We start from the raw sequence: 230,686 nt of genomic DNA, 5'->3' as shown, positions 1-230,686 counted from the left end.
AGTGCGTCCTGCGTCGCGTCCTGGGTGCTTTCCTCAGTCATGTAAGGGTCAACGCTTCGGATCCGGCGCGTCATTCCGCGCCGACGGCCTCTTCGGTCCGTCTCTGACCCTTTTCCGGCCCGACTCTGCCTCCCTCCGGACCATCTCCGGCCCTTCTCCGAGCCCTTCCTTGACCTCATCGACCACTCGGCACGCCAGTAGACGGTGTCTACTCCCTACTGGTAGACAGTGTCTATGAGCGAGCAGGGGATGAGTGAGCGGGAGAGCACCGGGCTGAGGGCGCGCCTGATCGACGTCGGCGTCGATCTCGTGACGAGAGAGGGCGCGCAGGCGCTGACACTTCGGGAGATCGCCCGCCGGGCGGGGGTCTCGCACGGCGCCCCGCGCCGCTACTTCCCGACCCATCTGGAACTGCTGTCCGCCATCGCGCGCCGCGGCTTCACCGACCTCCAGGCCCGGGCGGCGGGGGCCGCCGGTGACAGCGAAGCCGATCCCCGTGCCCGGCTCACCGCCCTGGCGGAGGTCTACCTGGACTTCGCGCTGTCGCAGCGCGGCATGTATGAGCTGATGTTCCGTCACGATCTGCTGGAGAGCAATCGGTTGGGGCTCCGCGAGACCAGTCTGCCGATGTTCGGGGCGCTGGTGGACCTCGTCGGCCGGGTGCGCCCGGACGCCGACGCCCGGATCGTCGCGGGTGCCCTGTGGGCGAACCTGCACGGCATCGCCCAACTGTGGGGCTGGGGCAGCCTGAAGCTCACCACGGGCGCCGGCGACTTCCTGCCGCTGCTGCACGCCGCGCTCGACGCGCACCTCGGACCGGAGGAACGGTGAGCATGCCCGACGCGCTTGTCGCCGCCCGCCGTTCCGCCTCTGCGGCCGCGCACCGCCGGGTCACCCTCGCGAGCAGTGTCGTCGGTGCCGTGATCGTCGCCCTCGACGGCACGGTCCTCACCATCGCCCAGCCCACACTGCAACGCGACCTGGACGCCTCGTTCACGCTGGTCCAGTGGACCAGCACCGGGTATCTCATCGCGGTGGCGGGCCTTTTGGTGTTCGCGGGACGCCTCGGGGACCGCTACGGCCATCAACGGGTCTTCGCCCTCGGCATCCTGGGCTTCGGGGCGGCATCGGCGGGGATCGGCCTCGCGCCCGGGATCGGCTGGGTGATCGCGCTGCGGATCGCGCAAGGCGTCTTCGGCGCGCTGCTGCAGCCGGCCACGCTCGGGATGCTGCGCGCCGAGTACCCCCCGGACCGGCTCGGGATGCCCATCGCGCTGCGGACGAGCGCCATCGGCCTCGCCGCGGCCGCCGGTCCGCTGCTCGGCGGGGCACTGGTCAGCCACTTCGGATGGCGGGCCGTCTTCTTCCTGAACGTGCTGCCCGCGCTGGTGATGGGCGCGCTGGCGCTCACCGTCCGGGCGCCGGCCGACGCGGAGAGGGGGACCGTCCGCCCGGCCGCGGCGGCCGGCCTCGATGTGCCGGGCGCCTGTCTGCTCACGGTGGCGCTGGTCGCCCTGGTGCACACGCTGGTCGCCCTGCCCGACGCCGGCTGGACGGCGGCCACCGTGGCCGGAGCCGCCGTGGTGGCCGCCGCGGGCGCCGCGTTCGTACGCCGAGAGCGCCGCACGGCCTGCCCCCTGGTGCCGTCCGACGTCCTCGGCTCGGCGACGATCGGCGCGGCGCTCGGGATTCTGGTGGCCGCCTCCGCCGCCATGCTCGGAACCCTGTTCGTCGCCGCCTACTTCCTCCAGGGGGCCCTGGGGCTGGACCCGCTGCAGACCAGCCTGCGGGCCCTGCCGGGCGGCGTGACGATGGTGGTCGGCGCCCCCGTCGCCGCCGTCCTCCTGCGCCGGCTCGGCCCGCGGCGGACCACCCTGGCCGGAACGCTCGTCCTCACGCTCGGTGTCCTGCTGCTGGCCCGGCTCGACGAGGCGTCGACGGCCGTACCCATCGGACTGGGGTTCCTGCTGCTGGGCGCCGGATTCTCCACCGTGATGGTGACCGCGACGGCGGTCGTCGTGCGGCACGCTTCCGCGGAGTCGGCCGGCGTGGCGGGCGGACTGCAGCAGACCGCGATGAACATCGGGCCCACCCTGGGGATCGCGGTGGCGGCCACGCTGATGACGGTGACGCCCGGCGCCGCCATCGGTCCCCCGCTGATCACGCTCGCGGCGTTCTCCGCGGCCGGGATACCGCTCGCCCTGCGGCTTCCTGGGCACAAGAACACCGTGAGCGCCGATCCGGGGAGCCCGGACGACGTGTCACCAGCGCGTACGGGACGATGAAGAACACGAGCCGCAGCCCGGAGGAGAGCCATGGGACATCTGCGACAGCAAGTCGAGCCGGGATCGGTCGGCCTCGACGCCAAGGCGCTTGACCGGCTCGACCGGCACTTCGCCCATCTGGTCGACGACGGCCGGCTGCCCGGATACCTGGTCGCCGTCTCCCGGCACGGCCGGGTCGCCCATCTCACCACGTACGGCAGACGCGACCGTGAGGCCGGGCTCCCGGTGGAGAGCGACACGCTGTGGCGGATCTACTCGATGACCAAGCCGGTCACCTCGGTCGCCGCGCTGATGCTCCTCGAAGAGGGCCGCCTCGGGCTCGACGACCACGTGGCCGACTTCCTTCCGGCTTTCGCCGAGCCGCGCGTCCACGTCGGCGGGAAGGGGCCCGACACGACGACACGTCCGGCCGAACAGCCCATCCTGATCCGCCACTTGCTGACCCACACCGCGGGCCTGACCTTCGGCTTCTACCACGCACACCCCGTCGACGAGCTCTACCGGGAGGCCGGTCTGGAGTCGTCGGTGGCGCCGGGCGCGGACCTGGCGGAGACCTGCGAGGTGTACGCCCGGCTGCCGCTCCAGTTCGAGCCCGGCACCCGGTGGAACTACTCGGTCGCCACCAACGTCCTCGGCCGGGTCATCGAGGTGGTGTCCGGCCAGGATCTCGACGTCTTCCTCCACGAGCGGATCTTCCGCCCGCTCGGGATGGCGGACGCCGGCTTCCACGTCACGGACGAACAGGCGGGCAGACTGGCCGAGTTGTACGGTGACGACGGCGAGGGAGGGATCACCCCGATCGCCGGGCTCCCGCTGCGCGGCAGGCCCCGGTTCCTGTCCGGCAGCGGCGGGATGGTCGCCACCGCCCACGACTACCACCGCTTCACGGAAATGCTCCGGCGCCGCGGCGAACTCGACGGAGCCCGTCTGCTCCGCCCCGGGACCGTCGACATGATGGCGGCCAACCAGCTGCCCGGCAACGCGGACCGCCGCTCCTTCGGCAGCCCCGTCCACCAGGAACCCGGCAACGCGGGCCTCGGTTTCGGCCTCGGCGTCTCCGTCGTGGTGGACCCGGCGCTCACCCTGGCCCCGTCGAGCGAGGGCGCGTTCGGCTGGAGCGGGGTGGCCACCACGACGTTCTGGGTCGACCCCCGGCGCGACCTGACCGTGCAGTTCTTCAGCCAGCTCCGCCCGACGGCTTCCCACTCGGTCTTCCCCGAGCTCAAGCGGTTGGTGCACGAGGCGGTGCTGACCTGATCCCGACCCCGTTCAACCGGACTTCCGGGACGTCCGGTTGATCCGGTGGACGTCCCGTACGCACAGGTTGAGCAGGGTGGCGGCGACGATCACGCCGGCGCACACCAGGAGCACCTCGCGGTCGGACCAGGCGCCTGCAGCGAACGCGGCGAGCAGGTAACCGAGCGGAATCGCGAGGCGCTCCACGACACTGTTGAAGGAGCCGGCGCGCCCCAACTCGGTGTCGGGTATGTGCATTTGGAATGCGGTCGTCCACGCGACGATCGCGACGTCCAGACCGACTCCCGCGAGCAGGGCGGCGAACAGGACTGCGGGCAGGGGCAGTCCGAGCCCCATCGCCGTCAGCGGAAGGAACAGCAGGGAGGCGGTGCTCACGGCGACGGCGAGCAGCCGGTACGGCTTCCACCACAGGCATACCAGCGCGCCCGCCAGCAGGCCGAGCGCGAACGCCCCCTGCACCAGGCCCCAGGAGCTCGCGCCGGAGTACAGCTCCGCGGCGAGGACCGGTCCCAGCATCTGGAATCCGGCCAGCCAGGCGGCGACCACGACCATCCCGGCCACCGTGTACGTCCACAGCCAGGTGCGGGAGCGGAATCCATCCCATCCCGTCCGCAGATCGCTCAGGGCGCTGTGCGCGGTGACGGGGGCGTCCAGTCGCAGCCCGTGCAGCAGCATCGCCGCGATCAGGAAGGTGAGGGCGTCCCAGGACAGCGCCCACCCCGGTCCGCAGAGCGCGACGACGAGCCCGCCCACCACGGGCCCGAGCACCCGTACGGCGTTGCTCGGCAGCCTGACCAGCGCGTTGGCCCGCTGCAGGTGCTCCGCCGCCACCAGCTGGTTCACGACGCCCTGACCGGCGGGCACGGTGAACGCCACGGCGACTCCCGAGAGGAAGCCGCATGCGGCGATGGAGACGGTCGAGGCCGCGCCGCTCAGCACGACGACGGCGAGCGCCCCTTGTGCCCCCGCCGCGACCAGGTTGCCCACCAGCAGGATCCGGCTGCGCGACATCCGGTCCGCGAGCACCCCGCCCACCAGCAGAAAGGCCACCGTGGGAACGGTGTTCACCGTCAGCACCAGGCCGAGCGATCCGGCTCCACCGCCCTCACCGATCACCGCGTAGGCGAGGGCGAGCGGCGCCATCGCCGATCCGGTCGCCGAGATCAGATTGGCCAGCACGAACCGCCGGAAGGCGGCGCTGCGCCATGGTGCCGTCCGGGTCCCCGGCACGGGCGCGGCCGTCTTCATGGTCCTCCCCACCACCTGGAGGCGGACCTGTCAGGCCCCCTCGGACGACTCCAAGTGCCCGGCGATCGTACGAGGTTGACTCCGGAGCGCGGTGAAGGCCACGCGCTGCGAGGCGATCGCCCCGTCGGTGTCCAGCAGCCGTGTCACCTGCTCGCGGCGAGAGGAACAGCGGGCCGGGGTCGTCCTGGTTCATTCCTCAGTGACAACCGTCTTCGCCGATCCGGCAAAGATCGCCTTCGCCCATTCGTCGCCGTCCAGGTGGGGCAGGTAGTGGTCGAGGCGCTCCCGCTTGGTCAGCAGGTAGCTGAGGTTGTCCTCGCACGGCGGTATCAGCAGCGGCACCTGCTCGGCGACCTTGATGCCGTGGCGCAGCAGCGACTCACGCTTGCGCGGGTTGTTCGACAGCAGCCGTACGGACCGTACGCCGAGGTCGTGCAGCATCTCCGCCGCCACCCGGTAGTCGCGGGCGTCCACCGGCAGCCCGAGGGCGAGGTTCGCCTCGACGGTGTCGAGACCCTCCGCCTGGAGCTTCATCGCCTTCAGCTTGGCGAGCAGGCCGATGCCCCGGCCCTCGTGGCCCCGGAGGTAGACGAGGATGCCGCGGCCCTCTGCCACGATGGCGCGCAGCGAGGCGGTGAGCTGGGGGCCGCACTCGCAGTGCTGCGATCCGAAGGCGTCGCCGGTGAGGCATTCGGAATGCAGCCGGGTGAGCACGTCCCCTTCCCGAAGGGTGTCCAAGTCGCCGTAGACGAGGACGACTTGTTCCTCACCGCGGTCGTGGTCGAAGTACCCGACGGCATGGAAATCGCCGTACTCGGTGGGCAGTGGGGCAATCACGACTCGTTCGACACCTGTGAGGTGGGCATTCCCGCCGAGTACGCCAAAGTTATCTGTCATGATCTGGTTCCTAAGCAGAGTCGAAAGGGCCGTGAAAAACATGAGTGGTTCGGGAACGCGGGCGACGGTGTCCGGTGTGCTGCCGCTGGACACCACGGAGGACGTCCGCGAGAGGGGGGCCGGTGTCGCCCGTCAGGTCGCCGTCCTTCCCGTCGGCAGTCTCGAACAGCACGGCGCCCACCTGCCCTTGACGACCGACACACTCGTGGCGTGCGCCATCGCGCGGGAGATCGCGGCCGCCTATCCGGTGCATCTGCTTCCTCCGGTGACGATCTCCTGCTCGCACGAGCACGCCGGCTGGCCGGGTACCGTCAGCATCTCCTCCGTCACCCTGTACGCGGTCGTCCGGGACATCGCCGCCTCGTTGCGCCGCTCCGGCGTCGACACCCTGGTGGTGGTCAACGGGCACGGCGGGAATTACGTGTTGGGCAATGTGGTCCAGGAATCCGCGGGCACCGGTACTCGTATGGCGCTTTTCCCGGCCATGGAGGACTGGGAAGGCGCGTGTGAACGAGCCGGTGTGCAGACGTCGTTGCTCACTGATATGCACGCGGGAGAAATCGAGACGTCCATTCTCCTGCATGCCCATCCGGAATGCGTCAAAGACGGTTATGAGGCCTCCGATTTCGTCGCCGACGACCGTCGGCATCTGCTCACCCTCGGCATGTCGGCCTATACCGAGTCCGGGGTCATCGGCCGTCCCTCGATGGCCCGCGCCGAGAAGGGGAAGGAGCTCCTCGCCGGGCTGGCCGAGGCCTTCGGAGCGTACTTCTCGCTGGTGACGTCCGAGACGCTGCACTGATCAGGCCCTCCCGCGCTCTCCTCGCGGGGGCGCCGGAGCGCGGCACCCCAGCGGACGACCAGGACCACGGCGCCGGGCAGGCTCGCCGCGAAGCTGAGCACTCCGTAGATCACCGCGACGGTGAGGCCCATGCCGGCGCCGAGCCCGGCGGCGCCGAACGCCCAGGCGGTGACGCCCTCGCGGGGCCCCCAGCCGCCGATGTTCAGCGGCAGCCCCATGGCGAGCAGGCCGAGCAGCGCGAGCGGCATCAACTGGGCTACGGACGCGGTGGATCCGGCGACCCGGGCGGCGAGCACGAACATCGTCAGATGACCGGCGAGCACGAGCACCGACGAGAGCGTCACGCCGGGCCAGCTGCCGCGGGCCAGCAGGGCGCTCCGTGCCTCGGCGAGCGCGCCGCGGACGGCGCCGTACCGGGCGGCGCCCACGGGGGCCCGGCCCTTGCGCACGGCGCCCACGGTCACCACTCCGCACACCGAGACGATCGCGAGGATCAGCGCGGCCTCGCGGGACTCGGCGAGCACCGGTGACGGCTGGGTGAGCAGAACGACCGCGCCGACGGCCACCAGCACGGCTTGTCCCGCGGTGCGTTCGAGCACCACCGCGCGGACCCCCCGGCCGATGTCACCGGCGCTCTGCCCGTGCCGGACGGCCCGGTGCACATCGCCGAGCACTCCGCCGGGCAGCGCGGCGTTCAGGAACAGTGCGCGGTAGTAGTCCGCGACCGCCGCGCCCAGCGGGAGCCGGATGCGCAGCTCGCGCGCGACCAGGCACCAACGCCAGGCGCTGAACACCGTGGTGAGCAGTCCGATCCCGATCGCCGCCCACAGCGTCGTGCCGTCGATCCGCCGCAGGCCGTCCAGGAACACCCCCGTGCCCAGCCGCCAGAGCAGCACGCCGAGGATGAGGACGCCGGCGACGGTGCCGAGGTGCGTACGGACGCGACGGTCACCGAGCCGGGCCCGCAGGCCCCGCGCCGTTCCGCCCGCCGCGGGGGTCTCCGCGTCCCCGGCCGGGCCGGTCTGCGGCCGGGCGCCCCCGGCGGCGGCCGTGTGCGAGGCATCCGCATCGCGCTCGGCGAGAGCCTGGGCCGAGCCCGCGGTCGCATCCGGCGCCGCGGGAACGCGAGGCCGGCTCGTGTTCAGGGGCGGGCCGTCGAGGTCCGGGGTCGTGGCCGCCGGGGCAGTGGCCACGCCCACCGTCTCCAGGCCCGCGTTCACACCGCACCCCCGGTCGGGTGCGGCAGGGCCAGCACATCGCTGTGGTGGACGACGACGCGCAACTCGCCCGCGGCGCACGCCGCCAGGCGGGAGTTCAGATAGGTCTCCGCCCGTGCCGCCAGGTCGGGGCGCTGTTCCACCGCCGCGCCGACCCAGCCGCGCAGCCACTCCGCGGTGAGGGCGGCCTCGTCGGGGCCGAGCCGCCAGGGGCTCGGATGCACCCGTACCGTCGCGCCGTGGCGGCCGAACGCGTCGCAGGCGGCCGTGATGGCCTCCGGGCCGAGCAGTTCACCGCGCCGCTGGTGGGCGTCGAACGCTTCGGCGATCTCGGCGTCCAGCGGGTCGGCCGGGGTGAGTTCGACGCGTCCGACGACGGACAGCGTGAGAAGGGCCGGCACACCGGCGCCCGCACAGGCCGCCGCGAGCCGGTCGATCTCCTCGCCGGTGAGCACGTCGAGCAGTGCCGACGCGGTCACCAAGGAGGCACCGGCCAGGGCGTCCGCGGTCAGCCTGCCGATGTCACCGCGCTGGGTGGTGACGCTGACATGGCTGCCGTCGGCGGCCGCCTTGGGTGCCCCGACGGTGGCGAAGTGCAGCAGGTACGGGTCCCGGTCGTGCAGGATCCAGTGCTGGGCGCCGTCGAGCCGGGGCGCCAGCCAGCGCCCCATGGAGCCGGTGCCGCATCCCAGGTCGTGGATGACCAGGTCGCCGCCGCGCACCGGCCGGTTGGCCAGCCGGATGCGCAGCGGGTCGAGCAGATCGGCCGCGCGCGCGGCGGCGTCGGCGGGTTCGCGCAGCTGGAGCCACTGCGGCGCGTAGCGCGGCACCTCGTCGGTGTCCGCATCCCCGACTCGCTGACCGGGCACGCCCGTCCTCACCTTCTCCTCGGGGATGCCGGAGTCCGGCCCGCTCGCGGGAGTCGTCGCGGTACTCACGCCGCCCTCCGGGGTTCGTGGGGCAGCCGGCCGAGCACACCGGCCAGGCTGCGCGCGGTGGTCGCCCAGCCGTCGAGCGCGGCGCGCCGTCCGCGGGCGGCGGCCTTCAGCCGTCGGCGTACGTCGGCCTCGCCGAACCAGCCGCGCAGTTCGGCGGCGAGCGCCGCCGGGTCCTCCGGCGGTACGAGAATGCCGGGCACTCCGCCGTCGGGGGCGCGTCCGACCGCCTCGGGCAGCCCGCCGACGTCCGTGGCGAGCACCGGGATGCCGCGTGCCAGGGCCTCGGTGACGGCCATGCCGTAGGTCTCCGCGTACGAGGTGAGGACCATGAGGTCGGCGGCCGCGTAGCTGGCGTCGAGTTCGGCGCCGGCCTGCGGTCCGGCGAGGTGCAGCCGGTCACCGAGGCCGTACTTCGCGATCAGGGCGCGCAGTTGGGCGACGTAGGCCGGGTCCTGGCCGAGTCCGCCGACGCAGACGCAGCTCCAGGGCAGGTCGGTGACGGACGCGAGAGCCTCGATGAGCCGGTGCTGCCCCTTGCGCGGGGTCACGGCGGCGACGCACAGCAGCCGCGAGACACCGTCGGTGCCGGAGGCGAGCGGTGCGATGTCGGCACCGGGCGCGGCGACGTGGACCCGGTCGGGGGCGAGGCCGTGGTGGGCGACGAGCCGGCGGACGGCCCAGTCGCTGGTGGCCACGACGGCCGACACGGCCCGCAGTGTCGTCCGTTCCCGGGCGTCCAGGTCGGCGGCGACGGCGGGCTGGAGCCCGGTCTCGTCGCCGAGCGGCAGGTGCACGAGCACGACGAGACGCAGTCGGTCGGCCTCGGGGACGACGACCTCGGGGACTCCGCAGGCGACGATCCCGTCGAGGAGGACGACCGTGCCGTCGGGCAGGTCGGCCAGTGTCCTGGCGAGTTCCGTACGGGCGGAGACTCCGGGGCGGGGCCACTCGCCGGGGACGGCGTGCCGGTGGACCTGCCAGCCGAAGCCGGGCAGGTCCAGGCAGAGCCGGCGGTCGTAGGCGTTGCCGCCGCTCGGGGCGGTCGCGTCGTCGACGCCGCCCGGCATCACGAAGTGCACGGAGCGCAGGGACATGGGGATGATCTCGGCGTTCTTGAGAGCCGTGTGCTGCACGGGCACGTAGTTCAGGGCGCCCGGGCCGACGGTCGCGGAGGTCTGGCCGGACCGTGCGGGCGCCTGGTCGAGGCTCACGTCGGTCACAGGGCACGCTCGTAACTCGCCCAGGCGATGTGCGATTCGTGCAGGGTGACGGTGATGCCGGTGAGTCCGTGGGCACCTTCGCCGAGGGCTCCGGCGTGCACGCGGTCGGCGAGCCGGTCGGCGACGACCTTCGCCAGGAACTCGGTCGAGGTGTTGGTGTCCTTGAAGTCCGGCTCGCTGTCGAGATTGCGGTAGTTCAACTCGCTGACGACGGCGCCGAGCTCCTGCGTGGCCAGTCCGATGTCGACGACGATGTTGTCGTCGTCCAGCTCGGTGCGGCGGAAGGTGGCGTCCACCAGGAACGTCGCCCCGTGCAGGCGCTGCGCGGGTCCGAAGACCTCGCCACGGAAGCTGTGGGCGATCATCAGGTGATCGCGGACGGTGATGCTGAACAACGGACGACCCTCCAGGTGCGGTGCGTCTGATCCTCTGCCGGGATCACGTCGTGTAGTACGGCTGTCCGGTTCACCTTGTTCAGCCGCTTGTCGCCCTTTCTTCGGAGTCCCCTGAGGTCAGGCCGGTTCTCGTCGGCTCAAACCTCTTCGTAGGCCACGCGGTGGCACAGGGCGGGTATCGATCCGGAGGCGAGTTTCCCCATCACGTCGGGGAGTTCCCCGAAGGAGCACTCCCCGGTGATCAGGGCGTCGAAGGCCGGTTCGGCGAGGAGTTCCAGGGCGAGCGCGAGCCGGTCGGCGTAGGTCCTTCCGGCCCGTCCGGAGGGGGAAACGGAACCCACCTGGCTGCTGCGCAGGGTCAGGCGGCGGGAGTGGAAGGCCTCGCCGAGCGGCAGGCCGACCCGGCGGTCGCCGTACCAGCTCAGCTCGATGACGGTCCCCTCCGGGGCGAGCAGGTCGAGGGAACGGGTGAGTCCGGCCTCGGTGGCGCTGGCGTGCACGACGAGGTCGAGTTCACCGGCGGCGTCATCGGGGAGCGCGAAGTCGATGCCGAGCGCCCGGGCGACGGCACCGCGGGCCGGGTCGGCGTCGACGAGCTGGACCCGTACTCCCGGGAAGCGGGCGAGCAGCGCGGCGACCGAGCAGCCGACCATGCCGCCGCCGACCACGGCGATCCGGTCGCCGATCAGCGGGGCGGCGTCCCACAGGGCGTTGACCGCGGTCTCGACGGTGCCGGCGAGGATGGCGCGGGAGGCGGGCACGGACTCGGGTACCACCGTCACGGCGCTCGCCGGGACGACGTACCGCGTCTGGTGCGGGTAGAGGCAGAAGACCGTGCGCCCGAGCAGGTGCCCGGGACCTTCCTCCACCTGGCCGACGCTCAGATAGCCGTACTTCACGGGCGCGGGGAAATCCCCGTCCTGGAACGGTGCGCGCATCGCGGCGTGCTGGTTCTCCGGGACTCCCCCGCGAAAGACGAGGGTCTCGGTGCCCCTGCTCACTCCTGAGTAGAGCGTGCGTACGAGCACCTCCCCCTCCGCGGGCGCGGACAGGGCGACATCCCTGATCTCACCGCGGCCCGGCGATGCGAGCCAGAAGGCGCGAGCTGTGGGTTCCATGAGCGTCCCCCTGAACGATTCAGCAGATCTTCACGTACGGAGCAGTGACAAGCCGCGCACACGGTACGCGGCGTTGATCGAATCTGTCATACGGCCGGAGGATGTGCGGTGGCCCTGAACAACATGTACGGCGCGAGGCTCCCCCAGCAGGAGACCATGGTCGGAGCCGGTGCGCAGCTCCTGCTGCTGGCCCTGCTGGGCACGGCGATCGGGATGGGGCCCGCGGGCTGGCTGACCGGCCTGGCGTTCGGGATCGCCACCTGGGCGGTGCTCACCCGTGCCCTGCGGCGCACACAGCCCCGCTCCTTCGGACCCGCCAACCGTGTCACCCTCGGCCGCGCGATCCTGGTGGGCGGCGTCACCGCCCTGGTCGCGGACTCCTTCCAGAGCTCGCCGCCGGTGAGTCTGCTGGTCGGCCTGACGGCGGTGGCCCTGATCCTCGACGGCGTCGACGGCAAGGTCGCCCGCCGGACCAATACGTCCTCCGCCCTGGGCGCGCGCTTCGACATGGAGGTGGACGCGTTCCTGATCCTCGTGCTGAGCGTGTACGTCGGGATGTCGCTGGGTCCGTGGGTGCTGCTGATCGGCACGATGCGGTACGCGTTCGTCGCGGCGGCCCGGGTGATGCCGTGGCTGAACGCCGAGCTGCCGCCGAGCATGGCGCGCAAGACGGTGGCGGCCATGCAGGGCGTCATCCTGCTGGTCGCGGGCGCCGGGGTCCTGCCGTACGCGGTGACGCTGGGGGCCGTCCTGCTGGCCCTCGGGCTGCTCGTGTGGTCCTTCGGCCGCGACATCGGGTGGTTGTCGCGGCAGAGCCGCCGTGGGCCCGTCGAGCGGGTCCGGGAGGACGAGGCCGAGGACGAGCGGCCGCGGGAACTGGTCGGCGCGGCTTCGGCCCCGGCGCGTTCCGAGGGCTGATCACCTGCCCGTCGCAGACGGCAGGTAGCAGGTAGCAGGTCATGGCTCCACGGGGATGTCAGCAAGTGATCTTCGCGCCGTGAACCGTGTGGTTGTCCCTAGCGCCACCGGTGGCACCGGCGAATCCGACCAGGACGTTCGGCGGCAGGGGTGACGGCCGTGGGAATACTTGACGGAATCTGTCATGTATTGCCTCCACAGTGGTGCGCACGGACGCGGCCGACGTGTCCCGAGCGGGAGGTTGGACATGGCGCGGCACATGGTCACGTTCGAGGTGGCGGGTCCCTGGTCCCTGGAGAACAGCAGGGAGTTCTGGGAGGAGATGGCACCCGTGCCGCCGGCCGGGGCGGCGGGTACGGGAGCGGCGCTGCGCACGGTGTTCCACGCCGACGCCGACTGGCGTCGCGCCGCCGCCGAGGTGACACAGAGCGGGTCCACCGCCCGGGTCCTGGTCACGGGAGACGGCGATCTGGATTCCGCCGCGGAGCAGGTGCGCCGCTTCCTCTCCCTCGACGTCGACGCCCGCGGCTGGCCGGCGGTGGGCGACCGCGACCCCGTGATCGGCCGGATCCAGGCGCGCCGGCCGGGACTTCGCCCGTGCGGCTTCCACTCTCCGTACGAGGCCGCCGGCTGGGCGGTGCTGACCCAGCGCACCGGGATGACGGCTGCCCGGGGCATGCGCGACGACCTCGTCGGCCGTTACGGCACCGGCGGCGCGTTCCCGGCACCCGAGGCCCTGCTCCGGCTGGACCTCGAACTGCCCTGGCGCAAGACCGAATACCTGCACGCCGTCGCCCGGGCTGCCCTCGACGGACTCCTGGACGGCGCCCGACTGCGCCGCCTGGAACCGGAGGACGCGATGCGGCAGGTCCAACAGGTCAAGGGGCTGGGCGCGTTCGCCGCCGAACTGGTCGTCGTCCGCGGCGCGGGCCATCCCGACGTCCTGCCGGCCCAGGAACACAGACTCGCCGCCGAGATCGCCGAACAGTACGGACCGGATCACGATCTGACCGAGATCTCCGGGAACTGGCGGCCGTACCGCACCTGGGCCGCACTCCATCTGCGGGTCCTGCGCGGCGAACGTATGGGCGCCGAGAGGACCCGCGGGACGCGGACACCCACGCGATAAAGCACGCCCGCCCATCCGGAGCGCCCGGTGAAATCGGACGTCCGCGCGACAGTCACGACCTGTCGTGACCGAGAACGAACATCAACTGGCTAGACTACGCACCCTCGTGCACGCGATCGCGCCACGCGCGAGCAAAGCCGTTCCGAAGGGTTTCGACGCTTGATAGCCATCGAAGATGTCAGCAAGCGATACGCCGACGGCACGGTGGCCGTCGATCGCCTGTCTCTGCAGATACCGAACCACTCCATCACCGTTCTCGTCGGACCTTCGGGCTGCGGCAAGACCACCACGCTCCGCATGATCAACCGCATGGTCGAGCCGAGCAGCGGCACGATCCGGGTCGACGGCGAGGACATCCGGAGCCGGCCGGTCAACGCCCTGCGCCGCTCCATGGGTTACGTCATCCAGAACGCCGGTCTCTTCCAGCACCGGACGATCATCGACAACATCGCCACGGTGCCCCGGCTGCTCGGCTGGTCCAAGCAGCGAGCCCGGGACCGCGCGGCGGAACTGATGGAACGGGTCGGCCTCGACCCGGCCATGGCCCGCCGCTACCCCTACCAGCTCTCCGGCGGCCAGCAGCAACGCGTGGGTGTGGCCCGCGCGTTGGCCTCGGACCCGCCCATTCTTCTCATGGACGAGCCGTTCTCCGCGGTCGACCCGGTCGTTCGCCGGGGCCTGCAGGAGGAGTTGCTGCGCATCCAGGGCGAACTGGGCAAGGCCATCGTCTTCGTCACCCACGACATGGACGAGGCGATCACCATCGGCGACCGCATCGCCGTCCTGCGCACCGGCGGCAAGCTCGCCCAGTTCGCCGCGCCCGACGAGATCCTGTCCTCGCCGGCCGACGCGTTCGTGGAGCAGTTCCTCGGCGCCGACCGGGGCATCCGCGGTCTGTCGTTCCTGTCCACCCGCGATCTCGAACTCGACCGCTCCCGGGTCTTCCCCGTCGGCTCCGACTGGCGGGAGATCGCCGGACGCGAGACGGGAGGGGCGCCGGTGCTGGTGACCGACGCCGGCGGCAAGCCGCTCGGCTGGGCCGATCCCGGCGCCTGGAGCGGTGACGTGGAGACACTCGAACCGTACGGGCAGAGCTTCGAGGTGGGCCGGGACTCGCTGCGGGTCGCCCTGGACCGGGCCGTGCTGTCGCCGACCGGGCACGCGGTCGCCGTCGACGGCGGTGGGCAGGTGCTCGGGGTCGCCGGGCAGGAGACGGTCGCCGCGGCGATCCGGCTGGCCCGGCAGCGAAGGGCGGCGGACGCCCCGCAGGACACGTCGTCGGTGAAGGCGCTGCGATGAACGGGTTCTTCGACATACCGAGCGACCTCCAGCACAGCTATGGCGGCCTGATCGCCATCCATATGCAGGAGGCGCTGGTCCCGGTGCTGGTCGGTCTGCTGCTGGCGCTGCCGGTCGGCCTGCTGTGCGTCCACTACGACTGGCTCTACCCGCCGGTGCTGTGGACCTCCACGGTGTTCTACGCCATCCCGTCGATCGCCTTCTTCGTGGTGCTCATCGACTACACCGGGCTGAGCCAGCTGACCGTGATGATCCCGCTGTGCCTGTACAGCCTGGTCGTGCTCGTACCGGCGGTCGTCGACGGCATCCGCTCGGTTCCCGAGGAAACGAACGCCGCGGCCTCGGCCATGGGCATCGGCCTCGCACGCCGCTACTTCCAGGTCCAACTGCCCATCGCCGTACCGGCGATCATGGCCGGACTGCGGGTGGCCGTCGCCTCCAGCATCAGTCTGGTGAGCATCGGCGCGCTGATCGGCAACCAAGGAGGGCTCGGCAATCTGCTGACCACCGCGCAGTTGTACGGCCGCCCCCGCCTCGCCGTGACGTCGGTGGTCACCACCGCCGCCCTCGCGATCGTGATCGACGCCCTGCTGGTCCTGCTGCGGCGGGTCCTGACCCCCTGGGAACCGCCGTCCGCCCGTGCGGCACGGCGCTCCGGGGCCACGACCGCGGGCGCCGCCGCCCGCACCCCGGAGGGCGTGAAGTGAACGTACTCGACTTCATGCGGTCCTTCTTCAGCGACGGCACCCACTGGCACGGCTACGACGGCATCCCGCAACGCGTGTGGGAACACCTCCAGTACACCGCCGGAGCCCTGGCGATCGCCGCGGCCATCGGTCTGCCGGTCGGCCTGATCACCGGACACACCGGGCGCGGCGGCAACGCGCTGGCCTTCCTGTCCGCGGGCGCCCGCGCGCTGCCGACCTTCGGACTCCTGGTCCTGATGTTCGTCTGGCTCGGTCTCGGCATCGTGCCCGTGATGATCCCGCTCGTGGTGCTGGCGATCCCCCCGATCCTCATCACCACCTACGAGGCCATCCGCACCGTGGACCCCTCCCCCGTCGATGCCGCCCGGGGCATGGGCATGCCGGAGACACAGATCCTGTTCCAGGTGGAGGTCCCGGCGGCGCTGCCGCTGATCCTCAGCGGACTGCGCTCGGCGACGGTCCAGATCGTCTCGACGGCGACGATCGCGGCCTATGTGGCCCTCGGCGGGGTCGGCCGGTACATCCTGGACGGTCTGTACCAGCACAACTACGAGAAGGTGGCCGGCGGGGCGGCCCTCACGGCCGTCCTCGCGCTGTTCGTCCTCGTGCTGTTCTGGGCCGTGGGCCGGGTGGCGGTCTCTCCCGGTGTGCGCAGGCGCCGGGCCGCGTAGGAGCGGTACCACCACGGCGGGGACGGCCTTCGGGCCGTCCCCGTCTCAGCGTTCGGCCGTGGCGAGGGCGTGTTCGAGGACGACGAGCAACGCGTCCCGCACGGACCCCCGGTCGCGTGCGTCGAACACGGTCAGCGGCACATGGTCGCCGACGTCGAGCGCCCACCGTACGTCGTCCAGATCGTGTTCGATCCTGCCGTCGAAGGCGTTGACGGCCACCGCGAACGGGATCTGGCGGTGCTCGAAGTAGTCAACGGCCGCGTAGCAGTCGTCGAGCCGCCGGGTGTCGACGATGACGAGCCCGCCGAGCGCTCCCTCGACGAGGTCGTCCCACATGAACCCGAACCGCTCCTGGCCGGGGGTGCCGAACAGGTAGAGCTTCAGGGTCGGGTCGAGCGTCACGCAGCCGAAGTCCATGGCGACGGTCGTCGTCACCTTCTCCGGAGTGTGGCTGAGGTCGTCGACTCCGGCGGCGACCGAGGTGATGGACGCCTCGGTGGTCAGCGGCTCGATCTCCGAAATGGCGCCCACCGTGGTGGTCTTGCCCACGCCGAAGCCGCCCGCGATCACCATCTTCACGGGCAGTGGTGGCCGGGGCGTCTCGTCGTCAGCCCTCACGGACCGCGCCCCGGGAGTCGGGGATAGATCGAAGACCATCGATAACCCTTCGCAGAACAGTGACATCGCGGTTGGAGTGGGCCTGCGGGGCGTACAGGGCCAGTTGACCGTCGGCGCGCAGATCGTCGGCGAGCACCCGGATCACGTTCAAGTGCATCCGGAGTTTCGCCGCGATCTCCGCGAGCGACTGCGGTTCACGGCAGACCGTGAGGATGTCGCGGTGCTGGTCGAAGACGAACGCGTCCAGCGCCGCGAGCCCCACCCGGGTGGCCACCACCTGCGTCTCGATCGGGATCGGCGGTACGAGGCTGTCGCCACCGGCGATCCGCCCCGCGGTCAGCAGGAACGGCCGGACGACCGAGGCGGGGCGCTCCACTCCCCACTCGGCGTCGTCGCCGGCCAATGGCTCGCCGGACGTCATCACGTCCTCCCCCTTCACCTCGCGGGGCGTCACTGGTCATGTGACACCCCGACGGACGTCAACCTGTCGGTGCGATGCCCACGGTGTTCTTCAGCTCCATGACCAGCTGCGGGCTCAGCACCGCACCGGCCCGGTTGGCGAACAGGGTCATCTCGTACGCGATGTTGCCGAGCTTCGCCTCCTTCGAGGCCACCACTCCGAGCACCGCTCCCGCGCCGAGGGCGGACACCAGCACGTGCCCTTCCTCCAGGTCGATGATCACCTTGTTGAGGCTGCCGAGCCCGTAGTTGCCGGAGGCGCCCATGGCGAGGCTGGTGATACCGGAGACGATCGCCGCGAGCCGTTCGGAGTCGGCCTGACCGCGCAGTTGGGAGACCGCGATCAGCAGCCCGTCGGAGGAGACACCGATCACGTCGACGACCCCGGCTGTCTCGGTGGCGAATCGATTGAGCAGCCAGTTGAAGTCGGCAGCGGCGGTCTTCACGTCCGTCGCGGGTTCCGCGGCTCGGGACTCCGGCTCGCCTGTCCACATGGTCACGTGCTCATGCCTTCCGGGGAAGAGGGTCTTCTGTTCTGGATGTCGTGTTCGGCCGGGCCACCGGGCCTGCCGCCCGGCCGGATCGCCCCGGTCGGGGCGTCCGCGGCCGCGCTCTCTCGCTCGGCCCGCAGGACGGCGGCCTCGAACTCGTCGAGCTCGTCACGCGCCGCCTCGGCGTCGGTGGGCGCCCAGGAAGGCGGCCGACGGTGGGTGATGGGTTCCTTGGGCCGGGGCAACCGGCTCGACGCCGTGCCGGCCGACAGCGTCGCCCCGCGCACCCTGCGGCGCAGCGGACCGGCATCGCCGGGCCGCACCGGGGCGGTGGGGCTCTGACCCGGGTCGATTCCGGTGCCGGGCCGGGCCCCGCCGTGTGTCATGGCGCGCTCGGCGCCGACATCCGTCATGGGTTCCGAGCGGCGGGCGTGGCCTGGGGACTCGGCGCCCTGGGAGCGGGCGGGCACCCTGCGGGGCAGGCCCGCGGGTCCGGGCGGCGGCTCGACCTGTGCCGGGCGCGGCTCGCTCGAGCCGGAGCGGCGCGCGAGCGGCTGGATGTGCGGGGCCCGTGTCGGGGCGCGGCCGGGGTCGGCGAGCACGAGGTGGGAGGTGGGCACCGCCACGGTGGCGGTGACACCGCCGCCCGGGGTGCGCGACAGGACGACCTCGATGCCCCAGCGCCGCGACAGACCGCCGACCACGAACAGACCGAGGACCTCCGTCGGCGCCAGGTCCAGGCGCTCGCGCCGGATGAGCCGGGCGTTCTCCTGCGCCAGCCGATCGGGGCTCATGCCGAGCCCGTGGTCGATGATCTCGACGAGCGCTCCGCCCCCTTGGTGCCGGGGCCGCAGGACCACTTCGACGCCGCTGGTCGCCGGGGAGAACATCACGGCGTTCTCCAGCAGTTCGGCCAGCATCAGCGTGAGGTCGCCGACGATGTCGGGGACGACGGTGACGTCGCCCTCGGCGTGCGGGGTGACACGCTGGTAGCCCTCGATCTGACCGAGCGAGGCGCGGACGATATTGCTGAGCCGCATCGGTTCGGTGTTGAGGCCGGTCTCGCTGATCCCGGCGAGCAGCATGAGGCTGTCCGCGTTGCGCTGGAGACGGACGGCGATGTGGTCGATGCGGTAGAGCCGGTCCAGCACCTCGGGGTCGGTCTCACCGCGCTCGACGGAGTCGATCAGGGCGAGTTGACGGGCCGTCAGGTTACTGACGCGGCGTCCGACGTTGCCGAACATCTCGGCGATGTTGCGCCGGCTGACGACCTGGCGTTCCAGCAGCGCGCTCGCGGTGACCTGAACCTGGTTGAAGGCTTCCGCCAGTTCACCGATCTCGTCGCGCACGGGCACGGGCACGGCTTCCAGCCGCGGCGGGCTCGCGTCGTCGGCGTCGTCGTCGGCGACGCGGGCGAGCTCGGTCTGGGCGGCGCCGGCCACATGCTGGGCCGCCGCCGTCAGGGTGCGTACGGTCCGCACCACCGAACGGCGGGTCAGCACGGAGAACAGCAGCCAGGCGGCGAACGCGAGCAGGTTGCCGACGACCAGCCACGCCACCCGCCACCAGGCGCCGTTCGACGCGGACTGGGCATGCGCGGCGATCTCGCCGATCAGTGACTGGACGATCTTCAGACGGTTCTCCGCCTGCCGCTCATACGTGGGGTCGGCGCGCAGCGCGTCGTCGAGCGCGGCACGCAGCTGCGTCGCGTTCTCGGCGACCAGACCGCCCGGGTCGACCTGGAGCGCGGCCCAGTGTTGGGCGATGACGCTCTGGTACGGGCTGTGCTCGATCTCGGCGAGATCGGTGCCCTGCTCCTGGCTGGCGAACCGGGTGAACCGCTCGGCCTGGTAGGTGTACTGGTTGTAGTCGCCGACCGCGCCGGTGAACTCGATGAGCGCGTTGGAATCGCGGGTGCGGGACGCGAAGACGCTGGTCTCGAAGGAGGCGTGGGCGGCGTCGGCGCGCAGCAGCGCGTCGAGCAGATTGCCCGCGGACGAGGAGGACTCGCTGCCCGACCGGCCGAGACCGAGGCCGTTGATGAGGCCTTCGATCACCGCTCCGTACGCCGGGTCGATGTTGTCGGCGGGGATGGGCCCCTGCTCGATGGTCTTGCGGAGGCTGTCCAGGCCCTCGAGTTCCTTCAGCGCCTGGGCCTCGCCGTCGGGCAGCCGGTCGCTGTAGGCGGCCCGGACGGCTTCGATGCGGGTGTTGACCTGCTCCTGCGCGTCCAGGTAGCCGGCGGTGTCGGGCGACTTCTCCCCCGGGCGGGCCGCCTCGTAGCGCAGGGAGACCAGGAGCGCCTGCCGGTGCTCGGTCTGCACGGCGTCGATGAGCTTGGTCACCTGTGCGCTGTCCCGCACGAGTTGGGCGGTGTCGGCGGCGGACCGGGCCCGGTCGATCTCTCCGTAGACGACATACGAGAGCATCACGGATATGACCGCGAGCGGCACGATCACCAGAACATTGAGTTTCCGGCGGAAAGGCCAACGGTCCAACAGGGATGGTGTCCGGCCGGTCCGAAGAGCCGTGGACGGCTGCCCCGAGGCGGCTTTTCTGTGCGCGGGCACCCAACCTCCTTGACTTCATTCCCCGTTGGAAACCCATAGGCAGGGCTGTATGGATCAATGGTCACGAACGGCGCGATCGGGCCGACAAGTGGAAGGGGGCCCTCGACGCGGCCAACACTAGCGGCTGCCGCAAGAGTACGGCCATGATCAACCGAAAAGTGGCACGCGGAGACGCCTGGTTCGCTCGCATTTTGGTCACGTTGCGCCTACGGGCTGAAGCTGTACGGTCCCCATCAGTGATCTATTCGTGTCTTGACGGTAGTTGAGGCGGCTCGATTGGATCGTCAGGACCGTCACCACCCGCGCCCACCGGCCACCACCGCCCCACCCATTGCCAAGTCTGGATGACCAACGTGACCATCGCCAGAAGCACTCGAACCTCCGCCACCTACGCTGTTTCCCTGCTGGTTGTGGCCGCGGCCGCACTGACGGGCTGTGGTTCCTCCGACGACTCCGGCAAGGACGACCCGCTGAAGGGGGACGCCGCCAAGGGCGGTACGGTCGTTGTCGGTTCCAACAACTTCCCCGAGAGCATCCTGCTCGCCGACATCTATGGCGAGGCCCTCAAGTCCAAGGGCGTCAAGGTCAGTTACAAACTGAACATCGGCAGTCGCGAAACCACGTACGGCCTGATCAAGAACGGCACGATCACGGTCCTTCCGGAGTACAACGGCGCTCTGCTCGCCTACCTGGACGCCAAGGCCACCCCGACCACCGTCGAGGAGACCAGCAAGGCGATAACGGCCAAACTCGACGCCAAGCTCTCCCTGTTGACTCCGTCCGAGGCCCAGGACAAGGACGCGATCGCCCTGAACCAGGCCACGGCCAAGAAGTACAACCTCACGGACAAGTCGACCATCGCCGACCTCGCCGATGTGGCGAAGGACCTGGTCATCGGCGGCTCCCCCGAGTTCCAGACGCGGCAGCAGGGCCTGAAGGGCCTGAAGTCCGTATACGGTCTCGAATTCAAGAACTTCAAGGCGCTGGACGCGGGCGGCCCGCTCACCGTGACGGCCCTCAAGGGCAACAACATCCAGGCCGCGGATATTTTCACGACCGACCCCGGAATCAGCAAGAACAAGTTCGTCGTGCTCCAGGACCCGAAGAATCTTTTCGGATTCGAGAATGTAACTCCGCTGACATACAAGAGCGATCTGTCGGCGGCCGGAGTTTCCGTCCTCAACGACGTCTCGGCGAAGCTCGACACCGAAACCCTCGTCAAGCTCAACAGCGAGGTGCAGGACGGCAACAAGGACCCGCTGGACGTGGCGAAGACGTGGCTGTCCTCGGCGGGACTCAGCTGACGTCGGCAGCGGCAGCCGGCTGACCGGTGCCCGCGGGCCGGGGAGTCGTCCTCCCCGGCCCGCCGTTCTGTCTTCTGACTTCTGTCTTCTGTCTTCTGTCGGCGTCCGGCTGAGGAGTGAACGCCCGTCATGCTCAAGCGCACGGCCGACACGGCCACCGGCGGCACGGCGGGCGACACCGCACCGCCCGGTGCCGCCCTCCACGGCCAGGGCCTCGACGCCGCCTCGGTGGCCCGGATCGCCGACGGTGCGACACCTCCTCCCCCGCATCCGGCGGCACTCGAGTCGATGGAACGCACCCGGCGTGCCGCGCGCCGGCTGGCGGCGGAGGGCGCCCGGGTCTACGGGCGCAGTACCGGTGTGGGCGCGCACCGGGGCCTGGCCGTCGAGGAACACGACGGCGCGGGCCACGATCTGCGGCTGCTGCTCAGTCACGCGGGCGGCGTGGGCGAGCCCCTGCCCGCACGCCAGGTCCGCGCGATGATGGTGGTGCGCGCCAATCAACTCCTCGCCGGTGGATCGGGGTTGGGTCCGGAGATCGCGGTGGCCGTCACAGAGGCACTCCGCGCGGGTGTGCATCCCCGGATCCCCGAGTACGGGTCCGTGGGGACCGGTGATCTGACGGCGCTGGCCCAGCTGGGTCTTGCCCTCTTCGGCCACGGCACCTGGCTGCGGGGCAGTGCGGGCCCCGAGAGCCGTCCTTCCGAGCGACCCATCTCCGGGTTCGCGTTCCCGCAGAGCCCGCTTCCAGAGAGCCCGTTCCCCGAGAGCCCGCTCCCGGAGAGTCTGTCCATTCAGCGAGGCGACGCACTGGCCCTGTTGAGCAGCAACGCCCTCACTCTCGGCCAGTCCGCGCTGGCCTGGCACGATCTCGGCATTCCGCTCCGCGCCGCACACCTGGTCGCCGCGCTCTCGCTGCACGCGGTGGGAGGCTCGCTCGAGCCGTACGCGCCCGAGGTCCACCGGGCCCATCCGCACCCGGCGATCGGGCGGGCGGCGGACCGGGTCAGGACACTGCTCGGTGGGGCGGCCGGGAACGGAACGGTCGTACCGCAGCCGTCGAGCGGAGTGGCGGCACGGGTGCAGGACCCCTTCGGCTTCCGCTGTTTCCCGCAGGCCCACGGGCCCGCGACGGAGGCGTGGTCGGGCCTGGAGCGGGTGCTGTCGATCGATCTCAACTCGGCCGCCGAGAACCCCCTCATCGGCTGGGACGAGACCACGGGCGCGCCCGTCGCACTTCATCACGGCGGCTTCTTCACGGCGCCGCTCACCCTCGCGCTCGACCAGCTGGGCCTCGCCGTGCTCGGTACGGCCCGGCTCTCGGCGGCCCGGCTGGCCGCTCTGGGCCGACCCGAACTGACAGGGCTGCGCTCCTACTTGGCCGACACGTCCTCGGCCGGGTCGGGAATGATGATCCTGGAGTACAGCGCCGCGTCCGCCCTCGCCGAGATACAGGCGTGCGCCGCCCCGGCCGCGCTCGGGCACGTGGTGCTGTCCCAGGGCATGGAGGAGGCGGCGACCTTCGCGACCCAGGCGGCCCGCAAGTCGCTGCGGCTCGCACAGGCGTACCGGCTGGTCCTGGCCTGCGAACTCGTCGCCGCCGTAAGGGCGCTGCGGCTGCGCGGCACCCCGCCCGCTCCGGACACCCCGGCGGGGCGTGCCTACGTCCGTGCGGCGGCGGCTCTGGACCCGGACATGCGGGACCGCCCTCTCACGGACGATGTGACCGACGCGTCGGCGCTGCTCGAGGAGTTCGGGGACCTCAGCGACATCTGCTGAGCGGCCCCGGCGGGCGAGGCCACCCCCGAGGCAGCGCCGGGCCCGTGGCTCCGGAGCAGGGCCGGTGCCAGGGCCGGAACCGGAACGGAGACGGCACTGGCGCCGGCCCTGGCCCTGGCACCGGCACCGCGATCCCGGCGCTCACGCCGGCCCCCGCGCGGCACCGGTCCCGTACCGTCAGCTCCGCGCACCCGGTGCGACAGCCCCGGCTTCGGTCGTCGCACCGGCACCGGCACCGGCATCGACACCAGGGGCACTGCTCACGGTCTGCCCCGAAGCCCGGGGTGCGCCGGAGAGACGCACCGCGCGCCGGACGGGGACGAGGAGCGCGGCCAGTGCGGCGGCCAGGCAGAGCAGGGCGAGCAGGGTGAACCCGTGGGTGTACCCGGACTCGTACGGCAGGCCCGAGGACTGGAGGTGGCCGGTCACCAGCACGCTGGTCACCGCGGCGCCGATGGATCCGCCGATGGTGCGGATGTTGGCGTTCATCCCGGTGGCCGCGCCGGTCTGTTCGACCGGGACGCTGCCGACGATGAGGTTGGCCATCGCGGCGAAGGCGAGGCCGATGCCGAGGCCGAAGACACCCGCCGCGAACGCGACCTGCCACGGCCGGTCGTGCCAGAGGGCGAGGAATCCGCAGGCGACCGCGCCGAGAGCCGCACCGGCGACCAGCAGTTTCTTGGCGCCGAGGACGGGCTCCAGGCGGCCGCTCAGCACGCCCGAGCAGAACATCGCGATCAGCATCGGCAGCATGAGCAGCCCGGCCGTGGTCACACTCGCGCCGAAGCCGTAGCCGGCCGAGCTCGGGGTCTGGACGAACCCGGGGAGGAAGGACCAGATCGCGTACATGCCCGCGCCGAACAGCAGCGCGGCGGTGTTGGTGGTCCACACGGCGGGCAGCCGCATGATGCGCAGGTCGATGAGCGGGCTGCGGGAGCGGGCCTCGGAGCCCAGCCAGAGCGCGAAGAGCAGCACGGCCGCGACGAACAGACCGATCACCTCGGCCGATCCCCAGCCCCAGTGGCTCGCCTGGCTGAGCGGCAGCAGCAGCGCCACGAGCCAGCCCGAGAGCAGCACGGCGCCCAGCCAATTGACGCGCCCCTGGGCCCGGTTGGGCGACTCGGGGACGTAGCGCAGGGCGATCAGCGTGGTGACCGCGACGACGGCGACGGGGATCCAGAACAGCCAGCGGTAGTCGAGCGCGGTCACGATCGGACCGGCCGCCACCATGCCGACTCCCCCGCCGGCGGCGATCACGGCGGACAGGTTGCTGATGCTCCCGCTCACCTCGGACGCGGCGAACTCGTCCCGGATGATGCCGAAGGACAGCGGGAACAGGGCTCCGCCGATGCCCTGCACGACCCGGGCGGCGATCAGTACGCCGATGGTGGGCGCGAGCGCGGCGAGCAGACAGCCGGCCAGGACGGCCAGGAGAACGGCGACGAGGGTGCGTTTCTTGCCGATCAGGTCGCCGACCCGGCCGAGGATGGGCGTGAAGATCGATGCGGACAGCAGGTACGCGGTCATCACCCAGGTCGCGGTGGACTGCGAGGTGTGCATCGCGTGCTGGACGGTCGGCAGGGCCGGTGCGATCAGCGATTGGAGCATGGCGAACACGCCGGCACCGGTCGCGAGGACCGCGAAGGTGAGGCGGGTGGACGTGCGGGGCATGAAGAGCCTCTCCGGACAGGATGCGGCCGAGGTCGTCGGGCCACGGTCGTACGGGACGGGCAGGTTTCGGAGCAGCGTCGGGCACACCGACGATCGCGACGGCGGTCGCGGAACGGACGTTTCGGGGGGCGGGGCCGTGCGGTGCGGTCACCGCACGCTCCGCCGGGGATCAAGGACGGGGGCACGAACGCGTCGGCTGCGCGAGCGGCCGCACGCGTCCACGCCGAACGCACCCCGACTGGTAAAGTGGAGGTACCCCTCCACTGTAGCGGAGGCACCCCTCCGCTTCAACCTCGATCCAGCCGGGAGGCAGCAGTGACGGCACAGCCGTTCCCCGTCAGCGAGATCGTCGCGTCCCGGCGGCCGCACCGGAAGGACGCGGCCCGCAACTACGACGCGCTGCTGGCGGCCGCCCGCGAGGCGTTCGCGGAGAGTGGCGCGGAGGCCTCCCTGGAGGACGTGGCCCGGCGCGCGGGTGTCGGCATCGGAACGCTGTACCGGAACTTCCCGACCCGCCGCCACCTCTTCGAGAGCGTCTACGCGGGCGAGGTCGACGACCTGTGCCGGGTCGCCGAGGAGGTCGCCGGGCTGGAACCGTGGGTGGCACTGACGTCATGGCTGCGCCGCTTCGTGGACTACACGGTGACCAAGCGGGCCATCCGCGAAGCCCTCAACGACGAGTCGGAGATCTTCCTGGCCTGCCGGGAGTCGATGTACGCGGCCGGCGGCCCCCTCTTCGAGCGCGCGCAGAAGGCTGGCGAGGCCCGGGCCGACATGACCTTCGACGACCTGCTGCGCATGGTCGCCGGCATCACGGCGACGAACTTCCTGGACGACGCCCAGCGCGACCGCGTCCTGTCGGTGGCGCTGGACGGGGTCCACGCACCCCGCTGACCAGGGGTCCGGCAGAGGGCGGCGGAGGAGGCTGCCGCCTCCTCCGCTTCTCCCCGGCGACCGCGCGACCGACGGGCCCCGCCGGCTCGCACGACTGGGCTAGAGTCGGCGCGGTCCCCGGTCTGACGTTCTGCCGTGGGGGGTTGCGCGCTGGGGGATGACGGCACCATGCGGTACGAACACATGGAACTTTCCGGATACGAGATCCAGGAGGTCCTGGGCCGAGGCGGCTTCGCCACGGTCTACCGGGCACGCCAATTGGCGGTGGGCCGGGAAGTGGCACTGAAGGTTGACAGCAGGGCGCTGGCCTCGGACCGTGACCGGCAGCGCTTCCTGCGTGAGGTCACGGCGGCGGGCCAGTTGTCCGGGCATCCGCACGTGGTCCCGGTCTACGACGCGGGCGTCCTCGGTGACGACCGCCCGTACATGGTCATGGAGTTGTGTCCCGGTGGCTCGCTCGGCGATCGCCTGCACCACCACGGACCCCTCGCCGCCAAGGAGGCCCGCGACATAGGGCTGGGCATCGCCGACGCGCTGGCCGCGGCGCATGCCGCCGGGGTGCTGCACCGCGACATCAAGCCGGGCAACATCATGGTCAACCGGTACGGCGCCGCCGCCCTCACCGACTTCGGTCTGGCGGCGATGCCCAGGCCCGGCCGGGAACTGTCGGTGACACGCGAGGCGCTGACTCCGGCGTACGCGCCGCCCGAGGCCTTCCAACTGGCCGAACCCACGACGACCGGCGATGTGTACTCACTCGCCGCGACGCTCTACGCCCTCCTGCGGGGGCGTCCGCCGCACCACCCCGAGGACGGCACCCAGCTCAGTCTCGCGGAACTCATCGTCCGGCACACCTGGCCCTACTCCGATCTGCCAGGAGTGCCGCACGCCTTCAACGAGGTGCTGAGACACGCCCTGGCGACGGATCCGGCGTCCCGGATGCCGGACGCGGGGACGCTGCGGGACGCCCTGGCCGCCGTCGACGTCGACGGCGCCGATCGAGGCGGGTTCGGGCCGGCGCCGCGCACGGCCACCACCGTGCCCGCGTACCGGGCCGCGCCGCACACGCCGCCCGGCACCGTTCCCCCGCCGCCCTCGGGTCCGGTCACTGCGGACGGCCGCCCCGGTCGCCCGGGCGGGAGCGGCGGGCCGGACACGGAGGGCGGCCGGACGGCCGGCGAGCGCGGCGGGTCCGCCCCCGGCGGGGCGAGCACGGTCGCGGAGCCCCTGGACCGCAGGTCCTCGCGGTGGCGGCCCGGACTGATCGGCGTGCTGGCGGCCGTGGTCACGGTGAGCGTGTCCGTCACCCTGGTGATCCATCAGTACGGGTCTCCGGGCAGCCCCGGCTCCTCGTCCGCCGGGTCCCCGACCCCGAGCGTCACGGACAAGGGCTCGCCGGGCGGCGACGCGGCCTTCGGCGGCGTGCGGACCACCCGTCGCGGCTGCGCCGCCGCGGACGTCGAGGGGGTGGGCGGTCGCTGTGTCACGACCCCGGAGTGCTGGAGCGGCATCACCGACATCTCGGGGACCGTCACCGTCAGCCGCGCCGACTGTCACATCGAGCACGTGTGGGAGACCTTCGCGATCGCCCCGCTGCCCAAGGACGGGATGACGTACAACGCGAGGGATCTCGCCAAGCACCCCGTCGTACGAAGTCTGTGTTCGCAGCAGGTCACGCGGAACTCCCTGACGTCCACCGGCCGCGCGGACGGCGTCCGCTGGGACGTGGACGTCCTGCCGCCGACCGCCGCGCAATGGGCCGAGGGGCTACGGGTGTTCCGCTGCGTCGCCGCGGCGCTCACGGACGACGGGCAGACCACGAACAGCCACTTCGGAGCGGACGGCTGACGGGACATCACGCCGGAGTTCCTCTCCGGCGAAACCGGTCCGCCGGGCCACCGCCACGTACGCGTCACCCCTGAGGCCCCCGCCCGGAGGGGCCGGAACCGGCCGGAGCCTTCAGGCGATCGACCGGACGGACCCGGTGCGGCACAGCCACCGCCAACGTCGCCGCTCCGTGACGCACGTGGCGGCGGCCAGCAGGGTGACCGGACCCGCCACCCAGCCGGGCCAGGCCAACCACGCGAACACCACCGCCGCGACGAGCTGCAGCAGAACCAGCAGCACGGTCGCCCAACCCGGCACCGGAACAAGGACGTTGCTCTTGTCCCCCGGTGTGGCGAACACGGTCGGCAGACCGATCAGCACCACGACCGAGAGCACGGCGAGCGGCCACGAGTAGCCGGACAGGGCCCAGGGCGCGGCCACCCAGGCCACGAGTTCCGTCGCGAAGCGCAGAACGGACGCCGTGCGGTCGTCGGGTCGCCCCGACGCGGTATCTCCAACAGCGGTATCGGTCACCGCGAGACGATCCCACGCACGGCGCCCGACCACCAGAGGTCCGTGGCCCCACCTCACATCGCCGACCGCCTCCGCACGCACGGGATCTCCAGGAACTGGATTCTGTATACTGTCGCCACCAACGGCCCCGGCTCGGAGGCGACATGGACAAGCTCGATCCCGAAGTGATCCTGGGCATGGCCGCCCAGGCACCCGACGGAATAGTGATCGTCGACAGTGCCAACCTGATCCGCTACTGGAACCGCGGCGCCGAGCGCATCTTCGGGTTCACCGCGGCCGAGGCGGACGGCCGCAGCCTGGACCTCATCATCCCGGAGAAGCACCGTCAGCGGCACTGGGACGGCTTCCGCGCCGCCATGGAGAAGGGCGCCACCAGGTACGGCGAGGCGGACCTCCTGACGGTTCCCGCGCTGGCGGCGGACGGCAGGACCCTGTCCATCGAGTTCAGCGTGGTGCTGCTGGCCGGGAGCGACGGCGCCCCGTACGTCGGGGCCGTCATCCGGGACGTCACCGCTCGGCGCGTCCGCGAACGGGAGATGACGCGGCGGCGGTCCGAGACCGGCGCCGACCGCGCGATTGTGTGAACCGGGTGCTGTGCCGGCGTCCGAAGGCGCAGCCGCCCTGCCTCGCGAACAGGGCCATCTCGCCCTGCCGCGCGAACAGGGCCATCTCGTGAAGCGAGGCAGCACCGGTCGCCCCCTCGCCCGCGCGTGCCCTCCGGGAACCTGAGTGCCCCGCGAACGGCATCCGTTCGCGGGGCACTCAGGTGTGGAGACACTCGGGCGTACGGGGTCAGGCGACGACCTTCCCCTCGTGCAGCTCGCGGATGGCGTCGGCGTCGTAGCCGAGGTCCGCGAGCACCTCGTCGGTGTGCTCGCCGAGCAGCGGCGCGCCGGTTATCTCGGGCTTGAATCCGGAGAACTTGATCGGGCTGCCCACCGTCAGATAGGTGCCGCGCTCCTTCTGCTCGACCTCGACGATCGTGCCGCTCTTGCGCATGTCGGGGTCCTCGGCGAGCTCCTTCATGCTGAGCACCGGCGCGCACGGCACCTCGAAGGTGCGCAGGATGTCGACCGCCTCGTACTTGGTCTTGTCCGCGAGCCACTTCTCGATCTCGCCGAAGATGTCCATGATGTGCGGCTGGCGGGCGAGGGCCGTGTCGTACTCCGGGTCCTCGGCCCACTCCGGCCGGCCGATGGCCTCGCAGGTGCGGACCCAGTTCTGCTCCTGGACCGTGAAGTAGATGTAGGCGTTGGGGTCGGTCTCCCAGCCCTTGCACTTCAGGATCCAGCCGGGCTGCCCGCCGCCGCCGGCGTTGCCCCCGCGCGGCACCGCGTCGCCGAACTCGCCGTTCGGGTACTGCGGGTACTCCTCCAGGTAGCCGACCCGCTCCAGGCGCTGCTGGTCGCGCAGCTTGACCCGGGTCAGGTTGAGCACGGCGTCCTGCATGGACACCGAGACCTTCTGGCCGAGACCGGTGGCGTTGCGCTGGATGATCGCCGTCAGCAGGCCGATCATCAGGTGCATGCCGCTGTTGCTGTCGCCGAGCGCGGAGCCGCTGATGGTCGGCGGTCCGTCCCAGAACCCGGTGGTGGACGCGGCACCGCCGGCGGCCTGGGCGACGTTCTCGTAGACCTTGAGGTCGTTCCACGGGGAGTCGTCGTTGAAGCCCTTGACGGAGCCGAAGATCAGTCGTGGGTTGAGGGCGTGGATGTGGTCCCAGCCGAGGCCCATGCGGTCCATGGCGCCCGGCGCGAAGTTCTCCACCAGGAGGTCGGCCTCGCGGATCAGCTTCTCCATGACCTCCTTGCCCTCGGGGGACTTGGTGTTGATGGCCAGGGAGCGCTTGTTGCTGTTCAGCATGGTGAAGTAGAGGGCGTCCAGGTCGGGTATGTCGCGGAGTTGGCGGCGCGTCACATCGCCTCCGCCGACGCGCTCGACCTTGATGACGTCGGCGCCGAACCAGGCGAGCAGCTGCGTGCACGCGGGACCGGCCTGGACGCCGGTGAAGTCGATCACCTTGATTCCGGCGAGCGGCTTTTCACTCATGGTGGATTCCTTCTCGTGAATGATCTCGGTGCGGAAGTCGGCCGTACGGGAGGGGAGTTCGGAGTTCACTTCCGGGCCGGCGTGATGTTGCCGCCGGTGATGCCCTTCGGGTTCAGGTGCGCGATGTGGCCGCTCTCGGTCCCCGCGGAGGGGTCGATCACGCAGTCGATGAGCGCGGGGCCGCCGGAGGCCAGCGCCTCGGTGAGGGCGGCGGTGACCTCGGCGGGCGTGGTCGCGCGGTAGCCCTTGCCGCCGAACGCCTCGATCATCCGGTCGTGGCGGGCCGCGAGCATCAGGGTGGTCGGCGAGGGGGCGTCGCCGAGGGGATTGACGTCGTCGCCGCGGTAGACGCCGCCGTTGTTCATGATGACCGTGACCACGGGCAGGGCGTAGCGGCAGATCGTCTCCAGCTCCATGCCGCTGAACCCGAACGCGCTGTCGCCCTCGACGGCCACGACGGGGGCGCCGCTCTCGACGGCGGCGGCGATCGCGTAGCCCATGCCGATGCCCATGACGCCCCAGGTGCCGCTGTCAAGGCGGTGCCGCGGCACCCGCATGTCGATCACGTTCCGCGCGATGTCCAGCGCGTTCGCGCCCTCGTTGACGATGTAGGTCTCCGGGCGCTCGTGCACGACGTCACGTACGGCCTTCAGAGCGCCCATGAACTGCATGGGGTGCGGATCGGCCTTGAGCCGCTCCGCCATCTTCGCGACGTTCTGCGCCGAACGCGCGGCCAGTTCCTCGCGCCAGGCGGCGGGCGCCGCGATCCGGCCGGGCTTGGCCCGCTCGGCGATCGCGTCGAGCACCGACTCGATGTCTCCGACGAGCGGGGCCGCGATGGGCTGGTTGCTGTCGATCTCCCTGGCCTCGATGTCCACCTGGATGAACCGGGCGTCGGGGTTCCACTGCGGTGCCTCGCCGTGGTTCAGCAGCCAGTTGAGGCGGGCGCCGACGAGCATCACGACGTCGGCCTTCTTCAGGGCCAGCGAACGGGCGGTGGCCGCCGACTGCGGGTGGTCGTCGGGCAGCAGGCCCTTGGCCATCGACATCGGTATGTAAGGGATGCCGGTGGACTCGACGAACTCGCGGACGCGGTCGTCGGCCTGCGCGTAGGCCGCGCCCTTGCCGAGTACCACCAACGGCCTTTCGGCGCCCGCGAGAAGCTCGATGGCACGGTCCACCGCCTCGGGCCCCGGCAGCTGGCGCGGCGCGGGGTCGACGAGGCGGCTCAGCGTCTTCGCGCCCGCCTCCGCGCCCATGATGGAGCCGAGCACCGCGGCGGGGATGTCGAGATACACACCACCGGGGCGCCCGGAGACCGCGGTGCGCAGCGCGCGGGCGATGCCCCTGCCGATGTCCTCCACGCGGCTCACGCGGTAGGCGGCCTTGCAGAACGGCTGCGCGGCGGCGAGCTGGTCCATCTCCTCGTAGTCGCCCTGCTTGAGGTCGACCAGGTGCCGTTCGCTGGAGCCGGAGATCTGGACCATGGGGAAGCAGTTGGTGGTGGCGTTCGCCAGCGCGACCAGACCGTTCAGGAAGCCCGGCGCGGACACGGTCAGGCAGATGCCGGGCTTCTTCGTGAGGTAGCCGGCCGCCGCCGCCGCGTGTCCCGCGTTGCTCTCGTGCCGGAAGCCGACATAGCGGATGCCCCGCGCCTGCGCGAGGCGGGCCAGGTCGGTGATCGGAATGCCGACGACCCCGTAGATGGTGTCGACGTCGTTCATCCTCAGCGCGTCGACGACCAGGTGGTACCCGTCGGTGAGCTCGGTCGCGTCGGCGTTCGCCGCGGTCTCCAGTGTCGAGGGGGCGGTCATGGTCCGAGGTCCTCCTTGGGCAGATCCTGCCGGTGCGGCTGCTTCTCCCACCATCCAGAGCCCGCTCGTCCGCGTCCAAGACCCATCGGCGACCAGCCGATAAACAGCGTCTATCGATGGCAGGTCCAGGCCTCGCAACTCCCTTGATAGACAGCTGCTATCGGCCGTTCGCCAGTACGTATTGGACGTGCACCGGGCGCCCGCCGCAGGCTCGCAGGGGACCGCTTCGAAGCGGCCGACGGCCGTCCCGGGCGGCCGGCGCTTCATCGGACCTGGCGTGAGGAGGTGCGGTCATGGCCGTTCCGGCAGCGGAATCGGTGCGCGACACCGACGGGTACCGGCCCCCGGAGGTCACGGGACTCGCCGACCTCCTGGACCGGCAGGTGCGTGAACGTCCTTATGCCCGGGCCCTGATCGTCACCGCCGACCGGGTGCATCTCTCGTACCGGGCCCTCGCCACTCTGGCCGACGACGTCGCCGCGCGGCTCGGTGCCACCGGACTGCGCCGGGGTGACGCGATCGGGCTGATCGCTGCCAACACCGCCGAATTCGTCGTCGCGTTGCTCGGGGCGGCGCGGGCCGGGCTGGTGGTCGCGCCGCTGGACCCCGCGCTGCCGGGACCGGAACTGTCCGCCCGGCTCGACGCACTCGGCGCACCGGCGGTGCTGGTCGGTCCCCCCGCGACCGACACACCGCCTGTCGTCCGCCTGGGGGTTCCCGCCTGGCCCCTGCGCGTGGACGCCTCCCGGGCCGGGACCGCGACGGTCGCCCTCGACAGCTGTCCGCCGGTGCGTCAAGCAAGCGGCGCACAGGAGTTGACGCCGGGCGACGCCCTGGTCCTTTACACCGCCGGGACCACGGCCCGCGCCAGGATGGTCCCGCTGACACACGCGAACGTCGCGGCCTCCGTACGGGGCATCTGCGCCGGCTACGCGCTGGGGCCCGGCGACGCGACGGTGGCGGTGATGCCGTTCTTCCACGGCCACGGGCTGTTCGCGGCGCTGCTGGCGTCCCTGGCGGGCGGGGGATGCGTCCTGCTGCCCGCGGGCGGCCGGTTCTCCGCGCGGACGTTCCGGGACGACATGCGGGCCGCGGGCGCCACCTGGTTCACCGCGGTCCCGACCGTTCACGAGATCCTGCTGGACCGGGCGGAGTCCGAGCATCCGGTCCCGCACGGGCCGCCCCTGCGATTCGTGCGCAGCAGCAGCGCCCCGCTGAACCCGGCCACGCAGCGGGCCCTGGAGCGCGCGTTCGGCGCGCCGCTGCTGTCGGCCTACGGCATGACCGAGTCCGCGCACCAGGCGACCAGTGAGCCGCTGCCCCAGCGCGGCGTCCTCAAGCACGGGTCGGTCGGCCTGCCGACCGGGGTGGACGTGCGGGTGGCCGACCGGAACGGGCGACCGTGCCCGGCCGGCGTCCAGGGCGAGGTGTGGCTGCGCGGGCCCACGGTCGCCCGCGGCTATCTCGCCGAACCGGAGCGGACGGCGCGCGGTTTCGCGGGCGGCTGGCTGCGCACCGGCGACCTGGGGTCCCTGGACGCGGACGGCTATCTCTCCCTCGCGGGACGGAGCGACAACCTCATCAACCGGGGCGGCGAGAAGGTCTCCCCCGAGCGGGTCGAGGACATCCTCGCCGGATGCCCCGGGGTCGCCGAGGCGGCCGTGTTCGCCGTACCCGATCCGGTGTACGGGCAGCGCGTCGGCGCCGCCGTGGCCGTCCGCGCGGGCGAGACCGTCGCACCGGCGGAGATCCTGCGGTACTGCCGGGACCGGCTCGCGGCCTACGAGGTGCCCGACCGGCTGGAGCTCGTCGCCGCCCTGCCGCACACCGCGAAAGGCGGTCTCGACCGGCTCGCGGTCGAGGCCCGGTACGTTCCCTGACGGCGGCGTCCCACGTCGTGCGCCGGCTCAGCGCACACGGTGCTCGCTCGGCAGCGGCTGTCCGAAGAAGTCGTCCAGCGCCAGGCCCGTGGCCGCGTTGACGAAGGCCCGGGCGGCGACGGAGCCGGGAGTGGCCGCGTGGATCGCCACCGAGACCTGGGCGCCCGCCTCCGGGTCGACCAGCGGCAGCGCGCGCGTCCGGCCGACCACCGGCATCGCGCGCAGCCAGGTGTGCGGAACGATGCTCGCCCAGTCGCCGCCGCCGACATGCGCGTACAGAGCGGCGATGGAGTCCGTCTCCACCTGCGGCGTCACCACGAAGCCCTTGTCCGCGAAGACGCCGTCGATGATCTGACGGATCCGCATGTCCGGGGTGAGCAGCGCGAGCGGCAACTGCGCCGCGTCCGCCCACGTCATGGTGGAGGTCTGCGACATCAGCTGGTCGTCGGAGACCAGCAGCATGTACCGCTCCTGGTACAGGGGGACCACCTGAAGGCCCTCCTGGTCGCCCGGATCGAAGTGGGCGATCGCCACATCCAACTCGAAGTCGCGCAGCTGGCGGTGGAGTTCCTTCGTCGACAGGCGGGAGCGGACCTGCACCTTGGCCAGCGGGTGCGCCGCGCAGAACGCGGCCACGGGCATCGCCAGCGTCGTCGAGGCCGTCGGGTCCGTCCCGAGCCGGAGCGTCCCCGTGATGCCCGACTGCACGGCGGCCACCTCTGCCTTGAACGCGTCCTGCTCGGCGAGGATCCGCTTGGCCCACACGACGAGCCGTTCGCCTTCGGGCGTGAGGCCCTGGTAGTTGTGCCCGCGGTTGATGAGGGTGACGTTCAACTCCCGCTCCAGCTTGGCGATCGCCGCCGAGAGCGCGGGCTGCGAGACGTAGCAGGATTCCGCGGCCCGCGCGAAGTGCCGCTCCCTGGCCACCGCCACGAAGTACTCGAGCTGCCGGAACAGCATGAACGGCTCCTCTCTCGCTCGCGCCGCCCACCGGCACCGACGACGGACCGGCCGGCTGCCCCGTGATCATCCAGAGCCTACCGAGCCGGCCGTGTCCCGCCTCCCTCCGTGCACGGCCTCGCTCAGCGCAGGAGCCGTACGGCCGCGATCACCAGCGGGTGCAACCCTTCGGCTCCGGCGTCGACGTGCGCGAGGAGCCGGGAGCGCATCCGTGGGTCCCAGAACCGGCCGATGTGACCCGCGATCGCCTCTGCGGCCGACTCCCCCGGCAGATGCCCGAGGTTCACGGCGATGTCGTTCGCCATCCGGCGTTCCGGCGGCACGCTCGCCGTCATCTCAGTCCACCGCCGTGAGTACGTCGTCCCCGGCCCGCTCCGGCTCTTCGTCCCCGGCCCGCTCCGGCTCCTCGTCGCCGCGTCCGAGCGGATGGACGAGACCGACCTGTACGGCGGTCACCTTGTACTCGGGGCAGTTGGTGGCCCAGTCCGAGTTCTCGGTGGTGACCACGTTGGCGCCGGTCACGGGGTGGTGGAACGTGGTGTAGACGACGCCGGCCGGCATCCGGTCGGAGATCTCCGCCCGCAGCGTCGTCCGCCCGACCCGGCTGGCCAGCGTCACCAGCGCGCCGTCGGTGATGCCGCGTACCTCGGCGTCGTGCGGATGCAGCTCCAGGATGTCCTCGGGATGCCAGGCGACGTTGCCGGTACGCCGGGTCTGCGCGCCGACGTTGTACTGGCTGAGGATGCGCCCGGTGGTGAGCACCAACGGGAAGCGCCGGGTGCTGCGCTCGTTGGTCGGCACGTACGCGGTGACGACGAACCTGCCCTTGCCGCGCACGAATTCGTCCACGTGCATCACCGGTGTCCCCTCGGGGGCCGAGGCATTGCACGGCCACTGCACGCTGCCCAGTTTGTCGAGCACGTCGAAGGAGACTCCGGTGAACGTCGGGGTGACCGAGGCGATCTCATCCATGATCCGGCTCGGACGGTCGTACGCCATCGGGTAGCCCATGGCGGTGGCGATCTCGCACACGATCTGCCACTCGTGCTTGCCCGTCTTCGGCTTCATCACCGCACGCACCCGGTTGATCCGGCGCTCGGCGTTGGTGAACGTGCCGTCCTTCTCCAGGAAGGAGGCGCCGGGCAGGAAGACGTGCGCGAACTTGGCCGTCTCGTTGAGGAACAGGTCCTGCACGACGACGAGTTCCATCGCCTCGAGCGCCGCTGTGACGTGCTGGAGGTTGGGGTCGGACTGCGCGATGTCCTCGCCGTGCACGAACAGACCGCGGAAGGTGCCGTCGATCGCGGCGTCGAACATGTTGGGGATACGCAGACCCGGCTCGGCGAGGAGTGTGCCGCCCCACAGGTTCTCGAACACCTCGCGCACGGCGTCGTCGGACACGTGCCGGTATCCGGGCAGTTCGTGCGGGAAGGAGCCCATGTCGCAGGAGCCCTGCACGTTGTTCTGCCCGCGCAGCGGATTGACCCCGACGCCGTCGCGGCCGATGTTGCCGCACGCCATGGCGAGGTTGGCCATTCCCATGACCATGGTCGAGCCCTGGCTGTGCTCGGTGACGCCGAGGCCGTAGTAGATGGCCCCGTTCGGCGCCCTCGCGAACAGCCGTGCCGCGGACCGCAGTTGTTCCGCGGGGACACCGCTGATCTCCTCGGTGGCCTCCGGACTGTTCTCGGGGAGGGCCACGAACCGGGCCCACTCGTCGAACCCTTCGCACCTGCGGTCCACGAAGGAACGGTCGACCAGGCCCTCGGTGACGACCACATGTGCCATGGCGTTGACGACGGCGACGTTGGTGCTGGGCCTGAGCTGGAGGTGGTGCGCGGCCTCGATGTGCGGCGAGCGCACCAGGTCGATGCGACGCGGGTCGACGACGATCAGCTCCGCTCCCTCGCGCAGGCGTCGCTTCATCCGCGAGGCGAACACGGGGTGCCCGTCGGTGGGGTTGGCCCCGATCACCATGATGACGTCGGCCTCCGCCACGGAACGGAAGTCCTGGGTGCCGGCCGACTCACCGAAGGTCTGCTTGAGGCCGTATCCCGTCGGGGAGTGGCAGACGCGGGCGCAGGTGTCCACGTTGTTGTTGCCGAAGGCGGCCCGCACCATCTTCTGGACGACGTAGACCTCTTCGTTGGTGCACCGCGACGAGGAGATCGCGCCGATCGAACTCGGCCCGTACCGCCGCTGGATGTCCCGCATCCGCCGGGCGACCGTGCCGATCGCCTCGTCCCACTCGACCTCGCGCCAGGGATCGGTGATCCTGTCGCGGACCATGGGCCTGAGCACCCGGTCGGGGTGGGTGCCGTAGCCGAAGGCGAAGCGGCCCTTCACACAGGAGTGGCCCTCGTTCGCGCCACCGTCCTTGTACGGCACCATCCGCACGAGTTCGTCGCCGCGCAGCTCGGCCTTGAAGGAGCAGCCGACTCCGCAGTAGGCGCAGGTGGTGACGACCGAGCGGGTCGGCATGCCGAGTTCGACCACCGACTTCTCCTGGAGCGTGGAGGTCGGGCAGGCCTGGACGCAGGCCCCGCAGGAGACGCACTCGGAGTCCATGAACGTCTCTGCGGCGCCGGGCGAGACCTTGGAGTCGAAGCCGCGCCCCTCGATGGTCAGCGCGAACGTGCCCTGCACCTCGCCGCAGGCGCGCACGCAGCGGGAGCAGGCGATGCACTTGGAGGGGTCGAAGTCGAAGTAGGGGTTGGACGTGTCCTTCTCGGCGTCGAGGTGGTTCTCGCCCTCGTAGCCGTACCGCACCTGCCGCAGGCCCACCACGCCCGCCATGTCCTGCAGTTCGCAGTCGCCGTTGGCCGGGCAGGTCAGACAGTCGAGCGGGTGGTCGGAGATGTACAGCTCCATGACGCCCTGGCGGAGCTTCTCCACCTTCGGCGTCTGGGTGCTCACCCTCATCCCTTCCGTCACCGGAGTGGTGCAGGAGGCCGGGGTGCCCCGCCTGCCGTCGATCTCCACGACGCACAGCCGGCAGGAACCGAACGGCTCCAGGCTGTCGGTGGCGCACAGTTTGGGTATCTCGACGCCGGCGAGCGCGGCGGCTCGCATCACGGACGTGCCCTCGGGGACGGTCACCGGCAGCCCGTCGACCTCCACCGACACCGTGGCCTCGCCGGGCCGTTCCGGGGTTCCGAAGTCGGGTTCCTTGAGCAGTGTCATACCGTGCCCTCCGTCCTCGCGCCGATGGTCTGCCCGGGCCGGGCCCCCTGGTCCGGTCCCCGGGCGAGGAAGTCGTCGGGGAAGTGCGTGAGGGCGCTCCGTACGGGCATCGGCGTCAGCCCGCCCATCGCGCACAGCGAGCCGTCGGTCATCAGGTCGCACAGATCTTCCAGCAGCGCCAGGTTCTCGTCCCGGTGCCGACCGGCCACGATCTTGTCGATCACCTCGACGCCGCGTACCGAACCGACCCGGCACGGCGTGCACTTGCCGCAGGACTCCTCGGCGCAGAACTCCATCGCGAAGCGGGCCTGGGCGGCCATGTCGACGGTGTCGTCGAAGACGACGACGCCGCCGTGGCCGACCATCGCGCCCGCCGCCGCGAAGGCCTCGTAGTCCATCGGCAGATCGAACATCGACGTCGGGAGGTAGGCGCCGAGCGGCCCGCCGACCTGCACCGTGCGCACCGGGCGCCCGGAGAAGGTGCCGCCTCCGTATTCCTCGACCAGTTCGCGCAGCGTGACGCCGAACGCGGTCTCGACGATGCCGCCGTGCGCGATGTTGCCGCCGAGCTGGAAGACCTGGGTACCGCGTGAGCGGTCGACGCCGAGTTCCTGGTAGGCCTGCGCACCGGACGCCATCACCACGGGGACCGTGGCGAGGGTGAGGACGTTGTTCACCACGGTCGGTCTGCCGAACAGGCCCTCGATCGCGGGGATCGGCGGCTTGGCGCGTACCGTGCCGCGCTTGCCCTCCAGGCTCTCCAGCATGGAGGTCTCCTCGCCGCAGATGTACGCGCCGGCGCCGACGCGGACGTGCAGGTCGAAGTCGAGCGCGGAGCCGAGGATGCCCTTGCCGAGCCAGCCGTGTTCGCGGGCGATGCCGATCGCGGCGCGCAGGGTGGCCACCGCGTCCGGATACTCCGAGCGGATGTAGAGGTAGCCCTCGCTCGCGCCGACGGCGTGCGCGGCGATCGTCATGCCCTCGATGAGCATGAACGGGTCGCCCTCCATGACCATCCGGTCCGCGAAGGTGCCGCTGTCGCCCTCGTCGGCGTTGCAGCAGACGAACTTCAGCTCGTCCGCGCAGTCGAGCACCGTCTTCCATTTGATGCCGGCGGGGAATCCCGCGCCGCCCCGGCCGCGCAGTCCGGACGCGGTGACCTCGGCGACCACGTCGGCGGGCGGGCGTTCCAGTGCGGCGCGCAGCCCCGCGATGCCGCCGTGCGCCAGGTAGTCGTCCGTGGAGAGGGGGTCGGTGACCCCGACCCGGGCGAAGGTGACCCGGTTCTGGCGGGCCAGCCAGGGCAGTTCGTCCACGACGCCGAGCCGCAGTGGATGGTCGGCGCCGTCGAGCATGCCCGCGGCGAGGAGGTCGTCGACGTCGGACGGGGTCACGGGCCCGTATCCGACGCGGCCGTGCGGGGTCACCACCTCGACGAGGGGTTCCAGCCAGAGCATGCCGCGCGAACCGTTGCGTACGACGTCGAGGGCGAAGTCCCCACGACGCGCGACTTGTTGCAGGGCGCCGGCGACCTCGTCCGCGCCGACGGACCGGGCCGCCGAGTCGCGGGGGACGTAGACCGTCGCCACGGGGTGCGCTGTGTCGTTCACGATGAGACCGTCCCCTCGAGGATCGAGCCCAGCCGGGCCGGGCCGACACGTCCGTACAGCCGGCCGTTCACCTCGACCGACGGCCCGAGGGCGCAGTTGCCGAGGCAGAAGACCTGCTCGACGGTCACGGCACCGTCCGCGGTCGTCTCCCCCAGTGTCAGACCGGCCTCGCGGGCGTAGGCCACCAGGCCGTCGGCGCCCAGTGCCTGGCAGGCCTCGGCCCGGCAGACGCGCACGGTGGTGCGTCCGGCGGGTGCGCGGCGGAAGTCGTGGTAGAAGGTCACCACTCCGTGGACGTCCGCCCGGGAGAGGTTGAACTCGTCGGCGAGCACCGGAATCGCCTCCTGCGGCACATGGCCCAACTCGGCCTGCACGGCGTGCAGTACGGGCAGCAGCGCACCGCGCTGATCCCGATGACGGGCCGCCACTCTCCGGACCACGCTCTCGACCGTCACGTCACTCGCGCTGGTCGTCATGATCGCTCCGCCTTCCGTCACACGGGTCCCCGGCGATGCTTGCGGGAGACTGGGACACTACCCCATACAGGCTTCTGTATACAGAACTCAATCGGGCTCAACCACCCTTGCGGAAGCGGGAGTCCACGGCACGTGAGGCCAGAGAAGCGAGTGCCCGTACGGCTCCTCGAGCGCGAACAGACCCCGTTCCACGGACGCCACCAGCCGCCGCGCACGTCTGCCACCTGCTCGAAGACGGGCGGAGGGTGGCTCGGGCGGCACCCCCGCACGACCTGGATCACTCCCGCAACGGCCGCCATCCTGCATACCAAAACCTGTATGCTGACGCAGCCGTCGGCGACCTTCTCGGCGGCCACCACTTGGCAGAGCCGTCGGCCCCGCGGGCCCGGTGGCAGAACGGGGCTCCCATGCGTGAGGCACTCACGGCCGCCGCGTCCCGACGCGTCACCCGCCCGGCACCACTGCGGCAGGCCGTGTACGACGCGCTGACCGAGCTGATCGTCAGCGGCTCCCTCAAGCCCGGACAGCATCTCGTCGAGGCGGAGCTCGCCGAGCACCTCGGAGTCAGCCGCCAGCCCGTACGCGAGGCCCTGCAACGACTCCAGACCGACGGCTGGGTCGACCTGCGCCCCGCCCAGGGTGCCTTCGTCCACTCCCCCACCGAGCAGGAGGCCGCCCAACTCCTCGGTGTCCGCGCCGTCCTCGAGACCTACTCGGCGCAACTCGCCGCCCAGCAGGCCGAGCCCGAGGACGTCGAACGGCTCTGGGAGTTGCACCAGGAGGGCGTCGACGCCCTCGCCGCGAGCGATGTCGACCGACTGGTAGCGGCCAACACCGCCCTGCACTCCTTCATCACCTCCGTGGCCGACAACGCCGTACTGGCCGAACTGATCGCGGGCGTCAGCCAGAAGGTCCGCTGGTACTACACGCCGATCGCCCGGCCCCGCGGCAAGGAGGCCTGGAACGAACACGCCCAGCTGATCAGGGCCATCGCCAAGGGTGACGCGGACCGCGCCGGTGAGGTCATGCGCAAGCACACCGAGCGCACCACCGGCTTCTACGGCAAGCAGCTCGCCGCCGGAGCGAACCAGGGCTGACCGGGAAGGCACTCGCACGGGACTCATCACGCCGCCCACCGGGTCACGCCGTCCGCCGGGCCGGGCTCACGTCGACGCGAGGGAGTCAGCGGGGCGGCGGTCGACGCCGAGGGCGAGTGCCTTGTCACCGGGCTCCTTGTCATCGGGCTCCTTGTCGCCGGGCTCTTTCGCACCGGACCTCTTCGCACCGGACCCCTGTTCCTCACTGGGCCCCCTCCCGCCGGAGCCCTCGAAGCCGAGGCCGAAGCCGTCGGCGCCGATGACGGCCCGCAGTTCCAGAAGCCACGGCCGCACGGTCCGCAGCAGGATGTCGAGCCCCTCGCCGTCCCCTCCGAGCATCGCGGCGGCGGGAAGCAGCACCGGATCGGCGCACACCGTGGAGGTCGCGCTGCCGTGGGGGCCTCCCCCGCCGACCCTTGCCGGGACGAACAGATCCGGCGCATGCGCCGGAACCACCCACAGCGTCAGACCGTCCGGCCCGGCGAGCGACCGCGAGGACCAGAGGTAGCTGTCGGCCTCACCCGCCGCGACGACCTGCCGCTTACGGCCCCGCAGGGCGACCACGTCACCGGAGCGGGCGGCGACCGAGCGCGACGTCCCGACCGAGCGCGGCATCCCGTACGGGACCTCCGCCTCCCACCCTCCGGGCCCCTCTTCGACCAGGGCGAGGCTGCCGAGGTGCCGTCCGGCGGCGACTTCACCACGCACCCAGGAACCACCGCAGGACTCGACGGCGGCGACCGCGGCGAAGTGGGACGCGAGCACGGCGGCGGTCGCCGGGCAGACGCGCGCGGTCCGCCCCACCACGTCGGCCGCCTCCGCCGGCCCGAGGCCGCCACCGCCGAACTCCGGGGAGACGGTGAGGCCGAGCAGCCCGGCACGGCCGAACGCCGTCACGGCGGCCCGGGGGAACCTGCCTTCCCGCACGGTCACTTCGGCTGCGGGCGCGACGACTTCGGCCAGGACTGCGGAGAGAGAACTGCGGTACGACACGGGGCGACCCCCTCCTCGGGAACGACCTCCCACGGGAATTGCATACAGTATGTTGTCTCCTCTCAAGATGCACCAGAGGGCCGCCGGTGCGAATTCCGAGAGGCGGCGCAAGGAGGGAGCGGGGGACGGTTCGTTGCGGAGCGGGGCGGGGCGGGGCGGTTCGGGGCAGGCGGATCCAGGGACTTCACCACTCGGGACACGCGAACGCTCGGGGTTATTGCATACTGAAGTCCGTATTCCGAGGCCCTTCGCCGGGGCGTCGGCAGTCCGACGACGGGGAGGGTTCCATGCCCGACACGCCCACGGTGGCAGCCCACGGTCCGATCACCAGGCCCGCCCCACTGCGCCAAGCCGTCTACGACGCCCTGACCGAGCTGATCATCAACGGCTCTCTCACGCCCGGACAGCACCTCGTCGAGGCGGACCTCGCCGTACGGCTCGGTGTCAGCCGCCAGCCCATCCGGGAAGCGCTTCAGCGGCTCCACACCACCGGCTGGGTGGACCTGCGGCCGTCCCAGGGCGCCTTCGTCCACTCCCCCACACCGGAGGAGTGCGCCCAACTCCTCAGCGTGCGTGCGGCCCTGGAGACCCACTCCGCCCACGGCGCCGCCCTGCACGCCACCGCACATGATGTCGCCCTCCTGTGGGAGTTGCAGGAGACGGGTCTCACGGCCCTCGCGGCCGGCGACGCCCGGGCCATCGTCGAGGCCAACGCCGCGCTCCACGGGCACATCACCCAGCTGTCCCGGAACACCGTCCTCGCCGAGCTCATCCCCCAGGTCGACCGACGGGTGCGGTGGTACTACATGCCCATCGCCAAACCCCGCGGCACGGACGCGTGGAGCGAGCACGCGCGGATCATCGAGGCCATCGCCGACCGCGACGCGGAGCGCGCCGAGGAGCTCATGCGGCGGCACACCAGCAACACAACCGACTTCTACTGCGAGCAGATCGCCGCGATGACCACCCGACAGCGCTGACCCGCGGGAGAGATGAGGCCCTCTCGCGAGACGGGGTCCCTCGCGAGGTGGAGGTCCCTCACGAGACGGAGCCCTCTCGTCGCGGACGCCCGACGACGACAAGAGGGCGTGGCGTCTCAGGCTCGCGGGTCGATCTCCCGGAGCAGACCCGTGGTGACGTCGAAGACGAAGCCGCGGACGTCGTCGGTGTGCGGCAGGAACGGTGAGGTGCGCACCCGCTGCATGGACTGCCGTACGTCCTGGTCGACGTCGCGGAAGGCCTCCACCGCCCAGGCCGGCCGCTGCCCGACCTCCATCTCCAGCTCGTGCCGGAACTCCTCGGTCAGACTCTGCAGACCGCAGCCCGTGTGGTGGATGAGTATGACGCTGCGGGTGCCGAGGGCGCGTTGGCTGATCGTCAGGGAGCGGATCGTGTCGTCGGTGACGACACCTCCCGCGTTGCGGACGGTATGACAGTCACCCAACTGGAGACCGAGCGCGGCATGAAGGTCGATACGGGCGTCCATGCAGGCCACGACAGCGACGCGCTGGACCGGGCGCGCGCCCATGCCCGGGTCCACGAACCCGGCGGCATACGCGCGGTTGGCCGCCACGAGCCGATCGGTGACCGTCTCGCCGCCCGGAAGGGGGTCGGCGGTCGGGGCGAGACGGGGAGCTGGAGTCGACATGCTGGGCTACCTCACTCCGGTCGAAATCGAAAAGACCACTCATCACGTCGCGAACACGGGCTCGCGAACACAGGCTCACTGACACACGGTCGCGGCCGATCGATCGCGGCCGAAGGAGCCACCCCGGGGACACGACCGCACCGGTGAACATCCCCACGCGACGACACCCCAGGCGCGCATCGCGGAGCGGAGCACCCGGGGGCCGTGAGCCGGGAGTCCGGGAGTCCGGGAGAACCTCACGGACGAGGTCGTACCCGTGATGTGTATGTGATATGCAATCTCAGGCGAGCCAGTGTCGAGTACCGCCTGCTCCTCCCCGGTCGCGTCAGGGGGCAGAACGACGGGCACGCCGCCCGGTCCGGGACCGATCCCGGATCCGGCGCTCCACCTGATTCGGGACCGGCACCGGATCCGACGGCGCCCCTGATCGCGGTCGACGCCGTCCCCGAAAGGCTCGCGCGCAAGGTGCCGGCGGCGGCCTCGTTCCGGAGCGCCGAGGAGCCGCGTCCCGTGGGCGGCCCGCTCCTGACCTCTTCCGGCAGCCGCCCGGCTGATCACGCCGGGGTGCGGCAGGGCCGGGACACGGCGCGGCCGGGAAATGGCTCGCGCTTCCGGCCGGCCACTGCGACAGCGCCGGAAGACGGGCGACCCGACCCTCGTCCCGGCGTCCTCGCACGTGGCTCCGGCGGTCGTATGGTTCGGGGTGATTTATGGTGACTCAAGGAGCATGCCCCTACCGGAGGTGCAATGATGCGCACCGCGGCAGCGATCGTCACTCTGGCCGTCAGCGGGGCGCTCATCTTCGCGACACCGGCTTGCGACCAGGGCGGGTCGGAGTCGTCGAAGGCCCGCTACGGCGACTGTCAGGTCTCGGGAGATTACGGGGAGTTTCACCTGTCACCCGAGACGGCGGGCGCACTCACGGTCAAAACGACCCTGCCCGCGCCCGGCTGGTGGAACGGCGACACGCCGGACTCGGTCAAGAGCGGCTACGAGTACTGCATGGCGGCCAACATCGCCTACCGGTCCGGACTCGACCGGGTGAAGGTGGAGAACGCACCCTTCCCTCAGGTCGTGTCCGGCCGGACCAAGGACTTCGACCTGGCCCTGGCGCAGATCACGATCACCCCGGAACGGAGCAAGGTCGCCGAGTTCTCCCCGCCCTACCTCTCCTCGACCCTGGGAGTGCTGATCAGGGACGGCGAGAAGATCAACCAGGACAACATCCGTGACGTCCGCATCGGAGTGGCCGAGGGCACCACGGGCCAGGAGTTCGTCAAGAACCGCCTCAAGCCGACCAAGCCCGTCACCGCCTTCGCCAACGACCCGGAGATGGTCACGGCGCTGGAGAAGGGACGGATCGACGCGGTCGTCCACGACACGACGATTCTGCTCGCGTATCCCCAGGAGCGGGAAAGCAGGGTGCGCATCGTGGGCCAGTACAGGACCGACCAGGGTTACGGCGCCCTGTACCCGAAGGGGTCACCCGACAAGGACGAACTGGACCGGATCATCAGGCAACTGATCGATGACGGGACGCTCGCCAAACTGTCGGCTGTCTATCTCGGGGCCGCCTTCGGCCAGGACCCGGCCAAGATCCCGTACTTCATGATCGCCGACAGCTCCTGAACGCTCCGGGCGTGCGCACGCCCCGGGGTGTGCGGCGGTCCGGGGTGTGCGGCGGTCCGGGGTGTGCGGCGGTCCGGGGTGTGCGGCGGTCCGGTCTCCGTCCCGCTTCACAGGTCCGCCATCAGGAGACCGCTCAGGTCCCCGGCAGCGCTGGCAGCGAGCGCCTGCTCAGCCCAGATGATCTTGCCTCGGTCGGTATACCGGGTCCCCCAGCGGCGGGACAGCTGCGCGACGAGAAACAGACCACGGCCCCCCTCGTCGGTGACGGTTGCTCGGCGCAGGTGCGGAGAGGTGCTGGTGCCGTCGCCGACCTCGCAGATCAGGCTGTCGCGGTCGCGCAGCAGCCGCAGACTGATGGGGCTCCCTCCGTACCGGATGGCGTTCGTCACCAGTTCGCTGAGGATCAGCTCGGTCGTGAAGGCGGACTCGCCGAGCCCCCAGGCTTCCAGCCTGCGGGTGGCCTCGGCGCGGATCCCGGCGACGGCTGCGGGGTCGTCGGGCACCTCCCACTCCATGACCTGGTCCGGGTCGAGCAGCCGGGTGCGCGCGACGAGCAGGGCGACATCGTCACTCGACCCGGTGCGCAGCATCGCGTCGAGCACCGCCTGGCAGGTGTCGTCCGGGGTGGCGCCGTCCGCATGGATGATCGCCTCCCTCAGCATGGCGAGACCGATGTCGATGTCACGGCCGCGGGCCTCGACGAGGCCGTCGGTGTAGAGGACCAGCCGGCTGTCGGCGGCCAGCCGGAGTTCGGCCGTCTCGACCGGCAGACCTCCTCCCACGCCGAGTGGCGGGGCGACGGGGATGTCGGGGAAGGTCACGGAGCCGTCGGGCGAGACCAGCGCCGGACCGGGATGACCGGCCCGGGCGAGAACACACCGCCCGGAGACCGGATCGTAGACCGCATACAGGCAGGTGGCGCCGGTGACGGCCTCGGCCTCGGTGTTGCCCTCGGCTGCCGCGTCCTGGTCGATCCGGGTGACCAGGTCGTCCAGGTGCGCGAGAAGCTCGTCCGGAGGCAGGTCCAGGGCGGCGAAGTTGTGCACCGCGGTCCGCAGGCGCCCCATCGTCGCGGCGGCGTGCAGACCGTGTCCGACGACATCGCCGACCACCAGGGCCACCCTGGCACCCGGCAGCGGGATGACGTCGTACCAGTCGCCGCCCACCCCCGCCTGGGCGGGCAGGTACCGGTGCCCGACCTCCAGGGCGGACAGCTCGGGGAGCACGCCGGGCAGCAGGCTGCGCTGGAGGGTGACGGCCGTGATGTGCTCGCGGGTGTAGCGGCGTGCGTTGTCGATGCACACGGCCGCCCGGGCGGCGAGTTCCTCGGCGGGGGACAGGTCGTCCGACTCGAAGGGGTCCTGCTCCGAGCGCCAGAAGTCCACGACCCCCAGCAATTGGCCTCGAGCCCGGAGCGGCACCGAGATCATCGAGTGGATGCCGTATTCGATGACCTGCTGGGCCCGATCCGGGTCCTGGGCCCGCCATCCGTCGGCCATGGCGAGGTGTGTCGCCAGGACCGGTCGGCCGCTGGTCATACCGATGGCCAGGGGGTTGCCGGGCACGTAGGGAATACGCGTCCCGACGGGGTAGAGGGGCGCGTCGTCCCGGATGCCCTCGGCCGCGATGCGGTGCATTTCCATACTCGCCCCCGTCGGTTCACCACCGCGCAGTACCGGCTCCCCGAGCTCGATGGTGGCGAAGTCGGCGAAGCGCGGGACCGCCACCTCGGCCAGCTCCTCGGCGGTGCGCTGCACGTCGAGGGTGGTACCGATCCGCGTGCTGGCCTCGTAGAGCAGTCGCAGGCGCCCGCCCGCCACATCCGCCCGGCCCGCGAGGGCGCGCAGCTCCGTGGTGTCCCGCAGGGTGGCCACGCTGCCTCCCTTTGGGCCCACCGGCCGCACGTTGACCGCGAGCAGGATGTCCCCGGCCAGGAAGACCTTGTCCGTGGCCGCCCGGCCCGATCCCAGCAGTGCGGCCAGGTCCGGGCTCAGCCCGAGTCCGGTGACCGGCCTGCCCTCGGCCTCCGGCGGCAGTGCGAGCAGCCGCCGCGCCTCGTCGTTGACCAGCAGCAGCCGTCCGTCACCGTCCAGAATGATCACGCCTTCACGAACCGCGTGCAGCACCGCGTCGTGGTGCTCGTACATGCGGGTCATCTCCACCGGTCCCAGGCCCGCGGTCTGGCGCCGCAAACGCCCGCTGACCAGTGCCGACCCGCCCGCGGCCAGCAGCAGCGCGACACCGCCGGCGGCGAAGATCACCGGCAGTTGGTTCTGCACCACACCGGTCACCTTGTCCACCGTGACCCCCACGGTGATGAGCCCGACGGCGGTCCCCTTCTCGTCGAAGACGGCCACCGTCGAGTCGACCGCCTTCCCCAGACTGCTGTCGAACGTGGTCTGGTGGGGCTCACCTCCGAGCGCCTCGCCGTAGGAGGTGGAGACGTGCTTCCCGATCTGCTCCGGGTCCGGGTGGGTCCACCGGAAGCCGTAGGGGCTCAGCGCCACGACGTAGTCGACGCCGGTCTTCTTGCGCACCACCTCGGCATGTGGCTGGAGTGCCGCCGTCGGGTCCTTGCTCTTCATCGCCTCCGCGGTGCCCGGGGCGTTCGCGAACGACTCGGCCGCCACCAGTGACCGGTCGGCGGCCTCCTGGATCGCGCGGTTGCGGTCCTGGATCACGAGAACCACCACGGCCGTGGCGATGAGCAGCAGGACGACCACCAGTTGCAGCAGGAAGACCTGACCGGCGACGCTGCGCGGCTTCAGGAACGACGACCCGCGTCGGCCGGCCGCATGGTGACGGGCCTCCAGGCCGACTTCCGACGGCCCGGCCGTCGGCGGCACGCGGTTGCCCCGTCGGCTCGCCGGGCCGTATCGCCCAAGTTTGCCCATTTTCTCAGTATCAGTGACCGGCCCGTCGGGCGCGGCTCAGGACGGGCCGGGCTGGTCCGGTCGGGCCGGTGCCGCAGCGAGCGGGGAGCCGTCCGCACGCGAAGTTGGCGCCCTCTCACCGAGCCGATCACACGACCCGAAGGCCCCCGGAACGACAAAAACCGGCGAGTCATACGACTCAACCGGTTATTCGCATCGGGGACGATCTCATGAACGTCCCTGTGTGGTGTCCGAGGGGGGACTTGAACCCCCACGCCCGATAAAGGGCACTAGCACCTCAAGCTAGCGCGTCTGCCATTCCGCCACCCGGACCAGGTGTCTGCCGCCTGACCGAGAGTGTTCCCCGCGGCGACATGGACAACAATACCAAGGTTTCGGAGTGCCCTTCACCTGCATATCCGGGCCCCGGAGCGGGTCCGCGGGACAAGCTGAGGGTGCACCTACAGTCTCACCATGAGTGACTGGATGGATACCGGGGGTTTGCGGGAAGGGCGGCGGCCGAGGGCGCTGTCGCCGTTGCGGGAGCATCTGCGGGACACGTTCTGGTTCGCGCCCACCGCGGCCATGGTGCTGGTCTTCGTGGTGTGGGCGGTGGCCAACGCGCTCGACACCGCGATCGTCGAGGCACTGCAGAAGGCGCACGACTACGACACCCTCGACGATCTGCTGCGCCTGGCCGACGACGCGAAGACCGTGGTGACCACGGTCAGCTCGGCCATGATGACCTTCATCGGTGTGGTGTTCAGCATCTCGCTGGTCGCCGTGCAGATGGCGAGCGGGCAGTTCAGTCCGCGGGTGGTGCGGATCTTCGTGCGCAGCCGGATCACCAAGGCCACCTTCGCCGTCTTCCTCGCGACGTTCGTGCTGTCGCTGCTCGTCCTGACCTCGTACGAGGGGCAGGCCGAAGCGCGGCTGGTGACCTCGGTCCCCCTGGTGCAGTCGGTTCTGACGCTCCTGCTGCTGGGGCTGAGCCTCGTGCTCTTCGTGATGTACGTGAACCAGACACTGCGGCTCATGCGCATCAGCCATGTCATCGACCGCATCACCCGGGAGGCGTTCAAGGTCGTCGCGCAGATGCCCGTGGCCCGTTCGTCCGGCAAGGAGGAAGCGCTTGGGCCCGAGACCGCGCGGGTCGCCCACCACGGGCGGGCCGGCGTGCTGCGGGACGTGGACATCGCCCGGCTGGTGAAGGCGGCCCGGCAGCAGGGTGTCGTCCTGCGGCTGATCCCGCGGATCGGGGACTTCGTCGTGCCGGGCACGCCCCTGCTCGCCGTGCACGGAGGTCCCGCCCCCTCGGGGCGCTCCCTGAGCTACACCGTTAACGTCGGTGTCGAGCGCACCTTCCACCAGGACTTCGGGTTCGGGCTGCGCCAGCTGTCCGACATCGGGCTCCGGGCCCTGTCCGCCGCCATCAACGACCCGACCACGGCCGTGCAGGCCATCGACCGCATCGTGCAGTTCCTGTCCGCCATCGCCCGCCGGCCCCTCGACGCGGCGCTCCATCGCGACCGGCGCGGAAACGTGCGGCTGGTGCAGCCCGTGCCCGGGTGGACGGAGCTGGTCGATCTCGGGTTCGCCGAGATCCGGGGGTGCGCGGTGGGCAGTCCGCAGGTCACCCGGCGCATCCTCGCCGGGCTCGACGATCTGGCCATGATCGCTCCCGCGGACCGCCGTGAGCCGCTGCTCCGGCACCGCGCCCTGCTCGTCGAGGCCGTGGAGCTCAATGTGCCGGCGGCGTCGGACCGCGCCTTCGCCCTGCGCCCGGACCGGCAGGGCATCGGGTAGCCGACTCGGCCCGCCTGACCGCCCCACCGGCGGGGCGCGGCACATCGGACCACCCCGTGCAGGGCGGGGCCCGTCACAGACCCCGGTGAGGCGGCGCCTTGTCACGGACCCGGTCGGGCGGCGCCCTCCTCCGGACGCCGCCCGCGCTCACCTCACGAAACTCGCAGCGCCAAGGGTGCCCACGGCACTCACGGCGCTCACGGCGCTCACGGCGCTCACGGCATCAAGTGATACTCCGGGAAATTGCCCGGCAACCGCTCCCCCGCCGGTCCCCGGGTCACCGCGCGCACCAGGAGTTCCCCGCCCACGAAGGCGCCGCGCCACGACGCGCCGAAGCCGCCGAAGAGTTCGTCGCGGTCGCCCCGGGAGCGGGGCTTTCCATGGCCGACCTTGAACGCGCGGATCTGCGGGGCGAGTCGGCTGTACGTCGCCTCGTCGTCCGTGGACAGCGTGGCGACCAGCGCGCCGTTCGACGCGTTCATCGCGGCGAGCAGTTCGGCCTCGGTGTCGACCAGGACGATGGTGTCGACCGGGCCGAAGGGTTCCGCGTGGTGCAGCGGTGAGGAGGGGGGCGGGTTGAGGAGCGTGACGGGCTGGACGTACGCCGCCGTGTCCTGGCCGGGCAGGAAGCGGGTGTCGGACAGCCTGCCGCGGTGCAGCGGGACGGCGCCCCGGTCGATGGCCTCGGCGACCTGGTCGTGGAGTTCCTTGGCCTTGGCCGCGTTGATGACCGGACCGAAGTCGAGGGACGGATACGGGTCGTCCGGGTGCTCGACGGCGAGGGGGTGGCCGGTCCGCAGGGTGCGGACGGCGGGGAGGTACGCGGTGAGGAACTCGTCGAACAAGGCCCGCTGGACGACGAAGCGCGGGTAGGCCGTGCAGCGCTGCTTGCCGTAGTCGAAGAGCTTGGGGACGACGGCCGTCAGCGCGTCCCAGTCGGTGTAGTTCCAGATGCCCCAGGTGTTGAGCCCCTCTTGTTCGAGGACATGCCGCTTGCCGAGGTCGGCGACGGCGGTGGCCACCGCGGCGCCGGTGTCCCGGCCGCCGACGAAGGAGACGCAGCCGATCTCGGGCGCGCGCACGAGCGCCTCCGACAGCTCGCCCCCGCTGCCGCTGACGAGGGTGACGGGGATGCCTTCACGTACGGCGAGCGCGCAGGCCAGGGTGAGGCAGGCGACGCCGCCGTCGGTCGGGGTCTTCGCGATGACCGCGTTGCCCGCCAGTGCCTGCACCAGCATCGCGTGGACGAGCACGCTCATCGGGTAGTTCCAGCTGGCGATGTTGGAGACGGGTCCCTCGAGCGGGGTCCGGCCTTCCACCATGGGCTCGATGCCGTCGACGTACCAACGCACGCCGTCGATCGCGCGGTCCACGTCGGCCTGGGCGAGCCGCCAGGGCTTTCCGATCTCCCAGACGAGCAGGAGGGCGAGCAGCTCGCGGTGTTCGGTGAGCGCGTCGAGGGTCGCCGCCACGCGGGCCCGGCGTTCCGCGAGGGGCACATGGCGCCAGGCCCGGTGCTGGTCGAGCGAGGCGCGGACGGCCTGCCGGGCGGTGGCGCCGTCGAGCCGTGGCGGTCCCGCGATGGGGCTCCCGTCGACGGGGCTGGTGGCGGGCAGTGCGCGGCCGTCCGCCTGCCAGCCGGCGTTCCAGAGATTGAGGACCCGGTCGTCGCGGAACGCCTCGGGGGCGACGGCGAGGCAGCGCCGCCAGGCGTCGGTCCAGGACGTGCCCGACTTGAGGACAAGAGGGGTGGGACGGTGAAAGGTGGTGGCCGGCGGGTTGGCGTCGAGGGTCGTCATGGGTGTCTCCGCTCTCGGTGCACAGTCGGGGGCGGGGGGCCCGGCTTCTGCCGAACGGCAGGTCGTACGGGCCCGCGCGAACAGTCGTCGCGTACGTAAGGGGAAGGTAGTGAGGTCGTACGGCTTCCGACAGTCACCTCACGTCAACTATGAGTGACATCACGCCGGGTCTCCAGCTGGGCCAGCCGGTCCAGTACCAGCCGGGCGGTCTCGGTCGGGGTGCCGCCCACGCTCACGCCGGCCGCCTCCAGGGCCGCCTTCTTGGCCCGGGCGGTGCCCGAGGAGCCGGAGACGATGGCGCCGGCGTGGCCCATGGTCCGGCCCTCGGGGGCGGTGAAACCGGCGATGTAGCCGACGACGGGCTTGGTGATGTGGTCGCGGACGTACGCGGCCGCCCGCTCCTCGGCGTCGCCGCCGATCTCCCCGATGAGAACGATCAGCTCGGTGTCGGGGTCGTCCTGGAAGGCCGCCAGGCAGTCGATGTGGGTGGTGCCGACGACGGGGTCTCCGCCGATGCCCACGCAGGTCGAGAAGCCGATGTCCCGCAGCTCGTGCATCAGTTGATAGGTGAGGGTGCCGGACTTGGAGACCAGGCCGATGCGTCCCTGCCGGGTGATGTCGGCGGGAATGATGCCGGCGTTGGACTGTCCGGGGGAGATGAGGCCGGGACAGTTGGGGCCGATGACGCGGGTGCCCCTGGCCGCGGCATGGGCGCGGAAGGCGACGGAGTCGTGGACGGGGATGCCCTCGGTGATGACGACGGCGAGACCGATCCCGGCGTCGGCGGCCTCCACCACGGCCGCCCGGGCGAAGGCGGGCGGGACGAAGACGACACTCACGTCCGCGCCGGTCGCCTCGATCCCCTCGCGCACCGACCCGAAGACGGGGACGGACCTGGGGGCGCCTCCCGGGCCCCCGGGGCTCCGGGGGACGTCGAAGTCGACGGTCCGGCCGGCCTTGCGCGGGTTGACGCCGCCGACGACGTTCGTGCCGGCCGCGAGCATGCGCCGGGTGTGCCTCATGCCCTCGCCGCCGGTCATGCCCTGGACGAGGACCTTGGACTCCTTGGTGAGAAAGACGGCCATGTCGCGCTCCTTCAGCTGGTGCCGGCCAGTCGGGCGGCGAGGCGGGCGGCGAGGCGGGCGGCGGCGTCCATGGTGGTGGCCTGCCGCACCAGGGGGTGCGCGCGGTCGCCGAGGATGGCGCGGCCCCGAACGGCGTTGTTGCCGTCGAGCCGGACCACCAGCGGCTTGGTCGGCCGTACGGCGTCCAGGGCCCGCACGATGCCGTCGGCGACCGCGTCGCAGGCGGTGATGCCGCCGAAGACATTGACCAGGACGGACTTGACGTCCGGGTCGGAGAGGACGACGGACAGGCCGTCGGACATGATCCGCGCGGAGGCTCCGCCGCCGATGTCGAGGAAGTTGGCGGGGCGGGCGCCGCAGCCGGCGACCACGTCGAGGGTCGACATGACGAGACCCGCGCCGTTGCCGATGACGCCGACCTCGCCGTCCAGCTTCACGTAGTTGAGGCCCTTGGCCGCGGCCGCCGCCTCCAGCGGGTCGTCGTGCCATTCGTCCTGCTCGCCCCAACGCGTCTGCCGGAAACGGGCGTTGTCGTCGAGCGTCACCTTGCCGTCGAGGGCAAGAAGCTGTCCCTGGGCGGTTCGGACGAGCGGGTTCACCTCGACGAGGAGGGCGTCCTCGCGCGTGAGTACCTGCCAGAGCCGCATCAGGATGTCGGCGGTCCGCGGCGGCAGCCCGGCGGCCCGTACGATCTCGTTCGCCTTCGCCGAGGTGACGCCCTCCGCCGGGTCCACGGGGATGCATGCCACCGACTCCGGCCTGGTCGCGGCCACTTCCTCGATCTCCGTGCCGCCCTCGGCCGAGGCGATCGCGAGGAAGCGTCCGGCGGCGCGGTCGAGGACGTACGAGACGTAGAACTCGCTCTCTATGTCGACGGGTTGGGCCAGCATCACCGTCCGGACCGGGTGGCCCTTGATGTCCATGCCGAGGATCTGACGTGCCGTCCGTTCGGCGGCGGCGGGGTCCTCGGCGAGCCTGACGCCGCCCGCCTTGCCGCGTCCGCCGGTCCTGACCTGCGCCTTGACGACGACGCGACCGCCGAGCCTGCGGGCGATCCCGCGTGCCTCGCGGGGCGAGTCCGTGACCTCGGCGCGCGGGACCGGGATGCCGTGCTCCGCGAAGAGTTGCCGCGCCTGATGCTCGTACAGGTCCATGATTCGGCTCCTGTCCTGAAAGTGGTGCACGACCCCTGGACATCACCCATCGGATGCGGGATAACAATCTTCATACAGTATTCGTCGACTGTATGCAATGTACGAACCTGGCTCACCGCCGGCGGCATCGGGGCGGCTCAAGGCAACGGACAAGTGAGGTGACCTGTGACGACCAAGGCTCTCGAAGGCATCCGCGTCCTGGACATGACGCACGTTCAGTCCGGGCCCTCGGCGACGCAGTTGATGGCATGGCTCGGCGCCGACGTGGTCAAACTCGAGGCGCCGTCCGGGGACATCACCCGCGCCCAGCTGCGGGACATCCCGGACGCCGACTCCCTCTACTTCACCATGCTCAACAGCAACAAGCGCAGCATCACCCTCAACACCAAGACGGAGCGCGGCAAGCAGCTCCTGACCGAGCTGATCCGCCGTTCGGACGTCATGGTGGAGAACTTCGGCCCCGGCGCGATCGACCGCATGGGTTTCACCTGGGACCGCATCCGCGAGATCAACCCGCGGATCGTCTATGCCTCCATCAAGGGCTTCGGGGAGGGTCCGTACACCAACTTCAAGGCGTACGAGGTGGTCGCGCAGGCCATGGGCGGTTCCATGGCCACCACCGGTTTCGAGGACGGGCCGCCGATGGCCACCGGCGCGCAGATCGGCGACTCCGGCACCGGCGTCCACGCCGTCGCCGCCATCCTCGCCGCGCTCCTCCAGCGCACCCGCACCGGGCGCGGACAACGTGTCAACGTCGCCATGCAGCACGCCGTCCTCAACCTCTGCCGGGTCAAGCTGCGCGACCAGCAGCGCCTCGCGCACGGACCGCTCGCCGAATACCCCAACGAGGACTTCGGCGACGAGGTGCCCCGCTCCGGCAACGCCTCCGGCGGCGGCCAGCCCGGCTGGGCCGTCAGGTGCGCGCCCGGCGGCCCCAACGACTACGTCTACGTCATCGTCCAGCCCACCGGCTGGAAACCGCTCACCCGGCTGATCGCCCGCCCCGAACTCGCCGACGACCCCGAGTGGGACACCCCGCAGGCCCGGCTGCCCAAGCTCGCCAAGATGTTCCAGCTCATCGAGGAGTGGACCAGCACCTTGCCCAAATGGCAGGTGCTGGAGAAACTCAACGCCGAGAACATCCCGTGCGGACCGATCCTGTCCACCAAGGAGATCATCGAGGACGCGTCGCTCGCCGCCGACGACATGGTCGTCGAGGTCGAGCACCCCGAACGCGGCTCCTATGTGACCGTCGGCAGTCCGCTCAAACTCTCCGACTCCCCCGTCGACATCACCGCCTCTCCCCTGCTGGGTGAGCACAACGAGGAGATCTACATCGGCGAACTCGGCCTCGGCGACGAGGAACTGCGGCTGCTCAGGTCGGGCGGGGTGATCTGAGGTGACGGACCAGGACCGGGTGGCGAGGGTGCGGGCGCTCCTCGACGGCGTACGGGGCGAGGGACGGACCGCGCTTACGGCGCCCGAGGGCAAGCTTCTCGCCGACGCCTACGGAATCGCCGTGCCCGGCGAGGAGACCGCCCGCGACCAGGACGAGGCGGTGGCCCACGCGGAGCGCTTCGGCGGCCCGGTGGTGATGAAGATCGTCTCCCCCGACATCCCGCACAAGACCGACGCCGGCGGTGTACTGGTCGGTGTCGAGGGCGCGGCGGACGTACGGGCCGCCTTCCGCTCGATCGTCGAGAACGCGCGGGCGTACGACATCCGCGCCCGGATCGACGGTGTGCAGGTCCAGGAACTGCTCCCGCCGGGGCAGGAGGTCATCGTCGGCGCGGTGACCGACCCGACGTTCGGCAAGGTCGTCGCCTTCGGACTGGGCGGTGTGCTCGTCGAGGTCCTCAAGGACGTCACCTTCCGGCTCGCGCCGGTGAACGCCGGCGAGGCACTGTCGATGCTGGACTCGATCCGCGCGGCGGAGATCCTGCGCGGGGTGCGCGGCGCGCCGCCGGTGGACCGGCCGGCGATCGCCGAGCAGATCCGGCGGGTCTCCGAACTCGTCACGGACTTCCCCGAGATCGCCGAGGTGGACCTCAACCCGGTGATCGCCACCCCGGAGGGCGCGGTCGCGGCCGACATCCGCGTGATCCTCGGCCCGAGCGCCCCGGCCGAGCGGCGCCGGTACTCCCGGGCGGAGATCCTGACCTCCATGGACCGGCTGATGCGGCCCTCCTCGATCGCCGTGATCGGCGCCTCCGACGTTCCGGGCAAGATCGGCCACGCGGTGCTGCGCAACCTCATCGACGGGGGCTTCGCGGGCGAGATCCATCCGGTGAACCCCCGGGCCGACGACATCCAGGGCCGCAAGGCCTACGCGAGCGTCGCGGACATACCCGGCGAGGTGGACGTCGCGGTCTTCGCGGTCCCCGCCCCCGCGGTGGCCCGGGTCCTGGAGGAGGTCGGGCGCAAGAACATCCCCAACGCGGTCCTGATCCCCTCCGGGTTCGCGGAGACCGGCGAACACGGGCTCCAGGACGAGATCGTGGCCATCGGCGAGCGGTACGGCGTCAGGCTGCTGGGCCCGAACATCTACGGCTACTACTCGACGTGGCAGGACGTGTGCGCCACCTTCTGCACGCCCTACGACGTGAAGGGCGGTGTCGCGCTCACCTCGCAGTCCGGTGGCATCGGCATGGCCGTCCTGGGGTTCGCGCGCACCACGAAGACGGGTGTCTCGGCGATCGTGGGGCTCGGCAACAAGGCGGACCTGGACGAGGACGACCTGCTCACCTGGTTCGGCGAGGACCCGCACACGAAGTGCATCGCGATGCACCTGGAGGACCTCAAGGACGGCCGCGCCTTCGTGGAGGCGGCCCGCGCCACGGTCCCGAGGAAGCCGGTCGTCGTCCTGAAGGCCGGCCGTACGGCCGCCGGCGCGCGGGCCGCCGGTTCGCACACCGGCGCTCTGGCGGGCGACGACGCCGTGTACGACGACATCCTGCGGCAGGCCGGTGTCATCAGGGCTCCCGGGCTGAACGACATGCTGGAGTACGCGCGCGCGTTGCCGGTGCTCCCGGCTCCGCGGGGCGACAACGTCGTGATCATCACGGGCGCGGGCGGCAGCGGCGTGCTGCTGTCCGACGCGGTGACCGACAACGGGCTGTCCCTGATGGAGATCCCGCCGGACCTCGACGCGTCCTTCAGGAAGTTCATCCCGCCCTTCGGTGCCGCGGGCAACCCGGTGGACATCACGGGTGGTGAGCCGCCGTCGACGTACGAGGCGACGATCCGGCTCGGTCTGGAGGACCCGCGCGTCCACGCGCTCGTCCTCGGCTACTGGCACACCGTCGTGACCCCTCCCATGGTCTTCGCCGAGCTCGCCGCGCGCGTGGTGGCCGAATTCCGCGAACGCGGCATCGAGAAGCCCGTGGTGGCGTCACTCGCGGGCGACGTCGAGGTCGAGGAGGCCTGCCAGTACCTGTACGAGCGGGGGGTCGTGGCCTACCCGTACACGACCGAGAAGCCGGTGGCCGTGCTCGGCGCGAAGTACCGCTGGGCGCGGGCGGCAGGGATGTTGGGGGGCCGTTCATGACATGAGTGTGCGCGGGGGCGGCCGACGGTGCGCGTCGGCCGCCCCCGGGACCCGCGGGCGCACGAAAGGCATTTGGCAGGGGGCGCTGACCAGATCTTTCGACGCAAGGGGTGCTAGAGCGACATGACAACCACCGACTACTCGACTCCCGTCCCCTATCAAGAGGTGACGGACCACAACGGCCGCGTGTATCGCATCGGTGAGTCCGATGTCGACATCATGGGGCGCAAACGCGCGTGGATGGTCTTCCTGCCCTGGGCGGGCATGATGGGCATCAGTTCCGCCGAGTACGCGTTCACGTCGGCGGAGGACACGCTCCACGAGGCTCACCTGTGGAGCAGCGGACACATCTTCTGGCTGATGGGCGTCTGGGTGTTCTTCCAGGCGGCCGTGGCCTTCCCGGCCGGGCAACTGCGCGAGAGCGGCAGGCTCCCGGCCCGTACGGCGATGCTGCTGGGCGCGCTGGGCACCCTGCTCGGCTATGTGTCCCTGGCGTTCGCGCCGAATGTGGCGGTCGCCTATCTCGGCTTCGGCATGTGCAGCGGTATCGGCGCGGGTCTCGTCTACGCGACCAGCGTGAACATGGTCGGCAAGTGGTATCCGGAGCGCAAGGGAGGCAAGACGGGCTTCGTCAACGGCGGTTTCGCCTACGGGTCCGTGCCCTTCGTCTTCCTGTTCACCTCGTACATGGATCTGAGCAACTACCGGGGCGTCCTGGTGAGTGTCGGTCTGCTCTGCTGTGCGGTGGTCGCGGTGGCCGGCTGGTTCTTCAAGGACCCGCCGAAGGGCTGGTGGCCGGCGAACGTGGATCCGCTGAAGGTGTCGGACGACCCGAAGGTCCGGCGGGCTTTGGAGAAGAACCCGCCGGCGGTGAAGCAGTACACCCCCAAGGAGGCCTCGCGTACCCCTGTTCTCTGGATGATGTGGTTCTGTCTGCTGTGCACGGCCGGGATCAACATCTTCGGCATCGCCTTCCAGGTCCCGTTCGGCAAGGACATGGGCTTCGCGGGCGGGATCGTGGCCACGGCGATGTCCCTGAAGGCCATCGTCAACGGCACCGGGCGCGGTGTCATCGGCTGGATATCCGACCGGTTCGGACGGCGCCACACCCTGATCATCGTGTGTCTGGTGCTGGGCACGGCGCAGTTCGGCGTCCTGGTATCCGGCCAGATGGGCAGCATGCCGTTCTTCCTGTTCTGCTCCATGGTCTCGGGCTTCGGCGGCGGCGCGATCTTCCCGCTGTTCGCGGCCATGACGGCCGACTACTTCGGTGAGAACAACAACGCCTCCAACTACGGGATGGTCTACAGCTCGAAGCTGATCTCGGGCCTCCTCGGCTCCGGCATGGGCGCGGTCGTCGTCGGCGCATGGGACTACCAGGGCGCGTTCGTGCTCGCCGGGTCCATCGGTCTGGCGTCCGCCGTGCTGGCCCTGTTCCTCAAGGCACCGGGCCGGCCGCAGGCCCGGACCATCGTTCCCAATCCGCATCCGCTCGGCGAGGAGATGGCTTGATGACGGCGGAACCCGTCGCGGCGAAGGACGACCCCGGCGGCATCTCCATGGTGGCGGCCGTGATCGCCCCGCAGCTGCGGCAGCCGGGACGCACCACGGCCCGGACCTCGACGCCGCGGCCGCAACCGGTCGGCTGAGCGCCCACGGGCCACCCCGCACGAGGGTGGCCCGTGGCCGGCCGCACAAGGGTGTCGCCGGACGGCACACATGAGGGTGGCCCTCCCCGCCGACTCGCGGGGGAGGGCCACCCTCATGTGTGCCGTGGAGCGGGCGGGACCTTGCGGGGCACTACACCTAGGGCCGGTCGTTGCCGCCGAATGCCGCGTCGAACGATGCCGACGGGGGCTCGAAGTCGTACGCCTTGAGGCGGGTCAGGGCCTCGGGTGCGCCCTGGAGCCGGTCCATACCGGCGTCCTCCCATTCGACCGAGACGGGCCCCGCGTAGTCGATGGAACGCAGCATGCGGAACACGTCCTCCCAGGGGACATCGCCGTGGCCCGCGGAGACGAAGTCCCAGCCCCGGCGCGGGTCGCCCCAGGGCAGGTGGGAACCGAGCCGGCCGTTGCGTCCGTCGAGACGCTTGCGGGCCTCCTTGCAGTCGACGTGGTAGATCCGGTCGCGGAAGTCGTAGAGGAAGCCGACCGGGTCGAGGTCCTGCCAGACGAAGTGCGACGGATCGAAGTTGAGGCCGAAGGCCGGACGGTGGCCGACCGCCTCCAGGGCCTTGTGTGTTGTCCAGTAGTCGTAGGCGATCTCGCTCGGGTGGACCTCGTGCGCGAACCGGACCCCCTCGGCGTCGAATACGTCCAGGATCGGGTTCCAGCGGTTGGCGAAGTCCTCGTAGCCCCGCTCGATCATCGATTCGGGGGCGGGCGGGAACATCGCGACGAGGTGCCAGATCGCCGAGCCGGTGAATCCGATGACGGTGTCGACGCCGAAGGCCGCCGCCGCGCGCGCGGTGTCGGCGATCTCGGCGGCGGCCCGCTTGCGCACGCCCTCGGCCTCGCCGTGGCCCCAGATGCGGGCGGGCAGGATGGCCCGGTGGCGTTCGTCGATGATGGCGTCGCAGACGGCCTGGCCGACCAGATGGTTGGAGATGGCCCAGCACTTGAGGCCGTACTTGTCGAGAAGCGCGCGTCGCGAATCGACGTACGACGGGTCGTCGAGCGCCTTGTCGACCTCGAAGTGGTCGCCCCAGCAGGCGAGTTCGAGTCCGTCGTAGCCGAAGTCACGGGCCAGACGGCAGACCTCTTCGAGGGGCAGATCGGCCCACTGGCCGGTGAAGAGAGTGAAGTTGCGCGGCATTCCGGCCTCCTCAGACCGCTACGGGTGTGTACAGGGAGTTCTTCTCGGCGCTCTCCTCGACCGCCGCGAGGACGCGCTGCACCTGCAGGCCGTCGGCGAAGGACGGCGTGGGCGGGCGGCCGGCCGCGATGGCCTGGACGAGGTCGCGGGCCTGGTGCACGAAGGTGTGCTCGTAGCCGAGGCCGTGTCCCGGCGGCCACCAGGCGTCGAGGTAGGGGTGGTCGGGCTCGGTGACGAGGATGCGGCGGAAGCCCGCGTGGGTGGCGGGCTCGGTGTGGTCGTGGTACTCGAGTTCGTTGAGGCGCTCCAGGTCGAAGGCCAACGAGCCGCGTTCGCCGTTGAGTTCGATGCGCAGGGAGTTCTTGCGTCCGGTGGCGAAGCGGGATGCCTCGAAGGAGGCGAGGGCTCCGGAGGCGAAGCGGGCGGTGAACAGGGCCGCGTCGTCGACGGTGACGGCGCCCGAACGGGAGCCCGGAACGGCGTCGGAACCCGATCCGGAACCCGATCCCGATCCCGATCCGGAGGACGGAACGGAACCCGTGCCGGCCGCCGGTGCGCCCGTCTGCGGTACGGCCGACAGCCCACTGGACGCCCGCAGGGGCAGGGGCCGTCGGCGTACGAAGGTCTCGGTGAGGGCTGAGACCCCGCCGAGCGGCTCCCCCGCCAGATGCTGCGCGAGGTCGACGATGTGGGCCCCGAGGTCGCCGAGGGCGCCGGAACCGGCCGTCTCCTTGCGGAGCCTCCAGGTGAGCGGGAACTCCGGGTCCACCAGCCAGTCCTGAAGGTACGTCACCCGCACGTGCCGCAGGGCTCCCAGGCGGCCCTCGGCGACCATGGAGCGGGCGAGGGCCGTGGCGGGGAGCCGGCGGTAGTTGAAGCCCACCATGGACATCTGGCCGCGTCCGATGGCGGCGGCGGCCGCCGCCGCCATCACCTCGGCCTCGTCGACGGTGTTCGCCAGGGGCTTCTCGCACAGCACGTGCTTGCCCGCGGCCAGCGCGGCGACGGCGATCTCGGCGTGGCTGTCCCCGGGCGTGCAGATGTCGACGACGTCGACGTCGTCCCGGGCGATCAGCGCACGCCAGTCGGTCTCGGCAGCTCCCCAGCCCTGCCGGTCCGCCATCGCCCGCACGGCCTGTCCGTCCCGGCCGCAGACGGCGGCGAGGACCGGGCGGCGCGGCAGGTCGAAGACGCGGCCAACGGTGCGCCAGCCCTGTGAGTGGGCGGCGCCCATGAACGCGTAGCCGACCATGCCCACGCCCAATGGCGGCTTGGCGGCCTCGTCGCCCTGGTGCGGCTGTCCCATGCGGATGTCCTCCTCGTCGTCGTGGCGCGGTGGGGGCGGGGCCCCGGTCCCCCGGACGGGGCCCCCGTGGCGGCAGGGCGCATCACTTGAAGCCGGTGGCCATGTACTGCTCGACGTTGTCCTTGTCGACGACGGCCGAGAAGAGCGTGAGCGAAGCGGGGATCTCGAACTCGGCGAGACCGCCGATGCCCTTGCCCTGCCCGAGGGTGCGGGCGAGGTCGATGGCGGACGCGGCCATGGTCGGCGGGTAGAGGACGGTGGCCTTCAGGACGCTGTCGTCGGCGTCGATGGCCTGGAAGGCGGAGAGCGCTCCGGCCCCGCCGACCATCAGGAAGTCGTCACGCCCGGCCTGCTCGATGGCCCGCAGCGCTCCCACACCCTGGTCGTCGTCGTGATTCCACAGCGCGTCGAACTTCGGCTGCGCCTGGAGGAGTTGGGACATCTTGGCCTGGCCGGACTCGACGGTGAACTCGGCCGCCTGGCGGGCGACCTTCTTGATGTTCGGGTAGTTCTTCAGGGCCGCGTCGAAGCCCTGGGTGCGCTGCTTGGTGAGTTCCAGGTTGTCGAGCCCGGCGAGCTCGATGACCCGGGCGCCCGCCTTGCCCTTGAGCTTCTCGCCGATGTAGTGACCGGCGCTGAGACCCATGCCGTAGTTGTCGCCGCCGATCCAGCAGCGGTACGCCTGGGGCGAGTTGAAGATCCGGTCGAGGTTGATGACGGGGATGCCCGCGCGCATGGCCTTGAGACCGACCTGGGTGAGGGCCTTGCCGTCGGCCGGCAGCACGACCAGGACGTCGACCTTCTTGTTGATCAGTGTTTCGATCTGGCCGATCTGCGCGGCGGTGTCGTTGGAGCCCTCGGTGATCTCCAGGCTGACGTCCGAGTACTTCTTCGCGCGGTTCTTGGCGTTGTCGTTGATGGCGTTGAGCCAGCCGTGGTCGGCCTGCGGTCCGGCGAAGCCGATGGTGACGTGCTTGCCGGGCTTGTCGTCGGCGGCCGGCTGGTCGTTCGCGGCCGGCTTGTCGTCCTTGGTGTCGTTGCTGGTACATCCGACGAGGAGAGCGCCGGCCGAGACGGCGGCGGTCCCGAAGAGCAGTCCTCTGCGACTGGTCAGGCTCATGGGTTCTGGCATGGCGGTGGACCCTTCCCGTGTCAGGTCGTGCTTGCTGTGCGCCGCTGGACCAGGACCGCGGCGACGATGATCGCGCCCTTGGCGATCTGCTGGACGTCGCTCTGGAGGTTGTTCAGCGCGAAGATGTCGGTGATCGTCGTGAAGATCAGGACGCCGAGCACCGAGCCGGTGATGGTGCCGCGGCCCCCGCTGAGCAGGGTGCCGCCGATGATCGCCGCCGCGATGGCGTCGAGTTCGTAGAGGTTTCCGTTGGTGTTCTGGCCGGAGCCGGACAGGATGATCAGCAGGAAGGCGGCGATGCCGCAGCACAGTCCGGAGAGCAGATAGAGATACAGCCGCTGACGTCGTACGTCGATGCCGGCGAGCCGTGCCGCCTCCGCGTTGCCGCCCACGGCGACCGTGCGCCGGCCGAAAGTGGTGCGGTTGAGCACCAGCCAGCCGATGACGGTGACCACGGCGAAGACCAGGACCAGCGGTGGGACGCCGAGGACGTAGGAGTCACGCTCGCCGAGCGCGAGGATGCCGTCGACCGAGACGATCTGCGTCCTGCCGTCGGTGATCTGGAGGGCGAGGCCGCGCGCCGAGGCGAGCATGGCGAGCGTCGCGATGAAGGGGACCATCCCGCCGTACGCGATGAGCAGCCCGTTGACCAGGCCGCAGGCCAGCCCGACGAGCACCGCGGTGAAGAGGATGCCCGCGAAGCCGTACTCCTGGGTGGCGACCGTGGTGGCCCAGACCGAGGAGAGCGCGACGATCGCGCCGACCGACAGGTCGATGCCGCCCGAGGTGATGACGAAGGTCATGCCGACGGTCACGACGCCGATCACCGACGCCTGGGTGAGGACGAGTTGGAGGTTGCGGGTGTCGAGGAACTCGTCGGGCCTGGTGACACCGCCGATGACGATCAGGGCGGCGAGGACGCCGAGGAGCGAGAGGGTGCGGACGTCGGCACGGGCCACGACGGTGCGCCACGCGGGGAGTTCACCCGTCGAAGGCACCTTGTCGGTGCCGTCCCGGGGCGGGGACACATGCTGCGTCATGACGCCGGGCTCCCTTCACTGGCCACGGGGCTTCCTTCCATCACGAGGTCGAGTACGCGGTGTTCGTCGAGCTCCCGGGCGGGTGCCGTGTGCACGACGCGCCCCTCGCGAAGCACCAGGACACGGTCGGCGAGCCCGAGCACCTCGGGCACTTCGCTGGAGACCAGCAGCACGGCGAGCCCCTCGTCGGCGAGCCGGCGGATCACCGCGTACAGCTCGGCGCGGGCTCCGACGTCGACGCCGCGGGTGGGCTCGTCGAGGAGCAGGACGCGGCAGCCGCGCAGCAGCCAGCGGGCCAGCACGGCCTTCTGCTGGTTCCCGCCGGACAGGGTCCTGACCGGCACCGCGGGGTTGTCGGGGCGCAGGGAGAGCTCACGGGTGGCCGCCCGTGCCGCGCCGCGTTCGGCCCGCCGGTCGATCCAGCCCCCGTGCGCGTAGCGGGACATGGAGGACACGGAGACATTGCGGGTGACCGACTCCAGCATCAGCAGGGCCTGCGCCTTGCGCTCCTCGGGAGCCAGTCCGAGTCCGGCGCGCACGGCGGCACGCACGCTGCCCGTGCGCAACGGCTTCCCGTTCACGCTGACCCGGCCGGTGGTCGGTCTGCGCGCCCCGTAGATCGTCTCCAGGATCTCGGAGCGGCCGGAGCCGACGAGTCCGGCCAGACCGACTATCTCACCCGGGCGCAGTTCCAGGTCGAGCGGAGCGAACTCCCCTTGCCGGGAGAGGCCTTGGACGGTGAGGACGGGGTCACCCGGTGGCCGCGCGCTGGGCCGGTCGGGGAAGACGTACTCGACGTTGCGCCCCGTCATCAGTGCCACGACCTCGCGGGTCGGTGTCGACCTGGCGGGCAGTCCGCCGGCCACCGCACGCCCGTCCTTGAGCACGGTGACACGGTCACCGATGCGGCGGATCTCCTCCAGGCGGTGCGAGATGTAGACGACCGCGACACCGTCCGCGGTCAGGTCGCCGACGATGCGGAAGAGGTTGTCGACCTCGTCGGGGTCGAGGGCGGCCGACGGTTCGTCCATGACGATGAGCCGTACGTCGTGGGAGAGCGCCCGTGCCATGGAGACGATCTGCTGCTGGGCGGCCGACAGCTCTCCGACGAGCCGCGCCGGATCGATCTCGGGATGTCCGAGCCGCTTGAGCAGCAGGGCGGTCGCCGCCCTGGCGGCCTTGCCCCGTACGACGAATCCGGCGGCGGTGGGTTCATGTCCGAGGTGGACGTTCTCGGCGACCGACAGCCCTTCCACCAGGTCGAGTTCCTGGTAGATGGTGGCGATGCCGAGGCGCATGGCGGCGATCGGGGACTTGAGGGTGACGGGCTCGCCGCGCCAGTCGATGGTTCCGTCGTCGGGCTGGTGGGCGCCGGCCAGGACTTTGATGAGGGTGGACTTCCCGGCGCCGTTCTGGCCCAGCAGGCAGTGCACTTCGCCGGCCTGGACGTCGAGGTCGACGCCGTCGAGGGCCCGGACTCCGGGGAACGACTTGGTGATGCCGGACATGGTGAGCAGCGGTGGTTCTGGTGCCATGACGGTTCCCTCTGGCAGGCGTGCGGGCCGGTTGCCGGGCGGTGCGCGTGCGGAGCGGGCGGTTTCGGGCACGGCGGAGCGGGACGCGGCGCCGGTGGTCCGATTCCTGGAGGTGGCTTACGCGGGCGAGAACAGGTGGTCGCTGATCAGCCGGGCCCCGCCGATGACTCCGGCGGTCGGGCCCAACTCCCCGAGGACGATGGGCAGATTGCCGGTCGCGAGCGGAAGCGACTGGCGGTAGACCTGGGTGCGGATCGCGGCGAGCAGGGTGTGGCCGAGACCCGTCACCCCACCGCCGATCACCACCAGGCCGGGATTGAAGAAGCTGACGAGTGCGGCGATGACCTGGCCGGTGCGGTTGCCGCCCTCCCGGATCAGATCGAGCGCGGTGGCGTCGCCCGCCGCGGCGGCCGCGGCGACGTCGACGGCGCTCAGCCCGCCGTTCGTCTCCAGCCGCGAGGCGAGTTCGGCCGACAGTCCCTGCCGGGCGGCCTCCACGGCGTCACGCGCGAGCGCGGCGCCGCTGAAGTGGGCCTCCAGGCAACCCCGGTTGCCGCAGGCGCACGGCCGCCCGTCGGGCACCGCCTGGATGTGCCCGATGTCGCCGGCGCTGCCCGTCGCACCGCGATGGACCTCACCGCCGACGACGATGCCGCAGCCGATGCCGGTGCCGATCTTGACGCAGAGGAAGTCGCCCACGGAGCGGGCGACGCCCGCGTGCTGCTCCCCCATCGCCATCAGGTTCACATCGTTGTCGACCATGACCGGACAGCCGAGTTCCTGGCTGAGCGCCTCGCGGACCGGGAAGCCGTCCCAGCCGGGCATGATCGGCGGGGCGACCGGGACACCCTCGGGGAAGCGGACGGGACCCGGAACGCCGATGCCGGCGCCGTCGAACCCCTCCGCGAACCCCGATGCTTTCAACTTCGCCGCCATGGCCAGCACTTGCTCGGACACCGCGACCGGGCCCTCGCGTACGTCCATGGGCTGGTTGATGTGCCCGAGGATCTCCAGCTCCGCGTTGGTCACGGCCACGTCGATCGAGGTCGCGCCGATGTCGACGCCGAGGAAGCGCAGCGCCGGTGCCAGCCGGACGTTGTGCGAGCGGCGTCCGCCCCGCGAGGCGGCGAGTCCGTCGGCCACCACGAGCCCTGTCTCCAGCAGCCGGTCCACCTCGACGGCCAGTTTCGACCGCGAGAGGTCGATCTGATCACCGAGCTGGGCACGGGAGTTGGGGCCACCGTCACGCAACAGCCGCAGCAGTCTGGCCTGATGAGCGTTCGCGGGTCGTGCCGTCATTCGTCTCACGAGCCCCTCCCGCCTCGACCGGCCGGCGTCCGTCAGGTTCCGGCCAACCTCACCGGCCCTGCATTCGAGGGGAACGTAGCAGTGGCTGCCGGGAGTTGGAAGAAGTCATGCAGAAATTCCCACCGACTTTTCCCACTCTCAGGACAAAGGGAGATGGGCGCTGCTGATCTTCGTGGTGCTGTTCTGGATGTACGGCGCGTACGCGTACCTCACCTCCCGCGCGGTCGCGGTAGCCGTCGCGGCGGCCACCGGCTGCGCGGCGTGCGTCAGTCGGCGGTCGCCGAACTTCTCGCACTGGTCGCGGTGCTGGGGTGCTCGGCGCGGAGGCCCGCTGGTCACCGTGCCGCCCGGCCACGCGACCGGGCCCGGACCCGGTTTCCGTCGGCTGACTACTTCTCGCGCTCGTGGTACATCTTCCGCGTGTGCTCCGTGTGGGCCCGCATGACCGCGGTGGCGCGCTGTTCGTCGCGATCCGCTATCGCGGCGATCAGTTCGCGGTGTTCGATCCAGGACTGCCGCCCGCGCTGCCTGGCCACCGGCGTGTAGTACCAGCGGACCCGGCGGTCGACCTGTGCGGCGAGCTCGGCGAGGACCTTGTTGCCGGCGAGGTCCATCACCTTGGCGTGCAGCCGCGCGTTCATCGCGACCGCGCCGTCCACGTCGTCGGCGGCGACGGCCCGCTCGCCCTCCGCGCACAGGTCCTCGAGCGCGGTGATGGCGGCGGTGCCCGCGTTGGCGGCGGCGAGCCGGGCGGCCTCGGCCTCCAGGAGCGTACGGACCGTGAGGAGCTGGTCGGCCTCCTCCTCGGTCGGCTCGTGCACGAACGCGCCCTGGGCGGGCCGCAGATCGACCCAGCCCTCGGTGCTCAGCCGCTGGAGGGCCTCACGCACGGGCTGCCTGGACACCCCGAGGTGACCGGCGAGTTCGCTCTCGACGAGATGCTGGCCCGGCTGGAGGGCGCGGGTGGTGATGAGTTCCAGCAGCGCCTCGTAGACGCGGTCGCGCAGCGGACCGGGCCGCTCGAGCTTGGGTACCGCTCCCTGAGGCAAGCCTGTCGACAACATCACGGTCCCTCCTGGGCAGCGCCGTCGCCGCGATAGGAAAGTCGATTATCAATTGTCTTTCGCCTACAGTCTACGGCGCACAAACGCCGACAGGCACGGGAGTTGGGCTTGTCACACCCAGGTGCGCAAGGGCCGGACGAGCAGCTCAGGCCGCCTCACGGACAGCGGACGACCTGCCCCGCGTAGGACAGGTTGCCGCCGAAGCCGAACAGCAGGACGGGATCGCCGGTGGAGATCTCGCCACGCTCGACGAGCTTGGAGAAGGCCAGCGGGATGCTCGCGGCGGAGGTGTTCCCGGACTCGACGACATCCCGCGCGACGACGGCGTTGACCGCGCCGATCTTCAGGGCGAGGGGCTCGATGATGCGCAGGTTGGCCTGGTGCAGGACGACTCCGGCGAGGTCCTCGGGCGCGAGGCCGGCCCGCTCGCAGGCCTTCCGGGCGATCGGCGGGAGCTGTGTGGTGGCCCACCGGTAGACGCTCTGCCCCTCCTGCGCGAACCGCGAGGGAGTGCCCTCGATGCGGACGGCGTGCCCCATCTCGGGCACCGAGCCCCACAGCACCGGCCCGATGCCGGGCTCCTCGCCCTCGGGACAGGCCTCGACGACGGCGGCCCCCGCGCCGTCCCCGACGAGGACGCAGGTCGTGCGGTCGGTCCAGTCCGTCACGTCGGTCATCTTGTCGGCGCCGATGACCAGCACCCGGGTCGCGGCACCGGCGCGCACGGCGTGGTCGGCGGTGGCGAGGGCGTGGGTGAAGCCGGCGCAGACGACGTTGACGTCCATGGCGGCCGGCGAGGGGATGCCGAGACGGGCGGAGACCCGGGCGGCCATGTTCGGGGAGCGGTCGACGGCCGTGGAGGTGGCGACGAGCACCAGGTCGATGTCGCCCGGAGCCAGGCCGGCCGCGGCGAGCGCCTTGGCGGCGGCGTGCGCGGCGAGCTCGTCGACGGGTTCGTCGGGCCCGGCGATGTGGCGCGTCCGGATACCCACCCGGCTCGTGATCCACTCGTCACTGGTGTCGACCAGGCCCGCCAGATCCTCGTTGGTGAGTACCTTGGCGGGCTGGTAATGGCCGACGGCGGCGATCCGTGAGCCGTTCATGAGTGGTCCCCCTCGTGCTTGGTAGCGGGATCCACCAGTCTGATCAATGACTCACCGGTACGACGGCAGGTGATGCCACAGGATTGCGACGCCAGGCTTGTCGGCTTCTGTCAGACTCTCGGACGCCCGAACACCTACCCCGAGAACAGTTGTGTCGCCTTCTGGACGAGCTCGTAGAGGCCGTAGCACAGGGGTGCGCCCACCCACAGCCAGGCGAAGGCGATCAGCGGTCGCCTGTCAGGCGGACTCGGGCTGCTGTCGTGCGACATCGGCGGCCTCCCTCGGTGCGGGGATGTGGTGGCGGGTGTGGACGGGCCGTACGAACTCGTTCGCGACGAAGCCGACGGCGAGCAGCCCGATCATGATCAGGAACGACAGTCCGTACAGGGAGGAACCGTGTTTGCCGGCCGCCTCCTGGTGGTCCGCGATCCAGTTGACGATCAGCGGGCCGAGGACGCCGGCGGTGGACCAGGCGGTGAGCAGCCGGCCGTGGATGGCGCCCACCTGGTAGGTGCCGAACAGGTCCTTCAGATACGCCGGGATCGTGGCGAAGCCTCCGCCGTAGAAGGAGAGGATCACCAGTGCGGCGAGGATGAACAGCGGCTTGGAGGAGTCCCCGAACCATGCGATGACCGCGTACATCAGCGCGCCGGCCCCGAGGTAGACGCGGTAGATGTTCTTGCGTCCGATCAGGTCGGAGGTCGAGGACCAGCCGATCCGGCCCGCCATGTTGGCCGCGGAGAGCAGGGCGACGAACCCGGCGGCGGCGGAGACGGAGACCGGTGTGGAGGAGTCCGCGAAGAAGTCCGTGATCATCGGGGCGGCCTTCTCCAGAATGCCGATGCCCGCGGTCACGTTCATGCAGAGCACGATCCACAGACACCAGAACTGCGGAGTGCGTACGGCGCTCCGCGCGGAGACCTGCACCCCGTCGAGCGCGCTCGGCCCGGACATGGACGGCTTCTCACCGCGGGGCACGCGCACCAGCAGCACACCGAGCGTCATGAACACGGCATACGTCAGCCCGTGCACGAGGAAGGCGAGCGCGATCCCGGAGGAGTCGGAACCGAACGACTTCAGCATCTGGGCGGACCAGGGCGAGGCGATCAGCGCGCCGCCGCCGAAACCCATGATCGCGATGCCGGTGGCCATGCCGGGCCTGTCCGGGAACCACTTGATCAGGGTGGAGACGGGTGAGATGTAGCCGATGCCGAGGCCGGTCCCGCCGACGAAGCCGTAGCCGAACACGATCAGCCAGTACTGCTCGGTGGCGGCGCCCAGCGCGGCGATGAGGAAGCCGGAGGAGAAGCAGACGAGGGCGACGGTCATCGCCCAGCGCGGGCCGTTGCGCTCGACGAGCGTGCCGCCGAACGCGGCCGAAAGACCGAGCATCACGATGCCGAGCTGGAAGGGCAGCGCGCTCTGGGTTCCGCTGAGACCGAGCGCGGATTCGAGCGGCGGCTTGAAGACGCTCCAGGCGTAGGCCTGGCCGATGGAGAGATGGACCGACAGGGCGGCCGGCGGGACGAGCCAGCGGCTCCAACCGGGCGGTGCGACGGGAGGGCTCATGATCCGGAACGATAGGAAGCGGTTGCTCGACTGTGAACCCACGCGACGCGAACTGGTCGGCCGTATGCGACGAGCGGTCCCCCTGACGCGACGAACGGTCACCGGAGCCGACCCTGCGACGATCTCGGAGCCGACCCGACGGCCCGGCCCCTCGGGCGCCGTACGAAGCGCCGGGCCGCCTCGCCCGCGCGCACGTCAGACCTGCGCCCGAAGCCCCGGCACCGTCTCCGGCGCGCCTTTCGAAATGGCGTCCGCGAGCCGGAGGGCGGCCCCGGACAGCCCCGGACGGCCCCGGACGGCCCCGGACGGCCAACGAGTGCTCCACGAAACCCCGTCGGGCCGCTGTCCCGGCCCTTGCCCCCGCCCCATTCCATCCTGTAGACAATATTTCGTCGACAGAGTTCGGAAGTTCCTCGGTACCCTCGACCGAACGGAGCGCCACACAGTGAGAGTCGCAGTTCTCGGCGCCGGTGCGATCGGCGCCTACGTCGGCGCCGCGCTGCACCGCGCCGGCGCCGACGTGCATCTCGTGGCCCGTGGACCGCATCTCGCGGCCATGAGGCAGCACGGCGTCCAAGTCCTCAGCCCGCGCGGGGACTTCACCGCGCGGGCCCACGCCACCGACGACCCGGCCGACATCGGTCCGGTCGACTACGTCTTCCTGGGCCTGAAAGCCAACTCGTACGCGGCGTGCGGGCCGCTGATCGAGCCACTGCTGCACGACGGCACGGCGGTGATCGCCGCCCAGAACGGCATCCCCTGGTGGTACTTCCACCGGCACGGCGGCCCCTACGACGGCCACCGGGTGGAGAGCGTGGACCCGGGTGGCGCGGTCAGCGCGGTGCTGGCGCCGGAGCGGGCCATCGGGTGCGTCGTGTACGCCGCCACCGAGCTGGAGGGGCCGGGGGTCGTACGCCACCTCGAAGGCACCCGGTTCTCCATCGGCGAGCCCGACCGGTCCGTTTCGGCGCGCTGCCGGGCGTTCGGCGACGCCATGCGGGAGGGCGGGCTGAAGTGCCCGGTCGAGCCGGACCTGCGCAACGACATCTGGCTCAAACTGCTCGGCAACATCTCCTTCAACCCGATCAGCGCACTGGCCCGGGCCACGATGCGGCAGATGTGCCTGCACGGAGGAACGCGCAAGGTCATCGAGATCATGATGACCGAGACGCTGAGCGTCGCCGAGGCCCTCGGCTGCGAGGTGGGCGTGTCCATCGAGCGGCGTCTCGCGGGTGCCGAGCGTGTCGGCGACCACCGCACCTCCACGCTCCAGGACCTGGAGCGCGGCAAGCCGCTGGAACTCGACGTGCTGCTCGCGGCCGTCGTGGAGCTTGCGGAGATCACCGGAGTGCCTGTGCCGACGCTGCGGACCGTGCACGCCATCTCGGACCTGCTCGCGCTGCGGACGGCGGCATGAGCGCGGAGCGGGCCACCGGCCGAGGCGGCATGCGGCCCGCTCCGCACGTGCAGGACAATGAGAAACGTGAAGGTCACCTCCCCGCACGACGCCGCGGTGACCCGCACGGCAATCGCCGCATGAAGGGCCGCTCCGGCCAGCCGCACGTACAGAACCGGGACTGATCACGACATGGGACGAGTCACGGAACGACGCAAGGTGATCCGCATCCGGGACGGGGCCGTGAGCACCCGTCCGGACACGCTCGTCGCCGAGGAACCGCTGGAGATCCGCCTCAACGGCAAACCACTGGCGATCACCATGCGCACCCCGGGCGACGACTTCGCGCTGGCCGCGGGCTTCCTGGTGAGCGAGGGGGTGCTGGGCCGGGCCGACGAGCTGCAGAACATCGTGTACTGCGCCGGGGCCACGGTGGACGGCTCCAATTCCTACAACGTCGTCGACGTGCGGACGGCGGCCGGCGTCGTCATCCCCGACATCACGCTCGAACGCAATGTGTACACGACGTCCTCGTGCGGGCTGTGCGGCAAGGCGAGCCTCGACGCGGTCCGTACGACGGCCCGCTGGCCCGTCGACGACACGGCGGGCGACACCACTCCCCCGGTGCGGCTGGAGCCCGAACTGCTCTCGAGCCTCCCCGACCGGCTGCGCGCGGCCCAGCGGGTCTTCGACCGGACCGGGGGCCTGCACGGGGCGGCGCTGTTCACCGAGGAGGGCGAGCTGGTCGACGTGCGCGAGGACGTGGGCCGGCACAACGCTGTCGACAAACTGGTCGGCCGCGCCCTGCAGAACGGCACGCTCCCGCTCACCCGGACGGTCCTGCTGGTCTCCGGCCGGGCCTCCTTCGAGCTGGCACAGAAGGCGGTGATGGCGGGCATCCCGGTGCTCGCGGCGGTCTCCGCCCCGTCGTCCCTGGCCGTCGACCTGGCCGTGGAGACCGGCCTGACCCTGGTCGGCTTCCTGCGCGGCGCCAACATGAACGTGTACGCGGGCGAGCACCGCGTCGCCCTGCGGGCCGCGGCCGCCCAGGGCTGACACCGGTTCCCCGCGACACGGCGGTGGGGCCCCGAACGGCGGGGAGCGCCCCCTGCGCCGGAGGGGCCCCGCCTCAGCCCGGACCCCTGCCACCTCGGCGTACGCGGGCGTCTCGGCCTACGCGGGCACCTCACCGGCGCTCACGGCTCAACCCGTCTCGAAGCGCACCTCTCGGGCCGTCACGACCGTGCCGAGGCGCGGGAAGTCCAGGCGGACGGAGGCCTCGTGCTCGGGCGCGGTGAACGCGGCCATCGTGTCCTCCACGAAGACGAGGTCGTAGCCGAGGTCACCGGCGGCACGCGCGGTCGACTCGACCCCCAGATTGGTGGCGATTCCGCCGAACACCAGAGTGGAGACGCCGTGTTCGCGCAGCCGTTCGTCGAGACCGGTGCCCTGGAACCCGCCGATGGTCCGCTTCACGATCTCCACATCACCCTCCGCGACGAGCCCGGCGACGAGCTCGCTGCCGGACGGCTGCTCCGGGACTCCGGGCCGCTCGACCCGGATGAGCACCACGAGAGCGCCCACCTTCCGGAATGAGGCCGCCAACTCTTCGGCGTTGGCGAGGACTTCGGTCCCCTTTCGGGGTGCCAGGGGCAGCGCCACGATGCGCTCCATCAGATCGACGAGCACCAGGGCGGTGCGCGCCGGATCGAGGGCGAGGCGGGGTTCGGCTTCGGGTGCGGTCATGACGGAACGTTAGCCCGCATCAGCCGTCCGTACTGGAAATCCGGATCAACAAGCCCGTGAACTCCCCTGTCCGAGGGCATGACCCCCGCCGATCCGCCGCTTGTACGGATCGATCCATCCGGGTGAACGACCGCCGCCGGGCCGTGCCGGGTCCGCGGCCCTCCGCGGGTTCGGTCTGCCGCGCAGGCTCCCCCGGCGGGACACCAGGGCACGGAATTCTGGCGTGAACACGACCGGTACACGCTTCTTGTGGGGTGCCTGAGGGCCCAAGTAGCGTCTGCGGCGCGAACGTTGGACGTGGGATGTCCAGAGAATCCGGAATGCCCAACCGTACGAAGGGCAGGTCGCACCATGCCGTCACGCCTCCGCACCCGTCCGAGATCCGCCTTGGCCACCCGTTCGAGATCCGCCTTCGCCGCCCGGCCGGGAAGCGGCTTCCGCGCCCGGCTCGCAGCCGCCCTGACCGCCGCTCTCAGCACCGCCGCGCTGCTCGCGCTCCCCGGCACGGCTCGAGCCGAACCGCCGGCCACCACCGGCGAGTTCGAGCAGCAGGTCCTGTTCAAGGCCTCTCAGGATCCGGGCTATGCCTGCTTCCGCATCCCGTCCGTCGTACGGACGACCGGGGGAACGCTGCTGGCGTTCGCCGAGGGGCGCGTCCTCAATTGCGGCGACGCGGCCGACATCGACATCGTGGTGAAGCGCTCCGCCGACGGCGGGCACACCTGGAGCCCACTCCAGGTCGTCAACGAGGGCGGCGGGGACACCCACGGCAATCCCACGCCGATCGTGGACCGTGAGACCGGCCGGATCGTGCTGGCGGAGACGTACAACACGGGCCGTACGGACAGCGCGGGTTGCCCGGTCCCCTGCGACCGCACCCCGCATCTCCAGTACAGCGACGACGACGGTCTCACCTGGTCGCGGCCGCGCGACCTGAGCGCCGAGATCCTCCCCGCGAACTGGAACTCCTGGTACGCCACCGGCCCGGTGCACGGCATCCAGCTCACCCGCGGCCGGCACCCGGGACGACTTGTCTTCGCCGTCAACACCGAGACCTGGAACGGCAGTCGGGTCACCGCCAACAACGCAGCACTCATCACCAGCGACGACGGCGGAGACCACTGGGACATCGGTGCGACCGACTCCTGGCCGATCGCGGACGACGGCACCTTCCGGCAGAAGCCGTCCGAGATGACACTCACCGAGCGCACCGACGGATCGGTCCTGGTCAGCGGTCGCGAGCAGGACGGCACCGACCTCGGGCACCGCACCCAGGCGGTCAGCCGGGACGGCGGCGACAGCTTCGTCTCCTCCTTCCGTGACGTGCCGGACCTCTACGCACCCCAGGTGCAGGGCTCCACCCTGCGCGTCGGCGACCGGATCCTGCTGTCCTGCCCGGGCGACCCGGACCGCCGCAGGACCATGACGATCCGCTCCTCCTACGACGGCGGACGCACGTGGGACAGCGTGGACCGCGGCACGGTCGTCACCACCGACTGGTCCGGCTACTCCGATCTGGTGCGGATCGACGGCGACACCGTGGGCCTGATGTACGAGGGCGGCGCGGTCGACGCGCGCGACGAGATCCGCTTCGCCCGCTTCACCGAGGACTGGCTCCGGCCGCGCCGGGGTCCGGACCCGACGACGGCCGACCTCGCTCCGCTCACCCGGCGGGCGGCGGTCCTCGGCGGCCCGTCGCGCACGGCGGGGGTCCTCCGGGGCGCGCTGGAGTTCGACGGCGCCGACGACGCCGTACGACTGCCGTATCAGGACCGGCTTCCGCTGGGGACGAAGGACTTCACGGCGTCCCTGTGGTTCCGCTACACGGCCGTCGGCGGTGAGCAGCCGCTGCTGTGGATGGGTGGGATCGGTACGACACAGCCGCAGGTGTGGCTGCGCGGGGAGCCCGCGTCCAACCGGATCACCGGTCTCATCACCACCAGGAACGGGGCCGCGGCCCCGACCACCGCGTCCGTGCGCACCACGGGCGCCTACAACGACGGCCAGTGGCACCATCTGGCGCTGCGCCGTGGCGGGGGACGGCTCACGCTGTTCGTCGACGGGACGACCGTCGGTGCGGCGGACGTGCCCGGATCGGTGAGCCGGAACTCACCGTTCGGGGTGCACATCGGCCAACGGATGGACAGCCGGGCGTTCTTCACCGGCGCGATCGACGATGTTCGGGTCTACGACCGGGCGTTGAGCGATGACGAGCTGTCGGCGCCGCCCTCGGAGCAGGTGACCCGGGACACCGTCCTGTGGCTCCCCATGGACCATGTGAGCGGGGACCACTAACGTCCCGTCCGTGCCTGACGACGCACGAGCGCGACGGCGGGACGGGACCGGACTCGGCGTTCTGCTGGCCCTGGTCTCGGCGGCCGTGCTGCTCACCGCCCTTCCGGACCGTGAACGGGAGGGCGGCGGCGCGTGCTCCGCCCGCACCCTCACGTCCTGGGGCGCGGAGGCGGATCTCACGCGCGAGTTCGCCCGGTACGGCGACGACGCCACCCGCGCCGACGACTGGACCGGCGGCGACGGAACCCATTCGCTGCGGCTCCCTGACGGCCGGGTGCTGTGGCTGTTCTCGGACACCTATCTCGGCCAGGTGCACGGACCGCCCAACCCGGTGGGCGAGTCGTACGCCTGGCGCGACGCGAACGCGCCGCTGGTGCGCAACTCGGCGATCGTGATGTCCCGCGACGGCCGGCTGCGGACCACGCTGCCCGCGCCCGTCTTCCCCGATCCGGCACCGCAGCAGTGGCGCTGGCCGGTCGCGGCCCGCGTCGAACCCCGCTCCCCCGGCTCGGACCGTCGGGTCGTCCGGGTTCTGCTGTGGACCCGGACGGCGGGCCAGGCTCCGTGGATCTACGGCGTGCCCGCCGCCACCGAGGTCGCCACGCTCTCGCTGCCGGGACTGCGCCTCGAAGGCATCACCACGGTCCTGGACCAGCGTTCGGTGGCGGACGCCTCCCGGCGCGTGCTGTTCGGTACCGCGGCCGTCGACGCCGGCGCCTGGACGTATGTCTTCGGGGGCGACGACGGGCGGGCCGCCGCGCGCCCCGCAGGGCAGGCGTACGTGGCGCGGGTGCCGCGCGGCGCGCTCGGCGAGCCGGGGGCCTGGGAGTACTGGGACGGTTCGGCGTGGACGGTGCGCGGGCGCCCTGCGCCGGTGCTGGGGGACGGCCGGCGCACGGGCGTGGGCAGCGCGTTCACGGTGGTGCGGGACGGCGGCACCTACGTCCTGTTCACGATGGCGGCCGGCGCCGCGGGCCTGACCACGATCACCTCGTACTGGGCGTGCGCGCCGGCCGGGCCCTGGCACGGGCCCACCCGGAGCTTCAGCCCGTCGCTGCCCGACGGCGACGTGGCCGCGTACAACCCGCAGGCGCACCCCGAGCTGAGCGACGGCGACCGGATCGTCCTCAGCTACGACGTCAACTGGCTGGACGCCACGGGCACGGCGGCGCAGGCAAACCTCAGCCGGAACGTGTCCCTGTACCGACCGCGATTCGTGACGTTGCGACTGGGGAGACCCGGCTCCTAGCGGACCCGGCGGTCCCGCCCGCTCCGGCCGGACCGCCTGTACCGGAGCTGCCGCTGGTGCCCGCCGCCCCTCCTGTCCCGGACGGCTGGTCCGGGCCGGCCGGGCCGGTGGCCTCGGGGTCGCGGGCGCGGCGTTTGGCGATCACCGCGCACACCATGAGCTGCATCTGGTGGAAGAGCATCAGCGGAAGCACGGCGAGAGAGGCGTGCGCGCCGAACAGGACGCCGGCCATGGGGAGTCCGGAGGCGAGCGACTTCTTGGACCCGGCGAACTGGATGGCGATCCGGTCCTCGCGGCCGAAGCGCAGGGCCTTCGCGCCGTACCAGGTCAGGAGGAGCATCACACCGAGCAGCAGCGCCTCGACGACGAGGAGTCCGGCCAGCCGGGCGGCGCTGACCTGGTGCCAGATGCCCTGCACCATGCCCTCGCTGAACGCGGCGTACACGACGAGCAGGATCGAGCCGCGGTCGACGTAGCCGAGGACCTTCTTGTGGCGTGTGATGAAGTCGCCGATCCAGGGACGCAGCAGTTGCCCGGCCACGAACGGCACCAGCAGTTGCAGCACGATCCTGACCAGCGAGTCGGCGGAGAACCCGCCGCCGCTGTTGCCGAGGAGGGCCGCCGCGAGCAGCGGGGTGATGACGATGCCCGCCAGCGAGGAGAAGGAGCCCGCGCAGATCGCGGCGGGCACGTTGCCCCGGGCGATCGAGGTGAAGGCGATCGACGACTGGATGGTGGACGGGACGAGCGTGAGGAAGAGGAGGCCGGTGTAGAGGTCGTGCGTCAGCAGGACCGGCTCCAGGCCGCGGGCGGCGAGACCGAGGAGCGGGAACACCACGAAGGTGCACACCAGCACCGTGCCGTGCAGCCGCCAGTGTTTGAAGCCCTGCACCGCTTCACGGGTGGAAAGGCGCGCGCCGTACAGGAAGAAGAGGAACGCGATCGCGGCCGTGGAGGCGCCGGAGGCGACGTCCGCTCCCGTACCGCTCGCCGGGAACAGGGCGGCGAGGCCCACGGTCCCGAGCAACAGCAGGATGTACGGGTCGATCGGCATCCAACTCGGCCACTGCAGGCGTTTCACGGTGCTCCACTGCTCGGTTCGGTGCGTCTGTTCGTCCTGGGCGGGTCGTGCCCTCTCCATCGTCCTCTCCCGGGTCTCGATCGGGAATCCTTCATACCGCTCTGACTGTCATCACGTTTCGCGATAGCGTGCTGCCATGTACGACCCTTCCCAGCTGCGTACGTTCCTGGCGGTGGCCCAGACGCTGAGCTTCACTCAGGCGGCCCGGCGGCTGGGGGTGCGCCAGTCCACCGTCAGCCAGCATGTGCGGCGGCTGGAGGACGCGGCCGGGCGGCAGTTGTTCTCGCGCGACACGCACTCCGTCGAGCTCACCGAGGACGGTGAGGCGATGCTCGGGTTCGCGCGGCGGATCCTGGCGGTGCAGGAGCAGGCGGCGGCGTTCTTCACCGGGACACGGCTGCGCGGGCGGCTGCGCTTCGGAGCGTCCGAGGACTTCGTGCTGACCCGGCTGCCGGAGATTCTGGAGGGCTTCCGCTCCGACCATCCCGAGGTGGACCTGGAGCTGACGGTCGAACTGTCCGGCACCCTCCACGAGCAGCTCGCCGCGGGGCATCTCGATCTGGTGCTGGCGAAGCGCCGGCCCGAGGACCCGCGCGGCGAACTCGTCTGGCACGACCGCCTGGTGTGGATCGGCGCACAGCGGCTGCGGCTGGACCCGGACCGTCCGGTCCCGCTGATCGTCTACCCTCCCCCGGGCATCACGCGGGCGCTCGCCCTCGAAGCCCTGGAGCGCCAGGGCCGGCCGTGGCGCATCGCCTGCACCAGCGGCAGCCTCAACGGCCTGCTCGCGGCGGCCCGCGCCGGTCTCGGGGTGATGGCCCACTCACGGGGACTCGTGCCGCCCGGTCTGGTCCGGGTACCGGAGCGGGCGGGGCTCCCGGAGCTCGGCGAGGTCGACTTCGTGCTGGTGCACGGCCGTCGGCGGCCGTCCGCGCAGGGAGCCGCGGACGCGCTCGCGGCGGCGATCCTCGCGGGCGGTGACCGGCTGCACCGGGGGCAGCGGAACTAGCGTCCGCCGGGGCCGGCGTGCCCCCGGTCCTCCTTCGCGGCGCCGGCGCTCGTCGCGTTCGCGCTCGTCGAGCGATGGGTGGCGCATCCGCTCCAGGACCTGGCGCTGCTTCGCAAGCCCGCCTTCGTGGGCGTGATGCTGGGCGCGCTCGCCTTCAACGGAGCGGCGTTCGGTGTCATCCCGCATCTCTCGATCCGGATGCAGACGCTGCTGGACATGAGTCCCGTGCGTGGCGGGCTCACGCTGCTGCCGATGACGGGCGCCTCGGTGGTGGTCGCGATCCTCGCCGGGAAGCCGCTGCACGGGGTTCCGGCGCGGCTGACGATCGGCGGCGGGCTCCTGCTGATCGGCTCGGGGGGCTTCTGTCAGGCCGTCCTCGACGCGGGCACGCACTGGACGGTGCTGGTGCCGGGTCTGGTGCTCGTCGGGATCGGTGTCGGGCTGGTCTCCCCGGCGCTCGCGGGCGCCGCGCTCGCCGCCGTACCGCCGGAGCGTGCGGGCATGGCGGGCGGCGCGGTCAACACGGTCCGGCAGCTCGGGTACGCGCTCGGGGTCGCCGTGTTCGGCACGGTCCTGACCTCGCGCACGCAGGACACGGTGTCGCACGACGCGGCCCACACGCCGGCGAGCGGGGGCGCCGGGGCACTGCGGGCCGCGGTCTCCGAGCACACCGCCTGCGGGCTCGACACGGCGTCGGTGGCGGCCGGCGTGACGGGGATGATCGGGGGCGCACTCGTCCTGGCGCTCGTCCGGACACCGCGCGCCGCGGCGACCGCGGCCGGGACTCCGGCCGACACGGTGACGGCGCCTCGCGCCTGACGGCGACGGCAGCCGGTCCCGGAACCACGGGGACCGGCTGCCCGGCCGCCTCGACGACACCGCGGCCGGGAGCTCGGACAGCAGCGATCGGACGAGGCTCGACCGGCCGCGGAATCAGAGACTCCGAATCCGCCTCCGCGCGGCGCCGGGTGCCGACGCCGGGTCGTACAGATTCCGTGGAGATTACGGACCCGAACCCTACGGAACCTACGGAACCGTAAGGAATTCTGTCCGACCCTTCCCCTTGTGCGGGCATTTCCCCTGCTGACCAGTGGGGACACCGCACCGCTCGACGGCTCGAACCCCCTCCCGCCCGGCCGAACGGTGGGGTAGCTTTCACGGCGCTGTGCGGAGCGCCACGAGGAGCGGTATTGCGCGAGTTCACCAACCCCCCGTTGGCGTCGGCACCGCCGGTGGGCGGCCTGGCCGACGTCGTGTTCGAGCATGCCCAGGAAGACCCGCTCCACATCGCGCTCGGCCGCAAGGACGAGCAGGGACAGTGGCGCGACGTCACCTCGGCCGAGTTCCGGGACGAGGTCCTGGCGCTCGCGAAGGGCCTGCTCTCGCAGGGCATCCGCTTCGGCGACCGGGTCGCCATCATGTGCCCCACCCGCTACGAGTGGACCCTCTTCGACTTCGCCCTGTGGACGATCGGCGCCCAGGTCGTGCCCATCTACCCCACCTCCTCCGCCGAGCAGGTCTTCTGGATGCTGCACGACGCTCAGGTGTCGGCGGTCATGGTGGAGCACGAGGACCACGCGATGACCGTCGCCACCGTCGTCGACCGGCTCCCCCAGCTGCACAAGCTGTGGCAGCTCGACGTGGGCGCGGTGCACGAGCTGTACGAGGCGGGCGCGCACCTCGACGACGAGGTGGTCCACCGGCACCGCCGCGCGGTCACCCCCGAATCGACGGCGACGATCATCTACACCTCGGGCACCACCGGGCGCCCCAAGGGCTGCGTCATCTCGCACGCGAACTTCATGTTCGAGGCGGACACCGTCATCGAGCGCTGGGAACCCGTCTTCCACTCCAAGCGCGGCGACGAGGCGGCCACCCTGCTGTTCCTGCCGCTGGCCCATGTCTTCGGGCGGATGGTGCAGGTCGCCGCGTTCCGCGGGAAGGTCAAGTTCGGGCACCAGCCGCAGCTGAACGCGGCCGCGCTGCTGCCGGACCTGGCCGCCTTCCGGCCCACCTTCTTCCTGGCCGTGCCGTACATCTTCGAGAAGGTCTTCAACGCCGCCCGCCGCAAGGCCGAGAAGGAGGGCAGATCCGGCCCCTTCGAGAAGGCGGTCGACGTGGCTGTCCGCTACGCGGACGCGATCGAGGCCAAGGCCTGGGGCATCGGCCCCGGCCCCTCGGCGGGCCTGCGCATGCAGCACCAGGTCTTCGACAAGCTCGTCTACTCCAAGGTGCGGGCCGCGATGGGCGGCCGGGTCAGGCACGCGATGTCGGGCGGTTCGGCGATGGACCGGCAGCTCGGGCTGTTCTTCGCGGGCGCGGGCGTCACCATCTACGAGGGGTACGGGCTCACCGAGTCGACCGCCGCCGCGACCGCCAACCCACCCGAACTCACCCGGTTCGGCACCGTCGGGCAGGCGATCCCGGGCACCACGGTGTACATCGCGGACGACGGCGAGATCTGGCTGCACGGCGGCAACGTGTTCCAGGGCTACCTCAACAACGACAAGGCCACCGACGCGACCCTGCACGACGGCTGGCTCGCCACCGGCGACCTCGGGTCCCTGGACGAGGACGGCTACCTCACGATCACCGGGCGCAAGAAGGAGATCCTGGTGACCTCCGGCGGCAAGAGCGTCTCGCCGGGCGTGCTGGAGGAGCGGGTGCGCGACCATCCGCTGGTCGCGCAGTGCATCGTGGTCGGCAACGACCGGCCGTACATCGCCGCGCTCGTCACCCTCGACTCCGAGGCCGTCGAGCACTGGCTCCAGATGCGCGGCAAGCCACAGCTGGCCGCCGGCGATCTGGTGCGCGATCCCGATCTGGAGACCGAGGTGCGGCGCGCCGTGGTCGCCGCGAACACCCTGGTGTCGCAGGCCGAGTCGATCCGTACCTTCCGGATACTGGCCAACCAGTTCACCGAGGAGCACGGGCTGCTGACCCCGTCGCTGAAGCTGAAGCGCAAGGCGATCGAGAAGGCGTACTCGGCGGAGGTCGAGGCGCTCTACCAGGCGTAGTACCGGGCGGGGGGTCCCCTCAGCCCCCCGCCCCCTTTGCCTCGATCCCTCCGATGTTTCCCGAATCGCCGGTTCCGGGCCGGTCGCGGGTAGAGGGTCGCGCGTCGGCCGGATCAGGGAGCGGTCAACCCTCCGGCCGCGATTGATCGGACCCATTTCGGCCAATCTGCGATTCCTCGGACCGGAAGCCCGGTCAGGAATGCATCACGGCCCGTGATCGTTGACGACATGAGAACCACCCGACGACTGAAGGATCGAGAGCTCGTGAGCAAGGTCCCCCCGACCATCCTGAACAACGGCGTCGAGATGCCGCAGCTGGGCTTCGGCGTCTGGCAGGTGCCGGACGACGAGGCGGAGCGAGCGGTCGCCACGGCGTTGGAGTCCGGGTACCGCAGCATCGACACCGCGGCGATCTACGGCAACGAAGAGGGCACCGGCAAGGCCATCAACGCCTCCGGGATCGCCCGCGAGGAGCTCTTCGTCACCACCAAGCTCTGGAACAGCGACCAGGGGTACGACGCCACACTGCGCGCCTTCGACACCTCGCTGGAGAAACTCGGCCTGGACCATGTCGACCTGTATCTGATCCACTGGCCCACGCCGTCCCGGGGCACGTACGTCGACACGTACAAGGCCTTCGAGAAGATCTACGCGGACGGCCGCGCCAAGGCCATCGGCACCTCCAACTTCCTCCCGGAGCACCTGGCGCAGCTGATCGACGCGACGTCCGTCATCCCGGCCGTCAACCAGATCGAGCTGCACCCGCACCTCCAGCAGCACGCGACCCGTGAGTACCACGCCGAGCAGGGCATCGCGACCGAGGCCTGGTCGCCGCTCGGCCAGGGCAAGGGCCTCCTGGAGGTCCCGGCGATCGTCGCCATCGCCCAGAAGCACGGCCGCACCCCGGCCCAGATCGTCCTGCGCTGGCACCTCCAGCTGGGCAACGTCGTGATCCCGAAGTCCGTGACCCCGTCCCGGATCAAGGAGAACATCGACGTCTTCGACTTCTCCCTGGACACCGAGGACATCGCGGCGATCTCGGCCCTGAACGAGGACCGCCGGATCGGCCCGGACCCCGCCACGTTCGACATCGGCTGACCGACACCCGCCCGCACCACCCGCCGGCCCGGATGCGCTGACCGCATCCGGGCCGGCGGCCTTTTCGCATCCCTGGACCGGACCAACTCCGCGGAAAGTCTTGACGCGGTCATGCAAGCAGGGCCACCTTGTACGGCAGCCCGGTAAGGAAAGTTTCCTAACAGAAGGGTTCCCCCACAGTGCGCACTCGAACACTGACCCTGTCCGCGGCCGCCTGCGCGGCTCTGCTCGCCACCGCCACGCTCCCGGCCCACGCCTTCGGCACCGCCGCCCCCCGCTCGGCACAGGAGGGGTCGGTCAGCGCGGCCGCCCTCCTCGCCAAGGTGACGTCCTGTTCGCAGATATCGAGCGGCAAGTACAGGACCGACGACGAGACCTCGGCCACCATTCCCGTCTGCGGCAAGAACGGCGCCGTGTTCTGGAAGGCCGACATGGACATCGACTGCGACGGTCAGGTCACCGCCAAATGCAACGGCGACACCGACCCCTGGTTCCAGGACGACACCGCCTTCCACCAGTCCAACGGCAAGGCACTGCGGGCCGACTCGCTGCCCTACGTCGTCGTGCCGAGCACCAGCAGCATCTGGAAGTACACGAGTTCGGGCATCAAGGGTGGCGGCGTGGTCGCCGTGATCTACAACGGCAAGGTCGAGTACGCGGTGGTCGGCGACACCGGACCGACGCAGATCATCGGTGAGGCGTCGTACGCCACCGCGAGCGCGCTCGGCATCGACCCCGACCCCGAGACGGGCGGGACCGACTCGGGCGTGACGTACATCCTGTTCAAGAACTCGCAGGTGTCACCCATCGAGAGTCACGGCGCGGCCGTGTCGCTCGGGGACTCGCTGGCCAGGCAGTTCTTGCAGAACAACTGAGAACCTGCCGGGCGGGGGCGCGCGTCGCCCCCGCCCGGCACGGATCAGACGGGCTGGCCGATCGGGCGGACGACCACGGTGTTCACGTCGACGCCCGTCGGCTGCCCGACCGCCCAGACGATCGAGTCGGCGAGCTGCTCAGCCGTCAGCAGCTGCCCCGGCGGCAGGCTGCCGTAGCTGTCCCAGAACGGGGTCTCCACGCGGCCGGGCGAGATCAGGGTCACGCCCACGCCGTACTCCGTGACCTGGCGCCTGGTGTTCTCGGCGAGCCCGGTCACGGCCCACTTGGTCGCGCCGTAGATGTTGCCGGGTGTGTTCACATGCCCGGCGACACTGCCGATCAGCACGATCCGGCCACGGGTCTCCTTCAGCGCGTCGATGGACGCCCTGATGAGCAGCGCGGGTCCCAGCACATTGGTCAGCACCATCTCGGACCAGCCGGCGGGGTCGCCCTCCGCGACCGTGTCATGGGTGGCGAAACCGGCGTTGGCGACGACGGTGTCGAGCCGCCCGAACTCCTTGAGCGTCGCCTCGACCGCCGCCCGCACCTGGTCGTACTCGGCCGCGTGGCCGACGACCGTCAACAGCCCCTCGGGGTTGCCGAGTTCCTCGGCGAAACCACGCAGCCGCTCCGCACCGCGACCGGTGACGGCCACCCGCTGGCCGGCGTCGAGCAGCCGCCGGGCGACCGCGGCTCCGATACCGCTTCCGCCTCCGGTGATCAGCGCGACAGGAGAGTCGGTCATGGTCTACCCCCAGGAGTGTCCGGCCGGCCGTGTGCCGGATGTACGACGAACTCCGGGAGTTCATCACTTGGAGCACGCTCGATGTCAAGGCCGGCCGTGCGTCCGCGGTGCGGGACTATTCCGGCTTCACGCCCACGTACACCGTCATCGCCGTCAGGACGAACGTGTCCGTGCGGTGGTGCACGCCCGCCTTGTCGTCCGGGTCCAGGAGCCGGTCGAGGGTGGCGAGGTCCTCCGGGTCGAGTCCTTCGGCGAGGCCGCTCCGCCGGTGGGTGAGGGCGGTGACGACGAAGGCGCGAGCCTCGTCCGAGAGCGGGGCGGGAAGGTCGACGAGGAAGGTGCGGGTCGCCGTGTGGCGCAGGCCGACGGCGGTGAGCAGGGCGGGCCAGTCCTCCGTCTCCTCCACCGATCCGGGCAGCTCGGCCCGCATCCGGGTGAACCACTCGTCGTGCACCGCGTCGATGCGGGCCTGGAGGCCGGGCCGGCCGATGCCGATGTCGCGCGGGAGGAACCGCGTGGGCAGGCCGCCCTCGATGAGGGCGAGCGTGCCGCCGGGCGCCAGGCCACGGGCGAAGCCCTCGAGGGCGGCCCGCTGGTCCCCGACATGGTGCAGCGACCTGCTGGCCCACAGCAGGTCGGCGGGATACTCCAAGTCACCGATGCCGCCGGAGAGTTCGGCCTCGACGGTGCTGAAGCGGTCGGCGAGGCCGAGCCGATCGGCGCGAGCGCGGGCCTCCGCCAGCAGAGGCTCCGCCTCGTCGACGGCGACGACCCGCGCACCGGGGAACTTCTCGGCGAGCAGGCAGGAGATGACGCCGGGACCGCTGCCCGCGTCCACGATCAGCCCCGGCTCGGGCCGCTGCTCCCGCAACCAGTCGGCCGCCTCGACGTACGCCGGGGTGAACAGCTCCGCCTCCTGCACCAGCATGGGCAGCATCTGGGAGAAATCAATCTGGGTGTGGTCGTGCCCGTGGCCCTGCGCGGGGCCGTGGCCGTGATCCTGCGCCGGGCCCTGGTGGTGCTCCCGGCCGGGGCGGGGGCCGTGGTCGTGCTCCTGTGCCATGGGACGAGCCTCTCTCTCGGGATGAGGACAGCGTGCGCCGCCACTCCCGGAAACGGCCAGCCGTGTTGCCCGAACAGCAAATCAGGGACCGCGGGAGATCCGACTCGCGGGGCAGCCGGTGGTGGAGTTCGCGGTCCGCCAGGGGAAGGGGAACCGACCCCTGGCGGACCGCACGCGGTCAGCCGGTCACAGCGCCGGGTACGCGTTCCTCATGAGCTCCTGGAACTGGGCGGAGAACCAGTGTCCGGAGAGCGGGGCGTTCGGCAGCGCGCCGGAGAGGCTGTTCCCGTTGCGGGCGTTGCCCGTGTACGTGGGGTCGCACATCCGGTCGAAGCCCTTGCCCTCGTCGTTCGCGATCGCCGAGCTGGAGCCGTCGGACTCGCCCGGAGGCTTCATCCACACATAGGCGTCGATGCCGGTCGCCGGGGCGGCCTTCGGACGCTCGCCGAGACCCGCGCCCGACTGGTTGCACCAGTTGCCCATGTGGATACGGCGGTCGTAGCGCCCTCCGTCGACGTACGTGTCGACGCTGGTCGTCGCGCCGGGACCGGCGGGCCGCGCCGTACCGCCCCAGCCGTTCCTGGAGGTGTCGATCAGCATGCCGATACCGGAGTTGAAGCCGACCGAGACGAGCTGGGTGCGGAAGGCCTGGGCGTAGGACAGCTCGTCGACGTAACGGTTCCAGTCGACCCACTTGGACTGGCGCACGGAGGTGCCGTTCACCGTGTCGTTGATGGTGAAGTTGTTCTCCTTCAGGGCGCTGTAGTTCGCCGTGTTGGTGATGAACCCGTGCACGTCGTCGACCGTCGCGCCCTCGCTGGTCGCGGCCTGCTTGAACAGGGTGGCCGAGGGGGCGAAGTTGTCGTCCCAGCCGAGCCAGCCGTGGTGACCGGCGTCGATGTAGTTGTAGACGTTGGGAATCGCGCCGAGCTTGGCGAGCGCGTAGCCGACGCCCTTCACGTAGTTGCCGTTGGCGAGCATGGTGTCGCACGCGGGCGTGGCGGTGGCGCGGCTGCCGGTGTTGGTGACGAGGTTCGGCAGCGAGTCGATCTCGATGGTCGTGACGATGCGCAGCGACGCGTACTTGCTGTCGGAGAGGATCGCCGCGATCGGGTCGATGAACTGCGTCTTGTACTTGTCGATCTCCGTCGGGCCGAGCTCGCCGTTGGAGGCGAGGGCGGCGCAGTCCCGTCCGGGCAGGTCGTAGACGACGAGTTGGACGACCTCTTCGCCGTTGCCCTTCTGGGCGAGCGCCGCGTCGAGGTGGGCGCGCAGGCCCATGCTGCCGGAGGCGCCGTTGATCGCGGCGATCCGGTCGAGCCAGACGCCGGTGGGCTGGCTGGAGATCCGGCTGCCCCCGGTCTCGGCGGCGGCCTTCGCCGACCATTCCGGGTTCACGTAGACCTTGGCGCCGGCGTACGGGTTGTCGACCTTGCCGGAGGGATCGGGGCCGGGGTCGGTGCCGCCTCCGCCGTCGTCGACGTTGCAGGTCACTCCGTCGAGCGTGAAGGCGGTGGGCAGGGCGTTGGTGCCGCTGTAGGAGGCGTTGAAGCCGAAGCTGACCGAACTCCCGGTTCCCAGGGTGCCGTTGTACGTCTCGTTGGCGGCGGTGACGGCCGTCCCGCTCTGGCTGATCCTGGCGTTCCAGCCGGAGGTGACCTTCTGGTTCCCGGCGTACGACCACTTGACCGCCCAGGAGGACTTGGCGGCGCCGTTGTTGGTGACCGTGACGGCGGTGGTGAAGCCGGTGCCCCACTGGTTCTGCACCTTGTAGTCGACGGTGCAGGGGACGGCGGCGACGGCGCCGACGTCCGCGGGGACCGCCGCGGCGGCTCCCGATCCCGCGGCGATCAGGGCGAGTGCCCCGAGAAGTGCTGTTCTTGCACGGCTCATGTGCGGGTTCCTTATCCGTTGAGGGCGCGCAGGTGGTCGCGCAGCCCGATGCCGTACGCGGTCGGTGTTCCGTCGTAGTTCGAGATCAGCGACGGACCGGAGGAACAGTCCCAGGTGTTCCAGGTCCAGCCGAGGTAGGAGAGCCCCCGGTCGTCGAGCCACTTCATGACGGTGTCGACGAAGGAGTGGGAGCAGGTGTTCTCCCCGATCTCCCCTGCCACCAGGGGTACTTGGGCGGCGACGGGGGCGAGTGTGGAGTTCCAGCAGCTCTCGCTCGCGCAGGTGTTGAAGTTGTAGACGTGGTACGCGGCGACGAGATTGCCCGTCGGATCACTGGGCTTGTACGTCAGCCACTGGCTCAGGTCGTTGGAGTACGCGAGCCCGCCGGCCAGGATCAGGTTCTTGGCGCCGGTGCCGCGTACCGCGTCGACCAGGTCCTGCATTCCGGCGACCTCGTAGGAGATGCCGGGGCAGGTGCCGCCGTCGCGCCAGCAGGTCCACGCCTGGGTGGTCGTGGAGGTCGCGCGGTCCGGGTAGGGCTCGTTGAACAGGTCGAACGCGACGGCCGGGTCGTCCTTGAAGGTGCTCGCGACCGAGGCCCAGAAGGACGGCGTGTACTGCGCGTCGGGCATCGGCTTCTGGCAGGTGGCGTGCACGTCGGAGCAGCCCGCCGAGTTGCTTGTGTACTGGCCGTAGGTCCAGTGCAGTTCGACGAGCGGGGTCATGCCGTTCGCCTCGACCTTGGTCACCAGATCCTTGACCGCGGCGATGTAGTTGGCGCCGGCGTACTCCGGCTTGATGTTGGAAAGGCCCAGCCAGCACTCCTCGTTGAGCGGAATGCGGACCGTGTTGGCCTTCCAGTCGGCGATCGCCTTGACCGCGGCGTTGTCGACGGGACCGTCGAAGAATCCGTAGCCCTGGACGCACATGAACTCGCCGCCGGAGCGGTTGACACCGAGCATCCTGCGGGTGGCTCCCGCGGAGTCGACCAGCTTGTTGCCCGAGACGTGCAGTTTCGGCGCCTCACCGCCGGTCGGCGGCGGGTCGGTCGGGGTCGGTGTGGGCGTCGGGTCGACGTCCACGTTGCAGGCGGTGCCGTTGAGCTTGAAGGCCGCAGGCACCGCGTTGCTCCCCGACCAGGAGGCGAGGAATCCGGCGCTGACGCTCGCACCGGTGGCCAGTGAGCCGTTCCAGCTCTCGTTGGACGCGGTCACCGTCGTACCGGACTGGGACCATTTGGCGCTCCAGCCCTGGGTGACCTTCTGGCCGCCGGAGAAGTCGAAGCCGAGGCTCCAACTGCTCAGTGGTGCCATGTTGTTGGTGATTTTCACGGCGCCCTGGAAGCCGGTGGCCCACTGGCCGGTGACCGAGTACTCCACCGTGCAGGCGGGTGTGGCTCCCGAAGCCGTGACGACCGGCGCGATCGCGGTGCCCAGCAGGGCTACCGCGGCGCCGATCACTAAAAGAGACAAACGCGGGGGGTGACGCATGAAGCGACTCCTTGCAGCTCTGGTGCGCCGTGATCGACGCGCCGACTGATGGAACCGCTCCCACTGGTGCGGAAGAAGCTAGCGCCAAGTCCCGGGGTTGGACAGAGGAGTTGCACTGTCGATCAATCGAATCATTTCGACTCTTCAAGCACCTTGACCCCTCACACCCCTCTCTCCAATATGGGAGCGCTCCCACTGGTTCAAGGCTTGTTGCTCCTCCCCCCATTCTCCGAGCCGCAAGGAGGAACCAGCACCATGCATCCCAGCCCACGATGGAGACGTCTTCGCAGCTCGCGGCGTATATGGACCGCCGTTGTCGCGGCCCTCGCCCTCCCGCTCACGACTCTGGCGACCGGTACGACTCCCGCACACGCGGCCACGGTTCAGTGCAGCGTCGACTACAAGACCAACGACTGGGGCTCCGGCTTCACCGCGGATCTGACGATCACCAACCGGGGCACGGACGCCATCAACGGCTGGACCCTGACCTACGGCTACACCGGCAACCAGACCCTCACCAACGGCTGGAACGGGACCTGGTCCCAGTCCGGCAGGACGGTCACCGCGAAGAACGCCGCGTGGAACGGCACGATCGCCGCCGGAGCCGCCGTGACCGCCGGCGCGCAGTTCACCTACAGCGGCAGCAACACCGCCCCCGCCTCCTACGCGGTCAACGGCACCACCTGCGCGGGCGCCCACCAGCCGCCGATCACCGTGCTGACCAGCCCCGCCGCGGGCGCCGTCTACACCCAGGGCGACGCGGTCCCGCTGGCCGCGACCGCGGCGGCGGCCGACGGGGCGACCATCGGCAAGGTCGAGTTCTACGACGACACGACCCTGCTCGGCACCGACACCAGCTCGCCGTACACCCTGTCGGCCTCCGGACTGGCCGTGGGCAGCCACTCACTCGTGGCCAAGGCGTACGACAGCCTGGGCGCGTCGGCGGATTCGACACCGGTCGGCATCACCGTCGCCTCAGGCCCCGCCGTGGTCGCGTCACCCACCCAACTCGGCGTCCAGCAAAGCAAGTCGGGGACCTTCGGCGTGAAGCTCTCCACCCAGCCGAGCGCGAACGTGACGGTGGGCGTGACCCGCACCGACGGCAACACAGGCCTGTCCGTCACCGGCGGTTCCAGCCTGACGTTCACCCCGTCCAACTGGAACACCGCCCAGACGGTGACCATCGGCGCCGACGCCTCGGGCACGGGATCCGCGACCTTCACGGCCTCGGCGACCGGGCATGCCAAGGCCACCGTCACCGTGACGGAACTGGCCGCCTCGAAGGCGTACGACGCGCGTTTCCTGGACCTCTACGGCAAGATCACCAACCCGGCGAACGGCTACTTCTCCCCCGAGGGCATCCCGTACCACTCGGTGGAGACGCTGATCGTCGAGGCGCCGGACCAGGGACACGAGACGACGTCGGAGGCGTACAGCTATCTGATCTGGCTCCAGGCGATGTACGGGAAGGTCACCGGCGACTGGTCGAAGTTCAACGCCGCGTGGACGACCATGGAGACGTACATGATCCCCACGCACGCCGACCAGCCGACGAACTCCTTCTACAACGCCTCCAAGCCGGCCACCTACGCGCCCGAACTGGACACTCCGAACGAGTACCCGGCCAAGCTCGACACCGGCGCCTCGGTCGGCCCGGACCCGATCGCCTCCGAGCTGAAGAGCGCGTACGGCACGGACGACGTGTACGGCATGCACTGGCTCCAGGACGTGGACAACACCTACGGCTACGGCAACGAGCCGGGCAAGTGCGAGGCGGGTCCGACCGCCACCGGCCCGTCGTACATCAACACCTTCCAGCGCGGTGTGCAGGAGTCGGTGTGGGAGACCGTGCCGCAACCGACCTGCGACGCCTTCAAGTACGGCGGCAAGAACGGGTACTTGGACCTCTTCACCGGGGACTCCTCGTACGCGAAGCAGTGGAAGTACACGGACGCCCCGGACGCCGACGCACGTGCCGTGCAGGCGGCCTACTGGGCCGACGTGTGGGCCAAGGCCCAGGGCAGGAGCGGTGACGTCTCGGCCACGGTCGGCAAGGCCGCGAAGATGGGCGACTATCTGCGCTACGCGATGTACGACAAGTACTTCAAGAAAATAGGCAGTTGCGTCGGCCCCTCGACCTGCCCGGCGGGTACCGGCAAGGACGCCTCGCACTATCTGCTCTCCTGGTACTACGCCTGGGGCGGCGCGACCGACACGTCGGCGGGCTGGGCCTGGCGCATCGGCTCCAGCCACACCCACGGCGGCTACCAGAACCCGCTGGCCGCCTACGCGCTCAGCTCCAACGCCGATCTGAAGCCCAAGTCGGCGACGGGTGCCTCGGACTGGGCCACCTCACTGACCCGGCAGCTGGAGTTCTACCGCTGGCTCCAGTCGAACGAGGGCGCCATCGCGGGCGGCGCGACCAACAGCTGGGCGGGCCGCTACGCGACGCCTCCGACCGGGACGCCGACCTTCTACGGCATGTACTACGACCAGCAGCCGGTGTACCACGACCCGCCGTCCAACCAGTGGTTCGGCTTCCAGGCGTGGTCCATGGAGCGGGTCGCCGAGTACTACCAGCAGACGGGGAACGCGAGCGCCAAGGCGGTCCTCGACAAGTGGGTGTCATGGGCACTGTCCAAGACCACGATCAACCCCGACGGCACCTACCAGATCCCCTCCACGCTCCAGTGGTCCGGCGCCCCGGACACCTGGAACGCGTCAAGTCCCGGCGCCAACAGCGGACTTCACGTCACCGTCGCCGACTACACGAACGATGTAGGGGTGGCCGCCGCGTACGCCAAGACCCTGTCGTACTACGCCGCCAAGTCCGGCAACACCCAGGCGAGGACGACGGCCAAGGCGCTCCTCGACGGCATGTGGAGCAACTACCAGGACGGATTGGGCATAGCCGTCCCGGAGACCCGCGCCGACTACAACCGCTTCGACGACAGCGTGTATGTGCCGAGCGGCTGGACGGGCACCATGCCGAACGGCGACGCGGTCAACTCCTCCTCTACCTTCGCCTCGTTGCGGTCCTTCTACAAGAACGACCCGGCCTGGTCGAAGATCGAGAGCTATCTGGCGGGCGGCGCCGCGCCCTCCTTCACGTACCACCGGTTCTGGGCGCAGGCGGACATCGCCCTCGCCATGGGCTCGTACGCGGAACTTCTCGAATAGTCCCCGCTGTGGTTCCGCGTACGCGGCCCTGTCCCTGACGGCAGGGCCACCGGCCGGGCGGTCCCTCACCCGCACTGACGAGGGCCGCCCGGCCATCACGCTTTCCAGCAGCCCGCGTTCTCCCCTCGCTCCCCCACTCCGCCGCTCCCCCGCTCGCCCCAGCACTCTCCTCCGTCCCCCCATCCTTCCCGCAGAGGACCCCACCGTGCGAAGAACCCGCATCCTCACGGCCGTGCTCGCCCTCGCCGCCGGATTACTCACCGGCACCCCGCCCGCACTGGCCGCGGACACCCCCGTGGCGGCCGCCACGGCCGTCGCGGCCGACACGTACACCTGGAAGAACGCCCGCGTCGACGGCGGCGGCTTCGTCCCCGGCATCGTCTTCAACCGCTCCGAGAAGAACCTCGCCTACGCCCGCACGGACATCGGCGGCGCCTACCGCTGGGTCCAGTCGACGAAGAGCTGGACCCCGCTGCTCGACTCTGTCGGCTGGAACGAGTGGGGCCACACCGGCGTCGTCAGCCTCGCCTCGGACTCCCTCGACCCGGACAAGGTGTACGCGGCGGTCGGCACCTACACCAACGACTGGGACCCGACGAACGGGGCCGTCCTGCGCTCCGCCGACCGGGGCGCGAGCTGGCGGAAGGCCGACCTGCCCTTCAAGCTGGGCGGCAACATGCCCGGCCGTGGCATGGGCGAGCGGCTGGCCGTCGACCCCAACAGGAACAGCGTGCTGTACCTCGGGGCGCCCAGCGGCAAGGGCCTGTGGCGGTCCACGGACTCCGGCGCGAGCTGGTCGCGGGTCACCGCCTTCCCCAACGTCGGCAACTACGTGCAGGACGCGACCGACACCAGCGGCTACGCCTCCGACAACCAGGGCGTCGTCTGGGTCACCTTCGACGAGTCGACCGGCTCCGCGGGAAGCACGACACAGACGATCTACGTGGGGGTCGCCGACAAGGACAACGCGGTCTACCGCTCGACGGACGGCGGCGCGACCTGGTCCCGGCTCGCGGGTCAGCCCACCGGCTACCTCGCCCACAAGGGCGTCCTCGACGCGACGAACGGCTACCTCTATCTCGCCTGCAGCGACAAGGGCGGCCCGTACGACGGCGGCAAGGGCCAGTTGTGGCGGTACGCGACCCGGACCGGTGCATGGACGAACATCAGCCCTGTCGCGGAGGCCGACACCTACTACGGCTTCAGCGGGCTGACCGTCGACCGGCAGCACCCCGGCACCGTGATGGCGACGGCGTACAGCTCCTGGTGGCCGGACACCCAGATCTTCCGGTCCACGGACAGCGGCGGCTCCTGGACGAAGGCCTGGGACTACACGTCGTACCCGAACCGCTCGAACCGCTACACGATGGACGTCTCGTCCGTGCCGTGGCTGACCTTCGGCGCGAACCCGTCACCGCCCGAGCAGACCCCCAAACTGGGCTGGATGACCGAGGGGTTGGAGATCGACCCCTTCGACTCCGCGCGCATGATGTACGGGACGGGTGCGACGGTCTACGGGACCGAGAACCTCACCGACTGGGACAGCGGAGGCCAGTTCACCGTCAAGCCCATGGTCCAGGGCCTGGAGGAGACGGCCGTCAACGACCTCGCCTCTCCCCCGTCGGGTGCGCCGCTGCTCAGCGCGCTCGGTGACATCGGCGGCTTCCGGCACACGGATCTCACCAAGGTCCCCTCGATGATGTACACCTCGCCCAACCTCACCTCCACGACCAGCCTCGACTACGCCGAGACCGGCCCGAACACCGTGGTCCGGGTCGGCGATCTCGACTCCGGTCCGCACATCGGCTTCTCGACGGACAACGGCGCCAACTGGTTCGCGGGCAGCGACCCTTCGGGGGTCACCGGCGGCGGGACGGTCGCCGCGGCCTCGGACGGCGGCCGCTTCGTGTGGAGCCCGGCCGGCACCGGGGTGCAGTACACCACCGGGTTCGGTACGTCGTGGTCCGCGTCGAGCGGGATCCCCTCCGGCGCGGTCGTCGAGTCGGACCGGGTCGATCCGAAGACCTTCTACGGCTTCAAGTCGGGCAGGTTCTACGTCAGTTCGGACGGCGGCGCGACCTTCACGGCGTCCTCGGCCGGCAGTCTGCCCAGCGGGGACAGCGTGCGCTTCAAGGCGCTGCCCGGCACCAAGGGCGATGTGTGGCTCGCGGGCGGCGCGAGCGACGGCGCGTACGGGCTGTGGCACTCGACGGACGGCGGCGCGAGCTTCACCAAGCTGTCGAACGTGGAGCAGGCCGACACCATCGGCTTCGGCAAGGCGGCGACCGGCGCCTCGTACCAGACGCTCTACACCAGCGCGAAGATCGGGGGCGTACGCGGGATCTTCCGCTCGACGGACAGGGGGGCGAGCTGGACGCGTATCAACGACGACGCCCACCAGTGGGGTTGGACCGGAGCGGCCATCACCGGGGACCCGCGGATCTACGGGCGGGTGTACGTCGCGACGAACGGACGCGGGATCGTCTACGGAGACAGCTCGGACACCGGGGGTGGCGGCACGGACCCGACGCCCGCACCGACGGGGGCCTGCACCGTGACGTACAGGATCACGAACCAGTGGTCGGGCGGCTTCCAGGCCGACGTGGCACTCGCCAACACCGGCTCCGCCGCCTGGACCGGCTGGACACTGGGCTGGACCTTCCCGGACGGCCAGAAGATCACACAGCTCTGGAACGCCGACCACACACAGTCGGGCGCGGCGGTCACAGCGAGGAACGTCACCTGGAACGCCAACGTGGCACCGGGTTCATCGGTGAGCTTCGGCTTCACAGGGAACTGGACGGGGGCGAACACGAAGCCGACGTCGTTCAGGTTGGGCGATCAGGCCTGCGCGGTGAGTTGACCTCTCCGCCCCGCCCTCGGGGGCGCCTGCCTGACGGGCATGTGCCCCTGAAGCGGAGGGTCGCTTTTCACCCATGTGCGGCCGTCGCCCGTTCGCGGACCTGCGGGTCCGGGTCCGTTCGCAGTCGTTCGAGCACGACCGCCGTGGCGTCGCCGCCGGATTCCGCGGCGGGGAAACGGCCCAGGGCTATGGCGACCCGAACCCGGATGCGAGTTCGTCGAGGAGCGGGCTGAGATCGTCTGCCGACGGCTGCTCTTCCATCCCGCACCCTTCATGGCTTCAGGCACCGAGCCTTCGCTCGCGGTGGTCGTACTGCGTCCTTGTAGCCCGTACGGAACTGGACGGCGTGCACCGAGTCGCCCTGCTCCACCCCGTTCACGACCGCGCGGACCGTGTAGTCGGCCTGCGCGGGCCCACCCGGGTGAAAGTAGTTCGTCGAACCGCTGACCGGGGTGGAGTTGACCAAGGTACCGGCGCGGTAGACGTTGAAGGAGATGTCGATTCGGGTCGGTACCCAGCCAGCGCCAGCTGACCAGGTTGCCGCTGTCGGTGTGGACGCTGACGACGCCCCGGTCGAGGGCCTCGACCTGCCTCGCCGTGGCGGCCTGGGCCGATCCGGCGCCGAGGGCGGTGAGTCCGGCGGCGACGAGGGCGGCGGCCGCCATGACCGAGCCGATCACGCGTCCGCGGTGCTGCCGTTGCGGGTGCTGCACGATGGATACCTCCTGAGAGGACGGACTGCTCCTGCCCCCTCAGTCGCCGCCGTCCGCACGGGAGTTGCCGCCCTTCAGCAAGCGCTCTCTACGCGTATCTGCGAGCCAGCTCGGCGACCGTGGCGGCGATACGGGCGCGCAGTTCGGGCGGCTCCAGGACCTCGATCGCCGTCCCGAGCCGCAGGAAGTCGTCGTGGGCCTGGTCCACGGATTCGACGGGAACGGTGGTCCGTGTCCAACCGTCCTCTTCCATAAGTCCGTTGGCTGCCGCCGCCTCACCCGCGGGACCGCCCAGACGGGTTCCGGGCGCGATCCGCACGACCGCCTCCGCACGGTGCAGCCTCTCGTGGAAGTCCCGCTGGTAGGCGGTCCAGTACGCCGCCAGGTCGAAGTCCTGGGGCCGGGTGAACTCCTCTCCAGGGAGGGCGAGTTCGAGGATCTGGTCCACCCTGAACGTGCGCGGCCCCGGGCCGGCGACGACATACCAGCGGCCCGCCTTCAGCACGAGACCGTACGGCTCCAGGCGGCGCTCCACGTCGGTGGGTTCGCGCCAGCGGCGGTAGCGGACGTTCAGGACACGGCCGTTCCATACGGCGTCGGCGACGGCGGGGAGATACGGGGTCTCGTCGGCGTCCGCGTACCAGCCCGGTGCGTCCAGGTGGAAGCGGCCGCTGACCCGGTCGGCGTGCTCGCGCAGTTCGCGCGGGAGGGCGGCGCGCACCTTCAACTGAGCCGCGGCGAGCACCGAGCCGAGGCCGAGTTCGGCGGCGGGTCCGGGAACTCCGGCGAGGAAGAGGGCCTCGGCCTCCTCGGTGGTGAGGCCGGTGAGACGGGTGCGGTAGCCGTCGAGCAGCCGGTATCCGCCCGCGTGACCCGCGTCGCCGTACAGCGGGACACCTGCCGCGCTCAGCGCCTCGACGTCCCGGTACACCGTCCGCACCGACACCTCCAGCTCCTCGGCGAGCTGGGCGGCGGTCAGTCTGCCGCGGGTCTGCAGCAGCAGAAGGATCGAGACGAGACGGCTGGACTTCACTGACACATAGTGTCAGTGAAGTGGACCTAGCGTCCTGCCATGGCTTCGACGACCTCCATCACCGCTACGACGTCCACCACCGATACGGCCTCGACCACCACTACGGCCTCGACCGGCTCCGTGGCCTCCCTGGCCTTCAAGGAGAAGTTCCTGACCGTGCCGCCGCCCATCGAGGTGGCCGGGCGGCGGATCAAGCGCTACCACGTCACCGGGGACCCGGCCGGCATCGAGCCCGAGGTCGAGCGGGCGGCGTACGCGATGCTGCCGCGGCTGCTCCCCGAGCCGGACGGCACCCCGCCCGCCACCTTCGTCGTCCTGCACCGGGGCGGTGACGACGGCGCCTACCTCAACGCCTACAGCTGGGTCTGGGACAACGTCCTGCACTTCCGGGGCGCCGCCGCGGGCCAGCCGGTGCTGGGCTGCCCCGACCGGAACCCGGCGCACTTCATCACCCCGGACCTTCCCTGGATCGGCTGCGTCTGGGAGCTGCCGCCGATCCTGCACGAGCGGGACGCCTGGGTACGACACCTGCTCGCCTCCGAAGTGCCCGACCTGGAGGCCTACTTGACCGACTCGCTGCCCGAAGGAACCACGGGGGACCGCACATGAGCAACGCCCGGGACAACGCCGCCGTCCGCCGCGACTTCGACTTCCTCCGCGGGGACTGGGACGTCGTCAACCGCCGCCGTACCGACTTCCTCGACCCGGAGAGCGACTGGGAGGAGTTCCCGGCCGTCAGCCGCTGCTGGAACCTGTTCGACGGGGCGGCGAACATCGACGAGATCGACGTACCGAGCCAGGGGTGGAAGGGACTGACCCTGCGCCTCTTCGACGTGGAGACCGAGCAGTGGTCGCTGAACTGGTCCTCCAGCCGCAGCGGGAAGCTGTTCCCGCCGGTCCTCGGGCGGTTCGGTCCGGACGGGCGGGGCGAGTTCCACGGCGACGACACCCATGACGGGAAGGACGTGCGGGTGCGGTTCGTGTGGTCGGGGATCTCCGGGACCACGGCCCGCTGGGAGCAGGCGTTCTCCCTGGACGGGGGCAGCACGTGGCTGACCAACTGGACCATGGAGTTCACGCGGACGAATGCCGTCTGACGACCGTCCGGCCCGGCGCCGGGCCGGTGTCCAGGCCTTGCGGAACGCCCGCATGGGCGGAGACGACGTCGAACGAGTCGCCCGGGAAGGGGAGTTGACGGCAGTCGGCGAGGACGACGGCTCCCGGGAGACGTACGGCGGCCCGGCGCGTCATGCCTACGCCGCGTCCGTGCCCGTCACCCGGAGCCCCGGCCGCCCGCCGGCGAGCCGACGCGTCACGATCTCGGTGCCGCAGGCCAGGTCGAGCAGGCTGCGGGCCTCGCCGGGGACCAGCGCGAGCACGGCGTCGGCGCGGCAGCGGCGGCCCGTGGCTCGTCGCCCCGCGTCGCGTCGTACCCGTCCGCTTCCTTGTCGTAGTCCGGCACAGAGGTCAGTGTGCCCCGTGCCCCGGCGCGAGTTCCTCCACCCTGCGGGCGAGATCGAAGTCGAGCGCGGTGACGGCGCCGCCGACGCTGTGCGTGTTCACGGTGAGGGAGATCGTGTTGTAACCGAGGGTGAGGTCGGAGTGGTGGTCGAGTTCCTCCTGGACCTGGGCGATGTGCACGACCATCGCGGTCGCTGCGAAGTGCGAGCCGAGCCGGTAGGTACGGGCGAGCCGGTCCCCTTCGAGCGACCAGCCGGGCAGCTCCGCCAGCCGCTCCTCGATCTCCTTCTGCGCCAGCGGTTCGACGGCCATGGACGTGATCCCTTCGTACGGCGGGTGGGACGGGTCGGTGTGTGCGGGGCTGGGCCGGGTGTGCGGAGTGAGATGTGCGGGGCCGGGTGTGCGGAGTCAGGTGTACGGGGTGAGCCCGTCTCTCAGCGTGCCACAGCCGTCCCCGGTCGGCAGGGCACGCAGGGCGCGCCTCACGGCGGCCGGCCCGAGCGGGGCTCGGACGGTCCGCGGCCCGGCGCCGCGGGAGAGAGGCCGGGCCTCCGCGTCCGGCGGCCCTCCCCCGCGATCACCGCCGTACGCACTCCGTCGCGAAGTCGTCCGCCAGGATCGTGATCGTGGAACGGCCCTCGATCCGTTCCAGCCACTCCTGCGGGAGCCCGTGGTCGCCGTGCCGGGCGCCGAGGAGGTTGCCGCAGATCGCGCCGGTGGAGTCGCTGTCGCCGGAGTGGTTCACGGAGAGAAGCAGGGCGTCGGTCACCCGGAGACCGGCGAGGGCGCAGTAGACGGCGATGGCCAGGGCTTCCTCGGCGATCCAGCCGGCGCCGAGGGACTCGACCTTCTCGGCGGTCGGATCGCCTTCGGAGGCGAGGTCGAGGGCACGGTTCAGAGCGGCCGTGGTCTCCTCGTGCCCCGGATGGCGGGCGAGCAGCCGCAGCGTGCGCAGGACGGCGCCCTCCAGGGAGTCCCCCGAGACGAGGTGGGCGACGATCGCGGCGAGGGCGCCGGACGCGTAGTACCCCGTGGGGTGGCCATGGGTCATCTGCGAGCAGCGGGCCGCCATGCCGAACACGGTCTCGGCCGGGGTGCGGGTGAGCCCGAAGGGCGCCGAGCGCATGACCGCGCCGCACCCCTTGGAGTCCGGGTTGACGGGTCCGGGCGGTCCGAGCTCGCTCATCGGGTCGGGAAAGTGGTCCTGCTGGAGCCCGGAGAGACAGGCGTTGCCGGGTGCCCGGCGGGCGTACAGCCAGCTCTGCGCGGCGAGTCCGCCGTGGACGTCCGGGCCGGGTCCGGGCTCGGTCTGGGTGTCCAGCCACCGTCCGTACGCCCATCGCACGAGCCGTGACCAGCCGCCCCCGATGCCCTTGAGCCGCTCGCGTGCGTGCGCCTGCTGGACCCCTTCGACCGTGAACAGGGTCATCTGGGTGTCGTCGCTGATCCGGCCCACCACCCCGTCGGCGTCCGGGACCGGTCCGGTCACCCCGCGCGGCCCGTGCGCGGCGCGGATCCGTTCCAGGGAGTCGAACTCCACGGGGTAGCCGAGGGCGTCCCCGAGCGCGCCGCCCAGCAGGCAGCCGCGCACGCGTGCCCGGTAGAGGGCCTCCGCCTCCCAGGACAGGTTCCGCAGGTCGTTCACGTGCCACTCCTACTCCTCCTCGACTACGGTCTTCGTTTGGCATCCACTCCCGCCTAAGGACGAGGAGTTCCAGCGGTCGCCCGCTGGGGTTCCTGCTTCACCGACGACCGCCCCGTCCGGGAGGACTCCCGTTGAGGCCTTACACCGTCTCCACAGGCAGACACGGCCAGCCCGGCCGCCAGAATGTTCTTCGCCGCGTTCGCGTCGCGGTCATGCACCATGCCGCAGTCGCACGTCCACTCACGGACGTTCAGGGGCAGCTTCGCGCGGATCATGCCACAGTTCCCGCACAGCTTGCTGGAGGGGAACCAGCGGTCGATCACGACGAGTTCACGCCCGTACCAGGCGCACTTGTACTCCAGCATCATCCGCAGATCACGCCAGGCCGCGTCCGAGACGGCTCGGGCCAGGGTGTGGTTCTTGACCAGGTTGCGGACGGTGAGGTCCTCGATCACGACCGTTTGGTTCTCACGGACGAGACGAGTGGTCAGCTTGTGCAGGAAGTCGCGGCGCCGGTCGGCGATCCGGGCGTGGATTCTGGCGACCTTGCGGCGCGCCTTGGCCCGGTTCGCGCCGTCCCCCTCGGCCTTGCGGGACAGCTCCCGCTGGGTCCTCGCGAGTCGGGCGCGGTCACGCCGTTCGTGCCGGGGGTTGGTGATCTTCTCCCCGGTGGACAGGGTCACCAGCGAGGAGATCCCCGCGTCGATCCCGACAGCGGCCGTGGTGGCCGGTGCGGGGGTGATGGTGTCGTCGCAGAGCAGCGACACGAACCAGCGCCCGGCCGCGTCTTGGGACACGGTCACCGTGGACGGCTGCGCACTTTCTGGGAGTGGCCTGGACCACACGATGTCCAGCGGCTCGCGCATCTTGGCGAGCGTGAGCCTGCCGTCGCGGTAGCGGAACGCCGAGCTGGTGTACTCGGCAGAACGGCGGGACTTCTTCCTCGACTTGAACCGGGGGTACTTCGCCCGCCCCTCGAAGAAGCCGGTGAACGCCGCCTGGAGGTGCCGCAGGCACTGCTGCAAGGGCACCGAGGACACCTCACAGAGGTACGCAAGCTCTTCGGTCTTCTTCCAGGCCGTGAGCATCGCCGAGGTCGCGTTGTAGTTGACCCTCTCCCGCCGCCGGTACCACGCGACGGTACGGGCCTCGAGAGCCAGGTTGTAGACCTTGCGCACACATCCGAAGGTGCGCGACAGCTCCGCCGCCTGCGCATCCGTCGGATGGAAGCGGTACTTGAACGCCCGCCTCACATGAGCATGAGTGGTCACGACTCACAAACTATCATGACAGTCTGTGAGCGTCCGCGAACTTTCGGTGGTGAACGGCGATCCGCCCCGGCGGCGAAGCCTCTTCCCCGCCCTGCCCCGCAGGAACCCGTTCCTCCCCCGCAAGCGGGAGGTACCCCCACTCCGGCCCGAAGGCCGGGGCATCCACGGAGGAATCCCGATGAGCATGGTCCCCTCCCGTCCCTCCGCCGCCTCAAGTGCCCCTGCCGGGAAGGGCCTCGGGCCGTTGCTGCGGTGCTGGCGGGAGCAGCGGCGGGTGAGTCAGCTGGAGCTGGCCCTGCGGGCGGGCTCCTCGGCCCGTCACATCAGCTTCATCGAGACGGGCCGCTCCCGCCCCAGTGAGGAGATGGTGCTGCGGCTGGCCGAGCACCTCGACGTGCCGGTGCGGGAGCGCAACGCCTTCCTCCTCGCGGCCGGTTACGCCCCGCACTATCCGGAGACCCCGCTGGATGCCCCCTCGATGGAGGCGCTGCGCGAGGGCATGGAGCGGCTGATCCGGGGCTACGAGCCCTATCCGGCGCTGGTGGTCGACGCGACGTACGACGTCCTCGCCGCGAACCGTGGTGTCGCCATGCTGCTGGACGGCGTCCCGGAACGGCTTCTCGCGCCGCCGCTGAACGCGATGCGGCTGACCCTCCACCCGGAGGGCCTGGCGCCGCGCATCCGCAATCTGCGCGCGTGGCGGGACCATCTGCTCGCCCAGATGGACCGGCAGATCGCGCTGCGCCGTTCGGAGCCGCTGCGAGCGCTGTACGAGGAGGTGGCGGTGTATCCGGTCCCGGACAGGGACGCGGCCGAGGACGACGAGTCCGCCGGCGCCGTCCCCTGCTTCGCGCTCCCGATGCGGATCGAGCACGAGGGCCGCGTGCTGTCGTTCATCTCGTCCATCTCGACGTTCAACACACCGATGGACGTGACGGTCGCCGAGCTGGCCATCGAGACGTTCCTCCCTGCGGATCCGGCGACGGCCAAATACCTTCATTCATGGCACTCGTGAGCTTTCGTCACAGGCGTGCGGGCCGGTGATCCGCCGGCGGACACCTGGACATCATTGGGTGTGCCGATTCCCAAATAGCCCTGCCCGTAAATGTGTTGAGGCCAACCTCTGAGGGTTCTCCACGAACATGGCACACTGCACGCATACTTCGGCGCGTGGGGAGGCGGCGTGGCGTGAGTGATCGGCGACCCGCGCCCACGGTGGGGCAGGTGGTTCTGGGGCGGCGACTGCAGGAGCTGCGCGAGGCCGCGGGCCTGAAGCGGGAAGAGGCGGCCCGTGTGCTGCGCGTCGCCCCGGCGACCGTGCGGCGGATGGAAATGGCCGAGGTCGCCCTCAAGATCCCTTACGTGCAGGTGCTGTTGACGACCTACGGTGTGGCCGACGACGAGGCCACCGTCTTCGTGGCGCTCGCCGAGGAGGCGAATCAGCCGGGCTGGTGGCAGCGGTACCACGACGTGCTGCCGGACTGGTTCAGCATGCACGTCAGCCTCGAGGGCGCCGCCGAGATGATCCGCTCGTACGAGCCGCACTTCGTGCCCGGGCTGCTGCAGACCGAGGAGTACGCGCGGTGCGTGCTGGAGGCCGGGACTGTCGGACAGACGGGCCCCGACGCCATCGAGCGGCATGTCGCGCTGCGCATGAAGCGGCAGGGTCTGCTCACGCGGGCGAACCCTCCCCACCTCTGGGTGATCATGGACGAGACGGCGTTGCTGCGTCCGGTGAGCATCCGGGGTGAGGTCATGCGCGACCAGATGGACCGGCTTCTCGAATGGGTCGAGCTCGATCACGTCACGCTCCAGGTAGCGGAGTTCGCGAACGGCCCGCACCCGGGGACGTACACCTCCTTCGCCCTGTTCCGCTTCGCCGAGCCGGAGCTGCCGGACATCGTCTACAGCGAGTACGTGACGGGCGCCCTCTACCTCGACGCGCGCGAGGAGGTGGCCCTGCACCTGGAAGTCCTGGACCATATGTCGGCCCACGCCGCCTCCGCCCAGCGCACCAAGGAGATCCTCCGGGAGTTCCGCGAGCGCTATTGAGCACGCCGCCCGTCCCGGAGATCCCCACGAGGACGATCGCCGCACCGGACACCCCGATGACGACCGAGGAGCAGCCGCATGACCGGACCCGACGCCGCGCCCACCAGGATCGACACCAGCCGGCCCCATCCGGCCCGTGTCTACGACTGGTGGCTGGGCGGCAAGGACAACTACCCGGTGGACGAGGAGCTGGCCCGCAGGATCCTCGCCGCGGACCCGACCGCCGTGCGCGGGGCGCGCGCCAACCGCCGCTTCATGCACCGCGCGACGCGGGCCGCGGCGGAGGCCGGGATCCGCCAGTTCCTGGACATCGGCACGGGCATCCCCACCCAGCCCAACCTGCACCAGGTGGCCCAGCAGGTCGCACCGGACGCCAGGATCGTGTACGCGGACAACGATCCGATCGTGCTGCGTCACGCGGAGGCACTGCTGCACGGCTCCGCCGAGGGCAGCACCGACTACGTGCACGCCGACGTCCGCGACCACGAGACCATCCTGCGGCTGGCCGGCGAGTGCCTGGACCTCAAGCAGCCCGTGGCACTGTCGCTGGTCGCGCTCACCCACTATCTGGACACCGACGGCGACGACGTCCACGGCCTGCTGGAGCGGTACGTCGACGCGCTCGTCCCCGGCAGCCGCCTCGTGCTGTCGCAGGTCACCGCCGACATCAGCCCCGAGGGTGTCAAGAAGGCCGCCGAGCTGTTCCGGCGCAGCGGCACCCCGTTCTTCCCGCGCGGGCGGGAGGAGTTCTCCCGGTTCTTCGACGGTCTGGAGCTTCTCGACCCCGGGGTCGTCCCGGTCTTCGACTGGCGCCCCGAGGCGGAGGACCTCGCCGCCGCGAAGGAAGGCGTCGCGCCCTTGTACGCCGGGGTCGCCCGGAAGGAGTGAGCCGCCCGGCGGGGTGCCGTGACGGTCGTCGTGCACCCGCCGGGGACTGCGGGACAGCACTCAGGGGCTGTCCTTCGGGTTCCGGTCGCGGTCCTCGTCCACGATCTCCGCGTCCACCACGCCCTCGTCCTCGCCCGGGGTGTGCTCGGTGGGTGGCTGGTCCTCCGGGGAGGTCTGCTGCTGGGCCCGGGCGTACATGGCCTGGCCCATCTGCTGGCTGACGGTGGCCAGTTTCTCGATGGCGCCGCGCAGGGCGGCGGTGTCGGTGGAGGAGTCCGCCAGGAGCTGTTTCAGTTCGTCGGCCGCCGAAGCGACCTCCGTCTTCGTCTCGGCGGGGATGCGCTCGTCGTTCTCGCGGACGAACTTCTCCGTCTGATAGACGAGTTGCTCGCCTTGGTTGCGGGTCTCCGCGGCCTCGCGGCGGCGCCGGTCCTCCTCGGCGTACTGCTCGGCCTCGCGCATCATGCGGTCGATGTCGTTCTTGGGCAGCGCCGAGCCGCCGGTCACGGTCATCTTCTGCTCGCGCCCGGTGGCCAGGTCCTTCGCCGAGACGTGCATGATCCCGTTGGCGTCGATGTCGAAGGCGACCTCGATCTGCGGGACCCCGCGCGGCGCGGGCGGCAGCCCGGTGAGGTCGAAGACGCCGAGCTTCTTGTTGTACGCGGCGATCTCGCGCTCGCCCTGGTAGACCTGGATGCCGACCGAGGGCTGGTTGTCGGCGGCCGTCGTGAAGATCTCCGAACGCCGTGTCGGGATCGTGGTGTTGCGGTCGATGAGCGTGGTCATGATGCCGCCCTTGGTCTCGATGCCGAGGGACAGCGGGGTGACGTCGAGGAGCAGTACGTCCTTCACGTCGCCCCGGATCACACCGGCCTGGAGCCCGGCGCCGACGGCCACGACCTCGTCCGGATTGACGCCCTTGTGCGGGTCCTTGCCGGTAAGTTCCTTCACCAGCTCGGTGACCGCGGGCATCCGGGTGGACCCGCCGACCAGGATGACGTGGTCGACGGCGGACAGCTTCACCCCGGCGTCCTTGACCGCCTGGTGGAAGGGGGACTTGCAGCGGTCGAGCAAGTCGGCCGTCAGTTCCTGGAACTGAGCGCGCGTCAGCTTCTCGTCGAGGTGCAGCGGGCCTTCGGCGGTGGCGGTGATGTACGGCAGGTTGACGTTGGTCTCGGTGGACGAGGACAGCTCGACCTTGGCCTTCTCGGCACCTTCGCGCAGTCGTTGCAACGCCATCTTGTCGTGGCCGAGATCGATGCCGTGCGAGGCCTTGAAGCGCTGCGCGAGGTACTCGACGATCCGCTGGTCCCAGTCGTCGCCGCCGAGTCGGGTGTCACCGTTGGTCGCCTTGACCTCGATGACGCCGTCGCCGATCTCCAGGAGCGAGACGTCGAAGGTGCCGCCGCCCAGGTCGAAGACGAGGACGGTCTGCTCCTCTCCGCGGTCGAGCCCGTACGCCAGGGCGGCGGCCGTCGGCTCGTTGATGATCCGCAGGACTTTCAGGCCCGCGACCTCGCCCGCCTCCTTGGTGGCCTGGCGCTGCGCGTCGTCGAAGTAGGCGGGCACGGTGATCACGGCGTCCGTGACGTCCTCGCCGAGATAGGCCTCGGCGTCCCGCTTCAGTTTCTGCAGCACCCGGGCGGAAAGCTCCTGCGCCCGGTACCGGGTGCCGTCGATGCTGCCCGTCTCCGGAAAGCGCCAGGTCACATCCCCCATGTAGCGCTTCACGGACCGCGCGGTGCGCTCCACGTTCGTCACGGCCTGCCGCTTGGCCACCTCGCCGACCAGCACCTCGCCGTTCTTGGCGAAGGCCACCACCGAGGGCGTGGTGCGCGCCCCTTCGGCATTGGCGACGACCGTCGCCTCACCGCCCTCGAGGACGGCCACCACCGAGTTCGTCGTACCGAGATCGATTCCGACCGCACGTGCCATGTCCGTCCCCTTCCGCCAGGGCTCTGCCCGCCTCCAGCACAAGACCCTCGTTCCCGCTTGTCAATGGCGCGGGTGGCGGGGCGGGGGCGGGCGCGCCGATGCCGCGCCCCCTCGGGGAGGACGCGGCATCGGCGGACGAACGTCAGGCGAGCTTCGCCGACAGGGTGATCGTCGTGCCGGTCAGGGCCTGGCTGACCGGGCAGTTCTTCTTGGCGTCCTCGGCCGCGGCGACGAAGCCGTCGTTGTCGAGGCCCGGCACCGTGCCCTCGACCGTGAGGTGGATGCCGGTGATGCCCTCGCCGGGCTGGAAGGTGACGTCGGCGTTGGTGAGGAGCTTGGTGGGCGGGGTACCGGCACCCGCGAGGGCGTGCGACAGCGCCATGGAGAAGCAGCTGGAGTGGGCGGCCGCGATCAGCTCCTCGGGGCTGGTCTTGCCGTTCGCGTCCTGGGCCCGCGACGCCCACGTCACCGGCTGCCGGCCGATACCGGAGGAGTCGAAGGTGACGACGCCGTTGCCCTCGATCAGGTTGCCTTCCCACACAGTGTGTGCGGTGCGCGTGGTTGCCACGATGATTCCTTTCGGGTGTGGTCCCGTTGCCGGGGTCCGTGCCTCCCATCCGATCACACCTGGGCCCGGTGCACCCGACGGTCCGGTGGCGACCTGCCGACCGTGTCCGGGATTTGCCCGACGAGGGCCGGGCAAGGGCCTGCTGACGCACCGTCGCCGGGGTTCACCGCACCCGGAAGACCGGGCCCCGCGCGGTAAACGGGAGCCGTGCGTCCTGCGGGATCAGATAGGCGTGCTCGCGCCGCACCCGCAGGACGTCGCAGTATCCGTCCGTGATCACCAGGACGGGCGCGCCCGGCGGGAAGTCGTCGGCGCGGTGCAGCAGGTCGATGCCCGGTTGCAGGACGGTGCCGCCGCGCCCGTGCACCCGTACGCGTCCGGCGATCTCCGTGACCTGCAGATAGCCCGCGTCGTGCGGCGCCGCGTCGCAGAAGACGACCCGGGCCGCGGGTACGTCCCGGGCCTCGGCGTACGAGGCGATGGCGCCCAGGGCCTTGCCGAGCAGGGTGCGGTCCATGGAACCGGAGGTGTCGAGCACGACGCCGAAGGTGCAGCGGGCGATCTCCTCGGGCGGGAACCAGCGGCCGGCGCGCGGGATGTCGGGGGTGGCCGCCTGCCGGCGCGACGGGCGCGCGTACGACCGCAGGGGCTCGGGGCGGGGAACGAACTCGTCGAACCAGCGGGCCAATCGGGCGTCCCAGGGCAGCGGCGGCTGGCTGAGCGCCCGGATCTCCTCGACGAGACCGCCGGGCAGGAAGCCGCGTTCCTGCTGCTGGTGCAGGTCCAGTCCCCGGGCCAGGCCGCGGCGGTAGAACTCGTCGAGGTCGACGTAGTCGCGCGGCGAGCCGAGCGGGCCGCCCAGGATGTCGCCCGCTCCCTTGCCGCGCAGCGTCGCGAGGCGGCGCATCCGGCGCAGATCGCCGGCGATCCGGTCGTACACCTCCTCGGCCGACAGGTCCCTCAGCTCCGGGTCGTACAGCAGTCCGTCGGGCATGGTGCCGATCTGCATCTCGCACAGCCAGCCGTTGATCACGTAGTCGGCGGCGATGTTGAAGAGGTACGGGTCCCGGGCGCCGCAGCGGTCGCCGTGGCGCAGGGCGGCGTGCAGCATCTCGTGGGCGAGGACGAACCGCCATTCCTCGTCGCCGAAGTCGCGCACCGGGTTGATGTAGATCTCGGCCGCCCCGGTGTCGACGGCGGCGACGGAGATGCCGTGGGCGCGGGCCAGTTCGGCGTCGGCGACGAGGGTGATGCCGGCGGCGACGCCACCGAGCAGCGGGTAGGAGGAGATGAACCAGCTCAGCGCCCGCTCCCAGGGCTGGAGCGGGGTGGGCCCGCCGCGCATGGACGCGCGCCGGCCTCCCGCCATGTCCATCGCGGTGGCCATGGTGCGGGTCAGGGCGTGCGCGAAGGCCACCTGCCAGTCCGGCGGGGTGCCGCCGATCCAGGTGTTCCAGGGCACCAGCAGCTGGTCCGGGGCGCCGCCCGCCGTACCGCAGTGCTCGTACCGGGGCGGGATGCCGTCGCGGCGCCAGCTCGCGGCGAGCCGTTCCTCGTCGCCGTCGGGGTAGCAGTCCGGGAGGTTGTCGGGGGTCAGGCCCACCGGGAAGCCGAGCAGGAAGCGGTTCACCACCACGCAGCGGGCGGCGCGGTCGAAGGGGTCCGGCTGCTCGCGCCGGCCGACCGCCGCCGGAACATGACCGAAGCCCAGGTGGATGACGGCATGCGCCACGGCCCAGGCCCAGGCCGCCGGTTCGGCGCGGCGGGCGGGGTCGACGTGCAGGACCCCGTCGGAGTCGACCGCCACCAGCCCGTTGCGGGGAGCGCTGGTGCACTTCTCCTGCCGGCAGACGCTGAAGCCGATCGCGGCCAGCGCCCGGTTGGCCCGCACCAGGCGCATCCCCTCGGCGAACGCCTCGGCGGCGGGGTCGGGTCCGGCCTTGGCGTCGGCCTTGCGGGCGCGGCTCATCGCGCGGCCCCGTCGGCCGGGCGGACCGGCGCCTCCGGGAGCCTGCCCCTGTGCACGGTCACTGGCGCGCCTCCACCAGGCGCGGCATGTCCCGGGCCGCCTCCACCAGGAACCACGCGGGCAGGACGGGATTGCCGTCGGCGTCGGACGCGATGACGCTCTGGGCGACCTCGACGGAGATCTCGGCGAGCTGCACGAGGAGGGACTTGGCGCGGTACGCGGTCTGGCGGGCGTTCGCCGAGAGGTGCTCCTTGCTCGCGGGCAGCTCCTTGACGAGCCGGCCGCGGAAGGACTCCGCGAGGTAGTAGAGCAGGTCGCGGTCCTCCATGCGGGAGGGCCAGCGGGCGTCGCCCTTGATGATGGCCTCGATGCCGAACCGGCTGCGCACGATCTTGACGTATCCGCAGAAGGCGACCGCGTGCGCGGGCGTCAGCGTGCCGTGGGCGATCACCTTGAGGGTCTCCTCGTCGACCGCCGGCCCGAAGGAGCCCAGCGCGTCGGAGAGCATGTGCCAGGAGCGCGGCGTGGAGAACGGCTCCTCCGTCTTCGGCGGCTTGGACCACAGGTGGTCGGGCCGGTCGGTGAGGTGGTCCAGCACCCAGGGGTGGATGCCGTTCGCGGCCGCCCAGACGAGCCAGTCCTTCGGGGAGGCCTCCAGATGGACGTGCGTGAGGCGGTTGACCAGTGCGGAGGCGATCGGGCGTGCCAGCGCGTTGTCCGTGGCGCGGTTGCCCGCGCCGATCACGATGGAGCCCTTGGGCAGCTCGTAGTTGCCGATCCGGCGGTCCAGGATCAGCGAGTAGAAGGCCTTCTGCACATCGGGGGTCGCCGCGTTCAGCTCGTCCAGGAACAGGCAGTACGGCTCGTCCCTGGCGATCGCCTCCGGCGGGCAGAAGACGGACCGGCCGTCGCGGATCTGCGGCACACCGATCAGGTCCTCCGGCGCCAGCTGCGTACCCAGCAGGCTCACGCACTCCAGCCCGAGCGATTCGGCGAACTCCCGGACCAGGGAGGACTTTCCGATGCCGGGGGCGCCCCAGAGGAAGACCGGCCGCACGGTGGCGAGACCGAGCAGCAGCTCCGGGATGCGAGCAGGGGTGACGGTGGCGGCTGCCTGCACAGGCGAGCTCCTTGGGTGTGTTCGAGAGGGGGCACGCAGGGGCGCGGCGTCCGATGCGCACAGTGTGGGCTCGCCGGTCCGTTCACCGCAGCCCATTTTCCGGCGCGCCCGGTTCGCGCCGTACCGCCCCCGGCCGTTCGGCACGAACGGCCCGTGGGGCTCGCCCGGTCGGCACGCCGCGCTTCCTGACGCTCCCCTTGGGCACACCGAATTGCCCCCATATCCCCGCTGGGCACGGCGAGTTGCTGCGCGGCCGTCCCGGAGCGGCACTCGGATCAGGCCGGTCCGGCTCAGGCGGCGCGCTGGTCCGGAACGGTCCCCAGAGGTACTTGGGGGCCGTCGCACTCGCGCAGCCAGCGCCGCAGTACGTCGTGCACCCGCTCCGCGCCGACGAGTTCGGTGTCCTCGCCGACGGGTGCGGACAGGGCCGCCGGGGAGAGCAGGAAAGGCCGCCCCTGGGCGCCGCCGAGCCCGCCGTGCGAGCCGATCTGCTCCTCGAAGGCGAGGACTTCGCCCTCGGCCGGGTCGTACCAGGAGTTGACCATGATGTCGGCCGCGTGCGGAAAGGTGTGCGTCCGCCGCACGGCGTCGGCGGCACCGGGGCCGAAGTCGGCCAGTGGGCCCGGGTGTTCGTCGTCGAGGCGGTCCACCGGCACCTCGGCGCCGTGCGCCCCGAGCACGAGGCCGCCGTGCTCCTCGCTGCGGACCAGCAGGAAGCCGACGCCGGGGTGATTGGCGAGCGTGGACAGCAGCGCGGGGTGGCGGCGGTCGATCTCCTCCCGGCTCATCCTGTGCGGCACGTCGGGGAAGGAGACGAGACCGAGGTTGCCGGAGGCAAGCACGATGGGCTCGGAGCGGCGCCCCGACGGCCGGCGCCGCTCCTCGCGCTCCTCGACCGGCCTGCGCAGCGCGGCTCGTACGGCGGTCCGCGCCTCGGCACCGCTGTGGGTGCGCTGTGCCTTGCGGGGCACGGGCAGGCCGCAGCCGGCCCGGACCAGATTGCCGAGGCTGAGGCCGTAGCGGGTCAGGAAGGTCTCGCCCGGGCTCTGGCCGTGGTCGGAGAGCACGACGATCCGGTAGGGCCGCGGGGCGTGCTCGGCGACCTTCTCGATCAGCGCGAGCGACCGGTCGAGCCGCTCCAGGATCTTCTCGGCGTCCCGGCTCCGCGGCCCGGAATGGTGGGCCACTTCGTCGTACGCGACCAGGTCCGCGTAGACCGCGTTGCGCCCGGCGAGCATGTCGCCGATCACCGCGGCGACGACGACGTCCCGCTCGACGACGGTCGCGAAGGCGCGGACGAACGGGTAGAGCCCGCCGCGCTTGACGCGGGGCCGTCGCTGCTTGAGGCGGGCCGAGGTGGACTGGCCCATCTCCCTGAAGACCTCGGCGGTGAACGACATCGCCGTGCGGACGGCATTGGCGGGGTCGGAGAAGTATGCGAAGTAGCCGGCCCTCGAGCGGTTGTCCCGCCCTCTCCTCGCGGCCACGGACAGCACGAGGGCGAGCTCGTCGGCGCCGCCGCTGAAGAGGTTGCCGCGGCTCGCGCCGTCGGCGCTGAGCAGGCCCCCGTCACCGGTGTGCCCGACGGCGCGGCGCTGGAGTTCGGCGGCGCTGGTCGGCCGGTTGCAGACCATGACCTCCTGGGTGTCCTTCTCGTACCACCGGAAGGCCGGGACGTCGTGGTTGCTGCCGTGCAGGATGCCCAGCTGGCTGGCGCCGGTCTGGCTGGACCAGTCCGTGCGCCACGCGATGAGCCGGTGGGTGGGTCGGGTTCCGTCCAGCCATCGGGCCGCGGTCGGCATCAGGCCCTTGCCCATCGCCTCCCGCAGCACGTCGTGCCCGACGCCGTCGAGCTGGAGGAAGACGGCACCGGGTGTCGAGGGTCCGGGCCGCCCGTCGGCGCGCCTGCGGCGCCGGTCGGCGAGCCGGTAGAGCCGGCGCCGGTACGCGTCGTCGTCCCGTACCGCGAGAGCACCGCCGGTGGCCGAGGCGACGGCGGACATCACGGCGGCCACGACCACGGCGGTCTCGGGGGCGGCCTCACCGTGTCCGGAGGGGTTGAGCCGCAGGGCGAGCAGCAGCAGCGAACCGTTGAGGAAGAAGACGAGCAGGGCGAGCACGTAGGCGGGGACCAGCAGCAGCGCCCGGACGAGCAGGGGCCACACCAGCGACGACAGAAGGCCGAAGACGCCCGCGCCGACGGCCGCGGTGACCGCGATCCGCGTCGCGCTGTCCCCGCTGTCCGACTGCAGCTGGAAATCGGGCAGCGCACCGGCGAGGACGAGCATCGTGACCGTGGACACGGCCCACACCGTGATGCTCCGACCCACCGCGCTGGCGACGCGCCGCCAACGTCCTCCGTCCACGCCCAGTCCACCTCACGTCCCGGCCCGCCCGGTCCGCGCGGCCTGCTCCCACCCTGTCACAACGGCCGGACGGGCCAGGATGTCCCCGGAAGCCCCCGGGAGTCCGCAGGGAACCCCGCAGGGAGTCCCCGGGGCGGGAGATCAGCGGCCGTCGTATCCGGCCGTCGGCATCGACAGACGGCGGTGGACCCGGGCCTTCATCTGAGCGTCGTACGAGGGTTCGGCGCTGCCCACCGTCTCGACGCGTACACCACGGCGCACGCATTCGGCGGTGAACTCCTCGACCGAGGCGAGAGCGCGCTCCAGCACCCGGCGGCTGGGCGCGACGAACAGATCCACGAGGCCGGCCTCGACGTCCGCCCACAGGCTGCGGTGGTCCGGGCGCAGACCGCGTACGAGGAGTTCCCGGGTGACGACATAGCCGCGCTCGGCGGCCCAGCGGGCACACATCGCGTGCTGGCTGCGGGAGTCGACGAGGAAGGGCTCCTCGTCGAGTTCCTCCAAGGGGGTCAGGCTCGCGATCGCCGTGACGCGGAGCGACGGGGGGCGCGACGCCTGGCCGCTCGGTTCGTCCGAGCGCTTGAGGGCGTGCGTGCCGGAGGCAGCGCGTGCGTCTCCCATGGCGTCCCCCTCACCTCCGGGTTTCGCCGCCGACCCTACTCCTGCCCGTAGGCTCGGGGGGAGTCGCGCGAAGGAGGCAAAGAGGTGCCGGTGGAGATCACCTGGTGGGGGCACGCCACCTGCACGCTGGAGGACTCCGGGACACGCGTGCTCACCGATCCGCTCTTCGCGCGCCGGCTCGCGCATCTGCGGCGCAGGCGCGGGGCGCCGCCCCCTCCCCCGGCGGCGGTCGCCGACGTGGCGCTCGTCTCCCATCTGCACGCCGACCATCTGCATCTGCCGTCGCTGGCGCGGCTGGCTCCGGGCACCCGGCTGCTCGTGCCGCGGGGCGCCGCGCTCTCGGTTCCCGGCCTGCGCAAGCTGGACCATCTACGGCTCACCGAGGTCGTGCCCGGCGATCGCACCCAGGTCGGTGACCTGGTCGTACGCACGGTGTCGGCGCGGCACGACGGACGGCGGCTGCCGGTCGGACCGCACCGCTCCCTCGCCGTGGGGTACGTGGTCGAGGGCGAGGCGCGGACGTACTTCGCCGGGGACACGGGGCTGTTCGCGTCGATGGCCGAGGAGGTCGGCGCGGTCGACGTGGCCCTGCTGCCGGTGGGCGGCTGGGGGCCGTATCTCGGGGAGGGGCATCTCGACGCGGGACGTGCCGCCGAGGCGCTGGCCGCGTTGCTGCCGCGCAGCGCTGTGCCGGTGCACTACGGCACGTTCTGGCCCATCGGGATGGATGCCGTGCGCCCCCATGAATTCCATGCGCCGGGTGCGGAGTTCGTGCGCCTGGCGGCCGAGCGTGCGCCCCGGGTGGCGGTGCACCTGCTGGAGCACGGCGAGAGTGTGCGTCCGGAGGCCGCTCGGTGATTGTCTGGCCCGCCGCAGGAGCGGTGGCTCCCTCTTTCCTGTCGGTCAAGGCCACCGCCCCGGCGCTGTTCCTGTCCGCCACGGCCACGACCGTGCCGCCGGAGTCCACCCAGCAGGCGATCGGGTATCCGTCCCTGTTCCTGCTGGTACTGATCGGCGCGCTGGTACCGGTGGTGCCGACGGGCGCTCTGGTGAGTTCGGCCGCGGTGGTGGCCTTCCACCAGACGGCGCCCCTCGCGCTCCTGATGGTGTTCCTGGTGTCCTCGGTGGCGGCCTTCATCGGTGACATGTCGCTCTACTGGCTCGGCCGGCGGGGCATGGGCTCGAAGAACGGATCACGCTGGCTGGAGGCGATCCGATTACGTGCCCCCGAGGACCGGCTCGCCCGGGCTCAGGAGAAGCTCGGCGACCACGGCATCGCCGTCCTCGTCCTGTCCCGTCTCGTGCCGGCCGGCCGCATCCCGGTGATGCTGGCCTGTCTGATGGCGAAGATGCCGCTGCGCACCTTCGCCCGCGGGGATGTTCCGGCGTGTCTCGCGTGGGCGGCCACCTACCAGGTCATCGGCATCCTCGGTGGCTCCCTCTTCAGTGAGCCGTGGGAGGGCGTGGTGGCGGCGGTGGGCCTGACCCTCGCGATCAGCGCGGCGCCGAGTGTGTGGCGCAGGATCCGCAGGACGGCACCCTCGTAGGGACGCGGTCGCCCCGCCCCGACTCAAGGGTGCGTCGCGTCCCCTCAGGGGGACGCGACGACTGCTCCGGGACGCGACGACTTCTCCGCGCGGGGACGGCAGGCCCACTCGGCTCGGGGACGGCAAGCCCGCTCCGCTCGGAGAAGGCAAGCCCGCTCCGCTCGGAGACGCGGTCACTCCAATACCCGGGAACCCCCCACCGCCAGATCCCACAGGTCCTCCCGTGCCAGACCCGCCCGGTCCCAGGCGGCCCGCACCCGTCGCAGGGGCTCGAGGACCGGTTCCGCCGAGAGCACGAACGTGCCCCAGTGCATCGGCGCCATCCGCCGCGCGTTCAGGTCGACGGCCGCCTGCACCGCTTCTTCCGGGTCGCAGTGCACATCGCCCAGCCACCAGCGGGGGTCGTACGCGCCGATCGGCAGGAGGGCCAGGTCGATCCCCGGGTGGCGCTGCCCGATACCGGAGAACCAGTGGCCGTATCCGGTGTCGCCCGCGAAGTACACGCGCCGCCCCTCGGGCGCCGTGAGGACCCAGCCGCCCCACAGGGTGCGGCAGGTGTCGGTGAGGCTGCGCCTGGACCAGTGGTGGGCGGGGACGAAGTCGAAGCGGACGCCGTCCAGTTCGGCCGCCTCCCACCAGTCCAGCTCGGTGACCCGGGTGAACCGGCGCCGCCTGAACCAGCGTCCGAGTCCCGCGGGTACGAAAACCGGTGTGTCGCGCGGGAGTCGGCGCAGGGTCGGCGCGTCCAGGTGGTCGTAGTGGTTGTGGCTGATGACGACCGCGTCGACGCGCGGCAGCGCGCTCCAGGCCACACCGACCGGGGTGATCCGGGCCGGGGTGCCGATGATCCTGCGCGACCAGACCGGGTCGGTGAGAACGGTGAGCCCACCGATCCGGATCACCCAACTCGCGTGCCCCGCCCAGGAGACGGCGACGGTGCGGACGTCCACGCGGGGCAGCGGTGCCGGATCGAAGGGCAGCACCGGGATGTCGGCGAGCCCCTCGGTGCCGGGCCGCAGGGCACCCTCACGGGCGAACCGCGCGAAGGCCCGCAGCCCCGGCAGAGGCGCGGTCAGCCGGTCCACGAAGGACCGGGGCCAGCTGCGCCGCTCACCGAGCGGGCGGGGCTCGGCGAGGGGAGGAAGGACGGCGGGGTGCCCCGGCGCCGGTCCGGGCGGGGGCGCGGGATCGTCGGAGTCCTGTGCCGTCCTGCTCGTGGTCGACTCGGACTGCTGCGTCATCGAGGAGACTCCCATCGCTGAGCGTCGTCGCGGAGATCGTCGAAGGCCGACCCCAACCGGGTCAACGCGCTGTGTACATGCGGCAGTTCCAGCGGCGTCGGGGAAGCGAGGGATTCCTCCCGCTCCCCGTCCGTGGTGCCGAGCAGCGGCCCGGTGCCGAGGCGGACACGGAGGGCGGCGAGGTCGTCGCCGAAGCGGTGTCCGCCCGGCGCGGGCATGCCGAGCCGGGCGGAGAGGAAGTCCTCCAGGTCCTGGGCGTCGCCGACGCCGTGCGCGCCGAGGGCGGAGCGGAGCGGGCCGAGGTCGACGTAGAGGTGCCTGCCGGCCTGCGGGGGCCGCGCGACGGCACCGGATCCGGTCACCGCGCGGTGGGCGGCTCCGGCCACGCTCGCGTGCAGGAGTACGGCGGCGGTGAGCCGCCCGGTGATCGCGGCGGGCTCGCCGAGCGCGTACGCGGCCGCCGCGGCGACCGGTTCGGCGACGCGGGCGCCGAGCACGGTGAGCACATCGAGGACGCGGGAGCGCAGCAGAGCACCCGACTCGTTGTCGGGGAAGCGCGCGACGGCGGCCGGCCAGCCCTGCGGCAGGAAGGGGCCCGCGAGGTCCGTGATCACGGTGACGTCGTCGGGGAGCATCTCGGCGGGGCTGAGCAGCACGGTGTCGTACGGCCGGTGCAGGGTGTCGCGCCAGGTCTCGTCGCTGACGATGTGCAGCCCCTCGCCGGCCGCGGCCTCCACGGTCTCGTGCACCACCTCGGGCGGTGCGACGGTGGCGGTGGGGTCGTCGGCCACGGACAGCAGGAGCAGACGCGGGTCGCCGCCCTCCGCGCGGACTCTGCGGACGGTCTCCAGAAGGGCGTAGGGATCGGGGACGCCGCCGCACTCCGCGGGCGTCGCCACATGGAAGACGGATCTGCCCAGCAGGCGTGCCTGCGGCGCCCACCACGCGGCGCACGGGCGGGGCACGAGGACGTCGCCGCCGAGCGCTCCGGTCAGGGCCAGCAGCAGGGCGGGGGCTCCGGGGGCGGCCACCACCCGGTCGGCCGGGGCGGGCAGTCCGCGCCGGGTCCAGTAGCCGCGGGCGGCGTCGAGGAGCGCGGGGCCGCCGCCGAAGAGCGCGGCGTCGGACCGGTCCGCCGCGGCGGCCAGTACGGAGCGGAGTTCCGGAAGGACGGGCAGGCCCTGGTCGGGCAGCGGCGGCCCGTACCGGACCGGTCCATGGCCTTCCGGGGCCGTCCGCCGCATACCTGCCTCCGCACCGTGCGTACCGCCGTGCCCTGTTCCGGAGCCTGCCTGTCCATACGGTTCCGGGTGCTTCCGACTCCGCGTACGGCTCACCTCGCGCGGCTGGTCCTCCGCGCTGTCGGCCTCTCACCGTCCAGAGACACGCCGTCCCAGAGTGCACTCATGAGTGCTCCGGGAGTGCTCCGGGAGTGCTCCGGAGATCGTGCCCGTCACGTCGTCATCTGTCGCGCCGTCGATCGTCACGGTGTCGCCCACCCCACTACCGGTGCCGTTGGCGGAGCCGGTGGACGGCCGCGCCCACGGCCCCGGCGATCAGCACACCGCCGGCGACCAGAGCCGGCACGGAGTCGGTGAAGACGCCGCCCTCACCGGCTTCCACACCGCGCTGGACGGCGGGGGGATGCTCGCCGGTTCCGGAACCGGAACCGGAACCGGAACCGGCGTCGGTGCCGGTGCCGGTGCCGCTGTCGGTACCGTGCGACGCCACGGCGCCCCGGGCCACGGAGTACGACGCGGTCCACTGTTTCCCGTGACCTCCCGGCGGCGCGGGGCAGACGCCTTCCACGTTCCATCGCGAACCGCCGCCGGCATCCGGGGCTGCCTTGTCCGGACCCACCGTGCCGGGATCGACCGTCTGGGGGCCCACCGTGTCGGGGCCCACGGCGTCGGGGCCGACCTCGTCCGGGCCCACAGTGTCCGGACCCACGGTGTCCGGACCCACGTCGTCCGGGCCCACCGTCTCCGGACCCATGACGTCGGGGGCCGCCGGATCGGGGACTCCGGGGTCGGGGACCACCGGATCGGGAACCACCGGGTCCCCGGCCACCGGAGCCAGTGCCGGTGCCGGTGCCAGAGCGTCGGGCGCGCGTGTGTCCGAGCTCCCGGGAGCCGGGCTCGCCGCTCCCCCGCTGACGATGCCGGGATTCTTGGCGTCGGTGGAAGCCGTCGTGCCGGGGCCCGCCCCGTCGGAGCCGCGCCCCGCGTCGGAACCCGTCCTGCCGGCCGTGTCGGGAGCTTCGCCGGGCTCGCCAGCCGGGATGCGGGCCGTGCCGCTGTAGGCGGCGGCGCCCGCGGCGTTCGCGGTGGCGCCCTCGACGCGATGCAGTTGGACCTTGCCGTTCTCGAAGCCCTGGGAACTGGCGTCGATGAAGTCGGGCAGGGTTCCCCCGATCGCGTCACAGGTGACCGTGATGGTGAGGGTGCCGCCGGGTTCGACGGAGCCCGGGCTGACCTCCGCGGCCGGATCCGCCGACACGGCCGACGCGGCGGCGCCCAGGGCGGCGCCGGCCAGGGCGGTGGCGTACAGGACACGGGCGGTACGGCGCATGAGCGGGGCTCCTTCGGCGGGCTGCGGTCCGAGAGCCACGGCCGTCGTGTCCCTCGGGCCCATCAGAGCCCGCCGGGTCGCCGGGCGCGAACGGCCGGGCACCATTCGCGGGAAAACAGGGGCCCGAGCGGGTGACATCGCAGCAGGGCGGCGGCCGATCCCCCGGTACGGCATCCGTCGCCTCCGCAGGTACGACGCCCACCGCCCGGCACGCACGACACCCACCGCTCACCACTTACGACAGCCTGCCGTCGCCGGGCACGTGCGACAGCTGCCGCCGCCGGTGGGTACGACAGGCGCCGTGGTCCCCACGTACGACAGGGGCCGCCGTCGGCGCGTACGACAGCCGTCGTGTTCCCCACGTACCAAAGGGGCCACCGCCACACCATGGGAACAGCGGCGCCATCCACACCCAGGACGGCGGCGGCACCTCCGCGCAGGAGAGAGCCGCACCCATGGGCGCGAGCGCCACCGGTCCCCCGGACGCGACGGCTCCTCTCGCTCGCTCTCTCCTCCTCCCGCGCTCCCTCCTCCTCCCCCTCATTCGGTCGGCGGGACCAACTCCCGTTCCAGTCCGTGTCCCCGCTTGTCCACGACGGCCGCGGCGACGTCGGACAGCCTGCGGTTGGTGCCCTGGGAGATCCGGCGCAGGACCGCGAAGGCCCGGTCCGCGTCGCAGCCCAGGACATGCATCACCATGCCGCACGCCTGGTCGATGACGGGCCGGGAGCGCAGCGCGGCGCCCAACTGGTCGAGTTCGGTGAGCGCCGCGCGGTAGGAACGGTCGCGGACCAGGCAGGTCGCCGCGTGGTCGCCGAGCGCGCGGGCTGCTCCGTGCGGGGCGTCTCCGAGGGCGCCGGGCCGGAAGCTGCACAGGCTGAGGGTGACGGTCAGCCCGGCGCGGCGAAAGGGAACGGTCACGCTGGAGCGCACCCCCGCGTCGAGGGCCATCGCCCGGTACCCGGGCCAGCGCTCCTCGGCCAGCAGGTCCGCCGAGTCGACGCGTTCGACGCGTTCCAGAGGGGCCGGGATCGGCCCGTCGCCGGAGCGCAGTTGCACCGAGACAAGTCCGGCGAGGTCGGGGTGGGCAGCGGTGCTGGACCGGGCGGCCGGGATGCTGCACGGGCGGTTCGCGGACTGGGTGGTGGCCGATGCCGGGGCCGGATCCGGGCGGCTGTCCCGTACGGCCGTGCTCGGCCCGCCCGGGTGCGGCGAGGAGGTGGCGGCCGTGGCCGCGCAGGATCCCGCCGCGTGCCCCCTCGTCGCCGAGGCGGTACGCGGCGGGTCCACGGCCCTGCAGGTGCGTCCGGACGACATGGACCCCTTCGGGCACGACGCCTCGGGCGCCCCGGTCCTCGTCCGGGCCGACGTGACGTCCTTGCTGTGTGTGCCACTGCCCGGCGTGTCCGGTTCCGTACGCGGGGTGGTGACGCTGTTCAGGAGCGGCGGCCGGCTCGCCTTCTCGATGGCCGAGGCACAGGCGATGGACCTGATCTCACGTCATATCGCCCTGAGGCTCTCGTGGTCGGACTGATCCGGCGGCCCTCCGGACGACCACCCGGCCGGGCCGATCGGCCGGGCCGATCGGCCGTCCCTCAGGCCGCGTCGCGCATGATCTGGTCGCGCAGCCGGGTGCAGCATCGGGTGATGAGGCGGGAGACGTGCATCTGGGAGATGCCCAGCTCGTCGGCGATCCGGCTCTGGGTCATGTCGCTGAAGAACCGCATGTAGAGAATGGCGCGTTCCCGCTCGGGCAGTGCCTGGAGCCGGGGCTTGACGGCCTCGCGGTCGATGACGATGTCGAGGGCCGGATCGGGCGAACCGAGGGCGTCGCTGAGGGAGTAGCCGTCCTCGCTGCCCGGCAGTTCGGCGTCCAGGGAGAGCGCGGTGAAGCTCTCCAGGGCCTCGAGGCCCGTGCGGACGTCCTCCTCGCTCATCCGGGCGTGCTCGGCGATCTCGGCGACGGTGGGCCGGCGGCCCGGGATGGTCTGCGACAGGTCCTGGCCGGCGAACCGGACCCGGTTGCGCAGGTCCTGGACCCGGCGCGGCACGTGCAGGGTCCACATGTGGTCACGGAAGTGGCGCTTGATCTCGCCGGTGATCGTCGGCACCGCGTAGCTCTCGAAGGCGTTGCCGAGCTCGGGGTCGTAGCGGTCGACGGCCTTGACCAGACCGAGCGCCGCGACCTGACGGAGATCGTCAGGGCTCTCGCCACGGTTGCGGAACCGTCCCGCGAGCCGGTCGGCCATCGGCAGCCACGACTCGACGATCTCCTCGCGGAGCGTGTCGCGCTGCTGACCCGGGGGGAGCGTGGCGAGCATGCGGAACGCCTCCGCGGTGTCGGGGGCGTCGTCGTGCGAATGGTGCGTCGCGCTCGCTTGAGTTCGCATGGTGGGTCGCAACTCCCTTGATGGTGCCTTGGGTTGGACAGTCACCGTGGGAGCGCACCCGTGCATCGGAGGGGTACGCCCGTGGCGGCGGAGCCGCTCCCACGAACGTGCCTCCTGTCCGAAGCACTGCAACTGCGTCTGCCCCGCGCCATGCGGGACAAACACCCGGCTCCACCCGGCCGGCGGGCGGACGTGTCGGGCCGGGGTCGTCGGGTACGCGATCACCACCTCGAACCTCTGGAGGGATTTCATGCAGCGAGGCAGTGACCGGTTGAGTGTTCACCGGGACGAGGAGATGAAGCACGAACTGCGCGACTTCCTCAGGTCAGGGCACCCCACCCGGACCGAGGAGTGGCACGACCCGGAGCCGGCCGCCGACGACGATCCGGTGATCGCGGGAGGCCCGGTGGTGCCGAACGGAGCGCAGGGCTCCCTGGCGGCGCTGCGCCTGGAACTGGCGCGGTTCCTGGGCCGTACCTCGTTCCCCGCGGGACCCCGTGAGCTGATCCGTGTCCTGCGCGGGAAGAACGCCCCCGACGGCCTCACCGCGTCGCTGGAGCTGCTGCCGGTCACGGCGCGCTACGGCACGGCGCGCGAACTGGCGGAAGCGGTCATGGGAACGGGGAGCCCCTAGGGCCACCGGGGGCTTACGCACGCGGTGAGGACGGCCCGCGCCGGTGACGTCGCCGGCGCGGGCCGTCACCGAGGCGGGCCGTCACCGAGGCGAGCCGTCACCGAAGACGACGGCCCGCTCACGGAAGGTGCACGGGCGGTCGCGTACGCCCCGCGTCCGCGGACGGCCCGCACGAGTGGGCTCTGCGCGTGCCGAGCCGGGCGGCGCGTGCCCTCAGGGGCGCCGTCCGACCAGGCAGAGCAGTTTCGTCTGGACATCGGCGCCGGGCGGCGGTTCCTCCGGGGCGGAGAAGAGCCCGCTCTTCTCCAGCTCCGCCGCGTGCGGGGTGACCTCACGGACCGCGAAGGTCAGCAGATCGGCGGGGAGTTGTTCGTCGGCGCCGATGGCGCGGGACAGGTCCCAGGTGTGGACGGTGAGGTCGGTGACCAGCTGCGCGCAGTAGTCATCCGCCTGCATGTCGCCGAACGAGAGATGGACCGTGCGGTCGAGCGCGCCCGGCTCGGCGAACACGGCCCGGGAGGCATCGGCCACGGCGTCCCAGGCGGCGGCCGGGTCGGGGCCGAGCAGGTCGCCCGCCAGGGCCCCGCCGACCGAGTCGACGGTGTCGCCGTCCCGTACCAGTGCGGGCACCCACGCCTGCTCGGAGACGAGATGGCCGACCAGGTCCCGCACGCTCCAGGCGGAGCACGGCGTGGGGGCGTCCCACTGGTCGTCGCGGACGGCGTGGACGCGGCGGCCGAAGAGGTCCAGGGCCTCCGTCTGCCGGGTCAGGATCGGATGCGGGTCGGTCGGATGCGGGTCGGTCATGCCGGCGGCACCCCCGCGGGTCCGCGGTCCCGGGCGCCGTCACGGGTACGGCCCGCCGAGACGGGCCGACGCGGGTGACGGCGCAGATACTCGCCCTCCAGCTGGGCCATGCGCACGTTGTGGGTGTGCAGCGCGTCGTTCGAACCGTGCAGCAGCGTGTCGTGGCGGGTGCGGTGGATGGCCTCCAGCTCTTTCATCAGCTGCTGGTCGTCCAGCCGGTCCGGGTCGACTCCGGTCATGGTGCTACCCCGCTCGTCGTGGCCGTCGGTGCGGTCCGGGCACCCGTCCGGGCAAGCCTTGCCCCGAGCGGCGTCCGGGTGGGAGCCATGGATCGAGACCTTCTCCCACCACTCTACGAACATCCGGGGTGCCGGGCCTCCCCGAGACCGGCGGGCCCAGCCTCGCCGGGACAGGCAGGCCCAGCCTCGACGGGCCGGCCTTCCGGCACCACCGCACAGCGGCTCCCCGGCGAAGGCCGGCGTTCCCGGCTCCGCGCCAGGTCCCCCGGGCCTGGCCACCGTTCCCCGCGGTCTACCGGGCGCGCTCCACGCGGCGCTCGTCCCACACCGGCTCCTGCGTCTCCCGGACGCGGCCGTCCGAGCCGAAGACCAGGTAGCGGTCGAAGGACCGCGCGAACCAGCGGTCGTGGGTGACCGACAGGACCGTCCCCTCGTACGCCTCGAGGCCTTCCTGAAGCGCCTCGGCGGACTCCAGGTCGAGGTTGTCGGTCGGTTCGTCCAGCAACAGGGCGGTCGAGCCCTCCAGCTCCAGGAGCAGGATCTGGAAACGCGCCTGCTGGCCGCCCGACAGCTTCTCGAAGCGCTGCTCGGCCTGGGCGGTCAGCTCGTAGCGGCGCAGCCTGGAGCTGGCGGCTCCGCGGTCCTGCGCGTGCTCGGTCCACAGGATGTCGAGGAGCGTGCGGCCCTCCAGTTCCGGGTGGGCGTGCGTCTGCGCGAAGTGACCGGCCACCACCCGGGCGCCGAGCTTCCACTCGCCGGTGTGCGCGACATCGCCGCCCGCGAGCAGCCGCAGGAAGTGCGACTTTCCCGAGCCGTTGGAGCCGAGGACGGCGACGCGCTCGCCGTAGTAGATCTCCAGGTCGAAGGGCTTCATCAGGCCGGTGAGCTCGAGCCCCTTGCAGGTCACCGCCCTCACCCCGGTCCGCCCGCCGTGCAGCCGCATCCTGATGTCCTGCTCGCGCGGCGGCTCCGGGGGCGGTCCGGCCTCCTCGAACTTCCGCAGCCGGGTCTGCGCCGCCGCGTAGCGGGACGCCAACTCATGGCTGATGGAGGCCGCCTGACGAAGGTTCAGCACCAGCTTCTTGAGCTGGGCGTGCTTCTCGTCCCAGCGCCTGCGCAGCTCCTCGAAGCGCGCGAACCGCTCCTGCCTGGCCTCGTGATACGTCGCGAAACCGCCGCCGTGCACCCAGGCGTCCGCGCCGGTCGGGCTGGGCTCGACACTGATGATCTTCGCGGCGGCGCGGGCGAGGAGCTCACGGTCGTGGGAGACGAACAGCACGGTCTTGCGGGTCTCCTTGAGCCGCTCCTCCAGCCAGCGCTTGCCGGGCACGTCGAGATAGTTGTCCGGCTCGTCGAGCAGCAGCACCTCGTCGGTGCCGCGCAGCAGCGCCTCCAGCACCAGGCGCTTCTGCTCGCCCCCGGACAGGGTCCGGACCAGCCGCCACTGCGCCTTCTCGTAGGGGACACCGAGGGCGGCCGTCGTGCAGATGTCCCAGAGGGTCTCGGACTCGTATCCGCGGACCTCGGCCCAGTCGGACAGCGCCTGCGCGTAGCGGAGCTGCGCCGCCTCGTCGTCCACGGTCATCATCGCGTGCTCGGCGGCGTCCACGGCCTTCGCCGCCTCGCGGATCCGGGGCGGGGCCACGGAGACGAGCAGGTCCCGCACGGTCGTCTCGTCGCGCACGGACCCCACGAACTGCCGCATCACGCCGAGGCCGCCACTCACGTTGACGGTCCCCCCGTGAGGCTTGAGCTCCCCCGAGATCAGCCGCAGCAGCGTCGTCTTACCGGCGCCGTTGGGCCCCACCAGGGCGACGACGGCCCCTTCCCCCACCCGAAACGACACATCGCCGAGCAGCGCCCTCCCGTCGGGAAGGTAGTACTCAAGGTGTGCGGCTTCGAGATGTCCCATGGGCAGGCATTCTCCGGGGAGCGGGGGTGAGGGGCAAACGCGTATCCGAACCGGGGCCCGGCGCGGGGGCGAGGAACCGGCCGATCCGGGGTAGACGCACCCGCATGACCCCGACCCCAGACGTCGACCTCACCGCCCTCGTTCCGGGCCGCCATGCCCTTCGGGACCGCCTCCTGGCAGTGGACTGCCGGGTCTTCGAGGCGGTCGCGGCGCGGCACTGGCCGGGCGGCGACCCGGTGCTGCCGCGGCTGAGCCGCAGCGCGAACCACGGTGTCCTGTGGTTCGCCACCGCCGCCGCCGTGGCGGCGAGCCGCACTCCGCGGGCCCGCCGGGCCGCCGCCCGGGGCGTCGCCTCGCTCGCCCTCGCCTCCGCCACCATCAACACGATCGGCAAGCGCTCGGTGCGCCGCACCCGCCCCGGACTGGACCCGGTGCCCGCCGTCCGGCAGCTGAAGCGACAGCCGATCACCACGTCGTTCCCGTCCGGGCACGCCGCCTCCGCCGCCGCCTTCGCGACGGGTGTGGTGCTGGAGTCCCGCGGCTGGGGCGCGGCCGTCGCACCGCTGGCGGCGGCGGTCGCAGTGTCCCGCGTCTACACCGGCGTCCACTTTCCGAGCGACGTCCTGGCCGGTGCGGCCCTGGGCGTCGGCGCCGCGTACGCCGTACGGGGACTGGTGCCCACCCGGGACCAGGTGACCCCGGCCGGCCGGCCGCGCGTGGACGCGCCCGCGCTGCCCGACGGCGAGGGCCTGGTCATCGTGGCCAACACGGGCTCGGGCAGCGCGGAGCGGGTCGGCGCGCTGGCCGCCGCGCTGCCGCACGCGGAGGTGGTGGAGTGCGAACCCTCCGGCATACGGGAGGAGTTGGAGAAGGCGGCGAGCCGCGCCCGGGTGCTGGGCGTGTGCGGCGGCGACGGCACGGTGAACACCGCGGCCGAGGTCGCGCTGCGCCACCGCGTCCCCCTCGCCGTCCTGCCGGGCGGCACGCTCAACCACTTCGCCCATGACCTCGGGGTCGAGGGTGAACGCGATCTGGTCCGCGCGCTCCAGGAGGGCGAGGCCGTCCAGGTGGACGTGGGCCGGTTCGCGTCCGGCGACAAGGAGGGCATCTTCCTCAACACCTGCAGCCTGGGCATCTACCCGGAGCTGGTGCGCGAGCGGGAGAACTGGTCCAAGGTGATCGGCAGCTGGCCCGCCGGTGTGCTCGGCGCCCTGCGCGTGCTGCGCGCCGACCATCACCCGCTGCGGGCCGAACTCGGCGGACGCACGCACCCGTTGTGGCTGCTGTTCGCCGGCAACGGCACCTACCACCGGATGGGCCTGGCGCCCGCCCGCCGCTTCGACCTCGCGGACGGGCGGCTGGACGTACGGGTCGTGCACGGCGGCCGCCATCCCGCGATGCGTCTGCTGGCCGCCGCCTTCGCGGGCCCGCTGACACGCTCCCCCGCCCACGCGGCCGTGCGGGTGGGACATCTGCACATCGACGGTGTCGCTCCGGGCACGCTTCTCGCCTACGACGGTGAAGTCACCGAGGTCAGCGGCGAGGTGACGCTGCGCAAGAGCCCCGAGGCACTGACCGTCTACCGCCCGCTCCCCGCGCACTGACGCCGCTCCCTCGCACTGACACCGTTCCCGCGGGCGCTCAGGTGCTCGGGTGCTCGGGTGCTCGGGTGCTCGGGTGCTCGGGTGACTATCCGACTCCGTGACCCCAGCGGCACGCCCCGCTCGCGCAACACCCCATCCAGGCTGTCCACATGGCAAGATGCAGGTCTCATTATTCGACATGGACGCGTACGGTGATGGCATCGCCTCGCGGAGTCGGCAGACACCCGAGCGAGGCCCGCAGGACGAGAAGGGGAACGGTCATGTCGAAGTCGCAGGAGACCGCCGTCTACACCCACGGCCACCACGAGTCGGTGCTGCGCTCGCACACCTGGCGCACCGCCGCCAACTCGGCGGCCTACCTGCTCGGTTCGCTGAAGCCGCACATGAAGATCCTCGACATCGGCTGCGGCCCGGGCACCATCACCGCCGACCTGGCGGAACGGGTGCCGGACGGGCATGTCACCGGCGTCGACCACGCGCCCGGCATCCTGGACCAGGCCCGCCGGGTGGCGGCCGAACGCGACCTGCACAACGTCGAGTTCGCGGTCGCCGACGTCCACGCGCTGGAGTATCCGGACAACACGTTCTGCGTGGTGCACGCCCACCAGGTGCTCCAGCACGTGGGCGATCCGGTGCAGGCGCTGCGCGAGATGCACCGGGTCACCAAGCCGGGCGGCCTCATCGCGGTCCGCGAGTCGGACTACTCGGCCATGACCTGGTATCCGGCGGTACCGGGCATGGACGACTGGCAGGACCTCTACCTGCGGGTCGCTCGCGCCAACGGGGGCGAGCCCGACGCGGGCCGGCGTCTCAAATCGTGGGCGCTGGCCGCCGGTATCCGGGACATCACGGCCACGTCGAGCACCTGGACCTTCGCCACCGAGAGCGAGCGGGAGTGGTGGAGCGGCCTGTGGGCGGACCGCACGGTGGCCTCGGCGTACGCGGAGCGCGCCACTGAAGGGGGGCACGCGACCACGGAGCAGCTGCGGGCGGTGTCGGACGCCTGGCGGCAGTGGGGGCGGCAGGAGGACGCCTGGTTCTCCGTGCTGCACGGAGAAATTCTCTGCCGGAAAGAAGCCTGATTCCGCGGTGCGGTAGGGCTTTCTTCGGCGATGACAGGCTTTCCTCGGGAAAACCCCCGGGGGAGCAGATTCCCTGACGGCCCGAGATCCAGGAACGGTTCTGGATCTCGGGCCGCAGTGCGTAACGGCTCGGGCCGCCGTCCGTAGGGCCCGGGCTACGTTTCGTGGGGCTCGGGCTACGGTTCGTAGGGCCCGGGCTGCGGTTCGTGGGGCTCGGGCGGTCAGGGCGCGTTCCTCGCGAGGCCCGTGACATCCGTGAGGCCCATGAAACCCGTGAGGCCCGTAGAACCCGTGAAGGAGTACGCCGCCCACGGTCCCGTGAGCACCACGCGTACCCCCGGCTCCTCGCGCACGCTTCCGTTCACCCGCTCCACGAATTTCTCCGATTCCGCGCGCGGCACCAGATAGGCGGCATCGAAAACATTGGTGTCCGCTGTCTGAGGAGAGGGCGGATTCCGTGGGGTGCGCAACAAGGATTCCTCGGCGCACCGGGAAAGGGTGCCGTGCAATCGGTGCGTGAATTCATCCACGCGTTCCCGTGTTCCACCGGAAGGCCCGGCGGTTTCGGCGTACACCTTCACGCCCCATTCCACCCGCCCGTCGAGCCGGTCGAGGGTCCGCAGGAACTCCTCCTCGCGTTCTTCCATCATCACGCGGACGCCGCTGTCGTCCCGGAGCACGGTGGCCAGCCGGAGCGGCAGTGGGCTGGTGACGGCGGTGAGCGCGTCGATGACGCTCTGATGGGCGCGTGCCGTCGTCTCCAGCCACCGCACGTCCTCCAGCCGGCGGCGCAGTGGCTCCGCGCCGAATTCCCGCTCCGGGACCGAGCCGACCACGGCGATCAGGCCGCCATGGCGCAGCAGCTTGGGCGGGACCCCCGCAACCCCGGTCAGTTCGGCCGACAGCGCCGCCGGGAAGGGGCGGCAGATCGCATAGACATAGCGCAGAGTGGTCATGAGGTCTCCTCCCGCGGGTCCACGCAGCTCCGGCCCCACGAGCCGGTCACGCAACTCCCGTTCCTGCTGGGCGAGTCGGGCAGGTCGAGCACCCCGTGTAAGCGGCGCGGCCGCCGCCCGCCCGGGGTGCGACGACCGGCCGACACCACCGCCGGCCAGGTACGACAACCGGCCCGCACCACCGCCGGCGGCTGGATGCGACGACCGGCCCGCACCACCGTCGGCGGGGTGCGGGAGTCGGCCCGCACCGTCCGCTCCCTGACCATGGTGCCCTCCGGTCTCCGGTCAGCGCACCACGGCCGTCTCCACCAGCAGCCGCGCCGCCGTCGCGATCGACTCGGCGTCGATGCCCGCGGCGTGCAGCTGCTCGGCCGGGCTCGCGGAGCCCGGCATCGTACGGACGGCGAGGCGCACCAGGCGGGGCACGGGGCGGCCGTCCGTGAAGGCGTCGAGCACCGCGTCCCCGATACCGCCCTGCTCCCGGTGGTCCTCGACGGTGATCAGACAGCCGGTCTCCTCGGCGGCCTCGCGCAGAGTCTCGCGGTCGACGGGCTTCACGGAGTAGAGGTCGATCACGCGGGCCTGGATGCCCTCGCGGTCGAGTGCCTCGGCGGCGGCCAGCGCCTCATGGACGGTGACACCCGCGGCGACGAGCGTCAGCCGGTCCTCGGCGGAGGCGCGCAGCACCTTGCTGCCGCCGACCGGGAACTCCTCGGTGGCGCTGTAGATCACGGGGCTGTCACCGCGCGAGGTGCGCAGGTAGCGGACGCCCTCCAGATCCGCCATCGTCGCGACGAGCTTCGCGGTCTGGTGGGCGTCGCACGGGTACAGCACGGTCGAGCCGTACACGGCCCGGAACATCGCCAGATCCTCCAGGCCCATCTGCGAGGGCCCGTCCTGGCCGATGGAGACACCCGCATGCGAGCCGACGAGGTTGATGCCGGAGCCGCTGATGGAGGCCATCCGGACGAAGTCGTGGGCACGGGTGAGGAAGGCCGCGAACGTCGAGGCGTACGGTACCCAGCCCCGCGCGGCCATGCCGACGGCGGCGGCGACCAGTTGCTGCTCGGCGATGTAGCACTCGAAGAAGCGGTCGGGGTGTGCCTTGGCGAAGAACTCGGCGCGCGTCGAGTCGCTGACCTCGCCGTCCAGGGCGACGATGTCGCCGCGCGCGTCGCCGAGCGCGGCGAGGGCCTGCCCGTAGGCGTCCCGGGTGGCGATCGCGTCGCCGGGCTCGTACCGCGGCAGGTCGAGGTGCCCGGACCGCACGGCGTGCAGCATCCTCGCGGCGGGGGGCTGGTGGACCTCCACGTGGTGGTCGCGCACACCGCCGAGCTCGGTGATCGCCTGGGCGGCGTCCGGCAGCGGTTTGCCGTGCAGGCCCTCGCGGTCCTGGACCGATGCCACGCCCTTGCCCTTGAGGGTGCGGGCGAGGATCGCGGTGGGCTGTCCGCCGGTGGACTCCGCCTCGGCGAAGGCGCGGTCGATCGCGTCCACGTCGTGGCCGTCGACCTCGACGGTGTGCCAGCCGAACGCCCGGAACCGGCGCGCGTACGCGTCCAGGTCGTGCCCGTGCCGGGTCGGCCCGCGCTGTCCCAGGCGATTGACGTCGACGATCACGGCGAGGTTGTCGAGGTGCTCGTACCCGGCGTGCTCGGCGGCCTCCCACACGGAGCCCTCGGCGAGTTCGCTGTCCCCGCACAGCACCCAGATCCGGTATCCGGTGCGGTCGAGCCGCTTGCCCGCCAGCGCGATGCCGACCCCGACGGGCAGTCCCTGGCCGAGCGATCCGGTGGCGGTCTCGACCCAGGGCAGCCGCCGGGGTGTCGGATGCCCTTCGAGCCGGCTGCCCGCCTTGCGGAAGCTGAGCAGTTCGGCCTCGCTCACGGCGCCGGCCGCCTTGTACGCGGAGTACAGCAGGGGCGAGGCGTGCCCCTTGGAGAGGATGAGGCGGTCGTTGCCGGGGTGCTGGGGGCGTTCGAAGTCGTAGCGCAGATGCTTGGCCAGCAGGACCGCCATCAGGTCGGCGGCGGACATCGACGACGTCGGATGTCCGGAGCCCGCGGCGTCGGCCGCCCGCACGCTGTCGACGCGCAATTGCTGGGCCAGATCGATGAGTTGGCGGGTGTTCATGATGCTCCTTCCGAACGGCTCACGGCTCCTGGACGACTCGGGCGTCCACGGTCCACACCCGACGCGTCCCCTGCGTCCGACGCGTCCCCTGCGTCCGACGCGCCCCCTGCGTCCGACGCGCCCCCTGCGCCCCCTGCGCCCGATGCGTCTGATGCGTCCAATGCGCCGGGAACCGCGGATGCCTCAGGTGCTTCAGGCGCTTCAGGTGCTTCAGGCGCCGCGGGCGCTCCGGCCACCCTCGCCAACTCGGGCGAGGCGGTGTCGAGCGGCACCGACCACGAGCGGACCAGGCCCAACTGCACGGCCTGGCGAGGCAGTACGGCGTCCAGAAGCCAGTCGGCCGCGACACGGGCACGGTTGGCGGGCATGGCGGCGAGGTGGTAGCCGCGGGTGACGGCTGCGGCCGGCGGCCCCGCCAGCGGGATGCCCAGCGGATTGGCCGCGGCCTTGACGCCCCCGAGATCGACCGTGAAGCCCAGGTCGCGGTGGCGGTAGGCGCGCCGCTCGCCGATGCCGAGCGAGGCGGCGACGTTGCGGCCGGCGATCCTCCCCTGGCGCCAGGCATGCTGCGCCGTCATCGGCGTGTAGTGGCCGGGCCTCTCCAGATCGGGCACCGCCGCCGCGTCCCCGCACGCGAACACCTCCGCGTGGCTCGGCAACTGGAGATGCGGATCCACGAGGAGCCGCCCCCTCTCGAGGGGCCGCCCGAGTCCCTCGACCAGCGGATCGGGCCGTACTCCCACACACCACACCAGCGTCCGGGTCTCGACGAACTCCCCGTCGCTGAGCCGCACTCCATCGGAGGTGGCCTCTTCGACCGAGGTCCCGGTGCGTACGTCGACACCGCGCTGCCGCAGCACGCGGTCGGCGGTGCGCGAGAGCCGTTCGTCCAGCTCGGGCAGCACACGCGGGGCGACGTCGAGCAGCATCCAGCGCGGTGGCGCACCTTCGCGCAGCGACTGCTTGCGCACCAGTGCGTCGGTGAACAGCTTTCCCTGGGCGGCGACTTCGGTCCCGGTGTACCCGGCTCCGACGACCACGAAGGTGCGGCGCGCGGCGCGGCTCTTCGGGTCGTCCGAAGCGGCGCCGAGCTCGATCTGCCGGGTCACGTGGTCCCGCAGATACAGCGCTTCGGGCAGCCCCCGGAAACCGTGCGCGTGCTCGGCGACACCGGGTACGGGCAGCAGTTTGTTCACGCTGCCGACGGCGAGGACGAGACGGTCGTACGTCAGTGTGCCGCTGTCGCCCTCCGGGCCGGTGTAGCGCACGGTGCGCGCGTCGAGGTCGATGCCCCCGGGCCGCGCCTCGCCGAGCACGAGGCGTACGTGGGGCAGCGTGCCGGAGAGCGAGACGGTGACGCGGCGTGGCTCCAGGACACCGACGGCGACCTGGGGCAGCAGCGGCACGTACAGGAAGTAGTCGGTCGGGTTCAGCAGAGTGATGTCGGCCTTGTGCCGGACCAGCCGCGACAGGACGCGGGCCGTCCGGTACCCGGCGAAGCCGGCGCCGACGATCAGAATGCGGGGTCGCCTCACGGTGCTCCTCTGACGGTGTCACTCGTACGGACTTTCCGCGTCCCCCTGACCGAGGGGCCCAAACACGGGCACGCCCGGCGTTTCGCGACCTCGCCGGACCCCGGCACCCGACACGGCTCGGCGCCGGTGTCCTGGCCATGGGGCTGCCGGCCTCATGGCCCGACGCGACACCGGCGCCGTTCACCGCGGGAGTGAGGTCATCGCGCCCGGCGGAGCCACACCTCCGGGTCGTCGGACAGACCCGGGCCCGCGCCCGTGCCGGGGACCTCGGGCGTCCCGGACGGGATCGGGGGGTACAGCACGCCCATGCCACCGGGCGGAGAGGCGGGCGGGCTGCCGCCGATGACCCGGCCGGGCGGGGTGAGCTCGTTTGCCTGTCCGGTCGTCGGCCGGGGCGCGGCCGGCCGGGCCATGCCGCGCAACGCGTACGCGGCGGCCCCGAGCACCGCCGCGGCGATCAGGGCGGCCGCCCAGCCGGGCAGGGCGGACGCGAGCGCCAGACCGAGGGCGAGGACAAGGGCGCCGCCCGCGTACAGCGCGGCGGCGCCCGAAGCGGCGTACAGGGTGGCCGTCCGGCGCTGTTTGCGTGTCTGCTCGCGCAGTTCGTCCCGGATGGTCTCGCGGGCCACCATGGTGAGCTCGTCGACGAGTTCCTTGTCCAGATGCTCCAGATGTTCCAGGTGCTCGATGCGCTTCATGGTCTGCGGGTACCCGGCTGATCGGCCCCGTAACGGGAAGATCCCGCTCACAGAACGCGTTGCGCACCGCGGCGGCCGCGATCGTCCGAACCGATCTCCTCCTCCGCCCACCCCCAACTAGGCTCACCCGTATGGAGATTCTGGGAGCCACGCTGCGCGTCTGCGTCGACGACCTGGAGACTGCGGTCCCCTTCTACGAACGGCTCGCGGGCGGCAGAGCCCTCCGCTTCGAGCGCGGCGGTGTGTCGGTCGCCGCGATCGGCTGCTTCCTGCTGATGAGCGGGCCGGAGTCCGAGCTCGACGTGCTGCGCAAGATCGCGGCGACCATCGCCGTCAAGGACGTCGAGGAGACCGGCCGGGTCCTCACCGACCTCGGTGCCCGCGTGGTCGCGGGCCCGGTGGAGACACCCGGCGGCCGCAATCTGATCGCCGTGCACCCGGACGGCTCGGTGTACGAGTACGCGGACCGCCTCGTCTGAACCGCGCCGGTCTCGGGTGCTCCACCGTGTGACGGAGCACCCGAGACCGTGGCCCCGGCGGACTCAGGGGGCGGACGGCGCCGGACTCAAGGGACGGACGGCGCCGGACTCAGGGGGTGGACGGCGGCCGCATCCGGAAGTCGTGGCGCGCGGGCAGCGGCTCGTCGCTGAGCCGGGACCACAGACGCCCGATGGTCTCCGCACCCTCCCGCAGGTCAGCGACCTCGAAGCCCGCGTCGAAGATCGCCCGCGCGTCCTCGCGGCGGCCCTCGGCGAGCAGCAGACCGGCCTCGACGAGGCGGAACCGGCCGCGGTCCCGGGTTGCCGGGCGCAGCCGTTCCCACACGGCCCGCGCGTCCGCCGGCCGGCCGGCCGTCAGCAGCGCCTCGATGGCCTCGCGGCCGAGCGCGGCGGTCGCCGCGGTCCACCGTTCCCCGTCGTCGCGCCGCTCCCGGCACAGGTCGTCGAAGGCCTCGGCATAACGGTCGGCGGCGCGCTCGTGGTTGCCGGCCTCCTGGTCGGCGACGGCGAGGCAGCGCAGCAACGGCCAGAGCGACGGGGCGAGTTCGAGCGCACGCTCCCAACTGCGCACCGCCTGGGCGAGATCACCGGCATGCCACTGGGCCACTCCGAGGTGGTACTCGGCGATCGGTACGGCGGGTGCCGTCTCCAGCATGTCGCGCCAGTGCGACGCCACCAGTGTCTCGCCGGGCGGTCCGACCCGCCGGGGCTCCGGGAACGCGCCGGACCGCAGCAGTTCCCGCCACGGCGCCTGGTCGTCGCCGAGCGTGCTCTCGCCGAACGGCGTACCGGGCAACTTGTGGGCGGCGCGCAGCACTTCGAGCGCTCCCCAGCCGGATCCGACGGCGAGCACCTCGCCGGGGTCCGTGTCGGCGTGCGGCAGCCAGGCGGCGTACGCGGCGTCGACCGCGTCCCGGGAGAGCGCGCTCTCCAGCCTGCCCTCGACGTCCGCCCGCGCCGCCTCCCAGTCCGCCCCGTGCGCCGTCTCGGCGCTCACGGACAACGGCCCGTACGCCTCCAGCCAGGAGACGTCGCTCTCCGCTTCGAGCCGCACGTGTTCGAGCTGGGTGCGGGCGAGACCGGCCTGTATCTCGCAGTACCCGCCGGTCCCCGGCTCGGTGAGCCACTCCTGCCAGCGCCGCCCTCCGGGCCCCGAGCCCCAGACGAACAGCTTGCGCCCGCGCAGGACATCGGTGGACGTCTGGACCAGTCCCTCGCCCGTGTCGTCGACCGCGGCGATCCAGCGGCGCCGCCCGTCGGGCACCTCGTAGAAGTAGTCAGCGGGGAAGGTACTGCCGAGCGGGTACGTCCGGTCGATCCCGTCGTACGCCGGCACGGGCACCCGGCGCAGCCGTCGCTCGTAGCCGAAGTGCCAGGCCTCCTCGGCCGGGGCGATCACCCGGCGCTCCTCGGGGACGGCGATGTTGGACCACCAGTAGAGCGGGGCGGGCTTCTCGTGCGGATTGCGGACGCGCACACCGACGTAGAGGAAGTCGGAGCCGTCCGGCAGCCACAGGTCGACCTGGAAGGGGAGGTCGCGCAGCCGTTCCCACTCCCACAGGCGCAGCATCTCACCGCCGTCGGGCGCGGGAACGCGGGCGGCGTGGACGGGTGAGCACGACAGGGTGGTGTGCCCGGTGGCGCCGATGTTCCACTCGATGCCGCCGGAGAACCAGGCTCCGTTGAGGGCGAAGCAGGCGGGCTGGAGCACCGGGTTGCGGTAGAGGAGCTCCGTGTCGGTGGGCTTGTGGTGGAGCGAGACGACCCGGCCGCCGAAGCCGGGCAGCACGGTGGCGCGCAGCCGGTCGTTCTCGATCACGATCGTGTCGAGTTCACGGAGCGCGCGTTCTCGCCCGTACCCGTCCCGGATGCGCTCCGGCAGCACGCTGCGCAGCGGCTCGTACCCGATCTGCCGGGCCATGTCGCGCGGCAGGCCGACGCGGTCGCGGTCGTCGATACGGTGCATCTCGTCGAGGGGCCGCAGGGGCGGCAGCGGGTTGTTCGGGCCCAACTCCGCCACCGGGAGGTTCAGTACGTCACGTCGGATCGTCGTCACGATGACCATGGAACATGGTCATCGGCCTGCTGACCAGGGTCTCCGCTCGTCAGAATCGGATCAGGATTCCGCGAAGGCGGCGACGGCCGGGTCCGCGGACGCACAGCGGGGCTCGGATGCACAGCGGGGCGCGGACGCTCAGCGGGGCGCGACCATCTCCGCGGTGATCGCCCAGCGCTCGTGGTCCCGCCAGGCACCGTCCATGTGGATGAAGTCCGGCGAGAAGCCCTCGAGCCGGAAGCCGCAGCGCCGGGCGAGCGCGATCGACCCCGTGTTGCCGGGCTGCGCGTTGATCTCCAGCCGGTGCAGCCCCATCTGCCCGAAGGCGTACCGCACGACGAGGTCGAGCGCCTCGGTCATCAGCCCGCGTCCGGCGGCATGCGCGAAGGCGCCGTAGCCGAGGGCTCCGCACAGGAAGCCGCCCTCGACGATGTTGTTGATGTTGATGAAACCGGCGATTCCCCCGCCGTCCCGTTCGCAGACGAGGAAACCGGCCTTGGTCGGGTCCTCGATGAGCCGCCCCGCGTAGACGGCGTAGGCGTCGGCGCTGCCCGGCGGGAAGAGCCACGGCTGGTGCAGGCTCTTGCTCTCCCTGGCCCGCGCGGTGAACTCCGCACCGTCCTCCTGGGTGAAGTGCCGTATGCCCACGCGAGGGCCTTCGGCGAGATAACCGGCGTTCTCAGGCATCCCGTCACCTTACGCGAGCGCCTTCAGCGCCTGCGCCTCATGGCGTACGCACCGCACAGTGCCCCGATCAGTCCGGTGGCGAGCAGCGCCATCCACAGCGGCATGGTCACCTCGGGGACGAGCAGCCGGATCTTGGTGCTGCGGGTGTTCTCGAAGACAAAGATCAGAGCAAGGACGGCCAGCAGGGCGACGGTGACCCTGGCCGGCGTCAGCAGCCCTTCGCGGGTGCCCTTGCCGCCGCTCGCGCCGACGCTCTCGGAGGTCTTCGGACTCATGCGCCCAGCATGATCCGGAAGGCGCCGGTACGCGCGGCGGGGGCATCCTCCGGGTGACTCCGGCCGCCGGGGACATCCGGCCACGCGGAGCTCGGTCGGCGGGCGAGCCGACGGGCGGATGCGCGGACGAGCGGACGGGCACCGTGCTCGGCCGCGAGGACGATCTCGCCGCCGCTGCCCGGCCGCGCCGGCAGGCCAGGGCATCGGCGGAGGCGACGGCGGCGTCAGGCCAGGGCGGGCTCGTCCAGCGTCAGGGTCCCCGCGTCCGCGTCGAGTTCGGCCCGGAGCCCGAACGGCATCGTCAGCGCCCCCTCGGCGTGCCCGAACCCGAAGTGCTCGACGACCGGCACGCCGAGCCCGCCGAGCCGGTCGGCGAACACGGCGCGCAGTCCCTCGTACGGTCCGCAGTCCACCCATGAGCCGAGCGCGATCCCGGCCACCCCGTCGAGCCAGCCGGCGCGCAGCAGTTGGGTCAGGATCCGGTCCAGCCGGTAGGCCTCCTCGCCGATGTCCTCGATCAGGAGCAGTCCGCCCCGGGCGGAGGTACGGGCGTGCGGTGTGCCGAGGTCCGCGGCCAGCAGACTCGCGCAGCCGCCGAGGGTGACACCGCGGGCCTTCCCGGGCACCAGCGCGGCGGCTTCGCCGGAGGCTATGGTCCGTACCGACTCGGGTTCGAGGAGAGTCGCCCGCAGATGGTCCTGTGCCCGGGTGTTCTTCAGGAAGTCGACGGCTGCGACCATCGGCCCGTGCAGGGTCGCGAGCCCCACCCGGGTCGCGAACGCCTCGTGCAGTGCGGTGATGTCGCTGAACCCGAGGAAGACCTTGGGGCCGGCCGCCCGGATGGCGTCCCAGTCGAGCAGGTCGACCATGCGCTGAGCGCCGTATCCACCGCGGGCGCACAGCACGGCGGCCACGTCCGGGTCGCACCACGCCGCCTGGAAGTCCGCGGCCCGGTCGGCGTCCGTCCCCGCCAGGTAGCCGAACTCGCTGTGCCGGTCCAGGACATGGGGGGCCACGACCGCGTCGAGGTCCCAGCCGCGCAGGATGTCGAGGCCGGCCACCAGCCGTTCCTCGGGGATGGGCCCGCTGGGCGCGACGACGGCGACCCGGGCCCCCGGGGTGAGCCGCGCGGGCCTGGTCAGGGGGGTGATCGGTGCGGTCGCTCGGGTCACGCGTACTGCTCCAGTTCCTGGTGGTTCTCCCGGTCGCTCTCGTGTGGCGCCCCGGCTCGTGAAGGACTCCGCCCGGTCCGTTCGCCGGCGGGTGGCGGCTTCATTTGGACAGCTCCAGCTTCGGAATCCCCGGCGGGTTCAGTCCGAAGACCTGCGCGTACAGGGAGAGTTCGGACTCCAGGGCCCGCACCATCGTCTCGGCGCGCCGGAAGCCGTGTCCCTCCCCCTCGAAGGCGATGTAGGCGTGCGGGACCTGGCGGTCCTGCTCCGCCAGCACGGCCAGGAAGCGTTCGCACTGCACGGGCGGGCAGACGGCGTCGTCGAGTCCCTGGAGCAGCAGGAAGGGCGCGGTGATTCCGTCGGCGTGCGCGGAGGGCGACCGCTCCAGATACCGGCCCGGCACCTCGGCGATCGGGCCGACCAGCGACTCCAGGTACTGCGACTCGAAGTCGTGGGTCTCGCCCGAGGCCCATTCGCTGAGGTCGAGGACGGGATAGAGGATCGTGCCGCAGGCGTAGACGTCGGTGACGGCCAGCGAGGCGGCGGTGGTCCAGCCGCCCGCGCTGCCGCCCCGGATCGCGAGCCGGCGCCGGTCGGCGGTGCCCTCGTCGGCGAGCGCGAGGGCCACGGCCGCGCAGTCCTCGACGTCGACGACACCCCACTGTTCGCGCAGCCGGTTGCGGTACTCCCGTCCGTGGCCGCTCGATCCGCCGTAGTTGACCTCGGCCACGCCGATGCCGCGCGAGGTGAAGTAGGCGATCTCCAGGTCGAGAACGAGGGGCGATCGGCCGGTGGGGCCGCCGTGCACCCATACGACGTACGGCGGGAGTTCGTCGCCGCGCGCGACGTGGTCGGGGTGGTGCGGCGGGTAGACGTGCGCGTGGATCTCGCGTCCGTCGGGGCCGGTGAAGGCGCGGATCTGGGGCTCCGGGTAGTACGCCGGGTCGACCGGGTCGTCGTGCGCCGCGCCGATCACCCGGGCCCGCCCGGTGCTGGCGTCCAGCTCGACGACCTCGTGGGCGCTGCGGGGGCTGGCTCCGACACCCACGACCCTGCTGCCGTGCACCGCGAGCGTCGGCGCGAACTCGGTCCAGGGGCCGGCCGTGTCGACGAGCTCGCCGGTCTCCGGGTCGAGTATCCCGAGCGCGGTGGCGCCCCGTCCGTGCACGACGGCGACCAGGCCGGTCTCCAGGGGCGCGAACCAGCGGTATCCGACCTTCCAGGGGGGGCCGCCGAACTCCTCCTCACGCGGACAGACGGCGATCGCCTCGCCGTCCGCGCCGAGACGGTGGAGATTCCACCAGCCGGTGCGGTCGCTGACGTAGAGCAGGGTTCCGTCGGCCGCCCAGTCGGCCTGGACGACGGACTCCTCCGGGCCTCCCGCGACGGGCCGCGGGTCGGAGAGGGCGCCGTCCTCGGTGACGTCCGCGAGGATCACCTCGGTGCCGTCCCACGGCATCCGCGGGTGGTCCCAGGCGAGCCAGGCCGCCTGCCGGCCGTCGGGCGAGAGCCGGGGTCCGGTGACGAACCGGTGCCGCCCGTCGGACAGTTCCCGCACGGCGTCCCGGTCGTATGCCGCCGATCCGTCCAACGGCACCGCGACGACGGCCCGGCGTACGTCGGTGGGTCCGCTTCCGGTGAACTCCTCCATGACGCACCACACTTCGCCCCGCTCCACCCGCATCTGCGGGTCCACCCAGCGCAGTCCGTCTCCCACCGGCGACAGGGGAGTCAACGGAAGCGGTTCACCGCCGGGTTCACAGCGGTAGAGGCGCTGGTCGGCGAAGTTCACGAACACGAACAGCGGGCCTTCGGGGCGCATGACTCCCGCCCAGGGGTGACCGCCGTACTCGATCACGCGACTGCGCACGTTCCAAGGGGCCGGGAGCACCGGTTGCTCGGTGCCGTCCCCCTTCCGCCGGACCAGGGTGCGCCGTCCTCCTTCGGTCGGCCGCGGTTCGGTCCACCAGGCCTCGTCGCCGACGAAACCGACGAACTCGGGATGCCCGTCGTGCGCCGCGGCCAGCGCCGCGTCGATCGGCGAGGGCCATGAACCGTATGACAGGGTCTGCATCTCGTCCCCCCTAGGCCGTGCGCAGAAAGCGGTCGAGAACGCGGACGCCGAAGTGGAGCGCCTCGACCGGTACGCGCTCGTCGACTCCGTGGAACAGTGCCTGGTAGTCGAAGCCCTCCGGGAGCTTCAGCGGTGCGAAGCCGTATCCGGTGATGCCGAGGCGGGAGAACTGCTTGGCGTCCGTGCCGCCCGACATGCAGTACGGGACCACATGGCCCTCGGGTGCGAACTCCTCCACGGCCGCCCGCATCCGCGCGTACGTCGGCGAGTCCAGGGGCGCCTCGAGGGCCACCTCGTGGTGGTGGAACTCCCACTCCACGTCGGGCCCGGTGAGCCGGTCCATCGTCGTGCGGAACTCGTCCTCGCCGCCGGGCAGATAGCGGCCGTCCACGTACGCGACGGCCTCTCCCGGAATCACGTTGACCTTGTAACCGGCGCTCAGCATGGTCGGGTTGGCGCTGTTGCGGACCGTCGGCTCGACGAGCGCGGCGGCCGGGCCGAGCTTTCGCAGGAGGGCGTCCACGTCGTCCAGGCCGCTGTCCACGCCGTACAGGGCGGCGAGTTCGGTCAGGGCGGCCCGCACGGTCGGGGTGATGCGCAGCGGCCACTCGTGGGCGCCGATGCGGGTGATCGCGGCGGCGAGACGGGTCACCGCGTTGCTCCGGTTCACCTTGGAGCCGTGGCCCGCCCTGCCCCGGGCGGTGAGCTTGAGCCAGCCGGTGCCGCGCTCGCCCGCGGCGATCGGATACAGCTGCCGGCCACTGCCGTCGTGGAAGGTGAACGCCCCCGACTCGCTGATGCCCTCGGTGCAGCCCTCGAAGAGTCCGGGGTGCTCGTCGGCGAGGAAGCCCGAGCCGTCCTCGGCACTGGCCTCCTCGTCGGCGGTGAAGGCGATCACCAGGTCACGCCGGGGCCGCACGCCCTCGCGAGCCCAGGCTCGGACGACGGCGAGGATCATCGCGTCCATGTTCTTCATGTCGACCGCGCCCCGTCCCCAGACGACGCCGTCGCGGATCTCCCCGGAGAACGGGTGGACGCTCCAGTCCTCCGCCTGCGCGGGCACCACGTCCAGATGACCGTGGACGAGCAGCGCGTCGGCGGACGGGTCGGTGCCCTCGATGCGGGCGACGACGTTCGTACGTCCCCTGGTGCGCTCCAGGAGTGTGGGTTCGAGGCCCGCCTCGGCCAGCCGCGCGGCGGCGTACTCGGCGGCCGGGCGCTCCTGGCAGTCTCCGCCGCCCCGGTTGGTGGTGTCGATCCGGATGAGGTCGGAGGTGAACCGAACGACCTCGTCGAGTGCCCGTGCGTCAGCCATACTGCTCCTCCACCGCGGCCGAGACGATCGTGGTGACCGCCTTGAAGGTCCGAATCCCCTCGTACATGGTGTCGCTGGTGTACGCGATCTTCCGCTCGCCGACACGGCCGACACCCGGCACCACCGTGGCGGCCATCGCCAGATGCTCGGCATCGAACTCCAGAGCGACGGTGAACGGGCCGGCGACGACCGGCTCGTGCCGCACCGCGAGCGCCGCCGCCTCCCTGGCCGCGGCCCGGATGTCCGCGGCGGTCCTGGCCGGTGTACGGCAGACGGCCGCGTACCGCGAGACGTGGTCCTTCACGGCGACCTTCAGCGCCTCGGGCGCGTACCCGAGGGCGTCCTCGCACGCCACGTCGTCGCCGGTGACCAGCACGACCGGCACGCCGTACTCGGCGACGACGTGGGCGTTGAGCAGGCCCTCGCTGGCCCGCGCGTCGTTGATCCACACCCCGGTGATGGAGTTCGCGAGATAGGTGTGCGCGAGGACGCCCTCCATACCCGCACCCGCGTGATAGCCGACGAACGCGATGCCGTCCACGTCGTCGTGCTGCACGCCCTCGACCATGGAGAGCGACTTGTGCCGTCCTGTGAGCATCTCCGCTCTCTCGTCGAGCCTCTCCAGCAGCAGGTTCCGCATGGTCCAGTGGGCTTCGTTGATCAGCACCTCGTCGGCGCCGCCGTCGAAGAAGCCGAGCACCGCGGCGTTCACGTCCGAGGTGAACATCGCGCGGCACCGCTCCCACTGCGGAGTCCCCGGCAGCACGTCGGCCGGCCAGGTCACACCCGTGGCGCCTTCCATGTCGGCGCTGATGAGGATCTTCATGCCGGAAACCGTACGCGCTTCGGCCCGGACCCGGCAGAGCCTGTGGACAACTCTCACCGGTCCAGACCACTGGTGTCACCCGGCGCGGCCCGCCACCAGCCATTTCGACGGAAGTTCGATGCGTGTGCCGTCGGGCAGGTGCTCGGTCGTGACGAGCGGGAGATCGCCGCTCGCGAGGACCGTGAGGCCCGCCGTGCGCAGGTACTCGGGGACCGCCGCGTCCGCGACCTCGCCCGGGGCGATGCCGTGCCGGAACACCGGGGCCAGCTTGGCCGGAGGGCCGTCCGGGCTCTGGGCCAGTCCCCGCAGGAGTGCGCCTGCGGCCTCGGCGAGCTCGACCAGGAAGACCCGGCCGCGCTCCCCCGCCAGAGTGGCCAGACCGTCCGCCAGCGGCTGCCGGTCGTCCGGCTCGGCCTGGTGGAGCACACCCCGCATATAGACGTTGGCGTCGCCGAGCTCCGCGTGCAGTGCCTCGGCCTCGGTCTTGTCCGCCGCGTCGAGCAGCCGGTACCGGGCCCGGCCCGCCGGGTCGGCGTCGCGGGCGTGGTCGAGCGCGGCGGGCGCGAGGTCGGTGCCGACGACCTGCGGGAAGCGGTCGGCGAGGAAGCGGGTCTGGGTGCCGTTGCCGCAGCCGAGGTCCACGAAGGGCAGGTCGCGGGCCGCCAAGTGCGGTTCGAAGAGGCCGAGATGGACCCCGACCGTGAGCGCGGGCTCCGCGTCCCAGAAGACCGCGCCCTGCTCCCCGGGTGCCTCGCGCCAGAAGCCCTCCCAGGCTCTCCTGTACCGACTGCTCACGCTCATGCCCGCTCCCGGGGTCGCGACCGCGCCCGCCGGGACCTGGCGGGCCTGATCGGTCTATCGCGCCCGGCGCGCGGCGACAAGCCGACAGCGCATTCCTTCACCGCTCATTCGAACCCCGTACCCCCTCGCACGCCGAGCCGCCTCATGCCGCGCGGACGTCACGCGAACGGATCAGCTGCGCGGGAGTGTCAGTTCGAACCACACGGTCTTGCCCGCACCGGTCCGGCTGGCGCCCCACTCACGGGACAGCGCGCTGACGAGTCGCAGACCGCGTCCGAACTCGTCACCGGGACCCGCGCTGAGCAGTATCGGGAGCGTCTGGTCGTCGTCGTCCACCTCGCACAGCAGGGTCTCGCCGCGAACGAGCCGCAGCTCGATCCGGCGGCTGTGCGCGTGTCGTACGGCATTGGTGACGAGCTCGCCGACCATCAGTTCGGCGTTGTCGGCGAGACCCGTCAGACCCCACACGTGCAGCTGCTCGCGGACCACGGCACGCGCCCGGCCGGCCTCGATCGGGTCGAGCGCGAGGCGCCATACGGCGACGTCCTCGGGTTCGATTCCGTTGAGCCGGGCCATCAGCAGCGCGACATCGTCCTTGCGCCCGCCGCGGGTGTTGAGCGCGCGGATGATGGTGTCGCAGGCCTGGTCCATGGAGGCCGCCGGATGGGCGGCGGACTCGCAGAGCGTGGCGAGGCCGACACCGATGTCCTCGCCCCGCACCTCGACGAGCCCGTCGGTGCACATCACCAGCCGGTCGCCGGACGCCACCGGCACACGGACCGCCTCGAAGGGGACTCCGCCGACCCCGATCGGCGCGCCGGTCGGCAGTTCGAGCAACTCGCTGCGGCCGTCCTCGGCGCGGACCAGGACCGGCGGGATGTGGCCCGCGTTGGCGATGTGCAGCTCGCAGGCGATCGGGTCGTAGACGGCGTACAGGCAGGTCGCGAGATAGTTGTCGCCGAGACGCTGGGCGAGGTCGTCGAGGTTGCGCAGGAGCTGGGCGGGCGGCAGGTCGAGCGCGGCCATCGTCTGTACGGCGGTGCGCAACTGGCCCATCATCGCCGCCGAGTTGAGACCGTGACCCATGACGTCGCCGACGACCAGGGCGGTGCGCGAGCCGGGCAGCTTCACCGAGTCGAACCAGTCGCCGCCGACCCGTCCGAGCAGCGTGCCCGGCAGATAGCGGGTGGCGATGTCGCAGCCGGCCATGCGGGGCGCGATGGTCGGCAGCATGCTGTCCTGGAGGGTCTCGGCGACGCTCTCCTGGTAGGTGTACATACGCGCGTTGTCCAGCACCAGCCCGGCACGGGCGGCCAGTTCGGCGCCGGTGACGCGGTCCATGTCGTTGAACTCGACGCGCTCCGGGTGACGCAGCAGGATCATGAACCCGAGCACCACGTTGCGGGCCTTCAGCGGCACGACCAGCATGGAGCGGTGGGTGATGAGCGGCCGGATGTCGCGCTTCTCGAACTGCGCGGCGATCATGTGGCCCATCTGCTCGCTGATACGCGGCACGAGGACGGGTTCACCGGTGGTCATGCACTGGAAGAACGGCGTGTGCGCAGGGAAGGGCATGGCCTCGCCGACCGGCACGACGTCGTCCCAGCGCCCCGGCTCGTCCGTGTGCTCCAGGGCGACCCGGTGCCACATGGTGGTGGTGTCCGGCACGCCGTCGGGGAAGCCCTCACCGGCGACGACCTGCTCGCGCAGGTAGGTGCCCGCCACATCCGTGAAGCGCGGCACGACGGCCCGGCTGACCTCCAGGATGGTCTGCGACAGGTCGAGGGAGGTTCCGATGCCCCCGCTGACCTCGTTCAGGAACTCCAGGCGTTCGCGCACAGCGACGTACTCGAGGTCCTCGACCTCGTCCGGGACGTCCCGCGTCACGGGCACGCCGGCGGCCGCCGCCCGGGCCGCCCGCTCACGGCGTGCCTTGCGTTCGGCACGCCGCGGCACACCCCAGTCGGGAGTGACGGGCACCCGGTCGTTCTGGCTGAACTCCAGGACGGGATAGCCCAGTTCCAGAACCTGCGAGACGATGCGGGCGCTCTCACCGACACTCATGCTGGGCAGGATCTCGGGGAGCCGGCGGGCCAGCTCCTCGGCGCCGGGGAAGTCGGTGTGCAGCGCGAAGCCGGGGGCGATGCGCTCGAAGGAGACGTCGTCGTCCTCGTGGCGCATGGCGGCGGCGTCGGCGGCGAGCACGAGCAGCCGCTCCCGGCCGGGGCCCACCAGCGGGTAGGCCCACCACAGGACGTCGATCCGCTCGGGACCCGCGGCGGTGAGCCGGGCGCGGCCGGTGGCCGGGTAGGAGAGCCGCCCGTCCAGGGAAGACTCCAGGCCGGGTCCGAGACCGTCGTAGGCCGCGTAACTCCCGAAGGGGGCCGCGTCCGCGTCCTCGGGAAGCGTGCCGGAGACGGGGAGCAGGTCGGCGACGGGGCGTCCCAGCGCTTCCTCCTTGGGCGCGCCGAACAGGCGCCTCGCGCCGCTGCTCCAGTGAGAGACGAGCCCGTCTCGGTCCACGACCACCACGGCCAGCGGGATACGACCGGCGGCGGCGTGCTCCGCCGCGCCGTTGCCGGTTCCGCGGCCGGGAGCTGCGCCGGCTTCGGTGCCACGGTCCATGGCCCAGGCCCTCTCTCCCCACGGCTCCGCAAGATCTGTGCCGCCACCACTACCGTACGGCGCCGGCCTGTCGCGATGTGCGGCAATAGGGGAATTGACCTCCGCGGGGGCGGCTCCGGCGCGCGGCGCGCCCCTCGGCGCCCGGTGGCTCCGGGCCTCGCGGCCCGCACACCCGGCTGGTGCCTGACCTTGTGTCAGTCCTCGTGCCCCAGCTCCAGGTCCCGTTCCGTCCGGCCGCCGCCCGCGACCTGGAGCACGGTGGCCACCGGCGGATAGCCCGCCGCGATGACGGTGTACTCGCCGGACGCCAGATCGACGAACCGGAACGTTCCGTCAGCGCCGGTGGTGAGGGTGTCCACCACATTGCCGGCGGCGTCCAGGAGCGTCACGCGCGCGTCCTCGACGGGTGGTCCGCCGCCCGCCCGGACGGTGCCGCGCAGCACGGCGCCACCGGCGAGGCCCCAGGACGACCCGTGAGCCCCACGCGTACTCGGTGCCTCCCCAACTGGTCAGCAGGATCAGGCACGTCGACGCGGTGGCGAGGAGCAGCACTCCGAGGATGTCGACCCGCCCCCTGACGACGGGCTTCGGCAGTTTCAGTGCGACGGTGACGACGGCCAGCGTGAGCAGGCCGAAGGGCACATTGATGTAGACCCACGTAACGCCCCCCTCGTCGCGCCCACCGCACAATTCCCGCTAATCGCGACAACTGCGAGCAAGCACGACGAGTTACGGCGTCCTGTCGCGCGACAGGGAGATCCACTCGAAACGGTGAGAGCGCAACACGCCTTCAGGGAAGGCCTCTTGGCGGACGCCTTCCGGGCCCGCCACCCGGCCCGCGACGGTCACCTCTCGGCCTGCGGAGCTACTTCTCGGTCTCCATCGCGAGGTTGGCGAGCAGCGCGTCGTAGATGCGGCCGAGCCCCTTGGGCGCGAAGGTCCGCTCGAAGAAGCCGCCGACGCCGCCCGCGCCGTTCCAGACGCTGGTGACGACGACGCGCGACTTCCCCTCGCCGGCCGGGGTCACTCGCCACGTGGTGACCATGGAGGAGTTGCGGTCCTTCTCGACGAGCTCGCCGTCGGTGGGCTCGCTCACCTCGAGCAGGCAGTCGCGGATGCGCTTGCTGGTGGCCTGGAGCTTCCAGTGGACGAGGGTGCCCTCGCCGTCGCCGCCCTCGCGCACCTCGTACTCGCTGAAGTGCTCGGGCAGCACCTTCGCGCGCGTGCCGTTGTAGTCGGCCAGGGCGTCGAACACCGCCTCCGCGTCCGCCGCGATGACCCGTTCCGTCGTGGCCTCGACCTGCGCCATGGCACTTCCTCCAGCACTTGGTTCCTCGGGGGTGTGCGGTCAGCCAACCACCCGGCGCCCCGGCCGCCCAAATCGGGGTGCCCGCCGGTGAGGGCGGCACCGGCGGGACGCCACGGGAAACCGGGTCGCACGATCAAGGGAACATGTGTTCTATTCTCTGTCCAGTGCTACCTAGGAGGCGCCATGCGCTGGGAGAACCTGACAGCGGTCCCCGCCGGGGACCCCGCCCGGGACGCCGCGCTGTTCGGAGCGGACGCGGTGACCACACGGACGTTCGACACTCCGGAGTTCCGCGGGATCACGTTCCACGAGATCCGGGCGCGGTCGATCGTGAACCGGGTGCCGGGGGCCTCCCGCATGCCGTTCGAGTGGACGGTCAACCCCTATCGCGGCTGCACACACGCGTGCGTCTACTGTTTCGCCCGCAAGACGCACAGCTATCTGGACCTCGACACCGGACTCGACTTCGACTCGCAGATCGTGGTGAAGGTCAACGCGCCGGAGCTGCTGCGCCGCCAGCTCGCCTCGCGCCGCTGGCACGGGGAGCACATCGCGATGGGCACCAACGTCGACTGCTATCAGCGCGCGGAGGGCCGGTACGCGCTCATGCCGGGCATCATCGCGGCCCTGCGCGACCACGCGAACCCCTTCTCGATCCTGACGAAGGGCACGCTCATCCTGCGCGACCTCGACCTCCTGAAACAGGCGTCCGAGGTCACCGACGTCGGGATCTCGGTCTCCGTGGGCTTCACGGACACAGAGCTCTGGCGCACCGTCGAGCCGGGCACACCGGCCCCCGAGCGCCGCCTGGACGCCGTGCGCACACTGACGGACCACGGCATCGGCTGCGGCGTCCTGATGGCCCCCGTGATCCCCTTCCTGGGCGACCACCCCGCCCAACTGCGCGCCACCGTACGGGCCGTCGCGGCCTCCGGAGCCACCTCGGTGACCCCGCTGGTCCTGCATCTGCGGCCCGGCGCCCGCGAGTGGTTCATGGCCTGGCTGGAGCACCACCACCCCCACCTCGTACCGCGCTACCGGCGGCTGTACGCGGAGGGCGCCTACGCCCCGAAGTGGTACCAGCGCCGGATCACCCGCCAGGTCCACGAGCTGGCACAGGAGTACGGCATCGGTCCCACGCGCGCGGGAACGGCGCGCCGGATCACCGCCCCCGAGCCGGCCGTGCCCACGGCTCCGCCGGCGCCCGGGCCGACTCAGCTGACGCTGCTCTGACGGGCAGTCACGGCGGCTTGCCGCCGACCCTTGCGATGCCGTCCGTCCCCTGACGCCTCCCGAGAGCGCTTCGAGCGGCATCCGAGCGCATCCCGCGATCCAATCGGGTCGAGTCTTGCCAGAACGCGTTCCTCCGGGGCCCCCTTCCGGGACGATACGGCGAAGGCCGTGGCGTGCACGGCTCAAAATCCTCCGTCCTGGGAGGCCTTGTGAAGAAACGCGCAGCTGCTCTGTGCGGAGCGGCCGCCGTGCTGGCCGGGATGATCACGTCGATCCCCGCCGACGCGAGCGCCGGCTCCGCGACCTCACCGCGCACCACCCGGACCGCGAAGCTCAGCTGGAAGAAGTGCGGTACCAGCAACTATCCGACGCTCCAATGCGCGTCCCTGAAGGTGCCGCTGGACCACGCGAACCCCTACAGCCAGCGGATCAGCATCGCCCTGTCCCGCGTCCCGCACACCGCGAAGAAGTACCAGGGACCGCTACTGGTGAACCCGGGCGGCCCCGGCGGCAGCGGGCTCACGCTGGCCGGATTCGTCGCCTCCTCGCTGCCCAAGGCCGTGGCGGCGCAGTACGACGTCATCGGCTTCGACCCGCGAGGCGTCGGCAAGAGCAAGCCCTCACTGGACTGCGAACCGGGGCATTTCAAGCCCGTCCGTCCGGACTCCGTGCCGAGCACCCGGGCCATCGAGAGGGCCAACCTCGTCCGCGCCAAGGCCTTCGCCAAGGCGTGCGGCACGAAGTACGCGGACCTGCTGCCGTACCTCGACACGGGCAGCGCGGTCCGGGACATGGACGCGATCCGCGCCGCTCTCGGCACCAAGAAGATCAACTACTTCGGCTACTCGTACGGCACCTACCTGGGGGCCGTGTACGCCAAGTTCTACCCGAACCGGGTCCGCCGGCTCGTCCTCGACTCCATCGTCGACCCCACCGGGGTGTGGTACGACGACAACCTCAGCCAGGACTACGCCTTCAATGACCGTCACCTGGCGTTCCTGGCCTGGGTCGCCAAGAACAACGCCGCCTACAAGCTCGGCACCGATCCGGCCAAGGTCGAGGCCAAGTGGTACGCGATGCGCGCGGCGCTCGCCAAGAACCCCGCGCAGAAGAAGGTGGGCGCCTCCGAGCTGGAGGACACCTTCATCCCCGGCGGCTACTACAACGGCTACTGGCCCTACCTCGCCCAGGCGTTCGCGTCCTATGTGAACAGCAAGGACTCGGACCCGCTGGTCGAGGCGTACGACAACTTCGCCGCCGTCGACGCCGCGGGCGACAACGGCTACAGCATCTACACGTCGGTGCAGTGCCGTGACGCGTCCTGGCCGCGCGACTGGCACCAGTGGCGCGAGGACAACTGGGCGGTGTACGACAAGGCGCCGTTCATGGCCTGGAACAACGCCTGGTACAACGCTCCGTGCGCGTTCTGGCCCACGGAGTCGCTCCGGCCGGTGGACATCTCCAACCGCCACCTGCCGCCGACGCTCCTCTTCCAGGCGACCAACGACGCCGCCACCCCGTACGAGGGCGGCGTCACCGTCCATCACCAGCTGCGCGGCTCCAGCCTGGTGGTCGAGCAGGGCGGAGGGAACCACGGCATCACGCTGAGCGGCAACGCCTGCCTGGACAAGTACCTGGCGACGTATCTGACCGACGGCAAGGTGCCGCGCGGCGACGGCGAGGTCGACGCGGTGTGCGCGGCACTGCCCGACCCGAAGCCGCTGAGCACGAAGGCGGCGACCGGCTCCTCACGGGGTGCGGCGCTGCACGCACTGCTCGGCTACCGGGGCTGAGCCGCCCCTGAACCACGGCCCGTCGGGGGCGTTGTCGGACCCATGGCCCATCATGGACCCATGGATGAGCCGACGCGCAGGTCCGCCCCCGACAGGGTCGCCCCCGCCGCCCTCGCGGCGGTCGGCCCGTGAGCGGGCTCCGGGTCCGCGAGATGACCCTGGACGACTGTCCGCGCGTGGCCGAGATCCGTGTGCGCGGCTGGCAGAGCGCGTACAAGGGCCTGATACCGCAGTCGTACCTGGACCGGCTCAGCGTGACCGAGGACGCGGCCCGCCGCCGCCGGAACGTCGAGCAGGGCGACGGCACCATCGTGAACCTGGTCGCGGAGCGGAACGGCGAGGTGCTCGGCTGGGCCTGCCACGGACCGTACCGGGACGGTGAAGTCGGGGCCAGGGACGTCGAGTTGTACGCGATCTACGTGCATCCGGATCTGTTCGGCCAGGGAGTGGGGCGCGCGCTGCTGCGGGAGTCGGCGGCCCGCGGCGCGGCGGCCGGACACGAGCGCATGCTGCTGTGGGTCCTCGAGGAGAACACCCCGGCCCGCCGTTTCTACGAGCGGTCCGGCTTCGGCCCCGACGGCGCCGAGGAGCCCTTCGAGGCGGACGGTGTGGCCGTGCCCGAGGTGCGCTACGCACGCGTACTGACCGACGCCGGGCTGGACTGACCGACGCCGGACCGGGCTGACGGACCCGGGACACGCGGGCCGGCACCGGCACGCACGCCCACGCCCTGAAGGCCACGAGCGGACGTACGGGCGAGTACGCCTGGGCCTCCTCCCCGGGCAGCCGGATTCCCGGGTGGCCAGTCCTCTCCCTTAGGCAGCCGGATTCCCGGGTGGCCAGACCCCTCCCTTGGGCCGCTGGATCCCGGGTGGCCAGTCCTCTCCCTTGGGCAGCCGGATTCCCGGGTGGCTAGACCTCTCCCTTGGGCAGCCGGGCCAGAGCGCGGACGGCCGTTTCCGCGAGCGCCGGGTGTGCCAGGGCCTCGTTCAGGACCGCCCTCGCACGGACGTCGCCCAGAATGCCCAGACCTTCCGCGCAGGCGAGGGCGACCTTGCGGTAGGGGTCGTGCGGGCGGAGCCTGCGTTCCAGGGTGGTGATCAGCGCGGGTACGGCTTCCGGGGCGCGCAGTTCGACCAGGAGCCGTACGGGCTGGAGCGCGTAGGCGACCCGCAGTTCGTTCGTGGCGAGCGCCGCCGCGGCGCGGGCCGTACGCGGGTCGCCGAGCCGAGCCAGGGCCTGGGCGGCGGACGCGCAGCGCTGCGGATCGCGGTGGTTGAGGAGCAGGACGAGAGTCTCGAAGGCCCGCCGGTCCCCCGCCGTGCCGAGCCGGAAGGCGACCAACTCCAGAGCCCAGAGCGGCTGTCCGGGCGCGGTCAGCGCGACTGCCAGCGCGTCGGTGTCCTCGGTCGCCGCAAGACGTTCGTACACCACCGAGGCCTCCGCCTCGGTCCGTAAACGCTCCGTGAGTGATCGCAACGCTTCGTCCATGGGCCGAGCTTAGGCAAGCCCGCTAGGCCCTGTCGTCAAATTCCCGTCTGCCCCGCGACGCCATGCACGGCCCGCCCTTCGGGCGGACGACGGGAATTTGACGACAGGGCCTAGGTGCGGGGACGTACATCACAAAGTCAGGGGCTGGCGCGCTCGTTACCGGCGGGTTAAGCTCAGACGAGCGAGTTACCCACTCGCATCAACTCACGGCGGCCTGGTGACGCAGCCGCCGCGAGAGCAGTCGGTTCGGTACCTCAGGTACCGCAGTACGACATGGCTCCGGGACAGGGCCGGTCGGCTTCACCGCCCATGGGCGCCCGTTCGACGGCGCTCCGGGACGGCACCGGGCGTGTGCGCTCGTCAGCCCGGCAACACCCGCAACCTCCGCACTGTGTGCGCCCGTTGGCGTACCCGCGTGCGCACCTCAGTCGTCACCCTCTTCCAGGAGTCCCGCGATGGCCACTCCCCTGTCCGACACCCCTCTGTCCCCCCTGAAGACCGTCGCCGTCATCGGCCTCGGCACCATGGGCACCGGCATCGCCGAAGTGCTGGCCCGGGCCGGCCGCGACGTGATCGGCATCGACATCAGCGAAGCCGCGGCCGCCCAGGCCGTGGCCACCCTCGAAGCCTCCACCGCCCGCGCCGTGCGCCGCGAGCACCTCAGCGAGCAGGAGCGCACGGACGCGCTCGCCCGCTTCCGCACCTTCACCGACCTCGCGGCCGCCGCCGACGCCGACCTCGTCATCGAGGTGACGCCGGAGTCGTACGACATCAAGCAGCAGGTCTTCCGGGCTCTCGACACCATCGTGCGACCCGAAACGATCCTCGCGACGGGTACCAACGCCCTGTCCGTGACGCGCCTCGCCGCCGACTCGGCTCACCCCGAGCGCGTGCTCGGCCTGCACTTCTTCAACCCGGCGCCCGCGATGAAGCTCGTCGAGGTCGTCTCCTCGGTGCTGACCGCGCCGGGGGCCGTCGCCACGGTCACCGACCTCGCGATCGAACTCGGCAAGGAGCCCGTGGCGGTCGGCGACCGCCCCGGTTTCGTCGCCGACGGACTGCTCTTCGGCTACCTCAACCAGGCGGCCGCGATGTACGAGGCGAAGTACGCCTCCCGCGAGGACATCGACGCGGCGATGAAGCTCGGCTGCGGGCTGCCCATGGGCCCGCTCGCGCTGCTCGACCTGATCGGCGTCGACACCGCGCGGACCGTCCTGGAGGCGATGTACTCCGAGTCGCACGACCGGCTGCACGCCCCCGCGCCCATCCTCAAGCAGCTCAGCGAGGCGGGCCTGACGGGGCGCAAGTCCGGCCGCGGCTTCTACTCGTACGAGGCCCCGGGCAGCGACGCCGTCGTGCGGGACGCGCTGACGCCGCTGGAAGGGGCCGCCCTGACAGCGGGCCGTACCGTCCGCTCGGTCGGTGTCGCGGGCTCCGGCACGATGGCGTCCGGTATCGCGGAGGTCTTCGCGAAGGCCGGGTACGAGGTCGTCCTCGCGGCCCGTACCGAGGAGAAGGCGCAGACCGCGAAGGCCCGTATCGGCAAGTCGCTGTCGCGCTCCGTCGACAAGGGCCGGATGACGGCCGAGGCGGCGGCGCGGACCCTGGAGCTGATCACGCCGACCGGCAGCTACGACGACTTCGCCGAGGTCGATCTGGCCCTGGAGGCGGTCGCCGAGGACCTGGAGATCAAGCAGCAGCTGTTCGGCACGTTCGACAAGGTCTGCAAGCCCGGCGCGATCCTGGCCACCACCACCTCCTCGCTGCCCGTCGTCGCCTGCGCCCGCGCCACCTCGCGCCCGCAGGACGTGATCGGCATGCACTTCTTCAACCCGGCCCCGGCGATGAAGCTCGTCGAGGTCGTGCGGACCGTGCTGACCGCGGACGACGTGCACGCCACCGTGCGCGAGGTCTGCGCGAAGATCCGCAAGCACCCGGTGGACTGCGGTGACCGCGCCGGATTCATCGTGAACGCTCTGCTGTTCCCGTACCTGAACAACGCGATCAAGATGGTGCAGGAGCACTACGCCTCGCTCGACGACATCGACGCGGCGATGAAGCTGGGCGGCGGCTACCCGATGGGCCCCTTCGAGCTCCTCGACGTGGTCGGGCTCGACGTCTCGCTGGCCATCGAGAAGGTCCTGCACCGCGAGTTCCGCGACCCGGGCCTGGCCCCCGCGCCGCTCCTCGAGCACCTGGTGGCCGCGGGCTGCCTCGGCCGCAAGACGGGCCGCGGCTTCCGCGAATATGCCCGCCGCTGAGCATCCGGGCGACTGGTTCGCGGCCGACGCCGACTGGGGCGGACTGCTCGACCCCGCCGGAAACCCCCCGCCCTTCCCGGGCGGGGGGATCCCCGGACATGCGCGCTCTCCTGCGCACATGCAGTACGTTCGGGTCATGCCCCAGCCCGCCAAGTCCTCACGTACCCCTGCCACGCCCGACGCGCCGGAGAGTGCCGCCGGCAGTCGCGCGGCGGCCCAACGGCTCAAGATGCGCCGGGAGCTGGCGGCCGCGGCCATGGAGCTGTTCGCGGCCAAGGGGTACGAGGCGACCACCGTCGACGAGATCGCGGCCCAGGCCGGGGTGGCCCGCCGCACGTTCTTCCGTCACTTCCGCTCCAAGGAAGAGGCGATCTTCCCCGATCACGACGACACCCTGATCCGGGCGGAGGCGGTGCTCAACGCGGCGCCCGCGCACGAACATCCGCTCGACACCGTGTGCCGCGGCATCAAGGAAGTCATGAAGATGTACGCGGCCCAGCCGGAGATCTCCGTCTCGCGCTACAAGCTGACGCGCGAGGTGCCGACGCTGCGCGAGGCCGAGATCGCCTCGGTGGCCCGCTACGAGCGGCTCTTCACCCGTTACCTCCTCGGCCACTTCGACGAGCACGCGCACGACGACGACGCCAATGACGATCCGCTGCTCGCGGAGGTCGCGGCGTCGGCCGTGGTCACGGCCCACAACCACGTCCTGCGGCGCTGGCTGCGGGCCGGCGGACAGGGCGACGTGGAGACGCAGCTGGACCACGCCTTCGCCATCGTCCGCAAGACGTTCGGCACGGGAATCGGCGCGGGACGGGAGACCGCGCCACGACCGGCACCGGCCTCGTCCTTCACCGAGGGGGATGTGCTGGTGACCGTGGCCCGTGTCGACGCGCCCCTGGACCAGGTGATGCGCACCATCGAGCAGGCGCTCAAGGAACGGTCGTAGCCACCGTCACCCACGACGGGCGGCCCCATCAGCCACGATGGGCGACCCCCTCACCCACACCATCGACAGCACCGCTCGTCCGCACGGGCCGGACGGGTCGCTCCATCGCCGGACGGGCTCTTTTTGAGCACGTCCGGCGTTTTTGCGCCCTGATCTGATCGATCATCGCTCACGTGTTACGTAAAGATTTCACCTGAGCGCAACTTCTGGCACTGCGTGCCTTGTCAGGTGACACGGCGTGCCATACGTTGAATATGTCCGGGCGGCCGGCGTGCAGAGACCATTCGTACGCCGGCTGTCCCCGCAAGCCCCATGGCCTGCGCGCCCGGACGCCTGCGTCACAGGCAACCTTTTGCGCCAACCACAGCGCTGCCACAGCACCACCTCCGCCGAACCGACGGCACACCCCTCAGCAGCAGCACCGACGTAACCCTCAGCGTCCCCCTCGGACGCGCATCGCCGGAGGCAACACCGTGAAGGAAATCCTGGACGCGATTCAGTCGCGGACCGCCACATCCGCCGACTTCGCCGCACTTCCGCTCCCCGAGTCCTACCGCGCGATCACCGTGCACAAGGACGAGACGGAGATGTTCGCCGGGCTCAGCAGCCGCGACAAGGACCCCCGCAAGTCGATCCACCTGGACGACGTGCCGGTGCCGGAGCTCGGCCCCGGCGAGGCCCTGGTGGCCGTCATGGCGTCCTCCGTGAACTACAACTCGGTCTGGACGTCGATCTTCGAGCCGGTGTCGACCTTCGGCTTCCTGGAGCGCTACGGGCGGCTCAGCGAGCTCAGCAAGCGCCACGACCTGCCGTACCACATCATCGGCTCGGACCTCGCGGGCGTCGTCCTGCGCACCGGCCCGGGAGTGAACTCCTGGAAGCCCGGCGACGAGGTCGTCGCGCACTGTCTGTCCGTCGAGCTGGAGTCCTCCGACGGACACAACGACACGATGCTCGACCCCGAGCAGCGCATCTGGGGCTTCGAGACGAACTTCGGCGGCCTCGCCGAGATCGCGCTCGTCAAGTCCAACCAGCTGATGCCGAAGCCGGACCACCTGAGCTGGGAGGAGGCCGCCGCCCCCGGGCTCGTGAACTCCACCGCCTACCGGCAGCTGGTCTCCCGCAACGGCGCCGGCATGAAGCAGGGCGACAACGTGCTGATCTGGGGCGCGAGCGGCGGACTCGGCTCGTACGCCACGCAGTTCGCGCTCGCCGGCGGTGCCAACCCGATCTGTGTCGTCTCCAGCGAGCAGAAGGCGGACATCTGCCGGAAGATGGGCGCCGAGGCGATCATCGACCGCAACGCCGAGGGCTACCAGTTCTGGAAGGACGAGCACAACCAGGACCCCAAGGAGTGGAAGCGCTTCGGCAAGCGCATCCGCGAACTCACCGGCGGCGAGGACGTGGACATCGTCTTCGAGCACCCGGGCCGCGAGACCTTCGGCGCCTCGGTGTACGTCACCCGCAAGGGCGGCACCATCGTCACCTGTGCCTCGACCTCGGGCTACAACCACGAGTACGACAACCGCTACCTGTGGATGTCGCTGAAGCGGATCATCGGCTCGCACTTCGCGAACTACCGCGAGGCCTGGGAGGCCAACCGGCTCGTCGCCAAGGGCAAGATCCACCCCACGCTCTCCAAGGTCTACTCCCTGGAGGAGACCGGGCAGGCCGCCTACGACGTGCACCGCAACCTCCACCAGGGCAAGGTCGGCGTGCTCGCGCTGGCGCCCCAGGAGGGCCTGGGTGTGCGCGACGAGGAGAAGCGCGCCCAGCACATCGACGCCATCAACCGCTTCCGGAACATCTGAGGTCCCGATGACAGAGCGTCAGATCGCCGACGGGCAGCGGGAGCCCGCGCCCGCACGGGCGCGGCAGGAGAAGGACCGGCCGTGGCTCATGCGCACGTACGCCGGCCACTCCACGGCCGAGGCGTCCAACGAGTTGTACCGGCGCAACCTCGCCAAGGGGCAGACGGGCCTCTCCGTGGCCTTCGACCTGCCGACGCAGACCGGCTACGACCCCGACCATATCCTCGCCCGCGGCGAGGTCGGCCGGGTTGGCGTGCCGGTCTCGCACCTCGGTGACATGCGCCGGCTGTTCCAGGACATCCCCCTGGAGCAGATGAACACCTCGATGACCATCAACGCCACCGCCATGTGGATGCTGGCGCTCTATCAGGTCGTCGCCGAGGAGCAGGGTGCCGACATCACCAAGCTCCAGGGGACGACCCAGAACGACATCGTGAAGGAGTACCTCTCGCGGGGGACGCACGTCTTCCCGCCGGTGCCCTCCCTCCGTCTCACGACGGACATGATCACGTACGCGGTCAACCACATCCCCAAGTGGAACCCGATCAACATCTGCAGCTACCACCTGCAGGAGGCGGGCGCCACACCGGTCCAGGAGATCGCGTACGCGATGTCCACCGCGATCGCCGTCCTGGACGCGGTGTTCGCGTCCGGACAGATCGCCGAGGACCGCAAGGGCGATGTCGTGGCCCGTATCTCCTTCTTCGTGAACGCGGGCGTCCGCTTCATCGAGGAGATGTGCAAGATGCGGGCGTTCGGGCGGATCTGGGACAAGATCACGCGCGAGCGGTACGGCATCGAGAACCCCAAGCAGCGGCGTTTCCGGTACGGCGTCCAGGTCAACTCCCTCGGTCTGACCGAGGCGCAGCCGGAGAACAACGTCCAGCGGATCGTGCTCGAGATGCTGGCCGTGACCCTCTCCAAGGACGCACGCGCGCGTGCCGTGCAACTGCCGGCCTGGAACGAGGCGTTGGGCCTGCCCCGCCCGTGGGACCAGCAGTGGTCGCTGCGCATCCAGCAGGTGCTGGCGCACGAGAGCGACCTGCTGGAGTACGAGGACATCTTCGAGGGCTCGCACGTCGTCGAGGCCAAGGTGGCGGCCCTCGTCGAGGAGTCGCTGGCCGAGATCGACCGGATCGAGCAGATGGGCGGCGCGATGGCCGCCGTCGAGTCCGGCTATCTGAAGTCGCAGCTCGTCTCCTCGCACGCCGAACGCCGGGGCCGCATCGAGTCCGGCAAGGAGAAGATCGTCGGCGTCAACATCTACCAGTCGACCGAGCCGAACCCGCTCACGGCCGACCTGGACGCGGCGATCCAGACCGTCGACCCCGCGGTCGAGGCCCGGGTGATCTCCGCGCTCCAGAACTGGCGGGACACGCGCTACCAGCCGCCCTTCAACCACCCGCGCCCGTGCAAGGCGCTGGAGCGGCTGAAGGAGGCCGCGAAGGGCACCGCCAACCTCATGGAGGCCACCCTGGAGTGCGCCCGCGCCGGTGTCACGACCGGCGAGTGGGCCGGGGCCCTGCGCGAGGTGTTCGGCGAGTTCCGCGCCCCGACCGGTGTCTCGTCCGCGCCCGTCGCGGTGACCGCCGAGGAGGGCACCGGGCTCGCCCTGGTGCGCCGCAAGGTGGAGCTGACCGCCAAGGACCTGAACGTCGGCAAACTCCGCTTCCTGGTGGGCAAGCCGGGCCTGGACGGTCACTCCAACGGCGCCGAGCAGATCGCCGTGCGGGCCCGTGACGCCGGCTTCGAGGTGGTCTACCAGGGCATCCGGCTCACCCCGGAGCAGATCGTGGACGCGGCCGTGGCCGAGGACGTGCACGCCGTGGGACTGTCCATCCTGTCCGGGTCGCACGCCCAGCTGGTGCCGGACGTCCTGGAGAAGCTGCGCGCGGCCGGCGCGGGCGACATTCCGGTGATCGCGGGCGGGATCATCCCGAACGCCGACGCCGAACAGCTGCGGGCCGCAGGAGTGGCCGCGGTCTTCACCCCGAAGGACTTCGACATCACCGGAATCATCGGCCGTATCGTCGACGAGATCCGGAAAGCGAACAAGCTCGACCCCCTGGAGGTCCCCGCATGACCACGCCCGTCAACCGTCTGCGTCCGCGACGCTCCTGCCTCGCCGTGCCGGGCAGCAACCCCCGCTTCCTGGAGAAGGCCCAGGGGCTCCCCGCGGACCAGGTCTTCCTCGACCTGGAGGACGCGTGCGCGCCGCTGGCCAAGCCCGACGCGCGGCACACCATCGTCAAGTTCCTCAACGAGGGTGACTGGACCGGCAAGACGCGGGTCGTGCGCGTCAACGACTGGACGACCGAGTGGACGTACCGCGATGTCGTCACGGTCGTCGAGGGCGCGGGGCAGAACCTCGACTGCATCATGCTGCCGAAGGTGCAGACGGCCGAGCAGGTCGTAGCCCTTGACCTGCTGCTGACGCAGATCGAGAAGACGATGGGCTTCGAGGTCGGCAAGATCGGCATCGAGGCGCAGATCGAGAACGCCCAGGGCCTGAACAACGTCAACGAGATCGCCACCGCCTCCCAGCGCGTGGAGACGATCATCTTCGGCCCGGCCGACTTCATGGCGTCGATCAACATGAAGTCGCTGGTCGTGGGCGAGCAGCCGCCCGGCTACCCGGCGGACGCCTACCACTACATCCTGATGAAGATCCTGATGGCCGCGCGCGCCAACAACCTCCAGGCGATCGACGGTCCCTACCTCCAGATCCGCAACATCGACGGCTACCGCGCGGTCGCCCAGCGCGCCGCGGCCCTCGGCTTCGACGGCAAGTGGGTGCTGCACCCGGGTCAGGTGGAGGCCTCCAACGAGATCTTCTCCCCCTCGCAGGAGGACTTCGACCACGCCGAGCTGATCCTGGACGCGTACGACTACTACACGTCCGAGGCGGGCGGCAGGAAGGGCTCCGCGATGCTCGGCGACGAGATGATCGACGAGGCCAGCCGCAAGATGGCGCTCGTCATCTCGGGCAAGGGCCGGGCCGCCGGCATGCAGCGCACGTCCAAGTTCGAAGCCCCGGAGGCCTGAGCACCATGCAGTTCGGACGCACCTACGAAGAGTTCGAGGTCGGGGCGGTCTACAAGCACTGGCCCGGGAAAACGGTCACGGAGTACGACGACCACCTCTTCTGTCTGCTGACCATGAACCACCACCCGCTCCACATGGACAGCAACTATGCGGAGAAGACGACCGATTTCGGCAAGAACGTCGTCGTCGGGAACTACATCTACTCCCTGCTCCTCGGCATGTCCGTGCCGGACGTCTCGGGCAAGGCGATCGCCAACCTGGAGGTCGAGTCGCTGAAGCACGTGGCGCCGACCTTCCACGGCGACACGATCTACGGCGAGACCACGGTCCTCGACAAGACGCCGTCCCGGTCCAAGTCGGACCGCGGGATCGTCTACGTCGAGACCAAGGGCTACAAGCAGGACGGCACGCTGGTCTGCGTGTTCCGCCGCAAGGTGATGGTCCCCACCGAGACATACATCAAGGAGCGCGGCGGCGAGCAGCCCGGCCGGCCCGAACTCACCGCTCCCGCGGAGAAGAAGACGGAGAAGTAGTCATGGCGCGACTCGCCCAGACCGCCGGTCTGACCGACGTCCAGAGGGAGATCCTCTCCACCGTCCGCGACTTCGTGGACAAGGAGATCATCCCGGTCGCGACCGAGCTGGAGCACCGCGACGAGTACCCGCAAGAAATCGTCGACGGCCTCAAGGAGCTGGGCCTCTTCGGGCTGATGATCCCCGAGGAGTACGGCGGCCTGGGCGAGTCCCTCCTGACGTACGCGCTGTGCGTCGAGGAGATCGCCCGCGGCTGGATGTCGGTCTCCGGCATCATCAACACGCACTTCATCGTGGCGTACATGCTCAAGCAGCACGGCACGCAGGAGCAGAAGGACCACTTCCTGCCCCGCATGGCGCTCGGCGAGGTGCGCGGAGCCTTCTCGATGTCGGAGCCGGGGCTCGGCTCGGATGTGTCGGCGATCACGTCGAAGGCGGTGAAGGACGGCGACGAGTACGTCCTGAACGGCCAGAAGATGTGGCTGACGAACGGTGGAACGTCGACTCTGGTGGCCGTTCTGGTCCGAAGTGACGAAGGACACCCCGAGGGCACGGCGCCCCACAAGTCGATGACGACCTTCCTGGTGGAGAAGGAGCCCGGCTTCGGAGAGGTCCGCCCCGGCCTCACCATTCCCGGGAAGATCGACAAGATGGGTTACAAGGGTGTCGACACCACCGAACTCATCATGGACGGACTGCGCATTCCGGCCAATCGGGTACTCGGCGGCACCACGGGCCGAGGGTTTTACCAAATGATGGACGGAGTCGAGGTCGGCCGCGTCAATGTCGCGGCTCGTGGCTGCGGCGTCGCTCAGCGTGCATTTGAGCTCGGCGTCTCGTATGCCCAGCAACGTCACACTTTCGGCAAGGCGATCGCCCAGCACCAGGCGATCCAGTTCAAGCTGGCCGAGATGGCTACCAAGGTCGAGGCCGCCCATGCAATGATGGTGAACGCAGCACGCAAAAAGGACTCCGGGGAACGAAACGACCTCGAAGCAGGGATGGCGAAGTACCTCGCCTCCGAGTACTGCAAGGAGGTCGTCGAAGACGCCTTCCGGATCCACGGCGGCTACGGCTTCTCCAAGGAGTACGAGATCGAGCGCCTCTACCGTGAGGCGCCGATGCTGCTGATCGGCGAAGGTACCGCCGAAATCCAGAAAATGATCATCGGGCGCCGGCTGCTCGAAGAGTATCGACTCCAGGGCTAGATGTCCGGGTTCGGGGTGTTTTCATCGCGAAGAAGATCACACCCCGTCAACACTCTTCAGCCGTCGACTCCGCTTCCTGGCTTGCCCAGTTGCGGTCTGCGACCGGTACGATCGCGTGAAAGCCGCCGTCCCCCGTTCGAGCGCGGCATCATCCGCTACGAAGGTCATCCATGCCCCACAGCCAAACCTCTGCACCTCGCGGCCGGGTCCGCCTCGCGCGCGGAGCATCGCCGTGGCTTCTCCCGACCGTTGCCACCGCAGCACTCAGTCTGGCCCGTTCGCGCCGTTCCGGCGCGGCCAAGGCCGTGGCCGTACCCGTCACCGCGCTCGCGGCCGGGATGCTGTGGTTCTTCCGCGACCCCGAGCGTGAGATCACCCAGGGCCGTGTCATCTCGCCCGCCGACGGTGTGGTGCAGAGCATCATGCCGTGGAAGGACGGACGCACCCGCGTCGCGATCTTCATGAGCCCGCTCAACGTCCACGTCAACCGTGCGCCTCTCTCCGGCACGGTGACGTCGGTCGAGCACATCCCGGGTGGGTTCGTTCCCGCGTTCAACAAGGAGAGCGAGAACAACGAACGCGTCGTCTGGCACTTCGACACCGAGCTCGGTGACATCGAGATGATCCAGATCGCCGGCGCGGTCGCCCGCCGCATCGTCCCTTACATCCCTCAGGGCACCAAGGTCGAGCAGGGTGACCGGATCGGTCTGATCCGCTTCGGCTCGCGTGTGGACATCTACCTTCCCGAGGGTGTCGAGGTCGACGTGGAGGTCGGTCAGAAGACCGTGGCTGGGGTGACTCGAATTGACCGTGATTGATCCCGAGACACAGGCCGGCTGGGTGCCGGAGGCCGACGAGGCGGACGACGAGGAGGAGATGCCCCTCTCGCTCCGCCTCTCGATAGCGGACACGCTCACCCTCGGTAACGCCACGTGCGGCTTCATGGCGGTGTACTTCACCACCACGGGCATCCTGATCCCGCATCTCACGGGCAGCGACGAGTCGGGTATGGCCCGTCACTCCGCCGCGACGGCCGTGATCCTGATGCTCTGCGCCGCGGTCTTCGACCTGTTCGACGGCCTGGTTGCCCGCAAGCTGCGCTCCTCCCCCATGGGCGCCGAGCTGGACAACCTGTCCGACCTGATCAGCTTCGGCCTGGCACCGGCGTACTTCGTCCTGGTGTACGGCATGGTCGCGGACGACGCGTACCAGAAGGTTGCGGCGGTCGGAGCGATCGTGGTGCTGCTGGCCGTGGTGCTGAGACTCGCGAGATTCTCCTGTGTCACGGTGAAGGACGGCACGTTCCAGGGCATGCCGAGCCCCTTCGGCGCGCTGACGGTGGTCTCCATCGTGCTGCTCGAGCTGCCGTTCGCCGCCACGCTCATGGCGATCATCGGCACCGCCTGGCTGATGGTGAGCCGGGTCGAGTACCCCAAGCCGCGGGGTCGCCTCGCGGTCGCGATGCTCTCCTGGATCGTGCTCTCGATGGGTCTCCTGGCGGCGTGGGCGTTCGACGCGCCGGGCGGCCAGCTGCTCCTCCAGACGGGCTGCGCGCTGCAGCTCGTCATGGGCGCGGTGATCCCGCTGTTCGCCACGGCCCGCCGGGTGAACAACTTCCGGGGCAACCGGCGTGAGGCACGAGCCGCGCAGCTCCCGTAACACCCCGTACGCAGCGGAAGGGCCCCGAACCACACGGTTCGGGGCCCTTCCGCGTTTGCGGGGGGCGGTCAGCCGCCGGGTGTGTATCCCTCGGCGACGGACGAGGCCTCGGCCTCACGGACGACCTTCATCCCGCCCACCGCGCTCTTGGCGGGCTGCAGAATGACGCTCTCCTTCGAGGACGCGGCCTTCGGGTCGGTGAAGTCCTGGGTGATGCCGAAGCCCGGCTTGAACGCGTCGATGGTCAGCAGGGCCTTGTCGACGCCCTCGCGGGTGAGGTCCTTGGCCGCGCAGGCCTTCTTCAGCGCCTCACCGAACGCCGACGCGGCCGTCCAGCCCGCCACCACGCCGTTGTCGAGGGAGTCCTTCGGATAGGCGGCCTTGTAGTCCGCGACCAGCTTCTTCGCCTCCGGGGTGTCCGCGCCGATCGGCAGCGAGGGCGAGGCCACGTAGTAGTTCGCCTCCAGGGCCGGTGCCGCCGCGGTGGCGAGGAGCTGCGGGGCGAACGCCGAGTTGTTGCCGATGATCGGCACATTGAACTTGCCGGCCGCGGCGACTCCGACGAGCGAGGCCGCCTGCCGCGGTCCCGCACTGAGCACGATGGCCTTCACCCCGGCCTTCTTCAGCGCGACGACCTGGCCGGTCATGTCGTTGTCCGTGGGCTTGATCTTCTGCTCGACGACCTTGAGCCCCGCCTGCTTCGCGATGTACCGGGAGCCGGTCAGGGCGTTCTCGCCGTAGTCCCCCTCGAAGTACACATGGCCGATCTTGTCGCCCTTCTTGAGGCCCTTCTCCTTCATCAGGAAGTCGATCGCGTTGATCGTCTCGATGTCGTACGTGGAGCCGATGACCCGGATGTAGGGGCTGCCCAGCAGGGTGGCCGACCAGGCCTGCGGCAGGACCAGGCCCTTGTCCTGGCCGTCGATGCGCTGCTTGACGGCGGCGACGAAGGGGGAGCCGATGAACTGGGTGAAGCCCAGCACCTTCGGCGCCAGCTCCGTGTAGCCGGAGACGGCCTTCTGGGGGTCGTAGCTGTGGTCGCGGACCGTCAGCGCCAGCTTGTAGCCGCAGACGCCGCCGGCGGCGTTGGTCTGCTTCACATAGAGCTGCTGGGCCTGGGTGACGCTCTTGCCGAGCGTCGCGTAGACGCCCGTCATGTCGGTGAGCACCCCGAGCCCGATCGTCTTGCCCGAGATCCCTTCGCCGGTCTTCACCCCGCCGGCCGTCTGCTTGCCCTCATCGTCGTCCTTGGCCTTGGAGCTGCAGCCGGCCAGCACGAGCAGGGCTGCCAGCGCCCCCGCGGCCAGCCTCGCCGTGTGTGTCGTTCTCATCGTTCCTCCCCTGGAGTGGCCCCGGGACGGGGTTTGACGCGGAGCCGGGCGACCACCCTGACCAGGCCGCCCGGAAGAAAGAGCACCACCGCCACGACGGCGGCGCCGTACAGGTACCGGGCCGCCTCGCCGGGCGCGATCCCGCCCGTGCCCGGGTCGGAGACCAGGGGCAGCGCGTCGCTGTAGCGGGTCAGCAGCTGCGGCAGCAGCGAGACGAACACGGCCCCCACCACCGCCCCGGCGACCGAACCGAGCCCGCCGATGACGATCATGGCGAGGTATTCGAGCGAGAGCGTGATCCCGAAGTAGTCGGGCACCGTGCGCTGGAAGACCAGAGCGAGCAGCACCCCCGCCAGGCCCGCGTACATCGAGGACAGGACGAAGACGGCGGCGCGGTAGCGGGCGACGGGTACGCCGATCACCCCGGCCGCGATCCGGTGGTCCCGGATCGCGTTCATGGCCCGGCCGGGTCGCCCGCGCAGCACCCCGCGGGCGAAGAGCCCGCAGCCCAGGAGCAGCACCAGCCCCGCGTACCAGAGCTTCTCGGCCGAACCGAACGGCACGGCGGCCACGACGAGCTCGCGGTCGTCGAAGGTGAGGCCGAAGAGGCTCAGCGGCGGTACGTCGCGGCCGTTGAAGCCACCCGTCACATCCCGGGCGTTGAACAGGATGTGCTGACCGATGAAGATCAGGGCGAGCGTGGCGATGCCGAGGTAGGCGCCGCGCAGTCGCCCCGCGATCGGGCTGAACACACCGCCGGCGATCCCGGAGACGGCCACGGCGAGCACGGCCGCGAGCCAGGTCGGCAGCCCCAGACCGGTCAGCCCGTCGCCCCCGTCGGCCGCGAACACGCAGTAGCCGTACGCACCGACCGCGAGGAAGAAGGCGTGCCCCATGGAGAGCTGCCCGGTCGCGCCGGTGAGGAGGTTGAGGCCGATCGCGCCGATCGCCGCGGCCATCGCGAACAGACCGGCCTGGAGCCAGAAGCGGTCGAGGTAGAACGGCAGCGCCAGCAGCAGGACGGCTCCGGCGGCCCAGAGGGCGGTCCGGGTGCCGGGCAGCCGGACCGTGCGGTGGCGAGCGGTCCTGGGCGCGCTGCTCGCCTCGTCGCGGGTGAGGACCTCAGACACGGGCGAGCTCCTTCGTACCGAACAGCCCGGCGGGCCGGATGAGCAGGATCGCGACCATGACCACATAGGGCGCGAGATCGCCGAGGCCGCGCCCGAGGAAGGTGAGGTCGCTCTGGTAGCCGGTGGCCAGGGATTCGGTGACACCGACGAGGAGACCGCCGACCAGCGCGCCGGTCGTCGAGTCGAGGCCGCCGAGGATCGCCGCGGGGAACGCCTTGAGCGCGGCCAGCGAGGTGGCGCGTTCCAGCCCGGGGGTCGGGAAGACGGTCAGGAAGAGCGCGGCGACGGCCGCGAGGCCGCCCGCCACCGCCCAGGCCCCGAGGGACACCCGGCCGAGCCGGACCCCCATCAGGGCCGCGGTCTCCGGACTCTCCGCGGCGGCGCGCATGGCCACGCCCCAGGACGTGTAGCGGAAGGCCAGCAGAAAGGCCGTGATGAGCAGGGCCGCCGCGACGAACGCCGCGATCCGGGTGTGGGCGATGGACACCGGCCCGACGGTGAGGACGGCGTTGCCCCAGGGGTCGCCCAGCGCGAGGACGTCCGTGCCGATACGGCGGGTCAGCTCGGTGGTGAGCAGGATGTCGACGCCGATGGTGACGATGGCGAGGACGCTCTGGTCGGAGCCCCGGTAGCGGCGCATCACCAGGAACTCCACGGCGGCCCCCACCAGCGCGGCGCCGGCGACACCGGCGAGCAGGGCGGGCCAGAAGCCGATGTCGTCGTGGAGGGTCGCGGTGACATAGCCGCCCGCGAGCAGCAGGGAGGCATGCGCGAAGTTGACGACCTCGGTGGCCCGGAAGATGACGACGAAGCCCAGGGCGATGAGGGCGTAGACGGAGCCCATGGACAGGCCGTTGAGCAGGAGTTCGACGAAGGTGCTCATGACTCGCTCTCCTCTGGCTCGGCGCGCTCGCCCAGATAGGCACGCACCACCGCCGGATCGTTCTGTACGTCTCCGGGGGCGCCGTCGGCGATACGGCGCCCGAAGTCCAGTACGGTCACGGCGTCCGCGAGCCGCATGACCACCCCCATGTCGTGTTCGACCAGCACGATCGAGATGCCGAGGCTGTCGCGGACCCCCGCGACGACCGCGGCGGTACGGCGCCGTTCGTCGGCGGTCATGCCGGCGACGGGTTCGTCCAGGAGCAGGACCCGCGGTTCCATGCACAGGGCCCGGGCGAGCTCGGCGAGCTTCTGCTGCCCGTACGGAAGCGAACCGGCGGGCCGGTCGAGCTGTCGCTCCAGACCCACGAACGCGGCGATCTCGCGGACGCGTTCGCGGTGCCGCCGGTCCTCGCGCGCCGCCGCGGGCAGCCGCAGCCCGGCGGCGAGGAATCCGGCGCGGGTCAGCCGGTGACGGCCGAGCAGCAGACAGTCCTCGACGGTGGCGTGCGGTGGCAGGGCGAGGTTCTGGAAGATGCGGGCCACCCCGAGCCCGGCGATCCTGTGGGGCGGCAGGCCGGTGAGCTCGTGCTCCCCGAGGCGGACGCTTCCGGCGGCGGGCCGGCAGACACCGGACAGCACGTTGAAGCAGGTGGATTTCCCGGCACCGTTCGGACCGATGAGAGCGTGCACGGTGCCCGGTCGCACGGTGAAGCTCACCGCGTCGAGCGCGGTCAGTCCCGCGAACCGGACCGTCACGTCCCGGACGGCGAGCGGCGGAATGTCGGAGGGCACGGTCGTCCCGGTGGCCCCGGCGCTCTCGGCGGCGACGTGTGTCGCCACGCTGTGGTGTTCTTCCACGGTGGGTTCACCCCTTCCATCGGGACAGGGACGGGAGGCCGTCGCGCGAGGGTGCCCCGTCGGCCGCGGCGTCCTCGTCGACCACGCCGAGATAGCGGCGGCGCACCTCGTCGGAGGCGGCGAGCTCGGCCGCCGGGCCGGACAGGGTCACCTCACCGACCTCCAGGACATAGGCACTGGAGGCGAGTCGCAGGGCGAGGGCCGCGTTCTGTTCGACGAGCAGGACGGAGGTGCCCTGCTCGTTGATCTCCCGCACGGTGTCGGCGATCCGCGCGGCCATCAGCGGGGCGAGACCGAGTGACGGTTCGTCCAGCAGCAGCACCTTGGGTGCGCCCATGAGAGCCCGGCCGACCGCAAGCATCTGCTGCTCACCGCCCGACAGCAGTCCCGCGCGCTGCTGGGCGCGGTCGGCGAGGACGGGGAACAGGTCGTGCACGCGCCGCAGCGCGCGCTCCCGGTCCACCCGGCCGCCGGTGCCGCCGAGTGCTCCGGCGCGCAGATTGTCCGCGACCGTCATCCGGCTGAACACCCGCCGCCCTTCAGGGACTTGGGACACCCCGGCGGCCACCACCCGGTCCGGCGGCAGCCGGTCAAGCGGTCGTCCGCCCAGCGTGACCGTGCCGCCGGTGACCGCTCCCCCGTGGAAGGAGAGGGTCCGGCACACCGCCCGCAGCAGCGTCGACTTGCCCGCGCCATTGCTGCCCAGGACCGTCACCACGGTTCCCTCGGGCACCTCCAACGACACGTGACGCAGCGCGCGTACGGGGCCGTATCCGACCGACAGTTCCCGCACGAGCAGAGCGGAACCACCCATGGCACCTCCCTTGTCCTCGCTCGGTGTGGCGCTCACCTCAGCACCGGCGGACACCCCCGTCCACGGGGTACGGCCGAAACGCGGCGGGAGCCCAGCGGTGGCGCCCGCCCGTTGTGCACGCGCACAACACCGCGTGTCAGGGGCCTGTGCGACCCCGTGTCCCGGTGGCATCCTCCGGCCATGGGAGGGCGCAGACCGCGGACCGGTCATGACTGGAAGCTGCTCGCGGAGTCGTGTGTGGCTCTGCTGGACCGGCTGCCCGAGCTCGTCGACGAGCACGTCCGGCAGCTCACCGAGTACTCCGCCGTCTACGGACAGGTGCTGCCGTACGACCAGCAGTGGCGGGAGGCGGAGACCGCGATGCGGATCGGCATCCAGGCGATCTCCGCGCCGCGGGACTCACCACGCCGCGATCTGGAACACGCCGAGGAGGCGGGCCGGCGGCGGGCCCAGCAAGGGCTGCCGCTCGAACTCCTCGTGCACGCCTACCGGGCCGCGGGCTATCTGGTGTGGGACGCGCTGATGGAGAGCGCGGCGAGCCGGGAGCCCGAGCGCCTCGCGGTGCTCATGCGGTGCGCCACGATGGTCTGGTCGGCCGTGGACGCGCAGGCCACGACCGCGTCGGAGTCCTACCTCGCCACCGAACGGGAGTTACGGCGGCGTACCGACGAGCAGTTGCAGGCCCTGCTCGACGCTCTGCTGGAGGGCCAGGAGGCACCGGGGCTCGCGGCACGGGCGGCCGCCGGGCTCGATCTGCCCGAGCACGGACCGTACGCGGTCGTGGTGCTGCGGACGGAGCGCCACGACGGACGGGACGGCTGCGTCCGGCCGATGCTGGGGGCGGGGCTGCGGTTCATCTGGCGGATGCGGGCCGACTGCGAGATCGGGGTGGTGGCGCTGGACGCCGAGCAGAGCCTGGACGGGGTGGCCCGGCTGTTCGACGGACGGCGCTCGGGTCCGGGCGGTATCAGCCCCGTGGTCTCGGGACTCGGCGAGCTGGGCCGGGCCCGGCGGTGGGCCGAGCTGGCGCTGCGTACCTGTCCACCGGACGCGACCGGTGTCGTACGCCTCGATCAGCGGATGCCGACGGCGCTCGTCGTGAGCCAGCCGGAGCTGGCGGACCGGCTGGTGTCGGACGTGTTCGGCGCGCTGCTGGAGCTCGAACCGGCCGACCGGGCCGTGCTGATCGAGACGCTGGACATGTGGCTGGCCTGCGAGGGTTCCGCGGGACGGGCTGCCGGACGCCTGTACTGCCACCGGAACACCGTCTTCAACCGCCTGCGCCGGCTGGAGCAGCTGACGTCCCGCTCACTGGCCCGTCCCCGCGACCTGATCGAGATGACCCTGGCCCTGGACGCCTACCGACTGGCAGGCGCCGGGGCGGTCGCGGGGACGGAGCAGGGTGCGGGGACGGGACGGTGAGACGACGGCGGTCGCCGTCAGGCCACGGGCGGCAGACTGCAGGCGGCAGGCGGCAGAGCAGGGCGGCGGACCGCCCCGGGGGCCGAAGGGAGTGACGAACCCCTTGGGCCTCAGACCAGGAAGTCCCGGCCGATGTTCTCCGCCACCCGCTCCAGGATCGGCCCCGCGTCGGAGATGCACTTCGCGATGTCGGGCTCGACCTCGGTCAGGGGATACGCCCGCCGGATGCCGGCCCTGCCGAGCGCCTCCGGCGGGAGCGCCAGGCGACCGCAGACCGCGACGACCTCCTTGCCCTCGGCACGGGCCGCCGCAGCGACCCCCGCGGGCGCCTTGCCGTGCAGTGTCTGCTCGTCGAGGGACCCCTCACCGGTGATCACCAGCGTGGCGCGCTCCAGCGCCGCCGCGAAGCCGAGGACCTCGAGCATCACCTCGATGCCGGGCCGGAAGCGGGCGCCAAGGACCAGAGCCCCATAGCCGACCCCTCCCGCGGCGCCCGCGCCGGGCGCGGAGGCGTAACCGGCGGCCTTCGGCCCGATCGCCTTCTCCAGGACGGTCGCGAAGTGGGCGAGCGCGGTGTCCAGGGTCGCCACGTCGTCGGGACCCGCCCCCTTCTGGGGGCCGTACACGGCGGGCGCCCCCTTGGGTCCCGTCAACGGGTTGTCCACATCGCTGGCGAGGACGAAGTCGACCGCGGAGAGCCGGTCGTCCAGGCCGGACAGATCGGCGGTCTCCACCTCACGCAGCGCGGCGCCGCCGGGAGCCACCGGCTCACCGCCCGCGCCGAGGAAGCGCGCGCCGAGCGCGGACAGCATGCCCGCGCCGCCGTCCGTCGTCGCGCTGCCGCCCACACCGAAGACGATGGTGCGCGCACCCGCGTCCAGCGCGGCGCGCAGCAGTTCCCCGGAGCCGTACGTCGAGGACGAGAGCGGTGCGAAGACGCCCGCGGGCAGCCGCTGCAGCCCGCTCGCCTCGGCCATCTCCACGACCGCGGTGTCACCGCGCAGCGCGTACGCGGCGGTCACCTCGTCGCCCAGTGGTCCGGCGACACGCACCTCGCGGCGCTCGAATCCGGCCGCGACCGCCGCGTCGACGGTGCCGTCACCGCCGTCGGCCACGGGCAGCGACTCGACCTCGGCCCGCGGCGCGACCCGGCGCAGTCCGGCCGTCACCCTCTCCGCGACCTGCACGGCCGTCAGCGATCCCTTGAACTTGTCCGCGGCGATGAGCACACGCGGGGTCCGATCCACTGCAGCGTCCGCCACCTTGCATTCCCCTTGCTTCCGGGCCTTGCACACGTCAAGGCAGTCGCGCCGCTGCGACCTTAACCGGAGGAAGCCCCCGCCGTCATGCCCCGCCCAGCCCGCGGGACCGCCCGTCGCCGACGCCCTCGGGGCGCGGAGCATCGGCGGAATCGAGGGTTCTCGGAGCGCCCGGTTCCGTGCCACGGCGAGCGTCCCCGCCCGGAATTGGGTAGACCGGAGCCATGACCCCTGTGGGCACAGACATCGCCGACCGCGTCCTCGGGGGCTGGCTGGGCCGGATCGCGGGCAACATGCTCGGCAAACCGGTCGAGCAGGGCGACCACTGGACGCGGGACCGGATCGACCGCTATCTGCGGCAGGCCGCGGCCCTGCCCCTGACCGACTACCTCCCCGCGCCCGCCGATGACGGCGCGGGCGACGAGTTCGAACTGCGGCCGGAGTGGCGCAGCTGTGTGCGCGGCCGCATCCACGGCAGCTGCCGCGACGACGACGTGGACTACGCGATCCTCGGGCTCGACCTCCTGGAGACGCACGGCTTCTCGTTCAGCACCGAACAGGTGGGTGACCTGTGGCTGCTGCGCCTGCCGTATCTCCAGACGTTCACGGCGGAGCGGGCCGCGTACCGCAACCTCGCCCAGGGTCTGAAACCCCCGCTCACGGCGACGTACGAGAACCCGTACCAGGAGTGGATCGGTGCGCTGATCCGCGCCGACGTCTACGGCTGGACCTGCCCGGGGCTGCCGCGGCGCGCCGCCTCCCTGGCCCGCCGGGACGCCGTTCTCTCGCACACCGGCAACGGCGTGTACGGCGCGATGTGGGCGGCGGCGCTGATCTCCGCGGCCTTCACCGCCCCGTCCGTCCGGGACGCGCTGGACACGGCACTCACCGTGATCCCCGCGAGCAGCCGCCTGGCCCGCACCGTACGCCGGGTGCTCGCGCTCCACGAGACCCGGATGACCTGGGAGGACACCCTCACCACGGTGTCCGAGGAGACCGCCGGGATGGGCTGGATCCACACGGTCCCGAACGCGGCGGTCCTGACCGCCGGGCTCCTCTACGGCGACGGCGACTTCACGCGCACGATCACGCTGACCGTCCGGGGTGGCCTGGACACCGACTCGAACGGCGCGACCGCCGGCTCCGTCGCGGGCGTCCTGTGCGGGGCGGCGGCGATTCCCGCGCAGTGGAAGGACCCGCTGGAGGACACCGTCCGCAGCGCGGTGTTCGGCTTCGACGGGGTACGGATCAGCGAGCTCGCGGCGCGCACGGTCGCGCTGGCGGAAGTCGGGGCCGGGGCCGGGATCTAGGACCTGTTCGTCCTGACCGCGCCGGCCGAGGCGCCGCACGTCCGGCGGGCGGGCGGCCGAAGTACCGTACGTCCGACGGGTGTTGGAGGGAGCGTCCCGGCTCGGTCCCCGTTCCGCGCGCGGCCGGGCAGCGGGTCCGGGGTACATCCGCCTCCGATGTACGCCGGAAGGCGCTCGATACCCTTCCTGGGTGACCAATTCGGACTTCGCCGCGTACATCGCCGGTCTGCCCCGTGTCCTCGCCGGGGCCGCCGCTCTCTTCCGCGACATCGAGGGGCATGTGCTGCTCGTCGAGCCGAACTACCGCGAGGGCTGGGCGCTGCCGGGCGGAACCGTGGAGTCGGACGCCGGGGAGAGCCCACGGCAGGGCGCGCGCCGCGAGACGGCCGAGGAGATCGGCCTCGACGTGGAACTCGGACGGCTTCTGGCCGTCGACTGGGTCCAGGGGCCGGGTCGCCCGCCGCTGGTGGCGTATCTGTACGACGGCGGAGTGCTCGGCGAGCACGACCTCAAGGCGATCCGCCTGCAGGAGGAGGAGCTGCTGTCCTGGCGGCTGGTGCCGCGCGAGGAACTGGCCGCGTATCTGCCGGGCGCCCTGGGCCGCCGCGTCCTCGCCGGACTCGACGTCCTGGCGAAGAGCGCGGGGACGGCGGAACTGGAGAACGGCCACCGGGTGGGGTGACCCGGGCGCCCGTCTCGCACCCGGCTCACGGGTCTCGTCATGGCTCGGCGGCCGAGGGCTCACCCCTCGGCCGCCAGACCGGTTTTCTCGTCTCCCGTCGAGGATCGTGCCCGGGTCAGCCGAGGATCCTGCGCTTCTGTTCCTCGAATTCGGCCTCGTTGAGGACGCCCTGGGCCTTGAGGTCCCCCAGCTGCTTCAGCTGATCGATCTTGCTGGTCATGTCGTCCGCCGGAGCGGCGGGCGGGGGCGCGGCGGCGGGCGGCGGCTCCTGGTACTGCTGCTGCTGGGCTTCCTGCTGAGCCCATCGCCCCTGCTGACGACGTGACACACGGTTCGAGACGGCGGTGGCCGTACCGGCCACCACGGCGGTGCGGGCGACCCCGCGGAGGAGACCTGGCACGGTGGTTTCCTTTCAGGCACGAGGCGGAGGGAATGACCCCGAAAAGGGATTCACTCCCTCGCGGTGCGGCGAATTACCGGCACACCGGACAGGTCCATTGGAGCACCGTACGCATTCCTCCGCACATCGATCTCGGCCCCGCCCCGCGCGATTTCCGACGATCTGCCGGTCCGTCATTCCCGTGGCAAGCTGAAATGTGGGCCACCGACCGTCGCCCGGTCAGTGGCGAGGTCTAGCAGGAGGAGCTCGCAATGGCTACGACGAGTACGCACCGGCAGGAAACCGCCGGCAGTTCGGGAGCGTGGGTGTCCGGCTGGACCGCCTTCGCCGGGGTCATGATGATCTTCGGCGGTGCGATGTCGGTATTCCAGGGCATCGCCGCCATCGCCCAGGACGACGTCTTCGTCACCACCCGCAACTACGCCTACAGCTTCGACCTCACGAGCTGGGGCTGGATCCACCTCACCCTCGGTGTCCTGGTCGTGCTCGCCGGCATCGCCCTGTTCCGCGGAATGCTTTGGGCCCGCGTCGTCGGCATCACCCTGGCAGGCCTGGCCATGGTCGCCAACTTCATATGGCTCCCGCACTCCCCTGTGTGGGCCAGCGTGCTGATCGCCATCGACGCCTTCGTCATCTGGGCGCTGTGCGTCGGAACCGGCCGGGACGCCCGTACCGACTAGGACCTGGACGACGCCGACCAGGACCTGGGCGACGCCGGCCCGCTCCGCCGACGGCGGAGCGGGCCGGCTTTCGTTTCGTCTATCCGGCGTCCGTGTCGTCGAGCGCGGCCAGCACGGCCGGCACCGGGATGCGCCCGGAGGCGACCAACTGGGCACCGCCGCGTCGCAGGGCGGTGGCGAAGGGCGCTGCCCATACGTTCTCGTAAACCAGGATTCCGGCGGAGTTGCCGGGCTTCAGGGCCCTGCCCGCCTCCTCGATGTCGTCCTCGCCGAGCAGGCCGGAGGACGCGCCCTCGAAGACGGCCAGGTCGAGCGCACCGTCTCCGGTGAGGTCGGCGATCTCCACGCCGACCACGGATCCGTCCTCGTCCTTTCTCACGAACAGAAGGTCGAGGATCCGAATGAGGCCGCGGTCCACCAGATCGACCAGGATCGGAAATCCCTCGCCGGTCATTCGGTTGCCGGGAAACTCGACGACCACATAGTCGATCGGTCCCATCTCGACGAATTCCTCTTCGCTCACGGCTTCACCCCTGCATGGTCATGGTGATCCCCCTGCCCCTCAATTGCATTGCAGTCCATTGCAGCACCGGACGGATGCCGCCGCACTTCCGGCTCGGGTTCACGCGGTCAGCTGGTAGATGCTCTTGCCCACCAGCCACAGCCCCAGGAACAGCACCAACGACACCAGCGCCTGCTCCTGATGCTCCTCCAGCCACGTACGCAGCTTCGCGAGCCGTACGTGGGCCGATCGCGGGGCGAACGTCGCGTAGAGCTCCATCGTGAGCAGGCTGGAACTGGCCAGCAGGCAGTAGCCCATCAGCGCCGCGTACGACGCGGCGTGCGCCAGGTTCGCGTCCACGACCGTGGCGGCTCCGGCCGCGACCATCCCCCACGGCTGGAGCAGCAGCGCCAGCCCGGCCGCGGACCAGGGGGAGATCCGCTCGATCCGGGACATGAAGCCGGAGGACTTGTTCCGCTTGCCGATCCTGCGGCGGGTGCGCTCCGCGTAGCAGACCATTCCGACGCCGATGGCCAGTTTCACCGCCAGGGCGGCCGTGGACGGCGCGGACTTCGGCGCCGGTGGCCGGCCGCCGGTCATGATCAGTACCGCGGCGATGATGCCGACGAAGGTGGCCAGCCAGGTAAGGATGAAGGCGAGGCCCTTCCAGACTCCGTTGCGTGCCGACAGCACCAGCACGAATCCGGTGACCGGCAGCGGGTCCAGGGCGATCACCAGACCGATGAGGACCAGGTCAAGGACCATCGCCGCCCCCGCGTGGTCTCGCGCGGCTCACGACCGCGGCATCGCGCATGCCTTCATCGTCACCTGCCCCGCCGACGTCCACAAATCCGCGGTTCCGCCCGCCTCACCGTCGCCTGCCGACACCCCCGTACGGCCCAATGGCGCTCGCGCCGCGGGCCCGCCCGGCGCGCCGGACCGCACCCTGGTGGCGCGGTCCCTCCCGACAGGGTGTGCGGCCGGGGCCCGACACGGGGAGCGGAATGCGCGCAGGCGAGGGACCCGGCCCGAAGGCCGGCGGCGGCCGGAGCCGTCGGCGGGGACGGGTCGCGGCGCTGCGGGCGCGGCTGCTGGGGCTGCGCGGCAGCGCCGAGGCACGGTTCCCGGTGGTCACCCGCCTCACCTCGCATCTCATCGCGGTGAACCTGCTGGACTCCGCGACGCGGCTCGCCGCGCAGGCGTTCCTCACCGCCGTCCCCTTGCTCTTCGTGGTCGCCTCGTTCGCTCCTCAGTCGGTCCGCACCGAGATCGTCGACTCCGTGCACGACATCCTCGGCATCACCGGCTCCGCCGACAAGGAACTGAAGAAGGTGTACGGGGCCGACTCCGCGGGCCTGCGGCAGAGCACCGGGGTGGTCAGCCTGCTGATGGTGCTGCTCTCGGCCACCGCGTGCAGCCGTGCGATGCAGCGGCTCTGCCAGCGCGCCTGGCAACTGCCGGGCGCGAGCGCGCGGATCGCCGTCTGGCGCTGGTTCGTGTGGATCACGACCCTGCTGGTCGTCATCGCCCTGCAGGGACCGCTGCGGACCGGATTCGGCCTGGGGCTCTGGCTCGGCCTCCCCCTGCTCCTGGTCACCGAGATCGGTGTCTGGTGGTGGACCCAGCACCTGCTGCTGGCGGGCCGCGTCCGCTGGCTGCCCCTGCTGCCCGGCTCGCTCGTGACCGGGGTGGCCCTGACCGTTCTGTCGTTGGTCGCCAAGGTGTACGTGCCCAACGCGCTCAACCGCAGCCTGGCGCGCTACGGGTCACTGGGCGCCGTCTTCACCGTGTTGTCCTGGCTGATCGGCCTGTGCGTCGTCATCTCCGCGGGCATCACCGCCGGTGCCGTCATCGCACGGGAACCCGCCGTGGCCCGTCGCCTGGGCTCGCCCGACCGGCCCGACTCGCGCGGGAACCCGCCGTAGCCCACGGTCCGGGCCGGCCCGATTGACCCGACTCGCCGGACATATCGCCCAGAGCTACCTTGGTGATCGGGCCGGATGCCGCCTTCGACCGGCAGGCCCGGATCACGATCCAAGGACGGTGGCCGGCATGACCGACTCACGTCACTACGACGTCATCGTTGTCGGAACAGGCGCGGGTGGCGGGACGATCGCCCACCGGCTGGCACCCACCGGCAAACGGATCCTCCTCCTCGAACGCGGTGGCTACCTCCCGCGCGAACGCGACAACTGGGACTCCACCGCGGTCTTCGTCAAGGGCAAGTACCGCGCCCCGGAGTTCTGGTACGACCGGCACGGCGATCAGTTCCCGCCCGAGGTCAACTACTACGTGGGCGGCAACACCAAGTTCTACGGCGCCGCGCTCTTCCGGCTGCGCCCGGAGGACTTCGGCGAACTGCGCCACCACGACGGCGTCTCCCCCGCCTGGCCCCTCGGCTACCAGGACTTGGAGCCGTACTACACCCAGGCGGAACACCTCTACCTCGTGCACGGCCGCCACGGCGAGGACCCGACCGAGGGGCACACCAGCGCCCAGTACGCCTACCCGCCGGTCCAGCACGAGCCGCGCATCCAGCAGCTCAGCGACGACCTGGAGAAGCGGGGGCTGCACCCCTTCCACCTCCCGATCGGGGTGAACCTCACCCAGGACGACCGGGGCCGGGCCGTGCACTCCAGCGCCTGCATCCGCTGCGACCGCGTCGACGGCTTTCCCTGCCTGGTCGGCGCGAAGTCCGACGCGCAGGTGATCTGCGTCGACCCCGCTCTCGAGCACCCCAACGTCGAGATGGTCACCCACGCGAACGTCCGACGGCTCGACACCGACGCCACGGGCCGGCGTGTCACCTCCGTCGTCGCGACGGTGGGAGACGGTGACGGTACGACCGTCGAGTTCAGCGCCGACATCGTGATCGTCGCCTGCGGCGCCGTCAACTCGGCCGCCCTGCTGCTGCGTTCGGCGAACGACCGGCATCCGCAGGGCCTGGCCAACAGCTCGGACGTGGTGGGCCGTCACTACATGCGCCACAACAACCTCGCCCTGATGGCCATATCCGAGGAACCGAACGACACCAAGTTCCAGAAGACCCTCGCGCTGCACGACTGGTACCTGGGGTCCGACGACTGGGACTATCCCCTCGGCGGCATCCAGATGCTCGGCAAGTCCGACTCCGAGCAGATCCACGGCGAAGCGCCCCGCTGGGCGGGAGCCGTCTCTCCCGACATGCCCTTCGAGGTGCTCGCCCACCACGCCGTCGACTTCTGGCTGTGCGGAGAGGACCTGCCCGTCGCGGACAACCGCGTCACCCTGGACCGGGACGGCGCCATCCATCTCGCCCTCGACGAGAAGAACAACATCGCCGGCCTCCAGCGCCTGCGGCACGAACTACAAGGCATGCTCGGCCACTTGGGCATGCGCGAACACCATCTCCTGCCGCACAGCCTCTATCTGCACAAGGGCATGCCCATCGGCGCGACGGCACACCAGGCGGGAACGGTCCGCTTCGGCCACGACCCCGCCGCTTCGGCCCTCGACATCAACTGCAAGGCCCACGACCTCGACAACCTGTACGTGGTCGACACGAGTTTCTTCCCGAGCATCGGCGCGGTGAATCCCTCGCTGACCGCCATCGCCAACGCGCTCCGCGTCGGCGACCACATCGCGGAGCGTCTGCAATGACCCCCAGTCACCCTGCCGGTACTCACCCCCCGCACCACACCCCGGCGGAGCGGGCCGCTCTCGGCAAGGCCGCCCGGTCCGCCGTACCCCGTTCCAGTCACGCCGACTTCGTACCCTCGCCGAAGCGGCAGGACCCGGTGGACCTCGTGGAGGCGCAGTCGGCGACCCGGGTGCCCGAGCTCGTCCCGATCCGCTACGGCAGGATGACCGAGTCGCCCTTCCGCTTCTACCGCGGCGCCGCCGCCATCATGGCCGCGGACCTCGCCGACACTCCCCGGTCCGGGATCAGGACGCAACTGTGCGGCGACGCGCACCTGTTGAACTTCCGGCTGCTGGCCTCGCCGGAGCGCCGCATGATGTTCGACATCAACGACTTCGACGAGACGCTGCCCGGCCCGTGGGAATGGGACGTCAAGCGGCTGTCCGCCAGCTTCGTCATCGCGGGCCGGGCGAACGGATTCAGTACCAAGGAGCGGGCGGACATCGTCCGTTCGACCGTACGGTCCTACCGCGAATGGATGAGACGCTTCGCCGGGCTCGGCAATCTCCCGGTGTGGTACACGCAGTTCGACGAGGATTGGGTACGGACCCATTTCGCCGGGGAGTTGAGCGCGCGTGCCCGCGACCGCTGGTCCAAGTCGGCGGCCAAGGCGCGTACCCGGGACAGCCTCCAGGCCTTCAACAAGCTCACCCACATCGTCGACGGCAAGGCCCGCATCGCCCCGGATCCGCCGCTGGTCACGCCGCTCCAGGACATACTGCCCGATGTCGAACGCGGCGCGCTGGAGAAGCAGATCCGCCGGCTGATCGACCGCTACGGCCGGAGTCTGAACTCGGACCGGCGGTTCCTGCTGGAGCAGTACCGGATCGCCGATGTGGCCCGCAAGGTGGTCGGGGTCGGCAGTGTGGGCACCCGCTGCTGGATCGTCCTGCTGCTCGGCCGGGACGACGCGGATCCACTGCTCCTTCAGGCCAAGGAGGCCGACGAATCGGTACTGGCGCCCTTCGCCGGCGCCGGCGAGTACCGGACCCAGGGCGAGCGCGTGGTCGCCGGCCAGCGGCTCATGCAGGCCACCAGCGACATCTTCCTGGGCTGGGAGAGGGCCGACGGCATCGACGGCCGCCGACGGGACTTCTATGTGCGGCAGTTGCGGGACTGGAAGGGCATCGCCGAACCCGAGGCCATGGTGCCGTCCGGCATGCGGGCCTTCGGCGAGCTGTGCGGTGCCACGCTGGCCCGCGCCCACGCGAGGTCCGGCGACCGGATCGCCATCGCCTCCTATCTGGGCGGTGGTGACGTCTTCGACCGGGCCCTCGTCTCGTTCGCCGAGGGCTACGCCGACCAGAACGAGAAGGACCACCAGGCACTCGTCGACGCCGTCCGCTCCGGGCGCGTCAAGGCCGAATCGGCCTGACAAGGAGACCAGCATGGATCGCTATCCGCCCATCGCCGACCACGGCCTGGTCGGGGACCTGCAGACCGCGGCCCTGGTGTCGTCCCAGGGAGTCGTCAACTGGTTCCCGGCACCGCGCTTCGACTCCCCCAGTGTCTTCGCCTCGCTGCTGGACCACGACGGCGGCGGCTACTTCCGTCTCGCGCCCGATCACCCCGAAGGAACCTGGAAGCAGCTCTACTACCCGGACACGGCCGTCGTCGTGACCCGCTTCATGTCCCCGGACGGCGTGGGCGAGATCATCGACCACATGCCGGTCCTCCCCGGCCTGACCCCGAGCGACCGGCACAGCCTGGTGCGCATCGTGCGCTCGGTGCGCGGGACCGTGCATTTCGCTCTGGAATGCCGGCCGCGGTTCGACTACGCGCGGGCCGCCCACGAACTCGAACTGACGCCCGACACCGCGACGTTCCGGTCCCCGGGGGCGATCGCCTACCTCCAGGGCACCGTCCCGTTCGAACGCGACGGGCAGGACGTCCGGGGTGGCATCACCCTCCAGAACGGCGAGCAGGCGGCCGTGGTGTTCACGGTGTGCGGGCCGGACGGAGAGGCGCCGCCGCCTCCCACCTTCGATTCGATCAGCGAGGGCCTGTGGAGCAACGTCGACTTCTGGCAGAAGTGGGTGCGCACCTCGAACTACCGCGGCCGCTGGACGGAGATGGTGCACCGCTCCGCGATCACCCTCAAGCTCCTCACCTACGCCCCGAGCGGCGCGCCGGTCGCCGCCGCGACCATGGGACTGCCCGAGCAGGTCGGCGGTGAGCGCAACTGGGACTACCGGTACACATGGGTGCGGGACGGCTCCCTGTCGGTGCGGGCGCTGCTCGACCTGGGCTTCGTGGAAGAGGCGACCCACTTCACGCGCTGGCTCGGCGACCGTCTTGCGGCACGCGAAGGGCCCGACGACGAACCCCTCCAGATCATGTACCGGGTCGACGGCGACCCACATCTGACGGAGGAGATCCTGGAGCATTTCGAGGGTTACCGCGGCTCGTACCCGGTGCGCGCCGGCAACGCCGCCTCCGACCAGCTACAGCTCGACATCTACGGCGAGGCCCTCTACGCCCTGGCCGAGGGCCGCGCGGTGGGGGAACAGGCCGGCTATCACGGCTGGAAGGGCCTGACCGGCATCCTCGACTGGCTCGCGGACTCCTGGGACCGGCCCGACGAGGGCATCTGGGAGACCCGCGGCGGGCGCAAGGACTTCACCTACAGTCGGATCATGTGCTGGGCCGCCTTCGACCGGGGTCTGAAGCTGGCCGCCGAGTTCAGCAGGCCGGCCGACACCGTCCGCTGGACCGCGGCCCGGGACGCGATCCTCGAACAGGTCATGGAGCGTGGCTGGAACGACAAGCAACAGGCGATCGTCCAGCACTACGACGGTGACGTGCTCGACGCGTCCCTGCTGCTGGCCGCCCGCGTCGGCTTCGTCTCTCCGCGCAGCCCCGGCTGGCTGAGCACCCTGGACGCCATGGAGCGCGTCCTCGTCTCCGACAGTCTCGTCTACCGCTACGACCCGCAGGCCTCGCCGGACGGACTGCGCGGCTCCGAAGGGACGTTCAGCCTCTGCACGTTCCTGTACGTCGACGCGCTCGCCCGGGCAGGACGGCTCCCCCAGGCCCGCTACACCTTCGAGAAGATGCAGACGTACGCCAACCATGTCGGCCTGTTCGCCGAGGAGATCGGCCCCAGCGGGGAGCAACTGGGCAACTTCCCACAGGCCTTCACCCATCTCTCCCTGATCATGGCCGCGACGACACTGGACGAGGCGCTCGACGCGCTCCGTCCCTGAACGGCGGGATGTCCGGCCCCTGCGGCAGCAGTTCCACGGTCACGAAGGACACCACGGCGGCGACCACGATCACCGGCACGGTTCCCGAGTTGCCCACCAGCAGGACGACCAGCACCACGCAGCTCACCGGCAGCCGGAGCGCGGCGGCGGACGCGGCGGCCATGCCCGCCGCCATGGCCGGCACGACGCCGAACCCGGGAAGCGGTGCCAGCAGGACTCCCATCGCGCCGCCGAGGAACAGCGCGGGGAACACCGGACCACCGCGCAGGCTTCCCAGGCACAGCGCGTACGCGACGGACTTGAGCACCACCACGGCCACCAGGCTGCCGACCGACCAGGCGTGCGGGTGGGCGGCGAGCTGCGCCAGGGTGGTCTGGCCGGACAGGGCCACCTCGGACGGTGAACGCCCGGTGATGCCCGCGTAGAGCGCGGCGCAGCCGCCCGCGCCGAGTGCGCAGAGCACCGTGTTCCGCAGCGGACGGGCGGCGACGGAGCGGGCCGCGAACCGGCCGCCCACGATCACCCAGTGGATACCCACCCCGATGGCGAGGGCCATCAGCACCGACCAGAGCACGTCTCCGGCGTCCAGGGTCGAGGGGGCGGGCAGCCCGATCCTGAGGCTCCCGGTCTGGAGCCCGGTCCAGTGGCCGAAGCCGGTGAACACGATGGCGCCGACTCCGCTGGAGAGCAGGGCGGGGAGCATCACGGCGACCAGTTGTGCCCCGCCCACTCCGGCCACTTCCATCAGCAGTACGGCCGCGACCAGGGGGCTGCCGAAGATCGCCGCAATGGCCGCCGCGGCGCCGGCGGCACCGAGCAGTGCCGTGCTCGCCCTGGTCGCGGGAGCGCGTACGAGGTCCCGGAAGAGCAGTGCCAGACCGCCGCCCAGCGCGATCAGGGGTGCCTCGGGCCCGAGCACGGCTCCCAGCGGAAGGCTGGCCAGGGCGGCGAGGACGACACCCGGCAGAGCGGAGGCCGCCACCCCTCCGGCGTGCAGGCCCGAGGCCGGGATGTGTCCTCCTCGGCCCGGAAGCCGCAGGACGATCAGGGCGACGATCAAGCCCGACACGAGCGCCGGTGGAAACGGCCACCACCACGGCGGATTCGTCCACCCGAGATGGTGCGGCCATTCCACCCACATCAGATGTTCCAGCTCGTGGAGGAGCACCAGGAACCAGAACGCGGCCAGGGACACCGGGATGCCGATCAGACCGCAGAACACCAGCGCCCGCCGGTACGCGGGCTGCCGCAGCATGTCCCTCAGCTGGTCGGCCTCGGTGGGCTGGTTCCCCGGAGCGGACTCGGCCCGCGTGGACCGCCTCCCCGGCTGCCCCGGAGCGGGCTCGGCCCCCTCGGGCTTCGGCTCGGTGATGGGTCTTCTCCTACGTCCGCTCGGAGGGATGCTGCCACCAGAGCGCGAGCGTACCCACGAGCCTCACCAAGCCCACGCCGCCCGCGCCCCACCCCCCGAACAACCACCGGGTGGACGCGCCCGGACCCGGCACGGCCTCCGAGGCCGCTCGGTATGACGCGCCGGCCTCCCACCCGGTCAGACGTCGCCGCGCTGCGTCCAGGTGCCGCGTCTGCCCGCCTTCATCAGCGTGTTGACGATGTGCGACCGCTTGCGGCTGCCTCGGAGCAGTTTCTCCGCCGCCAGTCCGAACGCCAGCGCGGGTGCGACGAGTCCGAGAGTCTCTCCGGCACCGAGTGCCAGCCCGGCACCGGCGAGACCGAGACCGGCTTCGGCGGCAGCCCAGGCGAACTGCCGAGGTGCTCCCCCGGTGGTCGGGAGCTTCGTCCTGACCGTCCGCAGCAGCGCCGACAGGTCGTCATCGGCCGCCGCGTCCGCGGCTCGCAGCGCATTCTGGAAGTCATTGCGCCGGCGGGTCACGGCGTCGTCCTGACAGACCTTCGCGATGTCCTGCCAGCTCAGTGTTCCGACGGCCGCCAGGTCGGACGAGGTCAGCCCGTGCCCCGCGGGCGACGTGGCCACAGGGCGCACGGGCTCGAACAGCGCGTCCGTCGGACTCCCGAGGTACTTCTCGTCGGAAGCTGACGGCATTTCACCGCAGCCGGCCTCACGGAGGTGCGAACCAAGCCGGGAAGCACGGCAGTTGAGCTCGGCCTCAAGAAGATCATGCCAGCGACACCCGCTCTCCGGTGGCGGACAGAAGCACTCACCCACCACTGGAAGTCCCGGTGACGTTCCACTGCCCTCCGGGCGGCGGGCAGGCCGATGCGCATCTCGGCCGACCGGCCCAGCGGGCCGCACGGGCCCCACCCCGATATCCACTCGCTCCGAGCAGGCAAGACTCCTACGCTCGGATCCATGAACAGGCCCCTCGTCGCCCTCCTCAGTGGCGCAGGCATCTCGACCGACTCCGGAATCCCCGACTATCGCGGGCCCAACGGTCTGTGGCGGCGCGACCCCGAGGCCGAGAAGCTCGTCACGTACGAGTACTACATGGGCGACCCGGAGATCAGGGGCCGGGCCTGGCGGATGCGGCGGGAGAACCAGGCGCTCCGGGCGGAACCCAACCCCGCGCACCTGGCAGTGGCAGAGCTGGAGCGGGCCGGGGTGCCCGTGCGGGTGATCACGCAGAACGTGGACGGGCTGCACCAGCTCGCCGGAACGCCCGCACGAAAGGTCCTCGAGCTGCACGGCACCGCACGGACCGTGGTGTGCACCCGGTGCCACGCCAAGGCACCCATGGAAGAGGCACTCGCCCGCGTCGAGGCCGGCGAGGACGATCCGCCGTGCCGGAAGTGCGGCGGGATCCTCAAGCCGGCGACCGTGATGTTCGGCGAACGCCTCGACCCCGTCGTCCTCGGCGAAGCCGCCGCCATCACCAAGGCCTGCCAGATCTTCATCGCCGTCGGCAGCAGCCTCCAGGTCCAGCCCGCCGCCGGACTCGCCGGCGTCGCCGCCGACCACGGCGCCCGGCTCATCATCGTCAACGCCGAACCCACCCCGTACGACGAGATCGCCGACGAGGTCGTACGGGAGCCGATCGGCACCGCCCTGCCCGGACTCCTGCGCCGGCTGGGCGACCAGGGGGTGGCCGGCGGCCCAGCGGGTGCGTGAGAGCGGTCAGAACAGCGCAGATCCGCTCTCGAAGTCGAGGAGCCGCTTCTTGCGGTCCAGGCCGCCGCCGTACCCGGTGAGGCTGCCGTTCGCGCCGACCACGCGATGACAGGGCACGATGATGCCGACCGGGTTCTTGCCGTTGGCGAGGCCGACCGCGCGGGAGGCGCCCATGTTGCCCAGGGCTTCGGCGAGTTCGCCGTACGAACGGGTCTCGCCGTAGGGGATCCGCCGCAGCTGGTCCCACACACTGCGCTGGAACGGTGTTCCCGCCATCCGCAGTTCGAGAGTGAAGTCCTTCAACTCACCCTCGAAGTAGGCGTGCAGCTGCTCCGTCGCCTCGTCGAAGAGCGTGTCGTCGCGCTCGCCGAAGTTCTCCTCCGGCGGGCGGTGACGCTGACCGACCATGTAGAGGCCGCACAGAACACCGTCGTTGGCGACGAGAGTGAGAGGGCCGTAGGGGCTGTCGATGACCATGTGCTGTTTCACTGAGGGTCCTTGATGCGTGAAGTGCGTCGAGTACGTGGAGCGCGTGGTGCGGGCTCGGTGGCGTCAGGGGTGTGCGGGGCGCCGGCCTGTGCGGGGAGGAAGTTGATCGGGTGGCTGCCCGTCGCCCACAGATACTGGACCGCGTACGCCCGCCACGGGCGCCAGGCCGCGGCACGGGCCGTCAGGGCGGCCGGTGTGGACGGAAGCCCCAACTCCTGGGCCGCGCGCCGGATTCCGAGGTCGGTGGGGAGAAAGGCGTCCGGGTCACCGAGGGCGCGCATCGCGATCACGTCGGCCGTCCAGGGGCCGAACCCGGGGAGCGCGAGGAGCCGGGCCCGCGCCTGCTCCCAATCGTTCTCCACTCCCAGGTGAAGCGTTCCGTCGGCGAGTCGACCCACCAGCGTGGTGAAGGTGGCACGGCGGGTGCGGGGCATCGCGAGCGACTCGGGATCGAGTGCCGCGAGCGCCTCCGGAGAGGGGAAGAGATGAGTGAGGCCGCCGTGCGGGTCGTCCACCGGATCGCCGTGCGCGGTGACCAGGCGGGCGGCGTGGGTACGCGCGGCGCCCGTGGAGACCTGCTGCCCCAGCACGGCCCGTACGGCGAACTCCGCTTCGTCGACGGTGCGCGGCACCCGGCGGCCGGGAGCCTTGTCGACCAGCGGCGCCAGCAGCGGATCCGTCCGCAGCTGGTCGTCGACCGCCACCGGATCGGCGTCCAGGTCCAGCAGACGGCGGCAGCGGCTGATCGCGACGGCCAGGTCGCGCAGGTCGCTGAGGGTCAGGCGGCACGCGATGTGGTCCGGCATCGGCGTCAGGCCGGCGATCCCGTGCCCGTACGGCAGCCGGAGGGTCCGGCGGTACGCCCCTTCGCGCCACTCCTCCACCCCGGGTACGGCGGTCGCCGCGAGGTGTCCGAAGAGGTTGTCGGGGTTGAGCGGGGCGCGGAAGGGGAGCCGGAGGTTCAGTACGCCCGGCATCCCCGGGGTTCCCACGACGGCTCCGGCCCGGCTCTTGGGCAGCCGGGCTCGCAGCTCGCTCGGGGACAGCGCGAAGACCTCGCGGACGGTGTCGTTGAAGGTGCGGATGGAGGAGAAGCCGGCGGCGAAGGCGACCTCGGCCATCGGGAGCGGTGTCGTCTCGATGAGCAGCCGGGCGGTCTGGGCCCGCTGGGCCCGGGCGAGTGCCAGCGGTCCCGCGCCCAGCTCGGCCAGGAGCTGCCGCTCGATCTGGCGGGTGCTGTAGCCGAGCCGGGTGGCCAGGCCGGGTACGCCGTCGCGGTCGACCACCCCGTCGCCGATCAGCCGCATGGCGCGGGCCACCAGGTCGGCGCGGTGGTTCCATTCGGGTGAGCCAGGGCTGGTGTCCGGGCGGCACCGCTTGCAGGCCCGGAATCCTGCCTGCTGACAGGCGGCCGCGCTCGGGTAGAAGGTCATGTTCTGCGGCTTCGGCGGCACGACCGGGCAGCTGGGCCGGCAGTAGATCCTCGTCGTCGTCACGGCGGTGAAGAACCATCCGTCGAAGCGCGCGTCCTTCGACTGGACGGCACGCACGCAGCGCTCGGTGTCCGTGTGCATCCCGTTCTGCATGTCTCAAGCATCGGCCACCCGCGAGGGTGGGGCTGGCGAGAATCCGACATCTACCTTGCCCTGGTCAGCGGGGCTCCTCGCCCTGGGCGACCTCCACCTCGTGGTGGAAGGCGAGGACCCCCGCACCTGAGGCACCGGCCGAGACGGCGGCGCAGGCGGCGAGGACGAGGGCGATCCAGGCGGCGGCGCGGGGGCGGAGCCGGGGAGTGGCCAGAAGTGCCGCGACCCGCTGCGGAACGGGGCCCGTGGTGGCCGCGGGGGCGAATCCGGGGCGGTCGGAGCGGGCGTCCCCGGCGGCCAGGGCCGCGCGGGCGATGGCCCGGGCGGTCAGTCTGCGGTCCCCCACGGCGACGGCGGCGGCTTCGTCCGCGGCGCGCTCCACCGCGAGTGCGACGGTCGCGCGGACCGTGCGCAGGCCTGGATGGCAGTGGGCCGCGAGTTCGGCGGCGACGAGGAAGCGGTGGTGCCCGCCGGCGTTGTGGGCCCGCTCGTGGGCGAAGAGGGCCTCGCGCTCGTCGGCTCCGAGGCTGCGCAGCATCGCGGTGGTGACGACGATGCGGTGCGGCCGGCCCGGAAGGGCGTAGGCGTCGGGGTGCGGCGATTCGATCACGCACAGGTCGCCCGCGGTGGGACGGCGGTCGGCCTGGCTGCGCGCGGAGCGGAACGCGCGCAGCTGGCGCAGGGCCGAGCGGACGACGGTCCAGGCACCGACGGTGAGCGCGCCGGTCGCGGCGGCGGCCGCGGGCAGGACGACGAGGTCCGAGGCCGTACGCAGGGGGTGGACGAGCTCCCCGAGGTCCGCGAGGAAGGGCAGCTTGAGCAGCCCGGTCAGGAGCAACGCGCCCAGCGAGGCCACGGAGGCGCCGGCCAGCACCACCATCGCGAGGGTGACCGCCCACAGCGCGGTCGCCGGGGCGAGCCGGTCGAGGCAGCGGCGGGCCGGCAGTCCCACAACGAAGGGCACCAGCAGCGGGATCAGCAGCAGAAAGGTCATCCCTCACCCGATTCCGGGCCCGCGTCGGCGCCCGGCTCCAGCAGGTCCCGCAGGAGCCGCTCGTCGTCGGGGTTCAGCTGGGCGACGAACCGGGCCAGCGCGGTCTCCCGGTCGTCGTCCCGGTCGAGCTCGCTGTGCATGCGCCGCGCGGTGAGGCCGTGCGGGTCCTGGACGGGGAAGTACGCGTAGCCCCGGCCCAGCCGCTCGCGGCCGACGATGCCCTTCTCGTGCAGCCGGGACAGGATCGTCGTCACGGTCGTCCGGGCCAGACCGGAGTTCAGCTCGCGTTGCACACGCCCGGGTGTGAGCGGCACACCGGCGGCCCAGAGCGCCGCCATCACGCTGGCCTCCAGCTCGCCCGCCGGACGGCGTTCGTCCTTGCCACTGCTCATGGGAACGATCCTCACCCTGCCATCGTCTACAGTTCAGTAGACCGTCTACAGAATTGTAGTCCGTCGGGTGCGCGCATCGGCCGTGCCCGCCCGTCCAGTATGAGAGGGCCCGCGACGATGGCCGCACCTTTCGACGGCTCCTCGATCGACGGCTCCGCCCATCGGCACGTGGCCGATCTCGCCCAGGACTCCCCGTCGTGGCTCGACGGTCCGGTGTCCGCCTGGTCGACGTACGGACCGGGGCTGTTCGCCGTGCTGATGGCGCTCGGCCGGTGGCGGGCGCGGCGCGAGAGCCCGCGGGCCGCGCAGGCCCGCGCTCGCGGTGCCGGTCGTCGTGGTCGTGGCGTACGGGGCGCAGCGCTCGTTCACAGCACCCGGCGCCGGATCAGCACCCCCAGCGCCACCAGCCCCGGAAGCAGGGGAAGCCACACAGTGAGCAGCCGGTAGCCGAGAACCGTCGACATCGCCGCGCCGCCGGGTGCCCCGGCGAGAGTGAGGGCCAGGGCGAGGGCGGCGTCCAGGGAGCCGAGGCCGCCCGGGGTGGGCAGCAGGACGGCGGCGCTGCTCGCGGCGAGGTAGGCGAGGGCCACCCGCTCCGGGGGCAGCGGCAGGTCGATGGCCTGGGTGACGGCGATGACCACGGCGGCGTGCAGTGCGGCGAAGGCGAGCGAGCCACCCCACAACGCGGCTGCCCGCGCGGGGACTTCGTGCACGGCGCGGACGTCCAGCAGCACGCGGCGCAGTGCGCGCCGCAACGGTCCGGCCAGGAGGGCCACGGCGACGGCGGCCACCACCACGGCCACCGCCCAGACGGTCGCGGTCCGGGCGGTCGCCGGCACCTGGGGCAGACGGAGCGCCCCGGGGCAGGCCAGGGCGAGCCCGCCGATCAGACAGCCGCGCACCGCGGTCCCGGCACAGGCCTTGACCGCTAGCGCGGTCGCGGAGCGGGTGACGGGCAGTCCGCACCGGGTCAGAAACCGCAGATTGACGGCGCCCGCGCCGAGCCCCGACGGGAGTACGTGGTTGGCGGCGGAGGCCGCGAACTGCACGGCCACCAGTCGCCCGGCGGGTAGCGGCCTCGCCACCGCGCCCTGTTGGGCGAGTGCCGAGCACGCCCAGGTCGCGACGGTGGCGACGGTCGCCACCAGCAGCCAGCCACGGTCGGCGACGGCCAGCCGGCCGGCTCCCGCCTCGATCACCGGCCAGTTCCGGCGGGCCAGGATCCCGGCGCACACCAGGACGAGCAGCGAGATCCCCGCGTGCCAGGCCGCCCGCCCGCCCCGCACACCCCCGGACGGTCGCCGCCCGGCGGTCGCCCCCGTGCCGTCGGTCACCGCGGGGGACGACGCCCCGCCTGCGCCGGACACCGGCTCGGGCGGCGGCATCCCGCGTCCGCCGGAGACCGAGTCGACGAGAGGCACACCTCCCCCGCGTGCCGGCGAAGGCCTGTCCGGCGGAACGGTCACGGCGTGCCGCCCCCCGCTCCCGGGGCGAGGTAGACGTTCAGACCACCGGCGCGATGCGGTGCCCAGTCGCGGGCGTACCCCGGCGGCTTGATCCCCGGTCGGGTGAGGACGGCGACCGGCATGTGCCGGGCGTCCCGCACGATGCTCGCCCGGGTGGCGTTGGCGTTGTGGCCACTGGTCGCCACGGAGGCACAGCCGGTGTAGTAGGCGATGGGGACGGCCTGCCGGCCGGTCAGCCGGCAGGGCGGCCGCACACCGAGCCGGTGCAGCTCCGCCGCCGTCGCCGCCCAGCCGCGGTGCCCGTCGGTGGTGCGCCGCACCGTGTCCTGGAGGACCGCGAACTGCACGGCCAGATGACCGGCGAGACCGAGGGCCACCAGCGTCACGGTCACCGGTCGCCAGGGCCGGCCGGGGACGGTGACCAGGTGGACGAGGGCGTCGGCGACGGGAATCGCGAGCAGGGCGTAGAACGGGAGCAGGAAGCGCGGGGCGGCGTATCCGATCATGAAGAGGTACGGGGCCGAGGCCGCCGCGGCGCAGGCCAGGAGCAGCAGGGTGGCCGCGGGGCGACGGGCCTTGACGGCGATCGCCAGGCCGAGGGCCGCGACCAGCGGCAGGACGAACCACCACGCCGTCACCGCGGGGCTCGGCATCCCCCCTGTGCACGGCCGGCACAGCGCGCGTCCGCCGAGGCTGCGCAGTTGGTCGCCGATGGCGATGTTCCAGCCGAGGCCGCCCTGGATGCGCGAACCGTCGGCGAGCCGTTGCCCCAGTCCGCCGTATCCGACGTACGCCTCGACGATCCACTCGGCGGCTCCGGCGAGCAGGCCCGCCACGAGCGCGAGCGGTGGCCGGGCCCGCCGCCACCGGGGCACGGCCACGGCGGCGACGAGGAGCGGCAGGGTGACCCAGACCGCGTCGGTGGGCCGCATCCACGCCATCAGCGCGGCACTCAGCCCGACCCCGAGCAGTGCCGCCCGGTCCCAGCGGTCCGCCTGGGCGCGCAGGAAGCACCCCACGCAGACCAGGGCTCCGATCGCGACCCAGTAGTTGGGCATGGCCTGCGGGCCGTAGAAGAGGGTGACCCACAGCGTCGCGAAGAAGGCGCCCGCCACGGCGAGGACCCGCACCGGGAAGAGTCCGCGCCAGACGCGCAGGGCCACGAACAGGCCGAGTCCGGACAGCAGGGCGAGGTAGACCCGCAGCAGGCTGGTGGACGACGACCAGGAGGCGATCGGCGCCACGAGCAGGGAGACGCCGCGGGAACGCGGTGCGCTGAAGAACGCCGCCGGAGCATCCCGGGAGACCTGGCTGACGTACACCGCCTCGTCCCAGCCGAGGCCCATCGCGGGGTGTACGAGGACCAGTTGGGCAAGGGTGAAGGCGCCCGCGACCAGAACGAGCAGGCGCGGGTCGCCGGCGTGCCGGGACACGCGGGCCGCTCTGTTCGGCGGTCCGTGCCGGCGGGCGCCGATGAGTGGGACGTTCAGGGTCTTGGCCATCGTCCACCCTCCATCCCTACACGCTGTAGGGTTTTTTCACCCTACAAGACGTAGGGTGAAGGCGGGAGCCGGGGATTCACGGACAAACTACCGCCCTCCAGGGCAAGTCGCCGCGCCGGTCGGGCATCCGGGGGAGCACCCGGGGCGGCCTGCGGACCCTGAGGCCGGGGAGTACGCCCGCATCGGCACCCCTCTCAACTCCCCTACGCGCTGTAAGGTGACGGGCATGGCTGGCACAGGTCCCCACAGAAGGGCGGAGCGGCGCAGCGCCGGCGAGCTGGAGAGCGAAGTTCTCGCCGCCCTGTGGGCCACCGACGACGCGCTGACGCCCGCCGAGATCCAGGCCGAGATCGGCGGCGGACTCGCGTACAACACCGTGCACACCATCCTCAAGCGCCTGTACGACAAGGGTCTGGTGCTCCGTGACGTGGACGGCCGGCGCGGCGCGTACCGGCCCGCGAAGAACGCCGCCGAACTGACCGCCGAGGCCATGCACCAGGCCCTCGACCGCGGGCCCGACCCGATCGCGACCCTTCAGCAGTTCGTCACCGGGCTCAGCCGCCAGGAGGAGGAAGCCCTGCGCGACCTCCTCGGAGGGAACGGGCCGTGAGGGTCGACGTCTACGTTCCGCTCGCTCTGGCACTGCTCCTCGCGGGAATCGCCCCGCCGGTGGGCAGGCGGGTGTCGCCGGCCCTGACGGCCCGCGCCCTCACAGCCGCCGCGGCGCTGACCGCGGCCGCCTCCACCTGGGCCCTGCTGCTGCTCGCGATGACGCTGATCGACCAGGTACCGGCGGTGATCGCCGAGGCCGGCGAGGAAGGCCGGTCGCTGCCGGAGCCCGTCCCGGAGGCCGTCGCCGTCCTGGCGGTGGCAGCCCTCGGCGTCATCGCCCACCGGCTCCTCCGTGTCGTACGAGCCCACACCGCGACCCGCCGGATCCTGCTCAGGCTGTGCGAGGGGCACCCGCCGGACAGCGAGCTGGTCGTCGCCGCCTCGTCGACCCCGCACGCTTTCGCCATCCCCGGCAAGCCGGGGCGGATCCTGGTCACGGCCGCGATGTTCGGTGCGCTGGAGCCGGCCGAGCGGCGCGTTCTGCTGGCCCACGAGCGTGCTCATCTCACGCACCGGCACGCGGCGTTGTCGATGACCGTCGCCCTGGCCGCGGCGGCGAACCCCCTGCTCGTGCCGGTGCGCACCACCGTCACCTTCCTGCTGGAGCGCTGGGCCGACGAGGAGGCCGCGAGCACCGTCGGCGACCGGCACACGACGGCCCGCGCCCTGGCGCGGGCCGCCCTCGTCTCCCAGCGCGCCCGCCCGGGATGCGCCCTGCACTTCTCCGAGCACGCCGTCACCCGTCGGATCGCGGCCCTGCAGACCGCTCCGCTGCCCGTCGTCCGGTCCGTCGGTGTGGCCGTCCTGGCGCTCGGTGCCCTGCCCGCGCTGGGCGCGGTCGACGCGACGGGCGATCTGCTGCGCCTGCTGGCCGAGACACTGCCCGACCTGTAGGAGACCGGGCCAGCGTTCACGGCCCTCGCTGGATACGGTCGCGCTCATGACACCTTCCGAGACGGCTCACCACGACCAGTCGCACTCCGGGCGGGTTCGGTTCGCGACGTTCAACGTGCTGCACGGCCTGCCGATGGTGGCGGGGAGGCCCGATTCCGCCCCGGCCGTGAGCGGCCCCGAGGCACCGCTCGTCCGGGCCGTCGCGTCGCTGGACGCCGATGTGCTGGCGCTTCAGGAACTGGACCGGTCGCAGGAACGGTCGGGCGGGGTGGATCAGGCGTCGGTCGCCGCCGTGGGGTCCGGTGCGCACGACTGGCGTTACGCGTCCGCGTTCCACGGCGGTCCGGCGGCGGGCGGCGGCTGGGTCCCGGATCCGTCCGCGCCGAGGCTACGGGTGTACGGCCCGGGCGAGACCGGCGCGGCCCGGGGCGTTCCCTCGCACGGCATCGCCCTGCTGTCCCGGCTGCCCGTACGGCACTGGCGGGCGCGGCGGCTGGCCCCGGCGCCGCTCCCCATGCCGTTGCGGACGCCCGGCCGCCGGGGACTCACCGTGGCCAGGGACCAGCCGCGGGCGGTGCTGGCCGCCGTCCTGGAAGGGCGTCGCGGGCCGTTCACCGTGGTGGCGCTGCATCTGTCCTTCGTGCCGGGCTGGAACATCCGCCAGTTGCTCACCGTCCGCGCCTGGATCGCCGACCTGCCCCGGCCCCAGGTGCTCCTCGGCGACTTCAACCTGACCGGCGCGATCCCGCGAGCGGTCCTCAACTCGGCCGGGCCGACCGGTCGCACCGGGACCCGGCGGACCCGGCGGGAAGAGACCCTTCCGGTGCCGCACGGCTGGCGGGACCTGGCCCGCACACCGACCTATCCGGCGCACCGTCCCCTCGTCCAGTTCGACCATGTGCTGGCCACCGGAATCGGGGCGGGGGCGGCCGGTGGAGCACACGCGCCGCGTACGGCGATCTCGGATCACCGGCCCCTGGTGGTCGAACTCTCCCTGTGACCGAACCCTGCGTCCGCGTCCGGTGTCCGCCCCGTCAGCGCAGCTGCCCGGCGAACGCCTCGTACGCCTGTTCGTCGAACAGTACGAAGCGGACCTCCTCGACGTCGGTCTTCGCGGCGCGGACCGTCTCGACCGCGATCCGGGCCGCGTCGTCCATCGGCCAGCCGTAGATGCCCGCGGAGACGGCGGGGAAGGCGAGGGTACGGGCGCCGAGTTCGTCGGCGACGCGCAGCGACTCGCGGTAGCAGGACGCCAGCAGCTCGGACCGGTCCTCCTCCCGGGCGTAGCGAGGACCCACGGTGTGGATCACCCAGCGCGCGTGGAGTTCGCCCGCGGTCGTGGCGATCGCCCGGCCGGTCGGAAGTCCCTTGCCGTAGTGACCGGCGCGCAGCTTGCGGCAGTCGGCGAGGATGGCCGGGCCGCCGCGGCGGTGGATGGCCCCGTCGACGCCTCCGCCGCCGAGCAGCGAGGAGTTCGCCGCGTTGACGATGGCGTCGGCGCTCTGCCGGGTGATGTCGCCCTGTACCAGGGTGATCGTGGTCATGACTGTCTCAGCCTCCTCCAGACGGCCTTCGCCGCGTTGTGTCCCGACATGCCGTGCACGCCCGGCCCGGGCGGAGTGGCCGAGGAGCAGAGGAACACGGCGGGGTGCGGGGTGCTGTAGGGGAACAGGGACAGCTTGGGGCGGAGCACGAGCTGGAGTCCGGAGGCGGCACCGCAGCCGATGTCACCGCCGACGTAGTTGGCGTTGCGGGCCGCGAGCTCGGGCGGTCCGGCGGTCGCGCGGGCCAGCACCCGGTCACGGAAGCCCGGCGCGAACCGCTCCAGCTGGCGCTCGATCGCGTCGGTGAGGTCCCCGGTCCAGCCGCTCGGGACATGGCCGTACGCCCAGAAGACGTGCTTGCCCTCGGGGGCGCGGGAGGGATCCACGACGCTCGGCTGCACGGTGATGAGGAAGGGCGCGTCGGGTGTTCGGCCCTCGCGTGAGGCCGCTCGCAGCGCGCTCCCGATCTCCGCTCGGCTCGCCCCGACCTGGACCGTCCCGGCGGCGCGGGCCTCCGCGGCGGTCCAGGGCACGGGCCCGTCCAGCGCGTAGTCGATCTTGAAGACGCCCGCCCCGTACCGGTAGCTCCCGTAGTACCGCCCGAAGCCGGCGATGCGGGCCAGCGCCGTGGGCGAGGTGTCGAAGACGTACGAGCGCGCGGGAGGCAGATCGTCCAGGCGCTTGACCTCGTAGTCGGTGTGGACGGTGCCGCCGAGGTCCTTGAGATACGCGGTGAGCGCGTCCGAGACGGACTGGGAGCCGCCGCGCGCTACCGGCCAGCCCCGGGCGTGCGCGGCCAGTGCGAAGACCAGGCCGACGGCGCCCGTGGCGACACCCTCCAGCGGGGCCATGACGTGCGCCACCAGGCCGGCGAACAGCGTCTTGGCCCGCTCGTCGTGGAAGCGGCGCATCAGCCAGGTCGAGGGCGGCAGTCCGGCCAGACCGAAGCGGGCGAGGGTGACGGGGTCGCGGGGCAGCGCGGCCAGCGGCAGCGACATGAAGTCGTGCGCCAGGGTGTCCCACTTGGTCAGGAACGGCGCGACGAGCCTGCGGTACGCGCCCGCGTCGCGCGGCCCGAACGAGGCGGCCGTCTCGGCGACCGAACGCGAGAGCACCGCCGCCGAGCCGTCGAGGAACGGGTGTGCCATGGGGAGCTCGGCGTGCAGCCACTCCAGGCCGTACCGCTCCAGGGGCATCGCCCGGAACGCGGGCGAGTTGATTCCCAGCGGGTGCGCCGCCGAACACGGGTCGTGCCGGAAACCGGGCAGTGTCAGCTCTTCGGTGCGCGCTCCCCCGCCCACCGTGTCGCGTGCCTCGAACACGGCCACGGAGAAGCCCCGGCGGGCCAGCTCCACGGCAGCCGTCAGTCCGTTCGGTCCCGCACCCACCACGACCGTATCGAGCATCGACGGCACCTTCGGACTCCTTTGTCAGCCGACGGCCACTGAGGATCAGGATATGCCGGGGCACTGACAGCCTTGACGGTGCGGGGCGTTGGAAGACGGTGCCGCGGAGCCGCGGGCCGGCCTCCGGACGGGAACCGGAACCCCCGCGTGGAGTGCGGAACTCCCCCTCAGGCCCCGGCCGCCACCTGCTCGGGCTGTGCCGCCAGCAGCGCCACCACCCGGCGGGCCGTGGCCTCGTCCCGGGCGGCCGTGAACGGCAGCGCGTTGCCTCCCGTGACGCGGAAGGGCTCTCCCCGGAGCGTCAGATGGGCGCCGCCCGCCTCCTCGACCAGCAGCAGGCCCGCCGCGTGGTCCCAGGCCGCCTCCCAACTGAATGCGGTGGCATCAAGCTCACCACGGGCGACGGCCAGATATTCCAGGCCGGCCGAGCCGCACGCGCGCGGGACGACGCCCTCGACGCGCAGGCCGAGGAGCGCGCGCTTCTGCTCGTCCGTGGTGTAGTCCGGGTGGGAGGTCGCGATGTCGAGGTCACGGCCGGGCTCGGGCGAACCGGAACGCAGGGGCACGCCGTCGAGAATGGCGCCCCGGCCCCGTATCGCGGTGGCGAACTCGTCGCGGGCGGGCGCGTACGTCCACGAGGCGTGCACCACCCCGTCCAGCACGAGCGCGACCAGCGTGCAGAACCCGGAGTCGCCGTGCACGAACTGCCGGGTCCCGTCGACGGGGTCGACGATCCAGACCGGCGCCGCCCCGCGGATCGCCTCGTAGGTCGCCGGGTCGGCGTGCACCGCTTCCTCGCCGACCACGACCGAGCCGGGCAGCAGCGCGGTGAGGGCCCCGGTGAGGTACTTCTCGGCCAGGCGGTCGGCGTCCGTCACCAGGTCGTGCGGGCCGGACTTCTGGTCGATCTCGTGCGCGGCGAGCTGCCGGAACCGGGGCATGATCTCGGCGGCGGCGGCCTTGCGGATGGCGTCCTCCACGTCGGACGCGCGGTGCGCGAGAAACTCGTCGATGGTTTCGATGTCTTCGATCATGGCTCCATGACAGCACGCGCCACTGACAATCCCCACCCCTCCGGGGTACTGCGGGTGGAATCACCATGAATTCCCGGCGCCCGTGATCACTGGGTCCGGCCCGCGATCACGGGTGCCGGGAAAGGATCGCGGGCTCCGGGAAGGGATCGTGCGGGCCGCCCGGCGTCCTGCCGCCGACGCCGGGCCGCGCCTCACCGTCCGACGGCGTACCCCTGCATCCCGCGCGGATTGGCCCCCGCCGACAGCACGCCCGTCGCGGGATTCCGGGCGACCGCGCACAGCCGCCCCTCGGACCAGGCCTCGGCGACCGTGACGTCGTGGCCCCGCCGGCGCAGCTCCTCGACGACCGCCTCGTCCGTGCGGGACTCGACCGTGAGGCTGCCTGGGCGCATGCCGCGCGGGTAGAAGGAGCTGGGGAAGCCGTCGTTGTGCCAGTTCGGGGCGTCGATCGCGCCCTGGAGGTCGAGTCCGCCGCGCACCCGCGGGCGCAGCGCCACGGACAGGAAGAAGTGCGTCTGCCACTGGTCCTGCTGGTCGCCACCGGGGGTGCCGAACGCCATGACCGGCACGCCGTCGCGCAGCGCGATGGACGGCGTCAGCGTGGTGCGCGGCCGGCGGCCCGGGGTCAGGGAATTGGGCAGCCCCTCCTCCAGCCAGGCCATCTGGAGCCGGGTGCCGAGCGGGAAGCCGAGTTCGGGGACGACCGGGTTGGACTGGAGCCAGCCGCCGCTGGGGGTGGCGGCGATCATGTTGCCCCAGCGGTCGACGACGTCCAGGTGGCAGGTGTCGCCCCGGGTGCCGCCGTCCGCCGTCACCTCGGGTTCCGCGCTCGCCCGGGCCACGGTGGGTTCACCGGCGCCCGGTACGGCGAGCGCGTCGAAGCGGGACTCCCCGGCGGCCACCACGCGCGCGTGCCCGCTCATCCGCGGCTCGCGGCCGCCCGGGCTGCCGGGGCGCAGTTCGTACGACGCCTTGTCCCCGACGAGCGCCCGCCGGGCGGCGTTGTAGGACTCCGACAGCAGGTCGTCGAGCGGTACCCGGGCCGTGTCCCCGTACCAGGCCTCGCGGTCGGCCATGGCGAGCTTGCAGCCCTCGACGAGCAGGTGGACGTACTCGGCGGAGCCGTAGCGGGGCAGTTCGGGCGGGAGCAGCGCCAGTTGCTGGAGGAGGACCGGGCCCTGGCTCCAGGGGCCCGCCTTGCACAGGGTCCAGCCCCGCCAGTCGTACGTCGCGGGCGCCTCGTAGGTCGCGGACCAGCCGGCCAGGTCGGCGGCCGTCAGGGTGCCGCTGTGGCGCTCGCCGCTGGTGTCCAGGGTGGGCCGCCCGGCCTGCCGGACCAGGGCCTCGGCGATGAAGCCGGAGCGCCACACCTCCCGCGCCGCGTCGATCTCGGCCTCCCGGTCCCCCGCGCCGGAGACCTCGCCGAGCAGCCGTCGCCAGGTCGCGGCGAGAGCCGGGTTGCGGAACAGCTCGCCGGGGCGCGGCGGTGTGCCGTCCGGCAGATACACCTGGGCCGACGAGGTCCACTCCGTCTCGAACAGCGCTCGTACGCTGTGTACGGTCGCGCCGATGCCCTCCACGGGCGCGTGGCCGTCCTCGGCGTACCCGATGGCGTACTTCAGGACGTCGGCGAGCGGCTTGGTGCCGTGGTCGCGCAGCAGCAGCATCCAGGCGTCGAACGCACCCGGCACGGCGGCGGCGAGCGGGCCCGTACCGGGTACGAGGTCCAGTCCGAGCCCTCTGTAGTGGGCGATGGTCGCTCCGGCGGGCGCGACGCCCTGCCCGCACAGCACCCGCACATCACCGCCCGCGGGTGCGAGGACGATCGGGACCTCGCCCGCGGGTCCGTTGAGGTGGGGTTCGACGACGTGCAGGACGAAGGCGGCCGAGACGGCGGCGTCGTAGGCGTTTCCGCCGTCCTCCAGGACGGCCATCGCGGACTGCGAGGCGAGCCAGTGCGTGGAGGACACCATGCCGAAGGTGCCCTGGAGGGTGGGTCGGGTCGTGAACATGCCTGCCACCTCGCGGTACGGAGCGATCAGCCTCGGTCCCGACTATGACACCCGCCCGCCGACGGACCGCGGGGCGGGCGGTACGGGCGCGATCAGCTCACAGGCGTCCACGCCGTCGTGCCCAGCGTGTTCTCCGGACCGATGTCGAGCGGGTCCGGCAGCCGCAGGGTGACAACGCCCTGCCCCTTGTGCGGCGCCACGCGCAGATACGTGCCGTCCTCGGCCGCCATCCGCCAGTAGAGGCCCGCCCGGGCGCTGTCGCCCGGCCGGAGCGTGAAGGGCGCGGGGCCGGGATCCTCGGGCGCCATGGGCACCTTGTCCGTCCCCAGCACGCCGCGCACGCCGGTGATCGGGGTGCCCTCCGGGCCGAGGACGCCGACGACGTCCGGGTAGCCGTCCACCTCGTACGGCCGCTTGCCGCAGTTGGTGAGGGTCAGGGTCATGGCGCGCAGGCCCATGGCCGCGTCGACGGGACCGGTGCCGAGGCGCAGCCCCGACCCAGGGCAGCCGCTGCCCTGCAGGCCCGGCACGGCGCCCGACGGGGAGGGCTCCGGCACGGACGTCGAGAGATCGGGCAGCTCGATACGGAACGGCCCTGACGCGTCGGTCCCGACCGCGCTCGGAAACGGAGCGGCCGTACGCTCCGGGTCGCGCTCACGGTCGAGCTCGGCGCCCAGCCCGCACCCGCTCGTGACCGTCACCATCAGGCAGGCGAGGAGGACCGGGCGAACCCACCTGACCCTCGCGCGCGAGCCGCGGGTCGAGTTGGGGCCGGACGCTCGCGGACGAAGGGCGATGTCACCGCCGCACGGCGGACGCGCGGCACCTGCCTCCGCGCCGGACTGCTTCGGGCGTGTCGCGATCATCGGCAGATGATGGCACGGGCGCCCGGCGGACGGACTCACTTCGCCTGCCCTCGTGCCGTCACCAGGCCCGACTCGTAGGCGAAGACGACCAGTTGGGCCCGGTCGCGGGCGGCGAGCTTCGTCATCGCGCGGCTGATGTGGGTCTTGGCCGTCAGGGGGCTGATGACCATGTGCGCGGCGATCTCCTCGTTGCTCAGGCCGCGGGCGGCGAGCGCGGTGACCTCGCGTTCGCGGCGCGTGAGGCCTTCGAGGCCCGGCGCCGTGGCCCGGTCGGGAGGCCGGGCCACGAACTCCCCGATCAGGGTGCGGGTCACCGAGGGCGACAGCAGCGCCTCCCCGCGGGCGACGACCTCGATGGCCTGGAGCAGATCGGCGGGCTCGGTGTCCTTGAGCAGGAAGCCGCTCGCCCCGGCCCGCAGCGCCTCGAAGACGTACTCGTCCAGGCCGTAGTTGGTGAGGATGACGACGCGTACCCCGGACAGCTCGGGATCGGCGGCGATACGGCGGGTCGCCTCGATGCCCGTCATCACGGGCATCTGCACGTCGACCAGGGCGACATCCGGCTTCTCGGCGCGGACCAGGGCCAGCCCCTGTGCCCCGTCGGGGGCCTCGCCCACCACCTCGATGCCCTCCTCCGCGTCCAGCAGAGCGCGGAAGCCGGCGCGCATGAGGGCCTGGTCGTCGACGAGGGCGACCCTGATCGGGCGGCCCGCCCCGGCGTGCGCGTCCGGGCCGCTCATCGGGCCTCCTCCGGTAGCCCAAGGGGCAGTTCGGCCCGCACCGAGAAGCCGCCCTCCGCGCGCGGGGCGGCACGCAGGGTGCCGCCGAGGGCGGTGACGCGTTCACGCATGCCGGTCAGGCCGATGCCCGGGGCGGGCGGCCGGGACTGCCGGGCTATGCCGTCGTCGTGCACGGCTATCGTCAACTCGTCCGGGGTGTAACCGAGTTCCACCGTGACTTTGGCGGGGCCCGCGTGCCGGGCCGCGTTCGTCAGGGCCTCCTGGACGATGCGGTACGCGGCGCGGTCCAGGGTCGCCGTGAGCGGGCGCTCCTCGCCGGTCACCCGCAGATCGACGGCGAGCCCCGCGGCACGGGCCCGCTCCACCAGCAGCGCCGGTGTGCCGGTCGGCTCGTCGGTGCGCAGCACCTCCAGCGTGGCGCGCAGTTCACGCATCGCCTCACCGCCCGCCTCCTGGATGGCGAGCAGCGCGGGCGGCACGTCCTCGCCGCGCTTGCGTGCCAGATGGACGGCGACTCCCGCCTGGAGCTTGACGATCGAGATGCTGTGCGTGAGCGAGTCGTGCAACTCCCTCGCGATACGCAGGCGTTCCTCGCCTGCGCGGCGCAACGCCGCTTCCTCGCGGGTGCGTTCGGCCTCCAGGGCACGCTGTTCGGTCTGGCGCAGATAGGCCTGCCAGTTGCGGTCGGCGAGGCCCGTGACAAGGGCGCACAGGAACCAGCCGGCGAGCAGCAGTGTCCGCTCCACGACCTCCCGCGTCTCCGGTCCCGTCGTCACGAATCCGGCCAGGAACACGGCACTCGCCAGCGCCGCGACACCGCGGTGGCCGGCTCTGGCGGCCGTGTGCACCGCGCTCAGGACGGGAAGGGCGGACAGGGTGCCGGGGTGGGCGTGCACGACATACGCCGTCGTGGTGACGGTGGTGACCACCAGGACGGCGCGCGGCGCGCCGCGGTAGGCCGCGAGGGTGAGCGAGCCGAGGGTGATCAGGGCGTAATCGAGGGCGGTCGTGCCGTCGTCGAACACGGCCGCGGTCACCACGAGGGCGCCGACCACGACCGCGAGGGCCGCGTCGGCCGAGCGCCTGCGGACGACCTGGTCGAGCTGCATGTCCGGCACTCTATGCGGCTGTTGCGACAGCCGCGTCAGACCTGTGGACGGCTGCCCGGCTACTCCCGGTGGAGTAGCCGGCGCCGGGCGCGGGGCCGGCTGGGGTAGCCCGGATCGTCTTCGGCCGTAGGACGCCCTCGACACCTCGTCCGGGCCAGGGTTGCCCACGGCGGCCGATCGCCCGGCAACCACCCGGTCCACTCAGGAGGCACCCATGGCCATGTCCCTCTCCACCCCCTTCCGGTACACCACTCCGCCTCCACGGAAGTCCGTCACGGGCGTGACCGCCGACGTCTACGCCCAGCTCGCCTCGGACTTCGGCATGGAGCGCCCGTCCACCTTCGCCGTCCTGTCCTCGGCGCCCGAACTCCTCGCCGCCACCTGGGCGTTGATGCGGGAGTCGCTGATCGCCGGCGAGGGCGACCGGACCGGGAAGGAACTCGCCGCGCTAGGGGTGTCGCTGGCCAACCGGTGCCCCTTCTGCGTGGACGCGCACACGATGCTGCTGCACGCCACCGGGGACCATTCCCTCGCCGAGGCGATCGCGCGCGGAGAGACCCCCTCCGACGAGGGGCACGCACGCGTGCTGGCCTGGGGTCGGGCGAGCAGGACCCCAGGGGCACCGGAACTTACGCCGTATCCGTTCCCCGCCGCGCACGCCCCGGCCTACATCGGTACCGCGCTCAGCTTCCATTTCATCAACCGGATCGCGTCGGCGCTGCTGACCGAGAACCTGCTTCCGGGCAATGCGCAGCGGTTGCGGGCGGTGCGTAGTCTCGGCGGGCGCTCACTGGCCAGGACGGTGCGCCGTCGGCCCGCGCCGGGGGCGGGTCTCGCGCTGCTCGACGCTCCGGGTCCCGGGCCGGACTGGGCGCGGGGCACCACGGTCGGCCCCGCCTACGCCGCCCTGCGCGACGCCGCCGCCGCGGGCGGAGGACTGCTCGACGCGGCGGACCGCTCCCTCGTACGGGAAACGCTCCAGGGATGGGACGGCTCGCACCCTTCGCTCGCGCGGGACGGTCTTCCGGACCGTTCGCGCCCTGGTGCGCGGCTGGCGCTGCTGGCCGCCCTCGCCCCGTACCGCATCACGGACGAGGACGTGACAGCCTGGCGCAATCCATCCCATTCCGACCGGCATCTGGTGCGGCTGGTGGCCTACGGCGCCTTCGCGGCCGTCGACCGCGTCGAGCGGGCGTTGCCGGTCCGCGTCGCGAAGAAGTCGTCGTGACCGCACGAGGCCTTCGCCGGCCAGGAGTCGATCAACAGACGCCACACAAAACAGACATACTGCGCCAGCGTCGGTCAAGCGTCGCCAAGGTGAGTCACTGTCATCACCCGGGCACGGAGCGAGTTGACCCTTCCCCACCACAGCGTCTCGTGTGACACTGGCGTCCCGTCCGCAGTGCGGACCACCTCCGCACCATCCCCCACGAGAAGTGCGCTTTGGGTTCCCTTCCCCTGCCGCTCGCGCTCGCCGCGCGCCTGCTACCCGTCGCTTTGCTCGCCTCCGCGGGCTGGGCCCTGGCGGCCGGCCCGTCCGCAGCGACCCCCTCCGCCGAGCACGAACCGACGCAAAAGAAGACAACCGACTCGGCATCGGCCCCGTCGGCCTCGGCGGCCACCAAGACGTACGACGCTTCGCCCGCCCCCTGTGACGGCGTACCGGACGCGACGATCAAGTCTCTGGTCCCCGGCGCCAAGACGGCCGGCCAGGAGATCGCGTCGACCGACAAGGCGGTGCGCCGCACCTGCTCGTGGAACGCGCTGAAGGGCTTCGACTACCGCTGGCTCGACGTATCGTACGAGATCAAGGCGTCGGACGCCGCGGCGGAGAAGGCCTACAAGGACCGCGTCGCGGACAAGAGCGGCGGCGGGGCGGTGCCCGGTCTCGGCGACTCCGCCTACTCCGTCGTCAATCTCAGCACCGAGGACAAGCAGCAGACCCGCGAAGGCGTGGTGGTCGTCCGGGCGTCCAACGCCCTGGTGGTCATCACGTACAACGGCAGCGACTTCGAGACCAAGAAGGCGCCCGGCACCGACGAGATCAACAAGGGTGCCATCAAGGCGGCCAAGGAGGCGACGGCGGCGCTGAAGGACGGCCAGAAGGGCTGACCGTCCTCCGCTCCCGCCGTCAGACCGCGGCCCTGTCCTTCCCGCGGAGCAGCATCAGCACCAGGTACAGCGCCATCGACGTGCCGAGCCCGACCGCCCACCCGTAGTCGGCGAGCGACTCCAGCGCCGGAACGGGCCGCCCGTCGATCAGCGGGTGGAAGTCCGCGCCGCCGACGGCCAGGACGCCGCCGGTGACGAACGCGACCACGGCCCGCCAGTTCCAGCCGCCGTCGTACCAGTAGCGGCCACCCGTGCGATACAGGTCGGCGAGGTCGAGCTTGGTACGGCGCAGGATCCAGTAGTCGGCGATGAGGATGCCCGCGACCGTGCCGAGCAGACCGCCGACCAGTCCGAGCCAGGTGAAGATGTAGCCCTGCGGGTCGGAGTACAGCTTCCACGGGAAGATCAGCACGCCGAGGACGCAGGTGGCGAGCGCGCCGGTACGGAAGTTGATCTTCCGGGGCGCGATGTTGGAGAAGTCGAAGGCCGGGGAGACCAGATTGGCCGCGATGTTCACGGACAGCGTCGCGATCAGCACGGTGACCAGCGCGAAGAGGATGCCGGCGACGTTGTCCGTCTTGGCGGCCAGCTGGACCGGGTCCCAGATGGCCTCGCCGTACACCGCCTGCGAGCCCGAGGTCACCATGACGGACAGGAAGGCGAAGAGCGTCATGGTGGTGGGCAGGCCGAGCGCCTGACCCCAGGTCTGCGCCTTCTGGCTCTTGCCGTACCGGGTGAAGTCCGGGATGTTCAGCGACAGGGTGGACCAGAAGCCGATCATGCCCATCAGCGAGGGCCAGAAGAGTTTCCAGAAGTCCCCGCCCCAGCCGAGCTTCGACGGCTGGTCGAGCAGCGGCCCGAAGCCGCCGGCCTTGCTGCTCATCCACCACAGCATCACGCCGGCACCGACGAGCACGAAGGGCGCCGCCCAGTTCTCGAACCGGCGGATGGTCTCCATGCCCCGGTAGATGATGGCGACTTGGAGCGCCCAGAAGATCGCGAACGACAGCCACATGGTCCAGGCGTGGCCGCCGACCTGTGAGGCGTTCCTCCAGCCGTCACCGAAGAGTTTGCCCGCGAGGAAGTAGATCGCCTCGCCGCCGATCCAGGTCTGGATGCCGAACCAGCCGCATGCCACCAACGCCCGTACGACAGCGGGGAGGTTGGCCCCGCGGACCCCGAAGGACGCGCGGGCGAAGACCGGGAAGGGTATGCCGTACTTCGGCCCCGCGTGCCCGGTGAGCAGCATCGGGACCAGCACGATCAGGTTGGCGAGCGCGATGGTGAGGACGGCCTGCTTCCAGTCCATGCCGACGGCTATGAGACCCGAAGCCAGCGTCCAGGAGGCGGTGTTGTGGGCCATGCCGACCCAGAGGGCCGAGAAGTTGTACGTGGTCCAGGTGCGCTTCTCGACCGGAACCGGCAGCAGGTCTTCGTTGGCGTAGGGGCCGCTCGGCGCGGGCGCGTCGGGCGCGATCTCCACCCGGCCGTCGGGGAGGGTGACTTGTCGGGCGGGCGGGCTGTCCGGGGGGACGGTTTCCGTCATGAGCAGGCCAATCAATGAGGAGTGACGGGAAAGGCCGTGCGGGACATCTTGGGGGGTGCGCGGGGAGCGCCCTGGTCCCCTTCCCGGGACGGCGGGAAGGGGAGAACTGGGGGACCTTCGGCTACTGTCCGTTGACACCCGGGATGACCTGCGTCCCGTACGCGTCGATGGTGGCCTCCTGCGCGTCGTGCATGTCGTAGACCGCGAACTGGTCGACGCCCAGCTCACGCAGCGCGTTCAGCTTCTCGATGTGCCGCTCGGCCGTGCCGATCAGGCAGAACCGGTCGACGATCTCGTCGGGCACGAACGCGGTGTCGGGGTTGTCGGCGCGTCCGTGGTGCGAGTAGTCGTAGCCCTCACGGGCCTTGATGTAGTCGGTGAGTTCGTCGGGTACGGCGGCCGAGTGCTCGCCGTACTTGGAGACCAGGTCGGCGACGTGGTTGCCGACCATGCCGCCGAACCAGCGGCACTGCTCACGCGCGTGGGCGAGCGCCTCGGGCGAGTCGTCCTCGGTGATGTACGCGGGCGCGGCCACGCAGATCTTCACCTCGGAGGGGTCGCGCCCGGCCTCGGCCGCCGCCTCCTTGACCGCCTTGACCATGTACTCCGTCAGGTAGAGGTCGGCGAGCTGGAGGATGAAACCGTCGGCCTCCTCGCCGGTCATCTTGAGGGCCTTGGGTCCGTACGCGGCCATCCAGACCGGCAGTTCGGCGCCGGGCCTGACCCAGGGGAACCTGACGACCGTGCCGCCGAGGTCGGCCTCGTCGCCCCGGCCGAGGGCGCGGATGACCTTCATCGCACCGCTTATACGGGCGAGCGTGTTGGGCTTGCGCCCGGCGACACGCATCGCCGAGTCGCCGCGCCCGATCCCGCACACCGTGCGGTTGCCGTACATGTCGTTGAGCGTCGCGAAGGTGGAGGCGGTGACCTCCCAGGTGCGGGTGCCCGGGTTGGTGACCATCGGGCCGACCGTCAGTTTCTCGGTGTTGGCGAGAATCTGGCTGTAGATCACGAAGGGTTCCTGCCACAGCACGGCCGAGTCGAAGGTCCAGCCGTACGTGAAGCCGTTGGCCTCGGCCCGCTTCATCAGGTCGATGACGCGGGAGGCCGGGGGGTCTGTCTGCAGGACGAGTCCGAAGTCCATGGCGCCGCTCCTGGTCGCTCAGAGAAGGTACTGACAGGTGGATCGGGGGGTGTAGACGCCGTGGCCCGCGCGTCCGGTGAACTCCCGCTCGGTGATGACCGGTTCGCCGCGCGAGAACACGGACTCCACCCGTCCGGTGACGCGCTTGCCCTCGTACGCCGAGTAGTCGACGTTCATGTGGTGGGTCTCGACCGACATGATCTGCTCGGCGTGCGGGTCGTAGATGACGATGTCGGCGTCGGCGCCCGGCGCGATGGTGCCCTTCTTCGGGTACAGGCCGAACATCCGGGCCGGGGTGGCGCAGGCGATCTCGATCCAGCGGCGGCGGGAGATGTGGCCGTCGACGACGGCCTGGTGGAGCAGGTCCATACGGTTCTCGACGCCGGGAAGGCCGTTGGGGATCTTCGAGAAATCGCCGCGGCCCAGTTCCTTCTGCCCCACGAAGCAGAACGGGCAGTGGTCGGTCGACACGACCTGGAGGTCGTTGGTGCGCAGGCCGCGCCACAGGGCCGCCTGGTGATCCTTGGGCCGAAGGGGTGTGCTGCACACGTACTTCGATCCCTCGAAGTCCGGTTCCGCGAGGTTGTCGGTCGACAGGAACAGGTACTGGGGGCAGGTCTCGCCGAAGACGTTCAGGCCTTCGTCGCGGGCGCGGGCCAGTTCGGCGACCGCCTCCGTCGCCGAGACGTGCACGACGTAGAGCGGGGCGCCCGCGACCTGGGCGAGCTTGATGGCGCGATGGGTGGCCTCGGCCTCCAGCAGAGCCTTACGCACCTCTCCGTGGTAGCGCGGGTCGGTCTCGCCACGGGCCAGGGCCTGCTCGACGAGCACGTCGATCGCGATGCCGTTCTCGGCGTGCATCATGATCAGGCCGCCGTTCTCGGCGGAGCGCTGCATGGCGCGCAGGATCTGGCCGTCGTCGCTGTAGAAGACGCCCGGGTAGGCCATGAACTGCTTGAAGGAGGTGACGCCCTCCTCGACCAGCAGGTCCATCTCCTTGAGCGTCTCCTGGTTGACGTCGGAGACGATCATGTGGAAGGCGTAGTCGATGGCGCAGTTGCCGTCGGCCTTGGCGTTCCAGGCGTCGAGGCCCTCGCGCAGGGAGTGGCCCACGCTCTGGACCGCGAAGTCGATGATGGTGGTGGTGCCGCCCCACGCGGCGGCCCGGGTGCCGGTCTCGAAGGTGTCGGAGGCGAAGGTGCCGCCGAAGGGCAGCTCCATGTGCGTGTGGGCGTCGACGCCGCCCGGGATGACGTACTTGCCGGTGGCGTCGATGGTGCGCTCGGCCGTCCACGACTCGGCCGCGGGCGTGCCCGTCGCGGCGAGGGCGGCGATCCGGCCGTCCTCGATCAGGACGTCGGCGTGGATCTCGTCGGACGCGGTGATGACGAGACCACCACGGATGACGGTACGGCTCATGCTCCCTCTCCTTCCGGTCGTGCGTGCACTGGGGGGACTCCGAGGTTGTCGGGGGCTGGGGTCAACGCTGTTCCTGGTGAGGAAGCTCGTGGGGCGGTTCGCGGGAGGGACCGTGCCGACCGCCGTGCCGCGGGTCCGGCCGGCTCCGGGCGCCGCCGTCCGGCGCCCGGAGCCGGTCCGGGCCCGCGGCACGGGGTGCGCCTAGGCCGCGGTCAGCGGACCGTAGGCTCCCGGGGCGCGGTCGCGGTAGAACTGCCACCGGTCGCGGACCTCGCGGAGCTTGGCCATGTCCAGGTCGCGGACGACGAGTTCCGTCTCCTTGTCGCTCGCCACCTCGCCGACGAACTGGGCTTCGGGGTCCACGAAGTACGAGGTCCCGTAGAAGTCGTTGTCGCCGTACTCCTCGACGCCCACCCGGTTGATCGCACCCACGAAGTACTCGTTGGCGACCGCCGAGGCCGGCTGCTCCAGCTGCCAGAGGTAGCCGGACAGACCGCGTGAGGTGGCCGAGGGGTTGAAGACGATCTCGGCACCCGCGAGACCGAGCGCCCGCCAGCCTTCCGGGAAGTGCCGGTCGTAGCAGATGTAGACGCCGATCCGGCCGACGGCCGTGTCGAAGACGGGCCAGCCGGAGTTTCCGGGCCGGAAGTAGAACTTCTCCCAGAATCCCGGGACTTGGGGGATGTGGGTCTTGCGGTACTTGCCCAGGTAGGAACCGTCGGCATCGATCACGGCCGCGGTGTTGTAGAGGACGCCGGGCTGTTCCTCCTCGTACATCGGCAGCACGAGGACGAGGCCCAGTTCCTCGGCCAGCGCCTGGAAGCGCCGGACGATCGGGCCTTCGGGTATCTGCTCGGCGTACGCGTAGAACTCTTTGTCCTGGACCTGGCAGAAGTAGGGTCCGTAGAACAGCTCCTGGAAGCACAGGACTTGGGCGCCCTGCGCGGCCGCGTCGCGGGCCGCCTGTTCGTGGACCTGGATCATCGATTCCTTGTCGCCGGTCCATGCGGTCTGGAAGACGGCGGCGCGGATCACTCTGCTCATCGGGACCTCCGGTCGCTCGGTGTGCGAGGAGCCTAGAAACCCTGCGCCGGGTCTTTGAGTTGCACCGTGTCACGTCCGAAGTGCTGTGCCGTTCCACGGTGTCACCTCCGTGCTGTCCCGTGTTTCACCTGAGTCGTCGTGTGTTTCACCGTTGTTGCCCATCAGGTCTTCACCGTTGTTGTGCGTCGTGCGCGAGCAGGGCGATGTGGACGGACGCGGCTTGCTCGAAGTCGTCGAGGTCGACGCCGAGGCGCGCCTGTATGGCCTCCAGACGGCGGTAGAGCGCGGGCCGGCTGACGTGGTGGAGCTGGGCGGTGCGCGACTTGTTCCGGCCGGTGGCGAGGTAGGTCCGCAGGACGGGCAGCAGTTGCGGGTCCGGCTGGGTGCCGCAGAGCAGTCCGTCGAGTTCCCGTTCCGCGAAGGACTGGACGTTCGGGTCGTCCCGGAGCAGCCGGACGAGGCCGCGCAGATGGACGTCGCGCAGCCGCACCAGCGCGGGCTGGTCCTGGTCGGCGGGGGTGTCGGCGGCGGCCTCGGCGACGTGCAGTGCCTCGCGCAGTCCGGTGGGGACGTCGTCCCAGGCGGTACGGGGTCCGGCCGCGGCCACGGTGGTGGGGGCGCCGGTCTCGTGCCGCAGCCGTACGGCGAAATGCGCGGCCAGGGCGTCCGCGTCCTGGTCGCGGGCGAGGCTGAGCAGCAGGGCGGTGGCTCCGTCGGACAGCTCGGCGACGAGCCCCGGCAACCCCAGCAGCCGCAGTACGCGGTCGAGTTGGGCGGGGTCTCCGTTGCGCACCACCAGGGGCACGAAGGTACGGCGGTTCACGGGCAGGCCCGCGGCCCGCGCTCGGGGAAGGAGCTGGCGGGCCGGTACGACACCGCTCACCAGGTCGGTCAGCAGGCCCTGCGCCGACTCCTCCTCCCAGGTGTGGGCGGAGCCGCCGAGCATGCGGTGCAGGACCAGCGCCTCGGCGGCGCGGTCGGCGAGCAGCCGCCCGGTTCCCGCGTCGCCCCGGTGGCCGCACAGCACGATGCGGCCCCATCGCTCTCCCCGTCCGCCCAGTTCGGCGCGGATCCAGCCGTCGCCCTCGCTGCCGCCCGCCTGCCGGGCGATGCGGTCCCAGTCGCGCAGGACGTCGTCCACGGCGGAGCGTTCGCCTGCGGTGGCGAGGACCCGGTGGGCGAGGTTGGTGACGACCACGGGGCAGGCGGCGTGCACGGCGATCTCGTCGAGCATGCTCTGGAGCGGGGCGCCGGTGGTGATGAGTCCGGTGAGCGCGGTCCGTACGGCCTCGGAGAGGCTCACGGCGGCGAACTTGCTCCGCACCAGCCGGGACTGCACCTCCTCCGTCAACTCTGCGAAGGGGAATGGCCGGTGGAGCACCACCATCGGCAGTCCGCAGCGTTCGGCGGCCCGGCGCATCACGTCCGGAGGCGCGGGGAAGGCCCGGCCGAGTCCGAGGACGACGGCCGCGGCCTCGGCACGGTGCAGCGAGCGGATGTACTCGGCCTGGGCGTCGGGGTCGCCCGCGAGCAACACCCCTGTGGTGAGGACCATTTCGCCGCCGCTGAGCATGACGCCCACATCGGCGGCCTCGGCGACGTGCACCCAGCGGACGGACCGGTCGAGGTGGCCGGCGCCGGCCACCACCTCGGGCTCTCCGGCGAGCACCCGGTCCAGGGCGAGGACCTGGCGTACCGAAAGAACGGGTTCCGAGGCGGTGGTCATGGCGGCGTTCCCCTTTTTCTGTGGCTCGGTTCGCCTCCGGAGCGCTGCGGCCGGTGTCGAGGACTCGACGCGTGCTCGGCCCTTCGGGTCTTCGCACCGTCGGGGTCTTCGACACCGGGCGCCCCTTCGGCTCACTCGCCCTTGCTCGCGATCTGCTACTGGGCGCGCCTCAGGGCGCGTTCGAGGATCGACGCACCTTCCTCGGCCTCCGCGACGGTGAGGGAGAGCGGCGGTGCGATGCGCAGCACACTGGTGTTGTGACCCCCGCCCTTGCCGATCAACAGGCCCTCCTCGCGCGCCGCTTCGAGTACGGCGGCGGCGGCTTCGGGGTTCGCCCGGTCCGTGCCGGGCTCGACCAGCTCGATGCCGATCATCAGTCCGCGCCCGCGCACCTCGCGTACGCCGTCGAACTGCGCGGCGACCGCGCGGAGCCGTTCGATGAGCAGGCCGCCGACGCGCCGGGCGTTGCCCTGGAGGTCGTGTTCGAGGAGGTAGGTGAGGTTCGCGAGCCCCGCCGCCATCGTGACCGGTGAACCGCCGAAGGTCGAGATGGAGTTGGAGTCGAGGCAGTTCATGATCTCGGCGCGGGCGACGACGCCGCCGACGGACATGCCGTTGCCGATGCCCTTGGCGAAGGTGAGCATGTCGGGCGGGCCGGAGGCGGCGTGCGCCTGCCAGCCCCAGAAGTGCTCGCCGGTGCGGCCCCAGCCCGTCTGCACCTCGTCGGCGATCCAGAGGATGCCGTGCTGCTGGAGGACTTCACGGAAGGCGGCGTACAGGCCGTCGGGGGGTGCGGTGAAGCCGCCGACGCCCTGGACGGGTTCGGCGATCAGCGCCGCGGGCGGGCGGACATGGCCGAGCAGGTCCTTGAGGTCGTCGACACAGGCGGCGATGAACTCGGCATCGCTGAGGTCGGTGTAGGGGCCGCGGGTGCGGACGCCGCCGTGCACGTACAGCGTCTGGAGCGGTGACAGTGAGGTCGGGGACCAGCCCTTGTTGCCGGTGATCCCGACCGCGCTGAAGGATCGGCCGTGGTAGCTGTTGCGCATGGCCAGGATCTGGTTGCTCTGCCGGTGGGCGGTGGCGAGCAGTAGGGCGGTGTCGTTGGCCTCGGTGCCGGAGGTGGTGAAGAAGACCCGGGCGTCGGGAATGCCGGACAGCTGGGCGATGCGTTCGGCCAGGTCGATCATCGGCCGGTTGAGGTAGAGCGTCGAGGTGTGGATGATCCGGCCGGCCTGCTCGCTGACCGCCTTCGTCACCTCGGGCAGGGCGTGTGCGGTCATCGTGGTGAGGATGCCGCCGAAGAAGTCGAGGTACTTGTTGCCGTTGGCGTCCCAGACGTGGCGGCCCTCGCCGTGGGTGATCTCGATCGGGTCCTCGTAGTAGAGGGCGAGCCAGTCGGGCAGGACGGCCTGGTGGCGGGTGTACAGGTCGGTCATGGCTGCACCAGCCCTTCGTAGGCGTCGGGGCGCCGGTCGCGGTAGAACGCCCACTGTTGGCGTACTTCCTCGATGAGGTCGAAGTCCAGGTCCCGGACGATGAGTTCCTCGGCCTTGTCGCTCGCCGTCTCGCCGACGAACTGTCCGCGCGGGTCGACGAAGTACGAGGTTCCGTAGAAGTCGTTTTCGCCGTACTCCTCCTGCCCGACCCGGTTGATCGCGGCGATGAAGTACTCGTTGGCGACGGCCGCCGCGGGCTGCTCCAGCTGCCAGAGATGGGCGGAGAGGCCGCGGGAGGTGGCGGAGGGGTTGTACACGAGCTGGGCACCGTTCAGGCCGAGCTGCCGCCAGCCTTCGGGGAAGTGGCGGTCGTAGCAGATGTAGACGCCGATCCGGCCGACGGCCGTGTCGAAGACGGGCCAGCCGAGGTTGCCGGGCTTGAAGTAGTACTTCTCCCAGAAGCCCTTCACCTGCGGGATGTGGTGCTTGCGGTACTTGCCGAGGTAGGTACCGTCGGCGTCGATCACGGCCGCCGTGTTGAAGTAGAAACCGGACTGCTCGACCTCGAACACGGGTACGACGATCACCATGCCGGTCTCGCGCGCGAGCTCCCGCATACGGGTGACGGTGGGCCCGTCGGGAACCGGTTCCGCCCAGCTGTAGTGCTCGGGCTCCTGGACCTGGCAGAAGTAGGGGGCGTTGAAGACTTCCTGGAAACCGATGACCTTGGCACCCTGCCGGGCCGCCTCGCGGGCGTGTTCCTCGTGCTTGGCGACCATGGATGCGGTGTCGCCGGTCCAGGTGGCCTGGACCAGGGCGGCACGTACGACGTTGGCCATGAGCTGCTCCTTCGACGGGACGCCAGAGAGCCTCTACGCCCGTAGACAAAGGCTGTAGAGGCTCGAAAGTAAGCCCCCCGGACAGCCTTGCCAAGACCATCGTCGTTAACCCGCTGAGTCGATCACGTTTCTGACCCCCACGGGTGAGCGACGTGGCCGGTGCTCCCGGACGGTGGGGCCGATCGGAGGACGAGGCCGCCGCCCGGCGTCGCCGTCCGGCAGACCTGGCAGCCGAGTGGCGCCGGCGCCCGCGGGGCCGGGTCGCCGGGTCGCGCGGCTGGTTCCGGATCGAGCGGTCACGCGGTGAGGCCGGCGACGCGCAAGGCGTGGAGCAGGTCCCAGTGGCATTCGTCGGACACGCTCCGGGCCGCCTCCAGGAGGAGCGGCACGAGGCGATGGGGGTCCGACTCGGCACTGCGGGCGACCTCCTCGGGGGCGCGCACACGGACGTACGCGTCGAGGAGCGCGCCGATCTCGCGCCGTCGGCCCTGATCGGTGAGGTCGAGTACGGCGGCCCCGATCTCGGGTGCGGGCCGGGAGACGCCCTGGCGCAGCATCTGCCGGCCGTCGTGGGTGCGGCCGGCGACGGTGAGCGCGTCGGCGGCGGCGACCAGGCGGTCGGCGGGCAGCGAGGCCGCCTCCCACAGCAGGGTGGCCCAGTCGGCGTCGAGGCCGGCGCGGTGCAGTTCGGCGGCGAGCAGGGGGAAACGTGCGGCGGGCCAGTACGCCACCTCGACGAGCAGGGCGTGCGCCTCGCCGCTGCGGCCCTCGCCGCGCAGCCGCGTGAGTGTCCCGACGGTGTCCGCCGCGAGCCGGCGCGTGCCCTCGTCCGCCGGCTCCGTCCGCGTCCGCGGGCTCACGGGTTCCTCGGCGGCCCCCGCGAAGCGTGCGCCGCGCGGTGTACGCCTGCTCGGCGCGGCGAGGGCGGGGGCGGGCAGCACCGGCGCCGTCTCCGGCAGGACCGTGGGCGCCGCGTCCGGCTCCGTCATGCCGGCGAAGCGGGCGCCGCCCCGGGGGCGGCGCTTGGACCGTTGCTTCGGCGCGGGAGGCGCGGGGCGCTCAGGGGTGGGCTGGGAGCGGTCGGCGCCCTCGGGAGACGCGTAGGCGTCTTCAGGGCGCGCGGACGGGTCGTTCGCGCCCCGCTGCTGCCGTGGAACACGCGGCGCGCCCCCGCCTTCACCCGCGACTCCCCTTCCGTCACGCCCGGAGTACGCCCCGCCGTATTCGGCGCCCCCGCCGTCCTGTCCGGCTCCCCCGTTTTCACGCCCGGAGTACGGCCCTTCACGCTCGGCGTGCGGGGCGTACGCGTCGGCGCCGGAGCTCGGGGCCGTTCGTTCGACCGGGGCGTACGCGCCGGAGCGGGGCGGGGTCCACTCGTCCGCCGGGACGGGCGCGGCGGCTCGGGGCGGGGTCCACTCGCCGCCCGGTGCGTGGTCCGCCGGCGGAGACACGGGCCGCGCCTGTTCGGGGACCCTCGGGCGGGTGCCGGGACCGGAGTCCGGGGTCGGGTCGAGGGAGCTCGCGCCGGTGTCGGGCACACCCGCTCGGGCGCCCGGACCTGTGCCTGGTTGCATGCCGGGAGCGCCCGTCTCCGGGCCTCGCCGGGCGCCTCCCGTTTCCGACGGGTCCGCCCAGTTCTCCGACTGCCTCACCCATGCGCCGTCCCCGGCGGCGGGGGCCGGAAAGCTCAGCGCGTCCTGCGCGCGGGTGCGCGGGGCGCGACGGTCGACGCTGTCCATGCGGTGGCGGAGCTCGACGCAGCGAGCGGTGGCGCGTTCGTGATCGTTCTCGGCCCAGGCGAGGTCCAGCCGGATCGTCTCGGCATCCTCCCGGGAGGCGGTCGTGTGGAGCAGCCTGCCCAGCTCGGCCTGACGTTCGGCGGCGTAGCGCTGTTCGCGGAGCATGACGTCGAGACGGTCACCGAGGGCGTCCCGGCCGCCCGGACGGGCGTCGTACGCGGCCAGCGCGGCGTCGTGCAGGGCGCGGGCCCGTTCGGTCTCCTGAGCGGCGGCGCGCTCCCCGAACTCCGCGACGACATCCTGCAGAAGCGCCTCCACGACGTCCCAGGGCGGCACTTCCCAGCCCTGGAGGCAGGCTCTCATCCCATCGGGATCGCGTTGCCAGAAGACTCCGCACCAGCCGCCGCTCTGGTCCAGCCGTGCCACCAGCCCGTTCAGGTACCTCGCGAACTCCAGTACCTGTCCCGGGAGTTGTTCTACAGCCATCACCCAACTCCCCGCCCGACGTGAGTGCTCCGCCCCGGTAGAGAACACCAGCCGTGTTACGGGACGGCTACAGGGAGTTTTCGGAGCGGACGCAGAGCCCTCAGGGACGGACCGCGTCGGCGCACTCCCCTGTGGGCGCGCCGATGTCGGGCGACCCTACGCCCCTCCCCCCTCCACTTGTTGAAAGCCGACCCATCGCAGCCTGTGCGCGAAGGCGGGCTACGGACACAGGCGACGGCCCCGCGCCCGCCCTGCGCGGGCCGCACGCGTGCGAGCCCGCTTCCCGAACTCGCCGGGGAACGTGGGGCCTTGAGGTGGTCTCAGATGCGGCACGCGTCCCCCGCGGCCGTACGGGGCAGGACGAGCCGGATGAGGGCGGCGACGCCTTCGTCGTCGTTGCTGGGCAGCACGATGTCGGCGGCGCGCAGGGTGTCCTCGTGGGCGTTGGCGACGGCGGCGGCGAGCCCGGCCACGCGCAGCATCGGGATGTCATTCGGCATGTCGCCGACGGCGGCGGTGTGTTCCAGCGGCAGTCCGCGCCGCTCGGCGAGCAGGCGCAGCGCCTCCCCCTTGTCGACACCGGGGGCGGACAGTTCGAGGAAGTCGCCGGTGGACCTGGTGATCACCGCGCGGTCACCGGCGACCGCGGCGAGCACGGCGGCCAGTTCGTCCACGAGCAGCATCGGGTGGGCGGCGAGAATCTTGGTCACGGGATCCCCGTCCGCCGGTGCGGACGTGTCCTCCAGGGGCAGGTGGGCCCAGGCGTTCGGCACCAGACGCGCGAAGGCGGCCTCCAGCCGGAGCCCGGACACGAAGTCGACGCCCAACGCGATCCCGGGCACCGCGTCCCGCACCGCGCGCAGGATCCCCGCCGCGTCACCGGGGCCGAAGCCCCGGCAGTCCAGCAGCCGCCCCGACGCGACGTCGACGGTCACGGCGCCGTTGCTGCACACCACGGGCCCGGAGAGCCCGTAGCGCCGGGCCAGGTCCAGGGTGTCCCGGACGGGCCGTCCGGTCACCCCCACCACGGCGACGCCGGCCCTCCCCGCCTCCACGAGCGTGCTCAGGGTGCGCTCGCGGATGGCGCCGGACGAGTCGAGCAGGGTGCCGTCGAGGTCGGTGCAGACGAGCCGCACGACCGTGCGCGCGCGGCGTCCGCGCCTGGCCGCGGGCTCCGGACCGGGGGAAGGCCGCCCCGCACCGAGAGGGGGCTCGCTCGAAGTCGCCGGGCCGGAGCGGGCGTTGGTGTTCGACATGGCCGGAGGCTAATGACTACGCGTGTAGACAACAAGTGATTATTCCGCGAATTCAACAATTGCGCGATCACCCACGAGCTACGCCAGACCGGAGACGGCAGACGGCGACCGGGTCTCGATCACGGTGTGCCGCGCCGCGGGGTACGGGATCCCGGAGGGCTTCGGCGAGCACGGCGTGGGCCGCCGGATGCTCGAGGACCCGCCCGGCCCCGACGAGGGCCGCCCGGCCGCGGGTTGCCGCCGCGCGGCACGGCAGGGTCCTCGCCCATCGAGCCCATGCTCGTCGGCGGCGGCACACGGCTGTCACGCCGCCCCCGACGGCTGGACGCTGCGCACCGACGACGGCTCCCGAGCGGTTCGGACGGAGCACACGGTGGCCATCACGGAAGCGGGCCCCGCATCCTGACGGCGCGCTGACCGCTCGGGGAGTCGACTGCCGCGGGGCGAGAGGGCTGTCCCGTCGCCCCGCGGCAGGACCGCTACGGCGTGGGCCGCACCACCATGGCCGATCCTCCGCCCCGCCGCACCTTCTCCGCGGCGGCCAGCCACTTGCCGTTCGCGAGGCGCTGTACGCCCGTTGCCGCGCCGATCTCCGGGTTCGCCTTGAAGGAGTGGCCGATGGCCTCGAGCCGCGCCTTCAACGGGCTGTCGTACAGGCCCGGTTCGAGTTCCGTCTGGGCGGCGTTGCGCTGGCTCGCGCGGGGCGTGGCGATCGCGTCGACCAGCGGGAGGCCGCGGTCGACGAACTCGGTCAGCGTCTGCAGGACGGTCGTGACGATGGTCGCGCCGCCCGGTGAACCGAGCGCCACGACGGGCTTGTCGTACCGGTCGAGCACGATGGTCGGCGAGATCGACGAGCGCGGACGCTTGCCGGGACCCGGCAGGTTGGGGTCGTGCACGGCCGGGTTGGCCGGCGCGAACGAGAAGTCCGTCAGCTCGTTGTTCAGGATGAAGCCGCGCCCCGGGACGGTGATCCCGCTGCCGCCGGTCTGCTCGATGGTCAGCGTGTAGGCGACGACGTTGCCCCACTTGTCGGCCACCGTCAGATGGGTCGTGTTCTCGCCCTCGTACGTCGTCGGGGCGGCCGTCCCCGCGGTGGCGCACGCGGCGGGACTGCTCGGGTCGCCCGGCGCGAGCGGGCTCGTCAGCACCGCGTCGTCCTTGATGAGGCAGGCCCGCCCGTCCGCGTACTTCTGCGAGAGCAGGCCCTTGGCGGGTACGTCCTCGAAGGCCGGGTCGCCCACCCAGCGGCCCCGGTCCGCGAACGCGATCCGGCTCGCCTCGATGTAGCGGTGCAGGTACTGCGCCTCGCTCGCCTTCGAAAGGTCCGTCCCCTCCAGGATGTTGAGCGCTTCGCCGACGGTGGTGCCGCCGGAGGAGGAGGGTGCGATCGAGTAGACCTTCAGACCGCGGTACGAGGTCCTGGTGGGCGCCTGGCGCTTCGCCTCGTACGCCGCGAGGTCGTCCAGGGACAGCTTGCCGGGGCGGGCGTTGTAGCCGGACGCCGGGTCCACGGGCGGCTTGTTGACGGTACGGACGATCTCCCGGCCGAGGTTGCCGCCGTAGACCGCGTCCGTCCCCTTCCTGCCCAGCTCTTCGTACGTGCGCGCCAGATCGGGGTTCTTGAAGGTCGATCCGACGACCGGCGGCGCGCCGCCGGGCAGGAAGAGCTTCGCGGTGTCGGGGAAGTTCTTGAAGCGGGCCTGGTTGGACTCGGTCTGCGAGCGGAAGGTCGCGTCGACCGTGAACCCGGCGCGGGCGATGCGCTCGGCGGGCTTCAGGACGCTGCCCAGGCCCTTGCTGCCCCACGCGTCCAGGGCCGTCTGCCAGGTGGCGGGCGTGCCCGGTGTGCCCACGCCCAGCCCGCTGGTGACGGCGTCCGCGAAGGCGAGCGGCTTGCCGTTCTCCAGGAACAGCCCGGAGTCGGCGCTCAGGGGCGCGGTCTCGCGCCCGTCGATCGTGCGCACCGTACGGGACTTGGCGTCGTAGTAGACGAAGTAGCCGCCCCCGCCGATGCCGGACGAGTAGGGCTCGGTGACGCCGAGGGCCGCCGCCGTGGCGACGGCCGCGTCGACGGCGTTGCCGCCCTTCTTCAGGACCTCGATGCCGGCGGCGGAAGCGTCCGCGTCGACGCTCGCCACGGCGCCGCCGTAGCCGACCGCGACGGGCACCTTCGCGGCGGGCGACTTCGCGACCGCGGCCGGTGCCCCGGGTGGCGCCGCCGCACCGACCGACACCACCGCGGTCGAAACCGCCAGGACCGCCAGATTCCGCGCAAGAGGGCGACGCATCCGTACCTCCAGTCAACAGCCGTCTGCGCAGCGTAACTTCCCCGCCATGCCCGCGTCAGGCCCCCTCGAACACCGTTTCGCGAGCCCGCTAGCATGCGCGCACATGAATGACGACGTGCGCAACATCGTCCTCGGCGTCCTGGCGGCCGGCATCAGTGCCGCGCTCGGCTGGCTCGCCCGTACCTATCTGTGGAAGCGCAAGCTCCGCCGCAAGCAGGCGTTCTTCGGACTGCCCGACAACTCCGAGTCGCTGCTGGTGGTGAACCGCGAGGCGGGCGGCCCCGAGCTCACGGTGATGCGCCATGACGTGTTCGCGCTTCTCGAACTGTCCGCACTGATCAAGGACTGCGGCGCGCACGCCCAGGTCATCGCGCACGACGCGACGCAGCAGGGCTTCGGGGAGCGTACGGAGTTCTGCGTGGGCGGGCCGGCGTCGAACCGGCGCATGGCCGCGCATCTGCACTCCCTGCTGCCCGGCATACGCGTCAACGTCGATTCCGAGCCAGGGCCCGACCGGGGTGCCTTCCAGATCGGCAGCGAGCGCTTCCGACTGGAGGGGGGCAAGGCCGAGTACGTGATCCTCGCCCGGCTGACCGCGGGGCAGACCCGTGACGCGAGACCGGTCTTCCTCTTCTGCGGCCAGCGCGCGATCACCAACCAGGCGGCGACCCGCTATCTCGCCCGCAACCACACACGCCTCGCCCGCAAGCACGGCAGCAGCAGCTTCGTACTGCTTCTGAAGGTCGTGAACTCCCAGGCGTACGGCCCCGATGTCGTCGAAGTCGTCGCAGACGTCACCCGCGCCGCCCAGACCCCGTTGCCGACGCCACCGCCCACGGCACCAGACCCCGAAGAGGGCGAGAAGTCCTCAGCGGTACCGACCACGACCCGGTCGCGTCGGCGTACCTGACACCGACGCATTCCGGCTGTCCGCGCGGGCCAGGGCGGACGAGATCCCGTTCATGAAATGAACACTTCAACAATCGTTACCCGCACGTAACTTACCGACGGGTTACTTCAGGTAAGCCACTGAGGTTACCGTCGGGTCACTTTGCACTGACCATGTGAGGAGTGACCCGTTGGGACACGGTCGCAATGCCCTGCGCACATCCGCCGTCGGTGCCGTCTCCGCGACACTCATCGCCGCCGCCGGTCTGGGCCTGGCCCCCGCCGCCCAGGCCGCGGGCGGCACGAACGGTATCCGCTTCGTCGACATCTCCGGAGACGGCGGCACGACCCTCAAGGGCAATGTCGTCACCCCCGCGGGAGCCGACGGCTCCCGCGCCTACCCGCTCATCGTGCTGCCCACGAGCTGGGGCCTGCCCCAGGTCGAGTACCTGGCGCAAGCCCAGAAGCTCGCGAACTCCGGCTATGTGGTGGTCAGTTACAACGTCCGCGGCTTCTGGCAGTCGGGCGGCGAGATCGAGGTCGGGGGCCCTCGTGACACGGCCGACGTGTCCAAGGTGATCGACTGGGCGCTCGCGAACACTCCCGCCGATCCAGGCAGGGTCGGCGTGGCGGGCATGTCCTACGGCGCCGGAATCAGCCTGCTCGCCGCCGCGCACGACAAGCGCATCAAGGCGGTCGCGGCGCTGAGCGGCTGGGCGGACCTGACCGAGTCGATCTACTCCGGGCGTACCGAGCACGCACAGGCGGCCGCCCTGCTGAACGGCGTCGGGCACATCACCGGCCGTCCCAGCGCCGAGACCCAGCAGGTGTTCAAGGACTTCTTCGCCTCGAACCTGTCGCAGGAGCAGGCCCTGATCGACTGGGGGAAGAAACGTTCCCCCGGGACCTATGTCGACCAGATCAACAAGAACGGCGCCGCCGTCTTCATGGCCAACACCTGGGGCGACACGATCTTCTCGCCCAACCAGTACGCCACGTTCTACGAGGAGCTGACCGGACCCAAGCGGCTGGAGTTCCGCCCCGGCGACCACGCCACCGCCGAGCTGACCGGCCTGCTCGGGCTCCCCAACGATGTGTGGACCGACACCGGCCGCTGGTTCGACCACTATCTGGCGGGCGAGGACAACGGGATCGAAGGCGAACAGCCGGTCCAGCTCAAGTCCCGTTCCACAGGCGGCTACGAAGGCTATCCGGACTGGAAGTCGATCGGCGCGACCACGCGGAAGATCGCCCTCGGGGGCACCACCAGGATCCACACGAACGTCGACTCGGGCGCGGACGGCGGGGTCATCTTCCTGTCGAGCATCCTCGACCAGCTCACGCGGATCCCGCCGATCGCCTCGATCCCGCTGCTGCCGCGCTACTGGGCGGCGGTGTGGCAGTCGGAGAAGTACGCGAGCGCCCAACACATACGCGGCACCGCCCGGTTGCACACGACGGTCACCGGCACCAAGGAGAGCGGCACCCTCGTCGCCTACCTCTACGACGTGGGCCCGCTCGGCCTCGGCAAGCTGGTCAGCAACGCGCCGTACACCTTCCATGGGCAGACGCCCGGCAAGCCGTTCGGTCTGGACCTGGAGTTGTTCTCCACCGCCTACGACGTCCCGGCAGGGCATCGTCTCGCCCTGGTGGTCGACACGGTCGACCCGCTCTACATCGAGCACAACCCGTCCGGCGCGCAGCTGACCTTCTCCTCCCCGGAGCACGACCCGTCCTATGTGTCGGTGCCCCTGCGCGAGCAGTGATCTCCGGCTGCCGCCGGCCGGGCCTGGCCCTGTGAGCTGCTGCTCCCCCTACGGTGTCGGGGCGGTGGGGGGAACCCCACCCGGCAGCAGCGTCCCTGGTTCGGCCGGAGCCACGTCCACGGCCTCGGTCTCGGGACTGCGCCGCTCCCACCGGAACGCCCGCGGGGCGAACCAGGAGAGCAACACGCACATCCCGATGCAGATCGGCGAGATCACCGTCACCACGGGGATGAACGGCAAATCGTAGTCGAGGTTCGCCGCGATCAGCTTCCCGGTGTGAGGGAACTCCTCGTAGGTGAAGGGCGCGGACCGCTGCCGCATCGTCAGCACCAGGAAGATCACCGCCGGTCCGGGGCCCAGCGGCAGCTTCCGGGCCGTGCGGCCCGGCACGTCGGCCCCGCGCGGGACACGACGGCCGTACGGCTGGGCCTCCCTGGCGCAGCCGTACGGCTGGGCCTCCCTGGCGCGGGCGATGAGGCGTGCGCGATCGCACGCCCGCTTCGGAGTGAGGGATTTCAGGTGCTGAATCCCTTGCGGGACCGGGCAGTCGGGGATCTGTCCGGGGACAGGTCCCGGGGCGGGCGGACGGTCCGGCGCGCCGCACGCGGTGGCCGCGGCGAGCCGTGCGGTGAGCGCTCGCGGGCGCGCGGACACACGTGCGGTACGGATCATGCGGTGCGCTCCCGCTCAGTGCTTGAGGATCTTGGAGAGGAAGTCCTTGGCGCGGTCGCTGCGCGGGTCGACGAAGAACTCCTCCGGGGTGCGGTCCTCGATGATGCGGCCGTCCGACATGAAGACGACACGGTTGGCGGCGGAGCGCGCGAAGCCCATCTCGTGCGTGACGACGACCATGGTCATGCCGTCGCGCGCGAGTTGCTGCATCACCTCCAGGACTTCGTTGATCATCTCGGGGTCGAGCGCCGAGGTCGGTTCGTCGAACAGCATCACCTTGGGGTCCATGGCGAGCGCGCGGGCGATGGCCACACGCTGCTGCTGTCCGCCGGAGAGCTGAGCGGGGTACTTCGGGGCCTGGGAGGCGAGGCCCACCCGGTCCAGGAGTTCCCGCGAGCGCTTGTCGGCCTCCTCCTTCTTGCGGCCGCGGACCTTCGTCTGGCCGAGCGAGACGTTCTGCAGGACCGTCTTGTGCGCGAAGAGGTTGAACGACTGGAACACCATCCCCACTTCGGCGCGGAGTCGCGCGAGGGACTTGCCCTCGTCCGGGAGCAGCTGCCCGTCGAGCTTGATCGTCCCCGACTCGATGGGCTCGAGCCGGTTGATCGCCCTGCACAGCGTCGATTTACCGGACCCGGACGGGCCGATGATCACGACCACCTCCCCCTTGCCGACGGTGAGGTTGATGTCCTGCAGAACATGCAGCTCCCCGAAGTGTTTGTTGACGTCGTGCAGCTCGATCAACGGATCGACGGCCATCCCGGTCCTGCCCACTCTCGGCTGTGTCGGTCAGCGCAAACTATCTACGCAAATCGGTACTTAAAGGGCGACACGCACGCAGGGCAATTAACCGTATTTGAGGCTGCATCACGAGCCCGTCACGACACTCCGGCCATCCCCCGGATGCCCCCCGGCCCTCTCGGGCAGGTCCTAGGCCTCCGCGGCCTCGGCGTACATCTGGGACAGCTCGGGGACGCCCTGTACGGCCCAGTCGAGCCCGGCCGCGACGACCGGGATCTCGCGGCCCGAGGCGAGACGCACCGCCGGGCTGCCTCCGGGCCAGACGTGCCAGGCCGCGCCCGGCACCGTGCGCACCACGACCGTGCCGAGATAGAGGCCGGCGTCGTTGCCGAGCCAGGGCAGCGCCTCCGGGTCGTCGCGCCACAGCGGCAGGAGCTGGTCGAGCGCCGCCAACGAGGCCGGGGTGTCGTCCAGTTCGAGGCCGACGGCCGCGGCGTGGGAGCGGAGCAGTTCACATTCCGAGAGCAACTCGGCGACGCCGGCCGGATCGTCCTCGAAGGCGGCGGCGAGGGCCTGGTCCCGCCGTACCGGATGCCGCTTGCGCCACTTGTCCAAGAAAGGGATGTTCATGACCGGCCTCTCCGTGGGGTGCGATCGCCGAAGCTCCGCGTTCCCGGCATTTGACAAGAATGTATCTTGCGGCAGTTGATCACGGAATCAGGCGAATCGTGCCGCCCTCCGACCGCTTCCCGGACCCCCTCACATCTTCCCCGGTGGCCATGCCCGCTCGACGCTGATCACCCTCGCCACCGGAGGGCGGCGAGGGGGCAGTTGAGGTGGGCGGGCCGGAACGCGGCGTGGCCGGGCGGTGTCCTTGCGGACATCGCCCGGCCACGCCGTGCTGGGGGTGGAGCCTAGACGTCCAGGTCCACGACGACCGGCGCGTGGTCCGAGGCACCCTTGCCCTTGCGCTCCTCGCGGTCGACATACGCGTCCTTGACCGCCGTCGAGAACGCCGCGTTGCCGTAGACGAGGTCGATGCGCATACCGCGGTTCTTCGGGAAGGCGAGCTGGCGGTAGTCCCAGTAGGTGTACGGGTGCTCGTACTTGAGGGGGCGCGGGACGACGTCCGACAGGCCCGTCTCACGCAGGGCGACCAGCGCGGCCCGCTCGGCCGGGGTGACATGCGTGAGGCCCTCGAACGCCGCCACGTCGTAGACGTCGTCGTCCGTCGGAGCCACGTTGTAGTCGCCCATCACCGCGAAGGGCCGGCTGCCCGCCGCGTCGCCCCCGACCGCGGCACGCAGTGCCTCGAACCACTGGAGCTTGTACGCGTAGTGGGCGTGGCCCACCTCGCGGCCGTTCGGCACGTACACCGACCAGACGCGGACCGGGCCGCAGGTCGCGGAGACGGCGCGGGGCTCCTCCACACCCTCGTACCCGGGGTCGCCGGGCAGGCCCTTGACCACGTCCTCCAGGCCGACGCGCGAGATCACCGCCACGCCGTTCCACCGCCCCGTGGCGTGCACGGCGGACTCGTAGCCCAGCTCGCGCAGCTGTTCTACCGGGAACTGCTCGGCGGCGACCTTGGCCTCCTGGAGGCAGAGCACGTCCGTGCCGCTGCTCTCCAGCCAGGCCAGCAGCCTCGGGAGACGGGCGGTGACCGAGTTCACGTTCCAGGTGGCGATGCGCATGCCTCACAACCTACCGGGCGGGTACGACAACGGGTCCGCCCGTGACACCCGGGCGCCGCGAGGACAGTGCGGGAGAGCCGCCGGTTCGCAGACGGCCGGCTCAGACCTCCGCCGACGCCCCCGGCGTGAGCCGCAGGTGGTCGGTGCCGCCGAGGGCACCGATCTGGCGGTCGTAGATCGGCCGGGCCAGGTCCGTGAGCAGGGCGTCGTGGATGTCGTACGCGCGTTGCGGCTTGACCTCGCGGACGTACTCGATGACCTCGGAGATCTTGTTCCACGGGGCCATCACCGGGAGCATCAGCGTCTCGACGGGCCGGTCCGGGACGGTGAGGGCGTCGCCGGGGTGGAAGACGCGGCCGCCGTCGACGAGATAGCCGACGTTGGTGATGCGGGGGATGTCCGGGTGGATCACCGCGTGCAGCTCGCCGTGCACCTGGACGTCGAAACCGGCGGCGGTGAACGTGTCGCCGTGGCCGACGGTGTGCACCCGGCCGGGGAAGGCGGCGGAGACCTTCTCCGCCACCGACCGCAGCGTCCAGATCTCGGCCGCCGGGTTCGCCTCCATGGCCGCCCGCAGCCGCTCCTCGTCGAAGTGGTCCGGGTGCTCGTGCGTGACGAGAAGGGCGTCCGCGCCCAGGGCCGCGTCCGTCTCGCTGAAACCGCCGGGATCGATGACGAGCGTCCGCCCGTTCTTTTCGAGACGGACGCAGGCGTGCGACTTCTTCGTGAGCTTCATGGGTCCATCCTGCCCCCGCACCCGTGCGGAGGCAGGACCCCCGCGGACGTCACCGCCCGCTCACTCCTGGGGTGTCGTCTCCTCCCGGATGACCTGCTGCGCCACCTTGAACGCGCTGTTCGCGGCCGGCACACCGCAGTAGACGGCCGTCTGGAGCAGCACTTCCTTGATCTCCACGGGGGTCAGACCGTTGCGCAGGGCGGCGCGGGTGTGGAAGGCGAGCTCGTCGAGGTGGCCGCCCGCGACCAGGGCGGTGAGCGTGACACAGCTGCGCGAGCGCCGGTCGAGCCCGGGCCGGTCCCAGATCTCGCCCCACGCGTACCGCGTGATGAACTCCTGGAAGTCCCCGGAGAACTCGTCCGCCGAGGCCAGCGCCCGGTCGACGTGCGCGTCTCCCAGCACCTCACGCCGCACCTTGATCCCTGCGTCGTAGGGATCGGGCCGTCCCATGACCTCGGGCGGTACGACGGCCGGGGCGATCTCGGCGAAGGGCCCGACCTGCGGCGGTACCACCGCGAGGGACTGCGCCGGCGCGACCTGGACCGCCATCTGACCGGTGGACGAGTCGAACGCGGGCTGCCAGGCCATGGAGAAGTGCCGTACGAGCAGGTCCGTGACGGCCGCCGGTTGCTCCACGGGAACCAGGTGCGAGGCACCGGGCACGACCGCGAGGCGGGCGTCCGGTATCCCGGCGACCAGGGTTCGCGCCTCCGCGGGCCCGGTGACCTCGTCGTCGGAGCCGACCAGGACCAGCGTGGGCACACCGACCATGCCCAGTTCGGCCCGCACGTCGAAGGCTGCGAGCGCCTCGCAGGCCGCGATGTAGCAGCCGGGGTCGGTGGTGCGCACCATCTGCACGGCCCACTCGGTGATCGCGGGCTGGGCCGCCGCGAAGCCGCTCGTGAACCAGCGTTCGGGCGAGGTACGGGCGATCGGGTCGAGCCCGTTCGATCGCACGATCACCCCGCGCTGCCGGAACTCGTCGGCCGTGCCGAAGCGGGGCGAGGCGGCGATCAGCGCGAGGGAGGCGATCCGCTCCGGACAGCGCAGCGCCAGCTCGATCCCGAGGGCCCCGCTGAACGCGCAGCCCGCGTACCCGAAACGCCCGATACCGAGCTGGTCGAGCGTGGCGAGCAGCCGCCCGGCGAGTTCGGACACCGATCCGGCCGGATACGCGGGGGCCCCGCCGTGTCCCGGCAGGTCGAAGCGGAAGACCCGCCAGCTCTTCGCGAGCTCCGGAACCTGCCTGTCCCACATGTGCCAGGTGGTGCCGAGCGAGGGGCCGAGTATGAGGACCGGGGCGTCTTCCGGGCCGTCGATGCGGTACTGAAGGGCAGGGGTCTTCGTCTCACTCACCGCCCCACGCTAACTTCCGCCCCCGCGCGGGAGGAAATGGGGCCCATCCGTCCACGGCGCCCACACCGGTCCGCCACATGTGTCCAAGCCCTGGTCGGAGCACTCGCGCAGGGTCCGACGGACCGACTCTGACAGGATCGGACCGATTTGGACCGACTTGGACCGGCTCGGGAATCCGGTCCGTGTCAGAATTCGCCCGGTGCGCCGAGACCCGTCAGGGCGCCGACCGGGTCGAGGTCGGGGGTGCCGCGGGGCCACCAGTCGTCGTGGCCCGGCTCGGACTCGTAGGCGTACCACAGGCCGTTCCGGCCGAGGCGGAGCTGGGCGTCGCCGCGCGGATGGGTGAGGTGGTTGCGCCAGGGCCGGAAGGCCGGGAGGTCCGCGGCCAGCAGCAGCGGCCGGGCCCGGTCGAACCGGCCCGCCGGAGGGTCCCACGGCTCCTCCAGCACGCTGAGCGCCTCGAACCCGCCCTGCCGCCAGGCCGCGACGGCCCGCGCCAGGTCGGCCGGCGTACGGCCGGTCGCGGAGGCGAGCGAGGCGTAGAGGGCGCGGGTGGCGGCGGTGAGACCCGAACCGGGGCGGGCCGCCGCGATACGCACCGCGTCCTGCCAGAGCGTCAGCTCCGCGACGGGATCGCGGCCCGAGGTGAGCAGCGCGTGCGCGCGGGCGGCCGCGTCCGTGGCCAACTGGTCCAGCGCGAACGGGTCCGGGCCGCCCGGCGCACCCGGATAGGTCGGCGGCTGCTCGGGATGCGCGGGTGGCGGCAGCGGAGCGGGGAGGGGTGGCAGCACGCGTCGCGCGACGGCGTCGCGGGCGCGCACGCCGGGCAGCGGCGCCGGTTCCCGTTCCTGGGCCGCACGGGCCGCGCGGGCGGCGTTGCGCCGGGACAGCGCGTCGAGCAGCTCGCGTTCACCACGGCCGCGCAACAGCATCAGGACGAACGGGTCCTGGTCCAGCAGCCGCGCCATCTGGTAGCAGAGCGCGGCCGCGTGCTTGCAGGGGTGCCCGAAGTCGGGGCAGCTGCAATGCGGTTCGAGTTCGCCGGGGCCGGGGAGCAGTTCGACGCCGCAGTCCGCGAGCGACTTGGGCATCTCCTTGTCGAGCAGCGCGGCGATGTGCGCGGGCCGCTCGGCGGCGGCGTCGAGGAACCGGTCCCAGTCGTCGTCGGCCAGCGTCCGCACGCGCACCTGGACGCGGTACGGCCGCGGGCGGCTGCCGTGCACATACGCGAGCACCAGACCCGGGGTGACGGTGATGGCGTCGACGTACCCCTGCCCGGCATAGGTCCGCCCGCGCGCCAACCTCGCCGCGTCCAGTGCCCCTTCCTCCAACGCCCCGACCCATGCGTTGCCCCACCACGTCTCCGCGAACGCGTCGGCCTCCGGAACCCGCGCGGGGAAGCGCGGGAACGTACGGCGCAACTCACCGTCACGGCCGGGGGAAGCCATGGAGCGGGGAAGGCGCTCGGCGGGGACGGAGGCGGCCGCCGGTCCGCCGGTGGTGCCGACCGAGGTGTGGGCGTCGGCCCGCGAGGGGGGAGCGGGGTGAGCCCGGCGCGACTCGGGAGTTGCCTCGCGGGCGGTCCCGGACGGCGCGGGCCGAGCGGTGGGGGACTCCGGGGGCAAGGCCTCACGGTGGAGGAACTCCGGGTCGAGAGACCCTGGGCGGAGGGACCCTGGGGCGCCCGCATCGGTGGTGAAGGGCTCGGGGCCGAGAGATCCCGAGGCGACCGACTCGGTGGCCGCCCAGGTGTCCCTCCCGGCCGCGGGGTGCGCGGGTTCCCCGTGGTCCCGGTCACGAGTGGCCTCACCGGTGACGTCGGCGGGGTGCGCCGCGTGCCCGGTGTCGGCGGGATGAGACGGGTGTTCGGTGTCGGCGACCACGTCGGGGGGCAACTGGAAGGCACCCGCGAGCAGATCGCGCAGCTCCCGCGCCCGGGATTCCCGGTCCCCGCTCGCGGGGTTCACGGGACTCAGTCGCCCTCGGGAGCCGGCCGATGACGTCCTGGCGGACCGACGCCGTGGGCCGACTCCCTTGCCCGCTGCCCCTGTTGCTCCTCCCCCGTCGCCCGCCGTCCCCTCGGTCCGAACGCGCCTCGCCTCGTCCCGCGCGGCGCGCAACGCCTCGCGGGCGATGTCACCAGGGCGTGCGCCTCCCACGGTCTCCGCGCCGGAACGGCCGGTCGGCAGGGGCTCCGTCGCTTCCGCAGGCTCCAACGGGACCTCGGCGGTGCGCTGACCCGAGCCGGCCGCTGCCGCACCGTCGGATGCGGGAAGCGGCACATCACGCACGCGGGCACCGGCATCGGTGTCGGAATCTGCATCGGCGTCCGAATCTGCATCGGAGTGGCTGTCCGAACCCGCATCCGGGTACGCACCCGAACCCGCGCTCTCGCCGTCCCGGACGCCGTTCCCCTCAGCCGCACCCGCGCCACCACCGGCACCACCGGCACCACCGGCACCACCGGCACCAGCACCAGCACCAGCACCAGCGACCTTGGCTGCCGCAGTCGCCCGTCGAAGGGCCTCGCGGGCCGCGTCGCTCGGCCTGGCTCCCGGAGAGGACGCCCCCTCGGACCCCCTGGGCACCTCGGAGGAAGCGGACTCCTTCTCCCGGGCAGCACGCAACGCCCGACGAGCCTCGTCGGCCGGCCGGTCCCCGGTCGCGGGACATGGCCGATCGGCGCCGTCGGCCCGCTCGCCGCTCCCTGCCTCCGCCGCGCGCCGCTCCTCGCCCTCGGCGCCGCTCATGTCGACCTCCGAAGCGATACGAGGTCCGACAGCTCGCGGTCGGTCAGTTCCGTCAGGGACGCCTCGCCGGAGCCGAGGATCGCGTCGGCGAGGGCCCGCTTGGCCTCGAGCATCTCGGCGATGCGGTCCTCCACCGTGCCCTCGGTGATGAGTCGGTGGACCTGGACGGGCTGGGTCTGGCCGATGCGGTACGCGCGGTCGGTGGCCTGCTCCTCGACCGCGGGGTTCCACCAGCGGTCGAAGTGGACGACATGGCCCGCGCGGGTGAGGTTCAGGCCGGTGCCGGCGGCCTTGAGGGACAGCACGAGGACCGGGGTCGCCCCGCTCTGGAAGCGGTCCACCATGTGCTCGCGCTCGGCGACCGGTGTGCCGCCGTGCAGCAGCTCGACGGGGACGGCGCGGGCGGTCAGATGTGCGGTGATGAGGCGGGCCATGCCCACGTACTGCGTGAAGACCAGTGCGGAACCGTCCTCGGCGAGCAGGGTGTCCAACAGCTCGTCGAGCAGGGCCAGTTTGCCGGAACGGGCGGAGGGGCCGTGCGCGGCGGCCTGCGCGTCCTCCTTCAGGAAGAGCGCCGGGTGGTTGCAGATCTGTTTGAGGGAGGTCAGGAGCTTGAGGACCAGTCCCCTGCGGGCGATGCCGTCGGTGGTCTCGATCGCCAGCAGGGACTCACGGACGACCGCCTCATAGAGAGAGGCCTGTTCGCGGGTCAGCGGGACGGGGTGGTCCGTCTCCGTCTTGGGCGGGAGCTCGGGCACGATCCCGGGGTCGGACTTCTTGCGGCGGAGCAGGAACGGGCGGATCAGCCGGGCCAGTCGGGCCACGGCCTCGTCGTCCTCGCCGTTCTCCACGGCGCGCGCGTGCCGGGCGCGGAAGGACTTGAGGGGGCCGAGCAGCCCCGGGGTCGTCCAGTCCAGCAGGGCCCACAGCTCGGAGAGATTGTTCTCCACGGGTGTGCCGGTGAGTGCCACGCGCGCGGGGGCCGGGATCGTCCGCAGGGCCTTCGCCGTCGCCGAGTAGGGGTTCTTGACGTGCTGCGCCTCGTCCGCGACGACCATGCCCCAGCGCTGCGCGGCGAGGTGGGGGGCGGCCGACCGCATCGTTCCGTACGTGGTGAGGACGAAGCCGCCGTCGAGACCTTCGAGAGTGCGGTCGGGGCCGTGGAAGCGGCGCACCGGGACACCGGGCGCGAAACGGGTGATCTCCCGCTGCCAGTTGCCGAGGAGCGACGCGGGGCAGATCACCAGGGTCGGTTCGCTGCGGGACCGCCGCAGGTGGAGCGCGATGAGCGTGACGGTCTTGCCCAGTCCCATGTCGTCGGCGAGGCAGCCGCCGAGCCCGAGGGAGGTCATGAGGTCCAGCCAGGCGAGGCCGCGGAGTTGGTAGTCCCGCAGGCGGGCGTCCAGGCCGGGGGGCGGCTCGACGGGGGTCACGCCCGCCGTGAGGCGGTCGCGCAGCGCGGCCAGCGCGCCGACCGGCACCGCCTCGACGGTCTCGCCGTCGACCTCGGCGGTTCCGGTGAGCGCGACGGAGAGGGCGTCGACGGGGTCGAGCAGCCCCAGTTCGCGCTTGCGGGCCTTGCGGACCAGCGCCGGGTCGACCAGGACCCACTGGTCTCGCAGCCGGACGACCGGTCGGTGGGACTCGGCCAGGGCGTCCATCTCGGCCTCGCTGAGCGGATCTCCGCCGAGGGCCAACTGCCAGCGGAACTGGAGGAGTTCCTCGCTCTCGAAGAATCCGGTCCCGTCGGTCGCCGACCCGGGCGCGGGGCGCACCACCGCGGCGGCGCTCAGGTCGTGGGCCAGGTCCCGGGGCCAGTGCACGGCGACACCGGCCGCGCCGAGGCGGGTCGCCGCGACCCCGAGCAGATCCGACAGCTCCTCCTCGGAGAGGGCGAGCACATCGGGCACGTCCTGTTCGGACAGGTGGTCCAGGGGTGGCCAGACCCGGGCGGCGCGACGGACGGCGAGGGCGGCGTCGACGCGCGCGCGGGGTCCGAAGACCTCGTCGGCGTCCCCGGCCCACAGGGCGGCGGCGTCGACGACGAGGGTGGGGTCGGCGAGGCTGTGCACCTGGACGACGGCGGCACCCGCGCGCCGCGCTCCCTCGCCGTCGTCGAAGAGCTGGTGGGCGGCCAGGTCCAGGCGCAGCGAGATCCGGACGCCCGCGTCCATGCCCGCGGCGACCTCGGCGGCCCAGTCGTGAGCCCCGGCCAGCCGCTGCGGCTCGCGCGCCGCGAAGGGCCTGCCGGAGGTGTACGGCGCGGCAGGGGTACGCGGCAGTGTGTCGGCGACCGCGTCGAGGAAGGAACGCATCAGCGCTTCCGGCTCGGGGAGCCGGATCGGCCCCTTGCCGGGCAGCGGTACGGCGTGTCCTTCGTACGGGAGGGCCGCGGCGACCGACCTCAGGTGGGCGATGTCGTCCTGGTCCAGTGGGCCGGCTCGCCAGGAGTCGAAGCCCTCGGGCGTGAGCCCGGGCAGCAGCCGCCCGCGCGCGACGAGGCGCAGCGCGTGCAGCGCGGCGGCGCCCCAGCAGGCGGTGGCGGGATGCGCGGCGGGGTTCCGGCGGGCCCCCGCGAGCAGCGGCAGGGCTTCGCCGACGGAGAGGGTCAGTGCGGGCACGGTGCTCCTGCGGACTCCCGCGCCGTGCGGCCGTACGACCGTCAGTTCGGTGTGCTCACGCGCGGACTCTCCCGCGCGGGGTGCGGCCGTCGACGCGCCTTCGGGGTGCTCCCCCGGCGGCCCGCTCTCCCCGTGCTCCTCGGTGGGCAGAGGGTCGCCCTCCGGGTCCCAGAACGCGATCCGCCCCTCGCG

191 protein-coding genes, 1 tRNA gene and 5 pseudogenes (2 of these 197 only partly in view) are annotated in these 230,686 nt (G+C 71.5%); 74 read left to right on the top strand and 123 right to left on the bottom strand.

Going from position 1 to position 230,686, the window contains the following annotated elements:
- Positions 1–41, bottom strand: the 5' end (the start) of a protein-coding gene (locus ACWD68_RS04120) for a PPOX class F420-dependent oxidoreductase (protein ID WP_451804905.1). The gene continues 409 nt to the left of window position 1, outside the view; 41 of the gene's 450 nt are visible here — the first part of the coding sequence; it begins with the start codon at positions 39–41; the stop codon falls past the left edge of the window.
- Between the two features lie 208 nt (positions 42–249).
- Between ACWD68_RS04120 and ACWD68_RS04115 the strand changes: the two genes are divergently transcribed.
- The 3 genes from ACWD68_RS04115 to ACWD68_RS04105 are packed head-to-tail and all read left to right on the top strand — an operon-like array spanning position 250 to position 3,542.
- Positions 250–831, top strand: a complete 582-nt coding sequence (locus ACWD68_RS04115) for a TetR/AcrR family transcriptional regulator (RefSeq protein ID WP_451804922.1) — start codon at positions 250–252, stop codon at positions 829–831.
- A 2-nt stretch (positions 832–833) separates the two neighbouring features.
- Positions 834–2,285, top strand: coding sequence for an MFS transporter (locus ACWD68_RS04110; protein ID WP_451804904.1), 1,452 nt, complete (start codon positions 834–836; stop codon positions 2,283–2,285).
- Between the two features lie 30 nt (positions 2,286–2,315).
- Positions 2,316–3,542 carry a serine hydrolase domain-containing protein gene (locus ACWD68_RS04105; protein ID WP_451804903.1) on the top strand — a complete coding sequence of 409 codons (1,227 nt, stop codon included), beginning with the start codon at positions 2,316–2,318 and terminating at the stop codon, positions 3,540–3,542.
- 12 nt (positions 3,543–3,554) lie between these two features.
- On the opposite strand, the gene ACWD68_RS04100 is transcribed toward ACWD68_RS04105, so the two are convergent.
- On the bottom strand, positions 3,555–4,790 hold the full coding sequence (locus tag ACWD68_RS04100; protein ID WP_451804902.1) for an MFS transporter: 1,236 nt from the start codon (positions 4,788–4,790) through the stop codon (positions 3,555–3,557).
- Positions 4,791–4,979: 189 nt separating this feature from the next.
- The gene (gene ribA, locus ACWD68_RS04095) at positions 4,980–5,687 is read right to left on the bottom strand and encodes a GTP cyclohydrolase II (protein ID WP_451804901.1); all 708 of its coding nucleotides are present in this window, start codon (positions 5,685–5,687) and stop codon (positions 4,980–4,982) included.
- A gap of 40 nt (positions 5,688–5,727) precedes the next feature.
- On the opposite strand from ribA, the gene ACWD68_RS04090 reads away from it, so the two are divergent.
- A complete protein-coding gene (locus ACWD68_RS04090; RefSeq protein WP_451804900.1) occupies positions 5,728–6,489 on the top strand; it encodes a creatininase family protein in 762 nt (253 codons plus the stop codon).
- 137 nt (positions 6,490–6,626) lie between these two features.
- Here the strand turns inward: ACWD68_RS04090 and ACWD68_RS04085 are convergent.
- From ACWD68_RS04085 to ACWD68_RS04065, 5 genes and pseudogenes are all read right to left on the bottom strand, one after another.
- Positions 6,627–7,358 (bottom strand): annotated as a pseudogene (locus tag ACWD68_RS04085) (lysylphosphatidylglycerol synthase transmembrane domain-containing protein); the annotation flags it as partial.
- A 347-nt stretch (positions 7,359–7,705) separates the two neighbouring features.
- Positions 7,706–8,644, bottom strand: coding sequence for a class I SAM-dependent methyltransferase (locus ACWD68_RS04080; RefSeq protein WP_451804899.1), 939 nt, complete (start codon positions 8,642–8,644; stop codon positions 7,706–7,708).
- On the bottom strand, positions 8,641–9,864 hold the full coding sequence (locus ACWD68_RS04075) for a glycosyltransferase family 4 protein (RefSeq protein ID WP_451804898.1): 1,224 nt from the start codon (positions 9,862–9,864) through the stop codon (positions 8,641–8,643). The genes ACWD68_RS04080 and ACWD68_RS04075 overlap by 4 nt, the downstream gene beginning before the upstream one ends.
- The gene (locus tag ACWD68_RS04070) at positions 9,861–10,259 is read right to left on the bottom strand and encodes a 6-pyruvoyl trahydropterin synthase family protein (protein WP_266763935.1); all 399 of its coding nucleotides are present in this window, start codon (positions 10,257–10,259) and stop codon (positions 9,861–9,863) included. The genes ACWD68_RS04075 and ACWD68_RS04070 overlap by 4 nt, the downstream gene beginning before the upstream one ends.
- Before the next feature lie 137 nt (positions 10,260–10,396).
- Positions 10,397–11,377, bottom strand: coding sequence for a zinc-dependent alcohol dehydrogenase (locus ACWD68_RS04065; RefSeq protein ID WP_451804897.1), 981 nt, complete (start codon positions 11,375–11,377; stop codon positions 10,397–10,399).
- A 108-nt stretch (positions 11,378–11,485) separates the two neighbouring features.
- Between ACWD68_RS04065 and ACWD68_RS04060 the strand changes: the two genes are divergently transcribed.
- The 5 genes from ACWD68_RS04060 (at position 11,486) to ACWD68_RS04040 (ending at position 16,101) form a co-directional block, all read left to right on the top strand.
- Positions 11,486–12,295, top strand: coding sequence for a CDP-alcohol phosphatidyltransferase family protein (locus tag ACWD68_RS04060; RefSeq protein WP_451804896.1), 810 nt, complete (start codon positions 11,486–11,488; stop codon positions 12,293–12,295).
- Positions 12,296–12,542: 247 nt separating this feature from the next.
- Positions 12,543–13,424 (top strand): DNA-3-methyladenine glycosylase family protein, encoded by an 882-nt coding sequence (locus ACWD68_RS04055; RefSeq protein WP_451804895.1) that lies wholly within the window; start codon positions 12,543–12,545, stop codon positions 13,422–13,424.
- 159 nt (positions 13,425–13,583) lie between these two features.
- A complete protein-coding gene (locus ACWD68_RS04050; protein ID WP_451804894.1) occupies positions 13,584–14,723 on the top strand; it encodes an ABC transporter ATP-binding protein in 1,140 nt (379 codons plus the stop codon).
- The gene (locus ACWD68_RS04045) at positions 14,720–15,430 is read left to right on the top strand and encodes an ABC transporter permease (protein WP_451804893.1); all 711 of its coding nucleotides are present in this window, start codon (positions 14,720–14,722) and stop codon (positions 15,428–15,430) included. Before ACWD68_RS04050 ends, ACWD68_RS04045 begins: the two co-directional genes overlap by 4 nt.
- A complete protein-coding gene (locus ACWD68_RS04040) occupies positions 15,427–16,101 on the top strand; it encodes an ABC transporter permease (RefSeq protein ID WP_451804892.1) in 675 nt (224 codons plus the stop codon). The genes ACWD68_RS04045 and ACWD68_RS04040 overlap by 4 nt, the downstream gene beginning before the upstream one ends.
- A gap of 45 nt (positions 16,102–16,146) precedes the next feature.
- Here the strand turns inward: ACWD68_RS04040 and ACWD68_RS04035 are convergent, their stop codons facing one another.
- The 4 genes from ACWD68_RS04035 to ACWD68_RS04020 are packed head-to-tail and all read right to left on the bottom strand — an operon-like array spanning position 16,147 to position 20,128.
- Complete coding sequence (locus ACWD68_RS04035) at positions 16,147–16,758, bottom strand: GTP-binding protein (RefSeq protein ID WP_451804891.1); 612 nt, start codon at positions 16,756–16,758, stop codon at positions 16,147–16,149.
- A complete protein-coding gene (locus ACWD68_RS04030) occupies positions 16,709–17,140 on the bottom strand; it encodes a DUF742 domain-containing protein (protein WP_451804890.1) in 432 nt (143 codons plus the stop codon). The genes ACWD68_RS04035 and ACWD68_RS04030 overlap by 50 nt, the downstream gene beginning before the upstream one ends.
- A 58-nt stretch (positions 17,141–17,198) precedes the next feature.
- Positions 17,199–17,672: a roadblock/LC7 domain-containing protein gene (locus tag ACWD68_RS04025; protein ID WP_351545754.1), complete on the bottom strand. Its 474-nt coding sequence runs from the start codon at positions 17,670–17,672 to the stop codon at positions 17,199–17,201.
- Positions 17,673–17,674: 2 nt separating this feature from the next.
- Positions 17,675–20,128: an ATP-binding protein gene (locus ACWD68_RS04020; RefSeq protein ID WP_451804889.1), complete on the bottom strand. Its 2,454-nt coding sequence runs from the start codon at positions 20,126–20,128 to the stop codon at positions 17,675–17,677.
- Between the two features lie 455 nt (positions 20,129–20,583).
- On the opposite strand from ACWD68_RS04020, the gene ACWD68_RS04015 reads away from it, so the two are divergent.
- Both ACWD68_RS04015 and ACWD68_RS04010 read left to right on the top strand, forming a co-directional pair.
- Positions 20,584–21,543 (top strand): glycine betaine ABC transporter substrate-binding protein, encoded by a 960-nt coding sequence (locus ACWD68_RS04015; protein ID WP_451804888.1) that lies wholly within the window; start codon positions 20,584–20,586, stop codon positions 21,541–21,543.
- 129 nt (positions 21,544–21,672) lie between these two features.
- On the top strand, positions 21,673–23,322 hold the full coding sequence (locus tag ACWD68_RS04010) for an aromatic amino acid lyase (RefSeq protein WP_451804887.1): 1,650 nt from the start codon (positions 21,673–21,675) through the stop codon (positions 23,320–23,322).
- A gap of 177 nt (positions 23,323–23,499) precedes the next feature.
- Here the strand turns inward: ACWD68_RS04010 and ACWD68_RS04005 are convergent, their stop codons facing one another.
- The gene (locus tag ACWD68_RS04005) at positions 23,500–24,993 is read right to left on the bottom strand and encodes an MFS transporter (RefSeq protein ID WP_451804886.1); all 1,494 of its coding nucleotides are present in this window, start codon (positions 24,991–24,993) and stop codon (positions 23,500–23,502) included.
- A 315-nt stretch (positions 24,994–25,308) separates the two neighbouring features.
- Between ACWD68_RS04005 and ACWD68_RS04000 the strand changes: the two genes are divergently transcribed.
- Both ACWD68_RS04000 and ACWD68_RS03995 read left to right on the top strand, forming a co-directional pair.
- Positions 25,309–25,887 carry a TetR/AcrR family transcriptional regulator gene (locus tag ACWD68_RS04000; RefSeq protein WP_266763922.1) on the top strand — a complete coding sequence of 193 codons (579 nt, stop codon included), beginning with the start codon at positions 25,309–25,311 and terminating at the stop codon, positions 25,885–25,887.
- Between the two features lie 183 nt (positions 25,888–26,070).
- Positions 26,071–27,735, top strand: a complete 1,665-nt coding sequence (locus ACWD68_RS03995; RefSeq protein ID WP_451804885.1) for a serine/threonine-protein kinase — start codon at positions 26,071–26,073, stop codon at positions 27,733–27,735.
- A gap of 111 nt (positions 27,736–27,846) precedes the next feature.
- Here the strand turns inward: ACWD68_RS03995 and ACWD68_RS03990 are convergent, their stop codons facing one another.
- Positions 27,847–28,248: a hypothetical protein gene (locus tag ACWD68_RS03990; protein ID WP_451804884.1), complete on the bottom strand. Its 402-nt coding sequence runs from the start codon at positions 28,246–28,248 to the stop codon at positions 27,847–27,849.
- Between the two features lie 143 nt (positions 28,249–28,391).
- Between ACWD68_RS03990 and ACWD68_RS03985 the strand changes: the two genes are divergently transcribed.
- A complete protein-coding gene (locus ACWD68_RS03985) occupies positions 28,392–28,832 on the top strand; it encodes a PAS domain S-box protein (protein WP_451804883.1) in 441 nt (146 codons plus the stop codon).
- 208 nt (positions 28,833–29,040) lie between these two features.
- On the opposite strand, the gene frc (ACWD68_RS03980) is transcribed toward ACWD68_RS03985, so the two are convergent.
- Entirely contained in the window at positions 29,041–30,297 is a 1,257-nt protein-coding gene (frc, locus tag ACWD68_RS03980; protein ID WP_451804882.1) for a formyl-CoA transferase, read from the bottom strand.
- 65 nt (positions 30,298–30,362) lie between these two features.
- Positions 30,363–32,111 (bottom strand): oxalyl-CoA decarboxylase, encoded by a 1,749-nt coding sequence (gene oxc, locus ACWD68_RS03975; protein ID WP_451804881.1) that lies wholly within the window; start codon positions 32,109–32,111, stop codon positions 30,363–30,365.
- Between the two features lie 293 nt (positions 32,112–32,404).
- On the opposite strand from oxc, the gene ACWD68_RS03970 reads away from it, so the two are divergent.
- A complete protein-coding gene (locus ACWD68_RS03970) occupies positions 32,405–33,991 on the top strand; it encodes a FadD7 family fatty acid--CoA ligase (RefSeq protein ID WP_451804880.1) in 1,587 nt (528 codons plus the stop codon).
- A 27-nt stretch (positions 33,992–34,018) separates the two neighbouring features.
- Here ACWD68_RS03970 and ACWD68_RS03965 read toward each other — a convergent pair whose 3' ends face one another.
- From ACWD68_RS03965 to ACWD68_RS03945, 5 genes are all read right to left on the bottom strand, one after another.
- The gene (locus ACWD68_RS03965; RefSeq protein WP_451804879.1) at positions 34,019–34,951 is read right to left on the bottom strand and encodes a LysR family transcriptional regulator; all 933 of its coding nucleotides are present in this window, start codon (positions 34,949–34,951) and stop codon (positions 34,019–34,021) included.
- 122 nt (positions 34,952–35,073) lie between these two features.
- A complete protein-coding gene (locus ACWD68_RS03960) occupies positions 35,074–35,286 on the bottom strand; it encodes a formate dehydrogenase subunit delta (RefSeq protein WP_451804878.1) in 213 nt (70 codons plus the stop codon).
- A gap of 1 nt (position 35,287) precedes the next feature.
- A complete protein-coding gene (gene fdhF, locus ACWD68_RS03955) occupies positions 35,288–38,134 on the bottom strand; it encodes a formate dehydrogenase subunit alpha (protein WP_451804877.1) in 2,847 nt (948 codons plus the stop codon).
- A complete protein-coding gene (locus tag ACWD68_RS03950) occupies positions 38,131–39,744 on the bottom strand; it encodes a formate dehydrogenase beta subunit (RefSeq protein WP_451804876.1) in 1,614 nt (537 codons plus the stop codon). Before ACWD68_RS03950 ends, fdhF begins: the two co-directional genes overlap by 4 nt.
- Positions 39,741–40,220 carry a formate dehydrogenase subunit gamma gene (locus ACWD68_RS03945; protein ID WP_451804875.1) on the bottom strand — a complete coding sequence of 160 codons (480 nt, stop codon included), beginning with the start codon at positions 40,218–40,220 and terminating at the stop codon, positions 39,741–39,743. The genes ACWD68_RS03950 and ACWD68_RS03945 overlap by 4 nt, the downstream gene beginning before the upstream one ends.
- Positions 40,221–40,627: 407 nt before the next feature.
- Between ACWD68_RS03945 and ACWD68_RS03940 the strand changes: the two genes are divergently transcribed.
- Positions 40,628–41,317 carry a GntR family transcriptional regulator gene (locus ACWD68_RS03940; protein ID WP_451804874.1) on the top strand — a complete coding sequence of 230 codons (690 nt, stop codon included), beginning with the start codon at positions 40,628–40,630 and terminating at the stop codon, positions 41,315–41,317.
- Between the two features lie 66 nt (positions 41,318–41,383).
- On the opposite strand, the gene ACWD68_RS03935 is transcribed toward ACWD68_RS03940, so the two are convergent.
- Positions 41,384–42,310: an acyl-CoA dehydrogenase family protein gene (locus tag ACWD68_RS03935; protein WP_451804873.1), complete on the bottom strand. Its 927-nt coding sequence runs from the start codon at positions 42,308–42,310 to the stop codon at positions 41,384–41,386.
- Positions 42,311–42,597: 287 nt separating this feature from the next.
- Here ACWD68_RS03935 and ACWD68_RS03930 point away from each other — a divergent pair, with 287 nt between their 5' ends.
- On the top strand, positions 42,598–43,290 hold the full coding sequence (locus ACWD68_RS03930; RefSeq protein WP_451804872.1) for a GntR family transcriptional regulator: 693 nt from the start codon (positions 42,598–42,600) through the stop codon (positions 43,288–43,290).
- 116 nt (positions 43,291–43,406) lie between these two features.
- On the opposite strand, the gene ACWD68_RS03925 is transcribed toward ACWD68_RS03930, so the two are convergent.
- Positions 43,407–43,958 (bottom strand): beta-class carbonic anhydrase, encoded by a 552-nt coding sequence (locus ACWD68_RS03925; protein ID WP_451804871.1) that lies wholly within the window; start codon positions 43,956–43,958, stop codon positions 43,407–43,409.
- 747 nt (positions 43,959–44,705) lie between these two features.
- Between ACWD68_RS03925 and ACWD68_RS03920 the strand changes: the two genes are divergently transcribed.
- Entirely contained in the window at positions 44,706–45,587 is an 882-nt protein-coding gene (locus tag ACWD68_RS03920; protein WP_451804870.1) for an ABC transporter substrate-binding protein, read from the top strand.
- 107 nt (positions 45,588–45,694) lie between these two features.
- Here the strand turns inward: ACWD68_RS03920 and ACWD68_RS03915 are convergent, their stop codons facing one another.
- Both ACWD68_RS03915 and ACWD68_RS03910 read right to left on the bottom strand, forming a co-directional pair.
- A complete protein-coding gene (locus tag ACWD68_RS03915) occupies positions 45,695–48,481 on the bottom strand; it encodes a SpoIIE family protein phosphatase (protein WP_451804869.1) in 2,787 nt (928 codons plus the stop codon).
- A gap of 224 nt (positions 48,482–48,705) precedes the next feature.
- Positions 48,706–48,793, bottom strand: a tRNA-Leu gene (locus ACWD68_RS03910).
- A 141-nt stretch (positions 48,794–48,934) separates the two neighbouring features.
- On the opposite strand from ACWD68_RS03910, the gene ACWD68_RS03905 reads away from it, so the two are divergent.
- Entirely contained in the window at positions 48,935–50,266 is a 1,332-nt protein-coding gene (locus ACWD68_RS03905) for a DUF2254 domain-containing protein (protein ID WP_451804868.1), read from the top strand.
- Between the two features lie 215 nt (positions 50,267–50,481).
- On the opposite strand, the gene ACWD68_RS03900 is transcribed toward ACWD68_RS03905, so the two are convergent.
- The 3 genes from ACWD68_RS03900 to sucC all read right to left on the bottom strand — a co-directional run bounded on the left by ACWD68_RS03900 (position 50,482) and on the right by sucC (position 54,304).
- Positions 50,482–52,065: an aldehyde dehydrogenase family protein gene (locus ACWD68_RS03900; RefSeq protein WP_451804867.1), complete on the bottom strand. Its 1,584-nt coding sequence runs from the start codon at positions 52,063–52,065 to the stop codon at positions 50,482–50,484.
- Between the two features lie 143 nt (positions 52,066–52,208).
- Complete coding sequence (gene sucD / locus ACWD68_RS03895) at positions 52,209–53,150, bottom strand: succinate--CoA ligase subunit alpha (protein ID WP_451804866.1); 942 nt, start codon at positions 53,148–53,150, stop codon at positions 52,209–52,211.
- A gap of 11 nt (positions 53,151–53,161) precedes the next feature.
- The gene (sucC, locus tag ACWD68_RS03890; protein WP_451804865.1) at positions 53,162–54,304 is read right to left on the bottom strand and encodes an ADP-forming succinate--CoA ligase subunit beta; all 1,143 of its coding nucleotides are present in this window, start codon (positions 54,302–54,304) and stop codon (positions 53,162–53,164) included.
- 165 nt (positions 54,305–54,469) lie between these two features.
- On the opposite strand from sucC, the gene frc (ACWD68_RS03885) reads away from it, so the two are divergent.
- The 4 genes from frc (ACWD68_RS03885) to ACWD68_RS03870 all read left to right on the top strand — a co-directional run bounded on the left by frc (ACWD68_RS03885) (position 54,470) and on the right by ACWD68_RS03870 (position 59,500).
- Entirely contained in the window at positions 54,470–55,702 is a 1,233-nt protein-coding gene (frc, locus tag ACWD68_RS03885) for a formyl-CoA transferase (protein ID WP_451804864.1), read from the top strand.
- A 1-nt stretch (position 55,703) separates the two neighbouring features.
- Positions 55,704–57,851, top strand: a complete 2,148-nt coding sequence (locus tag ACWD68_RS03880) for an acetate--CoA ligase family protein (protein ID WP_451804863.1) — start codon at positions 55,704–55,706, stop codon at positions 57,849–57,851.
- 123 nt (positions 57,852–57,974) lie between these two features.
- Positions 57,975–59,363, top strand: a complete 1,389-nt coding sequence (locus ACWD68_RS03875; RefSeq protein WP_451804862.1) for an OFA family MFS transporter — start codon at positions 57,975–57,977, stop codon at positions 59,361–59,363.
- Positions 59,363–59,500: a hypothetical protein gene (locus ACWD68_RS03870; RefSeq protein ID WP_451804861.1), complete on the top strand. Its 138-nt coding sequence runs from the start codon at positions 59,363–59,365 to the stop codon at positions 59,498–59,500. Before ACWD68_RS03875 ends, ACWD68_RS03870 begins: the two co-directional genes overlap by 1 nt.
- Before the next feature lie 157 nt (positions 59,501–59,657).
- Here the strand turns inward: ACWD68_RS03870 and ACWD68_RS03865 are convergent, their stop codons facing one another.
- The 11 genes from ACWD68_RS03865 to ACWD68_RS03815 all read right to left on the bottom strand — a co-directional run bounded on the left by ACWD68_RS03865 (position 59,658) and on the right by ACWD68_RS03815 (position 70,725).
- Positions 59,658–60,668 (bottom strand): sugar phosphate isomerase/epimerase family protein, encoded by a 1,011-nt coding sequence (locus ACWD68_RS03865; RefSeq protein ID WP_451804860.1) that lies wholly within the window; start codon positions 60,666–60,668, stop codon positions 59,658–59,660.
- A 10-nt stretch (positions 60,669–60,678) separates the two neighbouring features.
- The gene (locus ACWD68_RS03860; protein WP_451804859.1) at positions 60,679–61,974 is read right to left on the bottom strand and encodes a Gfo/Idh/MocA family protein; all 1,296 of its coding nucleotides are present in this window, start codon (positions 61,972–61,974) and stop codon (positions 60,679–60,681) included.
- Between the two features lie 82 nt (positions 61,975–62,056).
- Entirely contained in the window at positions 62,057–63,106 is a 1,050-nt protein-coding gene (locus tag ACWD68_RS03855; RefSeq protein ID WP_451804858.1) for a substrate-binding domain-containing protein, read from the bottom strand.
- 20 nt (positions 63,107–63,126) lie between these two features.
- Positions 63,127–64,146 (bottom strand): ABC transporter permease, encoded by a 1,020-nt coding sequence (locus tag ACWD68_RS03850; RefSeq protein WP_451804857.1) that lies wholly within the window; start codon positions 64,144–64,146, stop codon positions 63,127–63,129.
- Positions 64,143–65,681, bottom strand: coding sequence for a sugar ABC transporter ATP-binding protein (locus tag ACWD68_RS03845; RefSeq protein ID WP_451804856.1), 1,539 nt, complete (start codon positions 65,679–65,681; stop codon positions 64,143–64,145). Before ACWD68_RS03845 ends, ACWD68_RS03850 begins: the two co-directional genes overlap by 4 nt.
- A gap of 117 nt (positions 65,682–65,798) precedes the next feature.
- Positions 65,799–66,980 (bottom strand): ROK family protein, encoded by a 1,182-nt coding sequence (locus tag ACWD68_RS03840; protein WP_451804855.1) that lies wholly within the window; start codon positions 66,978–66,980, stop codon positions 65,799–65,801.
- Between the two features lie 147 nt (positions 66,981–67,127).
- Positions 67,128–67,328 (bottom strand): hypothetical protein, encoded by a 201-nt coding sequence (locus tag ACWD68_RS03835; RefSeq protein WP_451804854.1) that lies wholly within the window; start codon positions 67,326–67,328, stop codon positions 67,128–67,130.
- Between the two features lie 50 nt (positions 67,329–67,378).
- Positions 67,379–68,053, bottom strand: coding sequence for a GntR family transcriptional regulator (locus ACWD68_RS03830; RefSeq protein ID WP_451804853.1), 675 nt, complete (start codon positions 68,051–68,053; stop codon positions 67,379–67,381).
- Between the two features lie 155 nt (positions 68,054–68,208).
- On the bottom strand, positions 68,209–69,156 hold the full coding sequence (locus tag ACWD68_RS03825) for a beta-ketoacyl-ACP synthase III (protein WP_451804852.1): 948 nt from the start codon (positions 69,154–69,156) through the stop codon (positions 68,209–68,211).
- 134 nt (positions 69,157–69,290) lie between these two features.
- On the bottom strand, positions 69,291–69,425 hold the full coding sequence (locus ACWD68_RS03820; protein ID WP_266763888.1) for an MFS transporter small subunit: 135 nt from the start codon (positions 69,423–69,425) through the stop codon (positions 69,291–69,293).
- Positions 69,394–70,725 carry an OFA family MFS transporter gene (locus ACWD68_RS03815; protein WP_451804851.1) on the bottom strand — a complete coding sequence of 444 codons (1,332 nt, stop codon included), beginning with the start codon at positions 70,723–70,725 and terminating at the stop codon, positions 69,394–69,396. The genes ACWD68_RS03820 and ACWD68_RS03815 overlap by 32 nt, the downstream gene beginning before the upstream one ends.
- A gap of 445 nt (positions 70,726–71,170) precedes the next feature.
- On the opposite strand from ACWD68_RS03815, the gene ACWD68_RS03810 reads away from it, so the two are divergent.
- Entirely contained in the window at positions 71,171–72,142 is a 972-nt protein-coding gene (locus ACWD68_RS03810; protein WP_451804850.1) for a 2-dehydropantoate 2-reductase, read from the top strand.
- Positions 72,143–72,313: 171 nt separating this feature from the next.
- The gene (fdhD, locus tag ACWD68_RS03805; RefSeq protein ID WP_451804849.1) at positions 72,314–73,177 is read left to right on the top strand and encodes a formate dehydrogenase accessory sulfurtransferase FdhD; all 864 of its coding nucleotides are present in this window, start codon (positions 72,314–72,316) and stop codon (positions 73,175–73,177) included.
- 147 nt (positions 73,178–73,324) lie between these two features.
- Here fdhD and ACWD68_RS03800 read toward each other — a convergent pair whose 3' ends face one another.
- On the bottom strand, positions 73,325–73,867 hold the full coding sequence (locus ACWD68_RS03800) for an isochorismatase family protein (protein ID WP_451804848.1): 543 nt from the start codon (positions 73,865–73,867) through the stop codon (positions 73,325–73,327).
- A 351-nt stretch (positions 73,868–74,218) separates the two neighbouring features.
- On the opposite strand from ACWD68_RS03800, the gene ACWD68_RS03795 reads away from it, so the two are divergent.
- Together ACWD68_RS03795 and ACWD68_RS03790 are read left to right on the top strand one after the other, a co-directional pair.
- A complete protein-coding gene (locus ACWD68_RS03795; RefSeq protein ID WP_451804847.1) occupies positions 74,219–76,162 on the top strand; it encodes an exo-alpha-sialidase in 1,944 nt (647 codons plus the stop codon).
- Between the two features lie 10 nt (positions 76,163–76,172).
- On the top strand, positions 76,173–77,411 hold the full coding sequence (locus ACWD68_RS03790) for a DUF4185 domain-containing protein (protein WP_451804846.1): 1,239 nt from the start codon (positions 76,173–76,175) through the stop codon (positions 77,409–77,411).
- On the opposite strand, the gene ACWD68_RS03785 is transcribed toward ACWD68_RS03790, so the two are convergent.
- Entirely contained in the window at positions 77,344–78,465 is a 1,122-nt protein-coding gene (locus tag ACWD68_RS03785; RefSeq protein WP_451804921.1) for a bile acid:sodium symporter family protein, read from the bottom strand. The genes ACWD68_RS03790 and ACWD68_RS03785 overlap by 68 nt on opposite strands.
- Positions 78,466–78,628: 163 nt before the next feature.
- Between ACWD68_RS03785 and ACWD68_RS03780 the strand changes: the two genes are divergently transcribed.
- The 5 genes from ACWD68_RS03780 to ACWD68_RS03760 all read left to right on the top strand — a co-directional run bounded on the left by ACWD68_RS03780 (position 78,629) and on the right by ACWD68_RS03760 (position 84,491).
- Positions 78,629–79,501 carry a LysR substrate-binding domain-containing protein gene (locus ACWD68_RS03780; RefSeq protein ID WP_451804845.1) on the top strand — a complete coding sequence of 291 codons (873 nt, stop codon included), beginning with the start codon at positions 78,629–78,631 and terminating at the stop codon, positions 79,499–79,501.
- 78 nt (positions 79,502–79,579) lie between these two features.
- The gene (locus tag ACWD68_RS03775; RefSeq protein WP_451804844.1) at positions 79,580–80,320 is read left to right on the top strand and encodes an MFS transporter; all 741 of its coding nucleotides are present in this window, start codon (positions 79,580–79,582) and stop codon (positions 80,318–80,320) included.
- 371 nt (positions 80,321–80,691) lie between these two features.
- Positions 80,692–82,518 carry an AMP-dependent synthetase/ligase gene (locus ACWD68_RS03770; RefSeq protein WP_451804843.1) on the top strand — a complete coding sequence of 609 codons (1,827 nt, stop codon included), beginning with the start codon at positions 80,692–80,694 and terminating at the stop codon, positions 82,516–82,518.
- A gap of 306 nt (positions 82,519–82,824) precedes the next feature.
- Positions 82,825–83,616 (top strand): aldo/keto reductase, encoded by a 792-nt coding sequence (locus ACWD68_RS03765; protein WP_451804920.1) that lies wholly within the window; start codon positions 82,825–82,827, stop codon positions 83,614–83,616.
- A gap of 179 nt (positions 83,617–83,795) precedes the next feature.
- Positions 83,796–84,491 carry a glycoside hydrolase family 75 protein gene (locus ACWD68_RS03760; protein WP_451804842.1) on the top strand — a complete coding sequence of 232 codons (696 nt, stop codon included), beginning with the start codon at positions 83,796–83,798 and terminating at the stop codon, positions 84,489–84,491.
- Positions 84,492–84,535: 44 nt separating this feature from the next.
- Here the strand turns inward: ACWD68_RS03760 and ACWD68_RS03755 are convergent, their stop codons facing one another.
- The 4 genes from ACWD68_RS03755 to ACWD68_RS03740 form a co-directional block, all read right to left on the bottom strand.
- On the bottom strand, positions 84,536–85,237 hold the full coding sequence (locus tag ACWD68_RS03755; protein WP_451804841.1) for an SDR family oxidoreductase: 702 nt from the start codon (positions 85,235–85,237) through the stop codon (positions 84,536–84,538).
- A 115-nt stretch (positions 85,238–85,352) separates the two neighbouring features.
- A complete protein-coding gene (locus tag ACWD68_RS03750) occupies positions 85,353–86,300 on the bottom strand; it encodes a class I SAM-dependent methyltransferase (protein WP_451804840.1) in 948 nt (315 codons plus the stop codon).
- 186 nt (positions 86,301–86,486) lie between these two features.
- A complete protein-coding gene (locus ACWD68_RS03745; RefSeq protein ID WP_451804839.1) occupies positions 86,487–88,193 on the bottom strand; it encodes a glycoside hydrolase family 6 protein in 1,707 nt (568 codons plus the stop codon).
- A gap of 11 nt (positions 88,194–88,204) precedes the next feature.
- A complete protein-coding gene (locus tag ACWD68_RS03740) occupies positions 88,205–89,683 on the bottom strand; it encodes a cellulase family glycosylhydrolase (RefSeq protein WP_451804838.1) in 1,479 nt (492 codons plus the stop codon).
- A 255-nt stretch (positions 89,684–89,938) separates the two neighbouring features.
- Here ACWD68_RS03740 and ACWD68_RS03735 point away from each other — a divergent pair, with 255 nt between their 5' ends.
- Both ACWD68_RS03735 and ACWD68_RS03730 read left to right on the top strand, forming a co-directional pair.
- On the top strand, positions 89,939–92,863 hold the full coding sequence (locus ACWD68_RS03735) for a glycoside hydrolase family 48 protein (protein ID WP_451804837.1): 2,925 nt from the start codon (positions 89,939–89,941) through the stop codon (positions 92,861–92,863).
- 205 nt (positions 92,864–93,068) lie between these two features.
- Positions 93,069–95,726, top strand: coding sequence for a cellulose binding domain-containing protein (locus tag ACWD68_RS03730; protein WP_451804836.1), 2,658 nt, complete (start codon positions 93,069–93,071; stop codon positions 95,724–95,726).
- 301 nt (positions 95,727–96,027) lie between these two features.
- Here ACWD68_RS03730 and ACWD68_RS03725 read toward each other — a convergent pair.
- Positions 96,028–96,439: pseudogene (locus ACWD68_RS03725) on the bottom strand (rhamnogalacturonan endolyase family protein); the annotation flags it as partial.
- An 88-nt stretch (positions 96,440–96,527) separates the two neighbouring features.
- The gene (locus ACWD68_RS03720; RefSeq protein ID WP_451804835.1) at positions 96,528–97,472 is read right to left on the bottom strand and encodes a helix-turn-helix transcriptional regulator; all 945 of its coding nucleotides are present in this window, start codon (positions 97,470–97,472) and stop codon (positions 96,528–96,530) included.
- 129 nt (positions 97,473–97,601) lie between these two features.
- Here ACWD68_RS03720 and ACWD68_RS03715 point away from each other — a divergent pair, with 129 nt between their 5' ends.
- On the top strand, positions 97,602–98,081 hold the full coding sequence (locus ACWD68_RS03715; RefSeq protein ID WP_451804919.1) for a hypothetical protein: 480 nt from the start codon (positions 97,602–97,604) through the stop codon (positions 98,079–98,081).
- Positions 98,078–98,569 carry a hypothetical protein gene (locus tag ACWD68_RS03710; RefSeq protein WP_451804834.1) on the top strand — a complete coding sequence of 164 codons (492 nt, stop codon included), beginning with the start codon at positions 98,078–98,080 and terminating at the stop codon, positions 98,567–98,569. The genes ACWD68_RS03715 and ACWD68_RS03710 overlap by 4 nt, the downstream gene beginning before the upstream one ends.
- A 55-nt stretch (positions 98,570–98,624) precedes the next feature.
- Here ACWD68_RS03710 and ACWD68_RS03705 read toward each other — a convergent pair.
- The 4 genes and pseudogenes from ACWD68_RS03705 to ACWD68_RS03690 form a co-directional block, all read right to left on the bottom strand.
- Positions 98,625–98,934, bottom strand: a pseudogene (locus ACWD68_RS03705) (class I SAM-dependent methyltransferase); the annotation flags it as partial.
- A gap of 5 nt (positions 98,935–98,939) precedes the next feature.
- Positions 98,940–99,245, bottom strand: a complete 306-nt coding sequence (locus tag ACWD68_RS03700) for a 4a-hydroxytetrahydrobiopterin dehydratase (RefSeq protein ID WP_351544215.1) — start codon at positions 99,243–99,245, stop codon at positions 98,940–98,942.
- A gap of 265 nt (positions 99,246–99,510) precedes the next feature.
- Positions 99,511–100,578, bottom strand: a complete 1,068-nt coding sequence (locus ACWD68_RS03695) for an ADP-ribosylglycohydrolase family protein (protein ID WP_451804833.1) — start codon at positions 100,576–100,578, stop codon at positions 99,511–99,513.
- A gap of 53 nt (positions 100,579–100,631) precedes the next feature.
- Positions 100,632–101,849 carry an RNA-guided endonuclease InsQ/TnpB family protein gene (locus ACWD68_RS03690; protein ID WP_451804832.1) on the bottom strand — a complete coding sequence of 406 codons (1,218 nt, stop codon included), beginning with the start codon at positions 101,847–101,849 and terminating at the stop codon, positions 100,632–100,634.
- Between the two features lie 178 nt (positions 101,850–102,027).
- Between ACWD68_RS03690 and ACWD68_RS03685 the strand changes: the two genes are divergently transcribed.
- The 3 genes from ACWD68_RS03685 (at position 102,028) to ACWD68_RS03675 (ending at position 104,789) form a co-directional block, all read left to right on the top strand.
- Positions 102,028–102,864, top strand: coding sequence for a helix-turn-helix domain-containing protein (locus ACWD68_RS03685; protein WP_451804831.1), 837 nt, complete (start codon positions 102,028–102,030; stop codon positions 102,862–102,864).
- Positions 102,865–103,037: 173 nt separating this feature from the next.
- A complete protein-coding gene (locus ACWD68_RS03680; RefSeq protein WP_451804830.1) occupies positions 103,038–103,901 on the top strand; it encodes a helix-turn-helix domain-containing protein in 864 nt (287 codons plus the stop codon).
- A 78-nt stretch (positions 103,902–103,979) separates the two neighbouring features.
- Positions 103,980–104,789 carry an SAM-dependent methyltransferase gene (locus ACWD68_RS03675; protein WP_451804829.1) on the top strand — a complete coding sequence of 270 codons (810 nt, stop codon included), beginning with the start codon at positions 103,980–103,982 and terminating at the stop codon, positions 104,787–104,789.
- 60 nt (positions 104,790–104,849) lie between these two features.
- On the opposite strand, the gene dnaK is transcribed toward ACWD68_RS03675, so the two are convergent.
- From dnaK to ACWD68_RS03645, 6 genes are all read right to left on the bottom strand, one after another.
- The gene (dnaK, locus tag ACWD68_RS03670; RefSeq protein ID WP_451804828.1) at positions 104,850–106,724 is read right to left on the bottom strand and encodes a molecular chaperone DnaK; all 1,875 of its coding nucleotides are present in this window, start codon (positions 106,722–106,724) and stop codon (positions 104,850–104,852) included.
- 142 nt (positions 106,725–106,866) lie between these two features.
- The gene (locus tag ACWD68_RS03665; RefSeq protein WP_451804827.1) at positions 106,867–107,292 is read right to left on the bottom strand and encodes an OsmC family protein; all 426 of its coding nucleotides are present in this window, start codon (positions 107,290–107,292) and stop codon (positions 106,867–106,869) included.
- A 163-nt stretch (positions 107,293–107,455) separates the two neighbouring features.
- The gene (locus ACWD68_RS03660) at positions 107,456–109,261 is read right to left on the bottom strand and encodes a vWA domain-containing protein (RefSeq protein ID WP_451804826.1); all 1,806 of its coding nucleotides are present in this window, start codon (positions 109,259–109,261) and stop codon (positions 107,456–107,458) included.
- A 58-nt stretch (positions 109,262–109,319) separates the two neighbouring features.
- Positions 109,320–110,381: an ATP-binding protein gene (locus tag ACWD68_RS03655; protein WP_451804825.1), complete on the bottom strand. Its 1,062-nt coding sequence runs from the start codon at positions 110,379–110,381 to the stop codon at positions 109,320–109,322.
- 290 nt (positions 110,382–110,671) lie between these two features.
- A complete protein-coding gene (locus tag ACWD68_RS03650; RefSeq protein ID WP_451804824.1) occupies positions 110,672–112,747 on the bottom strand; it encodes an alkaline phosphatase family protein in 2,076 nt (691 codons plus the stop codon).
- A 141-nt stretch (positions 112,748–112,888) separates the two neighbouring features.
- Positions 112,889–113,368 carry a hypothetical protein gene (locus tag ACWD68_RS03645; RefSeq protein ID WP_451804823.1) on the bottom strand — a complete coding sequence of 160 codons (480 nt, stop codon included), beginning with the start codon at positions 113,366–113,368 and terminating at the stop codon, positions 112,889–112,891.
- Positions 113,369–113,452: 84 nt separating this feature from the next.
- On the opposite strand from ACWD68_RS03645, the gene ACWD68_RS03640 reads away from it, so the two are divergent.
- Both ACWD68_RS03640 and ACWD68_RS03635 read left to right on the top strand, forming a co-directional pair.
- Entirely contained in the window at positions 113,453–114,226 is a 774-nt protein-coding gene (locus tag ACWD68_RS03640) for an MBL fold metallo-hydrolase (protein ID WP_451804822.1), read from the top strand.
- A gap of 65 nt (positions 114,227–114,291) precedes the next feature.
- Positions 114,292–114,915 carry a DedA family protein gene (locus ACWD68_RS03635; RefSeq protein WP_451804918.1) on the top strand — a complete coding sequence of 208 codons (624 nt, stop codon included), beginning with the start codon at positions 114,292–114,294 and terminating at the stop codon, positions 114,913–114,915.
- A gap of 173 nt (positions 114,916–115,088) precedes the next feature.
- Here the strand turns inward: ACWD68_RS03635 and ACWD68_RS03630 are convergent, their stop codons facing one another.
- From ACWD68_RS03630 to ACWD68_RS03615, 4 genes are all read right to left on the bottom strand, one after another.
- Positions 115,089–116,156, bottom strand: coding sequence for an MBL fold metallo-hydrolase (locus ACWD68_RS03630; protein ID WP_451804821.1), 1,068 nt, complete (start codon positions 116,154–116,156; stop codon positions 115,089–115,091).
- A complete protein-coding gene (locus ACWD68_RS03625) occupies positions 116,153–117,400 on the bottom strand; it encodes an aminotransferase class I/II-fold pyridoxal phosphate-dependent enzyme (protein WP_451804820.1) in 1,248 nt (415 codons plus the stop codon). The genes ACWD68_RS03630 and ACWD68_RS03625 overlap by 4 nt, the downstream gene beginning before the upstream one ends.
- A 259-nt stretch (positions 117,401–117,659) precedes the next feature.
- Complete coding sequence (locus ACWD68_RS03620) at positions 117,660–118,727, bottom strand: hypothetical protein (RefSeq protein ID WP_451804819.1); 1,068 nt, start codon at positions 118,725–118,727, stop codon at positions 117,660–117,662.
- Positions 118,728–119,267: 540 nt separating this feature from the next.
- Positions 119,268–119,786, bottom strand: coding sequence for an ANTAR domain-containing response regulator (locus tag ACWD68_RS03615; RefSeq protein ID WP_451804818.1), 519 nt, complete (start codon positions 119,784–119,786; stop codon positions 119,268–119,270).
- A gap of 34 nt (positions 119,787–119,820) precedes the next feature.
- Here ACWD68_RS03615 and ACWD68_RS03610 point away from each other — a divergent pair, with 34 nt between their 5' ends.
- Positions 119,821–120,261: a hypothetical protein gene (locus ACWD68_RS03610; protein ID WP_451804817.1), complete on the top strand. Its 441-nt coding sequence runs from the start codon at positions 119,821–119,823 to the stop codon at positions 120,259–120,261.
- Between the two features lie 61 nt (positions 120,262–120,322).
- Here the strand turns inward: ACWD68_RS03610 and ACWD68_RS03605 are convergent, their stop codons facing one another.
- Positions 120,323–121,117 (bottom strand): RNA polymerase sigma factor SigF, encoded by a 795-nt coding sequence (locus ACWD68_RS03605; RefSeq protein WP_451804816.1) that lies wholly within the window; start codon positions 121,115–121,117, stop codon positions 120,323–120,325.
- A 250-nt stretch (positions 121,118–121,367) separates the two neighbouring features.
- Between ACWD68_RS03605 and ACWD68_RS03600 the strand changes: the two genes are divergently transcribed.
- Positions 121,368–121,751, top strand: coding sequence for a DUF2795 domain-containing protein (locus ACWD68_RS03600; RefSeq protein WP_451804815.1), 384 nt, complete (start codon positions 121,368–121,370; stop codon positions 121,749–121,751).
- 213 nt (positions 121,752–121,964) lie between these two features.
- On the opposite strand, the gene ACWD68_RS03595 is transcribed toward ACWD68_RS03600, so the two are convergent.
- The 3 genes from ACWD68_RS03595 to ACWD68_RS03585 all read right to left on the bottom strand — a co-directional run bounded on the left by ACWD68_RS03595 (position 121,965) and on the right by ACWD68_RS03585 (position 124,709).
- A complete protein-coding gene (locus ACWD68_RS03595; protein WP_451804814.1) occupies positions 121,965–122,558 on the bottom strand; it encodes a TIGR03086 family metal-binding protein in 594 nt (197 codons plus the stop codon).
- Positions 122,555–122,797 (bottom strand): DUF6158 family protein, encoded by a 243-nt coding sequence (locus tag ACWD68_RS03590; protein ID WP_385700992.1) that lies wholly within the window; start codon positions 122,795–122,797, stop codon positions 122,555–122,557. The genes ACWD68_RS03595 and ACWD68_RS03590 overlap by 4 nt, the downstream gene beginning before the upstream one ends.
- 292 nt (positions 122,798–123,089) lie before the next feature.
- The gene (locus tag ACWD68_RS03585; protein ID WP_451804813.1) at positions 123,090–124,709 is read right to left on the bottom strand and encodes an ABC-F family ATP-binding cassette domain-containing protein; all 1,620 of its coding nucleotides are present in this window, start codon (positions 124,707–124,709) and stop codon (positions 123,090–123,092) included.
- A gap of 104 nt (positions 124,710–124,813) precedes the next feature.
- On the opposite strand from ACWD68_RS03585, the gene ACWD68_RS03580 reads away from it, so the two are divergent.
- A complete protein-coding gene (locus ACWD68_RS03580; RefSeq protein ID WP_451804812.1) occupies positions 124,814–126,313 on the top strand; it encodes a phosphatase PAP2 family protein in 1,500 nt (499 codons plus the stop codon).
- 260 nt (positions 126,314–126,573) lie between these two features.
- Positions 126,574–127,395: a class I SAM-dependent methyltransferase gene (locus ACWD68_RS03575; RefSeq protein WP_451804811.1), complete on the top strand. Its 822-nt coding sequence runs from the start codon at positions 126,574–126,576 to the stop codon at positions 127,393–127,395.
- A gap of 221 nt (positions 127,396–127,616) precedes the next feature.
- Here ACWD68_RS03575 and ACWD68_RS03570 read toward each other — a convergent pair whose 3' ends face one another.
- The 4 genes from ACWD68_RS03570 to ACWD68_RS03555 all read right to left on the bottom strand — a co-directional run bounded on the left by ACWD68_RS03570 (position 127,617) and on the right by ACWD68_RS03555 (position 132,708).
- Entirely contained in the window at positions 127,617–128,351 is a 735-nt protein-coding gene (locus ACWD68_RS03570; protein WP_451804810.1) for a GvpL/GvpF family gas vesicle protein, read from the bottom strand.
- Positions 128,352–128,636: 285 nt separating this feature from the next.
- The gene (locus tag ACWD68_RS03565; protein ID WP_451804809.1) at positions 128,637–130,484 is read right to left on the bottom strand and encodes a transketolase; all 1,848 of its coding nucleotides are present in this window, start codon (positions 130,482–130,484) and stop codon (positions 128,637–128,639) included.
- Entirely contained in the window at positions 130,481–132,019 is a 1,539-nt protein-coding gene (locus tag ACWD68_RS03560) for an NAD(P)/FAD-dependent oxidoreductase (RefSeq protein WP_451804808.1), read from the bottom strand. The genes ACWD68_RS03565 and ACWD68_RS03560 overlap by 4 nt, the downstream gene beginning before the upstream one ends.
- 197 nt (positions 132,020–132,216) lie before the next feature.
- Entirely contained in the window at positions 132,217–132,708 is a 492-nt protein-coding gene (locus ACWD68_RS03555; RefSeq protein WP_451804917.1) for a phage holin family protein, read from the bottom strand.
- A 140-nt stretch (positions 132,709–132,848) separates the two neighbouring features.
- Here ACWD68_RS03555 and ACWD68_RS03550 point away from each other — a divergent pair, with 140 nt between their 5' ends.
- A complete protein-coding gene (locus ACWD68_RS03550; protein WP_451804807.1) occupies positions 132,849–133,196 on the top strand; it encodes a VOC family protein in 348 nt (115 codons plus the stop codon).
- A gap of 109 nt (positions 133,197–133,305) precedes the next feature.
- Here the strand turns inward: ACWD68_RS03550 and ACWD68_RS03545 are convergent, their stop codons facing one another.
- The 11 genes and pseudogenes from ACWD68_RS03545 to ACWD68_RS03495 all read right to left on the bottom strand — a co-directional run bounded on the left by ACWD68_RS03545 (position 133,306) and on the right by ACWD68_RS03495 (position 146,357).
- Positions 133,306–135,282, bottom strand: a complete 1,977-nt coding sequence (locus ACWD68_RS03545; RefSeq protein WP_451804806.1) for a DUF5107 domain-containing protein — start codon at positions 135,280–135,282, stop codon at positions 133,306–133,308.
- A 129-nt stretch (positions 135,283–135,411) separates the two neighbouring features.
- Positions 135,412–135,960 (bottom strand): GNAT family N-acetyltransferase, encoded by a 549-nt coding sequence (locus ACWD68_RS03540; protein WP_451804805.1) that lies wholly within the window; start codon positions 135,958–135,960, stop codon positions 135,412–135,414.
- A 23-nt stretch (positions 135,961–135,983) separates the two neighbouring features.
- The gene (locus ACWD68_RS03535) at positions 135,984–136,235 is read right to left on the bottom strand and encodes a DUF1049 domain-containing protein (protein ID WP_451804804.1); all 252 of its coding nucleotides are present in this window, start codon (positions 136,233–136,235) and stop codon (positions 135,984–135,986) included.
- 224 nt (positions 136,236–136,459) lie between these two features.
- Positions 136,460–137,386 (bottom strand): S66 peptidase family protein, encoded by a 927-nt coding sequence (locus ACWD68_RS03530; protein WP_451804916.1) that lies wholly within the window; start codon positions 137,384–137,386, stop codon positions 136,460–136,462.
- Positions 137,387–137,507: 121 nt separating this feature from the next.
- Entirely contained in the window at positions 137,508–139,481 is a 1,974-nt protein-coding gene (locus tag ACWD68_RS03525; RefSeq protein ID WP_451804803.1) for an LpqB family beta-propeller domain-containing protein, read from the bottom strand.
- A 10-nt stretch (positions 139,482–139,491) separates the two neighbouring features.
- Complete coding sequence (locus ACWD68_RS03520) at positions 139,492–140,796, bottom strand: M20/M25/M40 family metallo-hydrolase (protein WP_451804802.1); 1,305 nt, start codon at positions 140,794–140,796, stop codon at positions 139,492–139,494.
- Positions 140,789–141,622 carry a M55 family metallopeptidase gene (locus ACWD68_RS03515; protein WP_451804801.1) on the bottom strand — a complete coding sequence of 278 codons (834 nt, stop codon included), beginning with the start codon at positions 141,620–141,622 and terminating at the stop codon, positions 140,789–140,791. The genes ACWD68_RS03520 and ACWD68_RS03515 overlap by 8 nt, the downstream gene beginning before the upstream one ends.
- A 75-nt stretch (positions 141,623–141,697) precedes the next feature.
- Positions 141,698–142,423 carry a class I SAM-dependent methyltransferase gene (locus ACWD68_RS03510; RefSeq protein ID WP_451804800.1) on the bottom strand — a complete coding sequence of 242 codons (726 nt, stop codon included), beginning with the start codon at positions 142,421–142,423 and terminating at the stop codon, positions 141,698–141,700.
- Positions 142,424–142,594: 171 nt separating this feature from the next.
- A complete protein-coding gene (locus ACWD68_RS03505; protein WP_451804799.1) occupies positions 142,595–145,048 on the bottom strand; it encodes a SpoIIE family protein phosphatase in 2,454 nt (817 codons plus the stop codon).
- 194 nt (positions 145,049–145,242) lie between these two features.
- Positions 145,243–145,506 (bottom strand): annotated as a pseudogene (locus ACWD68_RS03500) (carboxypeptidase-like regulatory domain-containing protein); the annotation flags it as partial.
- A gap of 407 nt (positions 145,507–145,913) precedes the next feature.
- The gene (locus tag ACWD68_RS03495) at positions 145,914–146,357 is read right to left on the bottom strand and encodes an SRPBCC family protein (protein WP_451804798.1); all 444 of its coding nucleotides are present in this window, start codon (positions 146,355–146,357) and stop codon (positions 145,914–145,916) included.
- Positions 146,358–146,540: 183 nt separating this feature from the next.
- On the opposite strand from ACWD68_RS03495, the gene ACWD68_RS03490 reads away from it, so the two are divergent.
- The 3 genes from ACWD68_RS03490 (at position 146,541) to ACWD68_RS03480 (ending at position 150,048) form a co-directional block, all read left to right on the top strand.
- On the top strand, positions 146,541–147,590 hold the full coding sequence (locus ACWD68_RS03490) for an Rv2578c family radical SAM protein (RefSeq protein ID WP_451804797.1): 1,050 nt from the start codon (positions 146,541–146,543) through the stop codon (positions 147,588–147,590).
- A gap of 209 nt (positions 147,591–147,799) precedes the next feature.
- Positions 147,800–149,383 carry an alpha/beta hydrolase gene (locus tag ACWD68_RS03485; protein WP_451804796.1) on the top strand — a complete coding sequence of 528 codons (1,584 nt, stop codon included), beginning with the start codon at positions 147,800–147,802 and terminating at the stop codon, positions 149,381–149,383.
- Positions 149,384–149,511: 128 nt separating this feature from the next.
- Positions 149,512–150,048, top strand: a complete 537-nt coding sequence (locus tag ACWD68_RS03480) for an N-acetyltransferase family protein (RefSeq protein ID WP_451804795.1) — start codon at positions 149,512–149,514, stop codon at positions 150,046–150,048.
- A 247-nt stretch (positions 150,049–150,295) separates the two neighbouring features.
- Here ACWD68_RS03480 and ACWD68_RS03475 read toward each other — a convergent pair whose 3' ends face one another.
- On the bottom strand, positions 150,296–150,874 hold the full coding sequence (locus tag ACWD68_RS03475; RefSeq protein WP_451804794.1) for an adenylosuccinate lyase: 579 nt from the start codon (positions 150,872–150,874) through the stop codon (positions 150,296–150,298).
- 455 nt (positions 150,875–151,329) lie between these two features.
- Between ACWD68_RS03475 and ACWD68_RS03470 the strand changes: the two genes are divergently transcribed.
- The 9 genes from ACWD68_RS03470 (at position 151,330) to pssA (ending at position 162,340) form a co-directional block, all read left to right on the top strand.
- A complete protein-coding gene (locus tag ACWD68_RS03470) occupies positions 151,330–153,135 on the top strand; it encodes a 3-hydroxyacyl-CoA dehydrogenase family protein (protein WP_451804793.1) in 1,806 nt (601 codons plus the stop codon).
- A gap of 136 nt (positions 153,136–153,271) precedes the next feature.
- On the top strand, positions 153,272–154,084 hold the full coding sequence (locus tag ACWD68_RS03465) for a TetR family transcriptional regulator (protein WP_266763821.1): 813 nt from the start codon (positions 153,272–153,274) through the stop codon (positions 154,082–154,084).
- A 473-nt stretch (positions 154,085–154,557) separates the two neighbouring features.
- A complete protein-coding gene (gene ccrA / locus ACWD68_RS03460; protein WP_451804792.1) occupies positions 154,558–155,895 on the top strand; it encodes a crotonyl-CoA carboxylase/reductase in 1,338 nt (445 codons plus the stop codon).
- A gap of 7 nt (positions 155,896–155,902) precedes the next feature.
- Entirely contained in the window at positions 155,903–157,978 is a 2,076-nt protein-coding gene (locus ACWD68_RS03455) for a protein meaA (RefSeq protein WP_451804791.1), read from the top strand.
- Positions 157,975–158,940, top strand: a complete 966-nt coding sequence (locus ACWD68_RS03450; RefSeq protein ID WP_451804790.1) for an HpcH/HpaI aldolase/citrate lyase family protein — start codon at positions 157,975–157,977, stop codon at positions 158,938–158,940. The genes ACWD68_RS03455 and ACWD68_RS03450 overlap by 4 nt, the downstream gene beginning before the upstream one ends.
- Before the next feature lie 5 nt (positions 158,941–158,945).
- Positions 158,946–159,473, top strand: a complete 528-nt coding sequence (locus ACWD68_RS03445) for a MaoC family dehydratase (protein ID WP_261705053.1) — start codon at positions 158,946–158,948, stop codon at positions 159,471–159,473.
- A gap of 2 nt (positions 159,474–159,475) precedes the next feature.
- Complete coding sequence (locus ACWD68_RS03440; protein ID WP_451804789.1) at positions 159,476–160,681, top strand: acyl-CoA dehydrogenase family protein; 1,206 nt, start codon at positions 159,476–159,478, stop codon at positions 160,679–160,681.
- A 170-nt stretch (positions 160,682–160,851) separates the two neighbouring features.
- Positions 160,852–161,499, top strand: a complete 648-nt coding sequence (locus ACWD68_RS03435) for a phosphatidylserine decarboxylase (protein WP_328552592.1) — start codon at positions 160,852–160,854, stop codon at positions 161,497–161,499.
- A gap of 22 nt (positions 161,500–161,521) precedes the next feature.
- Positions 161,522–162,340 (top strand): CDP-diacylglycerol--serine O-phosphatidyltransferase, encoded by an 819-nt coding sequence (gene pssA, locus ACWD68_RS03430; protein ID WP_266765926.1) that lies wholly within the window; start codon positions 161,522–161,524, stop codon positions 162,338–162,340.
- A 68-nt stretch (positions 162,341–162,408) separates the two neighbouring features.
- Here pssA and ACWD68_RS03425 read toward each other — a convergent pair whose 3' ends face one another.
- The 5 genes from ACWD68_RS03425 to ACWD68_RS03405 form a co-directional block, all read right to left on the bottom strand.
- A complete protein-coding gene (locus ACWD68_RS03425; RefSeq protein ID WP_451804788.1) occupies positions 162,409–163,671 on the bottom strand; it encodes an ABC transporter substrate-binding protein in 1,263 nt (420 codons plus the stop codon).
- Positions 163,668–164,801 (bottom strand): branched-chain amino acid ABC transporter permease, encoded by a 1,134-nt coding sequence (locus tag ACWD68_RS03420; RefSeq protein ID WP_451804787.1) that lies wholly within the window; start codon positions 164,799–164,801, stop codon positions 163,668–163,670. The genes ACWD68_RS03425 and ACWD68_RS03420 overlap by 4 nt, the downstream gene beginning before the upstream one ends.
- Positions 164,794–165,684 carry a branched-chain amino acid ABC transporter permease gene (locus tag ACWD68_RS03415; RefSeq protein WP_266763814.1) on the bottom strand — a complete coding sequence of 297 codons (891 nt, stop codon included), beginning with the start codon at positions 165,682–165,684 and terminating at the stop codon, positions 164,794–164,796. Before ACWD68_RS03415 ends, ACWD68_RS03420 begins: the two co-directional genes overlap by 8 nt.
- A complete protein-coding gene (locus tag ACWD68_RS03410) occupies positions 165,681–166,466 on the bottom strand; it encodes an ABC transporter ATP-binding protein (RefSeq protein WP_451804915.1) in 786 nt (261 codons plus the stop codon). The genes ACWD68_RS03415 and ACWD68_RS03410 overlap by 4 nt, the downstream gene beginning before the upstream one ends.
- Positions 166,467–166,551: 85 nt before the next feature.
- Positions 166,552–167,358 carry an ABC transporter ATP-binding protein gene (locus ACWD68_RS03405; protein WP_451804786.1) on the bottom strand — a complete coding sequence of 269 codons (807 nt, stop codon included), beginning with the start codon at positions 167,356–167,358 and terminating at the stop codon, positions 166,552–166,554.
- Between the two features lie 180 nt (positions 167,359–167,538).
- On the opposite strand from ACWD68_RS03405, the gene ACWD68_RS03400 reads away from it, so the two are divergent.
- Positions 167,539–168,780 (top strand): PucR family transcriptional regulator, encoded by a 1,242-nt coding sequence (locus ACWD68_RS03400; protein ID WP_451804785.1) that lies wholly within the window; start codon positions 167,539–167,541, stop codon positions 168,778–168,780.
- A 110-nt stretch (positions 168,781–168,890) separates the two neighbouring features.
- Here the strand turns inward: ACWD68_RS03400 and ACWD68_RS03395 are convergent, their stop codons facing one another.
- Entirely contained in the window at positions 168,891–170,042 is a 1,152-nt protein-coding gene (locus ACWD68_RS03395) for a glycerate kinase (RefSeq protein WP_451804784.1), read from the bottom strand.
- Between the two features lie 221 nt (positions 170,043–170,263).
- On the opposite strand from ACWD68_RS03395, the gene ACWD68_RS03390 reads away from it, so the two are divergent.
- A complete protein-coding gene (locus tag ACWD68_RS03390) occupies positions 170,264–171,349 on the top strand; it encodes an ADP-ribosylglycohydrolase family protein (RefSeq protein ID WP_451804783.1) in 1,086 nt (361 codons plus the stop codon).
- 190 nt (positions 171,350–171,539) lie between these two features.
- The gene (locus ACWD68_RS03385; protein ID WP_451804782.1) at positions 171,540–172,031 is read left to right on the top strand and encodes an NUDIX domain-containing protein; all 492 of its coding nucleotides are present in this window, start codon (positions 171,540–171,542) and stop codon (positions 172,029–172,031) included.
- A 115-nt stretch (positions 172,032–172,146) separates the two neighbouring features.
- On the opposite strand, the gene ACWD68_RS03380 is transcribed toward ACWD68_RS03385, so the two are convergent.
- Positions 172,147–172,431 carry an SHOCT domain-containing protein gene (locus tag ACWD68_RS03380; protein WP_451804781.1) on the bottom strand — a complete coding sequence of 95 codons (285 nt, stop codon included), beginning with the start codon at positions 172,429–172,431 and terminating at the stop codon, positions 172,147–172,149.
- 251 nt (positions 172,432–172,682) lie between these two features.
- On the opposite strand from ACWD68_RS03380, the gene ACWD68_RS03375 reads away from it, so the two are divergent.
- Positions 172,683–173,111 carry a DUF7144 family membrane protein gene (locus ACWD68_RS03375; RefSeq protein WP_451804780.1) on the top strand — a complete coding sequence of 143 codons (429 nt, stop codon included), beginning with the start codon at positions 172,683–172,685 and terminating at the stop codon, positions 173,109–173,111.
- Positions 173,112–173,190: 79 nt separating this feature from the next.
- Here ACWD68_RS03375 and ACWD68_RS03370 read toward each other — a convergent pair whose 3' ends face one another.
- Positions 173,191–173,610: a DUF6325 family protein gene (locus tag ACWD68_RS03370; RefSeq protein WP_451804914.1), complete on the bottom strand. Its 420-nt coding sequence runs from the start codon at positions 173,608–173,610 to the stop codon at positions 173,191–173,193.
- 123 nt (positions 173,611–173,733) lie between these two features.
- Entirely contained in the window at positions 173,734–174,378 is a 645-nt protein-coding gene (locus ACWD68_RS03365; protein WP_451804779.1) for a GAP family protein, read from the bottom strand.
- A gap of 239 nt (positions 174,379–174,617) precedes the next feature.
- Here ACWD68_RS03365 and ACWD68_RS03360 point away from each other — a divergent pair, with 239 nt between their 5' ends.
- From ACWD68_RS03360 to ACWD68_RS03345, 4 genes are all read left to right on the top strand, one after another.
- Positions 174,618–175,538 (top strand): YhjD/YihY/BrkB family envelope integrity protein, encoded by a 921-nt coding sequence (locus tag ACWD68_RS03360; RefSeq protein ID WP_451804778.1) that lies wholly within the window; start codon positions 174,618–174,620, stop codon positions 175,536–175,538.
- A 127-nt stretch (positions 175,539–175,665) separates the two neighbouring features.
- Positions 175,666–177,252 carry a GMC oxidoreductase gene (locus tag ACWD68_RS03355; RefSeq protein WP_451804777.1) on the top strand — a complete coding sequence of 529 codons (1,587 nt, stop codon included), beginning with the start codon at positions 175,666–175,668 and terminating at the stop codon, positions 177,250–177,252.
- On the top strand, positions 177,249–178,667 hold the full coding sequence (locus ACWD68_RS03350) for a DUF2252 domain-containing protein (protein ID WP_451804776.1): 1,419 nt from the start codon (positions 177,249–177,251) through the stop codon (positions 178,665–178,667). The genes ACWD68_RS03355 and ACWD68_RS03350 overlap by 4 nt, the downstream gene beginning before the upstream one ends.
- A gap of 13 nt (positions 178,668–178,680) precedes the next feature.
- The gene (locus ACWD68_RS03345) at positions 178,681–180,498 is read left to right on the top strand and encodes a glycoside hydrolase family 15 protein (protein ID WP_451804775.1); all 1,818 of its coding nucleotides are present in this window, start codon (positions 178,681–178,683) and stop codon (positions 180,496–180,498) included.
- Here the strand turns inward: ACWD68_RS03345 and ACWD68_RS03340 are convergent.
- Positions 180,449–181,753: a chloride channel protein gene (locus ACWD68_RS03340; protein WP_451804774.1), complete on the bottom strand. Its 1,305-nt coding sequence runs from the start codon at positions 181,751–181,753 to the stop codon at positions 180,449–180,451. The two genes, ACWD68_RS03345 and ACWD68_RS03340, sit on opposite strands and share 50 nt — an antisense overlap.
- Positions 181,754–182,047: 294 nt before the next feature.
- The gene (locus tag ACWD68_RS03335) at positions 182,048–182,560 is read right to left on the bottom strand and encodes a hypothetical protein (protein ID WP_451804773.1); all 513 of its coding nucleotides are present in this window, start codon (positions 182,558–182,560) and stop codon (positions 182,048–182,050) included.
- Between the two features lie 267 nt (positions 182,561–182,827).
- Here ACWD68_RS03335 and ACWD68_RS03330 point away from each other — a divergent pair, with 267 nt between their 5' ends.
- Positions 182,828–183,583 (top strand): SIR2 family NAD-dependent protein deacylase, encoded by a 756-nt coding sequence (locus ACWD68_RS03330; RefSeq protein ID WP_451804772.1) that lies wholly within the window; start codon positions 182,828–182,830, stop codon positions 183,581–183,583.
- A gap of 6 nt (positions 183,584–183,589) precedes the next feature.
- On the opposite strand, the gene ACWD68_RS03325 is transcribed toward ACWD68_RS03330, so the two are convergent.
- From ACWD68_RS03325 to ACWD68_RS03300, 6 genes are all read right to left on the bottom strand, one after another.
- On the bottom strand, positions 183,590–184,072 hold the full coding sequence (locus ACWD68_RS03325; RefSeq protein ID WP_451804771.1) for a methylated-DNA--[protein]-cysteine S-methyltransferase: 483 nt from the start codon (positions 184,070–184,072) through the stop codon (positions 183,590–183,592).
- Complete coding sequence (locus ACWD68_RS03320; protein ID WP_451804770.1) at positions 184,069–185,658, bottom strand: AlkA N-terminal domain-containing protein; 1,590 nt, start codon at positions 185,656–185,658, stop codon at positions 184,069–184,071. Before ACWD68_RS03320 ends, ACWD68_RS03325 begins: the two co-directional genes overlap by 4 nt.
- Before the next feature lie 64 nt (positions 185,659–185,722).
- Entirely contained in the window at positions 185,723–186,652 is a 930-nt protein-coding gene (locus ACWD68_RS03315; RefSeq protein ID WP_451804769.1) for a M48 family metalloprotease, read from the bottom strand.
- Positions 186,649–187,044, bottom strand: a complete 396-nt coding sequence (locus tag ACWD68_RS03310) for a BlaI/MecI/CopY family transcriptional regulator (protein WP_451804768.1) — start codon at positions 187,042–187,044, stop codon at positions 186,649–186,651. Before ACWD68_RS03310 ends, ACWD68_RS03315 begins: the two co-directional genes overlap by 4 nt.
- 365 nt (positions 187,045–187,409) lie before the next feature.
- Positions 187,410–188,465: a lysylphosphatidylglycerol synthase transmembrane domain-containing protein gene (locus ACWD68_RS03305; protein WP_451804767.1), complete on the bottom strand. Its 1,056-nt coding sequence runs from the start codon at positions 188,463–188,465 to the stop codon at positions 187,410–187,412.
- 41 nt (positions 188,466–188,506) lie between these two features.
- Positions 188,507–190,012 (bottom strand): hypothetical protein, encoded by a 1,506-nt coding sequence (locus ACWD68_RS03300; protein ID WP_451804766.1) that lies wholly within the window; start codon positions 190,010–190,012, stop codon positions 188,507–188,509.
- 226 nt (positions 190,013–190,238) lie between these two features.
- Between ACWD68_RS03300 and ACWD68_RS03295 the strand changes: the two genes are divergently transcribed.
- From ACWD68_RS03295 to ACWD68_RS03285, 3 genes are read left to right on the top strand one after another with little or no spacing between them, the layout of a single operon-like run.
- Entirely contained in the window at positions 190,239–190,622 is a 384-nt protein-coding gene (locus ACWD68_RS03295; RefSeq protein ID WP_451804765.1) for a BlaI/MecI/CopY family transcriptional regulator, read from the top strand.
- Complete coding sequence (locus tag ACWD68_RS03290; protein ID WP_451804764.1) at positions 190,619–191,518, top strand: M48 family metalloprotease; 900 nt, start codon at positions 190,619–190,621, stop codon at positions 191,516–191,518. The genes ACWD68_RS03295 and ACWD68_RS03290 overlap by 4 nt, the downstream gene beginning before the upstream one ends.
- A gap of 46 nt (positions 191,519–191,564) precedes the next feature.
- Positions 191,565–192,518, top strand: a complete 954-nt coding sequence (locus ACWD68_RS03285; protein ID WP_451804763.1) for an endonuclease/exonuclease/phosphatase family protein — start codon at positions 191,565–191,567, stop codon at positions 192,516–192,518.
- Between the two features lie 34 nt (positions 192,519–192,552).
- On the opposite strand, the gene ACWD68_RS03280 is transcribed toward ACWD68_RS03285, so the two are convergent.
- The 7 genes from ACWD68_RS03280 to ACWD68_RS03250 form a co-directional block, all read right to left on the bottom strand.
- Entirely contained in the window at positions 192,553–193,062 is a 510-nt protein-coding gene (locus ACWD68_RS03280; RefSeq protein WP_451804762.1) for an O-acetyl-ADP-ribose deacetylase, read from the bottom strand.
- Entirely contained in the window at positions 193,059–194,468 is a 1,410-nt protein-coding gene (locus ACWD68_RS03275; protein ID WP_451804761.1) for a phytoene desaturase family protein, read from the bottom strand. Before ACWD68_RS03275 ends, ACWD68_RS03280 begins: the two co-directional genes overlap by 4 nt.
- Positions 194,469–194,635: 167 nt before the next feature.
- Positions 194,636–195,502, bottom strand: coding sequence for an inositol monophosphatase family protein (locus ACWD68_RS03270; RefSeq protein ID WP_451804760.1), 867 nt, complete (start codon positions 195,500–195,502; stop codon positions 194,636–194,638).
- Positions 195,503–195,693: 191 nt separating this feature from the next.
- Positions 195,694–197,514 (bottom strand): gamma-glutamyltransferase family protein, encoded by a 1,821-nt coding sequence (locus ACWD68_RS03265; protein WP_451804759.1) that lies wholly within the window; start codon positions 197,512–197,514, stop codon positions 195,694–195,696.
- Positions 197,515–197,606: 92 nt separating this feature from the next.
- Positions 197,607–198,380 carry a DUF4232 domain-containing protein gene (locus tag ACWD68_RS03260; protein ID WP_451804758.1) on the bottom strand — a complete coding sequence of 258 codons (774 nt, stop codon included), beginning with the start codon at positions 198,378–198,380 and terminating at the stop codon, positions 197,607–197,609.
- Between the two features lie 35 nt (positions 198,381–198,415).
- Positions 198,416–199,120, bottom strand: coding sequence for a response regulator (locus tag ACWD68_RS03255; protein ID WP_451804757.1), 705 nt, complete (start codon positions 199,118–199,120; stop codon positions 198,416–198,418).
- The gene (locus ACWD68_RS03250) at positions 199,117–200,229 is read right to left on the bottom strand and encodes a sensor histidine kinase (RefSeq protein ID WP_451804756.1); all 1,113 of its coding nucleotides are present in this window, start codon (positions 200,227–200,229) and stop codon (positions 199,117–199,119) included. Before ACWD68_RS03250 ends, ACWD68_RS03255 begins: the two co-directional genes overlap by 4 nt.
- Positions 200,230–200,443: 214 nt before the next feature.
- Here ACWD68_RS03250 and ACWD68_RS03245 point away from each other — a divergent pair, with 214 nt between their 5' ends.
- Positions 200,444–201,457: a carboxymuconolactone decarboxylase family protein gene (locus tag ACWD68_RS03245; protein ID WP_451804755.1), complete on the top strand. Its 1,014-nt coding sequence runs from the start codon at positions 200,444–200,446 to the stop codon at positions 201,455–201,457.
- A 215-nt stretch (positions 201,458–201,672) separates the two neighbouring features.
- Positions 201,673–202,341 carry a hypothetical protein gene (locus ACWD68_RS03240; protein ID WP_451804754.1) on the top strand — a complete coding sequence of 223 codons (669 nt, stop codon included), beginning with the start codon at positions 201,673–201,675 and terminating at the stop codon, positions 202,339–202,341.
- Positions 202,342–202,360: 19 nt separating this feature from the next.
- Here the strand turns inward: ACWD68_RS03240 and ACWD68_RS03235 are convergent, their stop codons facing one another.
- The 10 genes from ACWD68_RS03235 to ggt form a co-directional block, all read right to left on the bottom strand.
- Entirely contained in the window at positions 202,361–203,887 is a 1,527-nt protein-coding gene (locus tag ACWD68_RS03235; protein WP_451804753.1) for an NCS1 family nucleobase:cation symporter-1, read from the bottom strand.
- Between the two features lie 121 nt (positions 203,888–204,008).
- Positions 204,009–205,031: a TIGR03842 family LLM class F420-dependent oxidoreductase gene (locus ACWD68_RS03230; protein ID WP_451804752.1), complete on the bottom strand. Its 1,023-nt coding sequence runs from the start codon at positions 205,029–205,031 to the stop codon at positions 204,009–204,011.
- An 18-nt stretch (positions 205,032–205,049) separates the two neighbouring features.
- The gene (hydA, locus tag ACWD68_RS03225) at positions 205,050–206,450 is read right to left on the bottom strand and encodes a dihydropyrimidinase (protein ID WP_451804751.1); all 1,401 of its coding nucleotides are present in this window, start codon (positions 206,448–206,450) and stop codon (positions 205,050–205,052) included.
- Positions 206,451–206,651: 201 nt separating this feature from the next.
- The gene (locus ACWD68_RS03220) at positions 206,652–207,494 is read right to left on the bottom strand and encodes a nitrilase-related carbon-nitrogen hydrolase (protein WP_451804750.1); all 843 of its coding nucleotides are present in this window, start codon (positions 207,492–207,494) and stop codon (positions 206,652–206,654) included.
- A 169-nt stretch (positions 207,495–207,663) separates the two neighbouring features.
- Positions 207,664–209,220, bottom strand: a complete 1,557-nt coding sequence (locus tag ACWD68_RS03215; protein ID WP_451804749.1) for a PucR family transcriptional regulator — start codon at positions 209,218–209,220, stop codon at positions 207,664–207,666.
- Between the two features lie 155 nt (positions 209,221–209,375).
- Positions 209,376–210,659: an aspartate aminotransferase family protein gene (locus ACWD68_RS03210; protein WP_451804748.1), complete on the bottom strand. Its 1,284-nt coding sequence runs from the start codon at positions 210,657–210,659 to the stop codon at positions 209,376–209,378.
- Complete coding sequence (locus ACWD68_RS03205; protein WP_451804747.1) at positions 210,656–211,498, bottom strand: nitrilase-related carbon-nitrogen hydrolase; 843 nt, start codon at positions 211,496–211,498, stop codon at positions 210,656–210,658. The genes ACWD68_RS03210 and ACWD68_RS03205 overlap by 4 nt, the downstream gene beginning before the upstream one ends.
- Positions 211,499–211,794: 296 nt before the next feature.
- Positions 211,795–213,723 (bottom strand): hypothetical protein, encoded by a 1,929-nt coding sequence (locus ACWD68_RS03200; protein ID WP_451804746.1) that lies wholly within the window; start codon positions 213,721–213,723, stop codon positions 211,795–211,797.
- Between the two features lie 320 nt (positions 213,724–214,043).
- On the bottom strand, positions 214,044–214,979 hold the full coding sequence (locus ACWD68_RS03195) for an HAD family hydrolase (protein ID WP_451804745.1): 936 nt from the start codon (positions 214,977–214,979) through the stop codon (positions 214,044–214,046).
- 479 nt (positions 214,980–215,458) lie between these two features.
- Positions 215,459–217,270, bottom strand: coding sequence for a gamma-glutamyltransferase (gene ggt, locus ACWD68_RS03190; protein ID WP_451804744.1), 1,812 nt, complete (start codon positions 217,268–217,270; stop codon positions 215,459–215,461).
- Between the two features lie 103 nt (positions 217,271–217,373).
- On the opposite strand from ggt, the gene ACWD68_RS03185 reads away from it, so the two are divergent.
- Together ACWD68_RS03185 and ACWD68_RS03180 are read left to right on the top strand one after the other, a co-directional pair.
- Positions 217,374–218,180: a hypothetical protein gene (locus ACWD68_RS03185; protein WP_451804743.1), complete on the top strand. Its 807-nt coding sequence runs from the start codon at positions 217,374–217,376 to the stop codon at positions 218,178–218,180.
- Between the two features lie 169 nt (positions 218,181–218,349).
- A complete protein-coding gene (locus ACWD68_RS03180; RefSeq protein WP_451804742.1) occupies positions 218,350–219,924 on the top strand; it encodes a CocE/NonD family hydrolase in 1,575 nt (524 codons plus the stop codon).
- A gap of 48 nt (positions 219,925–219,972) precedes the next feature.
- On the opposite strand, the pseudogene ACWD68_RS03175 reads toward ACWD68_RS03180, so the two are convergent.
- The 8 genes and pseudogenes from ACWD68_RS03175 to ACWD68_RS03140 all read right to left on the bottom strand — a co-directional run.
- Positions 219,973–220,221, bottom strand: a pseudogene (locus ACWD68_RS03175) (amino acid ABC transporter permease); the annotation flags it as partial.
- A gap of 390 nt (positions 220,222–220,611) precedes the next feature.
- On the bottom strand, positions 220,612–221,355 hold the full coding sequence (locus ACWD68_RS03170; RefSeq protein WP_451804741.1) for an amino acid ABC transporter ATP-binding protein: 744 nt from the start codon (positions 221,353–221,355) through the stop codon (positions 220,612–220,614).
- 171 nt (positions 221,356–221,526) lie between these two features.
- Positions 221,527–221,967 carry a DUF6278 family protein gene (locus ACWD68_RS03165; RefSeq protein ID WP_451804740.1) on the bottom strand — a complete coding sequence of 147 codons (441 nt, stop codon included), beginning with the start codon at positions 221,965–221,967 and terminating at the stop codon, positions 221,527–221,529.
- Positions 221,968–222,251: 284 nt separating this feature from the next.
- Positions 222,252–223,031, bottom strand: a complete 780-nt coding sequence (locus ACWD68_RS03160; protein ID WP_451804739.1) for an exodeoxyribonuclease III — start codon at positions 223,029–223,031, stop codon at positions 222,252–222,254.
- Positions 223,032–223,131: 100 nt separating this feature from the next.
- Positions 223,132–223,767 (bottom strand): MBL fold metallo-hydrolase, encoded by a 636-nt coding sequence (locus ACWD68_RS03155; protein ID WP_451804738.1) that lies wholly within the window; start codon positions 223,765–223,767, stop codon positions 223,132–223,134.
- A 60-nt stretch (positions 223,768–223,827) separates the two neighbouring features.
- Positions 223,828–225,123: a bifunctional 3-oxoadipate enol-lactonase/4-carboxymuconolactone decarboxylase PcaDC gene (gene pcaDC / locus ACWD68_RS03150; RefSeq protein ID WP_451804737.1), complete on the bottom strand. Its 1,296-nt coding sequence runs from the start codon at positions 225,121–225,123 to the stop codon at positions 223,828–223,830.
- Positions 225,124–225,308: 185 nt separating this feature from the next.
- Positions 225,309–227,090 carry an SWIM zinc finger family protein gene (locus ACWD68_RS03145; protein ID WP_451804736.1) on the bottom strand — a complete coding sequence of 594 codons (1,782 nt, stop codon included), beginning with the start codon at positions 227,088–227,090 and terminating at the stop codon, positions 225,309–225,311.
- A 779-nt stretch (positions 227,091–227,869) separates the two neighbouring features.
- On the bottom strand, positions 227,870–230,686 hold the 3' portion of the coding sequence (locus tag ACWD68_RS03140) for an SNF2-related protein (RefSeq protein ID WP_451804913.1). The gene runs 177 nt beyond the window's last position; 2,817 of the gene's 2,994 nt are visible here — the last part of the coding sequence; the start codon falls outside the window, past its right edge — the gene reads right to left on this strand; the stop codon is at positions 227,870–227,872.

This window comes from Streptomyces sp. NPDC005141, assembly GCF_053599975.1.
Note: the sequence above shows the minus strand (reverse complement) of the source record. Positions and strands in the feature narration are given on the sequence as shown.

Coding starts and splice junctions, on each gene's coding strand:
- ACWD68_RS04115 (WP_451804922.1), top strand. CDS start 250: ATGAGTGAGCGGGAGAGCACCGGGCTGAGGGCGCGCCTGATCGACGTC.
- ACWD68_RS04110 (WP_451804904.1), top strand. CDS start 834: ATGCCCGACGCGCTTGTCGCCGCCCGCCGTTCCGCCTCTGCGGCCGCG.
- ACWD68_RS04105 (WP_451804903.1), top strand. CDS start 2,316: ATGGGACATCTGCGACAGCAAGTCGAGCCGGGATCGGTCGGCCTCGAC.
- ACWD68_RS04100 (WP_451804902.1), bottom strand. CDS start 4,790: ATGAAGACGGCCGCGCCCGTGCCGGGGACCCGGACGGCACCATGGCGC.
- ribA (WP_451804901.1), bottom strand. CDS start 5,687: ATGACAGATAACTTTGGCGTACTCGGCGGGAATGCCCACCTCACAGGT.
- ACWD68_RS04090 (WP_451804900.1), top strand. CDS start 5,728: ATGAGTGGTTCGGGAACGCGGGCGACGGTGTCCGGTGTGCTGCCGCTG.
- ACWD68_RS04065 (WP_451804897.1), bottom strand. CDS start 11,377: ATGGAACCCACAGCTCGCGCCTTCTGGCTCGCATCGCCGGGCCGCGGT.
- ACWD68_RS04055 (WP_451804895.1), top strand. CDS start 12,543: ATGGCGCGGCACATGGTCACGTTCGAGGTGGCGGGTCCCTGGTCCCTG.
- ACWD68_RS04045 (WP_451804893.1), top strand. CDS start 14,720: ATGAACGGGTTCTTCGACATACCGAGCGACCTCCAGCACAGCTATGGC.
- ACWD68_RS04035 (WP_451804891.1), bottom strand. CDS start 16,758: ATGGTCTTCGATCTATCCCCGACTCCCGGGGCGCGGTCCGTGAGGGCT.
- ACWD68_RS04030 (WP_451804890.1), bottom strand. CDS start 17,140: ATGACGTCCGGCGAGCCATTGGCCGGCGACGACGCCGAGTGGGGAGTG.
- ACWD68_RS04025 (WP_351545754.1), bottom strand. CDS start 17,672: ATGTGGACAGGCGAGCCGGAGTCCCGAGCCGCGGAACCCGCGACGGAC.
- ACWD68_RS04015 (WP_451804888.1), top strand. CDS start 20,584: ATGACCAACGTGACCATCGCCAGAAGCACTCGAACCTCCGCCACCTAC.
- ACWD68_RS04010 (WP_451804887.1), top strand. CDS start 21,673: ATGCTCAAGCGCACGGCCGACACGGCCACCGGCGGCACGGCGGGCGAC.
- ACWD68_RS04005 (WP_451804886.1), bottom strand. CDS start 24,993: ATGCCCCGCACGTCCACCCGCCTCACCTTCGCGGTCCTCGCGACCGGT.
- ACWD68_RS03995 (WP_451804885.1), top strand. CDS start 26,071: ATGGAACTTTCCGGATACGAGATCCAGGAGGTCCTGGGCCGAGGCGGC.
- ACWD68_RS03985 (WP_451804883.1), top strand. CDS start 28,392: ATGGACAAGCTCGATCCCGAAGTGATCCTGGGCATGGCCGCCCAGGCA.
- frc (WP_451804882.1), bottom strand. CDS start 30,297: ATGAGTGAAAAGCCGCTCGCCGGAATCAAGGTGATCGACTTCACCGGC.
- oxc (WP_451804881.1), bottom strand. CDS start 32,111: ATGACCGCCCCCTCGACACTGGAGACCGCGGCGAACGCCGACGCGACC.
- ACWD68_RS03970 (WP_451804880.1), top strand. CDS start 32,405: ATGGCCGTTCCGGCAGCGGAATCGGTGCGCGACACCGACGGGTACCGG.
- ACWD68_RS03965 (WP_451804879.1), bottom strand. CDS start 34,951: ATGCTGTTCCGGCAGCTCGAGTACTTCGTGGCGGTGGCCAGGGAGCGG.
- ACWD68_RS03960 (WP_451804878.1), bottom strand. CDS start 35,286: ATGACGGCGAGCGTGCCGCCGGAACGCCGGATGGCGAACGACATCGCC.
- fdhF (WP_451804877.1), bottom strand. CDS start 38,134: ATGACACTGCTCAAGGAACCCGACTTCGGAACCCCGGAACGGCCCGGC.
- ACWD68_RS03945 (WP_451804875.1), bottom strand. CDS start 40,220: ATGACGACCAGCGCGAGTGACGTGACGGTCGAGAGCGTGGTCCGGAGA.
- ACWD68_RS03940 (WP_451804874.1), top strand. CDS start 40,628: ATGCGTGAGGCACTCACGGCCGCCGCGTCCCGACGCGTCACCCGCCCG.
- ACWD68_RS03930 (WP_451804872.1), top strand. CDS start 42,598: ATGCCCGACACGCCCACGGTGGCAGCCCACGGTCCGATCACCAGGCCC.
- ACWD68_RS03925 (WP_451804871.1), bottom strand. CDS start 43,958: ATGTCGACTCCAGCTCCCCGTCTCGCCCCGACCGCCGACCCCCTTCCG.
- ACWD68_RS03920 (WP_451804870.1), top strand. CDS start 44,706: ATGATGCGCACCGCGGCAGCGATCGTCACTCTGGCCGTCAGCGGGGCG.
- ACWD68_RS03915 (WP_451804869.1), bottom strand. CDS start 48,481: ATGGGCAAACTTGGGCGATACGGCCCGGCGAGCCGACGGGGCAACCGC.
- ACWD68_RS03905 (WP_451804868.1), top strand. CDS start 48,935: ATGAGTGACTGGATGGATACCGGGGGTTTGCGGGAAGGGCGGCGGCCG.
- ACWD68_RS03900 (WP_451804867.1), bottom strand. CDS start 52,065: ATGACGACCCTCGACGCCAACCCGCCGGCCACCACCTTTCACCGTCCC.
- sucD (WP_451804866.1), bottom strand. CDS start 53,150: ATGGCCGTCTTTCTCACCAAGGAGTCCAAGGTCCTCGTCCAGGGCATG.
- sucC (WP_451804865.1), bottom strand. CDS start 54,304: ATGGACCTGTACGAGCATCAGGCGCGGCAACTCTTCGCGGAGCACGGC.
- ACWD68_RS03875 (WP_451804862.1), top strand. CDS start 57,975: ATGACAACCACCGACTACTCGACTCCCGTCCCCTATCAAGAGGTGACG.
- ACWD68_RS03870 (WP_451804861.1), top strand. CDS start 59,363: ATGACGGCGGAACCCGTCGCGGCGAAGGACGACCCCGGCGGCATCTCC.
- ACWD68_RS03865 (WP_451804860.1), bottom strand. CDS start 60,668: ATGCCGCGCAACTTCACTCTCTTCACCGGCCAGTGGGCCGATCTGCCC.
- ACWD68_RS03860 (WP_451804859.1), bottom strand. CDS start 61,974: ATGGGACAGCCGCACCAGGGCGACGAGGCCGCCAAGCCGCCATTGGGC.
- ACWD68_RS03855 (WP_451804858.1), bottom strand. CDS start 63,106: ATGCCAGAACCCATGAGCCTGACCAGTCGCAGAGGACTGCTCTTCGGG.
- ACWD68_RS03850 (WP_451804857.1), bottom strand. CDS start 64,146: ATGACGCAGCATGTGTCCCCGCCCCGGGACGGCACCGACAAGGTGCCT.
- ACWD68_RS03845 (WP_451804856.1), bottom strand. CDS start 65,681: ATGGCACCAGAACCACCGCTGCTCACCATGTCCGGCATCACCAAGTCG.
- ACWD68_RS03840 (WP_451804855.1), bottom strand. CDS start 66,980: ATGACGGCACGACCCGCGAACGCTCATCAGGCCAGACTGCTGCGGCTG.
- ACWD68_RS03830 (WP_451804853.1), bottom strand. CDS start 68,053: ATGTTGTCGACAGGCTTGCCTCAGGGAGCGGTACCCAAGCTCGAGCGG.
- ACWD68_RS03825 (WP_451804852.1), bottom strand. CDS start 69,156: ATGAACGGCTCACGGATCGCCGCCGTCGGCCATTACCAGCCCGCCAAG.
- ACWD68_RS03820 (WP_266763888.1), bottom strand. CDS start 69,425: ATGTCGCACGACAGCAGCCCGAGTCCGCCTGACAGGCGACCGCTGATC.
- ACWD68_RS03815 (WP_451804851.1), bottom strand. CDS start 70,725: ATGAGCCCTCCCGTCGCACCGCCCGGTTGGAGCCGCTGGCTCGTCCCG.
- fdhD (WP_451804849.1), top strand. CDS start 72,314: ATGGGACGAGTCACGGAACGACGCAAGGTGATCCGCATCCGGGACGGG.
- ACWD68_RS03800 (WP_451804848.1), bottom strand. CDS start 73,867: ATGACCGCACCCGAAGCCGAACCCCGCCTCGCCCTCGATCCGGCGCGC.
- ACWD68_RS03795 (WP_451804847.1), top strand. CDS start 74,219: ATGCCGTCACGCCTCCGCACCCGTCCGAGATCCGCCTTGGCCACCCGT.
- ACWD68_RS03785 (WP_451804921.1), bottom strand. CDS start 78,465: ATGCCGATCGACCCGTACATCCTGCTGTTGCTCGGGACCGTGGGCCTC.
- ACWD68_RS03780 (WP_451804845.1), top strand. CDS start 78,629: ATGTACGACCCTTCCCAGCTGCGTACGTTCCTGGCGGTGGCCCAGACG.
- ACWD68_RS03765 (WP_451804920.1), top strand. CDS start 82,825: ATGCCGCAGCTGGGCTTCGGCGTCTGGCAGGTGCCGGACGACGAGGCG.
- ACWD68_RS03755 (WP_451804841.1), bottom strand. CDS start 85,237: ATGACCGACTCTCCTGTCGCGCTGATCACCGGAGGCGGAAGCGGTATC.
- ACWD68_RS03750 (WP_451804840.1), bottom strand. CDS start 86,300: ATGGCACAGGAGCACGACCACGGCCCCCGCCCCGGCCGGGAGCACCAC.
- ACWD68_RS03745 (WP_451804839.1), bottom strand. CDS start 88,193: ATGAGCCGTGCAAGAACAGCACTTCTCGGGGCACTCGCCCTGATCGCC.
- ACWD68_RS03740 (WP_451804838.1), bottom strand. CDS start 89,683: ATGCGTCACCCCCCGCGTTTGTCTCTTTTAGTGATCGGCGCCGCGGTA.
- ACWD68_RS03735 (WP_451804837.1), top strand. CDS start 89,939: ATGCATCCCAGCCCACGATGGAGACGTCTTCGCAGCTCGCGGCGTATA.
- ACWD68_RS03710 (WP_451804834.1), top strand. CDS start 98,078: ATGAGCAACGCCCGGGACAACGCCGCCGTCCGCCGCGACTTCGACTTC.
- ACWD68_RS03700 (WP_351544215.1), bottom strand. CDS start 99,245: ATGGCCGTCGAACCGCTGGCGCAGAAGGAGATCGAGGAGCGGCTGGCG.
- ACWD68_RS03685 (WP_451804831.1), top strand. CDS start 102,028: ATGAGCATGGTCCCCTCCCGTCCCTCCGCCGCCTCAAGTGCCCCTGCC.
- ACWD68_RS03675 (WP_451804829.1), top strand. CDS start 103,980: ATGACCGGACCCGACGCCGCGCCCACCAGGATCGACACCAGCCGGCCC.
- dnaK (WP_451804828.1), bottom strand. CDS start 106,724: ATGGCACGTGCGGTCGGAATCGATCTCGGTACGACGAACTCGGTGGTG.
- ACWD68_RS03660 (WP_451804826.1), bottom strand. CDS start 109,261: ATGAGCCGCGCCCGCAAGGCCGACGCCAAGGCCGGACCCGACCCCGCC.
- ACWD68_RS03645 (WP_451804823.1), bottom strand. CDS start 113,368: ATGGGAGACGCACGCGCTGCCTCCGGCACGCACGCCCTCAAGCGCTCG.
- ACWD68_RS03630 (WP_451804821.1), bottom strand. CDS start 116,156: ATGACGCAGCAGTCCGAGTCGACCACGAGCAGGACGGCACAGGACTCC.
- ACWD68_RS03625 (WP_451804820.1), bottom strand. CDS start 117,400: ATGCGGCGGACGGCCCCGGAAGGCCATGGACCGGTCCGGTACGGGCCG.
- ACWD68_RS03620 (WP_451804819.1), bottom strand. CDS start 118,727: ATGCGCCGTACCGCCCGTGTCCTGTACGCCACCGCCCTGGCCGGCGCC.
- ACWD68_RS03605 (WP_451804816.1), bottom strand. CDS start 121,117: ATGCGAACTCAAGCGAGCGCGACGCACCATTCGCACGACGACGCCCCC.
- ACWD68_RS03600 (WP_451804815.1), top strand. CDS start 121,368: ATGCAGCGAGGCAGTGACCGGTTGAGTGTTCACCGGGACGAGGAGATG.
- ACWD68_RS03595 (WP_451804814.1), bottom strand. CDS start 122,558: ATGACCGACCCGCATCCGACCGACCCGCATCCGATCCTGACCCGGCAG.
- ACWD68_RS03590 (WP_385700992.1), bottom strand. CDS start 122,797: ATGACCGGAGTCGACCCGGACCGGCTGGACGACCAGCAGCTGATGAAA.
- ACWD68_RS03585 (WP_451804813.1), bottom strand. CDS start 124,709: ATGGGACATCTCGAAGCCGCACACCTTGAGTACTACCTTCCCGACGGG.
- ACWD68_RS03580 (WP_451804812.1), top strand. CDS start 124,814: ATGACCCCGACCCCAGACGTCGACCTCACCGCCCTCGTTCCGGGCCGC.
- ACWD68_RS03575 (WP_451804811.1), top strand. CDS start 126,574: ATGTCGAAGTCGCAGGAGACCGCCGTCTACACCCACGGCCACCACGAG.
- ACWD68_RS03570 (WP_451804810.1), bottom strand. CDS start 128,351: ATGACCACTCTGCGCTATGTCTATGCGATCTGCCGCCCCTTCCCGGCG.
- ACWD68_RS03565 (WP_451804809.1), bottom strand. CDS start 130,484: ATGAACACCCGCCAACTCATCGATCTGGCCCAGCAATTGCGCGTCGAC.
- ACWD68_RS03550 (WP_451804807.1), top strand. CDS start 132,849: ATGGAGATTCTGGGAGCCACGCTGCGCGTCTGCGTCGACGACCTGGAG.
- ACWD68_RS03545 (WP_451804806.1), bottom strand. CDS start 135,282: ATGGTCATCGTGACGACGATCCGACGTGACGTACTGAACCTCCCGGTG.
- ACWD68_RS03540 (WP_451804805.1), bottom strand. CDS start 135,960: ATGCCTGAGAACGCCGGTTATCTCGCCGAAGGCCCTCGCGTGGGCATA.
- ACWD68_RS03535 (WP_451804804.1), bottom strand. CDS start 136,235: ATGAGTCCGAAGACCTCCGAGAGCGTCGGCGCGAGCGGCGGCAAGGGC.
- ACWD68_RS03525 (WP_451804803.1), bottom strand. CDS start 139,481: ATGCAGACCCTGTCATACGGTTCATGGCCCTCGCCGATCGACGCGGCG.
- ACWD68_RS03520 (WP_451804802.1), bottom strand. CDS start 140,796: ATGGCTGACGCACGGGCACTCGACGAGGTCGTTCGGTTCACCTCCGAC.
- ACWD68_RS03515 (WP_451804801.1), bottom strand. CDS start 141,622: ATGAAGATCCTCATCAGCGCCGACATGGAAGGCGCCACGGGTGTGACC.
- ACWD68_RS03510 (WP_451804800.1), bottom strand. CDS start 142,423: ATGAGCGTGAGCAGTCGGTACAGGAGAGCCTGGGAGGGCTTCTGGCGC.
- ACWD68_RS03505 (WP_451804799.1), bottom strand. CDS start 145,048: ATGGACCGTGGCACCGAAGCCGGCGCAGCTCCCGGCCGCGGAACCGGC.
- ACWD68_RS03495 (WP_451804798.1), bottom strand. CDS start 146,357: ATGGCGCAGGTCGAGGCCACGACGGAACGGGTCATCGCGGCGGACGCG.
- ACWD68_RS03490 (WP_451804797.1), top strand. CDS start 146,541: ATGCGCTGGGAGAACCTGACAGCGGTCCCCGCCGGGGACCCCGCCCGG.
- ACWD68_RS03475 (WP_451804794.1), bottom strand. CDS start 150,874: ATGGACGAAGCGTTGCGATCACTCACGGAGCGTTTACGGACCGAGGCG.
- ACWD68_RS03470 (WP_451804793.1), top strand. CDS start 151,330: ATGGCCACTCCCCTGTCCGACACCCCTCTGTCCCCCCTGAAGACCGTC.
- ACWD68_RS03465 (WP_266763821.1), top strand. CDS start 153,272: ATGCCCCAGCCCGCCAAGTCCTCACGTACCCCTGCCACGCCCGACGCG.
- ACWD68_RS03455 (WP_451804791.1), top strand. CDS start 155,903: ATGACAGAGCGTCAGATCGCCGACGGGCAGCGGGAGCCCGCGCCCGCA.
- ACWD68_RS03450 (WP_451804790.1), top strand. CDS start 157,975: ATGACCACGCCCGTCAACCGTCTGCGTCCGCGACGCTCCTGCCTCGCC.
- ACWD68_RS03445 (WP_261705053.1), top strand. CDS start 158,946: ATGCAGTTCGGACGCACCTACGAAGAGTTCGAGGTCGGGGCGGTCTAC.
- ACWD68_RS03440 (WP_451804789.1), top strand. CDS start 159,476: ATGGCGCGACTCGCCCAGACCGCCGGTCTGACCGACGTCCAGAGGGAG.
- ACWD68_RS03435 (WP_328552592.1), top strand. CDS start 160,852: ATGCCCCACAGCCAAACCTCTGCACCTCGCGGCCGGGTCCGCCTCGCG.
- ACWD68_RS03425 (WP_451804788.1), bottom strand. CDS start 163,671: ATGAGAACGACACACACGGCGAGGCTGGCCGCGGGGGCGCTGGCAGCC.
- ACWD68_RS03415 (WP_266763814.1), bottom strand. CDS start 165,684: ATGAGCACCTTCGTCGAACTCCTGCTCAACGGCCTGTCCATGGGCTCC.
- ACWD68_RS03405 (WP_451804786.1), bottom strand. CDS start 167,358: ATGGGTGGTTCCGCTCTGCTCGTGCGGGAACTGTCGGTCGGATACGGC.
- ACWD68_RS03400 (WP_451804785.1), top strand. CDS start 167,539: ATGGGAGGGCGCAGACCGCGGACCGGTCATGACTGGAAGCTGCTCGCG.
- ACWD68_RS03390 (WP_451804783.1), top strand. CDS start 170,264: ATGACCCCTGTGGGCACAGACATCGCCGACCGCGTCCTCGGGGGCTGG.
- ACWD68_RS03375 (WP_451804780.1), top strand. CDS start 172,683: ATGGCTACGACGAGTACGCACCGGCAGGAAACCGCCGGCAGTTCGGGA.
- ACWD68_RS03370 (WP_451804914.1), bottom strand. CDS start 173,610: ATGGGACCGATCGACTATGTGGTCGTCGAGTTTCCCGGCAACCGAATG.
- ACWD68_RS03365 (WP_451804779.1), bottom strand. CDS start 174,378: ATGGTCCTTGACCTGGTCCTCATCGGTCTGGTGATCGCCCTGGACCCG.
- ACWD68_RS03360 (WP_451804778.1), top strand. CDS start 174,618: ATGCGCGCAGGCGAGGGACCCGGCCCGAAGGCCGGCGGCGGCCGGAGC.
- ACWD68_RS03355 (WP_451804777.1), top strand. CDS start 175,666: ATGACCGACTCACGTCACTACGACGTCATCGTTGTCGGAACAGGCGCG.
- ACWD68_RS03350 (WP_451804776.1), top strand. CDS start 177,249: ATGACCCCCAGTCACCCTGCCGGTACTCACCCCCCGCACCACACCCCG.
- ACWD68_RS03345 (WP_451804775.1), top strand. CDS start 178,681: ATGGATCGCTATCCGCCCATCGCCGACCACGGCCTGGTCGGGGACCTG.
- ACWD68_RS03340 (WP_451804774.1), bottom strand. CDS start 181,753: ATGCTGCGGCAGCCCGCGTACCGGCGGGCGCTGGTGTTCTGCGGTCTG.
- ACWD68_RS03335 (WP_451804773.1), bottom strand. CDS start 182,560: ATGCCGTCAGCTTCCGACGAGAAGTACCTCGGGAGTCCGACGGACGCG.
- ACWD68_RS03330 (WP_451804772.1), top strand. CDS start 182,828: ATGAACAGGCCCCTCGTCGCCCTCCTCAGTGGCGCAGGCATCTCGACC.
- ACWD68_RS03320 (WP_451804770.1), bottom strand. CDS start 185,658: ATGCAGAACGGGATGCACACGGACACCGAGCGCTGCGTGCGTGCCGTC.
- ACWD68_RS03315 (WP_451804769.1), bottom strand. CDS start 186,652: ATGACCTTTCTGCTGCTGATCCCGCTGCTGGTGCCCTTCGTTGTGGGA.
- ACWD68_RS03310 (WP_451804768.1), bottom strand. CDS start 187,044: ATGAGCAGTGGCAAGGACGAACGCCGTCCGGCGGGCGAGCTGGAGGCC.
- ACWD68_RS03300 (WP_451804766.1), bottom strand. CDS start 190,012: ATGGCCAAGACCCTGAACGTCCCACTCATCGGCGCCCGCCGGCACGGA.
- ACWD68_RS03295 (WP_451804765.1), top strand. CDS start 190,239: ATGGCTGGCACAGGTCCCCACAGAAGGGCGGAGCGGCGCAGCGCCGGC.
- ACWD68_RS03285 (WP_451804763.1), top strand. CDS start 191,565: ATGACACCTTCCGAGACGGCTCACCACGACCAGTCGCACTCCGGGCGG.
- ACWD68_RS03280 (WP_451804762.1), bottom strand. CDS start 193,062: ATGACCACGATCACCCTGGTACAGGGCGACATCACCCGGCAGAGCGCC.
- ACWD68_RS03275 (WP_451804761.1), bottom strand. CDS start 194,468: ATGCTCGATACGGTCGTGGTGGGTGCGGGACCGAACGGACTGACGGCT.
- ACWD68_RS03270 (WP_451804760.1), bottom strand. CDS start 195,502: ATGATCGAAGACATCGAAACCATCGACGAGTTTCTCGCGCACCGCGCG.
- ACWD68_RS03265 (WP_451804759.1), bottom strand. CDS start 197,514: ATGTTCACGACCCGACCCACCCTCCAGGGCACCTTCGGCATGGTGTCC.
- ACWD68_RS03260 (WP_451804758.1), bottom strand. CDS start 198,380: ATGATCGCGACACGCCCGAAGCAGTCCGGCGCGGAGGCAGGTGCCGCG.
- ACWD68_RS03255 (WP_451804757.1), bottom strand. CDS start 199,120: ATGAGCGGCCCGGACGCGCACGCCGGGGCGGGCCGCCCGATCAGGGTC.
- ACWD68_RS03250 (WP_451804756.1), bottom strand. CDS start 200,229: ATGCAGCTCGACCAGGTCGTCCGCAGGCGCTCGGCCGACGCGGCCCTC.
- ACWD68_RS03245 (WP_451804755.1), top strand. CDS start 200,444: ATGGCCATGTCCCTCTCCACCCCCTTCCGGTACACCACTCCGCCTCCA.
- ACWD68_RS03235 (WP_451804753.1), bottom strand. CDS start 203,887: ATGACGGAAACCGTCCCCCCGGACAGCCCGCCCGCCCGACAAGTCACC.
- ACWD68_RS03230 (WP_451804752.1), bottom strand. CDS start 205,031: ATGGACTTCGGACTCGTCCTGCAGACAGACCCCCCGGCCTCCCGCGTC.
- hydA (WP_451804751.1), bottom strand. CDS start 206,450: ATGAGCCGTACCGTCATCCGTGGTGGTCTCGTCATCACCGCGTCCGAC.
- ACWD68_RS03220 (WP_451804750.1), bottom strand. CDS start 207,494: ATGAGCAGAGTGATCCGCGCCGCCGTCTTCCAGACCGCATGGACCGGC.
- ACWD68_RS03215 (WP_451804749.1), bottom strand. CDS start 209,220: ATGACCACCGCCTCGGAACCCGTTCTTTCGGTACGCCAGGTCCTCGCC.
- ACWD68_RS03210 (WP_451804748.1), bottom strand. CDS start 210,659: ATGACCGACCTGTACACCCGCCACCAGGCCGTCCTGCCCGACTGGCTC.
- ACWD68_RS03205 (WP_451804747.1), bottom strand. CDS start 211,498: ATGGCCAACGTCGTACGTGCCGCCCTGGTCCAGGCCACCTGGACCGGC.
- ACWD68_RS03200 (WP_451804746.1), bottom strand. CDS start 213,723: ATGGCTGTAGAACAACTCCCGGGACAGGTACTGGAGTTCGCGAGGTAC.
- ACWD68_RS03195 (WP_451804745.1), bottom strand. CDS start 214,979: ATGTCGAACACCAACGCCCGCTCCGGCCCGGCGACTTCGAGCGAGCCC.
- ggt (WP_451804744.1), bottom strand. CDS start 217,270: ATGCGTCGCCCTCTTGCGCGGAATCTGGCGGTCCTGGCGGTTTCGACC.
- ACWD68_RS03185 (WP_451804743.1), top strand. CDS start 217,374: ATGAATGACGACGTGCGCAACATCGTCCTCGGCGTCCTGGCGGCCGGC.
- ACWD68_RS03170 (WP_451804741.1), bottom strand. CDS start 221,355: ATGGCCGTCGATCCGTTGATCGAGCTGCACGACGTCAACAAACACTTC.
- ACWD68_RS03165 (WP_451804740.1), bottom strand. CDS start 221,967: ATGAACATCCCTTTCTTGGACAAGTGGCGCAAGCGGCATCCGGTACGG.
- ACWD68_RS03160 (WP_451804739.1), bottom strand. CDS start 223,031: ATGCGCATCGCCACCTGGAACGTGAACTCGGTCACCGCCCGTCTCCCG.
- ACWD68_RS03155 (WP_451804738.1), bottom strand. CDS start 223,767: ATGAAGCTCACGAAGAAGTCGCACGCCTGCGTCCGTCTCGAAAAGAAC.